This is a genomic window from Curtobacterium sp. L6-1 (assembly GCF_018885305.1).
GTDB lineage: Bacteria > Actinomycetota > Actinomycetes > Actinomycetales > Microbacteriaceae > Curtobacterium > Curtobacterium aetherium.
The window spans coordinates 2,701,382-2,928,528 of sequence record NZ_CP076544.1 but is presented as its reverse complement, the minus strand read 5'-3'; the positions used below and the strand labels follow the sequence as shown (position 1 = coordinate 2,928,528).

General features: G+C 70.8%; 212 protein-coding genes, 7 tRNA genes, 5 pseudogenes and 1 other annotated feature (1 of these 225 cut by a window edge). Of the genes and pseudogenes, 110 read left to right on the top strand and 114 right to left on the bottom strand.

All coding sequences use genetic code 11. The annotated features are described in order from the left end of the window. Window positions 1-33: 33 nt before the first annotated feature. A complete protein-coding gene (locus KM842_RS13540; RefSeq protein WP_216259158.1) occupies window positions 34-918 on the top strand; it encodes an alpha/beta hydrolase in 885 nt (294 codons plus the stop codon). A 67-nt stretch (window positions 919-985) separates the two neighbouring features. Here the strand turns inward: KM842_RS13540 and KM842_RS13535 are convergent, their stop codons facing one another. The 4 genes from KM842_RS13535 to KM842_RS13520 all read right to left on the bottom strand — a co-directional run bounded on the left by KM842_RS13535 (window position 986) and on the right by KM842_RS13520 (window position 3,219). Further along, window positions 986-1,201, bottom strand: a complete 216-nt coding sequence (locus KM842_RS13535; protein ID WP_216259156.1) for a hypothetical protein — start codon at window positions 1,199-1,201, stop codon at window positions 986-988. Between the two features lie 49 nt (window positions 1,202-1,250). After that, window positions 1,251-1,475: a hypothetical protein gene (locus KM842_RS13530; protein ID WP_216259154.1), complete on the bottom strand. Its 225-nt coding sequence runs from the start codon at window positions 1,473-1,475 to the stop codon at window positions 1,251-1,253. 194 nt (window positions 1,476-1,669) lie between these two features. After that, complete coding sequence (locus KM842_RS13525; protein WP_216259152.1) at window positions 1,670-2,323, bottom strand: HAD family hydrolase; 654 nt, start codon at window positions 2,321-2,323, stop codon at window positions 1,670-1,672. A 74-nt stretch (window positions 2,324-2,397) separates the two neighbouring features. Further along, complete coding sequence (locus KM842_RS13520; RefSeq protein WP_216259150.1) at window positions 2,398-3,219, bottom strand: ornithine carbamoyltransferase; 822 nt, start codon at window positions 3,217-3,219, stop codon at window positions 2,398-2,400. Between the two features lie 96 nt (window positions 3,220-3,315). Between KM842_RS13520 and KM842_RS13515 the strand changes: the two genes are divergently transcribed. Then, the gene (locus KM842_RS13515; protein ID WP_216259148.1) at window positions 3,316-4,140 is read left to right on the top strand and encodes a hypothetical protein; all 825 of its coding nucleotides are present in this window, start codon (window positions 3,316-3,318) and stop codon (window positions 4,138-4,140) included. Between the two features lie 497 nt (window positions 4,141-4,637). On the opposite strand, the pseudogene KM842_RS13510 reads toward KM842_RS13515, so the two are convergent. Next, a pseudogene (locus KM842_RS13510) lies at window positions 4,638-5,517 on the bottom strand (IS5 family transposase). A gap of 509 nt (window positions 5,518-6,026) precedes the next feature. On the opposite strand from KM842_RS13510, the gene KM842_RS13505 reads away from it, so the two are divergent. The 3 genes from KM842_RS13505 (at window position 6,027) to KM842_RS13495 (ending at window position 8,018) form a co-directional block, all read left to right on the top strand. After that, window positions 6,027-6,482, top strand: coding sequence for a hypothetical protein (locus tag KM842_RS13505; RefSeq protein WP_216259147.1), 456 nt, complete (start codon window positions 6,027-6,029; stop codon window positions 6,480-6,482). A gap of 18 nt (window positions 6,483-6,500) precedes the next feature. Then, window positions 6,501-6,944: a hypothetical protein gene (locus KM842_RS13500; protein WP_216259145.1), complete on the top strand. Its 444-nt coding sequence runs from the start codon at window positions 6,501-6,503 to the stop codon at window positions 6,942-6,944. A 72-nt stretch (window positions 6,945-7,016) separates the two neighbouring features. Beyond that, window positions 7,017-8,018, top strand: a complete 1,002-nt coding sequence (locus KM842_RS13495; protein WP_216259143.1) for an endonuclease/exonuclease/phosphatase family protein — start codon at window positions 7,017-7,019, stop codon at window positions 8,016-8,018. Between the two features lie 57 nt (window positions 8,019-8,075). Here KM842_RS13495 and KM842_RS13490 read toward each other — a convergent pair. From KM842_RS13490 to KM842_RS13425, 14 genes and pseudogenes are all read right to left on the bottom strand, one after another. Continuing rightward, window positions 8,076-9,309 (bottom strand): annotated as a pseudogene (locus tag KM842_RS13490) (IS3 family transposase). Beyond that, window positions 8,918-9,031 (bottom strand) — a sequence feature (AL1L pseudoknot). Its footprint overlaps the pseudogene before it by 114 nt. Before the next feature lie 1,139 nt (window positions 9,310-10,448). Further along, the gene (gene dnaB / locus KM842_RS13485) at window positions 10,449-11,813 is read right to left on the bottom strand and encodes a replicative DNA helicase (protein ID WP_216259141.1); all 1,365 of its coding nucleotides are present in this window, start codon (window positions 11,811-11,813) and stop codon (window positions 10,449-10,451) included. A 442-nt stretch (window positions 11,814-12,255) separates the two neighbouring features. Further along, window positions 12,256-17,067, bottom strand: coding sequence for an FtsK/SpoIIIE domain-containing protein (locus tag KM842_RS13480; RefSeq protein WP_216259139.1), 4,812 nt, complete (start codon window positions 17,065-17,067; stop codon window positions 12,256-12,258). Beyond that, complete coding sequence (locus KM842_RS13475; RefSeq protein ID WP_216259137.1) at window positions 17,067-17,978, bottom strand: hypothetical protein; 912 nt, start codon at window positions 17,976-17,978, stop codon at window positions 17,067-17,069. The genes KM842_RS13480 and KM842_RS13475 overlap by 1 nt, the downstream gene beginning before the upstream one ends. Continuing rightward, on the bottom strand, window positions 17,975-18,742 hold the full coding sequence (locus KM842_RS13470) for a hypothetical protein (protein WP_216259135.1): 768 nt from the start codon (window positions 18,740-18,742) through the stop codon (window positions 17,975-17,977). Before KM842_RS13470 ends, KM842_RS13475 begins: the two co-directional genes overlap by 4 nt. After that, window positions 18,739-19,383, bottom strand: coding sequence for a hypothetical protein (locus KM842_RS13465; protein WP_216259133.1), 645 nt, complete (start codon window positions 19,381-19,383; stop codon window positions 18,739-18,741). The genes KM842_RS13470 and KM842_RS13465 overlap by 4 nt, the downstream gene beginning before the upstream one ends. 32 nt (window positions 19,384-19,415) lie before the next feature. Further along, window positions 19,416-20,855 carry a hypothetical protein gene (locus tag KM842_RS13460; RefSeq protein WP_216259130.1) on the bottom strand — a complete coding sequence of 480 codons (1,440 nt, stop codon included), beginning with the start codon at window positions 20,853-20,855 and terminating at the stop codon, window positions 19,416-19,418. Further along, window positions 20,855-21,160, bottom strand: coding sequence for a hypothetical protein (locus KM842_RS13455; protein ID WP_216259129.1), 306 nt, complete (start codon window positions 21,158-21,160; stop codon window positions 20,855-20,857). Before KM842_RS13455 ends, KM842_RS13460 begins: the two co-directional genes overlap by 1 nt. Window positions 21,161-21,235: 75 nt before the next feature. After that, on the bottom strand, window positions 21,236-21,529 hold the full coding sequence (locus KM842_RS13450; protein WP_216259127.1) for a WXG100 family type VII secretion target: 294 nt from the start codon (window positions 21,527-21,529) through the stop codon (window positions 21,236-21,238). A gap of 303 nt (window positions 21,530-21,832) precedes the next feature. Beyond that, a complete protein-coding gene (gene rplI, locus KM842_RS13445) occupies window positions 21,833-22,285 on the bottom strand; it encodes a 50S ribosomal protein L9 (RefSeq protein ID WP_110902890.1) in 453 nt (150 codons plus the stop codon). Window positions 22,286-22,299: 14 nt separating this feature from the next. After that, complete coding sequence (gene rpsR / locus KM842_RS13440; protein WP_056121021.1) at window positions 22,300-22,557, bottom strand: 30S ribosomal protein S18; 258 nt, start codon at window positions 22,555-22,557, stop codon at window positions 22,300-22,302. A gap of 44 nt (window positions 22,558-22,601) precedes the next feature. Beyond that, window positions 22,602-23,186, bottom strand: coding sequence for a single-stranded DNA-binding protein (locus KM842_RS13435; RefSeq protein WP_216259125.1), 585 nt, complete (start codon window positions 23,184-23,186; stop codon window positions 22,602-22,604). 3 nt (window positions 23,187-23,189) lie between these two features. Next, window positions 23,190-23,573: a 30S ribosomal protein S6 gene (gene rpsF, locus KM842_RS13430; RefSeq protein ID WP_216259123.1), complete on the bottom strand. Its 384-nt coding sequence runs from the start codon at window positions 23,571-23,573 to the stop codon at window positions 23,190-23,192. A gap of 145 nt (window positions 23,574-23,718) precedes the next feature. Next, a pseudogene (locus KM842_RS13425) lies at window positions 23,719-25,151 on the bottom strand (CCA tRNA nucleotidyltransferase). Between the two features lie 110 nt (window positions 25,152-25,261). On the opposite strand from KM842_RS13425, the gene KM842_RS15890 reads away from it, so the two are divergent. The 5 genes from KM842_RS15890 to KM842_RS13400 all read left to right on the top strand — a co-directional run bounded on the left by KM842_RS15890 (window position 25,262) and on the right by KM842_RS13400 (window position 33,669). Further along, a complete protein-coding gene (locus tag KM842_RS15890) occupies window positions 25,262-29,611 on the top strand; it encodes a DUF6049 family protein (protein WP_253206135.1) in 4,350 nt (1,449 codons plus the stop codon). An 84-nt stretch (window positions 29,612-29,695) separates the two neighbouring features. Beyond that, window positions 29,696-30,691, top strand: coding sequence for a thioredoxin-disulfide reductase (gene trxB, locus KM842_RS13415; protein ID WP_216259121.1), 996 nt, complete (start codon window positions 29,696-29,698; stop codon window positions 30,689-30,691). Window positions 30,692-30,773: 82 nt separating this feature from the next. Further along, window positions 30,774-31,100 carry a thioredoxin gene (trxA, locus tag KM842_RS13410; protein WP_110902894.1) on the top strand — a complete coding sequence of 109 codons (327 nt, stop codon included), beginning with the start codon at window positions 30,774-30,776 and terminating at the stop codon, window positions 31,098-31,100. A 235-nt stretch (window positions 31,101-31,335) separates the two neighbouring features. Then, on the top strand, window positions 31,336-32,637 hold the full coding sequence (locus KM842_RS13405; RefSeq protein ID WP_216259120.1) for an aminotransferase-like domain-containing protein: 1,302 nt from the start codon (window positions 31,336-31,338) through the stop codon (window positions 32,635-32,637). Window positions 32,638-32,706: 69 nt separating this feature from the next. Then, the gene (locus tag KM842_RS13400) at window positions 32,707-33,669 is read left to right on the top strand and encodes a D-alanine--D-alanine ligase family protein (RefSeq protein ID WP_216259118.1); all 963 of its coding nucleotides are present in this window, start codon (window positions 32,707-32,709) and stop codon (window positions 33,667-33,669) included. Window positions 33,670-36,764: 3,095 nt separating this feature from the next. Here KM842_RS13400 and KM842_RS13395 read toward each other — a convergent pair. The 8 genes from KM842_RS13395 to rpmH form a co-directional block, all read right to left on the bottom strand. Then, entirely contained in the window at window positions 36,765-37,754 is a 990-nt protein-coding gene (locus tag KM842_RS13395; RefSeq protein ID WP_216259116.1) for a ParB/RepB/Spo0J family partition protein, read from the bottom strand. Then, window positions 37,754-38,686, bottom strand: coding sequence for a ParA family protein (locus KM842_RS13390; RefSeq protein WP_253206134.1), 933 nt, complete (start codon window positions 38,684-38,686; stop codon window positions 37,754-37,756). The genes KM842_RS13395 and KM842_RS13390 overlap by 1 nt, the downstream gene beginning before the upstream one ends. A gap of 88 nt (window positions 38,687-38,774) precedes the next feature. Then, window positions 38,775-39,428 (bottom strand): 16S rRNA (guanine(527)-N(7))-methyltransferase RsmG, encoded by a 654-nt coding sequence (gene rsmG / locus KM842_RS13385; protein WP_216259113.1) that lies wholly within the window; start codon window positions 39,426-39,428, stop codon window positions 38,775-38,777. After that, window positions 39,425-39,955: a Jag family protein gene (locus KM842_RS13380; protein WP_216259112.1), complete on the bottom strand. Its 531-nt coding sequence runs from the start codon at window positions 39,953-39,955 to the stop codon at window positions 39,425-39,427. Before KM842_RS13380 ends, rsmG begins: the two co-directional genes overlap by 4 nt. Beyond that, window positions 39,952-40,926, bottom strand: coding sequence for a membrane protein insertase YidC (gene yidC / locus KM842_RS13375; protein ID WP_216259109.1), 975 nt, complete (start codon window positions 40,924-40,926; stop codon window positions 39,952-39,954). The genes KM842_RS13380 and yidC overlap by 4 nt, the downstream gene beginning before the upstream one ends. Window positions 40,927-40,934: 8 nt before the next feature. Further along, window positions 40,935-41,300 (bottom strand): membrane protein insertion efficiency factor YidD, encoded by a 366-nt coding sequence (gene yidD, locus KM842_RS13370; RefSeq protein ID WP_216259108.1) that lies wholly within the window; start codon window positions 41,298-41,300, stop codon window positions 40,935-40,937. Continuing rightward, a complete protein-coding gene (gene rnpA / locus KM842_RS13365; protein ID WP_216259106.1) occupies window positions 41,297-41,647 on the bottom strand; it encodes a ribonuclease P protein component in 351 nt (116 codons plus the stop codon). Before rnpA ends, yidD begins: the two co-directional genes overlap by 4 nt. A gap of 17 nt (window positions 41,648-41,664) precedes the next feature. Further along, the gene (rpmH, locus tag KM842_RS13360; protein WP_043595303.1) at window positions 41,665-41,802 is read right to left on the bottom strand and encodes a 50S ribosomal protein L34; all 138 of its coding nucleotides are present in this window, start codon (window positions 41,800-41,802) and stop codon (window positions 41,665-41,667) included. A 521-nt stretch (window positions 41,803-42,323) separates the two neighbouring features. Between rpmH and dnaA the strand changes: the two genes are divergently transcribed. The 10 genes from dnaA (at window position 42,324) to KM842_RS13310 (ending at window position 53,836) form a co-directional block, all read left to right on the top strand. After that, on the top strand, window positions 42,324-43,781 hold the full coding sequence (dnaA, locus tag KM842_RS13355) for a chromosomal replication initiator protein DnaA (RefSeq protein WP_216259104.1): 1,458 nt from the start codon (window positions 42,324-42,326) through the stop codon (window positions 43,779-43,781). A gap of 461 nt (window positions 43,782-44,242) precedes the next feature. Then, a complete protein-coding gene (gene dnaN, locus KM842_RS13350) occupies window positions 44,243-45,403 on the top strand; it encodes a DNA polymerase III subunit beta (RefSeq protein WP_216259102.1) in 1,161 nt (386 codons plus the stop codon). Window positions 45,404-45,473: 70 nt separating this feature from the next. Then, a complete protein-coding gene (gene gnd / locus KM842_RS13345) occupies window positions 45,474-46,361 on the top strand; it encodes a phosphogluconate dehydrogenase (NAD(+)-dependent, decarboxylating) (protein ID WP_216259099.1) in 888 nt (295 codons plus the stop codon). Between the two features lie 36 nt (window positions 46,362-46,397). Further along, window positions 46,398-47,708, top strand: a complete 1,311-nt coding sequence (recF, locus tag KM842_RS13340; protein WP_216259097.1) for a DNA replication/repair protein RecF — start codon at window positions 46,398-46,400, stop codon at window positions 47,706-47,708. Next, entirely contained in the window at window positions 47,708-48,208 is a 501-nt protein-coding gene (locus tag KM842_RS13335) for a DciA family protein (RefSeq protein WP_216259095.1), read from the top strand. Before recF ends, KM842_RS13335 begins: the two co-directional genes overlap by 1 nt. 133 nt (window positions 48,209-48,341) lie before the next feature. After that, complete coding sequence (gene gyrB / locus KM842_RS13330) at window positions 48,342-50,363, top strand: DNA topoisomerase (ATP-hydrolyzing) subunit B (RefSeq protein WP_216259094.1); 2,022 nt, start codon at window positions 48,342-48,344, stop codon at window positions 50,361-50,363. 112 nt (window positions 50,364-50,475) lie between these two features. Continuing rightward, window positions 50,476-53,160: a DNA gyrase subunit A gene (gene gyrA, locus KM842_RS13325; protein WP_216259093.1), complete on the top strand. Its 2,685-nt coding sequence runs from the start codon at window positions 50,476-50,478 to the stop codon at window positions 53,158-53,160. After that, entirely contained in the window at window positions 53,153-53,560 is a 408-nt protein-coding gene (locus KM842_RS13320; protein ID WP_216259091.1) for a DUF3566 domain-containing protein, read from the top strand. Before gyrA ends, KM842_RS13320 begins: the two co-directional genes overlap by 8 nt. Window positions 53,561-53,633: 73 nt before the next feature. Then, a tRNA-Ile gene (locus KM842_RS13315) sits at window positions 53,634-53,710 on the top strand. A 53-nt stretch (window positions 53,711-53,763) separates the two neighbouring features. Beyond that, window positions 53,764-53,836 (top strand) — tRNA-Ala (locus KM842_RS13310). Window positions 53,837-54,665: 829 nt separating this feature from the next. Here KM842_RS13310 and KM842_RS13305 read toward each other — a convergent pair. Then, window positions 54,666-55,226 (bottom strand): hypothetical protein, encoded by a 561-nt coding sequence (locus KM842_RS13305; protein ID WP_216259089.1) that lies wholly within the window; start codon window positions 55,224-55,226, stop codon window positions 54,666-54,668. 114 nt (window positions 55,227-55,340) lie between these two features. Between KM842_RS13305 and KM842_RS13300 the strand changes: the two genes are divergently transcribed. Both KM842_RS13300 and KM842_RS13295 read left to right on the top strand, forming a co-directional pair. Beyond that, the gene (locus tag KM842_RS13300) at window positions 55,341-55,880 is read left to right on the top strand and encodes a peptidylprolyl isomerase (protein WP_216259087.1); all 540 of its coding nucleotides are present in this window, start codon (window positions 55,341-55,343) and stop codon (window positions 55,878-55,880) included. Between the two features lie 149 nt (window positions 55,881-56,029). Next, a complete protein-coding gene (locus KM842_RS13295) occupies window positions 56,030-56,737 on the top strand; it encodes a rhomboid family intramembrane serine protease (RefSeq protein ID WP_253206133.1) in 708 nt (235 codons plus the stop codon). 462 nt (window positions 56,738-57,199) lie between these two features. Here KM842_RS13295 and KM842_RS13290 read toward each other — a convergent pair whose 3' ends face one another. After that, window positions 57,200-57,454, bottom strand: a complete 255-nt coding sequence (locus KM842_RS13290) for a cell division protein CrgA (RefSeq protein WP_216259083.1) — start codon at window positions 57,452-57,454, stop codon at window positions 57,200-57,202. An 82-nt stretch (window positions 57,455-57,536) separates the two neighbouring features. Here KM842_RS13290 and KM842_RS13285 point away from each other — a divergent pair, with 82 nt between their 5' ends. Next, the gene (locus KM842_RS13285) at window positions 57,537-58,184 is read left to right on the top strand and encodes an anthranilate synthase component II (RefSeq protein ID WP_216259080.1); all 648 of its coding nucleotides are present in this window, start codon (window positions 57,537-57,539) and stop codon (window positions 58,182-58,184) included. A 285-nt stretch (window positions 58,185-58,469) separates the two neighbouring features. Here KM842_RS13285 and pknB read toward each other — a convergent pair whose 3' ends face one another. The 7 genes from pknB to KM842_RS13250 all read right to left on the bottom strand — a co-directional run bounded on the left by pknB (window position 58,470) and on the right by KM842_RS13250 (window position 67,666). Beyond that, entirely contained in the window at window positions 58,470-60,284 is a 1,815-nt protein-coding gene (gene pknB / locus KM842_RS13280) for a Stk1 family PASTA domain-containing Ser/Thr kinase (RefSeq protein ID WP_301183799.1), read from the bottom strand. Window positions 60,285-60,434: 150 nt separating this feature from the next. Continuing rightward, complete coding sequence (locus KM842_RS13275; protein ID WP_216259078.1) at window positions 60,435-62,165, bottom strand: serine/threonine-protein kinase; 1,731 nt, start codon at window positions 62,163-62,165, stop codon at window positions 60,435-60,437. Continuing rightward, a complete protein-coding gene (locus KM842_RS13270) occupies window positions 62,162-63,616 on the bottom strand; it encodes a peptidoglycan D,D-transpeptidase FtsI family protein (protein ID WP_216259077.1) in 1,455 nt (484 codons plus the stop codon). The genes KM842_RS13275 and KM842_RS13270 overlap by 4 nt, the downstream gene beginning before the upstream one ends. Further along, on the bottom strand, window positions 63,613-65,052 hold the full coding sequence (locus tag KM842_RS13265) for an FtsW/RodA/SpoVE family cell cycle protein (protein WP_216259075.1): 1,440 nt from the start codon (window positions 65,050-65,052) through the stop codon (window positions 63,613-63,615). The genes KM842_RS13270 and KM842_RS13265 overlap by 4 nt, the downstream gene beginning before the upstream one ends. Then, on the bottom strand, window positions 65,049-66,419 hold the full coding sequence (locus tag KM842_RS13260; RefSeq protein WP_216259072.1) for a Stp1/IreP family PP2C-type Ser/Thr phosphatase: 1,371 nt from the start codon (window positions 66,417-66,419) through the stop codon (window positions 65,049-65,051). Before KM842_RS13260 ends, KM842_RS13265 begins: the two co-directional genes overlap by 4 nt. A gap of 6 nt (window positions 66,420-66,425) precedes the next feature. Then, complete coding sequence (locus KM842_RS13255; protein WP_216259070.1) at window positions 66,426-66,989, bottom strand: FHA domain-containing protein FhaB/FipA; 564 nt, start codon at window positions 66,987-66,989, stop codon at window positions 66,426-66,428. Beyond that, window positions 66,986-67,666, bottom strand: coding sequence for an FHA domain-containing protein (locus KM842_RS13250; protein WP_216259068.1), 681 nt, complete (start codon window positions 67,664-67,666; stop codon window positions 66,986-66,988). The genes KM842_RS13255 and KM842_RS13250 overlap by 4 nt, the downstream gene beginning before the upstream one ends. An 85-nt stretch (window positions 67,667-67,751) precedes the next feature. Between KM842_RS13250 and KM842_RS13245 the strand changes: the two genes are divergently transcribed. After that, window positions 67,752-67,838, top strand: a tRNA-Leu gene (locus KM842_RS13245). A gap of 189 nt (window positions 67,839-68,027) precedes the next feature. Here the strand turns inward: KM842_RS13245 and KM842_RS13240 are convergent. Both KM842_RS13240 and KM842_RS13235 read right to left on the bottom strand, forming a co-directional pair. Beyond that, window positions 68,028-68,819 (bottom strand): alpha/beta fold hydrolase, encoded by a 792-nt coding sequence (locus KM842_RS13240; protein WP_216259066.1) that lies wholly within the window; start codon window positions 68,817-68,819, stop codon window positions 68,028-68,030. A gap of 70 nt (window positions 68,820-68,889) precedes the next feature. Then, complete coding sequence (locus KM842_RS13235) at window positions 68,890-69,567, bottom strand: SDR family NAD(P)-dependent oxidoreductase (RefSeq protein ID WP_216259063.1); 678 nt, start codon at window positions 69,565-69,567, stop codon at window positions 68,890-68,892. Window positions 69,568-69,708: 141 nt separating this feature from the next. Between KM842_RS13235 and KM842_RS13230 the strand changes: the two genes are divergently transcribed. The 7 genes from KM842_RS13230 to KM842_RS13200 all read left to right on the top strand — a co-directional run bounded on the left by KM842_RS13230 (window position 69,709) and on the right by KM842_RS13200 (window position 75,768). Beyond that, the gene (locus tag KM842_RS13230) at window positions 69,709-70,527 is read left to right on the top strand and encodes an SDR family oxidoreductase (protein ID WP_216259062.1); all 819 of its coding nucleotides are present in this window, start codon (window positions 69,709-69,711) and stop codon (window positions 70,525-70,527) included. 304 nt (window positions 70,528-70,831) lie between these two features. Further along, window positions 70,832-71,857 carry a matrixin family metalloprotease gene (locus KM842_RS13225; protein ID WP_216259060.1) on the top strand — a complete coding sequence of 342 codons (1,026 nt, stop codon included), beginning with the start codon at window positions 70,832-70,834 and terminating at the stop codon, window positions 71,855-71,857. A gap of 214 nt (window positions 71,858-72,071) precedes the next feature. Further along, on the top strand, window positions 72,072-72,908 hold the full coding sequence (locus tag KM842_RS13220) for an SDR family oxidoreductase (protein ID WP_253206132.1): 837 nt from the start codon (window positions 72,072-72,074) through the stop codon (window positions 72,906-72,908). Window positions 72,909-72,949: 41 nt separating this feature from the next. Further along, window positions 72,950-73,831 (top strand): manganese catalase, encoded by an 882-nt coding sequence (locus KM842_RS13215; RefSeq protein ID WP_216259058.1) that lies wholly within the window; start codon window positions 72,950-72,952, stop codon window positions 73,829-73,831. 217 nt (window positions 73,832-74,048) lie between these two features. After that, entirely contained in the window at window positions 74,049-74,231 is a 183-nt protein-coding gene (locus tag KM842_RS13210; RefSeq protein ID WP_216259057.1) for a hypothetical protein, read from the top strand. Window positions 74,232-74,364: 133 nt separating this feature from the next. After that, window positions 74,365-74,940, top strand: coding sequence for a MarR family winged helix-turn-helix transcriptional regulator (locus KM842_RS13205; protein WP_216259055.1), 576 nt, complete (start codon window positions 74,365-74,367; stop codon window positions 74,938-74,940). Between the two features lie 186 nt (window positions 74,941-75,126). Next, window positions 75,127-75,768 (top strand): TetR/AcrR family transcriptional regulator, encoded by a 642-nt coding sequence (locus KM842_RS13200; protein ID WP_216259053.1) that lies wholly within the window; start codon window positions 75,127-75,129, stop codon window positions 75,766-75,768. A 123-nt stretch (window positions 75,769-75,891) separates the two neighbouring features. Here the strand turns inward: KM842_RS13200 and KM842_RS13195 are convergent, their stop codons facing one another. Continuing rightward, window positions 75,892-76,995, bottom strand: coding sequence for a Gfo/Idh/MocA family protein (locus KM842_RS13195; protein ID WP_216259051.1), 1,104 nt, complete (start codon window positions 76,993-76,995; stop codon window positions 75,892-75,894). Beyond that, window positions 76,992-77,807, bottom strand: coding sequence for a sugar phosphate isomerase/epimerase family protein (locus KM842_RS13190; RefSeq protein ID WP_216259049.1), 816 nt, complete (start codon window positions 77,805-77,807; stop codon window positions 76,992-76,994). The genes KM842_RS13195 and KM842_RS13190 overlap by 4 nt, the downstream gene beginning before the upstream one ends. 189 nt (window positions 77,808-77,996) lie before the next feature. On the opposite strand from KM842_RS13190, the gene KM842_RS13185 reads away from it, so the two are divergent. The 3 genes from KM842_RS13185 to KM842_RS13175 all read left to right on the top strand — a co-directional run bounded on the left by KM842_RS13185 (window position 77,997) and on the right by KM842_RS13175 (window position 81,366). Then, on the top strand, window positions 77,997-79,298 hold the full coding sequence (locus KM842_RS13185; RefSeq protein WP_216259047.1) for an MFS transporter: 1,302 nt from the start codon (window positions 77,997-77,999) through the stop codon (window positions 79,296-79,298). A 71-nt stretch (window positions 79,299-79,369) separates the two neighbouring features. Then, window positions 79,370-80,689, top strand: coding sequence for a carboxylesterase family protein (locus tag KM842_RS13180; RefSeq protein WP_216259046.1), 1,320 nt, complete (start codon window positions 79,370-79,372; stop codon window positions 80,687-80,689). A gap of 95 nt (window positions 80,690-80,784) precedes the next feature. Beyond that, complete coding sequence (locus KM842_RS13175; protein WP_216259045.1) at window positions 80,785-81,366, top strand: TetR/AcrR family transcriptional regulator; 582 nt, start codon at window positions 80,785-80,787, stop codon at window positions 81,364-81,366. Window positions 81,367-81,371: 5 nt separating this feature from the next. Here KM842_RS13175 and KM842_RS13170 read toward each other — a convergent pair whose 3' ends face one another. From KM842_RS13170 to KM842_RS13160, 3 genes are all read right to left on the bottom strand, one after another. After that, window positions 81,372-81,794, bottom strand: a complete 423-nt coding sequence (locus tag KM842_RS13170; protein WP_216259044.1) for a MarR family winged helix-turn-helix transcriptional regulator — start codon at window positions 81,792-81,794, stop codon at window positions 81,372-81,374. Between the two features lie 71 nt (window positions 81,795-81,865). Further along, window positions 81,866-82,372, bottom strand: a complete 507-nt coding sequence (locus tag KM842_RS13165) for a YbhB/YbcL family Raf kinase inhibitor-like protein (RefSeq protein WP_216259043.1) — start codon at window positions 82,370-82,372, stop codon at window positions 81,866-81,868. Between the two features lie 94 nt (window positions 82,373-82,466). Further along, on the bottom strand, window positions 82,467-83,363 hold the full coding sequence (locus KM842_RS13160) for a helix-turn-helix transcriptional regulator (RefSeq protein WP_216259041.1): 897 nt from the start codon (window positions 83,361-83,363) through the stop codon (window positions 82,467-82,469). Window positions 83,364-83,509: 146 nt separating this feature from the next. On the opposite strand from KM842_RS13160, the gene KM842_RS13155 reads away from it, so the two are divergent. After that, the gene (locus tag KM842_RS13155; RefSeq protein ID WP_216259039.1) at window positions 83,510-84,364 is read left to right on the top strand and encodes an SDR family NAD(P)-dependent oxidoreductase; all 855 of its coding nucleotides are present in this window, start codon (window positions 83,510-83,512) and stop codon (window positions 84,362-84,364) included. Between the two features lie 20 nt (window positions 84,365-84,384). Here KM842_RS13155 and KM842_RS13150 read toward each other — a convergent pair whose 3' ends face one another. Next, a complete protein-coding gene (locus tag KM842_RS13150) occupies window positions 84,385-84,894 on the bottom strand; it encodes a MarR family winged helix-turn-helix transcriptional regulator (RefSeq protein ID WP_216259037.1) in 510 nt (169 codons plus the stop codon). A 107-nt stretch (window positions 84,895-85,001) separates the two neighbouring features. Continuing rightward, window positions 85,002-87,200 carry an MMPL family transporter gene (locus KM842_RS13145; protein ID WP_216259035.1) on the bottom strand — a complete coding sequence of 733 codons (2,199 nt, stop codon included), beginning with the start codon at window positions 87,198-87,200 and terminating at the stop codon, window positions 85,002-85,004. 87 nt (window positions 87,201-87,287) lie between these two features. On the opposite strand from KM842_RS13145, the gene KM842_RS13140 reads away from it, so the two are divergent. From KM842_RS13140 to KM842_RS13120, 5 genes are all read left to right on the top strand, one after another. After that, complete coding sequence (locus KM842_RS13140) at window positions 87,288-87,566, top strand: hypothetical protein (RefSeq protein WP_216259032.1); 279 nt, start codon at window positions 87,288-87,290, stop codon at window positions 87,564-87,566. Then, window positions 87,563-87,742, top strand: a complete 180-nt coding sequence (locus tag KM842_RS13135; protein WP_216259031.1) for a hypothetical protein — start codon at window positions 87,563-87,565, stop codon at window positions 87,740-87,742. Before KM842_RS13140 ends, KM842_RS13135 begins: the two co-directional genes overlap by 4 nt. Before the next feature lie 60 nt (window positions 87,743-87,802). Beyond that, a complete protein-coding gene (locus tag KM842_RS13130) occupies window positions 87,803-88,174 on the top strand; it encodes a hypothetical protein (RefSeq protein WP_216259029.1) in 372 nt (123 codons plus the stop codon). Between the two features lie 115 nt (window positions 88,175-88,289). Further along, a complete protein-coding gene (locus tag KM842_RS13125) occupies window positions 88,290-88,763 on the top strand; it encodes a hypothetical protein (RefSeq protein WP_216259026.1) in 474 nt (157 codons plus the stop codon). A gap of 96 nt (window positions 88,764-88,859) precedes the next feature. Continuing rightward, window positions 88,860-89,195 (top strand): hypothetical protein, encoded by a 336-nt coding sequence (locus tag KM842_RS13120; protein WP_216259024.1) that lies wholly within the window; start codon window positions 88,860-88,862, stop codon window positions 89,193-89,195. 118 nt (window positions 89,196-89,313) lie between these two features. On the opposite strand, the gene KM842_RS13115 is transcribed toward KM842_RS13120, so the two are convergent. From KM842_RS13115 to KM842_RS13095, 5 genes are all read right to left on the bottom strand, one after another. Further along, on the bottom strand, window positions 89,314-90,150 hold the full coding sequence (locus tag KM842_RS13115; protein ID WP_216259022.1) for an alpha/beta fold hydrolase: 837 nt from the start codon (window positions 90,148-90,150) through the stop codon (window positions 89,314-89,316). 52 nt (window positions 90,151-90,202) lie between these two features. Then, complete coding sequence (locus KM842_RS13110) at window positions 90,203-90,919, bottom strand: alpha/beta hydrolase (protein ID WP_216259019.1); 717 nt, start codon at window positions 90,917-90,919, stop codon at window positions 90,203-90,205. Window positions 90,920-90,990: 71 nt separating this feature from the next. Next, window positions 90,991-93,726, bottom strand: coding sequence for a helix-turn-helix transcriptional regulator (locus KM842_RS13105; protein WP_216259017.1), 2,736 nt, complete (start codon window positions 93,724-93,726; stop codon window positions 90,991-90,993). A 119-nt stretch (window positions 93,727-93,845) separates the two neighbouring features. Next, on the bottom strand, window positions 93,846-95,687 hold the full coding sequence (locus tag KM842_RS13100) for an FtsX-like permease family protein (RefSeq protein WP_216259015.1): 1,842 nt from the start codon (window positions 95,685-95,687) through the stop codon (window positions 93,846-93,848). 3 nt (window positions 95,688-95,690) lie between these two features. Further along, window positions 95,691-96,443 carry an ABC transporter ATP-binding protein gene (locus KM842_RS13095; RefSeq protein WP_216259013.1) on the bottom strand — a complete coding sequence of 251 codons (753 nt, stop codon included), beginning with the start codon at window positions 96,441-96,443 and terminating at the stop codon, window positions 95,691-95,693. 219 nt (window positions 96,444-96,662) lie between these two features. Here KM842_RS13095 and KM842_RS13090 point away from each other — a divergent pair, with 219 nt between their 5' ends. The 4 genes from KM842_RS13090 (at window position 96,663) to KM842_RS13075 (ending at window position 100,156) form a co-directional block, all read left to right on the top strand. Continuing rightward, complete coding sequence (locus tag KM842_RS13090) at window positions 96,663-97,103, top strand: NUDIX hydrolase (protein WP_216259011.1); 441 nt, start codon at window positions 96,663-96,665, stop codon at window positions 97,101-97,103. A gap of 111 nt (window positions 97,104-97,214) precedes the next feature. After that, the gene (locus tag KM842_RS13085; RefSeq protein ID WP_216259008.1) at window positions 97,215-98,735 is read left to right on the top strand and encodes an FAD-dependent monooxygenase; all 1,521 of its coding nucleotides are present in this window, start codon (window positions 97,215-97,217) and stop codon (window positions 98,733-98,735) included. Between the two features lie 134 nt (window positions 98,736-98,869). Further along, the gene (locus KM842_RS13080) at window positions 98,870-99,403 is read left to right on the top strand and encodes a hypothetical protein (protein ID WP_216259006.1); all 534 of its coding nucleotides are present in this window, start codon (window positions 98,870-98,872) and stop codon (window positions 99,401-99,403) included. Between the two features lie 36 nt (window positions 99,404-99,439). Continuing rightward, on the top strand, window positions 99,440-100,156 hold the full coding sequence (locus tag KM842_RS13075) for an alpha/beta fold hydrolase (protein WP_216259004.1): 717 nt from the start codon (window positions 99,440-99,442) through the stop codon (window positions 100,154-100,156). A 98-nt stretch (window positions 100,157-100,254) separates the two neighbouring features. Here KM842_RS13075 and KM842_RS13070 read toward each other — a convergent pair whose 3' ends face one another. The 4 genes from KM842_RS13070 to KM842_RS13055 form a co-directional block, all read right to left on the bottom strand. Continuing rightward, window positions 100,255-100,437, bottom strand: a complete 183-nt coding sequence (locus tag KM842_RS13070; protein ID WP_216259003.1) for a hypothetical protein — start codon at window positions 100,435-100,437, stop codon at window positions 100,255-100,257. A 138-nt stretch (window positions 100,438-100,575) separates the two neighbouring features. Further along, on the bottom strand, window positions 100,576-101,658 hold the full coding sequence (locus KM842_RS13065; protein ID WP_216259002.1) for a Brp/Blh family beta-carotene 15,15'-dioxygenase: 1,083 nt from the start codon (window positions 101,656-101,658) through the stop codon (window positions 100,576-100,578). Then, window positions 101,655-102,956 carry a lycopene cyclase family protein gene (locus KM842_RS13060; RefSeq protein ID WP_216259001.1) on the bottom strand — a complete coding sequence of 434 codons (1,302 nt, stop codon included), beginning with the start codon at window positions 102,954-102,956 and terminating at the stop codon, window positions 101,655-101,657. The genes KM842_RS13065 and KM842_RS13060 overlap by 4 nt, the downstream gene beginning before the upstream one ends. After that, entirely contained in the window at window positions 102,940-103,851 is a 912-nt protein-coding gene (locus KM842_RS13055; protein WP_216259000.1) for a bacteriorhodopsin, read from the bottom strand. Before KM842_RS13055 ends, KM842_RS13060 begins: the two co-directional genes overlap by 17 nt. A 191-nt stretch (window positions 103,852-104,042) precedes the next feature. Here KM842_RS13055 and KM842_RS13050 point away from each other — a divergent pair, with 191 nt between their 5' ends. Next, window positions 104,043-104,684, top strand: coding sequence for a response regulator transcription factor (locus KM842_RS13050; RefSeq protein WP_253206131.1), 642 nt, complete (start codon window positions 104,043-104,045; stop codon window positions 104,682-104,684). 15 nt (window positions 104,685-104,699) lie between these two features. Then, window positions 104,700-105,185, top strand: coding sequence for a MarR family transcriptional regulator (locus tag KM842_RS13045; protein ID WP_216258999.1), 486 nt, complete (start codon window positions 104,700-104,702; stop codon window positions 105,183-105,185). 82 nt (window positions 105,186-105,267) lie between these two features. Here KM842_RS13045 and KM842_RS13040 read toward each other — a convergent pair whose 3' ends face one another. Continuing rightward, a complete protein-coding gene (locus KM842_RS13040) occupies window positions 105,268-106,425 on the bottom strand; it encodes a TDT family transporter (RefSeq protein WP_216258998.1) in 1,158 nt (385 codons plus the stop codon). Window positions 106,426-106,518: 93 nt separating this feature from the next. On the opposite strand from KM842_RS13040, the gene KM842_RS13035 reads away from it, so the two are divergent. Beyond that, entirely contained in the window at window positions 106,519-107,394 is an 876-nt protein-coding gene (locus tag KM842_RS13035) for a LysR family transcriptional regulator (protein ID WP_216258997.1), read from the top strand. A gap of 72 nt (window positions 107,395-107,466) precedes the next feature. Here the strand turns inward: KM842_RS13035 and KM842_RS13030 are convergent, their stop codons facing one another. Further along, window positions 107,467-108,783, bottom strand: a complete 1,317-nt coding sequence (locus tag KM842_RS13030; protein WP_216258995.1) for a PP2C family protein-serine/threonine phosphatase — start codon at window positions 108,781-108,783, stop codon at window positions 107,467-107,469. Between the two features lie 111 nt (window positions 108,784-108,894). On the opposite strand from KM842_RS13030, the gene KM842_RS13025 reads away from it, so the two are divergent. Together KM842_RS13025 and KM842_RS13020 are read left to right on the top strand one after the other, a co-directional pair. Beyond that, the gene (locus tag KM842_RS13025; protein ID WP_253206130.1) at window positions 108,895-109,554 is read left to right on the top strand and encodes a nucleoside/nucleotide kinase family protein; all 660 of its coding nucleotides are present in this window, start codon (window positions 108,895-108,897) and stop codon (window positions 109,552-109,554) included. 91 nt (window positions 109,555-109,645) lie between these two features. Further along, on the top strand, window positions 109,646-110,485 hold the full coding sequence (locus KM842_RS13020; RefSeq protein ID WP_253206129.1) for an NmrA family NAD(P)-binding protein: 840 nt from the start codon (window positions 109,646-109,648) through the stop codon (window positions 110,483-110,485). Between the two features lie 187 nt (window positions 110,486-110,672). Here the strand turns inward: KM842_RS13020 and KM842_RS13015 are convergent, their stop codons facing one another. The 4 genes from KM842_RS13015 to KM842_RS13000 all read right to left on the bottom strand — a co-directional run bounded on the left by KM842_RS13015 (window position 110,673) and on the right by KM842_RS13000 (window position 115,015). Continuing rightward, window positions 110,673-111,956 (bottom strand): MFS transporter, encoded by a 1,284-nt coding sequence (locus tag KM842_RS13015; protein WP_216258992.1) that lies wholly within the window; start codon window positions 111,954-111,956, stop codon window positions 110,673-110,675. Beyond that, window positions 111,953-112,627, bottom strand: coding sequence for an HAD hydrolase-like protein (locus KM842_RS13010; RefSeq protein ID WP_216258990.1), 675 nt, complete (start codon window positions 112,625-112,627; stop codon window positions 111,953-111,955). The genes KM842_RS13015 and KM842_RS13010 overlap by 4 nt, the downstream gene beginning before the upstream one ends. A 200-nt stretch (window positions 112,628-112,827) precedes the next feature. Further along, window positions 112,828-113,523 carry an endonuclease NucS gene (nucS, locus tag KM842_RS13005; protein WP_216258989.1) on the bottom strand — a complete coding sequence of 232 codons (696 nt, stop codon included), beginning with the start codon at window positions 113,521-113,523 and terminating at the stop codon, window positions 112,828-112,830. 136 nt (window positions 113,524-113,659) lie between these two features. Next, the gene (locus KM842_RS13000; protein ID WP_216258987.1) at window positions 113,660-115,015 is read right to left on the bottom strand and encodes an MFS transporter; all 1,356 of its coding nucleotides are present in this window, start codon (window positions 115,013-115,015) and stop codon (window positions 113,660-113,662) included. A gap of 54 nt (window positions 115,016-115,069) precedes the next feature. Here KM842_RS13000 and KM842_RS12995 point away from each other — a divergent pair, with 54 nt between their 5' ends. Next, complete coding sequence (locus tag KM842_RS12995) at window positions 115,070-116,257, top strand: LacI family DNA-binding transcriptional regulator (protein ID WP_216258985.1); 1,188 nt, start codon at window positions 115,070-115,072, stop codon at window positions 116,255-116,257. A 114-nt stretch (window positions 116,258-116,371) separates the two neighbouring features. Here the strand turns inward: KM842_RS12995 and KM842_RS12990 are convergent, their stop codons facing one another. Next, window positions 116,372-117,706 (bottom strand): MATE family efflux transporter, encoded by a 1,335-nt coding sequence (locus tag KM842_RS12990; RefSeq protein ID WP_437124533.1) that lies wholly within the window; start codon window positions 117,704-117,706, stop codon window positions 116,372-116,374. 32 nt (window positions 117,707-117,738) lie between these two features. On the opposite strand from KM842_RS12990, the gene KM842_RS12985 reads away from it, so the two are divergent. Continuing rightward, window positions 117,739-118,404 carry a GAP family protein gene (locus tag KM842_RS12985; RefSeq protein ID WP_216258983.1) on the top strand — a complete coding sequence of 222 codons (666 nt, stop codon included), beginning with the start codon at window positions 117,739-117,741 and terminating at the stop codon, window positions 118,402-118,404. A gap of 256 nt (window positions 118,405-118,660) precedes the next feature. Here the strand turns inward: KM842_RS12985 and KM842_RS12980 are convergent, their stop codons facing one another. Continuing rightward, window positions 118,661-120,013: a uracil-xanthine permease family protein gene (locus KM842_RS12980; RefSeq protein ID WP_216258980.1), complete on the bottom strand. Its 1,353-nt coding sequence runs from the start codon at window positions 120,011-120,013 to the stop codon at window positions 118,661-118,663. A gap of 114 nt (window positions 120,014-120,127) precedes the next feature. Here KM842_RS12980 and KM842_RS12975 point away from each other — a divergent pair, with 114 nt between their 5' ends. The 3 genes from KM842_RS12975 to KM842_RS12965 all read left to right on the top strand — a co-directional run bounded on the left by KM842_RS12975 (window position 120,128) and on the right by KM842_RS12965 (window position 124,752). Continuing rightward, a complete protein-coding gene (locus KM842_RS12975; RefSeq protein ID WP_216258979.1) occupies window positions 120,128-121,639 on the top strand; it encodes a hypothetical protein in 1,512 nt (503 codons plus the stop codon). A gap of 75 nt (window positions 121,640-121,714) precedes the next feature. Further along, on the top strand, window positions 121,715-123,679 hold the full coding sequence (locus tag KM842_RS12970; RefSeq protein ID WP_216258977.1) for a M13 family metallopeptidase: 1,965 nt from the start codon (window positions 121,715-121,717) through the stop codon (window positions 123,677-123,679). Continuing rightward, window positions 123,679-124,752, top strand: coding sequence for a serine hydrolase (locus KM842_RS12965; protein WP_253206128.1), 1,074 nt, complete (start codon window positions 123,679-123,681; stop codon window positions 124,750-124,752). Before KM842_RS12970 ends, KM842_RS12965 begins: the two co-directional genes overlap by 1 nt. A gap of 72 nt (window positions 124,753-124,824) precedes the next feature. Here KM842_RS12965 and KM842_RS12960 read toward each other — a convergent pair whose 3' ends face one another. Next, on the bottom strand, window positions 124,825-125,337 hold the full coding sequence (locus KM842_RS12960) for a hypothetical protein (protein WP_216258975.1): 513 nt from the start codon (window positions 125,335-125,337) through the stop codon (window positions 124,825-124,827). A gap of 19 nt (window positions 125,338-125,356) precedes the next feature. Beyond that, complete coding sequence (locus KM842_RS12955) at window positions 125,357-126,115, bottom strand: DUF4232 domain-containing protein (RefSeq protein ID WP_216258973.1); 759 nt, start codon at window positions 126,113-126,115, stop codon at window positions 125,357-125,359. Window positions 126,116-126,248: 133 nt separating this feature from the next. Between KM842_RS12955 and KM842_RS12950 the strand changes: the two genes are divergently transcribed. Further along, window positions 126,249-126,524: a hypothetical protein gene (locus KM842_RS12950; RefSeq protein ID WP_216258971.1), complete on the top strand. Its 276-nt coding sequence runs from the start codon at window positions 126,249-126,251 to the stop codon at window positions 126,522-126,524. Window positions 126,525-126,630: 106 nt separating this feature from the next. Here the strand turns inward: KM842_RS12950 and KM842_RS12945 are convergent, their stop codons facing one another. Next, window positions 126,631-126,990 carry an NUDIX hydrolase gene (locus tag KM842_RS12945; RefSeq protein WP_216262420.1) on the bottom strand — a complete coding sequence of 120 codons (360 nt, stop codon included), beginning with the start codon at window positions 126,988-126,990 and terminating at the stop codon, window positions 126,631-126,633. A gap of 80 nt (window positions 126,991-127,070) precedes the next feature. Continuing rightward, the gene (locus KM842_RS12940; protein WP_216258969.1) at window positions 127,071-128,375 is read right to left on the bottom strand and encodes a glutamyl-tRNA reductase; all 1,305 of its coding nucleotides are present in this window, start codon (window positions 128,373-128,375) and stop codon (window positions 127,071-127,073) included. An 83-nt stretch (window positions 128,376-128,458) separates the two neighbouring features. On the opposite strand from KM842_RS12940, the gene hemE reads away from it, so the two are divergent. The 11 genes from hemE (at window position 128,459) to hemL (ending at window position 138,353) form a co-directional block, all read left to right on the top strand. Continuing rightward, a complete protein-coding gene (hemE, locus tag KM842_RS12935; protein ID WP_216262418.1) occupies window positions 128,459-129,580 on the top strand; it encodes a uroporphyrinogen decarboxylase in 1,122 nt (373 codons plus the stop codon). Continuing rightward, window positions 129,577-130,929 carry a protoporphyrinogen/coproporphyrinogen oxidase gene (locus KM842_RS12930; RefSeq protein WP_216258967.1) on the top strand — a complete coding sequence of 451 codons (1,353 nt, stop codon included), beginning with the start codon at window positions 129,577-129,579 and terminating at the stop codon, window positions 130,927-130,929. Before hemE ends, KM842_RS12930 begins: the two co-directional genes overlap by 4 nt. A gap of 116 nt (window positions 130,930-131,045) precedes the next feature. Next, on the top strand, window positions 131,046-131,309 hold the full coding sequence (locus KM842_RS12925) for a hypothetical protein (RefSeq protein WP_216258965.1): 264 nt from the start codon (window positions 131,046-131,048) through the stop codon (window positions 131,307-131,309). Next, window positions 131,306-131,764 carry a phage holin family protein gene (locus KM842_RS12920; RefSeq protein WP_216258963.1) on the top strand — a complete coding sequence of 153 codons (459 nt, stop codon included), beginning with the start codon at window positions 131,306-131,308 and terminating at the stop codon, window positions 131,762-131,764. The genes KM842_RS12925 and KM842_RS12920 overlap by 4 nt, the downstream gene beginning before the upstream one ends. 34 nt (window positions 131,765-131,798) lie before the next feature. Beyond that, window positions 131,799-132,041: a DUF3618 domain-containing protein gene (locus tag KM842_RS12915; protein WP_216258960.1), complete on the top strand. Its 243-nt coding sequence runs from the start codon at window positions 131,799-131,801 to the stop codon at window positions 132,039-132,041. A gap of 111 nt (window positions 132,042-132,152) precedes the next feature. Next, window positions 132,153-132,890 carry a hydrogen peroxide-dependent heme synthase gene (gene hemQ, locus KM842_RS12910; RefSeq protein WP_216258959.1) on the top strand — a complete coding sequence of 246 codons (738 nt, stop codon included), beginning with the start codon at window positions 132,153-132,155 and terminating at the stop codon, window positions 132,888-132,890. Next, window positions 132,887-134,122 carry a ferrochelatase gene (locus KM842_RS12905; RefSeq protein WP_216258957.1) on the top strand — a complete coding sequence of 412 codons (1,236 nt, stop codon included), beginning with the start codon at window positions 132,887-132,889 and terminating at the stop codon, window positions 134,120-134,122. Before hemQ ends, KM842_RS12905 begins: the two co-directional genes overlap by 4 nt. After that, the gene (gene hemC, locus KM842_RS12900) at window positions 134,119-135,177 is read left to right on the top strand and encodes a hydroxymethylbilane synthase (protein WP_216258955.1); all 1,059 of its coding nucleotides are present in this window, start codon (window positions 134,119-134,121) and stop codon (window positions 135,175-135,177) included. Before KM842_RS12905 ends, hemC begins: the two co-directional genes overlap by 4 nt. A gap of 109 nt (window positions 135,178-135,286) precedes the next feature. After that, window positions 135,287-135,970 (top strand): uroporphyrinogen-III synthase, encoded by a 684-nt coding sequence (locus tag KM842_RS12895; protein ID WP_253206127.1) that lies wholly within the window; start codon window positions 135,287-135,289, stop codon window positions 135,968-135,970. 50 nt (window positions 135,971-136,020) lie between these two features. After that, the gene (gene hemB, locus KM842_RS12890) at window positions 136,021-137,022 is read left to right on the top strand and encodes a porphobilinogen synthase (RefSeq protein ID WP_216262416.1); all 1,002 of its coding nucleotides are present in this window, start codon (window positions 136,021-136,023) and stop codon (window positions 137,020-137,022) included. Beyond that, complete coding sequence (gene hemL / locus KM842_RS12885) at window positions 137,019-138,353, top strand: glutamate-1-semialdehyde 2,1-aminomutase (RefSeq protein WP_216258952.1); 1,335 nt, start codon at window positions 137,019-137,021, stop codon at window positions 138,351-138,353. Before hemB ends, hemL begins: the two co-directional genes overlap by 4 nt. Window positions 138,354-138,585: 232 nt before the next feature. Here hemL and KM842_RS12880 read toward each other — a convergent pair whose 3' ends face one another. The 4 genes from KM842_RS12880 to KM842_RS12865 all read right to left on the bottom strand — a co-directional run bounded on the left by KM842_RS12880 (window position 138,586) and on the right by KM842_RS12865 (window position 142,590). After that, the gene (locus KM842_RS12880) at window positions 138,586-139,371 is read right to left on the bottom strand and encodes an ABC transporter ATP-binding protein (RefSeq protein ID WP_216258950.1); all 786 of its coding nucleotides are present in this window, start codon (window positions 139,369-139,371) and stop codon (window positions 138,586-138,588) included. Window positions 139,372-139,453: 82 nt separating this feature from the next. Continuing rightward, window positions 139,454-140,131 (bottom strand): GntR family transcriptional regulator, encoded by a 678-nt coding sequence (locus KM842_RS12875; RefSeq protein ID WP_216258948.1) that lies wholly within the window; start codon window positions 140,129-140,131, stop codon window positions 139,454-139,456. A 125-nt stretch (window positions 140,132-140,256) separates the two neighbouring features. Further along, the gene (locus tag KM842_RS12870) at window positions 140,257-141,234 is read right to left on the bottom strand and encodes an acrylyl-CoA reductase family protein (protein WP_216258946.1); all 978 of its coding nucleotides are present in this window, start codon (window positions 141,232-141,234) and stop codon (window positions 140,257-140,259) included. A 327-nt stretch (window positions 141,235-141,561) separates the two neighbouring features. Then, window positions 141,562-142,590: a 6-phosphofructokinase gene (locus KM842_RS12865; protein ID WP_216258944.1), complete on the bottom strand. Its 1,029-nt coding sequence runs from the start codon at window positions 142,588-142,590 to the stop codon at window positions 141,562-141,564. Between the two features lie 75 nt (window positions 142,591-142,665). On the opposite strand from KM842_RS12865, the gene KM842_RS12860 reads away from it, so the two are divergent. Further along, window positions 142,666-143,709 carry a DNA-3-methyladenine glycosylase family protein gene (locus KM842_RS12860; RefSeq protein WP_253206126.1) on the top strand — a complete coding sequence of 348 codons (1,044 nt, stop codon included), beginning with the start codon at window positions 142,666-142,668 and terminating at the stop codon, window positions 143,707-143,709. Between the two features lie 563 nt (window positions 143,710-144,272). Continuing rightward, a complete protein-coding gene (locus KM842_RS12855; RefSeq protein WP_216258942.1) occupies window positions 144,273-148,622 on the top strand; it encodes an RHS repeat-associated core domain-containing protein in 4,350 nt (1,449 codons plus the stop codon). Window positions 148,623-149,312: 690 nt separating this feature from the next. On the opposite strand, the gene KM842_RS12850 is transcribed toward KM842_RS12855, so the two are convergent. Beyond that, window positions 149,313-149,933 carry a recombinase family protein gene (locus KM842_RS12850; protein WP_437124532.1) on the bottom strand — a complete coding sequence of 207 codons (621 nt, stop codon included), beginning with the start codon at window positions 149,931-149,933 and terminating at the stop codon, window positions 149,313-149,315. 213 nt (window positions 149,934-150,146) lie between these two features. On the opposite strand from KM842_RS12850, the gene KM842_RS12845 reads away from it, so the two are divergent. From KM842_RS12845 to KM842_RS12830, 4 genes are all read left to right on the top strand, one after another. Continuing rightward, window positions 150,147-151,784 (top strand): P-loop ATPase, Sll1717 family, encoded by a 1,638-nt coding sequence (locus tag KM842_RS12845; protein ID WP_216258939.1) that lies wholly within the window; start codon window positions 150,147-150,149, stop codon window positions 151,782-151,784. 149 nt (window positions 151,785-151,933) lie between these two features. Beyond that, the gene (locus KM842_RS12840; protein ID WP_216258937.1) at window positions 151,934-152,539 is read left to right on the top strand and encodes a prefoldin domain-containing protein; all 606 of its coding nucleotides are present in this window, start codon (window positions 151,934-151,936) and stop codon (window positions 152,537-152,539) included. Window positions 152,540-152,898: 359 nt separating this feature from the next. Then, window positions 152,899-153,477 carry an RNA polymerase sigma factor gene (locus KM842_RS12835; protein ID WP_216258935.1) on the top strand — a complete coding sequence of 193 codons (579 nt, stop codon included), beginning with the start codon at window positions 152,899-152,901 and terminating at the stop codon, window positions 153,475-153,477. Next, window positions 153,474-154,262 carry a hypothetical protein gene (locus KM842_RS12830; protein ID WP_216258934.1) on the top strand — a complete coding sequence of 263 codons (789 nt, stop codon included), beginning with the start codon at window positions 153,474-153,476 and terminating at the stop codon, window positions 154,260-154,262. The genes KM842_RS12835 and KM842_RS12830 overlap by 4 nt, the downstream gene beginning before the upstream one ends. An 857-nt stretch (window positions 154,263-155,119) precedes the next feature. On the opposite strand, the gene KM842_RS12825 is transcribed toward KM842_RS12830, so the two are convergent. From KM842_RS12825 to KM842_RS12795, 7 genes are all read right to left on the bottom strand, one after another. Further along, window positions 155,120-155,983: an NAD-dependent epimerase/dehydratase family protein gene (locus tag KM842_RS12825; protein WP_216258931.1), complete on the bottom strand. Its 864-nt coding sequence runs from the start codon at window positions 155,981-155,983 to the stop codon at window positions 155,120-155,122. 116 nt (window positions 155,984-156,099) lie between these two features. Next, window positions 156,100-156,663: a hypothetical protein gene (locus KM842_RS12820; protein ID WP_216258929.1), complete on the bottom strand. Its 564-nt coding sequence runs from the start codon at window positions 156,661-156,663 to the stop codon at window positions 156,100-156,102. Next, a complete protein-coding gene (locus KM842_RS12815) occupies window positions 156,660-157,691 on the bottom strand; it encodes a D-alanine--D-alanine ligase family protein (RefSeq protein ID WP_216258927.1) in 1,032 nt (343 codons plus the stop codon). The genes KM842_RS12820 and KM842_RS12815 overlap by 4 nt, the downstream gene beginning before the upstream one ends. Beyond that, window positions 157,684-158,862 carry an alanine racemase gene (gene alr / locus KM842_RS12810; RefSeq protein WP_216258925.1) on the bottom strand — a complete coding sequence of 393 codons (1,179 nt, stop codon included), beginning with the start codon at window positions 158,860-158,862 and terminating at the stop codon, window positions 157,684-157,686. Before alr ends, KM842_RS12815 begins: the two co-directional genes overlap by 8 nt. A 268-nt stretch (window positions 158,863-159,130) precedes the next feature. Continuing rightward, window positions 159,131-159,544 (bottom strand): YsnF/AvaK domain-containing protein, encoded by a 414-nt coding sequence (locus KM842_RS12805; protein ID WP_216258923.1) that lies wholly within the window; start codon window positions 159,542-159,544, stop codon window positions 159,131-159,133. A gap of 227 nt (window positions 159,545-159,771) precedes the next feature. Next, complete coding sequence (locus KM842_RS12800) at window positions 159,772-161,649, bottom strand: pectate lyase-like domain-containing protein (RefSeq protein WP_216258921.1); 1,878 nt, start codon at window positions 161,647-161,649, stop codon at window positions 159,772-159,774. Window positions 161,650-161,925: 276 nt separating this feature from the next. Further along, window positions 161,926-162,801: a DUF808 domain-containing protein gene (locus KM842_RS12795; protein ID WP_216258919.1), complete on the bottom strand. Its 876-nt coding sequence runs from the start codon at window positions 162,799-162,801 to the stop codon at window positions 161,926-161,928. A gap of 196 nt (window positions 162,802-162,997) precedes the next feature. Here KM842_RS12795 and KM842_RS12790 point away from each other — a divergent pair, with 196 nt between their 5' ends. From KM842_RS12790 to KM842_RS12775, 4 genes are read left to right on the top strand one after another with little or no spacing between them, the layout of a single operon-like run. Beyond that, the gene (locus KM842_RS12790) at window positions 162,998-163,687 is read left to right on the top strand and encodes a YceI family protein (RefSeq protein ID WP_216258916.1); all 690 of its coding nucleotides are present in this window, start codon (window positions 162,998-163,000) and stop codon (window positions 163,685-163,687) included. Then, window positions 163,687-164,235 (top strand): sigma-70 family RNA polymerase sigma factor, encoded by a 549-nt coding sequence (locus tag KM842_RS12785; RefSeq protein WP_216258915.1) that lies wholly within the window; start codon window positions 163,687-163,689, stop codon window positions 164,233-164,235. Before KM842_RS12790 ends, KM842_RS12785 begins: the two co-directional genes overlap by 1 nt. Continuing rightward, a complete protein-coding gene (locus KM842_RS12780; protein ID WP_216258913.1) occupies window positions 164,232-164,939 on the top strand; it encodes an anti-sigma factor family protein in 708 nt (235 codons plus the stop codon). The genes KM842_RS12785 and KM842_RS12780 overlap by 4 nt, the downstream gene beginning before the upstream one ends. A gap of 49 nt (window positions 164,940-164,988) precedes the next feature. Then, complete coding sequence (locus tag KM842_RS12775; protein WP_216258911.1) at window positions 164,989-165,867, top strand: serine hydrolase domain-containing protein; 879 nt, start codon at window positions 164,989-164,991, stop codon at window positions 165,865-165,867. Between the two features lie 307 nt (window positions 165,868-166,174). On the opposite strand, the gene KM842_RS12770 is transcribed toward KM842_RS12775, so the two are convergent. Together KM842_RS12770 and KM842_RS12765 are read right to left on the bottom strand one after the other, a co-directional pair. Further along, window positions 166,175-167,338: a PP2C family protein-serine/threonine phosphatase gene (locus KM842_RS12770; protein WP_216258909.1), complete on the bottom strand. Its 1,164-nt coding sequence runs from the start codon at window positions 167,336-167,338 to the stop codon at window positions 166,175-166,177. Window positions 167,339-167,395: 57 nt separating this feature from the next. Next, window positions 167,396-167,881 (bottom strand): MarR family winged helix-turn-helix transcriptional regulator, encoded by a 486-nt coding sequence (locus KM842_RS12765; RefSeq protein ID WP_216258907.1) that lies wholly within the window; start codon window positions 167,879-167,881, stop codon window positions 167,396-167,398. Window positions 167,882-167,998: 117 nt separating this feature from the next. Between KM842_RS12765 and KM842_RS12760 the strand changes: the two genes are divergently transcribed. Further along, window positions 167,999-171,535 carry a proline dehydrogenase family protein gene (locus KM842_RS12760; protein ID WP_216258905.1) on the top strand — a complete coding sequence of 1,179 codons (3,537 nt, stop codon included), beginning with the start codon at window positions 167,999-168,001 and terminating at the stop codon, window positions 171,533-171,535. Window positions 171,536-171,759: 224 nt separating this feature from the next. Beyond that, complete coding sequence (locus tag KM842_RS12755; RefSeq protein ID WP_216258903.1) at window positions 171,760-171,969, top strand: hypothetical protein; 210 nt, start codon at window positions 171,760-171,762, stop codon at window positions 171,967-171,969. A gap of 143 nt (window positions 171,970-172,112) precedes the next feature. Here KM842_RS12755 and KM842_RS12750 read toward each other — a convergent pair whose 3' ends face one another. From KM842_RS12750 to KM842_RS12725, 6 genes are all read right to left on the bottom strand, one after another. Next, the gene (locus KM842_RS12750; protein ID WP_216258900.1) at window positions 172,113-172,454 is read right to left on the bottom strand and encodes a hypothetical protein; all 342 of its coding nucleotides are present in this window, start codon (window positions 172,452-172,454) and stop codon (window positions 172,113-172,115) included. Next, window positions 172,451-173,449 (bottom strand): SDR family oxidoreductase, encoded by a 999-nt coding sequence (locus KM842_RS12745; protein WP_216258898.1) that lies wholly within the window; start codon window positions 173,447-173,449, stop codon window positions 172,451-172,453. The genes KM842_RS12750 and KM842_RS12745 overlap by 4 nt, the downstream gene beginning before the upstream one ends. A 73-nt stretch (window positions 173,450-173,522) precedes the next feature. Continuing rightward, on the bottom strand, window positions 173,523-174,308 hold the full coding sequence (locus tag KM842_RS12740; protein WP_216258897.1) for a YqjF family protein: 786 nt from the start codon (window positions 174,306-174,308) through the stop codon (window positions 173,523-173,525). Beyond that, window positions 174,305-175,147, bottom strand: coding sequence for a nitroreductase family protein (locus KM842_RS12735; RefSeq protein WP_216258895.1), 843 nt, complete (start codon window positions 175,145-175,147; stop codon window positions 174,305-174,307). The genes KM842_RS12740 and KM842_RS12735 overlap by 4 nt, the downstream gene beginning before the upstream one ends. Before the next feature lie 32 nt (window positions 175,148-175,179). After that, the gene (locus tag KM842_RS12730; RefSeq protein WP_216258893.1) at window positions 175,180-175,485 is read right to left on the bottom strand and encodes a hypothetical protein; all 306 of its coding nucleotides are present in this window, start codon (window positions 175,483-175,485) and stop codon (window positions 175,180-175,182) included. Window positions 175,486-175,590: 105 nt separating this feature from the next. Beyond that, the gene (locus tag KM842_RS12725) at window positions 175,591-176,028 is read right to left on the bottom strand and encodes an Lrp/AsnC family transcriptional regulator (protein ID WP_111076413.1); all 438 of its coding nucleotides are present in this window, start codon (window positions 176,026-176,028) and stop codon (window positions 175,591-175,593) included. 217 nt (window positions 176,029-176,245) lie between these two features. Between KM842_RS12725 and ddaH the strand changes: the two genes are divergently transcribed. Both ddaH and rocD read left to right on the top strand, forming a co-directional pair. Beyond that, window positions 176,246-177,136: a dimethylargininase gene (ddaH, locus tag KM842_RS12720; protein WP_216258891.1), complete on the top strand. Its 891-nt coding sequence runs from the start codon at window positions 176,246-176,248 to the stop codon at window positions 177,134-177,136. Next, window positions 177,136-178,422, top strand: coding sequence for an ornithine--oxo-acid transaminase (gene rocD, locus KM842_RS12715; RefSeq protein WP_216258889.1), 1,287 nt, complete (start codon window positions 177,136-177,138; stop codon window positions 178,420-178,422). The genes ddaH and rocD overlap by 1 nt, the downstream gene beginning before the upstream one ends. A gap of 99 nt (window positions 178,423-178,521) precedes the next feature. Here rocD and KM842_RS12710 read toward each other — a convergent pair whose 3' ends face one another. After that, a complete protein-coding gene (locus tag KM842_RS12710; protein WP_216258887.1) occupies window positions 178,522-179,523 on the bottom strand; it encodes an SDR family oxidoreductase in 1,002 nt (333 codons plus the stop codon). 123 nt (window positions 179,524-179,646) lie between these two features. On the opposite strand from KM842_RS12710, the gene KM842_RS12705 reads away from it, so the two are divergent. After that, window positions 179,647-180,657 (top strand): aldo/keto reductase family protein, encoded by a 1,011-nt coding sequence (locus KM842_RS12705; protein ID WP_216262410.1) that lies wholly within the window; start codon window positions 179,647-179,649, stop codon window positions 180,655-180,657. 165 nt (window positions 180,658-180,822) lie between these two features. Here KM842_RS12705 and KM842_RS12700 read toward each other — a convergent pair. The 3 genes from KM842_RS12700 to KM842_RS12690 form a co-directional block, all read right to left on the bottom strand. After that, window positions 180,823-180,895, bottom strand: a tRNA-Phe gene (locus KM842_RS12700). 1 nt (window position 180,896) lies between these two features. Then, window positions 180,897-180,973, bottom strand: a tRNA-Asp gene (locus KM842_RS12695). 63 nt (window positions 180,974-181,036) lie between these two features. Further along, a tRNA-Glu gene (locus KM842_RS12690) sits at window positions 181,037-181,109 on the bottom strand. A 397-nt stretch (window positions 181,110-181,506) separates the two neighbouring features. On the opposite strand from KM842_RS12690, the gene KM842_RS12685 reads away from it, so the two are divergent. Together KM842_RS12685 and KM842_RS12680 are read left to right on the top strand one after the other, a co-directional pair. Next, entirely contained in the window at window positions 181,507-182,817 is a 1,311-nt protein-coding gene (locus KM842_RS12685; protein ID WP_216258885.1) for a M23 family metallopeptidase, read from the top strand. 31 nt (window positions 182,818-182,848) lie between these two features. Next, window positions 182,849-184,360: a C40 family peptidase gene (locus KM842_RS12680; RefSeq protein WP_216258883.1), complete on the top strand. Its 1,512-nt coding sequence runs from the start codon at window positions 182,849-182,851 to the stop codon at window positions 184,358-184,360. Between the two features lie 104 nt (window positions 184,361-184,464). Here the strand turns inward: KM842_RS12680 and KM842_RS12675 are convergent, their stop codons facing one another. After that, entirely contained in the window at window positions 184,465-184,956 is a 492-nt protein-coding gene (locus KM842_RS12675; RefSeq protein WP_216258881.1) for an inorganic diphosphatase, read from the bottom strand. 69 nt (window positions 184,957-185,025) lie between these two features. Between KM842_RS12675 and tilS the strand changes: the two genes are divergently transcribed. The 14 genes from tilS to KM842_RS12610 all read left to right on the top strand — a co-directional run bounded on the left by tilS (window position 185,026) and on the right by KM842_RS12610 (window position 197,698). Beyond that, entirely contained in the window at window positions 185,026-186,066 is a 1,041-nt protein-coding gene (gene tilS, locus KM842_RS12670) for a tRNA lysidine(34) synthetase TilS (protein WP_216258879.1), read from the top strand. A gap of 9 nt (window positions 186,067-186,075) precedes the next feature. Beyond that, window positions 186,076-186,627: a hypoxanthine phosphoribosyltransferase gene (hpt, locus tag KM842_RS12665; protein WP_216258877.1), complete on the top strand. Its 552-nt coding sequence runs from the start codon at window positions 186,076-186,078 to the stop codon at window positions 186,625-186,627. 169 nt (window positions 186,628-186,796) lie between these two features. Continuing rightward, window positions 186,797-188,785 carry an ATP-dependent zinc metalloprotease FtsH gene (ftsH, locus tag KM842_RS12660; RefSeq protein ID WP_216258875.1) on the top strand — a complete coding sequence of 663 codons (1,989 nt, stop codon included), beginning with the start codon at window positions 186,797-186,799 and terminating at the stop codon, window positions 188,783-188,785. Between the two features lie 6 nt (window positions 188,786-188,791). Continuing rightward, window positions 188,792-189,754 carry a dihydropteroate synthase gene (gene folP / locus KM842_RS12655; RefSeq protein ID WP_216258873.1) on the top strand — a complete coding sequence of 321 codons (963 nt, stop codon included), beginning with the start codon at window positions 188,792-188,794 and terminating at the stop codon, window positions 189,752-189,754. Then, window positions 189,751-190,137, top strand: a complete 387-nt coding sequence (gene folB / locus KM842_RS12650; RefSeq protein WP_216258871.1) for a dihydroneopterin aldolase — start codon at window positions 189,751-189,753, stop codon at window positions 190,135-190,137. The genes folP and folB overlap by 4 nt, the downstream gene beginning before the upstream one ends. Further along, window positions 190,134-190,670: a 2-amino-4-hydroxy-6-hydroxymethyldihydropteridine diphosphokinase gene (gene folK, locus KM842_RS12645; protein WP_216258869.1), complete on the top strand. Its 537-nt coding sequence runs from the start codon at window positions 190,134-190,136 to the stop codon at window positions 190,668-190,670. The genes folB and folK overlap by 4 nt, the downstream gene beginning before the upstream one ends. After that, complete coding sequence (locus KM842_RS12640) at window positions 190,667-191,143, top strand: DUF3180 domain-containing protein (RefSeq protein WP_216258867.1); 477 nt, start codon at window positions 190,667-190,669, stop codon at window positions 191,141-191,143. The genes folK and KM842_RS12640 overlap by 4 nt, the downstream gene beginning before the upstream one ends. A gap of 49 nt (window positions 191,144-191,192) precedes the next feature. Continuing rightward, entirely contained in the window at window positions 191,193-191,714 is a 522-nt protein-coding gene (locus KM842_RS12635) for a PH domain-containing protein (protein WP_216258866.1), read from the top strand. A 7-nt stretch (window positions 191,715-191,721) separates the two neighbouring features. Next, window positions 191,722-193,491: a PH domain-containing protein gene (locus KM842_RS12630; RefSeq protein WP_216258864.1), complete on the top strand. Its 1,770-nt coding sequence runs from the start codon at window positions 191,722-191,724 to the stop codon at window positions 193,489-193,491. Then, entirely contained in the window at window positions 193,488-194,180 is a 693-nt protein-coding gene (locus tag KM842_RS12625; protein WP_253206125.1) for a Rossmann-like and DUF2520 domain-containing protein, read from the top strand. The genes KM842_RS12630 and KM842_RS12625 overlap by 4 nt, the downstream gene beginning before the upstream one ends. A gap of 71 nt (window positions 194,181-194,251) precedes the next feature. Continuing rightward, window positions 194,252-195,778, top strand: a complete 1,527-nt coding sequence (gene lysS, locus KM842_RS12620; protein WP_216258860.1) for a lysine--tRNA ligase — start codon at window positions 194,252-194,254, stop codon at window positions 195,776-195,778. A gap of 39 nt (window positions 195,779-195,817) precedes the next feature. Further along, on the top strand, window positions 195,818-196,021 hold the full coding sequence (locus KM842_RS12615; RefSeq protein ID WP_216258858.1) for a hypothetical protein: 204 nt from the start codon (window positions 195,818-195,820) through the stop codon (window positions 196,019-196,021). A 148-nt stretch (window positions 196,022-196,169) separates the two neighbouring features. Next, a complete protein-coding gene (locus KM842_RS15980) occupies window positions 196,170-196,301 on the top strand; it encodes a hypothetical protein (RefSeq protein WP_258371237.1) in 132 nt (43 codons plus the stop codon). Between the two features lie 344 nt (window positions 196,302-196,645). Then, window positions 196,646-197,698 carry a sigma-70 family RNA polymerase sigma factor gene (locus KM842_RS12610; RefSeq protein ID WP_110904444.1) on the top strand — a complete coding sequence of 351 codons (1,053 nt, stop codon included), beginning with the start codon at window positions 196,646-196,648 and terminating at the stop codon, window positions 197,696-197,698. A 178-nt stretch (window positions 197,699-197,876) separates the two neighbouring features. Here the strand turns inward: KM842_RS12610 and KM842_RS12605 are convergent, their stop codons facing one another. Beyond that, complete coding sequence (locus KM842_RS12605) at window positions 197,877-198,809, bottom strand: NAD(+)/NADH kinase (protein ID WP_216258856.1); 933 nt, start codon at window positions 198,807-198,809, stop codon at window positions 197,877-197,879. A gap of 225 nt (window positions 198,810-199,034) precedes the next feature. Here KM842_RS12605 and KM842_RS12600 point away from each other — a divergent pair, with 225 nt between their 5' ends. Beyond that, a complete protein-coding gene (locus KM842_RS12600) occupies window positions 199,035-201,554 on the top strand; it encodes an ATP-dependent Clp protease ATP-binding subunit (protein ID WP_216258852.1) in 2,520 nt (839 codons plus the stop codon). A 147-nt stretch (window positions 201,555-201,701) separates the two neighbouring features. Here the strand turns inward: KM842_RS12600 and KM842_RS12595 are convergent, their stop codons facing one another. After that, a complete protein-coding gene (locus KM842_RS12595; RefSeq protein WP_216258850.1) occupies window positions 201,702-202,154 on the bottom strand; it encodes an SRPBCC family protein in 453 nt (150 codons plus the stop codon). Window positions 202,155-202,274: 120 nt separating this feature from the next. Between KM842_RS12595 and KM842_RS12590 the strand changes: the two genes are divergently transcribed. Both KM842_RS12590 and KM842_RS12585 read left to right on the top strand, forming a co-directional pair. After that, entirely contained in the window at window positions 202,275-202,817 is a 543-nt protein-coding gene (locus KM842_RS12590) for an amino-acid N-acetyltransferase (protein ID WP_216258848.1), read from the top strand. Between the two features lie 64 nt (window positions 202,818-202,881). Further along, complete coding sequence (locus tag KM842_RS12585) at window positions 202,882-203,556, top strand: hypothetical protein (RefSeq protein ID WP_216258846.1); 675 nt, start codon at window positions 202,882-202,884, stop codon at window positions 203,554-203,556. Between the two features lie 117 nt (window positions 203,557-203,673). Here KM842_RS12585 and cspE read toward each other — a convergent pair whose 3' ends face one another. Beyond that, window positions 203,674-203,880 carry a transcription antiterminator/RNA stability regulator CspE gene (cspE, locus tag KM842_RS12580; RefSeq protein ID WP_065963953.1) on the bottom strand — a complete coding sequence of 69 codons (207 nt, stop codon included), beginning with the start codon at window positions 203,878-203,880 and terminating at the stop codon, window positions 203,674-203,676. A gap of 121 nt (window positions 203,881-204,001) precedes the next feature. After that, window positions 204,002-205,108 carry a fatty acid desaturase family protein gene (locus KM842_RS12575; RefSeq protein WP_216258844.1) on the bottom strand — a complete coding sequence of 369 codons (1,107 nt, stop codon included), beginning with the start codon at window positions 205,106-205,108 and terminating at the stop codon, window positions 204,002-204,004. Between the two features lie 195 nt (window positions 205,109-205,303). Here KM842_RS12575 and KM842_RS12570 point away from each other — a divergent pair, with 195 nt between their 5' ends. Both KM842_RS12570 and KM842_RS12565 read left to right on the top strand, forming a co-directional pair. Beyond that, window positions 205,304-205,591: a hypothetical protein gene (locus KM842_RS12570; RefSeq protein WP_216258842.1), complete on the top strand. Its 288-nt coding sequence runs from the start codon at window positions 205,304-205,306 to the stop codon at window positions 205,589-205,591. Between the two features lie 74 nt (window positions 205,592-205,665). Then, window positions 205,666-206,049, top strand: a complete 384-nt coding sequence (locus KM842_RS12565; RefSeq protein ID WP_216258840.1) for an SseB family protein — start codon at window positions 205,666-205,668, stop codon at window positions 206,047-206,049. A 38-nt stretch (window positions 206,050-206,087) separates the two neighbouring features. Here KM842_RS12565 and KM842_RS12560 read toward each other — a convergent pair whose 3' ends face one another. The 3 genes from KM842_RS12560 to KM842_RS12550 form a co-directional block, all read right to left on the bottom strand. After that, window positions 206,088-206,861, bottom strand: coding sequence for a hypothetical protein (locus KM842_RS12560; protein WP_216258839.1), 774 nt, complete (start codon window positions 206,859-206,861; stop codon window positions 206,088-206,090). After that, window positions 206,858-207,436: an RNA polymerase sigma factor gene (locus KM842_RS12555; RefSeq protein WP_216258838.1), complete on the bottom strand. Its 579-nt coding sequence runs from the start codon at window positions 207,434-207,436 to the stop codon at window positions 206,858-206,860. Before KM842_RS12555 ends, KM842_RS12560 begins: the two co-directional genes overlap by 4 nt. Before the next feature lie 67 nt (window positions 207,437-207,503). Next, complete coding sequence (locus KM842_RS12550; protein WP_216258836.1) at window positions 207,504-208,064, bottom strand: TetR/AcrR family transcriptional regulator; 561 nt, start codon at window positions 208,062-208,064, stop codon at window positions 207,504-207,506. A gap of 82 nt (window positions 208,065-208,146) precedes the next feature. On the opposite strand from KM842_RS12550, the gene KM842_RS12545 reads away from it, so the two are divergent. Beyond that, on the top strand, window positions 208,147-208,908 hold the full coding sequence (locus tag KM842_RS12545; protein WP_216258835.1) for an SDR family oxidoreductase: 762 nt from the start codon (window positions 208,147-208,149) through the stop codon (window positions 208,906-208,908). Window positions 208,909-208,987: 79 nt separating this feature from the next. Here KM842_RS12545 and radA read toward each other — a convergent pair whose 3' ends face one another. Then, complete coding sequence (gene radA / locus KM842_RS12540) at window positions 208,988-210,349, bottom strand: DNA repair protein RadA (RefSeq protein ID WP_216258833.1); 1,362 nt, start codon at window positions 210,347-210,349, stop codon at window positions 208,988-208,990. Window positions 210,350-210,358: 9 nt separating this feature from the next. Further along, a complete protein-coding gene (locus tag KM842_RS12535; protein WP_216258831.1) occupies window positions 210,359-211,327 on the bottom strand; it encodes an SGNH/GDSL hydrolase family protein in 969 nt (322 codons plus the stop codon). A 141-nt stretch (window positions 211,328-211,468) separates the two neighbouring features. On the opposite strand from KM842_RS12535, the gene KM842_RS12530 reads away from it, so the two are divergent. Further along, window positions 211,469-211,558, top strand: a tRNA-Ser gene (locus KM842_RS12530). 290 nt (window positions 211,559-211,848) lie between these two features. Here the strand turns inward: KM842_RS12530 and KM842_RS12525 are convergent. The 5 genes from KM842_RS12525 to KM842_RS12505 all read right to left on the bottom strand — a co-directional run bounded on the left by KM842_RS12525 (window position 211,849) and on the right by KM842_RS12505 (window position 218,616). Continuing rightward, window positions 211,849-213,795, bottom strand: a complete 1,947-nt coding sequence (locus KM842_RS12525) for a hypothetical protein (protein WP_216258829.1) — start codon at window positions 213,793-213,795, stop codon at window positions 211,849-211,851. Next, complete coding sequence (locus KM842_RS12520; protein WP_216258827.1) at window positions 213,792-215,534, bottom strand: hypothetical protein; 1,743 nt, start codon at window positions 215,532-215,534, stop codon at window positions 213,792-213,794. Before KM842_RS12520 ends, KM842_RS12525 begins: the two co-directional genes overlap by 4 nt. A gap of 641 nt (window positions 215,535-216,175) precedes the next feature. Continuing rightward, window positions 216,176-217,000, bottom strand: a complete 825-nt coding sequence (locus tag KM842_RS12515) for a nucleotidyl transferase AbiEii/AbiGii toxin family protein (protein ID WP_216258825.1) — start codon at window positions 216,998-217,000, stop codon at window positions 216,176-216,178. Continuing rightward, window positions 216,997-217,707 (bottom strand): hypothetical protein, encoded by a 711-nt coding sequence (locus tag KM842_RS12510; RefSeq protein ID WP_253206124.1) that lies wholly within the window; start codon window positions 217,705-217,707, stop codon window positions 216,997-216,999. The genes KM842_RS12515 and KM842_RS12510 overlap by 4 nt, the downstream gene beginning before the upstream one ends. Before the next feature lie 60 nt (window positions 217,708-217,767). After that, a complete protein-coding gene (locus tag KM842_RS12505) occupies window positions 217,768-218,616 on the bottom strand; it encodes a site-specific integrase (RefSeq protein ID WP_216258822.1) in 849 nt (282 codons plus the stop codon). Here KM842_RS12505 and KM842_RS16085 point away from each other — a divergent pair. From KM842_RS16085 to KM842_RS16070, 4 genes and pseudogenes are all read left to right on the top strand, one after another. Next, entirely contained in the window at window positions 218,615-218,953 is a 339-nt protein-coding gene (locus tag KM842_RS16085) for a helix-turn-helix domain-containing protein (RefSeq protein ID WP_367397695.1), read from the top strand. The genes KM842_RS12505 and KM842_RS16085 overlap by 2 nt on opposite strands. Window positions 218,954-219,664: 711 nt before the next feature. Beyond that, window positions 219,665-220,030 (top strand): annotated as a pseudogene (locus KM842_RS16080) (MMPL family transporter); the annotation flags it as partial. Window positions 220,031-220,094: 64 nt separating this feature from the next. Then, window positions 220,095-220,805 (top strand): MMPL family transporter, encoded by a 711-nt coding sequence (locus KM842_RS16075; RefSeq protein ID WP_367397694.1) that lies wholly within the window; start codon window positions 220,095-220,097, stop codon window positions 220,803-220,805. A 29-nt stretch (window positions 220,806-220,834) separates the two neighbouring features. Further along, window positions 220,835-221,428: an MMPL family transporter gene (locus KM842_RS16070; protein WP_367397693.1), complete on the top strand. Its 594-nt coding sequence runs from the start codon at window positions 220,835-220,837 to the stop codon at window positions 221,426-221,428. Window positions 221,429-221,647: 219 nt separating this feature from the next. Here KM842_RS16070 and KM842_RS12490 read toward each other — a convergent pair whose 3' ends face one another. From KM842_RS12490 to KM842_RS12460, 7 genes are read right to left on the bottom strand one after another with little or no spacing between them, the layout of a single operon-like run. Beyond that, window positions 221,648-221,947, bottom strand: a complete 300-nt coding sequence (locus tag KM842_RS12490) for a hypothetical protein (protein ID WP_216258818.1) — start codon at window positions 221,945-221,947, stop codon at window positions 221,648-221,650. Further along, window positions 221,902-222,675 (bottom strand): hypothetical protein, encoded by a 774-nt coding sequence (locus KM842_RS12485; protein WP_216258816.1) that lies wholly within the window; start codon window positions 222,673-222,675, stop codon window positions 221,902-221,904. Before KM842_RS12485 ends, KM842_RS12490 begins: the two co-directional genes overlap by 46 nt. A gap of 20 nt (window positions 222,676-222,695) precedes the next feature. Beyond that, a complete protein-coding gene (locus KM842_RS12480; protein ID WP_216258813.1) occupies window positions 222,696-222,947 on the bottom strand; it encodes a hypothetical protein in 252 nt (83 codons plus the stop codon). Then, window positions 222,944-223,786 (bottom strand): antitoxin VbhA family protein, encoded by an 843-nt coding sequence (locus tag KM842_RS12475; protein WP_216258811.1) that lies wholly within the window; start codon window positions 223,784-223,786, stop codon window positions 222,944-222,946. The genes KM842_RS12480 and KM842_RS12475 overlap by 4 nt, the downstream gene beginning before the upstream one ends. 52 nt (window positions 223,787-223,838) lie before the next feature. Beyond that, on the bottom strand, window positions 223,839-224,117 hold the full coding sequence (locus KM842_RS12470; RefSeq protein WP_216258809.1) for a hypothetical protein: 279 nt from the start codon (window positions 224,115-224,117) through the stop codon (window positions 223,839-223,841). Between the two features lie 13 nt (window positions 224,118-224,130). Beyond that, window positions 224,131-225,144 (bottom strand): hypothetical protein, encoded by a 1,014-nt coding sequence (locus KM842_RS12465; RefSeq protein WP_216258807.1) that lies wholly within the window; start codon window positions 225,142-225,144, stop codon window positions 224,131-224,133. 22 nt (window positions 225,145-225,166) lie between these two features. Beyond that, window positions 225,167-225,763 (bottom strand): hypothetical protein, encoded by a 597-nt coding sequence (locus tag KM842_RS12460; protein ID WP_216258805.1) that lies wholly within the window; start codon window positions 225,761-225,763, stop codon window positions 225,167-225,169. Between the two features lie 179 nt (window positions 225,764-225,942). Between KM842_RS12460 and KM842_RS12455 the strand changes: the two genes are divergently transcribed. Next, on the top strand, window positions 225,943-226,095 hold the full coding sequence (locus KM842_RS12455) for a hypothetical protein (RefSeq protein ID WP_216258803.1): 153 nt from the start codon (window positions 225,943-225,945) through the stop codon (window positions 226,093-226,095). Between the two features lie 62 nt (window positions 226,096-226,157). Further along, window positions 226,158-226,667, top strand: coding sequence for a DUF723 domain-containing protein (locus KM842_RS12450; RefSeq protein WP_216258801.1), 510 nt, complete (start codon window positions 226,158-226,160; stop codon window positions 226,665-226,667). An 85-nt stretch (window positions 226,668-226,752) separates the two neighbouring features. Here KM842_RS12450 and KM842_RS16110 read toward each other — a convergent pair whose 3' ends face one another. Both KM842_RS16110 and KM842_RS16105 read right to left on the bottom strand, forming a co-directional pair. Then, a complete protein-coding gene (locus KM842_RS16110) occupies window positions 226,753-226,845 on the bottom strand; it encodes an Lsr2 family DNA-binding protein (protein ID WP_437124551.1) in 93 nt (30 codons plus the stop codon). Window positions 226,846-226,943: 98 nt separating this feature from the next. Next, a pseudogene (locus KM842_RS16105) lies at window positions 226,944-227,147 on the bottom strand (Lsr2 dimerization domain-containing protein) (its annotated part continues 12 nt past the right edge of the window); the annotation flags it as partial.

Here is a 227,147-nt window from a genome sequence, read left to right as displayed (position 1 = left end):
CGTCGGCGGACCACCCCACCGGAAGAGGATCCGATGCCGACGCTGTCCCGCCGCTCCCTCCTGCTCGGCGGTGGGTCGCTCGTCGCCGCAGCCGCAGCCGGCGCCGTCCTGCTCGAGGAGGGCGTCCTGCCCGGCCGGGCCGTCGTCGAACGGAAGCTCGGCATCACCGGACCCGTCGGGGTCGTCCCCGCCGCCAGCACGGGTCCGAGGACCAGTGGCTCGTTCACGTCGGCGGCCCGCGGCGGGACGCCGACCGGCTGGACGATCAGCTACCCGCCCGGCTCGGCCGAGGGCGACCACCTGCCCGTCGTCGTCTCCCTGCACGGGTACGGCGGCGACCACCGCAGTAGCTTCGACCACGGCATGCACCTCGACCGGTTCCAGGCGCACGCCCGGGCCGAGGGCGGACCAGCCGTCGCGATCGCCTCGGTCGACGGCGGGAACGACTACTGGCACACGCGGACGTCGGGACGCGACCCGCAGCGGATGCTCGTCGACGAGTTCCTGCCCCTCCTCCGACGGCGCGGGCTCGACACCACCCGACTCGGGCTGTCCGGGTGGTCGATGGGCGCGTACGGCGCACTGCTCGTCGGCAGCACGCTGGGACCGGACCGGGTGCGCGCGGTCGCGGCGAGCTCGGTGGCGCTGTGGCCCACGCGGGTCCGCTCGGCAAGCGGAGCGTTCGACGGTGACGAGGACTTCGCCCGCAACGACCTGACCACCCGCACGGCGGCGCTCGGTGCCCTGGCGGTGCGGATCGTCTGCGGCACGGCCGACGCGTTCTGCCCAGGGAACGAGCAGTTGGTGCGGCGGATCTCCCCGACTCCTCCGTCGAGCTTCACGCACGGGGCGCACGACTGGGACTACTGGCGGCGGGTGGCGCCGGAGCAGCTGCGGTTCGTGGCCGGGAGGCTGTGACCGGCTGGGCGACGGACGGCGGGTTCCGGGGGTCCCCACTCGTCGCAGCGGACGGCTGCCCGCCCCGTCAGGGTCGGTCGACGGGCCGCTGCTTCGTCCTGCGGAGCCCGAAGCGCCAGAACCACGTCCCCGTGCCGAGCCAGAGGATGCCGAGCGCCACGTTGAGGACCACGAGGACCAGATCAGGTTCCGGTCGGACCAGGCGCACGACCGACGTGGCGAGGAACACCGTGCCGAAGACGAGCCCGATCGTGCCCACCACCTTCGCACTCACACTGTCCACGGGTCGACCGTACTGGCCGTCGACCTGTGGACGTCGAGCACGACCCGCGTCAGCCGCCCGTCAGCTCCCGGACCAGTGCCGGGATCCGCTCCCGGAACGGGAAGAAGCCGCGCGACGCGTACGGCCACGCGGCACCGTCCCACCGCCGGCGGACGGTGACGAGCGTGACGCCCTCTGCGGCGAGGGCCGATCGCAGCGCACCGAGCCGCTCGTGCACCGGGCCGACCGGCGCGTACGGGACCAGCACGGTGTCGAGTCCCTCGGACTCCGCCAAGCGCTGGATCGTGGACGGCAGGGTGTCGGCCAGCACCTCGCCCGGACGTCCGTCCGCGTCGCGGGGCCGTGCAGCGGCGTCGTCGAGGGCGGCCGTCGTGTCGTGGGTCTCGGGGTCGCCATCTCGGGAGGACTTGGCCTGCTCGGTTCGTGATCGAACTACCTCACAGTCCGATCGTCAGCTGAGACGGAACCTCAGGGCAGTGCGCGCTCCCAAGCCTCAAGCCACGGCAGCGCATCTCGCAGATCGGTCGTATCGAGGGAATGTGTCGCCGCTCCTCGTGCTGCGGTGCCGGCGTTCAGGGCAAGCGAAGCCGGCACGGCATCGAACAGCGGAATGTCGGATCGGCTGTCTCCGATCGCGCAGCAACGATCAGTCCGGATGCCGCGATCTGCAGCGAGATGCAGCGCTCGGTCACGCTTGTCCCACTCGTCGAAGTGCACCTCAACGGTGCCATCGAAGGCGCCCCCTTCGATACGTGGTGTTGGACCTCCGTTGGCGGTGAAACCATGCCGTCTTGCGATGGCGTGGCTCACAGGCGTCCACGCGAGGGAAGCGAGAACTGGCTCGATGCGGTGATCGTGGCACCACGCGACGACGGTGTCGGTGCCATCGATGGTCGGGAGCTCGTCAAGCCAATCAGCGACCACTCGGACCGAGGTGCCTCGCCAGCCGGCAGCGTCAATGGTGCTGACTTCCTGGTTCGTCAGCTCGCCCCGCGCGTAGCGTGCTTCGGCGGCGTCGAGTTCCGCCTGATGGCCGAAGCGTCGAGCCAGGAAGCTACTGCTCGACATCGTGGGGACGAGCGTGCCGTCGATGTCGAAGAAGACGATCCCCCGCGGGCTCATGTTCGCAGCGTAGCGAGACCGACAAGACGTGGGTCCGAACGTCTCGGTAGCCGATGGTTGACCGGGACGCCTCGTCATTCAAGGTCGAGGCAGAACGCCATCACGGCTTGCTGCACCGGAAGAAGTCCCGCTTTGAAGCCGTGCCCGACGAATGCGGGGTGTTCAACCGCGTCGGCACTCAGCTCACGACCGCGGACGAACGGTGGGCAGGGGTTGAAGCGAACCCCTGCTGGCGCGAGGTCGAGGAGCGCCGCCGTGATCCGGTACGGCTCGAGGGCCTCAGCGTGCGCACCGGGACCATCTGTGAGGATCACGTCCGCTGACCGCACAGCTGCCTCCAGGTCCTCAGTCCACGCAGCTCCCAGGGTTGCGAGTTCGGTCGGGCAGCTTTGGATCAGGTCGAGTTGCAGTACGCGAGCAGCTTCCTGCCATGCCTTGGCGATGTTGCCGTCAGCGCCCACGAAGAGGAAGCGAAGCGACGTGATGTCCCCCCGCTGTCCCAAGGAGTAGAGGTCGGACAGCACCTCGCATGGGTGATTCTCGTCGGTCATGGCGTTCACGACCGGCATCGCGTGAGCCGCGGCCAACGCTTCGACCACGGCGAGGTCATGGTGGCGCACCACGAGGAGGTCGGCCCAGTTGTCGAGGTACCGAGCGACATCTGCCAGCGCCTCTGGCTTGTCGAGCGTCGTATCCGGGAACACGATCGGTTCAAGCCCCATCAGCGAAGCGCCGCGCTCGAACGTGACCCTCGTACGCAGGCTGGTCGGTGGGAAGAACATGGCCGCTGAACCTGTCGTCACCGGTCCCCGGCCCTCTCGGTACGCGTCAGCCAGGTCGAAGACCGCATCGACGTCAGATGAAGACCAGTCATCAAGCTTGGCGAGAGAACGCATCCCACCACCGTAGAGACTGCCCGGAGCAGCACCGTCTCATGCAACCTGCGCCGAATGGTCGATGCGTCGGGTCGTCTGTGCCCGTACGGTCGGAAGATGCTCCAGCGAACCGCCGCCGTCACCGCAGCCCTCGTGATCACGCTCGTCTCGGTCACGGGGTGCGCAGCCGGGCCGGGAGGCACAGCCTCCTCCGCCACGTCAGCGGCGGTCCCGCAGCTGGACCCGCAGGTCGCATCCACGCTCGACGACGCACTCCGCACCGTGCAGGCGAGCCCCGGCGTCGCGAGCGCGACGAACCGGATCGAGCTGCACCAGCGCTACACCGCCGCCGACGGAACGGACGTCACGCCACCTGGCCTCGACGCATGGAACAACCGCGACGCCGGCCCGGCCGCACCGCCCCCGATCGGCGCTGTCTCCCCTGACGACCCCGAACTCCCGCCGGCGCCCACGCCCGCGGCTCGTCCCACACCCCCAGCCGGTGCGACCGAGACGCACTCGTTCTCGAGCGCCTTCGTGGTCACGATGGACCCGGACGCAACCCCGTCGGAAGCGTCCGCGGTCCCGGTCGCGATGGCGGAGCGGATCGCCTGGACCGGTGTCACCCTCACGCTGCAGGTGCCGGCCGGGCCGGGACACGTCCTCTCCACCGTCACCTACTCGGGCACGTTCGACCAGCACATCCCTGACGAAACCGCCCTCGGTGTCGCGTCCGGATTGGCCACGCTCGCAGCCACTCCAGGCGTGACCGGACTCGAGGCGAGCATTCCGCAGACGATGCGCATCGACTACGGCTCGCTGACGATCGGGGTCTCCCCGGCGGACGACGCCACGCTCGCGCGGGTACACGGGGTGATTGACGGAACCGCGTTCGCGGGGACGACGCTGCACGGGTCGTTCGGGAACGGGGCGAAGCCCTAGTCGGAGGCACGACCGCATTCCGGCCGGCGACCATGGCACAAGTCGTGACCACCAGCCGCTGTCTGGTCACCGATCGGCCAGCGAGACGGCGGGACTAGGGCTACTGAGATCGACATGCTCCTCGACCGGACTGCCACACAACCTGTCCAACTCCGTATTTCAGGACACGTTGTGTGGCAGTCGGACAAGTCAGCTGGCGGAGGACAACAAGTCGACGCCAGCGCTAGATGGTCTGGGATGAACGCATCGTCGTCGTCCTCGCCAACAACCCGTCTGCGTTCTCCGCCAGCCAGATCGTCCGAGCGCGGATGGGTATCGGCAGGAGCGCGCGCCGTGGCCCTTCAGCATTCAAGCCCCGGCCCCGACCACACATCGGCCTCGGCCGCCGACCACGCGATCCCACGCACACGCGCGGCCAGGCTGAACATGACTCACCAGACGGTGTGCGCAGGGAAGGAGGAACAAGGGGGTGTCTCTTAATCGTATGGTCCATGCGATTACGGCCGTATGGTCCATGCGATTACGGCGTTGAGGACGACTGCGGCGCGGTAGACGATCGCGAGCTTGTCGTACCGGGTCGCCAGGCCCCGCCACTGCTTGAGGCGGCAGAAGCCGCGCTCGATGGCGTTCCGTTGCTTGTAGTCGACGGGATCGTAGGAGACGGGCCGGCCGCCGCGGGAACCACGCCGCTTCCGGTGTCCCTGCTGGTCGCGGGGCTCCGGGATAATCGCCTCGATCCCGCGGCCGCGCAAGTGCCGACGGAACGCCCGGGACGAGTACGCTTTGTCACCGCGCACCCGGTCCGGTCGCGTGCGTGGCCGGCCCACTGGACGGACGACACGCAGCTCACCGAGCAGCGGCAGCAGCATCGGGGAATCGCCCGCGTGACCGGGCGTGAAGAGTCACCAACGGAAGTCCGCGACCGTCGACGAGTTGGTGGACCTTTGTGGACAGGCCGCCGCGGGACCGGCCAAACCCGTGGTCAGACGGCTTGAGCCGGGAATCCGTGTAATTCGACGAAGCCCCTGTGGTGCGGGTGATGTTCGTCGCGTGCTGATGCGCGCGGGCGATCGTGGAGCCCACCGACACCGACCAGTCCACCGCGCCGACTCGGTCGGCCTGTGCGGTCAGCGCGAAAAGCACCGAGTCCCAGGACCCGTCCGCGCTTATCCGGCGGAGCCACTTTCACACCGTCCGCCACGGCCCGAGCGTCGCAGGCAGGTCACGCCACGCGATGCCGGTCCGGTACCGGTAGACGATCCCCTTGACCATGGTCCGGGCGTCCAAGAACGGTCGGCCCGCTTGGCCCGTCCGACCCGGCAGAAACGGGCCGATCATCGCCCACTGATCATCCGACAACAACTCGAACCGCGACACGCGTCCCAGCGTCGCAGCCACGACCGAAAACCAACAGGAGACACGGCCCTAGCTGGAACAGGTGCTCCATCGCTTCGTGCGCGCCTGTGCCGATGAGGAACGGCTGAAACGGATCAGTCGATCGGGGGAGCACGCTGTCCGCGGCGAACGACGCCGGGCACTTCATCATCCCGCTGACTGCCGACGGGCTGATCTCCTTCCGCCGGATCCGCTTCAGCGCGGCCGGATTCTCGATGACGAGGGTGCGTCCGGACCACTGCGCTCCTGCGAGGGCTTGCGCGGACCTGCCGCTATGACTGCTCATGCCTGGGTCTATGCACCGCACAGCATGGCGAGCGACTGAGTGCGCTGCTCGCTTTGACCACTTGGCCTGCCGAGCGGTTGCGATGGAGTCTGTGCATACCTTCAGTGCTTGCGGACGCTAAAGACGATCTGATGGCTTGCGCAGTATTGGCAGTTCCTCATAGCTTGCAACTGCGGGGGAAAGTTCCCCTCCGGAGGGGACAACGGTGAAGCAACGAAAAAAGTTTGTTTTCGGTACCAAGGCAAAGGTGGGGTCGGCGGCGCTGGTAACGGCTTCGCTCGTCTTTGGGGGAGCGACGGCTGCGCACGCGGAAGGGAACTTCACTTCCTACATGACGCAAGTTCAGCCGACATTCTATAGCCGTGATTGGACGGATAATAACCGTGATGCGACCAGTACGGTAATCACGCTGTCGCATTGCAAGGTGAACAAGGGTGGGGCAAGAGTCGGCAGCACTAAGCTGTCATCGGTCGAGATTTGGCTGCACTACGGCGACGCCTACACCAAGCCCAAGAAGATCAAAAAGTCTTGCGGGACCTACAACTTTGGACGAATCTCGGGGCGCGACACTGGGAACTCGTTCGAGATCCATGCGATCAACGGCATCACGGACCGCGGCGCAAAGATCTTCCTCAATGCTGACGTCAAAGTCGTCTACTGAGCCGGCGGGGATCGGATTATGAAGAACAAGATGACTCCGCGCGGAGTTGTGGCAGGACGTTCCGGTAGAGCCTTCGCGGCCGTTAGCGTGGCACTGGCGCTAGTCCTCGGCACTGCGACTGCCGCTCACGCCGAAGGCAGCTGGACCAGCGACATGACGCAGGTCCAGCCCACCTTCGAGAGCAGGACTTGGGCTGATAAGAACCTGGACGCCGCTCACACCATCATCACCCTCAGCAACTGCAGGGGGAACGCAGCCGGCAAGAGCGTCGGGAGTAAGCGGATCACATCGGTACGAATCACCCTGAGCGGAGGCGCCTCCATCACCAAGGCGTGTGGGACCTACGACTTCGGGCGCACGGCCGACTCGCACTACAACAGCTTCAAAGTCAGTGCGATCAACGGGAAGACCGGCGCGAAGAGGAAGATCTTCCTCAACGCAGACGTCAAGGTAAGCTTCTAGCTTGCACACAATGCCCGGGTCATCTACCCGGGCATTGTGTGGTGCCGCCAAACTCCCAGTTGAAGGTCCTGCATGAGCTCTGAAGATAGATCACGACGGTTGCGCCTTCGACGAACGGCGTCCGTTGTTTTTCTGGTTGGCGGTATTTTGCTCATTGCCCTGGCGGCCGGTAGCACCCTCCTGCGAGTGCCGCTTCTCGGGATCTTCCTCGCAGCTCAAGCATTTTGGCAAATGTTGCTTGCTGCTGCCGTGATCGTCTTGCTTATCGGGCTGGCGATTACGGCCCTCTCGCGGAAGAGGGACCTTTTGGTGCTAAGTGCGGTTGTCTCGCTCGTAGCAACCGCTGGACTGATGGTCTCAATGACGACCCGTTCCCAAGTGACGAATCCTGCAGGCATACAGAAAACGGGCGAACTTCGAATCCTCTCCTGGAACACTAATCAACAGGATGTCTCGGTCGAGCAACTTGAGCACCTCATTTTGAAGCTGCACCCCAACGTTGTGGCTTTGCCGGAGTACTTCCCGCAGGTCGCGAAGGGGACGCTGAGTAGTGTCGCTGGCGAGAATGACATGCAAATTGTTGGCAGTGAGAATTCTTCGGCAACGCTTCTCGTGTCCAAACAGCTCGGCGACTATCGCATCGTCGACGCTGCGAACACTCCCGCCTGGGCCGGCTTCCTTGCGCAATCGTCTGACGCGGCAGCACCGCCGTTGCTCGTGGCGCACCTGCAGCGGCCGTCGATTGTCGGCGCTTCGACCTGGGCCTCGCACATCGCATGGGTCCGCGACGCCTGCTCGACACGTGCAGGGGTGGTCGCGGTCGGGGACTTCAACGGCACCGACACCAATATCCGGTCTGCTGGGCAGCTGGCGTGCGATGATGCGGCCTCCTCGCTGGGCATTGATTCGACGGGCACGTGGCCTGCCAATCTCCCAGGTGGTGTGGGTGCTGCTATTGATCACGTGATGGCAACGAAGAACTGGAAGGCACGTTCGTACGCCGTGCTCGGCGGTCAGGACGCAGGCGGCAGCGACCACCGCCCGATCTTTGTCACGCTGGACAAGCGGATGTAGCCCAGCTCGCGGAGCATCGGGCGGTCATCCCGGCAACCGATGTGTTCCGCCCCGGGTTTAGTAGAGGCTCGGTAGTGCCGCTTCGACGGTAGTCGGAGCGGGGTTGTGACGGTAATGGCCTTGCTCGAACTCGACCGGCGGGGCCATGCCGAGTTCACCGTGCAGACGGCGGTGGTTGAACCAGTCGATGTACTTGACCGTCGCGATCTCAAGGTGCTCGATGCCGCGCCACGGTCCCTTGTTGCGGATCAGCTCGGCCTTGAAGATCGAGTTCCTCGCCTCCGCGAGGGCATTGTCATAGCTGTCGCCCTTGGACCCAACGGACGCGACCGCACCGGCCTCAGCGAGCCGGTCCGTGTAGCGAATAGCTCGGTACTGGACTCCGCGATCGCTGTGATGGATCAGCTGTGACAGATCTCGGTTCTCGCGTTGCCGGGTCCAGATGCCCATCTCGAGGGCGTCGAGGACGAGGTCGGTGCGCATGTTCCGCGACAACTGCCAGCCGATGATGCGGCGGGAGAACACGTCCGTGACGAACGCGGCGTAGACCCACCCGGAGAAGGTGCGGATGTAGGTGATGTCGGCGACCCAGAGCTGGTTCGGGCCGGTCGCGGTAAACGCCCGCTGCACCAGATCCGCCGGCCGGTCCCCGACCGGGCCCGGAATCGTCGTCTTCGGCCCCTTCCGCTTGGACACGGCGTGCAGTCCGGTGGACCGCATGAGTCGCTCAACGGTGCAGCGGGCAATCACGTGCCCCTCCGCCGTAGCTGTGCGTGTACCTTCCGGGCGCCGTAAACGCCGTAGTTGGTCCGGTGCACCCGCTCGACCTCGACCGTGCGGGCAGCGTCACTGATCGACCGCGCCGACGGTGGTCTGACCTTCACCGCGTAGTAGCTCGACGGGGCGACCTGCAACGTGCGACAGATCGGCTCGACCCCAAACTCGTGCTTATGCGCGTCGATGAGCTGCGTCATCTGCTGGAGGGGCGGTCGAGCTCCGCCGCGAAGAAAGCCGACGCCGACTTCAGAATCTGATTCACCCGCCGCAACTCCCGAACCTCGCGTTCGAGTTCCGCAATCCGCTGCGCGTCGTCGGTCGTGACGCCGGGCCGGTCACCCGCGTCGATCTCGGCCTGCTGCACCCAGTTCCGCAGCGTCTCCGGATTGATCCCGAGCTGTTCACCGATCCGACGCAGCGCACCGCCTCTGGTGTTCGGGTCGCGGCGCGCTTCCACCGCGAGTCGGACCGCTCGCTCCCGAAGCTCCTCCGGGTACTTCCTCGGTGCTCCCATGACTCTCATCCTCCCGTGGATTGAGAGCCTCCATCAGACCCGGGGCGGAACAGGACATCCAGTCGCAGTCGCCACCGCCCCTTCGCGTTTGGTAGTGGTCCGACCGACCAAGTGCCAGGTGTCTCAAACGACCGTTCGTGGCACACGTGAACGTCGTAGCTCGGCGAGCGATGCTTTGACGGCGTGTCTTGTGGCGTAAGTCAGGACCGAAATCTATGCGCCGTTACCGGCTGGCCGCGACGAGTTCCGCTACCTTGCTGGACCCCGAGATCGGACGACGGATTGAGCGTCGGTGTGGTCTTCGTCATGCTCGCGTCTGAGCGCGGCGTTGTAATGCCCCCAATCTGGCTGCTCACCGGACAGCAGGGTTTGGGCAGCTCTTCCCCGAGAGCGGCGAACGGGAACCAGTGGTAAGAAGCCTCTGGAACCACCTGTGGCATCGCCTCAAGCAGCTCGCGCCGGCCGTGCTCGCCCGCCGCTCAGCGCGACGCTTCTCCTCTGTCCGCAGCGACAGGATCGCAACTCGAGGCAGCCAGCCTCGCCGCAACGGAAGTAGGGACCCGATGTCCCTTCGATTCACTTCGGTCCCCCTGCAAAACGGGCAGTTCATCTGGCGCCTGCACTCATCGAAGAACGAGCTGATGGCCCGGGCAGGGACAGGGCTCGAAACGTTGGCTAACGCCCAGCGCGCGGCGACGGTCTTCAAAGCCGCCAGCTCAGGCGTCCGTTTCGTGGTGTACGTCAACGCAGTCGGAGAGTGGCGGTGGCGAGCATGCCGTTCCCACGTTGATCTCGCGCGGTCTGGCCGAGCTTTCCCCACCGAACTGTCGGCTGAACGGGCCGTCGCGCGCGTGCGACAGGGCGCTGGCTTCGCCACAGGCGCTTGAATGCGCGCTCTCTCGAACCTCGAGCTCCGTGAGGAATCGGGGGCGGACTGCCGCCTTCGCGGGGACGCCTTCTTCGCACCTCAATCTGTTGTTGGGCGCGAGAGCTGAACCCTACGGGCCTGCCTCCTGCATCCCAGGCAGCCTCGACCCGTCCTACCCGATGGTGCTCAGCGAAAGGGTCGCTTGAGACGTCTTGCGACCGTTTTCGGTGAGCAGGCGACGGTTTTCTCTGAACAGTCACAAACAACTCCCCTACTGCGGCATGTCCACGAACCGCGAGAACATCCCGTGGAACGCCACGGTGATGGTGTCCGTCGGCCCGTTGCGGTGCTTCGCCACGATGAGGTCCGCCTCACCCTGCCGCGGGTTGTCCTTCTCGTACGCCGACTCACGGTGCAGCAGGATGACCATGTCGGCGTCCTGCTCGATCGACCCGGATTCACGCAGGTCGGAGATCATCGGCTTCTTGTCGGCGCGCTGCTCGGGTCCACGGTTCAGCTGCGACAGCGCGATGACCGGAACCTGCAACTCCTTCGCCATGAGCTTGAGCGCACGCGAGAACTCCGAGACCTCCTGCTGGCGGCTCTCGACCTTCTTGCCCGAGGTCATGAGCTGCAGGTAGTCGATGACGACGAGCTTCAGGTTGTGCTGCTGCTTGAGGCGCCGGCACTTGGCCCGGATCTCGACCAGGGTCATGTTGGGGGAGTCGTCGATGAAGAACGGGGCGTCGTTGATGCGGCCGCGGGTCTGCGCGATGGTCGTCCAGTCGCGGGTGTCGACGGTGCCCTTGCGCATGTTCTGCAGCGGCACGCTCGACTCGGCGGAGAGCAGACGCATCGCGATCTCGGCGCGCCCCATCTCGAGCGAGAAGAACGCGGCGGTCTGGTTGTGCTTGAGCGCGGCGGCTCGGCACAGGTCGAGCGCGAGGGTCGACTTGCCGAGTGCGGGTCGTGCGGCGACGATGATGAGCTGCCCGGGGTGGAAGCCGTTGGTCAGGGCGTCCATCTGGGCGAACCCGGTCGGGACGCCGGTCATCTGCCCGTCGCGCCCCTTCGCGGCCTCGATCTCGTCGATGGCGGTGCCGATGGCCTCGGTCAGGGGGACGTAGTCCTCGGTCTGCACGCCACCGGCGACGTTGTAGACCTCGGCCTGGGCGCTGTTGACGAGGTCGGTGACCTCGCCCTCGCTGGCGTAGCCCATCTGCACGATGCGGGTACCGGCCTCGACCAGGCGGCGCAGCACCGCCTTCTCGGCGACGATCGCGGCGTAGTACCCGGCGTTCGCCGCGGTCGGCACCATGCTGGTCAGGCTGTGCAGGTACTCGGCTCCGCCACCGCGGGACAGGAGGCCCGTCTTCGTCAGCTCGTCGGTGACGGCGATGACGTCGGTCGGCTCACCGTGGGAGTAGAGCGACAGGATCGCGTCGAAGATCACTTCGTGCTTGGGGATGTAGAAGTCCACACCGCGGGCGGTCTCGATGACGTCGGCGACGGCGTCCTTCGACAGCATCATGCCGCCGATGGTGGACTGCTCGGCAAGCATGTCGTGCGGGGGAGTCCGGTCGGAGTTGCGCTCGGCGTACTCACGCGGGGCCGGCTCCAGGTGCGCGATCGACACAGGTGCTCCTCAGTGTTCATGACGGTGCTGGTGGACGGCGGTGGACCGTTCCCCACCGAGCAGTTCTACCCCGGGCGACCGACATCCCCGAGTCGCTGGGCCAAGCTACGGGTACGGAGTTATCCCCAGCAACAGGCCCTGTGGACAACTCTGTGGAGAGCTTGCGGAACACGCCGGGGTCCTGTGTGGATGGTTGTGCACTCTGCTGTGGAGAACTCGCCAGAAGAACACACTTTCGATGCTTGACCGGGGATTTCCTGTTCCACACCATGTGTGGAGAACTCGGCTTCAAGTGGGAGTCGAAGGTTCTCCATCGGGGCTGTCACTGTGCAGAACCGACTTGACAAACGGCCGCTCCGTCCCGATCCACTCGGCTGGCTCCCAGCCAGCCGGATCGGGGCAGCGCGTAACCAGCCAACCGTGTTTCTGCGGCCGGACCTGCTCAACCGACCCGCGCCTCCAGGACGGTCGCGACACCCGCCGACACGCCGTCTGGACCGACCGAATCCGTCCCACCCGGCGCGTCGCCCGCGACGACCTCGACGGCACCCACCGCCGCACCAGCGCCGGCACCCGCACCCGCGGCTCCGACCCCGGCCCAGCCACCGCCACTGCCCGTACCCGATCCGGTGCGCGTCGCCCCGGTGACCATCGGCACCTGCACCGTCGACGCGATCCCGGTCCCCAGGTGCACGAGCGCCGTCCCCGGCTGCACGCGCGGCGAGATCGACGACCGCGAGATCCGGACCCCCACCAGGTCCCCGGCGAGCGTGTCCTGCGGGGACAGCAGCGCCCCGCGCCGGTTCTTCTTCGCGTCCACCTGCCACCCGCCGAACCCGGCAGCGAGCCCCGTGGTGTTCCCCCCGAGCACGAGCCCCTGCCCGTTGTCGACGAGCCCGCGCACGAACGTCCGCAGCTCTGCCTTGGCGGAGCAGTCGATGAGGAGCTCCCCGTCGTCGACGACGAGCACCACACCGGGCCGGTCGAGCAGCACCGCGACGTCCGCCGGGGTGACGTCGTCGCCGGTCACGGTCGCCAGCACGCCGGGCAGCTCCGCCAGGTCGCGCACAGCGCCCGGCCGCGGGGCGAACACGACGATCGGCGTCCCACCCGCCAGCAGCGAGCGGGCCATCGCGGCGACCATCGTCGACCGTCCAGCGCGCGACGGCCCGGCCACCAGGAAGGTGCCGCCGCCCTCGCGCAGGTCGACGGTCTGCAGCGCCATGTCGTCGCCGCCGATCCCGGTCACGGCCACCATGGGCGCGGGAGCGGGTGCCCCGTCGAGTGCGAGGGCTCCGTCGAGGTCCAGGTCCTTCGGCAGGGAGTCGACACGGAACGGCCGGATGCGGGGGAGTGCCAGTGCCTCCTCGTCGGTCCGGACACGTCGGGCGAGGGCCTGCACGGCCGCCGTCTGCCCCTGCCCGGACACGTCGTCGCCGAGGGTGGCGATGTGCACCTCGGTGCCGCTGTCGGCCCGGAACCCACGGCCGGGCGGGATCGACGCGGGCAGCTGCCGGTGGTTGATCCCGCCGAGCGAGTAGTCGAGGCGGTCCGTCAGGCGCAGGACGAGCTTCTCGTCGGTCAGGGTCGTCATCCGCGACGCGAGCAGTGACCGGTCGCCGGAGATGACGACGTGGATGCCGGCTCCGGCACCGTCGCGCAGGAGCGACTGGACCGCGTCGGTGAGCGAGCCGCCGTCGACCTCGCCGAGCGTGGTGGTGAAGTTCTCCCACCGGTCGATCAGCACCAGGACGTGCGGCAGCCGCTCCGCCGGCACGGCGCCCGCACGCTGCTCCGTGATGTTCGCGGCTCCCGCCGCCGCGATGACGTCGTGTCGTCGCGCCGTCTCGCGGGTCAGCCGTTCGATGAGCCGGGAGGCGCGTTCCACCTGGGTGCGCTGGGCGACGGCTCCGCAGTGGGGGAGCGTCTGCAACGCGGCGAGGGCGCCGTTGCCGCAGTCGACGGCGTAGAGGTGGAGGTCCGAGGACCGGATCGCGCCGGCAGCGGCCGCGGCGAGGGTCCGGAGCGCCTGGGACCGTCCGGAACCCGGCGCCCCGACGACGTACATGTGGCCGAAGCGGTCGAGGTCGATCGTCGCGGCGCGCTGCTCCTGGGTGTCGGGCAGGTCCTCGAGCGCCCATGCGAAGGATATCGGTGAACCGTCAGGACCGGTTACCTCTCCGCCGTTCCGGGCTCCGACGGCTGCCGAGGCCACCGCGGTGAGCGGCAGCGCCTCCGGCAGGGGCGGCAACCACGGCGAGTGCAGCGGCCCGACGTCGGCCAGGTCCCGCGCCTCCCGCATCGCCCCGACGAGCACGGACAGGTCCGTCGCCGCCGACCCGGAGCCGGAGCGCGCCGGCCGTTCAGGGGGCGTCATCGCGAAGTCCCGCCAGCCGAGCGCCCGGACGAAGGGCAGCGCGGCGGCCGGGTCCTGCTCGCCCGACCAGCGTCCGCCGACCCGTGCCGACTGGAACGGGACGACCGACGAGTGCCCCAACCGGGCGTATGCCCGTCCGGGCACGCTCTTCGGGATGCGTGCCGCATCGGCCACGTCGATGACGTCGGTGCTCTCGCCGCCGTCCGTCATCCGGAGTGCGACGCGCAGGTTCGTGTTCGCCCGGATGTCCGGTCCGACGACGCCGCCGGGTCGCTGCGTAGCGAGGACGAGGTGCACGCCGAGCGAACGACCACGCTGTGCGATGCCGATCAGTCCGGCGACGAAGTCGGGCAGCTCGCTCACCATCGCGGCGAACTCGTCGATCACCAGGACGAGCCGCGGCATCTGCTCGCCGGCGCCGCCGCGGACCAGGTGCGCCTCGTGGTCCTCGATGTCCTTCGCCCCCGAGGCGGCCAGCACGTGCTCGCGACGGGTGAGCTCGGCGCGCAGGGACCGCAGCGCACGCTCGACCAGGTGCTGGTCGAGGTCGGTGACGAGCCCCACGGTGTGCGGCAGCTCGGACGCGACGCTGAAGGCCGCCCCGCCCTTGTAGTCGACGAGCACGAACGTCATCCGGTCCGGCCGGTTCGCCGCCGCCAGGGACGCCACCAGGGTCTGCAGGAACTCGGACTTGCCCGACCCGGTGGTGCCGGCGACCAGGGCGTGCGGACCGTCCCGCACCAGGTCGAGTTCGAACGGTCCGTCGATGCCGATGCCCACGACGGCCGAGGTGGTGGGGGAGGTCGACCGCCACCGCGCCGCCATGCCCGCACCGGTCGGCTGCGGCAGGTCGAGCACGTCGAGCAGTCGTGCGGCGTCCGGCACCAGGCCGTCCCCGTCGGAGCCCGAGGTGTCCCGCAGCGGCGACAGCGCCCGGGCGACCTCCTCGAACCAGTCGTCGTCCACGCGGTCGGCCAGCACGAGGTCGACCGGGGCCGCGAGCTGTCGGCGGAGGACGAGCTGCGTCTCGGAGCGGTGCAGCACGGTGGCGACGCACTCCTCGGGGAGCTGCCACTCCTCCCCGTCGATGCAGACGAGCCGGATGCCGCAGGCGGGCCCGTCGCGCAGGAGGCCGACGACCCCGGGCATCGCCCGCAGCCGTCGGGCCCCGTCGAGCACGACGACGATCTCCGGCGAGAACCGGCGTCGGCTGTTCACGTTCTTCTGGCGCTCGGCCCGGCGCTCGGCCAGGATCTGCGTCAGCTCGGCCAGGCGTCGGCCGATCGTCTCGGCGTCGGCGCCGATGAGGGCGAGTGCCTCCTGGCCGCCGGTCGGGCGCAGGTGGGGGAGCCACACGGTCCACGCCCAGTCCTCGACCGCCGTCCGCGAGGTGAGCACGACGAACTGCACCTCGCGCGGGCTCTGCGTCACCGCGAGCTGCCCGAGCACCCACCGCCCGGTCCGGCGCGGCCAGGCCCCGGGCCCGGCGATGCCGATGACCCCGACCTCGCCGAGCGGCACCGTGACCGGCACGTCGCGGGTCCACCGCGGTCCCTGGTCGAGGCGGTCCTGGTCCCGTTCGTCGTCGACGGTGACGGTCGCCGGCAGGTCCCCGATCCCGACCCGCACGTGCAGGTGGTCGGCGTCGGTCGGCCGGCGCTCCCACAGCCGGCGGGTCGGTGTCGTCGCGGTCAGCCGGAGCCCCGCCGCGTCGGCCGCGTCCGTCCGCCGCTGGTCCCGTTCCGCCAGCACGGCCGCGTCGACGGCGGCCTCGATGGCCGTCACCCGGGCCGCGTGGTCGGCGAGCGCCCTGCGGTGGCTCTTCTTGCCGGTCTTCCGCGCGGTGACGGTCTGCCCGATCACCATGATCGGGGTCATCGCCGCGAAGAGCAGGTAGAACGGCGAGTGGAAGACGGTCGCCATCACGATGCCGAACATCGCCGGCACGAACACCATGATCCAGGGCAGGGCGGACCGCTGCGGCGGCACGGGCGGCTTCGGGATCCGGAACGACGTCGGGCGGAGCGGGGGCAGCAGGCGCGGCGGCCGGTTGAAGTCGAGCTGGCCGGAGTCCGGCGGCCGGAGCAGCATCCGGTCCACGACGGCGACCGGCTGCACGGTCAGGGCGGTCTCGCCGACGCGGAGCAGCGCTCCCGCCGGCCACGCGACCCACTCCGTACCGAGCGTCTCGCCGTCGAGCGCCGCCCCGTCCACCAGGGTGCTGTCGACGGCCTCGTCCGGGGTGACGGCACCGGCGGGCACCGCGGTCGTGACCGACCTGGCGCTCGAGAAGGACACCGCGCCGGGCACCCCGCCGACGTCCGTCCCCGCGCCCTGCTCGGGCCCCTCGTCCGGCCCGTCGTGGCCGCCGTGCGGACCGGCGGACGTGTGCGCGCCGTCCGCGCCGTACCCGTCCGCACCGTGCCCGTCCGCACCGTGCCCGTCCGCGGTGGGGGCCACCGCCCGCCGGACCGTGACGGACCCGTCGAAGGCAATCCGGGCCTCCAGGGCGGGCAGGCCGGCGGAGGCGGCTCCGGTCCGCGTCGTCCCGTCCGGGGTGACCGCGATCCGGACCGTCCCGGCGCCCACGCGCACGGTGCGGCCGCTGCCGACCCCTCCCGCGACGAGCAGGTCGACGAGACCGCGGCGCGGACCGTCGACGGCAGGCGCGCCGATGTGCAGGACCGCGCCGTCCACCAGGCCGCTGTCCGCGAAGGTGACGTCCCCGTCGGCCGCACCGAGCGGCAGCGGTGCCGTCCCGGCCCGCCGCGCGACCGCATCCACCAGGGTGCGCATGCTGACGTGTCCGGCCGCGTCGACGAGGACGTCGGACCGGTCACCCGTGCCGTCGTCGACGACGGTGAGCAGGACCCGCATCAGGCGGCCGGCTCCGCCACGGTGTCGGTCGGCGTGCTCGCGGGCGTCGACAGGGCGACGTCCACCCAGCGGACCGTCCCGAGCTCCGGCGAGGTGAGCACGCCGTCCCGTCGGCAGGTGAGCGTCCACCGCGCGAGCGCTCCTGGCTGCAGGGCGACGACCGCCCAGCGTCCGGTCGGCCGCTCGAGCAGCCGCGCCAGTTCGCGACCGTCCGTCCCGCCCGGCAGGGTCCGCACGACCAGGAGGCCCGGGGTCGCGTCCGCCGCGACCGTCGCCACCGCCTCGTGCACCGACACGGACCGCGCGGGACCGAGCTCACCGTCACCGATGCCGACCGTCAGGACCGTCGTGCCGGTCGACCACGGGGCGGTCCGGACCTGGTCGGCGATCCGGTGCGCCACGGCGAGACGTGCCGCGCGGTCACCGCCGAGCGCGACCGCCCCGCCGATCGCCGCGAGGTCCACCACGACCGTGCCGTCGGTGTCGCTGCCCAGGCCGACCGCCGTCGCGAACCGGTCCGTGGCGGTGCCGACGAGCCCGAGGGCCTGCAGCGCCGGCATCGGGGCCGACCACGAGCGGCCGTCGACCGTCGCGGTCCAGGGCACGGGCGGAGCGACGGTGGGGGCGGCCAGGTCCAGCCGCACGGTGGGGCCGACCGAGGCGCGGACGAACCCGGGGAAGACGACCCCGGCCGCACGGCACGAGGCCTCGACGCTGCGCAGCACCCGGTCGGTGGTCCACACCGAGCCGTCGTCGCGGCGGAGCAGGTCGGCCCACGCCACGGCGTCCGTCGATGTGCCCCGGCGCATCGCGATGACCGTCGGCACGACGATCGCGACGGTGGCGACGAACACCAGGACCGCGATACCAAGTACGGCGTGCGACGCCGGGTGCAGGAACGACCAGGTCACGCACGACCACCGATCTCGGCCAAACGCTGTTCGAGCGTGGTCGGTTCGACGCCGGGCACGTCGGTCCAGCGGAAGGTCGTCATCACGGCGTCGAAGAGGGTCACGAGGGCGTCGGCGATGCGGGCGTCGGTGGTCACGGCGGCCGGGGCTGCCTCGGCCGGGGTCGTGCTGGCCGGGTTCGTGCCGGCCGGGGTGGCCTCGGCCGGGGTGCTCACGGCGCTGAACGACATGACGACCCAGCGGCCCGGACGGTGCGGGACCGGGATCGTCCACACCACCTGCCGGTCGTCGACGGCGGGCAGCTCACCCGCCACCTCGGCCGGGACGGCGCGACGGACGAGCGTCTCGGTCCGCGCCGCGATGCCGCCGTCGACCTCGCGGAGGCCCGGGTCGCTCGGGTCGTACCGGTCCGGCAGGGCGTCGGCCAGGATCTCGGCGACCACCTCGGCGGGCTCCTGCTCGGACTCGTCGTCGACCTCACTCTCGATGATCGAGGCCGCGGGCGTGAAGCCGTCGACGGGCTGCACGGGGAGGTAGACCGCCGTCGCGCCGGTGTCACCCGCCTCGACGACCGTCGCGAACAGGCGATTCCGCATCTCCTGGCGCAGCGGTTCGGCTCGGTCGCGCGGCAGGTCCTCGGGCAGCGCCCGGTCGACGACCCGGCGGACCTCGGCGCCCAGCTCGGCGCGGTGCTCCTCGTCGGCGGGCAGCCGCGCCCACCCCGGCGGGACGACCACCAGGAACGAGGCCAGGGGCGCGGTCACGCTGCGGCCTCGTTCACGACGCTGCCGACCAGGGCGACGACCGCGGGGGTGAACACCGGGACGACTTCGAGCTCCCGGGTGCGCCAGAGCACGCGGGTGTCGACGCCGTCCTGTCGCCGGACCGCGCACACCGAGGCCCAGATCGCACCCTCGTCGTCGACGTCGTGCCGGGTGACGAGGGGCCCCTCGCCGCCCAGGTGCTCCGGCAGTTCGTCCACGTCGGGCGGGTCGGTCGGCAGGCCAGCGGTCGCGCCGGCGAGGGTGAGCAGGTCCGGGGTGTCCTGCTCGACGACCCCGACCGACACCACCACGGGTAGCGGCCAGCGGTTCGGCACACCGAGTCCGGCGACGAGTCGCTCCCCGGGCTCGAGCGCGGCGGCGAAGGCGAGCAGGTCCTCGACCGTCGCGGCGGTGTCCACGTGCCGGGCGGCGGCGAACACGGTCGGCTCGTCGTCGGCCGACTCGTCCGCGGGGTCGGGCTGCTCGCCGTCGTGCTCACCGCGGTCGACCTCGGCGATGACGGTGAACAGCGTCTCGACCTGCGCACGCCACTCGGGGGTGACGTCCTCGGGTGCCGGCACGACGAGCCACTCGGGCAGGTCGACGTCGATGCGCGAGGTCACGGCGGAGGGAGCGGGCATGGTCCTGCTTTCGGTGGAGCGGCGGTGGGCGGCTAGAAGCCGTGCGTCAGGGTCTTCGCGGCCTCGTTGTAGCCCGGCAGCCGCTGCTGGTCGGTGCCGAACCCGGTCGGCTTGAGTCCCTGGCCGTAGACGATCGTGTTGCCCCAGCTGGCGACGACGCGGCCACCGGCGGCCCACGAGTGCCAGGTCGGCGACGCGGCGATCTGGACGCCGTACTTCGTCCACATCTCCTTCTGCATCGCCAGCATCTCGTTCTGGCGGTCGACGCTGAACAGCCGCTCGGCCCGCCAGTCCCCCTTGACGAAGACGTCGCGGAACTTGCCCTTGTCGTCGTTCCAGAGCGCCTTGCCCGGGTGCCACCAGTTCGGCTTCTCCCGGAACCCGCCGATGGTGCCCTTCGTCCGCGCCGCGGCCAGGCCGTCCTGCACCTTCTCGATGTCCTTGCCGATCGTGCGCACCTGGGCCAGCGCGGACTGCACGCCGTTCGGGGTCGTCCGCGCGCTCAGGGCCTTCTCGATCTGGAACGACCGCTTGTTCTGCAGCTGCTGGATCTTCGCGAGCGAGTTCTTCTCGAACCCGGCCATGCTCTTCGTCAGACCCGCGGTCTTCAGCGTCGACACCGCCTTCGTCAGCGCCCCGCCGACCCCGACCAGGACGAGCCCGACCGCAGCGGTGATGACGTCGAGCCACGAGCCCTCGCCCATGCCCGCGAGCGCGATGTTCGCGACGAGGACCACGGACGCGGCCACCGCGGCCATGAAGGTGAACATGCCGACGCCGGGGATGATGATCGCCAGGACCGCCAGCGCGATCCCGATGTAGGTGAAGATCTTGACGAGGATCTTGAGCAGTTTCGAGAAGAACGCCTTGATCTTGTCGCCCAGGGTGTCGTGCAGCCCGTCGTCCCACGCGGCCCGGATCGTCGACGCGGCGGCACGTCCGGCGCCGTTCAGCGTGTCCACGGCCCGTCGGAGCCGGGCGGTCGCCGCGTCGGCACCCGACCGGGCGTCCTCGGCGGCGCGGTGCTTGGCGTCGACGGCACCCTGCTCGTCCGCGGTCATCGGCGGTGCGTCGGAGGCGCGGCCCTGGGACGGGTCGGGCATGCCGGTGGCGCGGGCGCCGGCGGCCGAGGCGTCCTCGGCCTCGCGGAGGGCGGTGGCGGACTCGTCCAGGGCGGTCTCGAGTTCCGGCACGTACCCGGTCAGGGCGTCGCGGATCGCGTCGTAGCGGCCGGACATCTTCAGCAGCGAGGACGCGACCTCCCCGCTCTTCTTCCGGACGGCGTCGGCCGAGGCGCCCTTGAACTGCGACTCGTCGCCCTCGCCGATCTTCCTCAGGACGTCGGCCTCGGAACGGATCTCGTCGGCGATGGACCGGTAGTAGGTGACGAGCTCCTGCACGACGGGGACGTCGGCGACGATCGGGTCGGACCCCTCGCCGAGGAGCGCCCAGTTCCCTCCGCGGGCGGGCATCAGGCGGCCGTCCCGTCGGTGTGCTCGGTGGTCAGCTTGTCGGCGAGGTCCTGCTCGAGCGAGGACCAGTTCTCGACGGACTTCTGCATCTTGTCGTGCAGGTCCTTCACCGCGCCCTTCATCTTGTTGCGGTGGATCTTCCAGTCGCCGGAGAAGTCGTGCATGGCCTTCTGGACGTCGTGCTGCCCGTAGACCTCGGTCAGGGCGCGGTCGTCCGACTTCTGGTGCTCGAGCTCGTCCGAGATGTGCTGCAGCTTGGTGGCCGAGTCCTCGAGGACGGCCTTGGTGATGATGAGGTCTGCCATGGGTGCTCCCGATCGATGCCCGTGCCGGTGGAGGTGGACCGGGCGGCCCGGCTCTGGGCCGCCCGGTGTCCCGCGCTACTTGATGGCGTTCGCGAGCTCGGTGTCGGTCTGCTGCAGCGCCTCGGCGGCCTTGTTCAGGTACATCGACATGCCCTCGAGACCCTCGATGGTCTTCGTGGCACCGTCGTTGAACTCCTGGTACGAGTTGCCGAAGGCGACCGAGGACTGGTCGGTGACGTAGCCGCCGGAGATGAGCGAGTCCACCAGCGCCTTGAGCTCACGGAGCTTCGAGGTGATGTCCTGCTCGCCGTTGACGAGGCGGGTGGCGGCGTCCTGCATCTCGCCGTAGGTGACGTTCAAGTTGGGCATTGCGTGCTCCTGGTCTCGATGTCGTTCACCTCCGGAACCGGAGGCCTCGACGACCGTACCGAGCGGTCCACCCCCGGACGAGGGGGTTCAGACCCTGTTCACCGAGCGTTCCCCGTCGGGCCGACGAGCGGCCGGGAGGCGCACCGACCGGACGACAGGCGGGTCCCCGTCACGACGAGCGGGTCGCCGTCACGACGCGCGGGTCACCGTCACGACGGGTGCCGACGGCGGACGCACCGTCCGGGGACGACGAAGGGCGGGCCTCCCGTTCGGGAGACCCGCCCTCGGCGGTGCTGGGTGCTGCTACTTCGCGGCGACGACCTTCAGCGAGATGGTCGCGACGATGTCCTCGCGCAGACGCACGGTGGCCTCGTGGTCACCGACGGTCTTGATGGTCGCGGGGACCTCGACCTTGCGCTTGTCGAGCGAGCCGACGCCCTGCGCCTGGACGGCGTCAGCGACGTCACCCGGGCGGACGGAGCCGAAGAGACGACCGTCCTTGCCGGCCTTGACCGACAGCTGGATGGTGGCGTTCTCGAGCTTCATCTTGAGGTCCTGGGCCTCTTCGATGGTGGCGAGCTCGCGCGCGGTACGAGCAGCACGGATCGACTCGACCTGCTTCTCGCCGCCCTTCGACCACGACACGGCGAAGCCCTGCGGGATCAGGTAGTTGCGGGCGTAGCCGTTCTTGACGTCGACGACGTCACCGGCGGAACCGAGGCCGGAGACCTCGTGGGTGAGGATGAGCTTCGACATGTGTCGACCTCCGATCAGCGGCCGGAGCCGGCGTAGGGGAGGAGCGCCATCTCACGGGCGTTCTTCACGGCACGGGCGATGAGGCGCTGCTCCTGGACGGAGACGCCGGTGATGCGACGGGCGCGGATCTTGCCACGCTCCGAGATGAACTTGCGAAGGGTCGCGACGTCCTTGTAGTCGATGACGCCGACCTTGATCGCCTTCGCGGGAGCGGCGTTCTTGCCGCCCTTACCGCGAGGCTTCCGGCGGTCGCCGGTGCTCTTTCCAGCCATTGTTTGTCCTTAGAGAAGAAGTTGTGTCGTCAGACCGCTGAGGATCAGAACGGGGTCTCGTCGTCGTAGGTGCCGCCGGGGGTGCTCCACACGTCGTTCGACTGTGCGTTGCCACCGCCCTGCTGACCACCCTGCGGGGACCACGGGGCGTCGGACTGACCGCCGCCACCGTTGTTGTTCCAGCCGCCGCCGTTGCCGCCACCGGAGTTGCCCCCGGCGCCGCCACCGACCTGGCCGCGTCCACCGCCGCCACCGCCGCTGCCACCCGGTGCACGGGTGATCTGGGCGGTCGCGTACCGCAGCGAGGGGCCGATCTCGTCGACCTCGAGCTCGATGCTCGTGCGCTGCTGACCCTCACGGTCCTGGTAGGAACGCTGACGGAGACGACCCTGCGCGATGACGCGCGAGCCCTTCGTCAGCGACCCCGCCACGTGCTCGGCGAACTCGCGCCACACACTCGCACGGAGGAACAGCGCGTCGCCGTCCTTCCACTCGTTCGCCTGACGGTCGAACGTGCGAGGAGTCGACGCGATGGTGAAGTTCGCCACGGCGAGCCCGTTCTGCGTGTAGCGCAGCTCCGGGTCCGCGGTGAGGTTGCCCACCACCGTGATGACGGTTTCGCCGGCCACGGGCTACTCGGCGCTCGCGGTCGCGGTGGCCGTCGCGTTGGCGGCCTTGCGGGCGGCACGGGCCTCGTCGCGCTGCTTCTGCGCGGCGACCTGGGCCATGCCCTCTTCGGCGCGGAGGACCTTGGTGCGCAGGACGGCCTCGGAGAGACCGAGCTGGCGGTCCAGCTCCTTGGCGGAGTCGGCGGACGACGTGAAGTTCACGACGGCGTAGATGCCCTCGTTCTTCTTCGCGATCTCGTAAGCGAGCCGGCGACGGCCCCAGACGTCCACGTTGTCGACGGTGCCACCGTCGTTGCGGATGACCGCGAGGAACTTGTCCAGGCTGGGAGCGACGGTGCGCTCATCGATCTCGGGGTCGAGGATCGCCATCAGTTCGTACTGGTGCATGCGGAACCCACCTCCTCTGGTCTCAGCGGCCCCGGGCAGTTCCCGGGACAGGAGGGTTGATGCATATGCCCCGGCACGCAGAAGGCGCGCGAGACAACCTGCCCATCGTAGCGGACGGCCTGGAGGCACGCCACCGTCGAGTGGATCAGCCCTCGTCGCGGGACGCCCACCAGGTGCGGAGGCGCGCCTCGGCGTCCTCCGGCCCGAGCGGCCCCTCGTCCATGCGCGCCTCGAGCAGGAAGCGGTACGCCTCGCCCACGGCCCGCCCCGGCGGGATGTCGAGGATGCGCATGATGTCGTCCCCGGAGAGGTCGGGACGCATGGAGTCGAGTTCCTCCTGCTCCGCGAGGACGGCGATCCGGGCCTCCAGGTCGTCGTAGGCGAAGCCGAGCCGGTCCGCCTTCCGGCGGTTCCGGGTGGTGACGTCGGAGCGCGTGAGCTCGTGCAGCCGCTCGAGCTGGTCGCCGGCGTCGCGGACGTAGCGGCGGACGGCCGCGTCGGTCCAGGCGCCCTCGGTGTACCCGAAGAACCGCAGGTGCAGCTCGATCAACCGAGAGACCGCGGCGATCGTGTCGTTGTCGAAGCGGAGGGCGCGGAGCCGCTTCTTGGCCAGCTTCGAGCCGACCAGGTCGTGGTGGTGGAAGCTCACCGCGCCGCCGGGCTCGAGCTTCCGCGTCGCCGGCTTGCCGATGTCGTGCAGCAGGGCGGCCAGGCGCAGCACGGTGTCCGGGGCGTCCCCGGGGTGCCGCTCGGCCTCGTACCCGATGGCCTGGGTGAGGACGGTGAGCGAGTGCTCGTACACGTCCTTGTGGTGGTGGTGCTCGTCGATCTCGAGCCGCATCGCGGGCAGCTCGGGCAGGAAGCGCTCGGCGATCCCGGTGTCGACGAGCAGCCGGACCCCTCGACGGGTTCGGAGGTGTTCAGGAGCTTCACGAGTTCGTCCCGCACGCGCTCGGCGGAGACGATGTCGATCGAGTCGGCGAGCTCGGCCATGGCGTCGCGCACGTCGTCGGACACGGTGAAGCCGAGCTGCGCGGTGAAGCGGGCGGCACGCATCATGCGGAGCGGGTCGTCCCGGAACGAGATGCGGGCGGCCTGCGGGGTGGCGAGCCGACGGGCGAGCAGGTCCTCGACACCGCCGTGCACGTCGACGAGTTCGCGCTGGGGGAGTCGGAGCGCCATCGCGTTCACGGTGAAGTCGCGGCGGAGCAGGTCGTCCTGGATGGTGTCGCCGAACGTGACCTCGGGCTTGCGGGTCTCGCCGTCGTAGACGTCGCTGCGGTACGTGGTGATCTCGACCTGCTCGCCCCGGACCAGTGCGGCGATGGTGCCGAACTGCCGGCCGACGTCCCACGTGGTCTTCGCCAGCGGTCCGACGATCGACAGGATCGTGTCCGGACGGGCGTCGGTGGTGAAGTCGAGGTCGGTGACGGGACGGCCGAGGAAGGCGTCGCGGACGGGCCCGCCGACGAGGGCGAGCTCGTGACCGGCAGCCGCGAACGCCCGCGCGAGGACGTCGACGGTGTCGGTGGCTGCGAGTGCGTCGAGTCGCTCGACGGCCTGGGCTACGGACTGCATGACGCCGTCGATCATCCCAGATCGTGGCGTCGAGCACCTGCGCGCCCGCCTGCCGCCATGGTCCGCCCTCGTACACTCGTCGTGGCCCGCTCCGACCAGGGCCCTCTCACATGCAGACACTCCGTACCGTGCTCGCCGCCGCCGCGACCGCTCTGGTCACCGCCGGACTGGTCGTCGCGCCAGCCGCCGGGGACCTCGCCGGCGCCGCGACCACCACGACGCCGGCCGCCCCGTCGCCCGCCCAGACCGGCACGACCTCGGTGGAGCTGACGCCCACCGGGCGTGGTGTCCTCGAGCTCGGTGACGACCTCTCGCTCTCCCTGACGGTGACGAACGACACCGACACGGCCCTGCCGCCGGGGGCCGCGGACCTCCACATCAACCGGTCCGTCGTCGGCACGCGGGACATCCTCACCGACTGGCTCGGCGACACCACGACGGACGGGTGGACGGGCCCGACGATCGACGAGGTCGAGGTCCCCGAGGTTCCGGCGCACCGGTCGGTCACGATCAGCTCCATCTCCGTGCCGTTCGCCGACGTCCGGCTCGGCACGCTCAACCCGTTCGGCGCCCGACGCATCGCGGCCTCGTACGTCGCGGGCTCGACCCTCGCCGTCGGCCGCTCCGCCTTCACGTGGAACCCCGCTCTCGACCACGCCCCGGTCGACGTCGCCGTGGCCATGCCCGTCACCGTCCCCGCGACCGACGACGGCCTCCTGCCGGCCGGCACCCTCGCCGCCGACACCGCCGTCGACGGCACCCTCACGAAGCAGCTCGACGCCGCGGAGGGGCACAGCGTCGCCCTCGCGGTCGACCCGCGCATCATCGCGTCCATCCGGATCCTCGGCGACGACGCCCCGAGCTCCGCGACGGCCTGGCTCGACCGGCTGGAGGGCCTCCGGAACGAGAAGTTCCCGCTCGCCTACGCCGACGCGGACGTGGCCGGTCTGCGGCAGGCGGGGTCGCCCGGCATCGCCGCGCCGATCTCGTTCGACCAGGCGATCGCCGCCGCCGTCGACGCCGACCGCTTCCCCGGCGCGACCCCGAGCCCGACCGTCGCACCCACGGACGGCGCGACCCCAGGCGTGACCGGTACCGATGCGAACGGTACCGACGCGACCGCCCCGGCCACGACCCGGGACAGCACCGGTCGGGGCAGCGCCTCCGCCCCGACCGACGACGGCACGTCCGACGACGGCACGTCCGACGACGGCACGTCCGGCAACGGCACGCCCGGCGACGGCACGGGCACCGGCGACCCCGGGGCCGACGCACCGAGCACCCTCCCCACGTCCCAGTCCCTCGTCGACTTCCCCTGGACGCTCGACACCGTCGCCTGGCCCGCCGAGGGCGGCGTCGCCTCGGACGACCTCGGAGCCCTGCGCGAGGCCGGCTACCGCTCCGCCATCGTCTCGAGCGGCAACACCTCGGCCGGCGGCAGCACCACGATCGCCGCGTCCGAGAAGATCGGCGGCACCCAGGCCCTCGTCTCCGACCAGGCGATGTCCGACCTGCTGCAGGACGCCGCCACGGCCACCGACGGCCGGGCGTACTGGAAGGCGATGACGAAGCTCTCCGCCACCCTCGCGACCGTCGCCGTCCAGGGCACCGCGAGCGGGCCGGTCCTCCTCACGCTCGACCGCACCTGGCCGACCGACTCCGCCCGCATCGACCAGGCCCTCAGCGCCCTCGAGAGCACCGCCTGGGTCTCCCCGACCGACTTCTCCACCGTCGTCGACGCCACCCCCGGTTCCCTCACCCTGCAGAGCAGCAGCGTCGGGGACGAGCGACTCGACACGCTCCGCCGCCTGGTCCGGTCCGAGCAGGACCTGACCGACTTCGCCAGCGCCGTCCAGGACCCCGCGACGGTCACCGCCCCCGCCCGCCTGACGACCCTCGCCGCCGCCTCGAACGCCTGGCGCACCGACACCACCGGCCTCGACGCGCTCGTCGACCGCATCACCGCGGCGAACGAGAAGACCATCCGCAGCGTCGGCATCGTCAACTCGAGCGACATCACGCTGCTCGGTGACCGGTCGTCGCTGCCGATCTCGGTCCGCAACCGCTCCGACCACCCCGTCACGGTCTTCCTGACGGTCACGCCGTCGAACTCGTTCCTGCGCATCGAGCGGAACGCCGTCGAGGTCACGATCCAGCCGCGCTCCTCGACCCGCACCACGTTCCCGGTGCAGTCGGTCGCGAACGGCAAGGTCGAGCTGTCGATGTCGCTCACCAGCGCCACCGGCGCCCGCATCGCCACGCCCGCGACCGTCGAGATCAACGTGCAGGCGCAGTGGGAGACCGTCATCACGGCCGTCGCCGCCGCAGCCGTCATCGCCGTCTTCGGCTTCGGCATCGTCCGCAACGTGCGCCGACGCCTCCGCCGCCGCAACGGCGAGGTCGAGCCCGAGGACGAGGACCCGAACCGCCCGCTCGAGGTGCAGCCCGCCGGCCCCGGCGAGACCGCCGCCACGACCGCGTCGGCCGCCGGCCCCGTGTCCGCTGCGGCTGCTGCCGGCCCTGCTGCCGCCACGACGGGGCGGACCACCGTCGCGCAGTCCGCCGCCGACACCCGGACGGGAGGCGCGACCCCCGTCCCCGGGGCGGCCACCGCCGTCGCCGCGGCCAGCTCCGGCACCGACACCGTCGGTGGGGACGGCGACCGTCTCGAGGACGCGATCATGCGTGCCGGGGTGACGGCGAGCCTCCCGTCCGACGACCGGGACGACGACCGCACCCGCGACGACCGTGGCCGGTCCGCGGACCGTCGCCAGCACGAGGAGCCGACCATCAGCGCCACCCCTTCCGCCGAGACCGCCGCCACCGCTCCGGAAGGCGGGCGGAACCTCGGGCGGGCGAGCGCCATGCTCGCAGCCGGCACGATGATCTCGCGGCTGCTCGGCTTCGCGAAGACGTTCGTGCTCGCGTACGCGATCGGTCAGACGAACTCGCCGTCGGCCGACGCCTTCGCGGTCTCGAACCAGCTGCCGAACAACATCTACGCGCTCATCGCCGGCGGTCTGCTGTCCGCGGTGCTCATCCCGCAGATCGTCCGCTCGATGAAGCAGGAGGACGGCGGCCGCGCGTACGTCAACAAGATCGTCACGCTCGGTGCCACGGTCTTCGTCGTCATCACGATCGTCGCGACCCTGCTCGCACCGGTGCTCGTCCGCCTGTACTCGGCGCAGGCCCACGACGGCAAGGGCTTCTCGCCCGCCACCACCGACCTCGCCGTGGCGTTCGCCTTCTGGTGCCTGCCGCAGATCCTCTTCTACGCGGTGTACTCGCTGCTCGGTGAGGTGCTCAACGCCAAGCAGGTGTTCGGGCCGTTCACCTGGGCGCCGCTCATCAACAACGTCATCGCGATCTCGGGCCTCGTCGTCTTCATCGCGCTGTTCGGCACCCGCACGGTGAACGCCGGCACCGACGACTGGACCCCGGTGAAGATCGCGGTGCTCGCCGGCAGCGCCTCGCTCGGCGTCCTCGCGCAGGCCGCGTTCCTGCCCTTCTTCTGGAAGCGCGCCGGCCTGACGTTCCGCCCCGACTTCCGCTGGCGCGGCGTCGGCCTCAAGGCCACGGGCACCGCCGCGGGCTGGCTCTTCGCGATGATCCTCGTGACGCAGCTCGCCGGGATCGTGCAGTCCCGCGTGGCGTCGCTCGGCTCGGGCAACGCCGGCAACGCGGTGCTGCAGAACGCCTGGCTGCTGTTCATGCTGCCGCACTCGATCATCGCCGTGTCGATCGCCACCGCGTACTTCACGCGGATGAGCCACGACGCCGACCGGGGCGACCTCGACGCCGTCCGCCGCAACCTGTCGCTGTCCCTGCGGATCGTCGGCCTGTTCACGGTGTTCTCGAGCGTCGCGCTCATGGTCGTCGCGGTGCCGTTCGGACGGATGTTCTCGAGCACGTTCGAGGGCGCGCTGTCCATCGGCGGCGTGCTGCTGGCCTACATGCCCGGCCTGGTGCTGTTCAGCATGCTCTTCATCATCCAGCGGGTGTTCTGGGCGATGCACGACCACCGGACGCCGTTCCTCATGCAGCTCGTCCAGTCGGGCCTCTTCGTGGTCGGGGCCCTCGCGGTCACCACGCTGCCGGGTGACGTCATCGGCCTGGCGGTCGCAGCGTGCACGACCGTCGCCGGTTCCGCCCAGACCGTCGTCGCCCTCGTCATCGTCCGCCGCCGGTTGCACGGCATCGAGGGGCCGATCGTCACGCGTTCCCACCTGCAGTTCGTGGTCGCGGCACTCGTCGCGGGCGCGGTGGGTCTGGTCGTCGTGAACTTCTTCGGCGCCTTCCGCGAGGACGGCTTCGCGATGGCGGACTTCACGAGCGCGGTCATCACCGTCGTCCTCGGCGGGGTCGTCATGGTGGCCGTGTACTTCGGCGTCCTGGCCCTCCTCCGCAACGCCGAGGTCCGCAGCGCCGTCGACCTCGTCCGCGCCCGTCTCGGCCGCTGATCCGCGTCCCGTCGCTCACGGCTGCCGGGGAATGTCCCGTCGCTACCATGGGTTCTCCCGGTAGCACGCAACGGAAGGGCAGTCATGCGCGAGCTCATCATCATCGGTTCCGGCCCCGCCGGGTTCACGGCCGGCATCTACGCCGCGCGCGCTGAGCTGAAGCCGCTCATCGTCGCCTCGAGTGTCGAGACCGGCGGTGAACTCACCAAGACCACCGAGGTCGAGAACTTCCCGGGCTTCCCCGAGGGCGTCCAGGGCCCCGACCTCATGATCAAGATGCAGGAGCAGGCCGAGAAGTTCGGCGCCGAGGTCCTGTACGACGACGCCGTCTCGGTCGACCTCACCGGTCAGGTCAAGAAGGTCACCGTCGGCTCCGGCGAGACCTACGAGGCCCTCTCGGTCATCTACGCCACCGGCTCCGCCTACCGCCACCTCGGCCTCGCCGACGAGGAGCGCCTGTCCGGCCACGGTGTCTCGTGGTGCGCCACGTGCGACGGCTTCTTCTTCCGCCAGAAGAACATCGCCGTCGTCGGCGGCGGTGACTCCGCCATGGAAGAGGCGACGTTCCTCACCCGCTTCGCCGACAAGGTGACGGTCATCCACCGCAAGGACTCCCTGCGCGCGTCGAAGATCATGCAGGACCGCGCGATGAACGACCCCAAGATCGCGTTCGCGTGGAACAAGGAGGTCACCGGCATCACGGGTGACTCCGCGGTCGAGGGCGTCACGCTCAAGGACACCGTCACCGGCGAGGAGTCCTCGATGGCACTCGACGGCCTGTTCATCGCGATCGGCAACGACCCGCGCACGCACCTCGTGCACGGGCAGCTCGAGATCGCACCCGAGGGCACGCTCGCGGTCGAGGGTCGTTCCTCCCGCGCGGCCGGCGTCCCCGGTGTGTTCATCGCCGGCGACGTCCTCGACCCCACCTACCGCCAGGCCATCACGGCTGCCGGTTCGGGTGCCGTGGCCGCCCTCGACGCCGAGAAGTACCTCGCCGACCTCGACCACGGTCTCACCGACCAGGCCGAGGGCGTCACCCCGACCGAGGCGATCATCGACGTCACCGCCCGGGTCTGACCCCGGCGCGGCCGACCGGGGGAATGCCCCGCCGGCCGACCACGTTCCCCTCACCGAACCGACTTCCGTCGAAGGAGCAAACATGTCCAGCGCCAAGGCCGTCACCGACGCCACGTTCGAGGCCGAAGTCCTCAAGTCCGACAAGACGATCCTCGTCGACTTCTGGGCCGAGTGGTGTGGCCCGTGTCGTGCGGTGTCGCCGATCCTCGACCAGATCGCCGCGGAGCACGCCGACAAGATCGAGATCGTCAAGCTCAACGTCGACGACAACCCCCAGTCGGCGATGAACTACCAGATCACGTCGATCCCGGCGATGAAGGTGTTCAAGGGCGGCGAGGTCGTCAAGACCGTCATCGGCGCCAAGCCGAAGCCGGCCCTCGAGGCGGACCTCGCCGACTTCCTCGCCTGAGGAACCGGCACAGCGGGAACCGCGCACAGACCCGGACGCCCCGTCCTCCATTCCATCGGAGGGCGGGGCGTTCGCCTGTCCGGAGGCCCGTCCCAGGTCCGCCGACGCGGCGGACGCTGGGTGGGCCTCCAGGCCGGTGCCAGGCCACGGATCGGCGATCGGCCCGTGACACGCAGCGACGGATGCCCGGCTGCATGTCGTACTGTGGCGAGAACGACCGAGTGGAGGAAACTCGATGACGAACGGCAACAGTCTCGATCCGTGGTACGACTCCTACGCCCAGCGCACCGCCGGGCTGAGCGCCTCCGAGGTCCGAGCTCTGTTCGCCGTCGCGTCGAGGCCCGAGGTGGTCTCGCTCGCGGGCGGCATGCCCTACGTCTCCGCGCTGCCGCGTGAGCTCGTCACCGGCTCCATCGACCGCGTCATGAACGAGGACGCTGCGATGGCGCTGCAGTACGGCGGGGGACAGGGCCTGCGCTCCCTCCGCGAGCACATCGTCGACGTCATGAGCCTGGAGGGCATCCGTGCCAGCGCCGAAGACGTCGTCGTCACCACGGGGTCCCAGCACGCCCTCGACCTCGTGACGCGCCTGTTCATCGACCCGGGCGACGTCGTGCTGGCCGAGTCGCCCTCGTACGTCGGCGCGATCGGTGTGTTCCGGTCGTACCAGGCCGAGACCGTCCACGTGGCGACCGACGAGCACGGGTTGGTCCCCGAGGCACTCCGCGAGACGATCGGCCGTCTGCGGGCCGCTGGCAAGCGGATGAAGTTCCTGTACACGATCCCGAACTTCCACAACCCGGCCGGCGTCACGATGAGCCGCGAGCGCCGCATCGAGGTGCTCGACATCTGCCGCTCGAACAACATCCTGGTGCTCGAGGACAACCCCTACGGGCTGCTCTGGTTCGACGAGCCCGCACCCCAGGCCATCCGGTCCATCGACGACGAGGGGGTCGTGTACCTCGGGTCGTTCTCGAAGACCCTGGCACCCGGCTTCCGTGTCGGGTGGGCCCTCGCACCGCACGCCATCCGCGAGAAGCTCGTCCTCGCCAACGAGTCGGCCGTCCTCGCGCCGAACTCGTTCGGTCAGTACGTCGTCAACGCCTACCTCGACGCCGCGGACTGGAAGGGTCAGGTCGACTCGTTCCGGGGGATCTACGCCGAGCGCCGCGACGCCATGCTGTCCGCGCTGGGGGAGTTCCTGCCCGACCTGCGGTGGACCGTCCCGAACGGTGGCTTCTTCGTGTGGCTCTCGCTGCCGGACTCCCTCGACTCGAAGGGCATGCTGCCCCGCGCGGTCAAGGAGCTCGTCGCCTACACACCGGGCACGGCGTTCTTCGCCGACGGCCGCGGGGCCGGCAACATCCGCCTCTCGTTCTGCTACCCGACGCCGGAGCAGATCCGGGTCGGCGTCAAGCGGCTCGCGACGGTCGTCAACGACGAGCTCGAGCTCGTCGAGACCTTCGGGCCCGCGACACGACCGGCCACCACGGTGAGCACCTCGACCGTCAGCTCGCCGCCGCCGAACCTGTCCTGACCGGGCATTTCCGTACCTCCGTGCATCGCCGTGCACGGTGACGCAGACCCCTCGTGGAGGAACAACCCCATGGCCGAGTTCGCCCGCCGTCACGTCGTCGTCGTCGCTGGGGGCATCTCCCACGAGCGTGACATCTCGCTCCGATCGGGACGCCGTGTCGCCGACTCGCTGGCCGGGTACGGCTGGCAGGTCGACCTGCGCGACGCGGACGCGTCCCTCCTGCCGGCCCTGACCGACGATCGACCCGACGTGGTCTGGCCCGCACTGCACGGTGCCTCCGGCGAGGACGGCGCGCTCCGCGGCATCCTGGAGGCGCTCGACATCCCGTACGTCGGCTCGCGGTCCACCTCGGCCCGGCTCGCGTGGGACAAGCCGACCGCCTCGGCGCTCGTCTCCCGCGCCGGCGTCCGGACCCCGCGGTCGGTCACCCTGTCGCACGACGTCTTCCGCGAGCTCGGCGCCGTGGGCGTCCTGCAGGCGATCGCCGCAGAGCACCCGGTACCGCTCGCCGTGAAGCCGGCCCGCGGCGGCAGCGCCCAGGGGGTGACCCTGGTCGAGCACGCGGACGACCTGCCCCGCGCGATGGTGTCGGCGTACACGTACTGCGAGGACGCCGTCGTCGAGCAGCTCATCCGTGGCACCGAGATCGCCGTCGGCATCATCGACACCGGCGACGGCCCCCTCGCACTGTCGCCGGTGGAGATCGTGCCGCGCAACGGGGTGTACGGGTACGAGGCTCGGTACAACGCGGGGGAGACGACGTTCTACACGCCGGCTCGCCTGCCCGAGGAGCAGTTGCGTGCAGCCTCTGCGGCAGCCGTGCTCGCGCACCGGGCGCTCGGGCTGCGGCACGTGTCGCGTGTGGACCTCATCGTGGACGGGGCGGGGACGCCGTGGTTCCTCGAGGCCAACGTGCTGCCGGGGCTGACGGAGACGTCGCTCGTGCCGCAGGCGCTGTCAGCGTCGGGGTTCGACCTCGGGTGGACGTACGCGGAGCTCGCGGAGCAGGCGATCCGGGACCACTCGGCCTGATCCGTCGGACGTTCCACGTGGAACATCCCCTGATGTCGAACGGAAGACTGACCGCCCTCTGCTGATGGCCGCCGTGGGACGTTGCTCGTGCGGGAGAGGGTTCCGTCCGATCGTCGTGCAGAGGCGGCCAGGGGAGCGCGGCGGTAGCGCTGTCCTCCGGGCCCTGAGACGGCCTCCTGGGCCACGGAGCCCCTCGGGCGAGCGTCGGGCGTCTCCCCTTCGTCTGAGGCCGTCCTGACGCACTGTGAGCGCTTCGGGGCGGCACCAGACTCCGCGGGCGAAGCGGGCGACTGCGCCCGATGCGAGCTGGCCGTCCTGCAGGCCCAGCGGGAGGGTCCGCTTCACGAATCCGCTGCAGTGGACAGGAGCGGCTCCGCTGGCTTTCCTCAACCAGGAGCGGCTTGACTCAGAGTCGGAGCGCTGCGGGTCGCCCGTGCAGGCATCGCCGCAGTCGATCATGTACGTGGCGGCGTGGTCCTTCTCGCGACCGTGGCCGCCCCGATAATTCGCCGAACAGCCGGACAGCCGGATATCGGCTCGGGGTAGATCCGCTATCTGGCCGGGCGATCTCGCCAGAGGGCGCCCGCCTTCCGGCTTGCGGCCGCAGATGCTCCGTGACCTCGTACCGTGCCTCGGGCACTCGCTCGCGCCCCGGCCGCCCACGATGGTCCTATCGCGATGTGAGCTCTCGGCAGCCGGCAGTCTGGGCCCCGCCAGGATCGCGGACCGCCAATCGCCCGCCCAGGAACCAGCCGACCGCGACAATGTCCCCGCGACGACCCCGACGCAGAAGTCGGCCTGAGCGCGCGGCGTCTCTCGCGCACCGCACTGCCGACCGTGGTCATGCTCCGCCGCCGCTCCAGGACAGGTGGCACTGGTCCTGCTCCGCGTCGACCGATACCGGTTCTTCACGGAACGGAGCGTGTGTCGCCTCGGGCTACACCGTCGAGACCCGAGGGAGCGAGTGTCATCCGTTCGCTCCGTCACGTCGGCGGCTCAGCCCTGATCGGCGACTGCAGCGGGCCGACCATCGCCCTCCCGACCGTCGCCATCCCGGCGACCCCGATCCCTGCGCTGATCGCTCCGTTCCCCCGCAGCCCGAGCACCGTGCCCTCAACGTCCGAGCCGCTGACACGACGATCGCTTCCGACTCAGAGTGGCGCCCGTGCGATGCCTGACCCCGGCACGGTGTGCGATCCAGACACCCACGCTGGGCAACTCCGTCAGAGTTCCGCCTGACTGCGCTCCGGCTGCACAGCGCAGTCGCCCTAGCCGTCGGGGCTGAGGCCTCGGGGAAGCCGGTTCCACGTGAAACATTTTTGTCTGGCCGACACCTCCACCCGACTGCGGGCCCGCATCGCGGGAGCTTCCGCTACCCGGACCTCTCGCGAGGGATCTAGCGAGCTCCACGCCGCTGCTGCGGCCAGCGACTCGCGCACCCGGCGCTCTGCGCAGGAGGCTTCGGCAAGCACAGAAGGTCTGGGGGGAGCTGGGCAGTGCGCTCTCAACCCATGGCTACCCGCGGAGCCGTAACTTCGCGGCGAAGTCGGGGCAACGCCGCCCTCTCTGCGAGGGGGCGATGCTCCCGCGTGGCATCCACCCCGGCAGGGTGCCTCGTGGGCGTCTAGCTGGGCCTTCCAAACAGGTTTCACGTGGAACATCGGCCCGCTCTTCCCGCCGCGGAAGCTGCCCACCGGCCACGAGATGGGTACGGAACCTCAACCAGCCCTCCTGAGCCGGCAAAAAGCGGACCCCGATGCCGACGCTTCCAGATTCATCCATCTCGCCAGAACTGCGCTCACAGGGTCCTGCAACGAGTTCAGCAGGAGAGATGGCACTGTCCGCACAGGGAGATGCGACCGGACCTCGGCATCCAGCGCTCGGTACCGATGCCCGGGCGACAGCTCTCCAGTGAGCGGGCGACACATCTGTGCGCAGTTCAACGACAGGGCACATCTCGGGGACCCCGATCGGCCGGCCGGCGCTGAGCTGACGGGCGCGCGGGCCGGACAAACGTTGGGCGGCGCGCGGGGCGGACAGAACACACCGGGTGGCGCGCGGGCTGACGAACATCCGGCGGCGCGCAGGAGGGGCCAAACGTCGGGCGGCGCGGCGGCGGACGAACATCCGGCGGCACGCAGGAGGGGACAGACACCGGGCTGCGCGCAGGGGCAGTCAAACGTCCGGCGGCACGCAGGAGGGGACGGACATCCGGCGGCGCACGGGGCGGACGAACGTTCGGCGGCGCGTGGGAGCGGCCGAACGACGGGCGGCGGGGACGGGCCGTAGTCGAGGATCGCGGATCGGCGATCGCCGATCGCCGCTGACCATCACCGCGGAGCGGCACCGGTCGGCGGTTAGCGGGTGCCGGGTACCACGAGTCCGACGATGAGTGCTGCGTGCCACGGGTCCGGTGACGGGGGAGCGCGGCTCCGATCGACTGTGAACGACTGTGGGCAGAGGGTCGAGTGGCAAGCGAGGAGAGACCCCCGTCGGGCCGCGGTCGCACACGCACGTCGTGGTGATCAGACGACGGGACGACGAGGTGACCGGACCGGAGGCCGCCGAGCGAGGAACGAGCGGTCCGACGCAGGACCACTCGCCGATCAACGGAGCCGGGACACAGGTGAGCTACCGAGCGATCATCCACAGAGCTTCCGTGTGCTGCAGATCACGCGGGGCCCTGTCCACCGAGTCGCTACGGGGCGCCGAGCGGGCCTGTGGCTCAGCTGACGACACCGTTCCGACTGCAACCCTGGTCCTTCTGGAGTGCCGACGACCGTCATCCGCTGACGGCGCACGCTCAGCGGTCGGGTGGAGACCGCCTGTCGAGGACGGCCTGGACATCAGGACCAGCGCCGCGGCCGTCAGCGCTCCTGGTTCCGCCAGCGCGTGCTGCGTCCAACGCTCGCACCTCGTCGCCGCGCGTTCGAACCACCCGCCCGGGTCTGGACTTACCTCCGCGCCGCCGCAGCATGGTCCATCGACGCCGTGCACGGGCGCCTGACCGCCCTGCGCTCGCGGACCCTATCCCGAGTCGGCTCGACCCGTGCTCCAGCCCCACACGAGCGCACAGCGCCGTGGGGCCGGGCTCCTCAGCCCGCGAGGTCCTGCACCCCGAGCTCACCCAGGATGCGGTCGAGGTCGGCCGGCGTCGCGAAGTCGATCGTGACCGAGCCCTTTCGAGCACCGACGGCGATCTTCACGCGGGTGTTGAGACGATCGCCGAGCCGCTCAGCCATGTCGTTGAAGTGCACCTGCCGCTTCGACGGCGCCGCCGGGGTCTTCGCCGGAGTCTTCGTCGAGAGCTGTTGCGCGATCGCCTCAGCCGCGCGGACCGACAGGTCCTCGTTCACGATCTTCTCGGCGAGGTACTCCATCGCCTCAGCGTCGGGGGCCGCGAGGATCGCCCGAGCGTGCCCGGCCGACAGCACACCTGCTGCCACCCGACGCTGGACGGGGGAAGGGAGCCGGAGCAGGCGGATGGTGTTCGTGATCTGCGGCCGCGAGCGACCGATGCGTTGTCCGAGCTGCTCCTGCGTGATGCCGAAGTCGGCAAGGAGCTGCTGGTAGGCCGACGCCTCCTCGAGCGGGTTGAGCTGCGCGCGGTGCAGGTTCTCGAGCAGGGCGTCGCGGAGCATGGCGTCGTCAGGGGTGTCCTTGACGATCGCGGGGATCGTGGCGAGACCGAGTTCCTTCGTCGCGCGGAGACGGCGCTCGCCCATGATGAGCTCGTACTGCGGATCCGTGCCGGAGGCGCCGGGGATCGGGCGCACGACGATCGGCTGCAGGAGACCGATCTCCCGGATGGAGTGCACGAGTTCCTGCAGCTCCTCCTCGCGGAACTCTTTCCGCGGCTGCTGCGCGTTCGGCACGATGTCGAGGGGGTTGAGGTTTGCGAGCCGAGCGCCCGGCACCGCGAGCAGCTCTTCAGCCGTGCCGACCTGGCTGCCTGCCGCGCTGGCATCGGCAGCGGAGGTACCGCCGGTCGGGAAGAAGACGTCGACGGGACGCTCCTGGTGCTCGTCTACCGTCGGGATGAGAGCGCCGATACCGCGCCCGAGGCCAGTCCGCTTGGGTGCCATCAGTGCTTCGCTCCTCGTTCTGCGATCTCCGCCGCCGCTTCCAGGTAAGAGAGTGATCCGGACGAGTTCACGTCGTAGGACACGACGCTCTGCCCGTAGCTCGGCGCCTCACTGACGCGGACCGAGCGGGGGATCATGGCCTTCAGCACCTGGTCGCCGAAGTGCGTCCGGACGTCGTTCGCCACCTGGTTCGCCAGATTCGTCCGGCCGTCGTACATCGTCAGCAGGATCGTCGACACGGCGAGGTTCGGGTTGAGGTGCCGTTCGATGAGCTCGATGTTGCGCAGGAGCTGGCTCAAGCCCTCGAGTGCGTAGTACTCACACTGGATCGGGATCAGGACTTCCTTCGCGGCCACAAACGCGTTGATGGTCAGCAGGCCGAGCGAGGGCGGGCAGTCGATGAAGACGTAGTGGTACGGCTCGTCGACCGACGCGAGGTACTGGTCGAGGGCGGTGCGGAGTCGCTGCTCGCGCGCCACCAGGGAGACCAACTCGATCTCGGCGCCCGCGAGGTGGATCGTCGCCGGCACGCACCACAGGGTGTCGGACTCGGGGGAGCGCTGGACCGTGTCGGCCATCGGCGCCTCGTCCACGATCACGTCGTAGATGCTCGCGACCTCCGCCTGGTGGTCGATGCCGAGTGCGGTGGAGGCGTTGCCCTGCGGGTCGAGGTCGATCACGAGCACCCGCGCTCCGCCGTGTGCGAGCGCCGCCGCGAGGTTCACCGTGGTGGTCGTCTTGCCGACGCCACCCTTCTGGTTCGACACCGTCACCACGCGGGTCTTGTCCGGTAGCGGGAACTGCTGGGTGGCGATCGCACGCCGACGGCGGTTCAGATCGGCGATCTCCCGCGCCAAGGGCGTCGACGCGTCGTAGTCGGTCGATGAACTCAACGAGTGCCTCTTCCCCGGTCTGTGTTTCACGTGGAACATTGGGCCGTCGCCCCGACGCGCAGACCGACGAAGCGGCATCGCACAGCCGCCGTGGGCGACCGGCTCCGATCAGACCGGATCGGTGGCGTCAGTCAACTGTAGCCCGGAAGACGCGCGTGGTCTCCTCGACCACACCCACTCCGAGCTCCAGGACCTCGACGTCTTCGAGGCGCTTGCGAAGGATCACCTTGCGGGCCGCGGCGACCTCGTCATCGACGCGTGCGCCCTTCATGAGGATCAGCTGCCCGCCCGAACGCACGAGCGGCACGGTCAGCGGGATGAGCTTCGACAGAGCACTCACGGCCCGGGCAGTCACCTGGTCGAGGACGAGTTCGTCGGCCACGTCCTCAGCGCGGGCTCGGACGACCGTGACGTTCTCGAGACCGAGCCGACCGGCCTCACCGCACAACCACTCCACCCGGCGCTCCATCGGCTCGATGAGCGTCATCGACACATCAGGACGGGCGATGGCCAGGACCAAGCCCGGGAGGCCCGCACCGGAACCGACGTCTCCCACCGTGCCTCCTGCCTCCAGGAGCGGAGCGACAAGGGCAGAGTTGAGGATATGTCGCGTCCACAGCCGCGGCAGCTCGAGTGGGCCGATCAGCCCGAGCTCCTCACCGCGGCGCGCGAGCTCGTTCGTGAACGAGCGCGCGACGTCGATGCGGTCTCCGAAGAGCGTCGCGGCGACCGCCGGCTCGGATTCGAGTACCGGCGCGTCAGGAAAACCGACCTCGGTCATCGCGTGATGACCGTGTGACGGTCCCGACCCTCGCCCTCGGACTCCGAGCGGAAGCCCTTCTCGGCGACCAGGTCGTGCACGAGCTTGCGCTCGTAGGACGACATCGGGGGCAGCGCAGCCGTGGTCGAACCGGCCTCGATGCGCTCGACCGCGGTGTCGACGAGGCGCTGCAGCTCCGTCGCACGGGCATCCCGCGATCCACCGATGTCCAGGATGAGACGGCTGAACTCGCCCGTCTCCGCCTGCACGGCGATCCGGGTGAGCTCCTGCAGGGCCGACACCGTGTCCGGCTTCGCGAGGACACGGAGCGCTTCACCGTCGTCCGTCACCGTGAGGTAGACCCGCCCCTGGCGCTCCTCGATCTCGATGTCGCCGTCGAGGTCGCAGATGTCGAGGAGCTCCTCGATGTAGTCGGCGGCGATGTCCGCTTCGTCGCGGCTCTCCTCGTCGCCGTCCACTGCTGCCTGTCCGAGGTGCTGCTCGTCGTCGGTGGTGTCGACGACGGCTGCGGTGTCCTGCTCGGTCACTTGGTCTTCCCGTTCTTCTTGGCGCGGTTCTTGCCGACCGGCTGCTGGCGCTGGGTGGTGACACGGGCCTCCACCTCGGCGACGGAGGCACCCGTGCCGGCCTCGGTGAGGACCCCGGCGGTGGCCGGCGTCCCGCGACGCTGGGCCTTCTTGGCCAGTCGGGCCTCGCGGGCGAGGGCGGCCTCGGACCCGGGCGTCGGCATGCTGCGGATGACGAAGTACTGCTGCGCCATCGTCCAGACGTTCGAGGCGAGCCAGTAGAACATGACGCCGAGGGGGAACGAGAGACCCGAGATGACGAAGACCAGCGGGAGGATGTACAGCATCATCTTCTGCTGGCGGTACATCGGAGACTCCTTGGTCTCCGGGGACATGTTCTTGGCGACGAGCTGCAGCTGCGTGATGAACTGCGAGGCCGTCATCACGACGATCATGACGCCGGCGATGACGCGGACCTCCCAGCCGCCCGCGTTCGTGAAGGTCTCGTGCAGGGGGGCGCCGAACAGGGACGCGTTGCCGAAGGACTTCGCCAGGTCGCTCGAGAGCAGGCCGATGCCGGTCTTGTTGATCTGCGCCTCGTGCAGCACCGAGTACAGCGAGAAGAAGATCGGCATCTGGATGAGCAACGGCAGGCAGGAACTCAGCGGGTTCGTCCCGGTCTCCTTGTAGAGCGCCATGGTCTCGCGGGACATCGCCTCACGCGAGAACTGGTCCTTCTTGCCCTTGTACTTGTCCTGGATCTTCTTCAGCTGCGGCGCGACCTCGAGCATGCGGCGCTGCGACTTGATCTGGCGCACGAAGATCGGGATCAGCGCGGCGCGGACCACGAAGGTCAGGAAGATGATCGACAGGACCCAGGTGATGCCCGCCGAGGCGTCCATCCCGAGGGACTCGAAGATCCAGTGGAATCCGACGAGGATCGCGGACACCACCCATTTGAGCGGCCAGAGGATCGTACCGATGAGGTCCATGGGGACGGTCACGCCTTTCGAGTGCGCTGGGGGAGCAGCACCGGGCGGACCGGACCGCCCGAGGTCTGCTGTTGCTGCGGGATCGGCGCGAGCACGAACCCGAACCGACTGACGTTGAAGGGGCGGCGACGTTCCCTGACGTCGTCGATGCCACCGGCGGCCCAGGGGTTGCAGCGCGCGATGCGCCAGGCGCCCATGGCCGACCCGCGCACGACGCCGTACTGCTGGATGGCCTCGAGCGCGTACCGGGAGCAGGAGGGGTGGTAGCGGCAGACGTTGCCGTAGAGCGGCGAGACCACCGCACGGTAGGCCCGGAGCACGACGACGCACGCGTTGCGTGGGAGCAACGCGAGGACCCAGAGGAACCGGTTCATGCTGCCTTCTCCACACCGCGCGCGAAGGAGCGCGAGATGTCTTCGAGCAGGGTAGGCCACCCGGCCTGCGCGGCGGCTGGCAGTGCGCGCACGACGACGTCGTACCCGAGCGGCGCGCTCGGGAGCAGCCCGTGCGCGATCGCCTTCATGCGGCGGCGCACCAGGTTGCGCGTGACCGCGTTCCCGACCGTCTTCGCCACGATGAACCCGAACCTGGTGGGACCGCGATCGTCGTCGAGGCGACGGACCACCGACACGACGGCGTGCGCCGTGGCGCTCCTGCGGCCACGGCGCACGACCGTTCGGTAGTCGTCGCCTCGGACGATGCGGTTGGCTCGGGCCAACACGACGAGGACTCCGCGGATCAGGCGGAGAGCTCGGTGCGCCCCTTGCCGCGACGTGCGGCGAGGATGGCGCGCCCGGCGCGGGTGCGCATGCGGGCCCGGAAGCCGTGCTTCTTGGCGCGGCGGCGGTTGTTCGGCTGGAAGGTGCGCTTGCTCATGATGATCTCCACACGGCTGCTCGCGGCGAGCCGTCACGTATGCGTTGGTTGACGCGGAAGGCGCGACCGAACGGCCGCAGTCAACTGGACAACGGTAGATGACGACGGCTGGGAGGTCAAATGGTCGGTCGTCCCCTCCCGGCCCACCGCACGCACCACCGGGTTTCTCCACACTGGGGACAACTTCCGTTCGGTGCGACGCGCTCCGGTCCTTTACAGTTGTGTCACCGCACGGCCGGAAGCCCGGTACTGCGGGGGAGTACCCCCTCGGTCACCGTCCAGCGGGCCGTGGAGCACACTGTGGACAACCCTGTGGGAAGTCCGCCGGCCCGCGACCACGGGCCGGTGCGGACGCGGAGTCCCGACCGTCCGACGAACGCGGGGTGGCACCGGCACGGTGCGCGCGTCGCGGTGACACGGACACCAGCACAGCACCAGCCCCAGCACGTCGCGCCCTCCCGCCGAGCGGCGAAGCACACCCGAAGCCGCAACCAGCGACCAGACCAGGAGACCAGCGCGAGATGACGATGCCGGCCGACCCCGTCGAGGACCTCTGGTCGTCAGTGCTCGGCATCCTGTCCGACGACGACCGGATCACGCCGCAGCTGCACGGCTTCCTCAACCTCGTCGAGCCGAAGGGCGTGCTGGCCGGAACCCTGTACCTCGAGGTCCCGAACGACCTCACCCGCGGCATGCTCGAGCAGCGGATCCGGGTGCCCATCACCGAGGCCGTCGCCCGCATCGGCGACGACTCCGTCGCGAACTTCGCCATCACGGTGAACCCGGACATGGCATCGGAGCCGCGGGTCGACGCCGTCGCCGTGCCCTCGTACGCCGAACCCGTGCAGGAGCAAGTCCAGCAGAGCGCCGCACCGCGCCAGTACATCGAAGCGCCCTTCGTCCCGAGCCAGGTCGACTCCCCGGGCACCAGCGGCCGCCCCGAGTCCCGGCTCAACCCGAAGTACAACTTCGACAACTTCGTCATCGGTGCCTCGAACCGGTTCGCCCACGCCGCGGCCGTCGCCGTCGCCGAGGCGCCCGCCAAGGCTTACAACCCGCTCTTCATCTACGGCGACTCGGGTCTCGGCAAGACCCACCTCCTGCACGCGATCGGCCACTACGCCGAGAGCCTGTACCCGGGCATCCGCGTCCGGTACGTGTCCAGCGAGGAGTTCACCAACGACTTCATCAACTCGATCGCGAACAACCGCTCGAACCAGTTCCAGCAGCGGTACCGCGACATCGACATCCTGCTGATCGACGACATCCAGTTCCTGCAGGGGAAGGACTCCACGCAGGAGGCCTTCTTCCACACGTTCAACACGCTGCACGACCACAACAAGCAGGTCGTCATCACGTCGGACGTCGCGCCGAAGCACCTGACCGGCTTCGAGGACCGGATGCGCAGCCGCTTCGAGTGGGGGCTCATCACCGACGTCCAGGCCCCGGACCTCGAGACGCGCATCGCGATCCTCCGCAAGAAGGCGCAGTCCGACCACCTGCAGGTGCCGGACGACATCCTCGAGTTCATCGCGTCGAAGGTGTCGAGCAACATCCGCGAGCTCGAGGGCACGCTCATCCGGGTCACCGCGTTCGCGAGCCTGAACCGGACCGCCGTCGACATGGCGCTGGTGCAGACGGTCCTCAAGGACCTGATCACCCTCGACGAGGACAACGTCATCGCGCCGACGGACATCATCAACCACACCGCGGAGTACTTCAAGCTCTCGGTCGACGACCTCTACGGGTCGTCCCGTTCGCAGGCGATCGCGACGGCACGCCAGATCGCCATGTACCTGTGCCGGGAGCTGACGAGCCTGTCGCTGCCCAAGATCGGCCAGCTCTTCGGCAACCGCGACCACACCACGGTCATGTACGCGAACAAGAAGATCGCGGAGCTGATGAAGGAACGGCGCTCGATCTACAACCAGGTGACGGAGCTCACGAGCCGCATCAAGCAGGACCGCCGGTACCGCTAGCGGTCCGCGTTCCGCGCCCGCCACCCCCCTTCCAGGAGGCCCGTCCCAGACCCGGGATCGGCCTCCTTCTGCGTGCGTCCACCATCTGAGACGGTTCCATGCGGCGGATTCCCCACAATGTGGAAAGCCTGTGGATAACTGTGGAGGACACGCCGCCCGCTTGTACACAGCAGGAGGGGTGGTTGTGGAAACTGGGGATGGAAGTGGATAGATGATCCATCCTCATCCAGAGGGCGCTCACACGCCACCAACAAGTCACACGGTTGTAGTTCCCAGTCGTGGAGCGGCATCCCCAGAGTTGTCCACAGTGTGCACAGGCGTTAAGACCATTACTCCTCTCTTCTCTCTCCCTCTCCCTGGGCCAACCTTGTGGAGGGCCGAACGACAGGAATCCGCGGTCTGCCGCCGCTGTGCCACAATGGGGCGGCCGGGCAGTCAACCGATCGACAGGGGTCCACGCTGTGAAGTTCGAGGTCAACCGGGACGTCTTCTCCGAAGCCGTCTCCTTCGCGGTGAAGCTCCTCCCACAGCGCACGACCCTCCCGATCCTCTCCGGCGTGCTGATCCACGCCGAGGGCGACCGGCTCACGCTCTCCTCGTTCGACTACGAGGTCTCGGCGCAGACCTCGATCGCCGCACAGATCGACGATCCCGGCACTGTGCTGGTCTCCGGCCGTCTCCTGAACGACATCGCGAGCCGACTGCCGAACGCCCCGGTCAGCTTCTCCACCGAGGACTCCCGCATCACGGTCACCTGTGGCTCGGCGCACTTCACGCTGCTGTCCATGCCCGTCGAGGAGTACCCGACGCTCCCCGAGATCGGTCCGCAGACGGGTGTCATCCCGGGCGACTCCTTCTCGGAAGCCGTCTCGCAGGTGGCCGTCGCGGCGAGCCGCGACGACGTCACCCCGGTGATCACGGGCGTCCAGCTCGAGGTCGGTGAGCACGACGTCTCGCTCATCGCGACCGACCGCTACCGCGTCGCGGTCCGCACCATCCAGTGGGACTCGGGTCGTCCGGCCGCCGACGGCGACGCGGCCACGACCCTCCACGCCCTGGTCCCGGCACGCACCCTGCAGGAGGTGGGCCGCACCTTCGGCTCGGCCTCGACGGTGTCCGTGTCCATCAGCGGCGGCTCCGACCGCGAGCTCATCGCGTTCCACGCCGACGACAAGACCGTGACCTCGCTGCTCATCAAGGGCAACTACCCGCCGGTGCGTCGGCTCTTCCCCGAGACGGTCCAGGACCACGCGGTGATCAACACCGCGGAACTGGTCGAGGCCGTCCGACGGGTCTCCCTCGTCCTGGAGCGCGAAGCCGCGCTCCGGTTCTCCTTCTCGGTCGACGGGCTCACGCTCGAGGCGATCGGTTCCGAACAAGCGCAGGCATCAGAGTCGATCGATGCGTTGCTGACCGGTGAGGAGACGGTGGTCTCGTTGAAGCCGGCCTTCCTCCTGGACGGGTTGAACGCGGTGCACTCCGAGTTCGTCCGGATCTCCTTCACCAAGACGGAGAACCCGAACAAGCCGGGCCCGGTGCTGATCACCGGCCAGTCCTCGCGAGAGGAACCGGCGACGGACGGGTACCGGTACCTGCTGCAGCCCAACCTGCTGCTGCGCTAGCCGCAACAGGCATCCTGCGCTGACGCGCGAACACCGGCATCAGCGCGACATCGACGAAGAAGAGGAAATCATGCACATCGGTCTTGTCGGCCTCGGTCGCATGGGCAACAACATGCGTGCCCGTCTCCGCAACGCAGGGATCGAGGTGACCGGTTACGACGCCAACCCCGCCGTGTCCGACGTCGCCGACCTCGGCGCCCTGGCAGCAGCCCTCCCCGAGGGCAAGAAGCTCGTGTGGGTGATGGTCCCGCACGGCAAGATCACCGACGACGTGATCACCGACCTCGCCGGCGTGCTCGGCGAGGGCGACCTCGTCATCGACGGTGGCAACTCGAAGTGGCTGGACGACACCGTCCACGCCGAGCAGCTCGCCGCGAACGGCATCCGCTACATGGACGCCGGTGTCTCCGGTGGTGTCTGGGGCAAGGACAACGGGTACGGCCTCATGGTCGGCGGCGCGGCCGAGGACGTCGAGTTCGCCATGCCCGTCTTCGACGCACTCCGTCCCGAGGGTCCCCGCGAAGAGGGCTTCTCCCACGCGGGCGGCATCGGCGCGGGGCACTACGCGAAGATGGTCCACAACGGCATCGAGTACGCGATCATGCAGGCGTACGGCGAGGGCTACGAGCTCCTTGAGGCGAAGGACATCATCACCGACGTCCCCGCCGTGTTCGCCGGTTGGCAGCGCGGCACGGTCGTCCGCTCCTGGCTGCTCGAGCTCATGGTCCTCGCGCTGAACGAGGACCCGCGCCTCGACGCCATCGAGGGCTACGTCGAGGACTCCGGCGAGGGTCGTTGGACCCTCGAGGAGGCCATCGAGCACGCGGTCCCGATGCCGGCGATCTCGGCGTCGATCTTCGCGCGCTTCGTCTCGCGTCAGGGCAGCGCGTCCCCGACGATGAAGGCCGTCGCGGCGCTCCGCAACCAGTTCGGCGGCCACGCCGTCAAGAAGGCGTAGTCGGTCGGGGCACCCCCTCGACCCGTCTCGGCCCGCGTGCACGTCGACCATCTCCAGCTCTCCGACTTCCGGAACTACCGGGAGGCGGACGTCGACTTCGCACGCGGGCCGAACCTGTTCGTCGGCCGCAACGGCCAGGGCAAGACCAACCTGGTGGAGTCCATCGGGTACCTCTCCACCCTCGGGTCCCACCGCGTCCCCACCGATGCCGCGCTCGTCCGTCAGGGGTGCGACTCGGCGATCGTCCGGGCACGCCTGGCGCACGAGGACCGCAGCATCCTCGCCGAGGTGCAGATCAACCGCACGGGGTCGAACCGCGCGCAGGTGAACCGGTCGGCGATCAAGCCCCGCGAACTCCCGCGGTACTGCACGAGCGTGCTGTTCGCCCCGGAGGACCTGGCGCTCGTCCGCGGCGAACCGTCCGGCCGGCGCCGCATGATCGACGAGCTGCTCGTGCAGATCGCACCGCGCATGCAGGGCGTGCTGGCCGACTACGACCGCACGCTCCGGCAGCGCAACACCCTCCTCAAGTCGGCGCGGGCGACCGGTGCGAAGGCCGGGGCGCTCTCGACGCTCGACGTCTGGGACGACCGGCTCGTCGCGTTCGGCGCCGAGATCATCGCGGCGCGTGACCACCTCACCCGCCGGCTCGCACCCTTCGTGACCGAGTCCTACGCGACCGTCGCCGGCGAGCGGCACCAGGCGACGATCGCCGGCGTCCTCAGCGTCCGCGGCGCCGACCCGGAGGACGCGGCCGCGACCGACCCGGTGCTCGGCACCCCCGAGGAGCCGGTCACGGTCACCTCGGCGGCGGACGCCTTCCGGGCAGCGCTCGAGCGCCGTCGCCGCGACGAGCTCGACCGCGGACTGACGCTCACCGGGCCCCACCGCGACGACGTCCTGTTCGAGCTGAACGGGTTACCGGCACGCGGGTACGCCAGTCACGGGGAGTCGTGGTCGTTCGCGCTCGCGGTCCAGCTGGCCTCAGCGACGATCCTGCGCGCGGAGTCCTCGCTCGGCGACCCCATCATCATCCTCGACGACGTCTTCGCCGAACTCGACGAGTCCCGCCGGGAACGCCTGGCCGGAGCGGTCGCCGACTACGAGCAGGTGCTCATCACGGCCGCCGTGCACGGGGACGTGCCGCCGCAGCTCGCGGCGCACACGGTCCGCATCGAGGCGGGCGCGATCGTCACCGACGGCGCGGACGTCGACCGGACCACAGGCTCCGATCGCGCGGGCGCAGCGAACAGCGCGGACCTGTCCGGCGCGGACCTGTCCGGCGCGGGCGCCGTGGCGGACGCGGGCCACGCCTCCGGACCGACCACGACCGGGACGGCGTCCTGATGCCCAAGCCCTGGAAGCCAGCGGAACCCTCCCGGGTCTACCAGCACTTCAAGGCCGTCTTCGGCGACCCCTCCAAGCGCGGCATCGACGCCCGGCGCCGCCGGGCCGCCGGCCAGGACCCCGACTCGGTGCCCTACGGCCGCGGGCGGGAGCCGGCCGGACTCGGCGACGTGATGGGCGCCCTCACGGCGGAGCTCGGCTGGACCGAGCCCCTGGCCCGCTCCGAACTGTTCGTCGACTGGCCGAGCGTGGTCGGCGAGGAGCTCGCGAAGCACTCGACGCCGGTCACGATCGAGGAGGGCGCACTGGTGATCCGGTGCGACTCGACGGCCTGGGCGACGCAGCTCCGGCTCATGCGGGGGACGGTCACCACGACCATCGCGCAGCGGTACCCGGCGGCGGGCGTGGAGTCGATCCGGGTTTCCGGCCCCGACGCCCCCACGTGGAAACGCGGCCTCAGGTCCGTCCAGGGGCGCGGCCCCCGCGATACCTACGGTTGACCAGACGAAATCATCCATCCGTCTGAGATTCGTCGCTCTGTGAGGCGTACGGCCCCCGGACGGAGGCCGCTCTGCGGTAGACTGGCGAGTGCAGTGCGCGGGTGTTCCGTGCGCAGGCAGGAGCACTCCCGACATGACATCTGAATCTGACGACGACCAGCGCGATCCGCAGAGTGACGAGGGCCAGCCGCAGGAGCAGGCTCCCCGGAGCGAACCATCGTACGGCGCAGACCAGATCCAGGTGCTCGAGGGCCTCGAAGCCGTCCGGAAGCGCCCGGGCATGTACATCGGCTCGACCGGTCCCCGTGGTCTCCACCACCTCGTGCAGGAGATCGTCGACAACTCCGTCGACGAGGCCCTCGCCGGGTACTGCGACACCATCGACGTCACCATCCGTGAGGACGGCGGCGTCCGCGTCGTCGACGACGGCCGTGGCATCCCGGTCGACATCCACCCGAACGAGGGCATCTCGACCGTCCAGCTCGTCCTGACCGTGCTGCACGCCGGTGGCAAGTTCGGCGGCGGTGGCTACGCGGTCTCCGGTGGTCTGCACGGCGTCGGTTCGTCGGTCGTCAACGCGCTGAGCTCAGAGCTCGACGTCGAGGTCCGTCGTCAGGGTCACGTCTGGCGCCAGAGCTACACCGACGGTGTGCCCGTCGCGCCGCTCTCGCAGGATGAAGCCTCCGACGAGACCGGCACCACGATCACGTTCTGGCCGAACGCCGAGATCTTCGAGTCGGTCGAGTTCGACTACGAGACGCTCCGAACCCGGTTCCAGCAGATGGCGTTCCTCAACAAGGGCCTGCGCATCACGCTGACCGACGAGCGCACGCCGGTCGAGGGCGAGGAGGCGCGCAAGGACTCCTTCCGCTACGAGCGGGGCCTCGCCGACTACGTCGAGTACCTCAACGCGCAGAAGAAGGCCGACCTGGTCCACCCGGACGTCATCGGCTTCGAGGCCGAGGACACCGAGCGCAAGATCGCGCTCGAGGTCGCGATGCAGTGGAACACCTCCTACCAGGAGAGCGTCCACACCTTCGCGAACACGATCAACACGCACGAGGGCGGCACCCACGAAGAGGGATTCCGCGCGGCGCTGACGTACCTGGTGAACAAGTACGCGCGCGAGGCGAAGATCATCAAGGAGAAGGACGACAACCTCACGGGTGACGACATCCGCGAGGGCCTGACCGCCGTCATCTCCGTCAAGCTCGGCGAACCGCAGTTCGAGGGCCAGACCAAGACGAAGCTCGGCAACACCGAGGCGAAGGGCTTCGTGCAGCGCGTCGTCGGCGCCGAGCTCACCCACTGGTTCGAGAGCAACCCGACGCAGGCGCGCGACGTCGTGCGCAAGGCGATCCAGGCCTCCCAGGCGCGACTGGCCGCCCGCAAGGCGCGCGAGACCACGCGGCGCAAGGGCCTCCTCGAGTCCGGCGGCATGCCCGGCAAGCTCAAGGACTGCCAGTCCAAGGACCCGACGCTGTCCGAGATCTTCATGGTCGAGGGCGACTCCGCCGGTGGTTCCGCCGTGCAGGGGCGCAACCCGATGACGCAGGCGATCCTGCCGCTGCGCGGCAAGATCCTCAACGTCGAGAAGGCCCGCCTCGACCGTGCGCTGGCGAACCAGGAGATCCAGTCGATGATCACGGCGTTCGGCGCCGGCATCGGTGAGGACTTCGACCCGGACAAGGCCCGGTACCACAAGATCGTGCTGATGGCCGATGCCGACGTCGACGGCCAGCACATCACGACGCTGCTGCTGACGCTGCTCTTCCGCTACATGCGCCCGCTCATCGAGCGCGGATACGTGTACCTCGCGCAGCCGCCGCTGTACCGGCTGAAGTGGACGAACGCGGCCGACCAGTACGTGTTCAGCGACCGTGAGCGTGACGCGATGCTGCAGTCCGGCATCGCCGCCGGCAAGCGCATCCCGAAGGACAACGGGATCCAGCGCTACAAGGGCCTCGGCGAGATGGACTACAAGGAGCTCTGGGACACCACGATGAACCCGGACACCCGCACGCTCCTGCAGGTCACGCTCGAGGACGCCGCCGCGGTGGACAGCGTCTTCGCGACGCTGATGGGCGAGGACGTCGAGTCGCGTCGCCAGTTCATCCAGCAGAACGCGAAGGACGTCCGCTTCTTGGACATCTAGGCCGGGAGGCGCGGCGCACGCCGCGTCGACCCGTCCCGACCCCTCGTGGTCGCGCCCGGCGCGACCGACGGACGACGAGCCTCCAGGCTGTCAAGGAAGGCAACGCAAGCACATGGCTGACGACAACGAGAACGGCGCCGACGAGCCCGAGATCGTGCACGGCTCCAGCGGGGACATCGTCGTCTCCGGTGACCGCATCTCGCAGGTCGACCTGCAGCTCGAGATGCAGCGCTCGTACCTCGACTACGCGATGTCGGTCATCGTCGGACGCGCCCTGCCGGAGGTGCGCGACGGCCTGAAGCCGGTGCACCGCCGAGTCATCTACGCGATGTACGACGGTGGGTACCGTCCCGACCGAGCCTTCTCGAAGTGCTCGCGCGTGGTCGGCGACGTCATGGGCCAGTTCCACCCGCACGGTGACAGCGCCATCTACGACGCCCTCGTCCGGCTCGTCCAGCCGTGGTCGCTGCGGTACCCGCTCGCGCTCGGCCAGGGCAACTTCGGCTCCCCGGGCAACGACGGCGCCGCCGCACCCCGGTACACCGAGACCAAGATGGCCCCCCTCGCGCTCGAGATGGTGCGGGACATCGAGGAAGAGACCGTCGACTTCCAGGACAACTACGACGGTCGCACGCAGGAGCCGTCGATCCTGCCGTCCCGGTTCCCGAACCTGCTCGTCAACGGTTCGGTCGGCATCGCGGTCGGCATGGCCACGAACATCCCGCCGCACAACCTCCGCGAGGTCGCCGCGGGCGCCGTCTGGGCGCTCGAGCACCCGGAGGCGACGCGCGAGGAACTCCTCGAGGCGCTCATGCAGCGCATCAAGGGACCGGACTTCCCGACCGGGGCGCAGATCCTCGGCACCCGCGGCATCGTCGACGCGTACCGGACCGGTCGTGGGTCGATCACGATGCGTGCCGTCGTGAACGTCGAGGAGATCCAGGGCCGCACGTGCCTGGTCGTCACCGAACTGCCGTACCAGGTCAACCCGGACAACCTGGCGATCAAGATCGCCGAGCTCGTCAAGGACGGCCGTCTCGCCGGCGTCGCCGACATCCGCGACGAGACCTCGGGCCGCACGGGGCAGCGCCTCGTCATCGTGCTCAAGCGCGACGCCGTCGCCAAGGTCGTGCTCAACAACCTGTACAAGCACACGCAGCTGCAGGAGAACTTCGGCGCGAACATGCTCGCGATCGTCGACGGTGTGCCCCGCACCCTGGCGCTCGACGGCTTCATCTCGGCGTGGGTCGACCACCAGGTCGAGGTCATCGTCCGGCGGACCCAGTTCCGCCTGCGCGAGGCCGAGAAGCGCGCGCACATCCTGCGCGGCTACCTCGCGGCGCTCGACGCCCTCGACGAGGTCATCGCCCTCATCCGTCGCTCGCCCGACGTGGAGGAGGCGCGCAACGGCCTGATGGAGCTGCTCTCCGTCGACGAGATCCAGGCCCGCGCGATCCTCGAACTCCAGCTGCGTCGTCTGGCCGCCCTCGAGCGCCAGAAGATCCACGAGGAGGCCGAGGCCCTCGAACTGAAGATCGCGGACTTCGAGGACATCCTCGCCCGCCCGGAGCGCCAGCGCACGATCATCGTCGAGGAGCTCACCGAGATCGTCGACCGCTTCGGCGACGACCGCCGGACCGAGATCATGCTCGGCTTCGACGGCGACATGAGCATGGAAGACCTCATCCCCGAGGAAGAGGTCGTCGTCACCATCACCCGCGGTGGCTACGTGAAGCGCACGCGGAGCGACCAGTACCGCTCGCAGCACCGCGGTGGCCGTGGGGTCCGCGGCGCCCAGCTCCGTGCGGACGACGTCGTCGAGCACTTCTTCGTGACGACGACGCACCACTGGCTGCTCTTCCTCACCGACCAGGGCCGCGTGTACCGGGCCAAGGCGTACGAGCTGCAGGAAGCCGGCCGTGACGCCAAGGGTCAGCACTCGGCGAACCTGCTGGCGATGCAGCCCGACGAGCAGATCCAGCAGGTCCTCGACATCCGCGACTACGAGGCCGCGCAGTACCTCGTGCTGGCGACCGAGCAGGGTCTCGTGAAGAAGACCGCCCTGACCGAGTACGACACGAACCGCACCGGCGGCATCATCGCGATCAACCTGCGCGAGGGCGACAAGCTCCGCTCGGCGTTGCTCGTCGACGAGCACGACGACCTGCTGCTCGTCTCCCGCCGCGGCATGTCGCTCCGCTTCACCGCGACGAACGACACGCTCCGGCCGATGGGTCGGTCGACCTCCGGCGTGAAGGGCATGTCCTTCCGCGAGGACGACACCCTGCTGTCGGCGTCGGTCGTGTCGGACGACGGCTTCGTGTGGGTCATGACCGAGGGCGGGTACGCCAAGCGCACCTCCGTCGACCAGTACCGCATCCAGGGACGCGGCGGACTCGGCATCAAGGTCGCTCGTCTCGCGGCCGACCGGGGTGACCTCGTCGGGGCGCTCATCGTCGGCGAGGACGACGAGGTGCTCGTCGTGCTGCAATCGGGCAAGGTGGTAAGGTCTGCCGTGGCCGAGGTCCCCGCCAAGGGCCGCGACACGATGGGGGTCGTCTTCGCGAGGTTCGCGGAGAACGACCGGATCATCGCCGTCGCGCGCAACAGTGAGCGGAACCTGGACGACCAGGAGGACGCCGAGATCGAGCCCGCGGGCCCGGTCGAGACCGTCAGCCCGGACGACGCGGTCGCCGACGCCGCCGACGCAGCGCTCGTGGAGGAAGTCTCCACGGAAGGCCTGCCCACCGACGCCGCGCCTGTCGAGGCCGGAGAGGACGAGTCAAGCAATGAGTAGTGTCGCCGAGAAGCTCCAGCGGAAGGCGAAGCGGCCCGTCGGCACTCGTCAGGTCCGACTCCGCCTGGTGTACGTCGACTTCTGGTCGATGGTGAAGCTGTCCTTCCTCATCGCCCTGGCCGGGTCGATCGTGATCATCGTCGCCACCGCGCTGGTGTGGATCATCCTCAACCAGACGGGCGTCTTCTCCCAGATCGACAGCCTGTTGAAGGACGTCACCGGGCAGAACAGCTACTCGATCATGGACCAGTTCTCGCTGGGCCAGGTGCTCGGGTTCTCGATCGTGGTCGGCATCCTCAACGTGGTCGTCGGGACCGTACTCGGCGCCATCATCAGCGTCCTGTACAACCTCAGCGTGCGGATCACGGGCGGCGTGCTCGTGGGCTTCACCAACAACTGACCCGGTCCGGGTGGCGCCGACCGCCTCGATTTCGCTCCAGCGCGATCGTGCGGTAGGCTTTCATCCGGTCTGAGGGGCTATAGCTCAGGCGGTTAGAGCGCTTCGCTGATAACGAAGAGGTCCAAGGTTCAAGTCCTTGTAGCCCCACCACAACTCAACTCCCGCGTCGGTGATCCCGACACGGCGGCCGGATCGGCCGTTCCGGGGCCTTAGCTCAGTTGGTAGAGCGCTGCCTTTGCAAGGCAGATGTCAGGAGTTCGAATCTCCTAGGCTCCACTCCCGCTGCGTGAGCTCTGCTCCGCTCGTTCCTCGTTCGGCCTGGTCGGTCGTCGCGTTCGTCGGCGCTGCCGTGCGTGCGTGCTGTTTGAATGCCGGCGGCGGTGTCTCGTGCCGAGGTCGCACGGACTGCCGCCTGGTTCGACGTGCGGCGACGGTTCGTGCGACCTGGGCGCGGTGGTTGCGGCGTGTTGCGCGACCCCGGTACGCCGGCTGCGGTCTGGTGCCGAGGTCGCACGGACTGTCGCATGGTTCGCGCCGTGCGGCGACGGTTCGTGCGACCTCGGCGCGGTGGTTGCGGCGTGTTGCGCGACCTCGGGTGCGGGCGGTGAGACGGCGAGTCTCGCAGCCACTCGGGCTGTTCGGTCTCTGTTCAAGAGCTCCCGGGTCATCGTCGCCCGCGTGCCCGCGTGCCCGCGTGCCCGCATGCCTCTCGGTGGGCGGCCGAGGTCGCATGTTCTGCCGCTCGGATCGTCTCGCGGCGGCCGGATGTGCGACGTGAGCGTCGCGGGTGCAGCGTGTTGTGCAACCTCGGGCGCTGGCGAGTCGGCATCGTGCCGGTGAGGACCTCTGCGGTCCGACACCGTTCGACCCCGCGTCGACGACAGCGCCACCTGAGACTCGAGGTCGCACGTTCTGTCGCTCCGGAAGGGTTCGTGCGGCGGATCGTGCGACCTGGGCGCCCGGGTGGCGGCGAGTCGTGCGACCTCAGCGCCGGGGGCGTGGCGAGTCGTGCGATCTCGGCCGCTAGGGCGACCACAGCTGACGCTGGGGGAACGACGAAGGGCCCCGGCGCAGTGCCGGGGCCCTTCGTACGAACCAAGGGAGGTCAGGCGGCGGGCTTGCCCGCGGTGTCCGCATCATCGGCGACCCAGAGGTCGTCGTCAGCGCGGAGCGTCTGGTACGCGGCGTACGCAGCACCGGCGACGGCCACGACACCGACGACGATGAGGGCGACCCCACCGAAACCGATGCCCTTCTTCTGCGGGACGGGAGCCTGCTTGATGAGCTTCCCGCCGCGCTTCTGCGCTTCCTTCACGATCTTCTGGACGCGCGGGTCCTTCGCCAGGTCCCCGACGCTGAGCACGGAGCCAGCGGTCGAGATGAGGCCGGGAACGACCTCGGACTGGAAACGGTGCGACGCGCTCTGCGCAGCCGAGGTGGCGGCGTGCACACCCGTTGCGACCGCGGGACGGATCCCGTTGTCGATGGCGTTCTGCACGCGGGGAGCGAGGTCCTTCCGGGCAGCATCTGCGGCGTGCCCCCGGGCCTCGGCCAGGATCGCGTTCGCGTGCTCCAGGACCTTGCGCTGCTCACCGAGGAGCGACGCGGTCTTGCCCTTGAGCTTCTTGATCTGCTTCCGACGCTTGCGCGGGATCTCGATCGACATTCGGTACCTCCATGGGTCGACGTGACCCCATCCTGCCACCGGACCGCCTGACAGGTCACAGAACCTCCGCTGTGCGTCCCGTGCAGACCCAGCCCCACATGACAGAATCGGGTCATGTCTCTGCACACCGCTGTCGCAACGATCCACACCAACAAGGGCGACATCCGCGTCAACCTCTTCGGCAACCACGCCCCGAAGACCGTCCAGAACTTCGTCGGTCTCGCGACCGGCACGCAGGAGTGGACGCACCCCGGCACCGGCAAGGTGTCGACCGACAAGCTCTACGACGGTGTCGTCTTCCACCGCATCATCAAGGACTTCATGATCCAGGGCGGCGACCCGCTCGGCCAGGGCATCGGCGGCCCGGGCTACCGCTTCGACGACGAGATCTCCCCGGAGCTCACGTTCCAGAACCCGTACATCTTCGCCATGGCGAACGCCGGCATCCAGGGCGGCCGTGGCACCAACGGCTCGCAGTTCTTCATCACCACGGTGGCGACGCCCTGGCTGCAGGGCAAGCACACCATCTTCGGTGAGGTCGCCGACGACGAGTCGCGTGCCGTCGTCGACGCGATCGAGGGCGTCCCGACCGACGGTCGCGACAAGCCGGTCGAGGACGTCGTCATCCAGAGCATCGACGTCGAGGACGTCTGACCCGGGTGACCGATCCGACTGCTGCTTCGTCGAACACCTGCTACCGGCATCCGGACCGGCAGAGCTTCGTGCTCTGTCAGCGCTGCGGGCGGACCATCTGCCCGGAGTGCCAGACGCCGGCAGCGGTCGGAGTGCACTGCCCCGAGTGCGTGCGTGAACAGCGCGCACGGTTCACGGAGAACCGACGCGCCTCCGGCCCGAGCAGCCTGACGGTCGCTCGGCGTCGGTTCGCGATGCTCGACCAGAAGGCGACGGTCGTGCTGATCGCCGTCTCGGTGATCGTCTGGCTCCTGGACCGCCTGTCCGGCGGGTTCCTGAGCCAGTGGCTCGCGTACAACTCGGCGCTGCTCCCCACGCAACCGTGGCGGATCGTCACCGTGCTGTTCGTCCACTCGGGTGTCTTCCACATCCTGTTCAACATGTGGGCGCTGTTCATCTTCGGGCGGATGCTCGAGAACATGCTCGGGACGTGGCGCTTCCTGGCGCTGTACTTCATCGCGGGCATCAGCGGTTCGATGCTCGTGACGTTCCTGGCTCCCGGCACCTGGGTGGTCGGCGCGTCCGGAGCGATCTTCGGTCTGTTCGCGGCGTTCTTCGTCCTGCAGCGGAGCCTCGGCAACAACGCGGTCCAGCTGCTCGTGATCATCGGGCTGAACCTGGTCATCGGGTTCCTGCCCGGGACGAACATCTCGTGGCAGGCACACGTCGGCGGCATCCTGGCCGGCTTCGTGACGGGCTTCGTGTTCGCCCGGACCCGGAACATCCGGCAGCGCGGCCTGCAGACGGGACTGCTCGTCCTGGAGGCAGTGGTCGCCATCGCGCTCTGCTTCGTCGGGTACGCGGTCACCGTCGGCTGACGCCGCCCGGCCTCCGGCCGGTCCCGAGAACGCCCCACTGCTCCGGCAGTGGGGCGTTCTTGCGTTCCGGAGGAGTCTTGGCGGACATCCGGGCGCCGGCGGAGAAGGCCGTCAGCGACGGAGAGGCTGCCGCGCGCATCGGTAGTACTGGGTGTCTCCCGTGGAACGCCGTTCTCCACACTCCACCTCGAAGTTCTCCACAACTGTGGACAAACCGGTGAGTTACACGGGTGTGATTATCCCCACTGTGGACGAGCCTGTGGAGAACTCAGCGGCCATGGTGTGGAAAACCGTGTGAAGAACGTGCGGAACTGTGGAGAACGCGGGTCAAGCCTCCTGACCGGCGCCAAAGGCGACCTTCCCCTGTGGAGAGACGCTGCGGCGGGGGCAGCGACGGGGAAGACGACGACGCCCGCCGCACCACGAGGTGCGACGGGCGTCGGGGAGCGCTGTGGCCGGGGGTCAGCGCCACCGGGTCGTCATGAGGAAGCCGACGAACATGATGCCGAAGCCGATGAGGATGTTCCACGAGTTCAGCGTCGGGACCGGGAGCGTGCCTCCGGACACGTAGAAGACGATGACCCAGGCGAGCCCGATGAGCATGAAGCCGAACATGACGGGCTTGAACCACACGGGGTTCGGTTGGTCCCCCGCAGTGTCGACCGAGTCGGCTCGGGTCTTCCGGGCGGGCTTGGTGCGGTCCTTGTCCATGGCCATGGCCGGTATCCTACCGTCACCACGCGTGAGCTCGGGCCCGACGGAGTCTGCTCACATCCCCCACGAGTACGGTGAACGGCCCATGACCAAGATCCTCGTCGTCGACAACTACGACAGCTTCGTGTACACCCTCAACGGCTACGTCCAGCAGCTCGGCGCCGACACCGACGTGGTGCGGAACGACGCCTTCGCCGCGGACGAGATCGCCGACCGCATCGCCGAGTACGACGGCGTGCTGCTGTCGCCCGGCCCCGGCACCCCTGCCGACGCGGGGGTGTCGATCCCGACGGTGCGTGCCGCCGTCGCTGCCGACAAGCCCCTGCTCGGCGTCTGCCTCGGGCACCAGGCCATCGCCGAGGCCCTCGGTGCCACGGTGACGCACGCCGAGGAGCTCATGCACGGCAAGACCTCCCAGGTCGACCACGACGACAGCCTGCTGTTCGCCGGTGTCCCGCACCCGTTCACGGCCACGCGGTACCACTCGCTGGCGATCGTCGACGGCACCGTGCCCGACGAGCTGACGGTGACCGCTCGGACGGCGGGTGGCGTCATCATGGGTGTCCAGCACCGCGGAGCGCCGGTGTACGGCGTGCAGTTCCACCCCGAGTCCGTCCTGACCGAGGGCGGCTACCGGATGGTGGGCAACTGGCTCGAGACCACGGGCCTCGGTGGCGCCGCCGAGCGTGCGGCCGGACTCGGTCCGCTCATCGCTGGACGCACCGCGGACTGACGGCCTCCGGCCGCTGTCGCCGCCGGCCACGGTCGGCTCCGCCGGCTGCCGCCAGCCGCGAGCCGCGAGCCGCCAGTAGCTGGCGGCCGGACGAGGTCGAGTACCAGGCCGACCACCTGGCCGACAGGACCGCTGCCGGCTGTCGGTGCCGAGCCTCCTGGCCGACGACGCGGCCGACGTGCGGCGCCGTCGCTCAGTCCGCGGTGTGGAGCGGAGCACGCACAGCGTGCCGGACGCCCCTCGCCGCGACTGTGCGGAAGTGCTGGTCCGTCGGGAGAGGAGCGGTCAGTCGCCGCCGTCGCCCTGGTCGCCGTCGCCCTGGTCTCCGCCGCCGTTCTGGTCCCCGCCGTTCGCCGGGGCCGAGGGCTGCCGGTACGGCTGGGCGGGAGCGGCGCAGTACGTGAGCATGACGGTGCTGCCCTGCGCCACGTCGCTGGCCGGCACGCTCTGCTGCGTGACCGTGTTGCCCGTGCACGCGTTCGACGGTGTCGACTGCGCGGTGAGCCCGAGCTCGGCGAGCCGGGCCAGTGCGGTGGTGATCGGCTGCTGCGTGACGTCGGGGAGCTGGACCTTGCCGTTCGACACGACGAGGTCGATGACGGTCCCCTTCGCCAGTGCCCCGCCGGAGTCGGGATCGGTGCTGAGTACGGTCCCCTCGCGTTCGGAGGTCGAGTAGTCCGAGGTGACGGCACCGACCGTGAAGCCGGCGTCTTCGAGTGCCTTGGTCGCGGCGTCCTGTGGCTGGGACGTCACGTCGGGGACCGTGACCTGCTCCGGGCCGGTCGAGACGATGAGGCGGACCTCCTGCTTGCGGGCCACCGCCGTCCCGGTACCGGGCTCGGAGCGGATGACCATGTTGCGGGCGACCTTGTCGGAGCTCTCCTGGACCCCGATCGGCGTCAGCCCGCGTTCCCGCAGGGTCGCGCGCGCTTCGCGGTAGCTCTGCCCCGAGACACTTGGCACCTTGACCGAGGAGCTGACCGGCGCCTTGCCCGGCTCGAGGTTCACGACGAAGTAGGCGACGGCCGCGATGACCGCGACGGTCAGGACGATACCGAGCCAGATCCACGCGACCGGCGGCCGGTTCTGCGTGCGCTGGGGCGGGCGCTCCTGGGTGTCGTCCAGTTCGCGGAACGCGACGTCCGCGTTCGCGGCGGCGCGCGGGTTCACGCCGAAGAGCAGGGAGGCGTCGTCGGCGGCGGCAGCGGCAGCCTTCTTCGACGAGGTGGGCACGTGGCCGGCGGCTGCCTGCTGCAGGTCGCGACGGAACTCCGCCGCGTTCTGGAATCGACGGTTGCGGTCCTTCACGAGGGCGTGCAGCGTCACGGCGTCGAGTGCCGGGGACACCGTCGAGGTGATCGTCGACGGGGCCACGGGCTGCTCGCTGACGTGCTGGTACGCGACGGCGACCGGCGACGCACCGAGGAACGGCGGACGGCCGGTGAGCAGCTCGAACAGGACGATGCCGGTCGAGTAGAGGTCGGTCCGGGCGTCCACGGTCTCGCCGCGCGCCTGCTCCGGCGAGAAGTACGAGGCCGTCCCGAGGATCGACGTGGTCTGCGCCACCGTGGCCGAGGTGTCCGTGATGGCGCGGGCGATCCCGAAGTCCATCACCTTGACCTGGCCGGAGTGCGTGATCATCACGTTCGCGGGCTTGATGTCGCGGTGGACGACGCCGGCCCGGTGCGAGAACTCGAGTGCGGTCAGGATGCCCTCGACGATGCGCGCGGCCTCGTCCGGGACGACCGGACCCTCGGCGACGATCTCGTTGAGGGGACGGCCCTCGACGAACTCCATGACGATGAACGGCACCTGGACCTCGGCGCCGGAGGCTTCGCGCACGGTCTCCTCGCCGGCGTCGTACACGCGCACGATAGTCGGGTGGGCCATGCGGGCGGCCGCCTGCGCCTCCTGCCGGAAGCGGGTCCGGAACGCCGGGTCGTTCGCCAGGCTCGGCTTGAGCAGCTTGACCGCCACGCGCCGACCGAGACGAGTGTCGGTCCCGACGTGGACGGTGGCCATGCCCCCTCGACCGATGACGTCACCGATCTCGTAACGGTTGGCGAGGAGGGTGATCCCCGCGGTCACACCTTCTGGCACGTACTCCTCCGAATGTCCGTCCGAGCAAGTGTACGGCAGGGGTTTCTGGTGGGACGCTGGCCGACGGCCTGCGGGCGCAACCGTTACCGGAACGTGGCGAGGCCCCGACACACTCGGTGTCGGGGCCTCGTGAGGGTGCTGCGGACCGGGTCAGTCCTGCGGCGTCGCGGTCGGCGTCGGAGCGTCGGTGGGGTCCGGCGGCGCGACCCACGTGGCCGTCGCCGGGTCCGAACTGCTCGACGCAGCGAGGTTCCCGCACGTCACCGTGTAGGAGAGCGTCACGTCGTTGCCGGGCTGGTCGGCCTGGATGTCGACCGACGTCTCGGTGGTGTCGCCGCTCGTCGCTCCCGAGCCGTCCTTGCCGCCGGAGACCGTCCACGAGTACTTCGAGACGGTGTACCCGGTCGGGCAGGTGGCGCTGGACCAGCTGAACGTGACCGCTCCGGTGTCCGAGACCGCGCCGGCGCTCGGCGTGTTCGGCTTGTTCACCGACGGGGGCGCTGTGAACTCCCGCAGGGTGACGAGCGCACCGTCGGCGAGGCTGCCGGTCGGGCTGATCGACTGCACCGTGTTCGCCTGGTCGGCGTCCGGGGCGGGGTCGCCGTCCTCCACCTGCACCTGGAAGCCGAGCTGCTGCAGGGCGGCGCGGGCTTCGTCGGTCGGGCGTCCGACGTAGTCGCCGGGGTTGATCGTCGTGCGGGTCTCGGTGGGCTCGGCGGACGGTTCCTCGCTGGGCGTCTGCACCTGCGACGGGGTCGAGCTCTCGCTGGGTTCCGGTGCGGGGGCGTCGTCGCCGGAACCCTGGTTCGCGAACACCAGGCCGCCGACGACGAGCGCGGCGATGACCACCGCGGCCACGACCCACCAGATCCAGGCGCGGCTCTTCTTCTCGTCCTGGTCGTCCTCGGGCCCGACCGGGGTGCGCGGGGCACCGCCACCGACGATCGGGGCGTTCGCCTGCGTGCCGATGAGCGCCGTGGCGGCGTCGTTCCCGGGCGGCGGGTTGAACGCGACGGTCCCGGCGCCGGCCAGGGCGGGCACCGCGACCGTGGCCGCTGCGACGTCACCGCGGCGCAGCGCCTGGGCGGCGCGGGCCAGGTTGGCCGCCGTCGCCGGGCGGTCGGCGGGCTTCTTCGCGATGCAGGACATCACGAGAGCGGCCACCGGCTCCGGGACCGTGCCCGGGAGCGCCGGCGGCTGCTCGTTGATGTGCGCCATCGCGATCGCGACCTGCGACTCACCCGTGAAGGGGCGACGACCGGCCAGGCACTCGTACGCGACGATGCCGAGCGAGTAGACGTCGGTGGACGGGGAGGCCGGGTGACCGCTCGCCTGCTCGGGCGAGAGGTACTGCACGGTGCCCATGACCTGACCGGTCGCCGTCAGCGGGACCTGGTCGGCGATGCGCGCGATGCCGAAGTCGGTGATCTTGACGCGGCCGTCCGGCGTGATGAGCAGGTTGCCGGGCTTGATGTCGCGGTGCACGAGACCGACCGCGTGCGCCGCCTGCAGGGCGTTCGCGGTCTGGGCGACGATGTCGAGGACCTTGTCGACCGGCAGGGTGTGCTCGCGCTCGATCATGGTCGAGAGCGCCTCGCCGGGCACGAGCTCCATGACGAGGTAGGCGCTGCCGTCCTCCTCGCCGTAGTCGAAGACGTTGGCGATGCCCTCGTGGTTGACGAGCGCGGCGTGCCGGGCCTCCGCACGGAAGCGCTCGAGGAACCCGGGGTCGCCCAGGTACTCGTCCTTGAGGATCTTCAGCGCGACGGTACGGCCGATGACCAGGTCGGTCGCCTGCCACACCTCTCCCATGCCGCCGATGGCGACCCGGGAGGAGAGCTGGTACCGCCCACCGAAGGTGAGTCCGCTGGTGGGTCTCATTTGTTCAGCACCGCCTCCATGACTTTCTTCGCGACGGGAGCCGCGACCGTGTTGCCGACGCCGGACTGCCCGAGTCCGCCGCCGTTCCCGACGACCACGGCGACCGCGACCTCGGGGTCCTTGGCCGGGGCGAAGCCCGTGAACCAGAGTGTGTACGGATCGCCCGTGCCGCCCTCGGCGGTCCCGGTCTTGCCCGCGACGTCGACACCGTCGATCTTCGCATTCGTTCCGGTCCCGGCCGCGACGACGCTCTGCATCGCCTTGGTCAGGTCGGCGGCGTCGTCGGATGAGAGGGGGGCGCTGTACTGCTTGGGGGAGAACGACTGGACCGTCTTCAGGTCGCTCGTCTCGATCGACTCGACGAGCGAGGGCTGCATCACGCGGCCGCCGTTCGCGATCCCGGAGGCGACCATCGCCATCTGCAGGGGCGTCACGCGGTCGTCGGCCTGGCCGAAGGAGCTCAGCATGAGGCGGGCGGTCGAGTCCGGCTCGGGGTACTGGCTCGGGGTGGCCGAGGTCGGGATGTCGATGACGTCGCCGAACCCGTAGGCGTCGGCGGTCTTCTTGATCGTGTCGTAGCCGAGCCGCTGGCCGAGTTCGGCGAACGGGATGTTGCACGAGTTCTGGATCGCGACGCGGATCGCCACCCGGTCGCCGCCACCGCAGGAGCCGCCCTCGGCGTTGTTGATGCGGAAGGTCGAGCCGGGCAGCTGGAGCGACGAGGGGTTCGGGAGCGTCGAGTCGAGTGTGTACTTGCCGCTGGCGAGAGCGGCCGAGGCCACCACGAGCTTGAAGACCGATCCCGGCGTGTACAGGTCGCCGCCGATCGCGCGGTTCATCAGCGGCTTGGAGGCGTCGGCCTCGAGCTGCTTGTAGCGCGAGATGACCTCGTCGGTGTCGTGCGAGGTGAGGGTGTTCGGGTCGTAGCCGGGCTTCGACACCATCGCGAGGATCTTGCCGGTCTTCGGCTGGATCGCGACGACGGCACCGGTGTTCGCGCCGAGGGCGTCGTAGGCCGCCTGCTGCACGGCGGGGTCGATCGTCAGGTTGACGTTGTCGCCCTGGACGTCCTGGCCGGTGAGGATCGCGTTGAGGTTCTGGAAGAACGACTCGTCGGAGTTGCCGGACAGCACGGCGTTCTCGGCGCTCTCGATGCCGGTGTTGCCCTGGCCGATGGTGAAGTGCCCGGTGACCGCCGAGTACAGGTCGCCGTTGTTGTACTTGCGCTGGTACTGGTACTGGTCGTCCACCGCCGTGGACTCGGCGATCGGCTTGCCGTCCACCAGGATCGCACCGCGCTTGGTCGAGTAACTGTCGAGGATGGTGCGCGAGTTCCGGCTGTCAGCGCGGAGGCTGTCGGCCGAGAAGAACTGGATCGAGGTCGTCGACACGAAGAGTGCGACGAACATCAGCACGATGACGGTCGAGACGCCGCGGAGTTGGCGGTTCATCGGCGCTCCTTCCTGGACCGGCCGCGGCCGGCGTTGCCCCGGTCGCCCAGCGCGCCCTGCTGGACGCGCTGCTCGGCGGGGATGGAGTCGGTCAGCCGCAGCAGCATCGCCGCGATGATCCAGTTGGCCACGAGGGACGAGCCACCGGCGGCCATGAAGGGCGTGGTCAGACCCGTGACCGGGATGATCCGGGTGATGCCGCCGACGACGACGAAGACCTGCAGGGCGATCGTGAAGCCGAACCCGATGCCGAGCAGTTTGCCGAAGTCGTCCTGCGCCATGAAACCGACGCGGATGCCGCGCGACACGAGGATGACGAACAGGCCGAGGATCGCGAAGACACCGATCAGCCCGAGCTCCTCACCGAGCGAGGCGATGATGTAGTCCGCGTTGGCGACGGGCGTGATGTACGGCCGACCCTGGCCGAGGCCCGTGCCGGTGATGCCGCCGTTCGCGAACCCGAAGAGGCCCTGCACGAGCTGGTAGCTGCCCTGGGTCTGGCGCAGGAAGATCTGCTGGTCGAACGGGTCGAGCCACTGCTCGAACCGGCCCTGCACGTAGACGAGCGCGCTCGCGGCCGCCAGCGCACCGCCGATGAACAGGGCGAGACCGATGACGACCCAGCTGAGCCGGGCGGTCGCGACGTAGATCATCACGAGGAACAGGCCGAAGTAGAGCAGCGCGGTGCCGAGGTCGCGCTGGAACACCAGCACGCTCATCGCCACGCCCCACACGATGAGGATCGGGCCGAGGTCGCGGGCACGGGGGAACGTCATGCCGAGGAACTTCTTGCCGACGATCGACAGGCTGTCGCGGGCGGTGACGAGGTAGCCGGCGAAGAACAGCGCCATGGTGATCTTCGCGAGCTCACCGGGTTGGAACGAGAACGGTCCGATCCGGATCCAGACTCGGGCGCCACCGATGTTCGTGCCGATGCCGGGCAGCATCGGCAGCAGGAGCAGCACGATGGTGAGCAGCATGAAGATGTAGCGGTAGCGCTGCAGGAAGCGGTGGTTGCGGACGAGCAGGATCGTGGCGATCGAGAGCACCATCGCGAGCAGCGTCCAGACGATCTGCTTGACGCCGATCGCGTCCCAGCCGGTGTCGCCGTTGTGGATGTCGATGCGGTAGATCTCGGCGATCCCGATGCCGTTGAGCACGAGGGCGACCGGCAGGATGAACGGGTCGGCGTTCTTCGCGACCACCCGCAGCACGACGTGCATGACGAGGGCCAGGCCGAGGATCGTGGCGCCGGTCCAGAGCACCGAGGTGTCGAAGACCTTCCCCTTGGTGCCGAGCTGCACGAGGATCATCGCGCCGGCGCAGATGCCGCACGCGATGACGAGCAGCACGAGCTCGAGGTTCCGGGCCCGCGCGGGTTCGCGGAGCTTGATCGTGATCGCCTGGGTCAGCGACGGTGCGGTCGTCGTGCTCATCGTGCGCTCCTGGACGGGGACGGCGACGGGCTGCGCGGCGACGACGAGCTGGAGGGCGTGGCGGACGGCGTCGACGACGGGCGGTCGCCGGAGCCACCGGTGCCGCTCTGGTCCTGCCCGGTCTCGGCGGCGGTCCGCAGGCGGTCGACGATGTCCCGGGCGTCGTCGAGCGACGTCGCGTTGATGGTCGACCGGACGTTCTCGCGGGTGTAGTCCGGGAGCTCGGCGATCGCGATGTCGGTGTCCTCGTAGACGTCGGACAGCGTGATCGGGCCGATGGTCTGCTGGACGCCCTTGTAGATCGCGACGGAGCCCTGGTCGGTGCCGACGTAGTAGTGGTCCTGCACGATGCGGTAGCCGAGGAACACGGCCCCGACGAGTGCGAGGACGGCGACCACGAGCGCGATCGACCACGAGAAGCGGCGCCGGATGCGACGACGGCGGTCCTCGGCGATGAGCTCGGCGAAGTACTGGTCGGACTCGGGTTCGAAGTGCGAGTCCTCGGGGGCGGCCGACACCTTGAGCGGGTGCAGCAGGATCGTGGGGAGGCGGATCGGCTTGCGGCCGGTCGACGCCTCGAAGGTGAGGGGTGCGGCTGCGGATCCGACGGTGGTCGCCGCGTCGTCGTCGTCGCCCGGCTCGGAGTCGGTGACGTCGAGGACGACGACCGTGACGTTGTCGGGGGCGCCGTGGTCGAGCGTCTCCTTGACGAGCCGCTGCGTGACCTGGTTGGCGTCCATCGTCGAGGCGAGCGCGTGCCGGATGCGCTCCTCGGCCAGGTACGAGGACAGGCCGTCGGAGCAGAGCAGCCACCGGTCCCCGGGGCGGATGTCCATGACCGCCGTGTCGACCTCGGGAGCGGCGTCGACGTCGCCGAGCACGCGCATGAGGACCGAGCGGCGCGGGTGGACGGCGGCTTCCTCGGGGGTGATCCGGCCGCTGTCGACGAGGCGTTGCACGAAGGTGTGGTCCGACGTGATCTGCTGCAGCTCGCCGTCGCGCCAGCGGTAGATCCGGGAGTCGCCGATGTGGGCGATGGCGAGCTGGTCGCCGACCCGGATCATCGCGCTCACCGTGGTGCCCATGCCGGTGAGCTCCTGGTGCTCGAACACGGTCTCGGTGATGAGCTGGTTGGCCGCGATCAGGGCGGACTGCAGCGCGAACTCGGCGTCGTGTGCCGTGGGGAACTCGCGGTCGACCTCGCGGATGCGGCGGATCGCGATCGCCGAGGCGACGTCACCGCCGGCGTGCCCGCCCATGCCGTCGGCCACCGCGAACAGGTGCTGCCCGGCGTAGCCGGAGTCCTGGTTGTTCGCGCGGATGCGCCCCACGTGGGACACAGCGGCGCTCAGCGTGCGAGCCGTCATCCGGGACTACCGCCGCAGCTCGAACGTCGTCGTCCCGATGGTGATCGGGGTGCGTTCCGCCACGGTGGTGGGGACGGTGACCTTCTGGCCGGCCACGAAGGTGCCGTTCGTCGATCCGAGGTCGGTGAGCACCCAGGCGCTGCCCTGCAGGTCGAGGCGTGCGTGGTTGGTCGACGTGTAGTCGTCGCGGATGACGACGTTGCTCTCGCTCGAGCGCCCGATCGAGATCGGTCCGCCGCCGAGCGGCATCTCCATGCCCTCGCGCGCGCCCTCGGTGATGACGAGGCGAGTGGCGACCGGCGGGGCGGAGGCGGTCGGGCCTCCTGGCTGGCTGATGAGGTCGGTGAAGGCGTTGGCGGACGAGCCCGTGGCAGCCGCCGCGGAGCCGGCGCCGGCCGGGAGGGGCGGGGTCGTCGGTCCGGAGGGTGCGGCCTTCGGGTCGGTCGGGATCGCGCGGACGCGCTGGCCGAAGAGGTCGCTCCGGAGTGCGAACACGATCACGAAGACGAACAGCCACAGCACCGCGAGGAACGCGAAGCGCAGGACGAGCAGGGTCAGGCCCGTGGTCATCGCCCACCTCCGTCGTTCTCCGGGATCACCCGGAACACCATACGGGTACGACCGATCTCAATGGTTGAGTCCGGCTCGAGGATCGCCTGCTGGAAGCGTTCGCCGTTGAGCTTCGACCCGTTCGTGGACCCGAGGTCGTTCACCTGTGCGTGCTTGCCGTCCCACAGGACCTCGACGTGCTTGCGGCTCGTGCCGGTGTCGGCGACCGTGATGTCGGCGTCCGTGCCGCGGCCGATCACCGTGCGCCCGCGGTGCAGACGGTGGCGCTGCGAGCCGATGTCGAGCACGGCGACCCAGGCGACGTCGCGCTGGACGGTCGTGGAGTCGATCTGCAGGATGCCCGTCGAGAGGGTGCCGTCCTGCTGGAAGCGGATCGTGACGGGGCCGGAGAACGAGTAGTTCTGCGCGACCGCGTGCTGCTGGACCCGCTGGGTGAGCTCGTCGATCAACGGCTGCCCGACGTCGTTCATGCGGGTGTGGTCCGGCGGTGCCAGGCGCACCGTGAACTCGTTCGGCACGAGGATGCGGTCGCGGGAGACCACGGCAGCCTTGGTGTCGAGCTCACGTCGCAGGGCCGCGGTGATCTCGACCGGCTGCACACCGGAGCGGAAGGTCTTCGCGAAGGCACCGTTGACGGCGCGCTCCAACCCTCGCTCGAAGTTGTCCAGTAGGCCCATGGTCTCCACGTTCTCGGTCGCTGACCTCTGCATGGTAGTGGTTGGCTCCGGACACCGTCTGTGCATGGTAGTGTTCTCGTCGCTGGCGCGAGTGGCGGAATTGGTAGACGCGCACGGTTCAGGTCCGTGTGCTGGAAACGGCGTGGGGGTTCAAGTCCCCCCTCGCGCACCAGGGCTCTCCAGTGGAGAGCGAGCGAGACGAAGGCCCCGATCGAGAGATCGGGGCCTTCGTCGTTCCGCAGACGTCCGTGCCCGGGACGCGCCGCCCGACCGCGCCGCCCGACCGCGCCGCTCGGCCGCGATCACCCGCGGCGCGCCGCCCACCCCCGCAGCGCGGGCTCGATCACCCGCGACGCGCCGCTCACGCCCGCAGCGCGGCCGCGACCTCCCGTGCCGTCCCCGCCGGGTGCACGGCGTGGTCGACGGACTCCGGCACGACGACGAGCCGCCCCGCGGGCAGCACCTCGGCCAGCCGGTCCGTCGCCGTGACGAGGAACGGCCAGGTCCGTCCGCCGCGCAGGACCGTGACCGGGGTCGTCACGGCCGACATCGCGGCGGAGGGCACCGGCGTCGCCCCGGTGATGGTCGCGTCGTACACGGTGGACTGCGCGACGGCGACGAGAGCGGGCCACACCGGTGCGGACCGGATCGCCCGGATCGTGTCCTCGGGCAGGCCCACCGCCTCCCGCTGGAACAGCACGACGGCGTCCTCGGGTCGACCGTCGTCGATCGCCGCCTGTAACCGGTCGACGAGGTCACCAGCCTGCGGCTGCCTCAACGGATCGAACGCGAACGGCGGTTCGGACAGGAAGAGGTGGTCGACCGCCAGCCCGTCGGCGGCGGCCAGCAGCGTCAGCACCGCGCCCGCCGAGTGGCCGAGGACGGCCACCACACCACCGGCTGCGGAGACGACCGCGCGCAGGTCCTCGACCTCGCGCTCGGGTGCGTAGGGACGGGCGTCGCCGGACCCGCCGCGGGCCCGACGGTCGAGGACGATCCCGCGCAGCCCGACGGCGTCGAGGGCCTGGGCGAGGGGGCGGCCCGCGTCGGCGGTGCTGAACGCACCGCCCACCACGACGACGGCGGGGGCGTCCGGCGCGCCGACGGCGTCCCAGGCGATGGGCGTCCCGTCCGCGGAGGTGACCTGCTGCACGGCAGCAGTCAACACCCGGCGCAGCTCGACCGGAAGGGGCCGGACACGCCCGACCTGGTCGCGAGGTCGGTCAGACCGTGACGCTCCCGAGCACGCGGTGCGCGATGGAGACGGACTCGCCCGAGACGACCGAGAGGGGGGAGCAGAGGAAGGCGACGAGGTCGGCGATCTGCTGCGGGCTCGACTCGCCGCCGGAACCCGGTCGGACCAGGGCGCTCGGGGTGTCCGTGACGGTGCCGGGGTTGACCACGTTCACCGTGACACCGGTGCCCGCGGTCTCGTCGGCCAGGTTCTTCGCGATGACGTTCGTCGCGGCGTTCCGCAGCGAGGTCGTGATGTTGCCGGACAGGTAGGCGTTCTGACCGCTGACGACGACGACCCGCCCGAAGCCGGCGGCGCGCTGCACCGGCAGGACGGCGTTCGCGACGCGCAGGAACCCGAGGGCCTTGCCGTCGATCGCGGCCGCCACCTGGTCGGGGTCGGACCGGCGGTCGGGGTCGAGCGTGCCGGCAGCGGGGGCCGCGGTCACGACGAGGACGTCGATGCGGCCGTGCTCGTCGAGCACCCGGGCCACGGCGGCGTCGACCGAGGCCTGGTCGGCGGTGTCGAGCGAGACGCCCTCAGTGGCCGTCCGCGAGGCGACGACGACCGTCGCGCCCTCGGTACGGAGTCGTTCGGTCACGGCGGTGCCGATGTAGCCGGCGCCACCCACGACGAGGGCGACCCGGTCCTGCAGTCTGAGGTCCACGCGCTGGACGCTACGCCGTCGCCGTCGCCGTCGCCGTGGCCATCGCAGCCGCCCCGTCCGTTCCCCGCGGCGTCCCCCTCCCGTCCAGCGCGCACGGAGCCCCGCGGCGTTGCCTGACGCCCGTCGAACGAGAGGACTCCCATGAGCAAGACATGGTTCATCACCGGTGCGTCGAAGGGCTTCGGCCGCGAGTGGACGGAGGCCGCCCTCGAGCGCGGCGACTCCGTCGCGGGCACTGCCCGTGACCCGCAGACCGTCCAGGACCTGGTCGAGCAGTACCCGGACACCTTCCTGGCGCTCCGGCTCGACGTCACCGACCGGGCAGCCGACTTCACCGCGGTGCAGCAGGCCGCCGAGCACTTCGGCCGCCTCGACGTCGTCGTCAACAACGCGGGGTTCGGTCACTTCGGCATGGTCGAGGAGCTCACCGAGGACGAGGTGCGCGCGCAGCTCGAGACGAACCTGTTCGGTGCCCTCTGGGTCACGCAGGCGGCACTGCCGATCATGCGTGCGCAGGGCTCCGGCCACATCGTCCAGGTGTCGAGCATCGGCGGCATCAGTGCCTTCCCGACGGTCGGCGCCTACCACGCGTCGAAGTGGGCGCTCGAGGGCATCTCGCAGTCGCTCGCGCAGGAGGTCGCCGGGTTCGGCATCTCCGTCACCCTGGTCGAGCCGGGCGGCTTCTCCACCGACTGGTCCGGCCCGTCGTCGAAGCACAGCACCGAGGACCCGGCCTACGCCGCGGTCCGCGAGGCAGCGTCGAAGCGCCCCTCGGCCGCGGACCCCGGCAAGCCCGAGGCCACCCGGTCCGCGATCCTCAGGGTCGTCGACGCCGAGCAGCCCCCGCTCCGGGTGTTCTTCGGCAAGGCCCCGCTCGGCATCGCGGAGCGGGACTACGAGTCGCGCCTCGCGACCTGGCGCGAGTGGCAGCCGGTCGCCGAGGAGGCGCACGGCGCCTGACGACGGACGGGAGGCCCGCCCCGCCCCCGGTGGTCCGCCACCGGTGCCGGGGTGGGCGCCCACCCGTGTCAGCTGCCCACCGGCGTCCCCTGCCCACCCGCGTCGGCTGCCCACCTGCGTCGGCTGCCCACCGGCCGCGGCCACGGGCCTCCCGTCAGCGCAGGCGCGGCAGAGCGCGCCCGGCGGCCCCTGCACGCGCCCCGCGTCCCTCGCACGGGTGCTTGACGGTCGAGCGGAGCGGTCCGCAGACTGATGGGCCGGCGCCGATCAGGGGCGTACCGGGAACCGGACGAGGGACAGCAGCATGCGTCGCACGACGACGGCCGCGATCGTGGCAGCACTGGGCATCACACTGACGACGGTCCTCGCGGCCCCGGCCGGCGCGGCGGTGCCCTCGTCGGCACCGACCTGTTCCGGCACGCTGACGCCGGCCGACCTCGCGACGGGGTGCGTCGTCGACTCCGGCCGACTCGTCCTGCCCGACGGCCGGACCTTCGCGGTCCCGGCTGCCGGCACCTCGGTCGCCGCGCTGCCGGTCGCCGTCGCCGGGGTCCCGGACGACGGAGACGTCGTCGTCACCAACACGGGCGCTGCGGGGGTCGCCGTCCGCGTCGACGACACCTGGGCGGGTTCGCCTGCCGCCGTCACCCGGGAACGTGCCGCCGAGCAGCGCCGGACGCTCTCGCCGGAGGTCCGTGGGCGGGTCGGCACCGGTGCCGCGACGACCGCCGCGACCACGACCGCTGCGACCACGGCCGCGGCGACGTCGTCGTGCACGGACGGTTCGTACTCCCTGGCCGGGCACCGGTGGAAGACCACGGTCGGGTGGCGGTACAACAAGGCGAACGAGAAGACCCTCGGCCGCCGACTCGTCACCGACGGCGCGAACGCCTGGACCGGCACGATCACCGCGTGCGGGAAGACCGTGACCTCGCGGGCGGCGGCGACGTACCTCGGTGCGAGCAGCCGGCAGTCCGCGGTCCGGACCGACGGTGGCTGTGGCTCGCCGGACAAGACGAACGTGGTGGGGTGGTCGCGCCTCCCGGCCGGGGTGCTCGGGGTCACGTGCGTCTTCTACGGGTCCGGCGGCATCGCCACCGAGACCGACCAGCGCTACTCGACGGGCCACGAGTGGAGCACCACCACGGTGTGCCGCGCGGGCCGCTTCGACATGCGCGGCGTCGCGACGCACGAGTGGGGCCACGCGTACGGCCTCGGGCACACGAGCGCCTCGTCGAAGCTCGTCATGAAGCCGTCGGCGACGACGTGCGACACGGCGCAGCGGACGCTCGGCTACGGCGACCTGCGCGGCATCGACGCCCTCTACTGACACGCCGGCCGCGCGGTCCGACCGCTGCGTCGACCGGGCCGGGCTCCGGCCGGGCCCTCCACCTGTCGGATCCGGCCCTCCGCGCGGTGTGGACAGGGCATCCGCGTGATGTGAACCGACCATCCGCGTGATCTGAACACTCCGGACGGGCGCCCAGTGAGCCAGGCCGACCATCTCCCTCGAGCGACGGATCCCATCCGTCCGAGGGAGTGACATGAGCGATCAGCAACAGCAGCCTCCCGGGTCCGAGCAGGCGATGACGCCGAAGCCCGACCACGGGGAGACCAGCTACACCGGCTCCGGCAAGCTGACCGGCAAGCGTGCCGTCATCACCGGCGGCGACAGCGGGATCGGCAAGGCGGTCGCGATCGCCTACGCCCGTGAAGGAGCGGACGTCCTCATCTCGTACCTCCCCGAGGAGGAAGAGGACGCCCAGGAGACCAAGCACTGGATCGAGGAAGCCGGTCGGAAGGCCGTGCTCTTCCCCGGTGACGTCAGCGACCCCGCGTACTGCCGCAGCATCGTCGAGACCGCGGTGTCCGAGCTCGGCGGCATCGACGTGCTGGTGAACAACGCCGCGTACCAGATGACCCACGAGACGCTCGAGGAGATCTCGGACGAGGAGTGGGACCACACCATCGCGACGAACCTCAGCGCGTACTTCCACCTCGCCAAGGCAGCGCTCCCGCACATGTCCGCGGGCGCCTCGATCATCGGGTCCAGTTCGGTGAACTCCGACAACCCGGTGCCGACGCTCCTGCCGTACGACGTGACGAAGGCCGGCATCGCGAACTTCTCGGCCGCGCTCGCGCAGCTCGTCGGGCCGCGCGGGATCCGCGTGAACAGCGTCGCGCCGGGACCGATCTGGACGCCGCTCATCCCGGCGACCATGCCGCCCGAACAGGTCGAGGAGTTCGGCAAGCAGACACCGCTCGGCCGCGCCGGACAGCCCGCCGAGCTGGCACCGGTCTACGTCCTGCTCGCGAGCGACGACGGCAGCTACGTCTCCGGCGCGCGCATCGCCGTCACCGGCGGCACGCCGATCCTCTGACCCACCCACCCGCCAGACCGACACAGAAACAGGAGAACGATTTGTACTTCCACAAGCAAGAGCTCCAGTTCAAGTCCACCCCCGACAAGCCCGACGCGGTCTACGCGCGCAAGCTCCAGGAGGTGCTCGGCGGACAGTACGGCGAGATCTCCGTCGCGCTGCAGTACCAGTTCCAGGCGTGGAACATGCACATCCCGGGCAAGTACCGCGACATGGTCTTCGGCATCGGTGCCGAGGAGATGGGCCACGTCGAGATGCTCGCGACGATGATCGCCCAGCTGCTCGAGAAGGCTCCGCTCGGCATCACCGGGGACGCCGTCCAGGACGACCCGACGGTCGCCGCGGTCCTCGGTGGCACGGACCTCCAGCAGGCCATCGTCGCCGGCGCCGGTGCGCGTCCGGTCGACAGCATGGGCAACCCCTGGCAAGGCTCGTACATCACCGCCAGCGGCAACCTGCTCGCCGACTTCACGGCGAACGAGAACGCCGAGATGCAGGGCCGCGTCCAGGCCGCCCGGCTGTACCACATGACGGACGACCACGGCGTGCGGGACCTGCTGAAGTTCCTCATCGCGCGGGACACCATGCACCAGAACATGTGGGCGACCGCCGCTGCGGAACTCCGCGAGTCCGGTCTCGAGACCATGCCGGTGCCGAGCAACTTCCCGCAGCACAAGGAGAACCAGGAGGTCAACTACCAGTACCTCAACTTCTCCGACGGTGCCGAGGCGAAGAACGGCCCCTGGGCGAGCGGCCCCTCGTTCGACGGCAAGGGCGAGTACTCGTACCACGACGGCCCCACCACGTCGTCGCCGATGCCGCCGCCCACGCACCCGGACTCGCGCTTCTACGGCACGACCGAGCTGCCGAACACGATCGAGAAGATCGCCGGCACGGTGCAGGACAAGCTCAACAAGGAGTAGTTCACCGAGCACGACGTCGCGGGCCCGCCCTTTCCGGAGGACGGGCCCGTTCCGTGGCCCTCGGCGGCACGCAGTGGGTGCCCGGAGTGCTGCCCGTTGGTTCGGCGCGCGAACTGTACAGAGCGCCAAACAGTTCGTTGACCTCATAGTTCACGATGTGAAAGAGTTCCGTTGTCCGGTCGGACACGAGACACCCTCGACGAGGAAGGCGCCCCCCATGCACAGCACGTACCACGGCACGTCGCACGACACCCGCTTCGGCGGCTCCCACCCGCGCACGGGCCTCACCGACCCGGCCGTCATCGAGGCGTACGTCGCCCAGCGCATCCAGGACCCGTCGCTGCTGTCCCGCCGCTCCGAAGTGTCCTACGCCGACTTCTTCGTCGCGCCGGCCGCCTGACCCGGCTTCCCGGTCCGGGCGCCGACCTCGCCGCTTGACCCAAGCGGCGACCCGCCCGACCCGGCCGCCTGACCCGGCGTCCGACCCACCAGCACGACCGCCCGACCCGACCGGGTGAGGAAGACCACGACCCATGCCGTTGACCGTCGTCCGCCGCGAGCACGTGCACCTCTACGCCCGTGAGCCGCGCACCCAGCCCGCCAGGACCGCCGTCGACGCGCTGCTCCGCCTGCAGCACGCCGAGGAGGACCAGCTCGAGCGCGCCCGTGTCGAGAGCGGCCTGACGAAGAACGAGTTCCTCACCGTCCGGTACATGCTGCAGGCGCACCGCGACGGCCGCACGATGGGGCCGAAGGACCTGGCCGTCATGTTGTCCGTGTCGAACGCGTCGGTCACCAAGATCGTCGACGGCCTGGTGGAGAAGGGTGACCTGGTCCGGTCACCGCACCCCACCGACCGCCGCGCCCAGGTGCTCGAGCCCACCGAGCAGGCGGCGCGCAAGATCGACGTGTCGTACGAGACCTTCCACGAGGCCGTCGTCGAGGTCATCGACCACCTCTCCGCCGAGGACAACGCGGTCCTGGCGCGGTGCCTCGGACAGATCACGGCCGCGCTCGACGCCGGGATGCCGACGCCGGTCGACGAGTACACGGTCGAGGCGCGGTCGGGCGCAGCGGACGACGAGGACGGCGCAGCCGCCGAGTCCTGATCCACGCCGGTCCCGACCAGCGCCGGTCCCATCCGGTGGTGGCGGTGCCGGCAGCGGTCGGTACCGCCGACAGTCGGGTCGGTGTCCGTCCCGTCCCCGTGGCGGCCTGGAGGCGCGGTGCCGGTGGTGATCCGAGCCTCCCGTCCGGCACTGGCCGCGAAAACCTTCCAGCGGTAAGTTGGCAGGATGACGGACCCCGCCAGCGACGACGACGCGGTCGCGCCGCGACGCGGCGGCTACCGCAAGGGCGCCGAACGGCGAGCGCAGATCCTGGACGAGATGATCCGGATGGTCGCCGAGCAGGGGGTCGACGCGTCCTCGCTCCGGTCGGTCGCCGACGCCCTCGGCATCACGCACGCCGCGCTCCGCCACTACTTCCCGAGCCGCGACGACCTCCTGCTCGCCGTCTACCGCGAGCACGAGGTCCGCGAGCAGGGTGCCCCGGAGCGGATGAAGTCCGCCATCGGGGACATGCGCGAGAGTGCCGCCCGCAACCGGGCCGTGCCGGGGCTCGTGCAGCTCTACACGACGCTGTCCGCCGACGCCGTGCAGGAGGGGCACCCCACGACGCGCGACTTCATGCGCGAGCGGTTCACCCGGCTGCGGGCGGACCTCGCCGGACTCATCCGGGCCGACCAGGCGGCGGGACGGATCCGCGACGACCTGGACGCCGAGGACCTGGCGAGCCTGAGCATCGCGGCCTCGGACGGCCTGCAGGTGCAGTGGCTGCTCGACCCGGAGGCGGTCGACGGCGAGCGGGTGCTGCGGCTGCTCGAACGCATCGTGCCCGCGGGTGACGCCGACCGCACCGACGGCGCCTCCGCCTGACGGGCACGACGGGGGAGCGGACGAGGGACCGGACGAGGGACCGGACCGCAGCGCGTGCCTCCCGGCCCGGACAGCGGAACGGCCGGCCCCCGAGGGGACCGGCCGCTCCGACGGCACCGCGGACTACGCGGTGAGGACCGCGGCGGCGGGGTCGAAGTCCTCGGGCAGCGGCGCGGGGCGCTCCACCGTCGACTCGATCGTGACCGCGGAACCGGACTCGGCGGCGTCACGGATGCCGAGCAGCACGTCGAGGACGTGCAGCGCCACAGCACCGGAGGCGCGCTCCGGACGGTTCTCGGCGATGGCCCGGGCGAGCTCGACGACACCCGTGCCGCGCCCCCAGGTGGAGCCGACGGCCTCGAGGGTCTCGGGCTCCTCCTGGCCGTAGCGCCACAGCTTCGAGGCGCCCTCGAACGTGTTCGGGTCGGGGAGCGAGATCGTGCCGAGCGTGCCGTTGATCTCGACGAAGCCCATGCGGGGCAGCGCGTGCTGGAACGAGAACGTCGACTGGGCGGACTGCCCGCCGGCGAACTCGATGAGCGCGGCGTGGTGCGTCGGGACCTCGACCGGGAAGGTCTCGCCGGCGCGGTCACCCGAGGCGATCGTGCGGCGGTCGAGCGACTTCGACGACACGGCCTGCACGCGGCTGGCGGTGCCGAAGGCGTGCACGAGCGTCGTGACGTAGTACGGGCCCATGTCGAACAGCGGGCCGGCACCGGTCGCGAACAGGAAGTCCGGGTTCGGGTGCCACGCCTCGGGACCGGGGACGTGGAACAGCGTCGTCGCGGTGAGCGGCTCGCCGATGTCGCCGCGGGCGATGGCCCGGAGCGCCGTCTGGATGCCCGCGCCGAGCACGGTGTCCGGCGCGGTCGCGACGCGGAGGCCCTTCGCCTGCGCCGACGCGAGCACGGCCGCGGCCGAGTCGTGGTCGGTGGCGATCGGCTTCTCGCTCCACACGTGCTTGCCCGCGTCGATGGTCTGCTGGTCGACCTCGGCGTGCGCGGCCGGGATCGTCAGGTTGATGACGATGGAGATGTCGTCGCGGGCGAGGAGTTCCTCGACCGTGCCGGATGCGCCCACCCCGTACGCGGCGGCCTGGGCGGCGGCGCGGTCGGTCAGGACGTCGGCGACGAAGCGGACCTCGACGTCGGCGAACTGCGTCAGGTTCTCGAGGTACTGCGTGGAGATGTTGCCGGCACCGATGATGCCGATCCCGATGCGGCTCACGCGGCGGTCCCCGCGGTGTCGTTGGCCTGCAGCCAGGTGAGGGACTCGGTGATGCCCTCGAAGACGTCGCCCTTGTACGCGTCGAACTCGACGACGCGGATGGCCTGCGGCGCCGCGGCGAGGATGCCCGCCACGTCGACGTCGCCCTGGCCGGCCGGGGTCTGGTTCTCGAAGGCGCGCTGCAGTGCCTCGGGGACGATCAGTGCGCTCTCGGACGAGGGCAGGGCGGTGCGGATGTCGCCGTCGACCTTGCCGTCCTTGACATGGATCGCGACGACGCGGTCGCCGAGGCCACGGAGCACGGCGGCCGCGTCGGCGCCACCGACGGTCGCCCAGAACGTGTCGACCTCGAGGACGGTCTCCGGCGACAGCTGCTCGACGAACAGGTCGTAGACGGTGCGGCCGTCGACCTTGTTCGTGAACTCCCACTGGTGGTTGTGGTACCCGAACTGCAGGCCGCGGGCGGTCGCCTCGGCAGTGAGGACGTTGACGCGCTCGGCGATGGCCTTGACGTCGTCGGCGGTCTGCCAGCGGTCGGTCGGGATGAACGGGTCGATGACGGTGTGGATGCCGAGGCGCTCGGCCGCGTCCCAGATCGGCGCGGTGTCGCCGGCGTCGATCACGGCGACGTGGCCGGACGGGGCCTTCAGGCCGGTGGCGGCGAACGCACGCTCGAGGTCGGTGGCGCGCTCGACGAACGCGTAGGGCTCGACGTTCTCGTAGCCGATCTCGCGCACTCGGGCGATGGCGGCGTCGAGGTCGTCGGCGATGGCGTCGCGCAGTGAGTAGAGCTGCACAGAGGTGGTGGGCATTGCAGAGGCTCCTTCGATCCTGACTGGTGTGCGGCCGACGGAGACACTGCTCCACGGCGAGACGATCACGACGCTACCGCAGAAACCACCCGGTGTGTAGTTTTCGCTTCCACCGACTTCCCGCCGCCATGTATGCTCGCCCTCGTAAAACCGTACGAGCTATGGTTTTCATCGACTCAAGGAGGCGTCATGAGCACACCCGAACCCGCGGAGACCCCGGTGCTGCTGCACCCGGAGCAGGGGATCACCCAGCCGGTCAGCACGATGCGTGTCGGCATCGGCTACCAGATCGCCCTGTTCCTCGGACAGTTCGGCCTGTTCGTGGCCCTCATGGCGCCGGTCTACGTCAGCATGCAGCTCAAGGCCGAGGCGCTGGTCGGCGACTCCGCCGCGAACGTCATCGGCTCCGTGCTGCCGATCGGCGCGTTCGGGGCGCTCATCATGAACCCGCTCGCCGGTGCGCTGTCCGACCGGACCCGCACCCGCTGGGGACGTCGCCGGCCCTGGATGCTCAGCGGTGTCGTCGTCTTCGCGGTCGCCCTGGCCTGGATCGCGTACGCCCCGGACACCCTGCAGCTCACGCTGGGCTGGCTCCTCGCGCAGCTGGCCGCCAACACCGTGCTCTCGACGCTGACCGCGAGCTTCGCCGACAACGTGCCCGAGTTCCAGCGCGGCAGGTCGTCGAGCATCATCGCGCTCGCCCAGAACATCGCGGTCCTGGCCGGCACGTACCTGTCCGTGTTCTTCGTCGCGAACCTGCCCGTGCTGTTCATCGCGCCGGGCATCCTGGCGATCGTCCTGGTGGTCGTCTACGCGGTCGTCGCACGGGACGAGCTGCCGACGTACCCGCTCAAGAAGTTCACGTTCCTCAACCTCGTCTCGTCGTTCTGGACGAACCCGATCAAGAACCCGGACTTCGCGTTCGCGTGGTGGTCGCGCTTCCTCATCATCTTCGCGACGTTCATGTTCACCACGTACCGCCTGCTCTACATGAAGCAGCACATCGGCATCGAGAGCAACGCGGAGGCCGCCGCGGCCGTCGCGTTCGGCGTGCTGCTCTACACGATCGCCCTCCTGGTCAGCGCGGCGCTGTCCGGCTGGGCATCGGACCGGCTCGGCCGCCGCAAGGTGTTCGTCGCAGGCTCGACCGTGCTGTTCGCCGTCGGCCTGGTCGCCCTGGCCCACGCAGAGACCGTGAACGGCTTCTACGTCGCCGAGGTCATCATGGGCTTCGCCTACGGCATCTACTCGGCCATCGACACCGCGCTCGTCGTGGACGTCCTGCCGAACGCCGACCGCCCCGGCAAGGACCTGGGTGTCATCAACATCGCGAACGCCCTGCCGCAGTCGCTCGCGCCCGCCGCCGCGCTGTTCTTCCTCCGCTTCGGCACCGGTGGCACGGCCGACAACTACGAGTTGATGTGCTGGGCCGCGGGTGGTGTCGCCGTCCTCGGCGCGCTCGTGGTGCTCCCGATCAAGCGGGTCCGCTGACGCGACCCGGGACGGACGGGAGGCCCGTGGCTGCGCAGCCACGGGCCTCCCGTCCGTCGTACGGTTGCGGGATGACCACCGCGCCGACCCGGACCTTCACCACACCCGTCGGCCGGATCGTCGGCCACCGCGACGGCGCGGTCCTCCGTGCCCTCGGCATCCCGTACGCCCGCGCCGAGCGCTTCCGGCGGCCGACCCCGGTGCCGCCGTTCACCGGTGACTTCGTCGCGGACACCCCGGCGCCGGTGCCCCCGCAACCGTCGACGCCCGTCCTCGAGGAGCTCATCCACCCCATCGAGGCCGAGGTCGCCGAGCACTGCCAGGCACTCTCCGTCACCGTGCCGGCCGACGTCCGCGACGACGAACGGCTGCCGGTCATGGTGTGGATCCACGGCGGCTCGTACGTCGTGGGCGGCGGGGACATCCCGATCCACGACCCGCGCGCCCTGGTCGAGGAGCAGCGCGTTGTCGTCGTGGCCGTCACGTACCGGCTCGGCGTGCTCGGGTTCCTCGGCGACGGGGAGCGGGTGCCGGCGAACCTCGGACTGCTCGACCTGGTCGAGGCCCTGCGCTGGGTGCACACGAACATCGCGGGGTTCGGCGGGGACCCCGACGCGATCACCCTGTTCGGGCAGTCCGCGGGCGGCGACGCCATCGCGCACCTCATGGTGGCCGAGGGCACGGCCGGGCTGTTCCGGCGCGTGATCGTGCAGAGCGCACCGCTCGGGCTGTCGCGTCGACGTGCCCGCATGAACCGGGCGATGTCCCGCACGGTCGGGACCGTCGCACCGGACGCGCCGCTCGACGAGGTCCTCGAGCGGCAGGCGGCAGCCGAGCGGGTCGCACTGCCCTACGGTCTGCGCGGCGGGATGCCGTTCGGCACGCAGTACGGCCACGCGCCGCTGCCCGCCGAACGCGACCTGCCGGACGCCTGGCGCCGGGTGGCCCCGCACGTCGAGGTCCTCATCGGCTCGGGGTCGGACGAAGCCGCCCTGTACGTCCCGATGATCCCCGGACTGGCCGCGGTCTGCCGCACCCGGATCGGACGTGCCCTCGTCCGGTGGCTGCTCGTCCGGCCGCTGACCGACGTCGTCTACGGCCGGGACGCCCGCGCCTTCGCCGTGCGACACCGGGCCGCCGGCGGTCGGGCCGTCGTGTACCGGCTCCTCCGCGGCGTGACCGTGCGGCCCACCGGAGCGGTGCACATGAGCGACGTCCCGCTGCTGCTCGGCGACCGCGCGGCCTGGGCGGGCAGCCGCTTCGTACCGACGCGGGACTGGGCCGCCGTCGAGCGCCGCGGGCCCGGGATGCGGGCGATCTGGGCGGAGTTCGCGCGGACCGGGCGGGTCACGGCGCCGGACGACGAGACGCTGACGTTCGACCGGGGCTGACCGACAGGGGACGGCCGGGCGGGGCCGACCACGCGGCCCTGCACCCCTCGAACTGGCGGTCGCGCCGCCCGGGCCCACGCCGGATGATCGTCCTCATGCCCGACTCCGACCTCCGCAACCGCATCATCCCGGCAGCGATCGAGGCCTTCCGTCGGTCGGACTTCCACGCCGTCGGACCCGCCGAGGTCGCGGCGCTCGCCGAGGTCAGCGACGCCGAGGTCAGCGACGCCTACCCGGTGTGGGACCTGCTCGTCGTCGCCGTCATGAACCGCTGGGACAACGGCGACCGCAAGTACCTGTGGCCGATCGCCGAGCAGCACGGTGCCGCCGCCTACCTCCGCGCCCGCCTGGAGTCCGGCCTGGCCGACCCCGCGCTCGTCCGGATCCGCATCGCCACGCTGAGCGCGGCCTCCGCCCCGACGCACCCGGCCGCCGGGTGGTTCCGCACCCAGTACGTGCGGGCGTTCGAGGACATCACGCTCGCGCTCGTCCGCGACGTCGTCGCCGGACGGGAGCCGCACGGCACCTCGCCCCGGCACGCGGCCGAGCAGCTCGTTGCCCTGTACGAGGGGCTGCAGCTGCAGTCGCAGCTGCGGGACGGGAGCGACCTGCTGGCCGGTTGGGACCGGGCAGTCGCGCGGATGCGTGCCGGGTGGGGTGCGGTCGCGCTCGTCTGACCGCGCTACCGGGAGGCGGTCAGCTGTCGGAGCACCGCAACGAGGGCGGGGACGTCCGCCTGCTCCCGCTCGGAGAGCCTGGTCCTGATGGCTTCGGCGATCCACGCTGACCGGCGAGCACGCTCCTCCCGGAGGGCCGCACCGCCCGTCGGGCTGATCGCGACCTGGACCGCTCGCCGGTCGGAGGGGTGCGCGCCGATGTCCACCAGCTGAGCGGCACGCAGCTGCTCGACGACCTTGGTGGCCGACTGGTGGCGGATGCGACACCGTGCGGCCAAGGCGGCGATCGTCGCCGGTCCCTCCCGGTCGAGCATGCCGAGGATCGACAACTGGTTGTCGGAGAGCTGCTCGTCGGGACGGGCTGCCCGGACGAAGTCACCGACCGCGGCTCGGAGGTCCTCGGCTACCTGGTCGATGTCGGCGTCCACGACTCCTACTATGCGTGATCCGCGGGCGGGAGCGGAACGGACCGGGACGTGTCCGTCCCGCTCCTCGGCGGTCAGGCGGCCGTCGCGGTGCCGACGGCCGTGCCGCGGGCCAGGGTCGCCGGGATGATCGACGCGTGCAGCATCGCGGTCGACGGCACGTCGGGGAGCTCGTGCACCGCGGAGGAGAGCGCCGTGACGGCCACGACGTTGCCGTGCACGCCGGTGCCCTGCGGCGGATTGGGGCCGACGTAGCCCGCGACGCCGAAGGAGTTCGGCAGTTCGATCGATCCCTCGGGCATGTCCTGACCGCTCGCCCCGGCGACGAGCTGCCCCGCGCCCGCCGGGACGACGGCGATCCAGTGCCAGAACCCACCCGGCACCGGGGCGTCCGGGTCGAAGACCGTGACGAGGAGGCTCTGCGTCCCCTCGGGGAGGGTCTCCCACGTGACGGCCGGCGACCGGCCGGTGCCGGCCTCCGAGCTGTACGCGGCAACGGGGAAGGCGCCGTCGGTCAGTTCCGGGAGTGCCACCGGGAGCTCGTTCGTGGGGAAGGTGTTCGCGTACGGGTCGACACGCATGTCGTCTCCATCCATTCAGTCGGGCGATCGCACAGTCACGCTGTACACCTGAACTGTACATACAAACTGTACAAAAGGCCACCCCCTCTCCAGGTCAGCCGGTGAGGCGCGTCCCTTGCCGCGGGCGCCGGTGCCCCTCGTCCGCCATGACCCAGCTCGTCAGGAGGCGGAGCGCGTCCGCGTGCGCGCTCCCGGGCTCGGCGCTGTACACGAACAGCGCCTGGTCCGGGTCGCCGGGCATGGTGAACGTCTCGTACCGCAGGGTGAGGTCACCGACCACGGGATGGCGGAACCGCTTCTCCCCGGCTGTCCGCTGGAAGACGCGGTGCTCCTGCCACCACCCGCCGAACTCCGCGCTGGCGATGGTGAGCTCCCCGACGAGCGCCTGCGTCGCGGGGTCCTCCGGATCACGGCCGGCGTCGAGGCGCAGGTTCTCCACGGCGAGCCGCGCCTGGGTCTCCCAGTCCACCAGGCGCTTCCGAGCGGTGCCGTCGAGGAACATCCAGCGCGCGTAGTTGCGTTCCGTCGCGGGCATCGCGTCGAAGTCCGCCAGGAGCGCCCGCGCCAGGCGGTTCGTCGCCAGCACGTCGGTGCGACGACCGAGGAGCATCACGGGGACGCCGTCGAGTGCGTCCATGAGCTGCACCAACGCCCGGCGCGGGCGCTGGACGGGCACGGGGCGCCGTCGCCGCTGTGCGGGCGGGTGACCGTTCGTCGCGATCAGGTGCCGGAGGTGCTCGTGCCCCGCGTCGGACAGGTCGAGCGCTCGCGCGATCGCGGCGACGATCCCCGGCGACGGCGTGATCGGGCGCCCCTGCTCCAGGCGGGTGTAGTAGTCCGAGGAGACCCGGGCCAGCTGCGCCACCTCCTCGCGACGCAGACCCGGCACCCGGCGGATCCGGCCGTCCGCCGGCAGCCCGGTCCGCTCCGGGTCGACCTGGCTCCGAGCACGACGGAGGAAGTCGGCGAGCTCCTGGTTCCGGTCGGCCATCTCCCCATTGTCACCGCCCGCTGCCCACCCCGCGTGGGTCGGATCGTCCCAGGCAGAGCCGGGCCAGGAGGACGCGCTCGGAGGCGTCCGCCGGCTCGCAGGCTGGAGGCACGAACCACCTCCTCCGACCGGAAGGCACGACCACCATGACCCACCGCACCGACCGACCCGCGACCTGGCTCGTCACCGGCGCCTCCCGTGGACTCGGCCTGCACCTGGTGCGGGCGCTGCTCGCCGCCGGGCACCACGTCGCCGCGACCACCCGATCGACCGACCGACTGCTCGGCGCGCTCGGGGAAACCGACACGACGAACCTGCTCCCGCTGCAGGTGCAGCTCACCGACCAGGCCGACGTCACCCGTGCCGTCGAGGAGACGACCGCCCGGTTCGGTCGCATCGACGTCGTGGTGAACAACGCCGGCTACGGCTACCTCGGGGCCGTCGAGGAGACCACGGACGCGGACGTGCGGGCGATGTTCGACGTGCAGGTCAACGGCACCTGGAACGTCCTCCGCGCGGTCCTGCCCGTCATGCGTGCGGCGCGATCGGGGCACGTCATCAACGTGTCGTCGGTCCTCGGACTCGTGTCGTTCCCCGGCTGGGGCCTGTACTGCGCCGCGAAGTACGCGCTCGAAGGGCTCACCGAGTCCCTCGCCGCGGAGGTCGCCGACCACGGCATCGCCGTCACGATCGTCGAGCCGGGCTACTTCGACACGGACTTCCTGACCAGTAACTCCCTCGCCCTGCCGGAGACGACGACCGACGCCTACCCGGCGATCCGCGAGATGGTCACCGCACACCAGGCGATGCCCGGCACGCAGCTCGGCGACCCCGCGCAGGCCGCCGCCGCCTTCATCACCATCGCCGAGCGGAGTGACGGGCCGCTCCGGCAGCAGCTCGGCTCGGACTCCTCCGGCTTCGCCGCCGCCAAGGTGGAGGCACTCCGAGCCGACGTCAGTGCCGGCCGCGCGCTCGCCGAGTCCACCGATCGCGTTCGCTGACGAGCTCTGCCAGCAGCGCCTCAGTCCAGTGGGAGACGATCGTCGGCGAACCGTCGCTCGAGGACCGCGCCACTCTCGGTCCCGTCGAGGTAGGTCCGGAGCGCGCTGACCAGACCGGTCATCTCGCTCCCGTCGAACATCACTCGTGCGCCGTCGTCCATGACCTTCTCGATCTCGCGGAGCCGCGGGACGAGTTCCCGGCCTCCATCGGTCAACCGGAGGGCGACGGCTCGTCGATCCGACGCGTGCGTGGAGCGTTCGACATAACCACGACGGACGAGTGTGTCGACGATGCGGCTGGGGCTCGCTGTCTCGCACACGATGAGCTCGCCGAGCTCCTTGAGCGTGATGGGTCCGTATCGAGAGAGGACGAGGATGATCTCGAACTGCGAGGTCGTCAGTCCCAGGTCGGCGAGCTGTCGGCCGAGCGCGCGGTTGCCCTCCCGCTGCGCCGCGAGGACCAGGTAGCGCAGCTCGAACTGCGCGAGTGTCGGCGCCGTGGGAGTGGGCGCTGGTGCCGGAGTGGTCATGTGCGATCCAGTCGTGACGGGAGCAGAGCAAGCTGCTCCCGTCCAGTTTGTCAGGTCGTCGCCCAGGGCCCGCGTTCGGTCTGCGGGCCCTGGGCACGGGCGGCTGATCAGGTACCGACGAGCGCGCCGGACTCCGCCGGGGTCTCGGACGACGGCTCGCGCACCGTCGTGTCCGGAACAGGGCATGCTCTGCCGAAGGCCCGCGGACCGATGGCGCGCAGCACGCTCGGCATCACGACCATGCGGATGACGACCGCGTCCAGCACGACGGCGATCGCGAGTCCGATCCCGATCTCGCGGACGATGCTGATCTGCGCCGTCATGAAGGAGAGGAACACGGCGACCATGATCAGCGCCGCGCTGTTGATCATGCTGCGGGTCCGGTCCGCGCCACCGAGGACGGCCTGCTCGTACGGGATGCCTGCCCGGTACATCTCCTGCATGCGGGACATGATGATGACCATGTAGTCCATGCTCAGGCCGAACATCACCGCGAACAGCAGGATCGGGGTCACGGAGTTGAGAGGTGCGTCCGAGACGGCGTGCTGCACCAGGGTCAGGGATCCGACGCTCGCGCCGACGACGAGGAGGTTGAAGAGGAGCGCGAGAGCCGGCAGGACGACCGAGCGCCAGGCGAACGCGAGCATGGCGAACGTCAGGAGCAGGACGACCGCTGCGACGAGCGGGATGCTGCGGACGATGGTGGCGTCGAAGTCCACGCCCTGAGCGGTTGCGCCGGTGACCGCCACGCGCGTGCCGTCGGTCAGTTGGGCAGGGAGGTCTCGGCGGACCTCCTCGACCAGGTCGTGAGCGCTGACGGAGTCCGGACCCTGGGCCGTGGTGACCACCACCCGCGCGGTGATCACGTCGTCCCGTGCATCCCACAGCTTCCGGAGGTCAGCGGGTGTGTCCGCCTGGTCGAGCAGGGTGGTGAGCTGTCCCGCGGGGAGTCCGATGGCGGTGACAGAGGTGACGTCATCGGCACCGGGCCGCTGTGCGAGCCAGGTGCTGGCACGCTCGACCTGTCCCAGCGCGACCGACGTCCCGACGTCGGCCGGGAGGGTGAGGACGACATCGACGGGGAACAGTCCTTCTTGACCAATCCGCTCGTCGAGGATCTCCGATCCTTGTCGGGCCGGGTCAGAGGCGGGCAGGACGGTGGCACTCGCCACGGGGGACTGCATGGAGAGGCTGGCGATCGGGACGGCGCACGCGGCGAGTGCGAGGATCCCGACCGTGCCGACGAGTGCCGGGCGCCGGATGCGCGATCGCACCGTGCGGACGCCACGAGGCGCCGCAGGGCGCAGGAACGGGACGGCGAAGCGGTCGATCCTCGGTCCGATCAGGGTGAGCGCGGCAGGCAGGACGAGCATCGTGATGACGAGCGCTACCACCGCGACGACGATGCCTCCGAGGGCGATGCTCGTCAGCGCCATCACCCGGGGGATGAGCAGCGCCGCGAGGGCCAGGACCACTGCCACGCCGCTGAAGAGAACCGAATGCCCGGCGGTGGACATGGCCGCTCGCACGGCGACCGGGGTGGCTCTGCCCGTCGCGAGTTCTTCCCGGAACCGTTTGATGATGAACAGGGAGTAGTCGACGGCGACGGCCAGACCGATCATGGACACGATGTTCGTGTAGAGGTTCGACACCTCCGTCACGCGGGTCAGCAGGAAGCCGATGCCCAGGGCCAAGGCGAGTGACGAACCCGCGACGAGCAACGGGAGGACGGTCGCGACGACCGATCGGAAGACGAACAGCAGGACGACGATCAAGAGCGGGAACACGATCAGTTCGGCTCGCGTGGCGTCGGCCTTCGAGTGTGCGTTGAGCTGGAAGTCGAGCGCTGGTTGGCCGGTGACGTACACGTCATCCACCAGCCGGGCGTCCTCCAGTCGTTCCTGCAGATCGGGCACGAGGTTCTGGGCGGCGGTCGCACTGCCGTCGAAACCAGCGATGACCGCTGCCGCGCGATCGTCCTCCGAGGCGAGGTCGGGGTCGTCCCCGGGGGTGGTGATGGAATCGGCACCCTCTTGGCGGAGGATGCTGACCACCCGCGAGATCGTCCCGTCCGTCACCGTCGTGGCCCTGTCGAGCACGACGACCAACTGGTTCGGTGACTGGGCGAAGCGCTCCTCGACGACTTCCTGCGTCACGAGTGCCTGTGCTCGCGGGTTGGTGAAGCCTCCCCCTGACAGGGCGGCATCGAGGTGCAGTGCGAGTGCCCCTCCCACCACGAACAAGGCCAACCACACGGCGATGACCACGCGAGGAAAGCGGATCGGTACGTCGAGCAGGCGCCGCATGGGTCCTCCGATTCGTGACGTTACATGCATGCTACAGCACGGAACTGAGCGCTCGGACCCCTCTGCCCGGCGGACGCTCATGTCGTCGTGAGGAGGCCGTACAGGACGGTCATCCGCGGGTTCCTCCCCGCGGTCGTGACCGTCACACGCGTCGGCGAGACCGCCGTTGAGTACCGGCTCGAGGGAGCCGGCGCGCAGGAGACCGGCCGGTGGCTGATCGACCGAACAGCGGACGGGGCGTCCGTGGTCACGCACGCGTTCGAACACGCCGGAGCACTGCTGGTCGTGTTCCGGCGCGCGTTCGTCCTCGTCGCGGACTGGCGTCTCGAGCGACTCGACCACGAAGCACGAGCGCTGGTCACGTGACCGGATGGCCGGGCCCCGCCACTCCGGGGTCCGGCCTGCCGGCGCGGCAGCTCGTTGCCCTGTACGAGGGGCTGCAGCTGCAGTCGCAGCTGCGGGACGGGAGCGACCTGCTGGCCGGTTGGGACCGGGCCGTCGCGCGGATGCGTGCCGGGTGGGGTGCGGTCGCGCTCGTCTGATGGGCGGAGGCGCGCCGGCCCGGGACCGCGGCCGGTCGCGACACGACCTACGCTGGGGTGGTGCTCTCCCGACGTGACGCCGCCGTACGGCTCGACATCCCCCTCGAGATGGCGGCCCACCACGGGATCCCGACGCGGCTCAGCGAGGCCGAGCTCCAGGCGATCGAGGAGGACCCGCCCGCCTGGCTCGTGCAGTCCCGGGCGAACCGCACCGGTGCCAAGAAGGTCTGGGTGCAGCTGGAGTGCGTGGTCTGCGGGTACGCCGAGACGGCACGGCCGAAGAAGTGGTGGCCCGACTGGGACCACCTGATGTGCGACTACCACGCGCCCTACCAGGCGCCGGAGCCGATCGCCGGGCGGACCCGGCACGAGGTCGAGGGCGTCGGCAGCCGCTTCGTCGCGCTCGTCGACGAGGCGCCCCAGCGACCCTGACGGTCGCAGCGTGGCCGGGCGCGACCAGCCCACCCGGTCGTCGGTAGCCTGGACGGACCGTGGGGGCCGGTGGAGGCCGCGCTCCTGCCACCGGACCGACACAGGGGGAACGACCATGTCCACACCGCACCGCGCAGCAGCTCTCGCTCTCGCTCTCGGCATCGTCCTCCTCGCAGGGCTCACCGGGTGCAGCGGAGGCGGTGACCCGGGGGCGGCGGCGACCGAGGCCCCGCCGGAGATGTCGCAGGCCGAGCGGAAGGCGACGCTCCCCGACCTCGAGCAGGAGGCGAACAGCGTCGCCGAGGGCATGGTCGAGGTCATGGCGAAGGGTGACCTCTCGACGACGGGCGCCGAGTACGTCGCCGCGCACCCGCTCGGCGAGCACCACCACCTCGGCAAGTGGGAGATCCGCGAGCGGGACGTGACGGGTCTGGTCTCGGGCACGGTCTGCATCGAGTACCGCCAGTCCGACGACGCCGACCCGGTCGCGATGGCGACCACCCTCGCGCAGTACTCGCCGGCGGACGGGAGCGTCCGCGAGCACCGCGAGACCACGCCGGTCGGGACGGGCCTCAACGTGGGGTGCTGACACCGCTGCGGACGGCGCTCCGCGCCGGTGACGTCGCCGCTCCGCCCGGGTGGTGCCGCCGCTCCGCCCGGGTGGTGCCGCCGCTACTGTGGCGGTGTGGAACCGCTCTTCCCACGACGCCCGGAGCGGACGCTCCACGTCGCGCGGGTCCTCCTGCTGACCGCCGCCGCCGTCCTGGTGCTGCTCTGGCTCGTGCTGTGGGCGCCGGTCTGGCTGGCGGGTTCCGGTGCCACCCTGCTCCTGTGGCCGCTGGTCGTCCTCGTCGCGTTCGTCGCCTGGTGCTGCTGCTTCGTCGTGGTCGTCATGGCGATCATCGCGCTCGCACGCGGCACCGGCCGAGGTGCGCCACTGATCATCGCAGCGAGCGTGGGGCTCATCCTCGTGGCACCCGTCGCGATCTGGTTCGTCGGCCCGTTCTCGGCGGTCGGGTAGCGCCCGCTCCGGGCGGTCCTGCCCCGAGGTGACGGACCGGAGGCGCGGTGCGGGTGAGCCGGTCGGCCCCCTGCACCGCGCCTCCGGTCCGGTCCGCTGCGGACGCAGCGTCGCGGTGTCAGCCGCGGATGAACGCGAGGATGTCGGCGTTGATGACGTCGGCGTGGGTCGTCAGCATGCCGTGCGGGTAGCCCTCGTAGATCTTCAGCGTCGCGTCGCTGAGCAGTTCGGCCTGCTTCAGGGCTGCGTCCTGGTACGGCACGACCTGGTCGTCGTCGCCCTGCAGGACGAGGACGGGCACGGTGATGGCGCGGAGGTCCTCGGTCTGGTCCGTCTCCGAGAACGCCTTGATGCCCTCGAGGTGGGCGACGGCACTGCCCGTCATGCCCTGACGCCACCAGTTGGCGATGACCGGCTCCGACGGCGTCACGCCGTCGCGGTTGAACCCGTAGAACGGGCCGGAGGCGACCGCCTGGAAGAACTCGGCGCGGTTCGCGGCGAGGGCCTGCCGGAACCCGTCGAAGACCGAGATGTCGGTGCCCTCGGGGTTCGCGTCGGTCTTCACCATCAGCGGCGGCACGGCGGAGACGAGGACCGCCTTCGCGACCCGCCCCTGCGGCTGGCCGTACTCCGCGACGTAGCGGGCGACCTGGCCGCCGCCGGTGGAGTGCCCGACGTGGACGGCGTCGTGCAGGTCGAGGTGCTCGACGACGGCGGACACGTCACTGGCGTAGTGGTCCATGTCGTGGCCGGTGCCGATCTGCGACGAGCGCCCGTGGCCCCGGCGGTCGGAGGCGATGACGCGGAAGCCCTCGGCCAGGAAGTACAGCATCTGCGCGTCCCAGTCGTCGGACGACAGCGGCCAGCCGTGGTGGAACACGATCGGCTGGGCGTCGGGGTTCCCCCAGTCCTTGTAGTAGATCTCTGCACCGTCGTCGGTGGTCACGAACGCCATGGTCGTCCTCCTGTTGTGTGTGGGGTCTGGTGTGGGTGGTCTGGTGGGGTCGTCAGTCGAGGTCGGCGACGGCGTCGGTGATGAACGCGGCGACCTCGGCGGGGTGCGTCCGCATCAGCAGGTGCGGTCCGTCGATCTCGATCACCTTCCGGACGCCGGCGCGCTGGTAGCCGAAGCGCTCCACGTCCGGGTTGATGGTGTGGTCGGCGCTGGCGACGATGCCCCAGGACGGCTTGGTCTTCCACGCAGCCGCGGAGGCGGGCTCGCCGAACGCGACGGCGGACAACGGACGCTGCGAGACCGCGAGGACCCTCGCCTCGTCCAGGTCGAGGCCGCCGGCGAACACCGCGGGGAACGCGTCGATCGCCACGGACACGTCGGTGCCGGGTTCCGCCCCCTCGACCGGGTAGGGCGAGTAGACGAGGTTCGCGGCGAGGGCACTGTCGGGGAAGCCGCCCTGGAGGGTGCCGAGGCTCTCCCCCTCCTCGAGCGCGTACGCGGCGACGAACACGAGCCCGACGACGTTCTCGGCGACGCCGGCGACGGTGAGGACCGCGCCGCCGTAGGAGTGCCCGGCGAGCAGGACCGGACCGTCGATCTGCTCGACGAACGACCTGATGGAGGCCGCGTCGCCGGACAGGCTCCGGTTGGGGACCGGCGGGACGCGGACCTGGTGGCCCTGGTCGAGGAGGAGCCCTGTGACGGGTGCCCAGCTGGCGGCATCGGCGAACGCTCCGTGGACGAGGACGATGGTGGGTGATCCGGTCATGGGCGCGAACCTATCCGCGCGGACGACCGGCGCACATCGGTCACGACGACTGAGATCGGCCGCCGATCGACTTACCCGTCGACGGACGGGAGCGGGGTGCCCTGGGTCGCGAGGACGTCCGACAGCTGCCGTCGGTCGGAGATCCCCAGCTTCTGGAAGGCGGCGTAGAGGTGTGCGCCGACGGTCCGGGGCGAGACGAAGAGGTGCTCGCCGATCGCGCGGTTGCTCAGTCCCCGGGCCGCGAGCGTGCAGACCCGGAGCTCCTGCGGGGTGAGCAGCTCGTCCCGCCGTCCGGGCACCGCCAGGCGTTCCCCGGTGGCGCGGAGGGCGTCGCGCGTGCGTTCCTCCCACGCGGGTGCGGGCATCTCGCCGAACAGGGCGAGGGCCGCGTGGAGGGCGGCGCGGGCGTCCTCGCTCCGGCCCGTGGCGTGGAGCCGCCGTCCGAGACGGAGGAGCGTCCGGGCCTTCGCGTACGGGATCGACCAGCGCGCGTCCCGGACCGCGGCCCAGGTGGTCGCGAGTTCGTCGTCGGCGACGAGCGCGGCCCTGGCGTGGTCCAGCGCGGTCCGGACCAGCGGCGCGTGCCACCGTGCGTGGAGCTGCTCGAGGTCCGCGAGCCGCTGCTCGGCGTCCTCCCGCCTGCCGGCGTCCAGCGCGGCGTCGACGAAGTCGGGTGACGTGATGACCGCGAAGTCGGGGTGGTAGGCGTCGTGTCCGGGGTCGGCGATGCCGCGGAGGCGCTCGAGGGCCTTCGCGGGCCGGCCGGTCACCAGGTACGCCGCACCCTGACTGCCCAGGACGGTCGCGCGCATCGCACTCGAACGGAGCACCTGGGCGCCGACCTCCGTCCCGCCGGAGATCGCCTCGACGTCCGGCTGGCGGCCGTCGAGGGCGTCGAACCACGCGAGCGCGCACCGTGCCGCGGCGGAGAACCCGGCGTCGCCCAGGTCACGGCCCAGCGACTCCGCCTGCTCCGCGAGGACGCGGGCCTTCGCGACGTCCCCGGCCAGGTAGGTCGTCATCGAGGTCCCCATGAGCGCCTGCGGGAACGTCCGCAGTTCGCCACGCGCCCGCATGCTCGCGAGGGCCCGGTCGAGGAGCACACGCGCGGTGTCGATCTCGCCGACGAGGTTGAGCGCGTACCCGAGGAGCCACGCGGACTCCTCGTCCTCGGCGGACGCTGCCGCCCCGAGGGCGAGTTCCCGGACCCGGTCACCCCGGACGACCGGTTCCGTCCGCGCTGCGAGGAGGATCGCGCGGGGATCGTCCTCCGGCAGCGCGAGTGCCTCGACGACGGCGAGCATCGGGTCACCGGGACCCGGCTCCAGGGTGTGGTCCCACGCGATCGCGGCCAGGTGGAGGAGCGCAGCGGTGGCGTGCTCCACCCCACCGGCCGCCTGCATCTCGGAGACGGCGTGGAGTGCCGGCCCGAGGTCGCCCCTGGCCAGCCCCGTCCGGCCGGTGGGCAGCGTCTCGGCGACCCACGCTGCCCGCGCTGCCAGCAGCCGGTCCGGCGCCTCCGAGCTGGCCCGGTGTGCCAGGAGCGACGCCTCCGAGGTCCGCCCGGACAGCCCTGCCAGTTCCGCGGCGGCGACCAGCCGCTCCACCCGCACGGTCACGTCCGAGGTGAGCTCCGCGGCCCGCTCGACCGCACGACCGGCGGCGACGGTGTCGGACATCGCCGTCCGGCCGTCGGCGAAGGCGGCGATCTCGTCGGCCAGGGAGTCGTCGTGCCCCGCCGCGAGTTCGGCCCGCCACCAGATCGTCCGCGTCGGCTCGTCCTCGTGCTCGCGCACCAGGGCAGCGAGCACCGCGGCGCGTTCCGTCGGCGACGCCGCTGCCAGGACCGCCGACTGCACGAGCGGGTGCCGGAACCGGATGGCCCGAGGAGCGACCCACTCGAGGAGTCCGGACGCGGACGCGCGATCCGTCCACGTCGGCGCCGGGACCTTCCCGAGTGCCCGTCCGGCGGCTTGGGCGGCTTCCTCGGCGGTCGCGCCACTGGAGAGCGCGACGGCGAGCAGGGCGAGCCGCGTGGGCTGGTCGAGCTCCGCGTAGCGGTCGCCGAACTCCTGTTCCACCCGGCCGACGACGGGCCGCTGGTGGGTACGGTTCCCCGGCACGTGCTGACCGAGTTCGCGGAGCGCGAGCGGGTTCCCTGCGGCGCGGGTCACGAGCTCGCGCCGAGCCTGGCCCGACGGCGCCCCCGGGACCGCGTCGAGCAGCTCCGCAGCGGCTGCGTCGTCGAGCGGCGCGAGGTGCAGGCGTCGCACGCCGGGGTCGTCCGGGGCGTCCGTGTTCCGCGTCGACATCACGACGACGATCGGGTCCTCGACGACGCGACGAGCGACCATCCGCAGTGCCCACGCGGACGGTGCATCGATCCAGTGCAGGTCCTCCGCCACGACGAGCAGCGGTCTGGCGGCGGCGGCGTCGGAGAGCAGGGTCAGCGCCGCAAGCCCGGCGAGGAGCGGTGACGGCTGCACGCCCGGTTCCACGCCGAACGCGACGTCCAACGCACGCCGCTGCGGGGCCGGCAGGCTCGGGATGCCCGCTCGCAACGGGTAGAGGAGCATGTGGAGGGCCGCGTACGGCTCCGCCGACTCGTCGAGCGTGCCGGTCGTGGTGAGGACCCGCACGCCACGCCCGCCCGCGTACTCGACCACGTCGGCGACGAGCGACGACTTGCCGATCCCCGCCTCGCCGTCGACCACGAACGCCGAACCGCCGCTGTGCACGTCCTGGATCGCGGTGCGGAGGGCCGCGATTTCCCGCTCGCGCCCGATGACGGGCTGCGCCATCGTCATGCCGTCAGTATGCCAGCGGCCGAGCCCGGAGCGGGAGCCGCGGTGCGGGTCCGTGGCCCCCGACCCGTCACCGCCCCCGCACGATCTGCCCCGTCACCGCCCCTGCACGATCCGCCCCGTCACCGCCCGCGCGCGATCCGTCCCGCCGCCGGCTGCACCCCGACGACCGCCACGAGCACCGCCGCCGCAGCGAACCCGGCCCAGGACACGAGGTCGAACCCGGCCGCCGCTGACCCGGTCAGCCCGTACCCGACACCGACCAGCGCCGGCACGACCGCGACCGTGCCGATCACCACGGCCGCGACCGCGGTGTACGCCGTCTCGACCCCGGCCATCCGCAGCAGCTGGGCGCGAGTGGCACCGGTCCGCTGCAGCAGCGCGAACTCGTCCCGCCGCCCCCTGGTGGTGGTCAGGAGCGTGTTCGCCGCGGCCGCCGCCACGAACGCGAGGAGCGCGACGACGAGGACCAGGGACAGTTGGCGGTCGCCGCTCCCGGCCCGGAGGGCGGTCGCGACGTACCCGTCCACCGTGGCGACGTCCGCGCCGGTGGCGCGCAGGGCCTCCCGGACGGCTGCGCGGTCACCGGACGCGGTGTCGACGAGGAGCGTGTCGACGGGACCTGACGCGCGGTCGCGGACCAGGACGTCCCCGAAGGCCAGACCGCGGTCGTAGACCGCGACGATCCGCGCCGACTCGGCGGGGCCGTCGCCGGTGCGGAGTCGGATCGTGTCGCCCAGGCCCGTCGGGGTGAGGGCGAGCAGGTCGCTGCTCACCGCGACGGTGCCGGGTCCGCTGAGCGCGTCGAGGGACCCGGAGCGCACGGCCGGGTCGAGCGCGGCGGTGTCGGCGGAGAGGGCGCAGACCGCGGTCGGCTCCCACTCGAGTCCGCCGAGGTCCTCGTCCGCCTGCTCGACCTGCACCGACCCCGCCGTGTCCCGCACGGTGGTCGTCCCGCGGACGCCGGGCAGCGCCGCGATCCGCTCCGCCTGTGCACCGGTGACGCCGTCGCCGGCGGTCACCACGAGGTCGGCCTGGAGGCCCGCCCGCAGTTGGTCCTCCGTCGCGCGCTGGACGGCGGCGTCCGTCCCGGTCTGCACCGTCCCGAGGGCGACGAGGAGCGCGAGCGGGACCACGGCGGCGCTGAGGCGCCGGGAGGCTCCGCGGGCGTTGAGGAGGGCGAGCGTGCTCGCCGTCCCGTGCCGGCCGGTGAGCGCCCGCCGGGCACCCCACTGCACGAGGAGCGGCCCGGCGAGGGCGGCCGCGACGACGAGGACGATCGCCGAGGTGGCGCCCGTCGCGCTGCCCACCAGGCCGGGCGTGAAGAAGGGCGTGGTCGCGGTCGCGAGGCCGGTGAGCGCGGTGACCGCGGCGGCGATCTGACGACCGCGCGAGAGCGTCGGGACGTCGGTGGTGCTCGCGCGGACCGCGTCGGTCGGGCTCGGCCGGGTCGCTGCCCGCGCGGCCATCGCCGCGGCCAGGAGTCCGGTGGGCACGAGCACGACCAGCGTGCTGAGCAGCGGGATCGCCGACGGCGCGAGCGAGAAGGTGGCCGGGACGACCGCGCTCGACCGCAGGAGCGGAGTCACGAGGGGCGCGACGACCGTGCCGACGAGGGCGCCGACGGGTGCGACGAGTGCGAGCAGGACCAGGACCTCGGTGCGGACCGTGCCGCGGATCTGCCCGGCGGTGGCACCGATCGCCCGGAGCAGCGCGAACTCGCGGCGGCGCTCGCGGAGGACCCCGGCGAAGACGCTGGCCACCATGAAGACGGTGATGAGGAGCAGCGTCCCGGCGAAGGACCCCGCCACGGTGGAGAGGAACGGGGCCTCCGGGTGTCGGACGCCGGCCTCGAGCCAGGCGGCCGTGACCGCGAGGAGCACGGCGGCCAGGGCGACGACGACCCCGGCGCCGATGACGGCGGCGCGGTTGACGACGAGCAGGGAGCGGAGTGCGGCGCGCACGGCTCAGCGCCCCAGACCGAGCACGTGGGCCGTGACCGACTCGAGCGTCGGGGCGTGCAGCTCGTCGCGCACCCGACCGTCGGCGAGGAACACGACCCGGTCGGCGTACGCGGCAGCGCGGGGGTCGTGCGTGACGAGCACGAGGGTCTGCCCGAGCGACCGCACCGCGTGCTGCAGGAGCTGCAGGATCCGGTCCGCGGTCGCGGTGTCCAGGGCACCGGTCGGCTCGTCGGCGAACACCACGTCCGGTCCCGCGACGAGTGCCCGCGCGATGGCGACGCGCTGCGCCTGGCCGCCGGACAGCTCGCCGGGCAGACGGTCGGCCGTCCCGCCCAGGCCGACGGCGTCGAGCAGCTCCGCGACCCGGTGCTCGTCGGCGCGGGTGCCGGCGAGCGTCAGGGGCAGCCGGACGTTCTCGCCGACGGTCAGGTGCGGCACGAGGTTGTAGCCCTGGAACACGAAGCCGACGTGGTCGCGGCGGAAGCGCGTGACGGCGTCCGGGCTGAGGGTGCCGAGGTCGACGCCGCCGATCACCACGCTGCCGCTCGAGGGGGTGTCGAGCCCGGCGGCGCAGTTGAGGAACGTCGACTTGCCGGAGCCGGACGCGCCCATCACGGCGGTGAAGCTGCCGGAGGCGATGTCGAGGGAGACGCCGTCGAGCGCGGTGACGGTCGACGGCCCGTTCGGGTACGTCTTGGTGAGCCGGTCGAGGTGCACCGCGGTGCCGGTGCGGCCGGGGGAGAGGACTGTGGACACGGGGAGCTCCTGTCGCTGGCGACGGATCGGTGGGAGGGACGCCGTCCACGCTAGGAAGCCGTCGAGCGCCGGCCGAGACCCGAACGATGGGACCTGACGGGTTGCGTCTTCCGATGGAGGTCGCGTGCGGTCGACCGGCCCCTGCCCGCTGCCGACCCGTCGGACGGGAGGCGCGGCGCGGCTCGCCGGGTTCCGCCCGGCTGCTGGGATGGTCGGGTCATGGAGTACACCGACTACGACACCCGGCTGGCGTCCTACGCCGTCGTCACCGACGGCGACCGGGTGCTGCTCGCCCGGCTCAGCTGGCCGGACGCGGGACTCTGGACGCTGCCGGGCGGCGGGGTCGACCTGGACGAGACCGTCGAGGAGGGCGCCGTCCGCGAGGTCCGCGAGGAGACCGGGTACGACGTCGTGGTCGAGGAGCTGCTCGGGGTGCGGTCCCACGTCGTGCCGCCCGAGCGCCGGAAGCACCGGAACGGTCGACCGATGAAGGCCGTGCAGGTGGTGCACCGGGCCCGGGTGGTCGGGGGCTCGCTGCGCCACGAAGCGGTGGGGACGACGGACCTGGCGCGCTGGGTGCCGCTCGACGAGCTCGGGACGCACCGGCACGGGATCCTCGTGGTGCAGGCGCTCCGGTGGGCGGGCGTCGGGGCGGTCTGAGCGTCCGGTCCGCCCCGGTGGTTCCACGGTTCCGGATGCGACGCCGGGTTCCTACGCTCCATCGGCAGGCGCTGGCACCCGGTCCGCGTCACCCGACGTCGTGGAGTCCCGATGCCCGCTCACACCTCCCACCTCGACGACTCGTCCTCTGCCCGGGTGGTCGTCGTCGGAGCGGGGCCGACGGGCCTGTGGCTCGCCGCCGAGCTCGCCGCGGCCGGTGTCCACGCCGTGGTCCTCGAGCAGCGCACCGCTCGGTCTCCCCACGCGAAGGCGCTCGGGCTGATGCCCCGGACACTCGAGGTGCTCGCACTCCGCGGGGCCGTGGAACCGTTCATCGCGGCCGGGCGCACCGTGCCGGCGTGGCACTTCGGGCTGCTCGAGGAGAGCGTGCGCTTCGACACGCTCGACACCCCGTTCCCCGCCATGCTGCTCCTGCCGCAGACCACCACCGAGGCGCTGCTCGAGGAGCGGGCGCGTCGACTCGGCGTCGACGTCGTCCGCGGCGCGGTGGCGACCGGTCTCGACCAGAGCGAGGCCGACGAGACCGTGACCGTGACGTACGAGCAGGACGGCGCCCACCGGCACGTCACCGCGGCGCTCGTCGTCGGGTGTGACGGTGGCCGGAGCACGGTCCGCGGGCTCGCCGGGATCCCGTTCGAGGGCGAGCCGAGCTCTGCCTGGGGCTTCGTCGGTGACGTGGTGCTCGACGCTCCACCGGCACCGGGGACCCGGGTCGTCCGGCCGGACGGCGCCCTCATCGTGGCGCCGCTCCCCGACGGGCGCTTCCGGCTCACCGGCTGGGATCCGGAGCACCAGTCGCCGGACGAGGAACTCGACCTCGGGACGCTGCGCGCGTTCACGCGACGGATGACCGGTACGGACCTCGGAGCGCGCGACCCCTCCTGGCTGTCGCGCTTCGGGGACGCCAACCGTCTCGCGGCCTCGTTCCGCAGCGGCCGGGTCCTGCTCGCCGGCGACGCAGCGCACGTCCACTGGCCGACCGGTGGGCTCGGCCTGAACGCCGGCGTCCAGGACGCGATGGCCCTCGGCTGGCGTGCGGCCGCCGTCGTGCGCGGGACGCTCCCCGACACCGTGCTCGACGACTACGCGACCGAGCGGCGCGCGTACGGCGAGGCGCTCCGCACGTCGACCCTGGCGCAGAGCGCGCTCATCACGGCGACGGACCCCGCGACCATCGCGATCCGTGCGACGGTGAACCGCATGCTGGCGACGTCGGGAGCGAACCGGGCCGTCGCGGCCCGACTCGCCGGGCTGACGCGCGAGAGCACCCTGCCGGCGGTCCGGGTCGTCCGTGCAGCGCCGCCGATCGAGGACGTCGTGTCCGACGACGACGGAGCCCGAGCGCTGTTCAGATCCGGCCGACCGGTGCTGATGGTGTCCGATCCGGCGCTCCACGCCGCCGTCCGCGAGTCGCTGGACGTCGTGTCCGACAGCGTCGTGGTCGCGCTCGTGGAACCGTCCGCGGGCGCTCCGGCACTGCCTCGTGCGGCGGTGTTCCGTCCCGACGGCGTGCGTGCCTGGACGAGTGACGACGACGGGCCCGTCGCGGCAGGACTCACCGCCGCGCTCGGTGCGCTCGGCGTCCTCCCGGCGCGGGCCGGCGGGAGCTGAGGAGCCCGACGCCGGCCGGTTCCGAGCGGGTGCCTCCCACGAGCCGGGACCGGCGAGGTCACGGCGCGGTCTCGAGCCGGTCTCGATCCGGCATCCGCGCCCCTCGCCGCTTACAGGTCCGGCAGGATCGGGGCATGGGGAACTTCGGAACCGTCCGCCTGTCCGTCCTCGTCACCGTGACCGCGGCACTCGCACTCACCGGCTGCTCGATCGCCGGTGCGGCGCCGGCCCCGGACGCATCGCCGACGCGGGCACCGGTGGTGAGCTCGGCTCCCGAGTCCGACCCGGAAGCGGACCCCGCTCCGGGCACCGTCGACCCGATGGACGCCGACGCCGGTGCGGCCGCCACGTGCGGGCAGATCTCCGCGCTGGACACCATCTCGCTCAACGCCACCATCGGGCAGCAGGCCGGCGAGCTGACCGACGCGCAGGTCGAGGCACTGTCCGCATCGGTCCGCTTCGGCTACGAACACCTGGTCAGTGACGATCCGAAGGTGTCCCGGGCCCTCGACGCCGCCCAGCGGTACCTCCGGGAGCACCCCGCACCGGCCTCGGGACCCGCGTTCGACGATGACACCGCGGAGTGGGACCTCATGAGCCGCACCCTGACGACTGCCTGCCGGGAGTCCGGGTCGAACGTCGTCACGACCGCCGCGTCGGGCGGCTGAGCGCCTCCGGCACGACCGTCGTGGTTGCATGACCGGATGCGACTGCACGCGGACACGCAGGGTGCGGGGCGGCGGACCGCCGTCCTGCTGCACGGGATGACCGGGTCCTCCGAGAGCTGGTGGCGCATCACACCGCTCCTCGCCGCGCGCGGGTTCCGGGTCCTCGCACTCGACCTGCCGGGGCACGGTCGCTCACCGCGGGACCCCGAGCTCAGCGTGGAGCGGGCGGCGCAGGCCGTGGCGGAGACGGTCGACGCCGTGGTCCCGGGACGACCGGCCGTGGTCGTGGGGCACTCGATCGGCGGCACGATCGCCGCCGCAGCCGTCGCGTCCGGCTGGCTGGACCCGGAGCTCGCGGTGTACGTCGACGCGCCCGTCCGGCTGCGTGGCGGAGCGGACCGGGCGACGGCCGTCGAGGAGTACGCGACGGAGCGGCTCCAGCGGACCGTGGAGGTGCTCCGGGCGTCGAAGCCGCACTACAGCGACCGTGACTGTGTCGTCGAGGCCCGGGCCGCCGTGCACTTCGATCCGGTGACGGCGGGGGCGCTCGCCGCGGCTCCTGGTGGGACCTGGACACCGAGACCGGGTTCGATCGTGGTCCGGGCAGACCCGAGCCACCACGTCGACGCCGACACCGCCGCGGCGCTCGTCGAGGACGGGGTGACGGTCCGGAGCATCGCGGGGGCTGCGCACGCGGTCTGGTACAGCCACCCGGACGCGTTCGTCAGCGCACTGCCCGAGCTGTTCGGGTGACCGGTCCCGGACGGGAGGCGCGGGGCGGACCGGCACCGCGCCTCCCGTCCGGCTCCGATCGCGACGCGCGAGCGCCGGCGGCCGTCACGCCCGCGACCTCAGCGGCGCGGTGGGCGCGTCGGGCCGGCGGAGCGGACCAGGCTCACGACGAGGAAGACCACGCCGGCGTAGACGAGGGGCTGTCCGGCGAACAGCAGGGCACCGGCACCGATGTCCGCGCCACCGTCGGGGGCGGACACGAGGCCGGCGAGGAACGCACCACCGCAGAGCAGGGCACCCACGGCGAGCAGGATGCCGCCGACCAGGCACAGGACACGAGCGGAACGTATGGCTGCATCCTGCCCCGGACCGAGCGCCGTGTCGATGCTGCTCCGCTGATCCGGGTGGTGTCGGCCGACCGACGTCGATCACCGCCGTGGTCAGACGGGGTCCGGCGTGCCTCCCGTGGCGGTCGACGGCGCAGCGGGGTGCCAGGTGCGCTGCACGTGGTCCATCCACGTGACCACCACGGTGTGCGGGGTGGTCAACGCGGCGATCAGCACGAGGTAGACGCCGAGGTCCGCACGGCGGAGGAGGACCGCGAGCACGACGAGCATGCCGACCGCGATCAGGGTGATCGGCCACGCCTGCCGCACGAACCGGAGGAAGGGTGCCAGGAGGTACCCCCGGTGCAGCTGCACGGCCGCGGTCCGGTCGGTCAGCTCGAGGCGGAGGATGTGCCGCACCGCGTGCCAGAGCGTGAAGTACAGGCCCACCGCGAGGACCGGCGGGACGACCGTGAAGAACAGGACGAGGACACCGTCCTCGACCACCTGCCGCCACGGCGGTCTCCCCGACCGCCGCACGGCCGCGAGGTGCAGCACGACGAGGACGACGACCACCGCGCCGGTGGCGATGCGGACCCCGTCGGGGAGCGCTGGGGCTCGGACCGGGGCGGACGCGAGCGCGCTCGCCGTGCCGGTCACGACCGTCATCGCGGCGGCGGGTTGCGCGACGAACGGGACGAGCATGGGCAGGGCGCCGCGGGCCGCGACCGTCAGTGCGGCTCCGGCGCGTCCGGTCGCGCCGTCGACCAGGAGCCGGTCGACGAACAGGTCGCCCTGTCCCCAGTGGAACCACGTGATCGCGATGAACACCGTGAACCCGAGCAGCGAAGCCGCGGTCCACAGCGCGGCGGTGGCGCTGCCGACCACGAGGTAGAGCGCGACGACGACGGCGATCGACCGGGCCGTGCTGGTCCCGGGACGCAGCCGCGCCGGGACCAGGTGGTCGAGCGCACCGTGCGGGAGACCGAAGACCAGGACGCTGATCCCGAACGGGACGAGCTGCACCGGCATCGGCACGGTGACCCCGCCGAGCTGCGCCAGGGCGCACGCCACGGCGACCGCGAGCAGGACCACGGTGACCGGCATGAGCACCCGGTGCGCGACCCACCTCCGGAGCGCGGGCGGGACCGCGGCTCCGGGTGGTGCCGTCGCGACGGCGCGGACGAGCACGGTCACCGGCGCGCCTGCGCCGTCGTCCGGGCGCGGTGTCGGGTCCGGGCGTCGAGCAAGGTCCGCACGAGGGCTGCGAGGAACGGACCCTTCTGCAGCGCGAGCACGATGCGGAGGTCGTCGGCGAGCGTCGACCGTTCCGTCATGAACCGGACGACCAGGGGCCCGGGGAGCGACAGCAGGCGTCGGAAGGTCTCGGCTGCTCGGTCGGGGCGGTCGCGGAGGAACCGGAGGAACACCGCGTCGAGGCAGCGCGTGCGCGGCCGGTCCCGGTACGCGGGCACCGGCGTCCCGGCCGCGAGGTGTGCGGCGACCACCGCACTGTGGCGGTTGCTGCGGGCGAACCCGTAGCCGCTGCTCGGTCGGGTGGTGCCGATGACGGACGCGACCGGGTCCGCACCGGTCGGTCGCCAGCGGTCCCCGTCACGGGCGACCAGGGCGGCGGGCGGCACGTCCGTCATCGGGATGCAGCCCTGCTCCTCGTCACCGACGTGCCACTCCGTGGCCGACAGCCCCCACCGACGTGCGATGTAGGCGGCGATCTCCGCGCGGTGGTCGATCGGGTCCGCGGCGTCGGGCGTGAAGACCGTCGACTCCACCAGTGCTCCGGTCGGTGACACCGGGAGGACGTAGACGAAGTGCACGCGGTCGGACCGGTGCTGCCCGCTGAAGTCCATCAGCGTCACGGTCGACGGGTCGAACACCGGACGGTCGGTCGTGATCCACTGTCCGACGAAGCGCTGGTGCAGGAGCACCCGCCCGTCGGGGACGTGCTCGGGACAGCGCGGCCCGCGCGCGTCGAGGACGACGCCGGCACGGACGGACCCACCGCGGGTCCGGACGTCCAGGTGCCCCGCGGCCGTCTCGACGGCGGTGACGGGGGTGCCGTCGGTGACGACGGTCGATCCGCGCCGGGCGAGACGACGGTCGGCGGCCGCCCGTCGGTCCGCTGCGCGCACGAGCACGTACGGGTGGCCAGGGTCAGTGCCCACACTGGTCCCTCGGTCGGTCCGGACCTCCCACCGGTCCCAGGCGGCGCTCCGTGCCTCCGCCAGCGGGTCGCTGCCGTCGTCCCACGAGCACCACGACCGGGTGTCGGCGTGTGCGCGCCCCTCGAGGACGATGACGGAACGGCTCCCGGGCAGCGCGTCGAGTCGGACCGCGGTGGCGAGGCCCGAACAGCCGGCGCCGATGACGGCGACGTCGACCGACGCCGGCAGCGGCGGGCGGAGGCCGACGGCCGGTGCGCGACGCGCTCCGGCCGCCGTGGCGCTCGCGACCGTCGGGTCAGCGGCGGCCGACACGTCCACCGCGGCCGGCGGGGGTCTCCGCGACCGGTCCGGCGACGGGGAGCGTGCCGTCGGAGAGCTTCTCGGACGAGACCCACAGCGCCTCGGGGAGGGTGTCGACGCCGGCACGGACGTCCTCGGCCGACCGGGTCTTCGCGATCTTGTGGATCATGGCACCGAAGCCGACCTTCGCCACGATGTCCGCCGCGGAGAGCACGACCTGCATCCACGTGATGACGGCACCCCCGTGCCCCCAGCCCTGCAGGCCGAAGATGATCGGGTAGGCCATCCAGGTGACGATGAGGAGGATCCCGGCGTTGCGGAGGGTGACGGCCGCCGCGGAGCCGCGGAGGTCACGACCGCCCTTGACGACGACGTAGACGACGAGGACGTAGAGGACCACCATGAAGACACCGGAGACGACGCCCCAGAGCCAGAGCGCCCCGGTGTCCGTGCCGGAGTCGACGACCACACCGCCGATGAAACCCGTGCTGATCATCAGGAACGCCGCGGCGATCCCGACGGCCCGGAGGCGACGGGCCGCTGCGCCCACGACCGTCGCGACGGCGAGCAGCTCGATGACGAGCAGCGGGACGGTGACCGTCCAGTCGAAGTAGCGCGGCGCCCAGGTCAGGATCGCGTTCGCGTTCGGTACCCAGAGGTCGCCCTTGCGCTCGTACCCGATGGCGAACTCGACCACCAGCAGCACGTAGGACAGGAAGGCGATGCCGGTGATGCACATGCCGGCGTAGACCCCGGAGCGGTAGCGGCCGGTGACCTCGTTGGTCGAGACCAGGGACTTCACGAAGAACGCGAAGAGCGCGAGGCCCGCGACGGACAGTGCGTAGACGATGATCGAGTGCTCCGCGAGCGTCAGGGACGCGTTCCAGGGAGCGAGTGCATCGGACATGGGGATCCTTCCGGGGGTGGTGGTCGGCGGGCTGCTCGTCCGCTGATGGATACTTGCACCACGACAACAGTTGCGCTCCCAGCCGGGCTGCACATCGGGGTACAACCCGGTCCGTAGTGTGGCGACACCGAACGAACCAGGGCCGGTGTCTGGCTGTGTCACCCCCAGGGGTGAAACCGGAAAGGAACCTCATGCAGGAGCGGATCCGTGTCGCGCTCGTGAACGACTACGAACTCGTCCTCCGCGGACTCTCCGACATGCTCGCGCCCTTCGCGGACCAGCTCGAGATCGTGCAGCTCGACGCCCGCACCCGTGTCACCGCCGACGTCGACGTCGCGCTCTACGACACGTTCGCGCAGCCCGAACCCGACGACGAGGACGTGTCCCGCCTCGTGTCGAACCCGCGCATCCGCACCGTCGCCGTGTTCACCTGGAAGATGGACCGGGAGCTCATCGACGCAGCCGTCCGCCGAGGTGCCACCGGGTACTTCGCCAAGAGTCTCTCCGGGGCCGAGCTGGCCGCGGGCCTGGTGCAGGTCGCCGCCGGTGCGCGCGTGATCGGGGAACCACGCCGTCGTGTCCCGAGCGGTCCCGGCGTGGACTGGCCCGGCCGCGGGCACGGCATCTCGGACCGTCAGTCGGAGATCCTCGCGCTCATCACGCAGGGCAAGCGCAACACCGAGATCGCCGAGCTCACCCACCTGAGCCCGAACACGATCAAGACCCACATCCGCACCCTCTACAGCAAGATCGGGGTCGTCACCCGGGTCGAGGCAGCCCTCTGGGGGACGGAGAACGGGTTCCGCCCCGACCACCGCAGCATCGACCGGTGAGGTTACGGTGGTCGGGTGTCTGACGACGGCGAGCAAGCTCCTCCCCGGAACGCGGTGCTCGCCGCGTCGACGGCCGGTCTCGGGATCGTCCTGCGGTCCCTCGCCCCGGCGCTCGAGCAGGTGACCCTGCAGCAGTACCGGATTCTCGTCCTGCTGGTCACCCGCGGTCCGATGCGGGCCAGCGACCTCGCCACGGAACTCGGCCTGCTGCCCTCGGGCATCACCCGCATGGTGGACCGCCTGGTCCGCGCCGACTTCGTCGAGAAGCGCACGAGTCGGCACAGCGGACGGGAGGTCGTGGTGACGGCCCTGCCCTCGGCGACGCTGCTCGTCGAGGACGTCCTGGCCCGGCGCGACGCGGAGTTCCGCGCGGTCCTGCGGCGCATGCCCCCGGAGGACCGGGCTCTGGTCGACCGTGCCGCCGCGGCCTTCACGCGTGCCTCGACGGCGGAGCCACTCACGGACGCCGAGCTGCTGCTCGCCGTCACGAACGGGCGGTGACCCGGATCCGCCGCGGGTGGTGCGCACGACGGACCACCGGGCACTCCGGCGGGGCATGCGGTCCACCGCGGTCCTTCCGTGCTCAGTCGTCCCGGGGCGGCGCGAGCAGCGATCCCCGGAGGACCGATCCCCGGAAGGTCCGCACACCGACGACCAGCCACGCCCCGACGAGTGCGGCGTAGGACAGCAGCGCGAGGACCTGGACGACCACGAGCCCGGAGTGCGCCGCCAACCCGTCGAGCCCGGTCACGCACGTGCCGACCGGGAAGGTGAACGACCACCAGGTGAGGCTGAACGGGAGGTGCCGTCGGCTCGTGCTGACGGTGACGGCGAGTGCGATCCCCGTCCACAGCAGTGCGAAACCGAGCATCGCGAACCCGTAGACGAGCGCCAGGACGAGCAGGACGTGCACGGTGTCCTCGTCGGTGACCGTCCGGGCGTTCCCCGCGAGCAGGTTCACGGCGGTGATCGACTGACCGACCGGACCGAGGACGATCCAGAGCGTGGGCACCGTCGCCGGCGCCCCGGTGCCGTGGAACACGAGGCGGTGCCAGACGAGGGTGATGACCACGAGCGACGCGACGAGGCTGAGGCCGAACAAGCCGTAGCACCCCCAGAGCAGCGTCGCACGCACCTGCCCTGCCGGCGCGTGGGGGAGCAGGAGCGCACCGGTCGACGCGGAGACCATCGGCGGGACGATCGGCATCAACCATCCACCGGAGGCGGCGCCCGGCGCGTACGCGTGTCGCGTGAAGGCGAAGAAGGGCACGAGGGTCGCGGTGAGCAGTCCGGCGAGGGTCCCGGCTCCCCAGAGCACCCAGTCGACGTCGACCGCCGCGGCGAGCCCGATCCAGTCCCTACCGAGCAGGAGCGTCCCCGCGCCGACGGTCAGGAACGCCATCGGAGGGGCGCCGTAGAAGTGCGCGGCGACCGGGTTGCGGATGTGGCTCAGCGCGGTCGCCCGGTACAGCACCCAGTGCAGGACGGTGGCGACGGTCACCGCGACGAGGAGCACGGCACCCACGGCCCAGACGATCGTGGCCCCGAGCCGCAGGCCCGGGAACCCCAGCGGCAGCGTCGCTGCGGCCGTCGCCACGATCCCGGTGCCCATGACGGAGGCGAACCAGTTCGGCGTCAGGTTCGAGAAGACCTGCACGGGGTGGTCGAGCTCGCGGAACAGTCGGCGCCGTCGGCGGAGGGTGAGCGGCACGGTCGGTGTCGGGAGGGTGGGTGCGGTCATGACCACAGCCTCGGGCGCGTGCGTCCCGGGCGCCACGGCGATCGAGTTGTCCGTGCACAATGACTCGTTGTGGGACGACTGACCGACCGGCGCATGGACCTCGACACGCTCGAGGTGCTCCGCGCTGTGTCGACCACCGGGTCGATCTCGACCGGGGCGACCTCGCTCGGCGTCACGCAGCAGGCGGTCTCGGCCCGGATCGCCGCCGCCGAGCGGTCTCTGGGGACCGCACTCGTGCACCGGGGTGCGAGCGGATCGCGGCTGACGCCGGCCGGGCAGGTGCTCCTCGAACTCGCCGAACCGTTGCTGGCGGCCTCGGACCGCCTGGAGGCCGGGTTGCGGGCGCTCAGCAATCCGGCCGGTTCGGTCACGGTGGCCGCGTCGCAGACGATCGCGGAGGTGCTCGTGCCGGACTGGCTGCTGCGGCTGCGCGCGGAACGCCCGGACCTGCAGGTGCGGTTGATCGCGGGCAACAGCACCGACGTCGTCACCGAGGTCCGACGCGGCCGAGCTGCGATCGGCTTCGTCGAGGGTCCTGCGGTCCCGGCCGACCTGCAGCACCAGGTGATCGGGGTCGACGAACTCGTCGTCGTGGTGGCCCCCGGACATCCCTGGGCGACCGCGTCGTCGGTCGGTCTCGCGGACCTCAGCAGCGAGGCGCTCCTCGTCCGCGAATCGGGTTCGGGCACCCGTGCGGTCCTCGAGTCCTGGTTGGCTGCCGAGGGGAGGGTGCTGCAGGTCCCGGCCGCCGAGATCGCCACCACCGCGGCCATCCGGGCGCACGCCCGTGCCGCCGTCGCTCCCGCCGTGGTCAGCATCCGCTCGGTGCACGGGGACCTCGACCAGGGTCGCCTGGTCCGGGTGCCGGTCGACGGTCCACCGCTCAGACGGACGTTCGCCGCGGTCTGGGTGCGCGGACTCGACGCGGCCGCCGCGTCGGTCCTCGAGGTCGCGCGCGCGACCCCCTGACCACGCCGACCGGGACGTGTCGCCCAGCCCGACCCACTCGACGCGCCTGCCGCCGCCGCGTACGGCGGACCGTCAGGACGCCCGGTCGCCCTTCCGGTCGAACCGGATCGCGAGCGCCGTGACGTCGTCCTCGTGGTTCCCGGCGCGGCCGAGCTCCTCGAGGCGGGACACCAGCCGGTCGGGGTCCGGGTCGGCCACGGCGAAGGCGGCGAACCGGTCGACCGCCTCGAGGGAGTCGCCGAACAGGTCGAGGACGCCGTCGCTGACCACGAGGACGACGTCGCCGGGTCGGAGCGCCGTCTCGTGCGTGGACCACTCCGTCCCGACGCCGATGGGCATGTCGGAGCTGCGCAGCCAGTCGTGGGTGCCGTCGGCGCGCAGCAGCAGGGTGAGCCCGTGCCCGGCGTCGACCCAGCGCGCGGTCCCGTCGACGCCGACGTGCAGGTGGAAGCAGGTGGTGAACTGCTCGGTGGCCGGAGCGTGCACGCCGACGTCCAGGCCCGCGGCGGCGCGGACGACGGCCTCGTCCGGTGAGCCGACCCGTGTGGCCGCCCGGAGCACCGACCGCACGACGGCCGCGATCATGCCCGCGCCGACCCCCTTGCCCATCACGTCGCCGAGCGTGAACACGGCACCGTCCGCCGTGCGGAACCAGTCGTAGAAGTCACCACCGACGGACCGTGCCGGCAGGCAGACGGCGCGGACCGTGAACACCGACGGGAGGTCCGCGGTCGAGTCCGGCAACAGGGCCTGCTGCACGAGTGCCGCCTGACCGATCTCTGCCTCGGCCTGTCGTCGCAGTCCCTGCGCGGTCTGCAGCCGGAGCGCGGCGTGGCGGGCGAGCTCGTTCGTGACGCCGGCGACCCCGGTGAACACGACCAGGACGAACACCAGGCGCACGATCTCGTCCGCCCCGAGCTGGGTGTGCCCGAGGAGCATCGGCACGAGGAAGGTCGCCGCCGTCCCGACGAGCGGGTAGAGGACGTTCTGCCGGCCGGGTTGTGCGGCGACCCAGATCACCGGCAGCAGCACCGCGGCGAGGAACGGCGAGCGGGCGTCCCCCGTTCCGTACCGGAGCAGACCGATGGCGACGAAGTCGAGCGCCGGGACGAGCAGCTCCGCCCGCGCGAGGCCGGGGCGCGCGACGACGAGTGCGGCGAAGGCCAGTCCGACGACCGTGAGCGCGGTCCCGGTCCACATGCTCACCGCGTTCGTGACGGTCACCCAGGGCAGGAGCACGCTCGACAGGGCGGCGACGACGGCGACGGCGGCGATGACCGCCTGGTTCGTCAGCGGCGTGGTCCGTGCCCCGGCGCGCATCGTCGTCGGCGCTGCACGGTGGGGAGCGGAGACCTGCGCGACGGTCTGACCCGGGGAAGCGTTCGCCATGGTCCGCCAACGGTACCGACGGCACGCCCCGGGGGGAACGCGCCCGTTCGTGGGTCACGGCGGGTGCGGGACCACCCGGTCGGCGGTCGGTCGATGCGCGAGGATGGGTGTGTGCACACCCCGGAGACGCTGTCCGCCGACCAGGCCGTCGCGCGGGCGGTGGCGCTCGCCGGGGCTGGTGGGCGCGCGGTGCTCGGCATCGCCGGTGCGCCCGGCGCGGGGAAGTCGACGCTGGCCCGCCGCGTGGTGACCGCGGTCACGACGGCGCTCGGCCCGGGAGTCGCCGTGCAGGTGCCGATGGACGGATTCCACCTGGCGAACGGCGCGCTCGACTCCCTGGGGCGACGCGACCGCAAGGGTGCGATCGACACCTTCGACGCGGCCGGGTACGTCGCGCTCGTCCGCCGGCTCGCCACCCCCGCCGTCCTCGCCACCCCCGTCGACACCGTCTGGGCCCCGGACTTCGACCGTCGCGGCGACGAGCCCGTCGCCGGCAGCATCGCCGTGCCGCCCGAGACCGTGCTCGTCGTCTCCGAGGGCAACTACCTGCTCGACCAGACCGCTCCCTGGAGCGACCTCCCGGCCCTGTTCATCGAGACCTGGGCGTGCGTCGTCGACGACGACGTCCGGGTCGACCGGCTCGTCGGCCGGCACATGCGCCACGGCCGCGACCACGAGGCAGCGCGGACGTGGGCCGTCGAGGTGGACGGCGTGAACGCCGCACGCGTCACGGCGGACCTGCACCGAGCCTCCTTCCTGGTGCGGACGTGACCACGGCGGGGCGGTCACGGACCGCACCGACTCCGCACGGACGCGCGCGGACTGCATCCCCGACCTCCCCACCCACCGACAGGAGCACGACGTGACCATCGCCATCACCGGCGCCACCGGCAACATCGGCGGAGCCGTCGCCCGCGCGCTCGCCGCGGACGGCGTGCCGCTCCGCCTGGTCGTGCGCGACGCCGCCCGCGCACCGCAGCTGCCCGGAGCCGACGTCGCCGTCGCGACCTACGCCGACCGCGACGCGGCCCGCGCCGCCTTCGACGGCGTCGACGTCCTGTTCCTGGTGTCCGGAGCGGAGGCCCGTGACCGGCTCGACCAGCACCGCACCGTCGTCGCCGCGGCGGCCGACGCGGGCGTCCGGCACGTCGTCTATACGTCCTTCCAGGGCGCCGCCGCCGACGCGACCTTCACCCTCGGCCGCGACCACTTCTGGACGGAGCAGGCGGTCCGTGACACCTCGATGGCGCACACCTTCCTCCGCGACTCGTTCTACCTGGACTTCGTGGAGGACCTGGTCGGCGAGGACGGCGTCATCCGCGGTCCCGCGGGCGACGGTGCGATGGCCGCGGTGGCCCGGGCCGACGTCGCCCGTGTCGCGACGGCGGTGCTCCGCGCGCCCGACCGGCACCTCGACCGCACGTACGACCTGACGGGCCCGGCCGCGATCACGCTCGAGCAGGCCGCCGCGGTGGTCAGCGAGATCCGTGGCCGCCCGGTCCGGTACCACCGCGAGACGGTGGAGGAGGCCTACGCCTCCCGGCAGCGGTGGGAGCCCGAGCCGTGGCTGGCGGACGCGTGGGTGAGCACCTACACGGCGATCGGGGACGGCGCGCTCGCGAAGGTCTCGGGGGACGTGGAGCGGGTGACCGGCCAGCGGCCGATGACGCTCCGCCAGGTCCTGGAGGCCCGGGGCGCCTGAGCATGTCGGCGCCGGTCCGGCGGGCGGTGGCGCCGGTCAGCGCGGGCCGTTGCGTCGGCCGCGCTGGCCGCGCTGGCCGCGCTGGCCGCGCTGGCCGCGCTGGCCGCGCTGGTCGCGCTGGTCGCGCTGGTCGCGCTGGTCGCGCTGGTCGGGCCTGGCGCGCGCCGACCAGGTGTGTGTGCGGCGGTCAGCGCACCTTCCGCGCCGACACCGACCCGACGACGCCGAGCAGCAGCACCGCCACGAGGACGGTCAGCAGCGGCGCCGTCCAGCCACCCGTCGCCCCGTGCAGCGCACCCGCCACGAGGGGCCCGGCCGACCCGAGCAGGTACCCGCCGCCCTGCACGAACGCGGACACCCGCCGGGCGTCGTCGTCGTTTGAGACGAGCCGGACGATGACGATGAAGATGATCGTGATGCCGCCGCCCTGGGCCGCGCCGCCGAGCACCGACCACAGCAGCCAGAGCTGCGGGGCGACCAGCAGTCCCAGCGGCATCGCCAGCCAGAAGAACGCGACGAGGACGATGATCGCCCGCGGGCGGAAGCGCGTCGCGAGCACGGGCACCCCGAGCGCACCGACGACGGCGAGGATCTGGAACACCGACGAGCTCGCGCCGGAGGAGGCCGTGTCGAACCCGATCTCGTCGTGCAGCAGCGTCGGGATCCAGGCCGTCAGCGCGTAGTACGAGAACGCCTGTCCACCGAAGGCCAGCATGAGTCCCCACGTGACCCAGCGCTTCGCGGGGTGCCGGGTCGCTGCGCTGTCCGTCGTCGTGGTGTCGGCCGACACGGTGCGGATCGACCCGGTGTCGAGCACCTGGTCGATCGGTCCGGTCACGGGCACCGGTCCGGAGTCGCGGTCCGCCCCGCGCCAGGCTGCGGCGGCACCGACCGTGGAGGTCCAGGCCGCGGCGGCGACGAGTGCGAGCACGCCCCACACCGCGATCGCGACCGGCCACCCCCACACAGCGGCGATCGGTGCGGTGCCGAGCGAGGTCGTCATCGACCCGACGTTGAGCGCCGACGTGTACACGCCCGTGACCAGGCCGACCCGTTCGGGCGACGTGTCCCGCCGGATCACGACGGGGACCACCACGTTGCCGATCGTGATCCCGATCCCGATCACGGCGGTGCCGACGAGCAACGCTGCCTCGTGCGGGACCGAGCGGAGGACGGTGCCGACCAGGACGATGACGAGCGACAGGGACACGGCGCGCTCGGCGGTGAAGCGGGCGATCACCCAGCTGGCGAAGGGCGTCGCGAGGGCGAAGCAGAGGACCGGGATCGTCGTGAGGAGTCCGGCGACCGTGGCGGTCATGCCCAGGTCGGCGCGGATGTCCCCGATCACGGGCGCGGGCGCGACGATCGGCCCGCGGAAGTTCAGCGCGACGAGGACGATCGCGGCGGGCAGGAGCCAGGCGGCCCCGCGCAGGCCGCGGGTGACGCTGCCCGGCCGCTCGGTGCCGCTCACGCGCCCGGCAGCAGGATCGGCAGGAGGTCCAGCGGGGTCGCGGCCTGGGCGACGGTGCCGACGGCCTCGGCGGGGGAGCCGTAGCCCCACTCGGCGAAGACGGTCGGGACGCCGTGCACCGCGGCACCCTCGACGTCGTGCAGGCGGTCCCCGACGAGCACCGGCCGGCTGGTGTCGAACCCGCGGGCGGCGAGGCGGCGCAGTGCCTCCTCGACCACGTCGGCCTTGGCGGAGCGGACCTCGTCGTCGCTCGCGCCCGTGATGACGTCGATGTCCCCGGTCAGTCCGTAGTGCTCGAGGATGTAGGTCGCCGGCGTCTCGGGCTTGCTCGTCGCGGTCGAGATCGGCACGCCGGCCTCGTGCAGGGTGTGCAGGACGACGTCGATGCCCGGGTACATCCGGGAGTCGAGCGCGCCGCGGGCCAGGTAGTGCTCGCGGTAGACGGCGAGGGTGCGGTCCGCCTGCTCCTCGTCCATGCCCAGGGCGACGCGGAACGTGTCCATGATCGGCGGGCCGACGAACGACATCAGCGTCGCGTGGTCCGGGACGGGGACGCCGACCGTGCGGAGGGTGTGCGTCATGCTCTCGAGGATCCCCGGAGCGGAGTCGCTGATGGTTCCGTCGAGGTCGAACAGGACCGCTGTGAACGGGCGCTCTGGGGTGCTTGTCATGTCCCGCTCAGCCTAGCCGCGCGGCCGTGACCAGCCCCTCGGCGGGGGTGAGCAGCGCGCCGGGGGTGGGGCGGGCCTCCCGGCCGTCGTGCCGAGTCGCACGGAACCTGGTTCCGGACACTGCACCGTGCGATCCCGCGGTGCGGTGTCCGGAACCAGGTTCCGGAGCCGCCGCCCGCCGCTCACACGCAGCCGCGCGCTCAGAACAGGCGCGCGTGCCCGCCCTCGATGCCGCGCATCTCGTCGTAGTCGAGGACCAGGCAGCGGATGCCGCGGTCCTCGGCCAGGGTGCGCGCCTGCGGGGCGAAGGACTGCGCCGCCAGCACGCCCTGCACGGGGCGGAGGTGCGGGTCCCGGTTCATGAGCTCGAGGTACCGGGTGAGCTGCTCGACCGCGTCGATGTTGGCGTTCCGCTTCATCTCGACGGCGACGCTCGCGCCGGCGTCGTCCCGCGCCAGGAGGTCGACCGGCCCGATCGCGGTCATGTACTCGCGGCGGACGAGCGTGTGTCCGTCGCCGAGGAGCTCGATCTGCTCGGCGAGGAGCTGCTGCAGGTGCGCCTCGACCCCGTCCTTCACCAGGCCCGGGTCGACGCCGAGGTCGTGGGACTCGTCGGTGAACACCTCGTGGATGCTCACGATCAGGCGGTCCTGCGTCTTCTTCTGCGTCACCGTCCACACCTGCGTGATGCCGGCGCTCGCCTGGTCCTCGTCGGGATCCCCGATCGCGATCGAGCAGGGCGGGCTCATCCAGTTCAGCGGCTTGTAGCTGCCGCCGTCCGAGTGGACGAGCAGCGAGCCGTCGGCCTTGAGCATGAGCAGCCGGGTCGCGAGGGGCAGGTGGGCCGACAGGCGACCGGCGTAGTCGACGGAGCAGCGGGCGATGACGAGACGCACGCGGGAAGCCTAACCGGCGTCGGGTCGTGGGCCGGACCGCGGGTGCGGCGGATCGGCGGCTGCCGGGACGGTCACGGTCCGGTTCGGCGCGACGCGGTGGGGATGGGGGTGGCGGTCACGGTCACGGTGGCGAGCGTCAGCGGTCCTGGTGTGCGCGCTCGCCGGTGCCGCCCGCCGCCGCGGGGTCCGTCATCGGGTCGTCGCCCTGGCCATCGGCCGGGAGGCCCGTCCCGGCTCCGGTACGTCGGTCACCACCCGTCGCGGTGCGGTGGTCGTCCGCGATGGCGGCGGGCGTGCGCTCACGGGCGGCGCCGGACACCAAGCCCGCGGCGATGATGAAGACGAAGACGACGAGGAGCGCACGGAGCAGTCCGAAGTGCTCGCCGAGGAAACCGATGAGCGGCGGCCCGGCGAGGAACGCCACGTACCCGATGGTGGCGACCGCGCTCACGCGGGCAGCGGCGGTGCGGGGGTCGTCAGCGGCGGCGGACATGCCCATCGGGAAGCCCAGGCTCGCGCCGAGGCCCCAGAGCACGACGCCGACGATCGCGAGCGGCACGCTCGGCACGAAGATGAGGATGCCGAGCCCGACCACGGCGACGAGGGCCGAGACCCGGAGCACGGGGACCCGGCCGAAGCGGTCGACGAGCGGGCTGCCTGCGACGCGGCCGATCGTCATCGCGGCGAGGAACACGGCGAGCACCGCGGCTCCTCCGTCGTTCTCGAGCCCGTGGCCGTCGACCATCGCGAGGGGCAGCCAGTCGTTCGCGGATCCTTCGGCCAGCGCCATGCCGAGCACGATGAGCCCGATCAGGATCGTCGACGGCTGGCGCCACACGGCCCAGCGCGACACCGTGACCGGGACGGGGCTGGTGTCGGTCGCGACGTGCTCCTCGACGACCCGCTCGTCGCCGAAGGACCGCACGGTGACGATCATCGCAAGCGCGGCCAGGACCCCGACGACGGTGAAGTGCGGCGCGACGGGGACCTCGAAGCGCTCCGCCAGGGAGCCGAGTCCGGCACCGACGAGCGTCCCGACGCTGAATGAGGCGTGGAACAGCGGCATGATCGTCCGGCCGCCGAGTCGCTCAGCTGTGGCACCGGAGACGTTCATCGACACGTCACAGAGGCCGTTGCCGAACCCGAGCGCGATGAGGAAGACCCAGATCGCCCAGAAGCCCCAGCCCAGTGTCACCGCGACGCCGGCCAGGACCATGCCCACGGCGATGGACAGTGCGGCGACCTGCACCCCGCGGTGGGCACCGAGCCGCGTGACGATGTGCCCGGCGAAGGTCAGCCCGACGATCGAGCCGATCGACGCCCCGAGGACCAGGACGCCCATGGTGTCGGTCTTCGCGTCGAGGGCGTCGCGGACGCTCGGGATGCGGCTGAGCCACGTGGCCATCACGAGCCCGGAGAGGGTGAACACGACGAACACCGCGTTGCGCCAGGCGCGCGTCGTCGGGGCGGGGCGGGTGACGGCCGTCGTCATGGAACTGTCCGATCGAATCGATTCGAGTTGCGTTTCCCGTTACGCTAACGAGCGATGGACGAGACGGCAAGCGACCCCGGCGCGTCGGGCACCACGGCGGCGGACCCGGCGCCGGACGCGACCGGCTCGGGACGGACGCCCGTCGGCGCCGCGGGCCGACCTGTCCGGTCCCCACGGGCCTCCCGGCCGACGCTCGCCGCCGTCGCCCGCGCCGCGGGCGTCGCGCCGTCCACCGCGTCCCTGGCGTTCAGCGGCAGCGGACCGGTGTCCGAGGACACCCGCCAACGCATCCTCGCCGTCGCCGCCGAACTCGGGTACGACGGACCGGACCCGCGCGCCCGGTCCCTCCGCAGGGGGCGGTCCGGCGTCATCGGCGTCGTCCTCGACGATCGGCTGAGCGACGCCTTCCGCGACCCGGTGAACGTCCTCACGCTCGACGGCATCGCCGAGGTGGCCGGCGCCGCCGGGGTCTCGCTGCTGCTCGTGCGGAGCCCCCTCGACGACGAGCGCGGCATGGCACCGCTCGTCGACGCTCCGATGGACGCCGTCATCCTCATCGGCTGCAACGTGCGGATCGACCCGGCGGTGGCGGTCCTCCGCCGCCGCTCGATCCCCGTCGTCGCGATCGAGGCGGACACGATCGAGGGTGCGGTGCCCGTCCACCTCGACAACCGCGAGGCTTCGCGACGCGCGGCCACCTACCTGCGTGAGCTCGGCCACGAGCAGGTCACCGTCGTCACGCTGCCCCTCGACGGCTCCCGCGAGCGCGGACCCGTCGACGCGTCCCGGGAGCGCTCGTCGTCCGCGTTCACGACCATGGAGCGGCTGCGCGGTGTCCGTGACGTCTACCCGGACGCACCCGCCGTCGCCTCGGCCGGCAGCTCCGTCGAGGAGGGTCGCATCGCCGGCGCCGCACTGTTCGCCCCCGGTGTCCAGGCCCCCACGGCCGTCGTCGCGCAGAGCGACCTGCTCGCCGTCGGGGTGGTCTCGGCCGCGCTCGAGGCCGGGCTCCGCGTGCCCGAGGACGTCAGCGTCGTCGGCTACGACGGCATCCACGTGGACGACAGCCTGCTGCACCGCTCGCCGATCCGGCAGCTCACGACGCTCGTGCAGCCGTTCGTGCCGAAGGGCGAGGCGGCCGCACGGGCGGCGCTCGCGATGCTCGAGGGGGAGTCGCCGGAGCCGGCGTCGTTCCGGTCCGAGCTGCGGATCGGGGACACCACGGGGCCGCCGCGGGGGTAGGCGGGGCGCTGGGCTGGGCGGCGCTCGGGCGGGGTGCCGGGAGTGGCGCTGCGTGGAGGCGCTGCCGTGGTTCCGTCTGCGGCCGGTTCCCGGTGGGTTCGGTGACGGTGCCGCTCAGCGGGCGAGCGCCGCCGCGATCCACCCCGGACGGTGTGCCCGCAGCCCGAGCGTCACCGCGCGCACGCCGATGTACCCGAACGAGAACACCGCCCACAACGCGGCGAGCCCGTCCCCGAGCCACCACAGCAGCGGCAGGTACACGACCAGGTTCACCAGTCCGGCCAGCGCCAGGTACCGGGCGTCACCCGCCCCGATGAGCACCCCGTCGAGCACGAACACGTACCCGGCGACCGGCAGCCCCGCGGCGATGAGGACGAGCACGAGCGGCAGCGCGGACCGGACCTGCTCGGAGTCCGAGAACACGGGCCCGAGGACACCGCTCACGGCGAGCGTCAGCACCCCGAGCAGGACGCCGCCGACGATGCCGAGCAGCACGAGCCTCCCGGTCACCAGGCGGACGCGTTCGGCGTCCCGCGCGCCGAGTGCGTGCCCGACCAGGGCCTGCCCGGCGATCGCGAGCGCGTCGAGCGCGAACGCGAGCGTGCTGAAGACCGTGAGGCCGACCTGCGTCGTGGCGAGCCCGACGGTGCCCAGGCCGGTCGCGGCGGCGATCGTTGCGAGCATCGCGATGCGGAGGGACGCGGTGCGCAGGAACAGCCACGCGCCGGACCGGAGCGCCCGGGTGATGCCGGACGCACCGGGGCGGAGCGGCGCACCGGACGCCCGCGCGGCCCGGACCGCGATGACGACGTAGACCGCGGCCATCGCCCACTGCACCACGACGGTCCCGGCCGCCGACCCCGCGACGCCCCAGCCGAGGCCGTAGATGAGCAGGGCGTTGAGCAGGCCGTTCGCGACGAAGCCGACGGTGGCGACGACAAGCGGCGTCCTGGTGTCCTGCAGCCCACGGAGGAGCCCCGTCGAGGCGGTGACCACCAGGATCCCGGGCAGCCCGACCAGCGAGACGGTCAGGTACGTCCTCGCGGCCGCGGACACCGCGGGGGCGGCGCCGAACAGGTCGACGAGCGGCCCGGCGAGCGGCCAGCCCACGAGCGCGAGCACCACGCCGAGGGCGAGTGCGAGCCACATCCCGTCGATGCCCGCATGCACGGCAGCGCGGCGGTCGCCGGACCCGAGCGCACGTGCGACGGCGGGGGTCGTCGCGTAGGCGAGGAACACCAGCAGGCCCGTGACCGTCTGCAGCACCGCGCTCGCCACCCCGACCGCCGCCAGCGAGGTCGCGCCGAGGTGCCCGACGAGCGCGGTGTCCGTCAGCAGGAAGAGCGGTTCGACGACGAGGGCCCCGAGTGCGGGCAGCGCGAGCCGGACGATGTCGCGGTCGACGGCTCGGCGGACGCGACGGGGGTCGGTGTCGGACACGGAGGGCACCAGGACATCCTGCCGGTCACTACGGTCGAGGCGTGGACGTCCTCGCTCTGGTCCCCGCCGTGGTCGGGATCGCGCTGAGCCCGCTCGTCGTCGCGTCGGTCGTGTTCCTGCTCGGCCACCGGGGCGGGTACGGGTCGGCCGCCGCCTGCGCGAGCGGCTGGATCCTGTCGGTGGGCGCGGCGTTGGTCGTGACCGTGCTGCTCGGGGAGCGGTTGCCCTCCCCGGACCGCGGCGGCACGGACGTCCGCGCCGTGGTCGAGCTGGTCGCCGGGGTGCTGCTGCTCGGCCTGGCGGTCTGGCAGTGGGTGGTGCGGAGGCTGCCGGACGGTCGACCCCGGAGCACCGCCTGGGCGGCCGTGGTCGGGTCGATCGGTCCGCGCCGGGCCTTCGTGGTGGGGGTCGCGTGGTTCCTGACGAACCCGAAGGCGCTCGTCCTGTCGCTGACGGCCGGGCTGGTCGTGGGGGACGCGGACCCGTCGGTCGCGGCGATGGTCGGGACGGGGACGGTCTACGTGGTGCTGGCCGGATCGACGGCGCTGCTGCCGATCGCGGTCGCGGCGGCGCTCGGCCCGCGGGCGGAGCGGCCGCTCGAGGCGACACGAGCGTTCATCGCGCGCTGGGGCTCGCTGGCGCTCGTCGCGGTGCTGACGGTGCTCGGCGTCGTCCAGCTGGTCGCGGGGCTGGCCGGGCTGCTCTGACGGGAGGCCCGCCCCTCGTCGCGCGGACGTCGTGTCCGGGCGTCGGGTGGTCGGGTCGTCGATCCGGTGGTCGGGCGGCTGGGTCGGCGACGCGGAGGTCGTCGGTCGGGTCGTCGATCCGGTGGCCGGGCGGCTGTGCCGCCCGCCCGCCGGGCACGGGGGTCCGTCGACCGGTCGGTCCCGGGGCGCCGCCCCGGACCACCTGCCGGCGCGGTCGCGGTCGCGGTTGCGCCCGCGCCCGCGCCCACGCCTGCGCTCAGTCGCGCTTGCGCCCGGCGACCCGCGGTTCGACGGGAATCCCGCCGGTCGCGGCCCGGTCGGCGTCGGTGGCGTCCGGGGTCGCCGGGTCCGTCCCACGCGCACGGCCGATGAGGTCCATCACGTGGTAGACCACGATCGCCGCGATGGTGCCGATGATGATGCCCCCGAAGGTCGCACCGCCGAACGAGAACGTGAAGTCAGCGATGCCCATGATGAGCGCGATGCCCGCGGTGAGCTGGTTCTTGGGCTTGGCGAAGTCGACGCGGTTCTCCACCCAGATGCGGATGCCGATCACCCCGATGAGGCCGTACAGCGCGGTGGTCGCGCCGCCGAGGACACCGGGGGGCACGGTCGAGATGACCGCACCGATCTTCGGTGAGAGCCCGAGCAGCACGGCTGCGATCGCCGCGACCCAGTACGCCGCCGTGGAGAACACCCGCGTCGCCGCCATGACGCCGATGTTCTCGCCGTAGGTGGTCGTGGCCGAGCCGCCGCCGACCCCGGCGAGCACGGTCGAGATCCCGTCGGCGAACAGTGCCCGACCGGTCAGCGGCGTGAGGTCGCGCCCGGTCAGCTGGCCGACGCCCTTGACGTGTCCGACGTTCTCGGCGACCAGGGCGAGCACGACCGGCAGGAACCCGAGGTAGACGGCCGTCTGGGACAGGTCGAACGCCGGTGCCGTGAACGTCGGCAGCCCGACCCAGGCGGCGTCGGCGACCGCGCCGAGGTCGACCTCACCGGCGAGCAACGCCGCGACGTAGCCCACGACGACACCGACCACGATCGACAGCCGGCCGACGAGCCCCTTGAACAGCACGGTGCACAGGACGATCGCGGCGAGGGTGACCAGTGCGATGACCGGCGCCTTCACGAAGTTGTCCCGTGCCGCCGGAGCGAGGTTGAAGCCGATGAGGGCGACGATCGCTCCCGAGACCACCGGTGGCATGAGGCGGTCGATCCAGCCGGCGCCGGCCAGGTGCACGATCAGTCCGACCACGGCCAGCAGGGCGCCGACGACGATGATCCCGGACAGCGCGAGCGGGATGCCGCCGATCTTCGTGGCGGCCCCGATCGGCGCGAGGAACGCGAACGACGAGCCGAGGTAGCTCGGCAGGCGGTTCCCGGTGACGAGCAGGAACAGGATGGTGCCGACACCGCTGAAGAGCAGCGTCGTCGACGGCGGGAAGCCGGTGATGAGCGGCACGAGGAAGGTGGCGCCGAACATCGCCACGACGTGCTGCACGCCGAGCCCGATCGTGCGGCCCCAGGTGAGGCGCTCGTCCGGCGCCACGATGGCCGATGCGGCGACGGTGCGGCCGTCGCCGTGCAGCTTCCACGGAAGTCCCATGCGACGACCGTAGCGGGCGGCCGGGCTGTCGTGGGCCTCCCGGATCGTCCTGTGGAGAACCACGCCGACGTCGCCGCTCCCGGATATGGTGTGTGGAACATCACGAGGAGTCCCGTGCGCACCACCTGTCCCGTCATCGTCCCCGCGGTCGTCGCCGCGCTCGCGGTCGCCGCCCTGACTGCCGTCCCCGTGCTCGCGGCCAATCCCGCGTCGGCAGCCGCGGGGGAGCAGTCCCGCCCGGTGGGCACCGACCGTGCGGCGCGGGTCGACTTCACGGCGGGCGTCCGCTCGATCGCCCACGGCCCGGGTGTCGTCACCGTCACGGGCACGGTCCCGACCGGCGAGAGCGTCGAGGTCGGTGGTGACGTCCTCGAGCCCGTCTGGGCCGAGGGCGACGTGGACGGGCACTGGGAAGCCCGGGTGCGGGTCCGTCCGGGTGAGCACGTGATCCGTGTGACGTCCCAGGTCACCGGGCAGTCGGTCGACCTCCCGGTCGAGATGCTCATCCTGCTCCCACCCGACGTGCTCGCGACCGTCGACGGCATCGGACGCACGATCGACCTGGACGGCACCGGGCACCCGGGAGCGCGGATGGTCCTCACGGTCGACGGAGCACCCGCCACCGAGACCGACGTCCACGAGGACGGGACCTGGCACGTCCTGCTGCGCGACCTGTCCTTCGGTCGCCACCACGTCGAGGCCGCCCAGTACTTCGACGGGACCCAGAACGGCGGCGTCGACGACGTCTACGAGCTCTCCGGCGCCCCCACGGTCGCGCACGCCGTCGCGTCCCGGCAGACCGACCGCATCTCCCTGGACGGCCGGGCACCAGCGGGCAGCACCGTGACCGTCGAGGACGCGCGCGGGCCCGTCACCGGTGCGGACGGCGAGCCGGTCGTCGTCCACGTGGGTGACGGCACCTCGTGGCGGACGGACCTCCCCGTCCCCGACGGGGTGCGGTTCGACGTCCTCACCGTCATCGCGCACGACGGCACGGACGAACTCGGACGGACGGAAGCCCGGATCACGATCCCGCTCGCCCTCACCGGCACCGTCGAGGAGCTCGCGGACGGGCGCATCCGGCTCAGCGGCACCGGCGAGGTCGGTGGCACCGTCACGCTCGAGGACGACGCCGGCACCACCCTGACCGACGCGTCCGGCGAGCCGCTCCGCACCCGCATCGGACGGTCGTGGGAGCTCGTCGTCCCGCGCGACGACCTCCCGGCCGGCACGGTGGTGGCCCGGCAGCGTGTGCACGACGTCGAGCAGGGCGGCCTCCGGCTCGTGCTGCCGGCGCTGCCGTCACGTCCGGGCCCCGGCGACGGCGGCGGCATCGGCGGTGGCGGCGAGGCCGGTGGTGCGGGGACCGGCGGCGGGACCGGCACGAGCCCCGGCAGCGGTGCGGTCGGTCCGACCGGCGGCAGCGTCCTCCTCGGCGGGGAGGCCCCCCGCCCCTCCGCCGCCCGGCTCCGGACCACGGACGGCCGGGTCGGCAGCGGACGGCTCGCGTACACCGGCACCGAGGTCGCCCGGCCGGCGGTCGCCGCCCTCGCGATGGTCGCCCTCGGGGTCGCCGCACTCCCGCTCGCCGGGGTCCTGCGTCGGCGCGCCGCCGGTCGTCGGTGATCCCGTGCGGACGGAGACAGGTCGGTGAGCGAGCACCGGGTGGCGGACGGGGTGCCGATGGCTATCGTGGGGACCATGACCGACGTCGCAGGCACCACCGGAATCCGCACCGACGAACTCGACGAGTCGGTGCGGCCGCAGGACGACCTCTACCGGCACGTCAACGGCCGCTGGATCGACGACACCCCGATCCCGGACGACAAGGCCCGGTACGGCTCGTTCACCGTCCTCGCCGAGGAGGCCGAAGCAGCCGTCCGGACCATCATCGAGCGCGCCCAGACCGCGGCGCCCGGCACGGAGCAGCGGAAGGTCGGCGACCTCTTCACGTCCTTCACCGACGAGACCGCCCTCGAGTCGCTCGGCTCCGCACCGATCGAGCCGCTGCTGGCCGACATCGCCGCGATCGAGGACAAGAACGACGTCCTGCGCATGGTCGGCCGCTTCGAGCGCCTCGGTCTGCCGAGCTTCATCCAGCTCTTCGTCGACAACGACCCGGGCGACCCCGACGCGTACATCGTCTTCCTCGAGCAGTCCGGTCTCGGTCTGCCCGACGAGTCGTACTACCGCGAGGAGCGCTTCGCCGACATCCGCGAGAAGTACCGCGAGTTCGTCGGTTCGATGTTCCCGCTGGCCGGCTACGACGAGAGCGGCGACCGCACCGAGCACGTGATCGCCCTCGAGACCGCGATCGCCTCGGCCCACTGGGACAACGTCGCCACCCGCGACAGCCAGAAGACCTACAACAAGCTGCCCTGGGACGAGGTGTCGGCGCTCGCCGAGGGCGTCGACCTCCGCATCTGGTGGGACGCGATCGCGGCACCCTCCGGTGCGTTCGACACCGTCGTGGTGCGGCAGCCTTCGTTCATCACGGGCCTGGCCCAGCTCTTCCGCGAGCAGCCCCTCCCGGTCTGGAAGGACTGGCTCTGCTGGCAGGTCATCCGGGCGTCCGCTCCGTACCTGACCAGTGCGTTCTCGGCCACGAGTTTCTCGTTCTACGGGACCGCACTGACCGGTGCGCCGAAGCAGCGCGACCGCTGGAAGCGCGGCGTCTCGCTGGTCGAGGGCGCGATGGGCGAGGCCGTCGGGCGCATCTACGTCGAGGAGCACTTCGACGAGACCTCGAAGGCGACGATGGACGACCTCGTCGCCAACCTGGTCGAGGCCTACCGCCAGAGCATCACCGGCCTCGAGTGGATGACCGACGAGACCCGCGCCCGTGCGCTCGACAAGCTCGAGAAGTTCACGCCGAAGATCGGCTACCCGGTGAAGTGGCGCGACTACTCCGCGCTGCCGATCACCGCCGACGACCTGCTCGGCAACGTCCGGGCGATCGCCTCGTTCCAGGTCGACCGCGAGCTCGGCAAGATCGGCAAGCCGATCGACCGCGACGAGTGGTTCATGACCCCGCAGACGATCAACGCGTACTACAACCCGGGCTTCAACGAGATCGTGTTCCCCGCGGCGATCCTGCAGTTCCCGTTCTTCGACGCCAGCCGGGACGCCGCCGCCAACTACGGCGCGATCGGTGCGGTCATCGGGCACGAGATCGGGCACGGCTTCGACGACCAGGGCTCGCAGTACGACGGCGACGGTCGCCTGCAGAACTGGTGGACCGAGGCGGACCGGCAGGCGTTCGAGGAGCGGACGAAGGCCCTGATCGCGCAGTACGACGCCCTCGTCCCGACCGAGGTGCCGGACGGCCACGTCAACGGCGCCCTGACGATCGGCGAGAACATCGGTGACCTCGGCGGCCTCTCGATCGCGTGGAAGGCCTACCTGATCTCGCTCGACGGCGCCGAGCCCCCGGTGATCGACGGGCTGACCGGCGCCCAGCGGTTCTTCCTCAGCTGGGCGCAGGCCTGGCGGATGGCGATCCGTCCGGAGGAGGCGGCGCGGCTGCTGAGCATCGACCCGCACTCGCCGAACGAGTTCCGGTGCAACCAGATCGTCCGCAACATCGACGTCTACTACGACACCTTCGACGTCTCGGACAGCGACGCGATGTACCTGGCCCCGGCCGAGCGCGTCGCCATCTGGTGATGGGGGAGCCGGACGCGTCGCACTCGTCGCGCCGGCGTCGCCACGGTCGCCCGACCGGCGACGGGAGCACCGGCGACGGGACCACCGGCGATGGGGGCACTGGCGGCGGAACCACCGGCGGCGGAACCACCGACGGTGGGACCACCCCCGGGAACAGCGCCGGTGGCGGCCGAGCAGGCGGAGGACGAGCGGGCGGCGGTGGTCGCAACCGTGGCAAGCACCGCGGCGGCGCGGACGAGCGCTTCACCGCGACGACCGAGGCACTCGGCACGATCGCCCAGGACGGCGCCGGTGTGAGCGTGTCGATCATCGACACGTCCACCGGCCGGGCCCTCCTCGCGATTGACGACCGTCTCGTGCAGCCCGTGGCGAGCCTCGGGCGGGTGCTCCTGCTCATCGAGGTCGCCGCCCAGCTCGAGGACGGCCGTCTGCACGGCGACCGGCTGCAGCGCATGGCCCGGGACACCGCGACCGGTGCGGGGCTCTGGCAGTTCCTGCAGGAGCCGACCATGCAGGTGCCCGACCTCGCGACGCTGGTCGGTGCGACGGCCGACGCCTGGGCGACGAACGCACTCCTCACCACGGTCGGGATCGACGCCGTGCGTGCCCGGGCGGAGTCCCTCGGCATCGAGCGGACCGCCCTCATCGACCGGGTGCGCGACCGCCGCGGACCGGACGACGCGCCGGACGTCTCGGTCGCAGCCGCCGGCGAGCTCAGCTGGCTCCTCCGCGGGCTCGCACTCGGCGAGGTGGTGGACGACGCCGTGTCGAACCGGGTCCTCGGCTGGTTGTCCCTCGCCGCGGACCTGTCCCTCGTCGCGGGGTCCTTCGGCCTCGACCCACTGGCACACCGGTCGCTCGACCACGGCCTGCAGTCGGTCGCGGTCACGGGGTCGGGGCCCGGGGTGCGGGCCGAGGCCGGCGTCCTCCGGGGTCCGGCGTCGTCGGTCTGCTACGCCGTCACGGTGCGGTTCGAGGACGACTCGTTGCAGCGGCGCCTCGCGGTGGTCGAGGCCCTCCGCACGATGGGCACCGAGGTGCTCGAGGTCGTGCACGCCCCGGCCCGACGCTGATCACGCACGACCGGACCGCACCGCCCCCGCCCAGCGCCCACCGCGCCGAGCGCTGACCGCGCCGCCCGCACCTCAGACCGTCACGCCCCCACCCCGCTGCCGGTCGAACGCCTCCCGCATCCGCGGCCCCGCCAGTGCCCGCGTGACCCTGCCGTCCGCCGAACGCGTCAGCCCGTTCAGCACCCCGAGGATGCCCAGGACGACCGGGATCGTGGCCACGACCAGCACGATCGTGCGGCGCACCACGGACTCGTCGAGCCACGGGGTGTGGACGAGGTGCAGTGCCGCGAAGACGAGCAGCGAGCTGACCGGGGCGACGATCGACCGCCAGAGCGACCGAACGGCGTCGCGGAACCCGGTCTCGAGGGCCGCCCCCTCCGCGAGCTCGACCGTCTGTCCCACCGTGAACCGGTGCGTCCCGGCGGTGACGACCTTCCGCTGCCCCTCGGGGAGGGCGGGCTGCCCGCGTCGGGGCCGCTCCCACTCGACGTCCTCGAGGAGTTCGACCTCGTCGTCATCGTCGTCGACGACGACCCAGCGCCCCTCGAGGTCGTCGGGGCCGGTGACGGTTCGGTACGTGCTCACCTGCTCATCATGGTGCAGGTCAGTCGGTCGCCTGACCCTCCGCCACGAACGCCTGCACCGAGAGCAGCCGCGTGTCCGAGGACCGGCAGGCCGTGTACGACGTGGCGGCGACGAACAGCGACTGCTCCGACCCGGGCGGGTAGACGCGGAAGCCCTCGGGCGTCACCGGGGAGCAGTCGCTCGACGGGACGTTCTCGGCACGGGTGACCTTGAGGGGCGCGACCGCCGTGCTGCCCGGCGCGAGGGACACCGTGGGGTGCGGCGCAGAGCGGTCGAGCGTGGCCGGGGCACCGATCTGCGTCCCGTCGCCACCACCGACGAAGGAGACGCCCGGCCACCCCTGCACCGTGCAGGTCGTCGTGCCGGTGTTGCGGAGCGCGAGGTGCACGACGACGCTGCCCGCCGCGCCGCCGCTGCCCGGTTCGATCGACCCGGCCAGGTCCGCCACCGCGCACGCGTCCCGTCCGGCCGACCCGGAGCCAGCCGACCCCGAGCCCGCCGCGCCGGAGCCAGCCGACCCCGAGCCGGCCGCGCCGGACCCGGTCGCGTCCGCACCCGGAGTGGCGCCGGAGGTCGGAGCGGTCGTCGTCGGGGTCGTGGGGGCGCTGCTCGACGGGGTGTCGGACGCGGTCGGCACGGGTGCTGCCGTCTCGTCGGACCCGCCCGACCCGCTCGCGCACCCGCTCAGCACGAGCACCGCGGCCGCCAGCACCCCCGCACTCGACACCACCGCCCGGGTCGTCGTCCGCCGGCTCCGTCCACCCCTGCTCAGTCCCATGCCGCCAGACAACCACTTCCACGGCGGAACTGCTCCGCACGTCCTCTCAGATCCGCACCGCGTCCCAGCCGGATCGGGCAGGATCGGCAGCGTGCTCGTCGACGACGACGGGCCGACACGGAAGGACAGACCGATGGCAGCAGGCAAGCACGAGGCAGCACGCGGCGACGAGGACCGGGCGGACGGCGTGGACGAGCGGGCCGGTGAGTTCGTGGACAGCGAGATCCCCGGGGACCGCCGCGTCACCGACGACGAGCCGGTCGGCGAGTTCGTGTCCAGCGACATCCCGGGCGAGCGGCGTCCGGAGTCCGAGGGCGAGGAGGGCGAGTACGTCGAGTCCGACATCCCCGGCGACGCCGAGCCGGCCGGCCCCGAGGCGACCGGTCACTACAGCGACCGCGACCAGTAGCGAGTGCCCCACCGCCGGGGCGTGACGGCGGTACACCGACCGCGCGCAACGCGGGCGTGACGCCCCGGCACCCGGCCGGTGTCGAGGGGCGCCCAGCCCGCCGGGTTCAGTCGATCAACCCCGCCTGCGTCAGCAGGCGCAGCGTCTCGACCCCGGCGGGCGGGCAGCGTCCCGCGTCGGCGGAGGTGACCCACTCCACCTCGTCCACCTCCGCCGAGGCGACGGGCGTGGCGGAGTCGAGCGTGCCTCCCGGCCGGGCCAGGAACAGCGCCATCGCGACGACCGTGCCGGGCGCCTGCCCGTGTGCGGGCTCGGTGACGGTCGCGAACGCCTCGACGTCGTCGGGGGTGAGCCGGAGTCCGGTCTCCTCGAACGCCTCGCGGACGGCCGCGTCGACCGCGCTCTCACCCGGTTCGACCTTGCCGCCGGGCAGGTAGAGGACGTCGCGTCCGCGGGCGCGCACCATGAGCACGCGGCGGTCGCGGACGAGCAGCAGCGCGCTGACCCGCAGGACGGGCGCCGGGAGGCCCGGATCGACCGAGCCGGTCAGCTCGCGTCCGCCTCGTCGTCGCGCATGCGCGCCGCCCGGTCGGCCAGCGGCACGACGGCGGACGGCACGTCCGCGACGGGCTCGGGCCGCACCCCGAAGAGGGCGTCGAGCGCGCCGGTGAAGTCGTCCCCACGACCGGCGCGACCGAGCTCACGTGCCCGCACGGACGGGCGGTGCAGGAGCACGCCCACCAGATGCCGGAGTGCCCGCTCGGTCTGCTCGGCGGACTCGGGGGTCGTGTCCCCGCGGCGCTTCACGCGGTCGATCTCGTCGTCGAGGATGTCGAACACGTGCTTGCGGAGGGCGACCAGCGCGGGGGTGGTCGACTGTTCGAGGGCCTGCGCGCGGAAGCGGGACACGGCGTCGTCGACGATCGCGCGGGCCTCGGTCTCGGCGTTCAGCTCGGCGATCGGGGCGTGGATGCTGATCGTCTCGAGGTCGAGCAGCTCGACGCCCTCGACGTCGGCCGCGTCGGGGTGGACGTTGCGGGGGAGCCCGAGGTCGATGACGATGCGGCGGGCGCCGTCGTCGAGGTCGCAGGCCTCGACGACCGGGACCTCGCTCGAGGTGCAGGTGATGACGACGTCGCTCTGGCCGATCGCGGCCCGCAGGTCGGGTGCGGCGACGAGGTCGTGCTTGGCGGCGAACCAGGGTGCGCGGCCGGAGGGTGAGAAGACCTGGATGTGCTCGGCGCCGCGGTCGCGGAGCGCGGCGATGGTGGTGGCGGCGTAGCTGCCGGTGCCGACCAGGAGGACACGGGCCTCGGCCCAGTCGGTGATCCGCGACGAGGCCAGCTCGAGGCCGAGTCGGACGAGCGAGCGACCGGCTGCCCCGATGCGCGTGCGGGTCTTGACGCCGCGGGAGGTGTGCGCGGCCTCCTGGAAGAGGCGCTCGAGGTCGGAGGTGGTGGTGCCGTTGCGGCGGGCGTCCTCGAGGGCCCGACGGACCTGGCCGGAGATCTCGGTCTCGCCGACGACGACGGACTCCAGCCCGCTCGACACGGCGAAGAGGTGCTGCACGACGTCCCCGCCGCCCAGGACCTGCACGGAATCGAGGACCTCGTCCGCCTGCAGTTCGCTCGCTGCCGAGACCGCCTCGACCGTGGCGCGCACGGCGGCGGCGTCGTCCCCGGCGATGTCCAGGTAGGCCTCGAAGCGGTTGCACGTGGCGAGGACCACGGCGCCGTCCAGGACGTCCGAGTCCGTGACCAGGTGGCTGGCGGCCGCGGGTGCTCCGATGCTCAGACGCTCCAGGAGGTCGAAGCTGGCGTTGCGATGCGACGCCGTGAGACAGATGAGCACGTGTTCAATGGTAACCCCGGCACCCGGAGCAGCGGGTCGGGGAACGGTCCTGTTCGCGGTGCGAGAATCATCCGGTGACCGACGTGCTCCCTGCCACCCATCCGCTCAGCGACGGCCGCACCGCCGGGTCGCGGCTCGTCCGGGCCCTCCGCGGCGACCGACCCGAGACGCTGCCGGTCTGGTTCATGCGGCAGGCCGGCCGGTCGCTGCCCGAGTACCGCGAGCTCCGCGTGGGCACGGCGATGCTCGACGCGTGCCTCGATCCGGCCCTGGCGTCGGAGATCACGCTGCAGCCGGTCCGCCGGCACGGGGTCGACGCCGGCATCTTCTTCAGCGACATCGTCGTGCCGATCAAGCTCGCGGGCGTGGACGTCGAGATCGTCCCCGGTCGTGGTCCGGTCCTCGGCGCACCGGTGCGCTCCGCCGCGGACGTCGACGCGCTCGGCCGCCTCGAGCCGGAGGCGCTGGCCCCCATCACCGAGGCGGTCGCCCGCACGGTCGGCGAGCTCGGCAGCACCCCGCTCATCGGGTTCGCCGGCGCCCCCTTCACCCTGGCCGCCTACCTGGTCGAGGGTGGGCCGTCGAAGGACCACATCCGCGCGCGGACCATGATGCACGCCGACCCGGAGACCTGGTCACGGCTGCTCGACTGGGCCGCCGACGTGTCGGGGGCGTTCCTCCGCGCCCAGGTGCTCGCCGGGGCCTCGGCGGCGCAGCTCTTCGACTCGTGGGTCGGCTCGCTCTCCCGCGCGGACTACGTCGGCCGCGTGGCCCCGCACTCGGCACGGGCCCTCGGGCACGTGACCGACCTGGGCGTGCCGCGTATCCACTTCGGCGTCGGCAGCGGCGAGGTCCTGGCGGACATGGCGACCGTCGGCGGGCACGGCGACGCGGTGGACGCGGTCGGCGTCGACTGGCGGCTGCCCCTCGACGAGGCCGTGCAGCGCGTGGGTGCCGCCCGCACGGTGCAGGGCAACATCGACCCCGCCATGCTCGCGGCCCCGTGGGCGGTCCTCGAGGCCCACGTCCGCGACGTCGTCCGCCGTGGGGGCACCGCCCGCGCCCACGTGGTGAACCTCGGGCACGGTGTCCCGCCGGAGACCGACCCGACTGTGCTCACCCGCGTCGTCGAGCTCGTCCACTCCCTCGGCGACGGAACCGGGCTCGGCGGCACGGGGCTCGGGACCGGGAGCGCCGGGGCATGACCGACGTCGTCGTGGTCGGTGGCGGCGTCGCGGGGCTCGTCGCCGCGCGGGACCTGGCCAAGGGCGGCGCGCACGTCGTGCTGCTCGAGGCCTCGGGCGCGCTCGGCGGCATGATCCGTCGGCACACCGTCGCCGGGCTCGACCTCGACATGGCGGCGGACTCCTTCGCCACCCGGACCGACGCCGTGTCCTCGCTGGCGATCGAGCTCGGCCTGGGCAACGACATCGTCTCCCCGGACCCCCGCGGCGCCTGGCTGATGACCCGCGACGGTCGGACGGCCCCGATCCCCTCGACCGGGCTGCTCGGGATCCCGGGCACCCCGATGGCCGCGGACGTCATCGCGGTCGTCGGCGGCCCCGGGGCCCTGCGCGCGCAGATGGACGCGCTGCTGCCCTCGCCCGTCGGGGCCCGTGCCGCCTCGCTCGGCGCGATGGTCCGGAGCCGGATGGGCGCGAAGGTCCTCGACGACCTGGTCGTCCCGGTCGTCGCGGGCGTGCACTCCACCCACCCGGACGACCTCGACCCGGACCGCGTGGCCCCGGGCCTGCGGGCGGCCCTGCAGCGGGAGGGGTCCCTGGCCCGCGCGGTGCTCGCGCTCCGCGGGCGGGCCGTCGCCGGTTCGGCGGTGCAGGGCCTCCGCGGCGGCATCGCCCGGCTCGTCGACGAACTCGTCGCCGACCTCGACACGTACCGCGTCGACGTCCGGCTGCACACCCGGGCCACCCGGGTCGAGCGGGCCGCCGTCGAGGCGACCGCGGCGGACGGCACCACCGAGCGCCTGGCGGCCGACCACGTCCTCGCCACCGTCGCGGACCCGGCGCGCGCCGCGGCCCCCCGCCGCTCGGGCATCGAGCTCGTCACCCTGGTGGTCGACCGTCCGGAGCTCGACGTCGCGCCGCGCGGCACCGGGATGCTCGTCCACCCGGCCGCCACCGGCGTCGCCGCGAAGGCGCTCACGCACGCGACCGTGAAGTGGCCGTGGCTGGCGGAGCAGGCGGCCGGGAGGCACGTGCTGCGTCTCAGCTACGCCCTGCCCCCGGCAGGGGCGGACCAGGCGACCGGCGCTGCCGGCGCGACGGGGGCGGACGAGGTGGCCACGAGCCTCCCGGTCGACCCGGACGGCCCGGACAGCGCGCGTGCCACGACGGACGCGACCGCGCTGCTGGGCCTGACCGTCGGGCCCGAGCACGTGGTCGGTGCCGCGCGCGTCCGCTGGCACGGGCCGGACGCCGAGGCCGCCGGACTGGCCGAGGGCGTGGTCGGCATCGGCGAGGCGAGCTCCGGACGGGGGCTCTCCGGCATCGTGACCGCCGCCCGGACCGCGGCTGAGCGCATCCTGGATTCCTGAGCGGACCGCTGACCGCCCGAGGGCTACTGTTGGGTGAACCGTCGGACACATGCCGATCGGTGCATGACCACGCACGGTGCCTCACGAAGCACACTGACCCAACGGAGGAATCGCTCATGCGAGGAAAGCTCCTGTTCGTCGCCGGCGCAGCTCTCGGGTACGTCCTGGGATCGCGAGCCGGACGGGCGCGGTACGAGCAGATCAAGACCGTCAGCGGCAAGGTCTGGAACAGCAACGGCGTCCAGAAGAGCGTGAACCAGGTCGAGGACTTCGTGTCCGACCGCACGCCCGACGTCGCCGACTTCATCGGTGAGCAGACCAAGAAGGTCGTCCGCAAGGTGAGCTCGAAGTCGTCCGGCAAGGGGTCGCAGATCTCATGACCGACACTCGCGACCGGCGGTCGCGGTCGCTGTTCGGCCTCGTGAAGGACGTCCCCGACCTCGTCAAGGACCTGGTCAAGGGCGAGATCGCGCTGCTGAAGGCCGAGATGATCGGCAAGGCGAAGGTGTTCGCCGTCGCCGCCGGCATCCTCGTCGCCGCACTCGTGATCGTGCTCTACGCGATCGGCGTGCTCCTCACCGCAGCGGTGATGGGCCTCGCGACCGTGATGCCGGCGTGGCTCGCAGCCCTGCTGCTCGCCGTGCTGATGCTCATCGTCGCCGCGATCCTCGGGCTCGTCGGCTGGAAGCGCCTGAAGAAGGGCCTGCCGATCACGCCGAAGCGCACGATCGCGAGCGTCAAGAACGACGTCAACGCGGTCAAGGGCCTCGGCAAGAAGCCGACCCCGGAGACGCAGCGCGCATCGCGCAAGCCCGACGTCGACGGCCGGTTCTGACGCCCGTCATCCCCACGACTCCCCCGGAGGACCAGTGACCGACCCCCAGCACGACGAGCACCGCGACGTCGCCGACCGCGTCGCCGCCACCCGAGCCCAGCTCTTCGACACCCTCGACGCCATCGAGGACAAGCTCAACGTGCCGAAGCAGCTCGGCATCGCCGCGTCGAAGGTCAAGCGCGGCGTCGACGAGAACCCGGTGCCCTACCTGGCCGGTCTCGCAGCGGGAGTGGCAGTGGTCGGGGGTATCGTCGTAGCGGTGCTCCGACGGCGGTGATCCACACGCGGCGAGCATGCGCGAGCCGCGGTGGATGATCGTCCCGGACGCCCGCTCGGCGCAGGGGGCCGGCGAACCACACCCCTGGCAATCGTGGAGGACGACCGATCCATGAGCACTGACGTGCCCGCACCCGCAACCACCGCAGCACACGAGACGGACCCGGCATCCGGGATCGACCCGAACCTGCTCACCGCCTACGCACTCTGGGCGGTCTTCCGCCGCCCGGTGGGCGCCGTCCAGCGTGGCGGTGACGACGCCGTCGCCGAGCTCGACGCGGTCGTGGCCGCCGGTGCCGAGCGCGGTGTCACCGTCCGAGGCTTCTACGACGTCTCCGGCTTCCGGGCCGACGCCGACGTCATGATCTGGCTGCACGGCGACGACGCGCAGGCGATCCAGGCGGTCCTGCGCGACGTCCGCCGCACGGCGCTCTTCGTCGACGCCGAGCCGGTCTGGCACGCGATGGCGATGCACCGCGAAGCCGAGTTCAACAAGCGCCACACCCCCGCCTTCCTGCGCGGCAAGGACCCCGAGGCCTGGATCACGGTGTACCCGTTCGTCCGGTCCTACGAGTGGTACCTCCTGCCCGAGGACGAGCGCTCGAAGATGCTCCGCGACCACGGCATCGCCGGCGCGAAGTACCGCCGCGTGCTCACGAACACCATCGCCTCGTTCGCCCTGGGCGACTACGAGTGGATCCTGCCGCTCGAGAGCCCGGACCTCGTCGACCTCGTCGACCTGATGCGCGACCTCCGCTACACCGAGGCGCGCATGCACGTCCGCGAGGAAGTGCCCTTCTACACGGGTCGTCGTGTGACGACCGCCGAACTCCCGGAGGTGCTGTCATGACCGACACCAGCATGATCACGAACGGACAGCCCGTCCTCGCCGCCACCGCGGCGGCGGCGTCCGGCCCCGAGCACGTCGAGGTGCCGACCGCGTACGACGCGATCCTCCTCGCCGGCTTCGGCGGGCCCGAGGGCCAGGACGACGTCATCCCGTTCCTCCGCAACGTCACCCGTGGCCGTGGCATCCCGGACGAGCGCCTCGAAGAGGTCGCGCACCACTACCGCCACTTCGGCGGCGTCAGCCCGATCAACGCGCAGAACCGCGCGCTCAAGGCCGCCCTCGAGGGCGAACTCGCCAGCCGGGGCATCGACATGCCCGTGCTCTGGGGCAACCGCAACTGGGAGCCCTACCTCGAAGAGGCCTTCACCGAGGCGTCCGACAAGGGCTACACCAAGCTCATCGCCATCGCCACGAGCGCCTACTCGTCGTTCTCCAGCTGCCGCCAGTACCGCGAGGACTACGCCCGCGTCCTCGACGAGACCGGCCTGATCGACACGATCCAGATCGACAAGATCCGCCAGTTCTTCGACCACCCGGGCTTCGTCCGCCCGTTCGTCGACGGTGTCCGCGACGGCCTGGCCCGCGCGATCGCCGAGAACGACGGCCTCGACGTCGCGACCGAGCTGCAGGTGCTGTTCTCCACGCACTCGATCCCGTCGACCGACGCCGCCCGCTCCGGCCCCGACTACCGCGGCTTCGACGAGCACGGCGCGTACGAGGCCCAGCACCTGGCCGTCGGCGAGGTCGTGCTCGACCAGGCCTGGTCGGAGCTGCTCGAGCAGCCCGAGCACGCGCACCTGCAGGGCACGTCGAAGCCCGCCTGGAAGCTCGTCTACCAGTCGCGCTCCGGCCCCCCGTCGCAGCCGTGGCTCGAGCCCGACATCAACGACTACATGAACGAGGAGCTCAAGGGCGGCCCGACCCGCGCGGTGCTCATCGTGCCCCTCGGCTTCGTGAGCGACCACATGGAGGTCATGTGGGACCTCGACGAGGAAGCCACCGAGACCGCCGGTGAGCTCGGGTTCTGGTCGCTCCGCACGCAGACCCCCGGCGTCGACCCGGCGTACGTGTCCGGTCTCGTCGACCTGGTGCTCGAGCGCGTCAACGGGACGCCGAAGGCCGACCGCCCGCACCTGACCGACATCGGCCCCTGGTACGACGTGTGCCGTCCGGGCTGCTGCGAGAACGTGCGCGCCGGGTTCAAGCCCGCGGCCGCCGGCGTCGCCCCGTGACCGAGGCCGTCGCGGACGACCCCAGCACCACGGCGCAGGACGGCCCGGCCCCGATCCGGCTCGGCACCCGTGCCAGCCGCCTGGCGGTCGCGCAGTCGCAGGACGTCGCCGACCGTCTCGCGAAGGCGTCCGGCCGTCCGGTCGAACTCGTCACGGTGACGAGCGAAGGCGACACGAACCGCGCCTCCCTGGCGTCCCTCGGCGGGACCGGCGTGTTCGCGTCGGCCCTGCGCGAGGCGCTCGTGGCGGACGAGGTCGACGTGCTCGTGCACTCGCTCAAGGACCTGCCGACCGCGCCGTACCCGGGCCTCACGATCGGCGCGGTGCCGAAGCGCGCCGACGCGCGTGACGTCCTGGTGGCGCGGAACGGCGCGACCGTCGAGACCCTGCCCGAGGGCGCCAAGGTCGGCACGGGCTCGCCGCGTCGTGTGGCGCAGCTCAAGGCGGACCGACCCGACCTCGACGTCGTGGACATCCGCGGCAACATCGACACCCGGCTCGCCCGTGTCGACGACGACCTCGACGCCGTCGTGCTCGCCGCCGCCGGACTCGGCCGCATCGGGCGCCTCGACGCCGCGACGGAACTGCTCGACCTGGGCTTCTGGCCGAGTGCGCCCGGACAGGGTGCCCTCGCCGTGGAGATCCGCGCCGACGAGACCGACCGGAACCTGCTCGCCGCGCTGCGGAAGATCGAGCACGCCCCGACCCGCCTGACGGTGACGGCGGAGCGCGAGGTCCTGGCGAAGCTCGAGGCCGGCTGCTCCGCGCCCATCGGTGCCACGGCCGTGGTCGACGCCGAGATGCTCCTCGTGTCGGCGACGGTCTACAGCCCGGACGGCTCCGAGTACCGCACCGCGTCGCACGCGGCCGTGCTCGACGGGTCCGCGCAGGACCGCCTCGACGACGCCGTCTCGGTCGCCGGACGCGTCGCCGCCGAACTCCTCGAGAACGGTGCCGCCGAACTCGCCGACCTGCCCGGTACCGCCGGTCCCGGGTCGGACGAGCCGGACTCCGGGTACACCGCCGGCCCCGGTCTGGCGACCCCGGCCGAGTAGGGCGGGCACCACGGACGACACCCCGAGTCCCAGCCACGCCGCCCGCGCGGCAGGCAGCAGCCGACGCCCGGTCGTGCTCGTGCCGCGCGGCGGTGGCTGGGGTGACCGCGTGGCCGACGCCGCCCGGGCCCGCGGGTTCGCCCCGGTCGTCGTGCCGCTCATCGCGGACGTGCCGCCGGAGGACAGCGCCCCGCTCGACGCAGCGCTCGCGCAGCTGGCCGGGGGCGACTGGCTCGTGGTGACCAGTGCGACCACCGTGCGGGTCGTCGCGGAACGCACACCGCGCCTCCCGGCCGGTGTCCGCGTCGCGGTGGTCGGGTCCGCGACCGCCCGCGCCGCCCGCGGTGCCGGGTGGCCCGTCGACCTCGTCCCCACCGATCACTCCGCCGCCGGCCTGGTGACGGCCCTGCCCGCCGACGCCCGCCGGGTCGTGCACCCGCGGTCGGACCTCGCGGCGCCGACGCTCGTCGACGGGCTGCGGGCCCGGGGCATCGACGTCCTCGACGTGGTCGCGTACCGTACCGTGGGGACCGGCGACGAGCCGATCCTGCTCGACCCGGCGCCGGACGTCGTCCTCGTGACGAGCGGCAGCACCGCCCGCGAGACCGCTCGCCGTCTCACCCCCCTCGACCCCCGCACCCGGATCGCCTGCATCGGCCCCGGCACCGCCGACGAGGCCCGCGCCGCCGGGCTGCCGGTCGACGTCGTCGCTGCCGACCGGTCCGCCGAAGCCCTCCTCGACGCCGTCGTCGAGCTCGTCCCACCCCACCCCGATCAGGAAGGTCACCCGTGACTGGACGCTTCCCCCAGGTCCGCCCCCGTCGACTGCGCGCCACCCCCGCGATGCGTCGACTGGTCGCCGAGACCCGGCTCCACCCCGCCGAGCTCGTGCTGCCGATGTTCATCCGCGAGGGTGCCACCGACGCCGTCGACATCTCGAGCATGCCCGGGGTGCAGCAGCACTCGCTCGACTCCTTCCGTCGCGCGCTCACCGAGGCGGCCGAGGTCGGGGTGGGCGGCGTGAACCTGTTCGGCGTGCCGCAGCACAAGGACGCGGTGGGGTCCGGCGCGACCGACCCGGACGGCATCCTCAACGTCGCCATCCGCATCGCCAAGGAAGAGGTCGGCGACGCGCTCGTCGTGCAGTCCGACCTGTGCCTCGACGAGTTCACCGACCACGGGCACTGCGGCGTCCTGGCGGCGGACGGCTCGGTCGACAACGACGCGACGCTGCTCCGCTACCGGGACATGGCGGTCGTGCAGGCCGAGGCCGGAGCCGAGCTCGTCTGCATGAGCGGGATGATGGACGGCCAGATCGCGGCCGCCCGGGACGCCCTCGACGTGGCCGGCCACTCCGGCACCGCGCTGCTCGCCTACGCGGCGAAGTACGCATCCGCGTTCTACGGTCCCTTCCGCGAGGCCGTGGCGAGCACCCTGCAGGGCGACCGCCGCACGTACCAGCTCGACTCCGGCAACGGGCGCGAGGGACTCCGCGAGGTCGAGCAGGACATCGCCGAGGGCGCCGACATCGTCATGGTGAAGCCCGCGATGAGCTACCTCGACGTCCTCGCCCGCACCGCCGACACCTCGCCGGTGCCGGTCTGGGCGTACCAGATCTCCGGCGAGTACGCGATGATCACCGCCGCCGCCCAGAACGGCTGGATCGACCGCGACGCCGCCGCGATGGAGGCCCTGGTCGGCATCAAGCGCGCCGGCGCCGACGCGATCCTCACCTACTTCGCCGTCGACATCGCCCGGAAGCTCAACGAGGAGGCGGGCCTCCGCTCCTCCGGCAGCACCGCGGACGTCGCCGGCATCGCCACGACCGGGAAGGCACCCGAATGACCACCACCAACGACCAGCTGTTCGGCCGCGCGAAGGACAGCATCCCGGGTGGTGTGAACTCCCCGGTCCGTGCGTACGGGTCCGTCGGTGGCACCCCGCGCTTCCTCGTGTCCGCGAAGGGAGCGACCGTCACCGACGCCGAGGGCCGCGAGTACGTCGACCTCGTCGCCTCGTGGGGTCCGGCGATCCTCGGGCACGCGCACTCCGGCACGGTCGAGGCCGTGCAGCAAGCGGCGGCCCGCGGGCTGTCGTTCGGCGCCTCCACGCCGGGGGAGACCGAACTCGCCGAGCTCGTCAAGGAGCGCGTGCAGGTCGACGGCGACGGGCCGATCGAGAAGCTCCGCATGGTGTCGACCGGCACCGAGGCGACCATGACCGCGATCCGCCTGGCCCGCGGCTACACCGGACGCGACCTGCTCGTGAAGTTCGCCGGGCACTACCACGGGCACTCGGACTCGCTGCTGGCCGAGGCCGGCTCGGGCGTCGCGACCCTGGCGCTCCCCGGCAGTGCGGGCATCACCGCCGAGACGGCCGCGCAGACCCTCGTCCTGCCGTACAACGACCTCGACGCCGTCCGCGCCGCGTTCGACGAGCACTCGGAGCGCATCGCCGCCGTGATCGTCGAGTCCGCCGCCGCGAACATGGGCGTGCTCGCACCGGAGCCCGGGTTCAACCGCGCGCTCGCCGAGATCACGCACGCGCAGGGCGCCCTGCTCATCGTCGACGAGGTCCTCACCGGGTTCCGCGTCGGACCGGCCGGCTGGTGGGGCCTCGAGGCCGACGGCACGGTGCCCGACGGCACCGGGTGGAAGCCCGACATCATCACGTACGGCAAGGTCATCGGTGGTGGCATGCCCCTCGCCGCGCTCGGCGGCCGGCGCGAGGTCATGGACTTCCTCGCCCCGCTCGGCCCCGTCTACCAGGCGGGCACGCTCTCCGGGAACCCGCTCGCCGTCGCCGCGGGCACCGCCACGCTCCGGGCCGCGACGCCCGAGGTCTACGCGCACCTGGACCGCACCGCCGACGTCGTGTCGCGGGCCACGAGCGACGCGCTGTCGGCCGCGGGGGTCGCCCACACCGTGCAGCACGCCGGCAACCTGTTCTCGTTCGCCTTCACGGAGACCCCGCCGCGGAACTACGACGACGTCCGCGCGCAGGACGTCTTCCGGTACGCGCCGTTCTTCCACAGCATGCTCGACTCGGGCGTGACCCTGCCGCCGAGCGTGTTCGAGGCGTGGTTCCTCACGGCGGCCCACGACGAGCGTGCGGTGTCGCAGATCCTCGACGCGCTGCCCGCCGCGGCCAGGGCGGCGGCTGCGGCGACGGAGTAGCCGGGCGACGACGGACGGGAGGCGCGGGTCCGGAGGGGGCCGCGCCTCCCGTCCGTCCGTGGCGTGCGAGACGCCGGCGTCTGCCCATGACGCCGCCGAGTGCGCGAGACGCCGCCCTGTTCGGCGGCGTGCCGCGACGAAGGCGGCGTCCGTCACTGACGGGGGCGTCTCGCGGCCGCGCGACGATCGCCGTCTCGCGGCCGGTCCGCGCCAGCCGGGAGGCCCGCCCGCCTCAGTCGGCCCGCCGTGCGTGCCAGCGCCCACCGCTGCGCTCGACGGCGAGCGGGAAGTCGAACGCGGCCGACACCCGCGCCGAGGTGATGACCTCGTCGGCCGGGCCCTGCGCCACGACGCCCCCGTCCCGCAGGAGCACCGCGTGCGAGGTCGACGCCGGCAGGTCCTCGAGGTGGTGCGTGACCATCACGCTGCCCAGCTCGGGCTGCCGGACCCGCAGGGCGTCGACGGTCTCGAGCAGGTGCTCGCGTGCGGCGACGTCGAGCCCGGTGGCGGGTTCGTCGAGCAGCAGCAGGCGTGGTTCCGCCATCAGGGCACGGGCGATGAGCGCGCGTCCCCGTTCGCCCTGGGACAGCACCGGCCAGCGGGCGTCCCGGCGTGCGGCGAGTCCGACGTGGGCGACGTGCTGCTCCGCGCGGGCGACCTGCTCGGCCGTCGGCTCCCACCGCACCATGAGGTCGGTCGTGCCGGTGACGCCGGTCAGGACGGTCTCGAGGACGGTCAGCGGCGAGGTCATCCGGTGCCGCGGGTCGACGTGTCCGATGTGCTCGCGGAGCTCTCGGACGTCGACGCGACCGAGCCGTCGACCGAGCACTTCGACGTGCCCGGCGGTGGGGTGCCCGGTGGCGCCGAGGACCGCGAGCAGCGTGGACTTGCCCGCCCCGTTCGACCCGAGCAGCGCCCAGTGCTCGCCGCTGCGCACGGTGAGGTCCACGTCGTGCAGCAGGTCCCGGCCGCTCCGGGTGACGCGGAGGCCGGAGGCGTGGAGGAGGACGTCGGTCACCCGTCCATCCTCGCGCAGGACGAACGACGGCCCCGCCACCTGGGTGACGGGACCGGTGGGTTGGTGCGGGGCGGGTGCGGGATCAGGCCTCGGCGGCCTTCGCGGCCCGCGCCGTCGCGAGGTGCTCGGCCATCGCACGGCCGAGACCGCGGACGAGGGCGCCGCCGGCCTCGCCGTCGCGGCCCTTCGCGGCGGCACGGAACCCGTCGAGGGCCTGCGCGACGTCCCAGAACACGAACTCCGGCTCGCCGATGCGGACGAACTTGGCGCGGTTGAGCAGCGACTCGCTCGTCTTCACGAGCAGGTCGTTGCCGGACCTGGCGACCATGAAGGCGATCGCCCGGTCGATGTCGTCGTTGAGGGCGCGGTCCTCGGCCGTGGCGTGTGCGCGCATGTCGTCGAGGATCGCCCCGAACGCCGTGACGTCGGCGTCCTCGAAGCGGGGGAACGACCAACGGGCGGCGAGCTCGCCGACGCCGAAGAGCATCTGGAACGCGTCGTCGTACTGCTCGGCGGTGGGGGAGGCGACGCGGGTGTACCGGTTCGCCTCCATCTCGACCAGGCCGTAGTCGACGAGCTTGGCGATCGCTTCGCGGATGGGGGTGCGACTCACACCGAGCCAGGCGACGAGCTCGTCGTCGTTGAGGCGTTCGCCGGCCTGCAGCGTGCCGTCCTGGATGGCGGTGAGCATCTTCTCGAGGACGACGTCCCGGAGCAGCTTCCGGGGCGAGTTCTCGACGGTCGACTTGGGTACCGGCATCCGGGTCTCCTCAATGAAGGTGTTCGGTACTCAAATCCTAACGTGACATTGTGCAAACGCTTGCTAAGTGGCGATCGGTCGGCGACCGTCGGCGACGGTCGGCGCGCAGGGTCGGGAGGCGCTGATCACCGCGCCACGTCGACCACCGTCCGCCCGTGCACGCGCCCGGCGACCACCGCGGCGCCGACCTCGATCGCCTCGCCGAGCCCGACCGTCCGGGTGACCCCGCGCAGCAGCGCCGGGTCGAGGTCCGTCCCGAGCCGCGCCCACGCCCGCTGCCGCAGGTCGAGCGGCGCCGCGACCGAGTCGATCCCCAGCAGGGACACCCCGCGCAGGATGAACGGGAGCACGGTCGTCGGCAGCGAGGTGTCCTGGGCGAGCCCGCACGCCGTGACCGCGCCGCCGTACTGCGTCGACGCGAGGACGTTCGCCAGCGTCGCACCGCCGACGCTGTCCACCGCACCGGCCCACACCGCCCGCTGCATCGGCTTGCCCGGCTCGGCGATGGTCGCGCGGTCGACCACGTCGGTCGCGCCGAGGGCCCGGAGCGAGTCGCCGTTCTCCGGTCGACCGGTCGACGCCGTCACCCGGTACCCGCGGGCCGCGAGCAGCGCGATCGCCACCGTGCCGACGCCGCCCGACGCACCGGTCACCAGGACCGGCCCGTCCTCCGGAGCGACCACGCGCTCGAGGGCCAGGACGCTGAGCATCGCCGTGAAGCCGGCCGTCCCGATCGCCGCCGCGAGGTCGTCGTCGACCGCGTCCGGCAGCGACACGAGCGAGTCCACCGGGACGACGCACTGCTCCGCCCAGCCGCCGTGCCGGGTCTCGCCGGCGCCCGCACCCGTGAGGACCACGCGCTCCCCGACCGCCACGTCCTCCACCTCCGGGCCGACCGCGGCGACGGTGCCGACCACGTCGATGCCCGGGACGAGCGGATCGGTGCGGACCACACCGGGGTCGCCGGCGACGGCCAGGCCGTCCTTGTAGTTGACGCTGGACCGCGTTACGGTGACCAGGGCCTCCCGGCCGCCGGGGGCGGGCAGGTCGACGTCGGTGACGGTGGGGGCGGCGGAACGGGACACGAGGACGGCGCGGGTCATGCGCGCGACGCTACCCCGGGCCTCCCGCCCGGGTGCGGGTGCGGGTGCGGCGGCGGCGCCCCCGCGCGCTCGGCCCCCCGTCCTCGCGCCGAGGTCGCACGACCTGCCGCTCACCTCCGGCCCGGACGGCGCGTCCTGCGACCTCGGCGGCCTGCGGGCGGCGTGTCGTGCGCCCTCGCCGCCTGTGCGCCCACCCCGTCCTCGCGCTGAGCGACACGCTTCGCGCCCGCCAGCGCGAGCCGTGTCGGCCACCGCGAAACTCGCGCCGCCCGACCGCCCGACCGCCCGCCCGCCCGCGCCGCGCGCCGGCGTCCGGTGCCGCCGGCGTCAGCCGAACATGATGGCGGCTTCGTCGTACCGCGCCTGCGGCACGGTCTTCAGCTCGCCCAGTGCGTCCTCGAACGAGACGTGCACGATCTCGGTGCCCTTCAGGGCGACCATCCGCCCCCAGCGCTCCTCGACGACCGCGTCGATCGCCGCCAGGCCGAGGCGTGTGGACAGCACCCGATCGTAGGCGGTGGGCGTGCCTCCGCGCTGGATGTGTCCGAGTGTCGTGGCGCGCGTCTCGATGCCCGTCATCTCCTCGATGAGCGGGGCGAGGCGCTCGCCGATGCCACCCAGCCGCGGGCGGCCGAAGGCGTCGAGGCCGCGCTCGGTGTGGGCGGTGTCCTCGTGGTCGGGGACGAAACCCTCGGCGACGACGACGAGCGGCGCGCGTCCGCGGTCGTAGGCGGCCTGCACCCACTCGGCGATCTGCTCGAGCGAGGTCTTCTGCTCCGGGATGAGGATCGCGTGCGCGCCCGCAGCCATGCCGGAGTGCAGGGCGATCCAGCCGACGTGGCGGCCCATGACCTCGGCGACCATGCAGCGGGAGTGGGACTCGCCGGTCGTGCGGAGGCGGTCCATCGCCTCGGTCGCGATCGCCACGGCGGTGTCGAAGCCGAACGTGTAGTCGGTCGCCCCCAGGTCGTTGTCGACGGTCTTCGGGACACCGACGATCTTGAGCCCGGCGTCGGTGAGGCGCTTCGCGGCGGCCAGGGTGCCCTCGCCGCCGATCGCGACGATGGCGTCGATGCCGTGCCGCTCGAGCGTCCTCGTGATGTTCTCGACGCCGCCGTTCGGGCCCTCGAAGGGGTTCGTCCGGCTCGTGCCGAGGATCGTTCCGCCCTGCTTCGCGATGCCCTGGATGTCCTTGCGTCCGAGCGGCACGATGTCACCGTCGACCACGCCCCGCCAGCCGTCCCGGAACCCGACGAACTCGTGCCCGTGGATCGCGATGCCCTTGAGCACGATGGCCCGGATGACCGCGTTGAGACCGGGGCAGTCGCCGCCGGAGGTGAGGATGCCGATGCGCATGGAGAGGACTTCCGATGTCGGGTTCGGGGGACCCCCTCATCATGACTGACGGTGGTTGCGGATTACCATCCCTGCATGCCTTCCGCCCGTCCCGTCGCCTCCTCGTGGGACGGCCCGCGCCGTCGGGGCCGACCGACGGGCGCGGCCCGGTTCGGGGCGGCCCCGCCGCCGACCTCGCCGGGCGCCGTCGAACCGGTGGACAGCGGGCGTCGCGTCGACACCGTCTACCGGCCGGGAGGCCCGGTGGACGTCATCGCGACGCTGCGGCCCCTGTCGCGCGGCTCCGGCGACCCGGCACACCGGGTGGTCGGCTCGGACGTGTGGCTCGCGTTGCGCACGCCCGAGGGGCCGGCCTCGGTGCTCGTCCGCCCGGTGGGGGAGACCGTCGCGATCAGCGCCTGGGGTGCCGGCGCGTCGTGGGCGGTCGCGCACGGACCCGACCTCGTCGGGCGCGGCGACGACTGGACGGAGCTCGACGTCTCCGCGCACGCCTTCCTCGAACAGGCGCGACACCGCCAGCCGGGGTTACGCCTGCTCCGCACGAACACCGTCGTCGCGATGCTCGTCCCCGCGATCATGGAACAGAAGGTCACCTCGCGGCAGGCCTGGCGCGCGTGGCGGTACCTCGTCCGGCGCTTCGGCACACCCGCACCCGGCCCTGCTCCGGAGGGCATGGTCGTCCCGCCGGACGCCGACACCTGGGCGCGGATCCCGAGCTGGGAATGGCACCAGGCCGGCATCGAACCCGGACGCTCGGCGACGGTGATGCGCGTCGTGAAGGTCGCACCCGCACTCGAACGGACGCTGACCCTCGGCCGTGGCGGCGAGCTCGTCGCGAGTCGGCTGCAGTCGATCCCGGGCGTCGGACCGTGGACCGCTGCCGAGACAGCCCAGCGCGCGCACGGCGACCCGGACTCCCCGAGCGTCGGGGACTACCACGTGCCCGCGCTCGTCGGGTGGGCGCTCACCGGAGGGCCGGTCGACGACGACGGCATGCTCGAGCTCCTCGAACCGTGGCGGGGGCACCGGGAGCGGGTCGTGCGGCTCATCGCGGGGTCGGGGTTCCGGAAGCCGACGTTCGGGCCGCGGATGACGATCCAGGACCACCGGGGGCACTGAGCACCCCCGCCTCGTGGTGCATCTGGTGGCCGCCACGCGAGTCGGATCACCGACAGTCTCGACCCGCGTGCAACGGTTGCCCCGGAGCGGGTGTCGATGGAACTCGCGCTCGTCGCTGCGCAGGCCACAGGGTCCGGCGGGACCGCGTCCCGCAACTCGAGGACACGCGGGGTCGCCGTCCACGTCGTGCCGGTGGGCGCACCGTGGCGTGAGCCCTGTCGGCGCTTGGCGGCATCGTGCACGCTTTCAGTGTCCGCGGAGGCAGACCGGAAACTGAGTGTTGTTCGCTACCCCCGCTACTGGGGTGCGGGTCGGCCACTTCTGTTCACGGTGCGCCGATAGCGTGCTGAGCGGGTTGCACAGTGCCGTCAAGGGGACTGGTGCTGGTTGCAGCTGTTGAGGGGTTCTTGGGCTTGTTTGCTGCGCCGGTGTTCGGTCGTGCTCGTTGGATGGTTCTCGCGCTGGTGACGCTGGTCGCGTTGCTGGGGTCGTTGTTGGCGGTGATAGCACCCCCACAGGCCGCCCGGGCGGAAGTGACCGGTACCGGCGGGCAGTTCGTTCCGATGACGAACAACTCCCGTGTCTTCAATGGTGAGACTGCCGCGAAGAGCTGGAAGACGATCAAGATCGCCGGCGTCGATGGTCTGCCCGCGTCGAACATCGGCGCGGTGACGCTGATGGTCCAGGTCAACCAGACCGAGACGCAGGGCCAGCTCGTCGGCCGTCCGAACAGCTCGACGCCCAACACGCTGATGGTCATCTACGGCGCGGGTGTCAACCGGAACGCATCTGACTCGTCGTTGCTCGCAGTCGATGATGACGGTTCGATCCAGATCCAGACGCAGACGGCGCAGTCGCACGTCATCGTCGATGTCACCGGTTACTACACGTCCGCGAAGAACGGTGTCGGTGCTGGTGGGTACGTGCCGATCTCGCCGACCCTCGTCGCTGACACTCGTTCCGGGACCGGTGTGCGGCAGGCGCAGATCGGTGCCGGCGGGAAGGTGACGTTCCAGGTCACCGGTCAGGGCGGCATCCCCGATAATGCGGCTGCGGCGCAGGTCAGCATCGTGGTCCGGAACTCCAGCGGTGGCAGCGGCGCGATCCGTGTCTTCCCGTCGTCTGGTGCGGGCAGCACTGGCCGGCTCTCGTACTCGTCCGACCCGGGCAACACGTCGTTCTCGTCGCAGGTGTCCCTCGGTACGGCAGGCAAGTTGACGGTCGACAACACCACCAGTGGCGCGACGTTCGATCTCGTCGTCAGCGTTCAGGGATACTTCGTCCCGAACAACCCGGGTGGTGGCTTCACGCCACAGACGGGTCGACTCTTGGACACGCGTGACAGCAACAGCATCCCCTCGGGTGGGACGCTCGCCGTGCCGATCGCTGGCGCTCGGGAGGGTATCCCGACGGTCGAGGCTGGGCTGTCCGCTGTTGCGATGACGGTCACTGCGGTGAACCAGGACACCCGTCCCGCGTCGGCGAAGGTGTGGGCTGACGGCGCTGACGAGCCGGAGATCCAGTCCCTGTTCAGTGAGGAGGGTTCGATCCAGTCGACGACCGTGATCGCTCCGGTGGGCAAGAACGGGGCGATCCGGATCAAGAACCAGGGCGCTGGCACCTTGAACTTCGTCCTGGATCTGCAGGGCACCTACAACTCCCTGCCCGGCGGTCCCGCTGACACGAACCAGACCGGTCAGCGCACCTCCGCGACGCGGCTGCCGTTCACCATCTCTGACCAGACCTCGGCCTCCGTTGATGTCGGGACCGGCAACCTGATGGTCTCGACCGCGGCGATGAGCCTGCCGGGTGCAACGTCGTCGACGCCGATCGGCGCCGCATACAACTCGCGGTCCACGCATGAGGCGAACACCGCGACGATGGACGCCAACCGGTGGCAGTACAGCCTCGCCGGTGCAGGCACCCTCACGACCAACGCGCTCGGTGTGGTGTACCTCGACGCGCAGGGCACGGCCTGGCAGTTCAAGCGTGCCGGCGCAGGCGCGTTCACCACCCCGGCCGGGCTGCAGCAGACCCTCACCCGCACGCTCAGCACGACGGATGAGTACCAGCTGAAGGGGTGGACGACGAACCAGATCATCCACTTCAACCTCGCCGGCCTGCCGAAGTCGATCGAGGACCGCAACAGCAACACGATCCGCTTCACGTACGACAACACGAAGACCTTCGCGTTCACCTCGATCGTCTCCACCGCCGGCACGGACGGTGCGAAGAGGTTGCAGTCGTCGTACGCGAACGGGGTGCAGACGTTCACGCAGACCAACGGCAACGCGTCGCGGGCGATCTCCTGGGTGAAGAACACCGCCGGGGACATCACGACCTACACGGACGCGACGGGCAAGAAGACCACCTTCGGGTACACGGGCGGTGACCTCACCTCGATCACCGCTCCGAACGGTGGTGTCACGGCGTTCACGTACGACAGCTCCGACCGGGTCACGAAGGTCTCGCAGTCGAACACCACGGCCGGCTCGCCCGGTACCGCGGTGACACGGGTCGGCTACGTCAGCAGTACCTCCACCCAGGTCGCCGACCCCCGCTCGGATCAGAGCGCGACCGTCGCCAACGCCAAGCACACCACCTACACCCTCGATGGCAACGACCTGGTCACCAAGACCGTCGACCCTGAAGGACGCGAGCGGTCCAAGACGTACAACCCGGCCAACAACGGTGTCGCAACCTCCCAGGTCGGGGCCTCCGGTGGAGAGAGCACCGGCACGACTTCGAACAAGTACGACAAGAACAACAGCCAGTCACTGACTGCATCCAAGTCCGGCTCTGGCTCCTCGTCCTCCGCCGAGTACGGTTCGACCTCGCCTGCGGCGACCTACCTACCGTCGAAGGTCACGGGGAGCTCCAGCTCGAGCACGAGCATGGAGTACGACGACTACGGCAACCAGAAGTCCTCGCAGTCCGGCGTCTCCGGCGCGAAGGCGTCGATCGACTACAACGACGACGGCACCGTCAAGAAGGCCACCGCGCCCGGTAACAAGGACAACGGCACGACCTACGTCTACGAGAACAAGCAGCTGAAGACGATCACCGCGCCCACCGGTACGACGATCGGCGTCAAGACGTACACGTACGACGATTTCGGCAGGGTCAAGACCGAGACCGACGGCCGCGGCAACACGACCACGTTCGGATACGACAACAACGACCGACTCACCTCCACGTCGTTCAGTGACCGCACCGCCACGGTGACGAACACATACGACGCGAACGGTAACCAGACTGGTCAGGCCTCCGCCGGCGGCACCGTCAGCAACAGCTACGACCAGCAGAACCGTCTTACCGCCACGGCGAACACCGCTGGTGGCGGGCAGGTCAGCTACGGCTACGACCTCGCCGGCAACACCGTCAAGGTCACCGACGCGCAGGGCACCGTCACGCACGACTACGACTCGTCCGGCTCGCTGACCGCCACCACCTACCCGAGTGGCGCCGGCACCGCGAAGCAGCTGTACAAGACCGACAAGAACAGCGGCCGCCGCACCGACATCTGGCTCAACGCGGTCCCCAACACGGACACGTCGAAGGACCCGGAGGTGTGGGAAGCACACCAGCACATCGACTACGACAAGTCCGGCAAGATCACACGCATCCAAGCGTGGGGCGACGAGAACCGGTCGAACCCGATCGTCGACACCACGTACTGCTACATCGCTGGTGCCACCGCGGGCGGCACCTGCGCCGCGAACGAGGCCAACGACCGCGACAAGCTGCAGTGGTCCAAGGACAACACCACCGACCAGGTCGCTTCAGGTCAAATCACGTCCTATGGGTACAAGTCCGACGACGACGCCCCGACTGACCGGCTCACCTCGGTGACGCAGACCGGCGGCTCGAAGCCGACGAACTGGAAGTTCACCTACGACGACGCCGGCAACCGCACCCAGGCAACGGCAACCGACGTCGCCACTGGGAAGGCCACCGACACGAAGTTCAGCTTCAACGCCGTCGGCCAGATCACCACCGCCGGCTACCAGTACGACGGCACCGGCAACCTGACCGCCGCACCGGGGGAGACCTTCACCTACAACGGTGCGCAGCAGATGACCGCCTCTGTGAAGGACGGCGTCAAGACCAGCTACACCTACGCCGGCGCCGACATGAACAAGCTGCTCTCCCAGGCCATCGACAGCGGCAAGGCGTACCAGTACACGTATGGAACCAACGACCAGAACGGCGTGCCGGTGATCACCGCGCGCACCATCTCCGGCGTCGGGACATCGTCGGTCCTCAGCGACCCCGTGACGGGGCAGCCGCTGGATCTGCGCACCACGGACGGCTCCACGAGCATGTGGGTCATCGACGGCATCGGTAACCCCGCCGCCGCAATTACCGACAAGGGCGCCAAGGCATACGTCGTGTCTTACTCGCCGTATGGCGGCGAGACTGTCTCCTACGGCGACACCAGCATTCAGTGGCAGCAGAACCCCTACGGATTTAGGACCGGAATTCGCTCTAGCAGCACAGACAACGGCCTTACCAAGTTTGGGTACCGGTGGCAGTCCAGCACCACCGGAGGATGGATTGAACGCGACACCCTGGACGCTCCCCTCAGCCCTGGCAACGCCAACCGCTATACATTTGCTGGCGGCGACCCCGTCAATATGACGGACTCAACAGGTCGAAAGGTTAGCCCTGGTGATCTATACGGAACTGCCGGAGACATCTACGAGCTCGGTACTGCGTGCACCTCTGGCAGCTCATCGAATTGCGCGGAGCAAGCCGTAACCACCACGGTCAGTACGATCACGGCGGTGACATGCGAGGGCATCGCCGCGGGTGCGTCAGGAGGCACCCTGGCAGCCCCAGGAGCCGTAGCCTGTAACTTCATCGGAGGCTGGGCAGGTAACCTCGTGGTTGGTAACCCGTCTCCGATTTGATCCCATCGATCCGACAAGGAACGTCAATTGAAGTTCTTCAACGCTAAAAGCCCGACCGTAGTTATAGTGCTCGGCATATTCTTTGCCCTATTTGGCGTATTTTACGGGCTTTATCCATCGGGTGGCAACGGCCGACCGACCACGCAAATAGTCATTGCCGTCGTGCTAGTTCTAATCGGTATCTTGTTCGTGGTACAGGGTATAGGAACGCGCTCGCGCCGTAATAACAAAGATCCTAGGTAACTCTTCAATTTAAAGGCAAGTCATGCACAGGCAGCAGGCCGCAAGAAGCAAGCCTCTTTGGATATTCCATACTGGGCAGCTACTGGGATTAGGGGCAATCTTCATTGCCGGATGGTTTGGCATTCCAGTTGGCATTGCAATTCTACTGGGTGCAGTTATTGCAGCAGCGAGTTACGTGGTCTATATGTTTCGTTCGCGCAGCCAGAACTAGGATCGTAGCCAGCCTCCGTCAGTATTTGTCTGGCCGCTAGTTCTGATACCCACACAGATTGTTGATTCTGCTGCACGTATGGAACGCCCGGCAACAACGATGTCCCGTGATCACCGTACGCACGGTCGCAGGCGTCAGCACCGCGTCTGTGCTGAGCGAACCGGCCAGCTCAGCGTCATGCTCGAAGCCTAGGTAAGCATCTCTCCTCCCAGGGGGCGGTGCGGAAGCGCCCCGCGCTACAGCTCCGCGGCCTGGCCGTTCTTTGCAGCTGCGGCAGCGGGGGAGAGGGGAATCGCGAGCATTCGGTAGAGAGTGGTCCGATCGATGCCAAGTTCGCGAGCGACGGCGGCCTTCGGAACTCCCGTGCTCACAAGTCGGTGCGCCTCGGCGATCTGGACGTCGGTGAGCTTGCGGGTGCGGCCCGTGTACTTGCCGGCGGTCCGGGCGATGCGGATGCCCTCGCGTTGCCGTTCGCGGATGAGGGTGCGTTCGAACTCAGCGAAGGCGCCGAGGAGGTTGAGCATGAGTCGGCCGATCGCGTCGTCAGTGTCGCGACTGTAGGTCTGCTGCTCCTTGACGAACTTGACAGAAGCTCCCTTGCCAGTGATCTCATCCACGATGTCGCGCAGGTCACCTAACGAACGAGCAAGCCGGTCCATGGAAGCGACCCGGACAGTGTCTCCGTCGCGGACGTACCGGATGCAGTCGAGCAGCGCTCCCCGGTCCGCCCGTGAGCCACCCGACACCTTCTCCTCGAACACGCGATCAACCTCGCCGATTGCCTCGAGCTGCCGGTCGAGGTTCTGGTCCGCCGAGCTCACCCGCACGTAGGCGACGGTCTGCGTCTTGTGTTGCACCAGGTCTAGACCATCGCACACATCTGTCGCAGAAGGGTCGATGGGGACCCCAGAACGACACAGAATCGACACTCCCGCAGCCGCTGCGTTGGGGTATACCTCAGCTCCACGCTGCGCGGCGCTGATCCTGTAAACCGAGCGTGGCTCCGCCATGCGTGCTGTTCAAAGCTTGGACGAGCGCTTAGAATCTCCAGAAATCAGCGAGGGGGCTACATGGGCAAGAAGGCGCGACTGGGGTCTGGCTTCAACATTGGCGGCGATCAGGCAGAAGCCGACCCGCTACTCGATGACGCCTTCTACTCTTCTGGCCAGTATGAGGCGATAGTTGACCGACAAAACCCACGCTGCTTCGTCGTTGGAAGAACGGGTTCCGGCAAATCTGCAATCTTGAAGGGGCTTGCTGAGAACTACCCCGAGAAAGTTATCCGGATTGTACCGGAAGACTTGTCTTTGCCCTACATAACTAATCTTGATGTGGTCCGTAAACTTCAAGATTTGAACGTTGACCTGCAGTCGTTCTGGAAAGCTCTTTGGCGGCACGTATTCATTGTTGAAGTGATCCGCCATCGTTACCGTATCGATACGCCTGAGGCAAAGGCGAATGTATTGCGTGGTCTGCGTGAAAAGATCTCGCGGAACCAAGGTAAGAAGCAAGCTCTTGCGTACTTGGATGAATTTGAGGGTCGCTTCTGGGCGGAGACGGACGAACGGGTTCGGGAAATCACGTCATCTTTAACGAAGCGCATTGAAGGCGATGCAGAACTCAAGGCGGGAATTGCCGGTGTCGGCGGGAGCGCTAGCGGATCGGGCGCTGTCGAAGTTTCAGAGACCGAGCGTAAGGAGCTTACGCAGCGGTACCAGCGTGTGATAAACGAAACTCAGCTCGCACGGCTCAATAAGATGATGGACGTTCTCGATGAGGATGTTCTGGGCTCTGTCCAGGACTACACCTATATTGTGATTGACGACTTGGACAAAGACTGGGTCGATGCCGAATTAGTCAATGACCTCATCATGGCGCTGTTCAAAACAGTACACGACCTCAAGCGTGTCAAGAACTTGAAGATCCTGGTAGCACTGAGAACAAATATCTTCGAGTATTTAGACTTTGGAGCAGCTAATGGAGGCCAGGAGGAAAAATATCGCTCGCTCGTTCTTCCTATGAGCTGGACTAAGGAGCAACTCAAAATACTGGTCGACGAGCGAGTGCAAATCGCCAGTAGCAAGCAGGGGGCAGACGTAGAATCTCTCACGACGATTCTTCCTCACCAAAACCCGAAGCGAGGAAGCGCCTTTGATTACCTGATCGAGCGTACCCTCATGCGACCGCGCGACCTCCTCGCCTTCGTTCGCGAATGTCTCGTGCAGAGTGAGGGAAAAACGCAGGTGTCATGGGATGCAATCAAGCGAGCTGAGATAAGCTATTCCGAAGCGCGCCTTTTGGCCCTTCGTGACGAGTGGAAGCTAAATTACCCGGGCATCGATCGTGTCTTCGAAACATTCAGACACGCCGACGGCAAAATGAGCCGAGCGGAAGTTCAAGACAGGCTTGACGATTGCATTCTGCTGCTTGCAGAAGACGGATTCACGGGAGATGGCTGGCTGGCGCCCCTGAGTGATGCGGTGCTGTCGGGGTCCGCTGAGCAAACATGGGAGAGACGCTACGGGCCGATCTTGAGGATGCTCTATAGCATCGGTTTCCTAGGGGTAGCCAGTGCCCCTCGGAAGAACCCTCTATTTTTCATCGAAGACCCGAATGCGCTGAAGTTTGATAGACAGATAGCTGCTCTCGACAGCTACTTCGTAGCGCGGGCCTACCATTCAGCGCTTGAAGTGAAAACGACCGATTGACCGCGATGCTGGCATAAGTGCCAAGTGTCGATGGCTACGCCGTACCGTAAGCGTCGTGACGATCCACCCAGGCCCCGGTCAGTGGGCTCGGGGACAGCGTCATTGGCGCGACAGTACGGCGTCAGCGGGCGGGGCACTAGAGTCGCCGCGTGAGCGCCATCACCGTATCGGTTAATGCAGGAATATCCACGCCGAGCCCAGCTCCCATCCTGGTCGAATTGACTGGTCACGCAGCAATGGGGCCACCCTGGTGGGGGGTGCCCGTGATCGCCGGAATTTTCCTGTTGGCGGGTGCGTGTCTGGGCTTCGTATTTAACCGTTCGATAGAGCGAACTCGAAGTGCACGAGAGGACCGCACTCGGTGGCACGATACTGTCCGCGAGCTTGCGGGCGAGATCGTTGCGTTGGGTGACGACCTTGCCTGGCATGGCCGGGTGCTCGATTCGCTCCGCGATCCGGACGGCACCATACCCGATGACAAGGTTGTTGTCGAACGCGACGAGCTCAAGCAGTTCATTCCCGCCCTGAAAACGATGCTCTCGAAGGCGAACCAACTCAACTTGCTTGTCGATGAGGCAGTCGGAAAGTCTATGTTCTTGTTTTTCTATGTGTCTCGGGACATGCAAAGGGCGCCGAAAAATGATGCCGAGCGCGAGCTTGTTCGTCGGAGTCATAAAAAATTCAAGGACGCCTTCATTGTTGCGGTGCGCGAGTACCTTGAGGTTCGCGGCGAGACCACCAAAAAGGCGCCTTGAACCCCTTGCGGCACTCGTTCGCTGACTGTAGCGAGTCGACGCAGCTGACATAAGAGTGAACTATCGGCGCGCAGGAGGACGGTCGGCACCGCTCACCGAGCGCCGACCGTCGTCGGCAGCGACGTGCAGCGTTTGTATGCCTCGCAGATGGTCTGGCTGATGCGGTCACGGGTGGAGCATTCGAGACCGATCGGCAGCCCCGTGCTGCAATGTATCGCCCACTTGCGGTTGGCACGGACTGAACCAAGGACCAAGCGCTGCGATGCTGGGTACGACCAGCCAGCGGCCACTCGCTTGCTCGGCGCGGGTTGGGCTGTGACTGCGTGTAACGCTTCAAGGATGACCGGACACTTCATAGTGTGACGAACGAACAGGATGATGGGCCGCTGTGGGCTGAGGCCCTCCACAACGACGGTGACGCCTTCGCCGTGCTCTTCGACTGTCACCGTGCGCGGGTCTACCGGCGTGCGGTGAGCCTGACCGACAGCGTCGACGACGCGGAAGACGTCACCGCCGCAGCGTTCTACGAGTTGTGGCGGAAGCGGAAGGCCGTCACCCTCGTCGCGGGCTCCATCGTGCCCTGGCTGCTATTGACGACCGTGAACTTCGCTCGAAATCACCGACGCGCAGCACTCCGATACCAGAAGCTCGTCAGTCGACTGCCGAGATCGAACGAAGCCGAACCAGCTATCGAGGCGACGCAAATAGAGGATCGCGACCGATTACGAGCATCGCTGCGGGGCCTCGCACCGACCGACGCCGCGCTCCTGGTCTTGACCGGCGTCGAGGACGTTCCGATCTGGCAGGCAGCACAAGCGCTCGGGCTGAAACCACCAGCAGCCCGCGTGCGACTCCATCGAATTCGCAAGCGCCTTCAGATCGAACTCCACGACATCCGCCCAAACGTCCGCACCACGACGGAAGGACACCTCTCATGAGCCAGGACATGCACCCAGCGGCAGCCGAAACCATCCGCGCAGAACTGGCGGCGATCGGGACGGGGAGGAGCCGTCTCCAGCAGCGACAGCGACGAGTGCGCGTGACCAGCTCATTGATCGCCGTGGCCGCGGTTGCCATCACTACAAGCGCAGCCGCTATCGTCGCGGCCGGACTACCGGGCTCGACCACCACGAGCGCATTCGGGAAGACGACGACGACGACGTATACCGGCCCCGCACTCATCGACATCGGCCGAGCTCCCGAGGGTGCTGATGCGGTGATCGTGGACATCACCTGCATGAACGACGTCGGGATGGTCACCGCGCCAACGGACGAAGGCGAGGCCGGGTTCCACTGCCGCGATAACCGCGGCCGCACGGCGCGTTTCCTGAACGGTCAGCTCCCAGCCGTAGGTACGACGACGATCAGCATCGGAGCCTCGCCAGGCACACAGTGGAAGGCGACGGTGCAGTATGCCAGCGCATCGACCTCGGACTGGGCCGTCAACGCAAACGGGCAGACGTACGGCGTCGAGAACGCATCAGGGCACCCCGACCTCGTGCCCGCGAGAGCCGACAACGGGCGCAAAGGTTGGGCGCTGTTCAGCCAGTGGTACGAAGCCGAGAAGCCTGAGACGGTGAACGTGTACGAATCAGACGGTACGACGGTGATCGGCCAAGCCGAAGTCGGCGTTGTCCTTCCCGAGGTCCCTCTCGACCGGCGGTACATAGACGATCTGGACTCTCTCGAAACGGCTACGCCGACGAGCCGACCCGCACCGTGACCACGGAGGGTCCGGAGCATCACTGGGGGGTGCTCCGGGCCGCACCGCAGAGTTGCATGATTGCAAGCCACCCGCCCATCGGACGGCTGGTCGTCGCGCCAGTGTTGGCTGGAACCACGAGGTGCCCGTTTGAGGCATCAAGATGAAATGCGAAAGTGCAGAATCAGTGACCTGGATGTATTCCGGTGCCGGGAGGGCGTCGGCTCCTCGGCGGAAGCCGCGACGGCGAGGGTCAGGACGTTCGAGGTCGCTGTCTGGGCGTGGTCGGACTCGCGGAAGTACGCGATCTTCACCAGGGTGCCGTTCTACGAAGCGTCGAGGAAGAGGTCCTGCCCGAAGGCTGCGCGATTCGGGAACCCAGTTGTAGGCGCCTCCGCCGACCTTCTTGATGTACCAGTGCGGGTGTCCGTGCTCCATATCCGGAGCAGCGCCGAGCACGCCGGTCAGGTGCGCGGTGTCGCCCGGCGCGTACTGCGTGAGCCTGCCGTTGCCGAGACCAGCGAGGGTCCGTCGAAGGAGTGAGAGAAGCGTCGCGGTAGCGGATCGGCCAATGAGGCACCGCTCAGCGGCGGCGACTCCTGATGATGGCGCTGACGACGATCACAGCAGCCAGTACGGCGACGATTGCCGACGGGATCGGTTCGGATCCCATGCCAGTGAACGCAGCAACCACGCTGTCCTCTCGTCGAGCGCGTAGGTGAACGCTCGACTCGGTAGTTTGCGAACGCCTTGATCCCGGCGGACAGTCTCGGTAGCTGATCCAGCATGGAGTCCGTCGGGGCGGAGCAGGACGACCCCATCCCGGTCGAGCGATCGCGTTGGGTCGGTCGTCCCGTCCCGTGCCGTCAGCCTCGGACTCACTCGTGCCGGTCGCCCTCCCCGGCGAGGACCGCGCGGTAACCCTCGCGGTGAGTCGGGTACCGGAAGGTGAACCCCGTCGACCGCAGCAGCGCGTTCGACAGCCGCTTGTCGCCACCCGCCTGCCGGTCCGACGCCGGGCCGGACTCCGGCGCCGGCACGTGCAGCTCGTCGGCGAGGAACCGGAGCACGTCGTCCAGGCGCACGGGTTCGTCGTCGGTCCCGAGGTAGGTCGGCGCCGGGGTCTCGAGCGTGGCGAGGTGCACGATCGCGGCCGCGGCGTCGTCCCGGTGGATGCGGTTCGTGTGCGGCGAGGTGCCGTCCGCCGGCGCCAGTCGGGCCGCGCCGGACCGCACCTGGTCGATGAGCCGCTCGCGCCCGGGCCCGTAGATCCCCGACAGTCGCAGGAGCACCGCACCGGGTGCGCGCTCGCGCAGCAGCGCCTCGGCCTCGACGAGCACCTTCGCCGTCGGGGTGCCACCGGTCGCCGGCGTCTCCTCGGTGACCTCGCTGCCGTCGGACACGTCGTAGACCGCGGTGGACGAGACGACGACGATCCGCGGAGTGGCACCCGAGCGGTCGACGCCGTCGAGCACGTTCCGGAGCCCGTCGACGTAGGTGGCGCGGTACTCGGCCGGGTCGCGGCTGCCGGCGGCGAGGGCGACCACGACGATCGCGGTGTCGGCGTCGATCTCGGGGACGTCGCGCCGGAGGTCGGTGCTCCGGCCCTCGATCGGCGCGGGCAGGAGTTCGGCGCGACGACGGAGGCCGACGACGCGGTACCCGAGGTCGGCGAAGCGGAGGGCGACCTCGGTGCCGAGGTCGCCGCAGCCGGCGATGACGACGGTCTGGTGGTGCAGCATGCCTCGACCCTTCCACGGACGCCGCGGAGAAGGCTGGTGATCCGTCGCGGGGAGACGGAGCCAGGACGCGGCTGCCGGGCACGATGACCCCCCCCGGCAGCCGCATCCTTGAGGAGTCAGCCCTGCTCGGCCGCGCGCTGGTCGGCGGCGATGACGTCGACCGCGTCGGTGGAGACCGTCGTGGTCCCCGTCGAGGTGTCGTACTCGATCGTGGCCGCGCCGTGCTCGTCGGCGTGGTCGCCGGACACCCACACCGCGCCCCAGACGCCGTCAGCGAGATCTGCCGTCGTGGTGACGCCGGAAGCGCTGACGACGCGGACGGCGGTGACGTCCTCGCCGGCTTGTCCGCTGAGCTGGGAGTAGTCCACGCCGGTCACGGGATCACCGAAGCCGGCGACGTACCCGAACGAGAGGACCTGGTCGGCGGCGAGCCCGCTCCGGAGGCCGGTGCTCCCGGTCGAGACGACGACGCCGTCTTTCTCGAACGCCTCCTGCACGGAGCCGCCGCTGATGGCCCACTCGCCTCGGTACCCCGAGGCCTCCTGGGAGACGAGCGGGTTCGCCACCGGGTCGAGCTGCTCGTCGACGGTGGCAGCTGAGGCAGCCGCAGTCGTCGTCGCGACCAGCCCTGCCGCGAGGGCGAGGGCGGCGAGGGTGACGGTGGCACGAGTCGTGTTCATGATGATCTCCATCGGTCGGTGCGTCGCCCGGTGGGCGACGCTGGGTCAGGCGTGTGGGACAGCTCGGGTGCCCGGGCGACGGTCGCCGCGATGAGTTCGCCGACGAGTTCCACGTAGGGAAGACCGACGGCCGCGAACATCCGGGGGACCTGCGACTGCTCGGTGAACCCGGGCGCCGTGTTCACCTCGTTGAGCACGACCCCGTCGTCGGTGACGAAGAAGTCGAAGCGGGCCACGCCGGCACAGCCGAGCGCGGCGTAGAGCGTCGTGGCGGCGCGTTCCACCTCGGTGTGCTCGGCCGGGGTGGTGCGGGCCGGGATCGTGAACGCGGCCGTGCCGTCGTACTTCTGCGTCCGGTCGAACACGTCGCCGGGCCGGACGCCGATCTCGAGGGTCGCACCGGTGCGGAGCGCGCCGGTGGCATCGCGGAAGACGGCGATGTCGATCTCGCGACCCGTGACGAAGCGCTCGACCAGGACATCCGTGCCGGCGTCGCGTGCCGTCACCAGCGCGGCCGCGAAGTCGGCGGCGTCGCGGACGACCGAGACGCCGTTGCTGGACCCTCCGGTGCTCGGCTTGACGACGACGGGCACGGCGAGGGGGAGTGCGGGGGAGTCCTCCGGCCGGACGAGGACGCCCGGCGCGGTGTGGATGCCGAGCGCCTCGGCGAGTGTCTTCGTGACCCACTTGTCCATGCCGAGTGCTCCGGCACGGACGGGCGAACCGACCACCGGCACGCCGATCATCCGCGCGAACCCGGCGATCGTGCCGTCCTCGCCGTCGACGCCGTGCACCACCGGGAACACGGCGTCGCACGTCGTGAGGACCTCGACCGCCTCGGACGGTGTCATCATCCCACCGCCGGTGTGCGTCCATCGACCGTCACGCGTGACGGTAAGGCTGACGACCTCGTGGCCGAGTCCGATGACGGCCCGGGCGGTGGCCGCTGCGGATGCGAGCGACACCTCGTGCTCGTCGTTGGCTCCGCCGCCGATCACGGCGATGCGGAGCGGTGTCCGGTCACGCACGGGCGTGGTCCTTCCGGGAGGACGCGTTCCGAGCGTCGGTCGAGTCCGGCACGGACCGGTGCACGCGGGCGACACGGGAGCCGATGCCGGTGACGATCTCGTGCTCGATCGTGCCTGCCCAGCGTGCCCAGTCGGCGACCGTCGGTTCCCCCGCGGTCCCACGGCCGAACACCGTGACGGTCTCGCCGTGGTGCAGGCGGTCGTCACCGGTGTCGACGACGACCATGTCCATCGAGAACCGGCCGACGACGGGCCTGCGGCGCCCCCGGACGTGGACTTCAGCGCGCTCCGAGGCCGCACGGGGGAGTCCGTCCGCGTACCCGAGGGGGAGCAGTGCGAGGTTCGTGGTGCGGTCGACGACGTGGTCGTGGCCGTACCCGATCCCCGCTCCGGCGAGGACCGTCCGGGACGAGACCACCGGAGCGGTGAGCGACAGGGTCGGCATGAGTGCGTCCGAGGTCGACGACGGGTCGATCCCGAAGAGCCCGGCTCCGATGCGGTGCAGTCCGTGGCCCGAGCCGACGCCGGTGATCGTCGCCGCCGTGGCCGCGAGGTGGGTGACGAACCCGGACAGGCCGCGGCGCCGTGCGGTCCGGACCGCGTTGGCGAACAGCAGGCCCTCGCGGACGTTCTGCGGGTCGTCGGGTCGGTCTGCGCACGACATGTGTCCCATGACGCCGACCACGCGGACCGTCCCGAGGCGCTCGAGGAGTGCGGCGGCGGTACAGAGGGCCGACCAGGTGTCCTGCGGCGCACCGTCGCGGGACATGCCGAGGTCGACGTGGAGGTGCACACGGGCACGGCGCCCGGTCTGGGCGGCTGCACGGCTCACCGCGTTGAGGAGTTCGATGCTGGACACGGCCAGGTCGACGTCGGCCGACAGCGCGGAGGCGAAGTCGGCGTCGACCGGGTTGAGCCAGCTGAGGACCGGGACGTCGACGCCGTCGGCGCGCACCCGCAGGGCCTCGGCGACCGACGTCACGCCGATCGAGGTGGCTCCGGCGGCGAGCACGGAGTGGGCGACGGAGCCGTGCCCGAACGCGTCGGCCTTGAGGACGGCCATGAGCCGCCCGGCGGTGCGGTCCGCGAACCACGCGGTGTTGGCTCGGACGGCGTCGTCGTGGACGATCAGTTCGGCGGTGGTGCTCGTCGCCGGCGCTGTGTTGGGCATGTGGCCGAGCCTGGCGGAGTCGACCGCTCCTCAGCATCGCTCTCCTGGATGATGGCTCCCATCCGCTGGGAGGACCCGTCCGCCCCGAGGAACGCGACGTCAGCAGACCCCTCCGCCCGCGCTGTGCTCGAGCACGTTCGCCGTGGTGCGCCCGGCGGTGGATGCGAGGCGACCCCCTCTGCAAGCGCGCGATCCCGCCGGGGACGAGACGAGCCTCCAGTCCGTCACGATGACGGGCTGGAGGCTCGGTGCGAGCGGGTGGGCCGGTTCAGGCCCCCGACCCGGCCACGTTGCCGATGTCCACCACTTCGTGGCGGACGGTCTCGTCGACGACCTCGTCGCGCGTGACGGTGTGCGTGGTGAAGGTGACGCGTTGCACCGGTACGACGGTCTTCGAGACGACGAGCTGTTCCTCGTGGAGGACGACCACGACCGGGTCGCGGCCGGTGTCACCGACGCTCCCGGACAGACGCGTGTCACCGGTGACCGGTTCGCGGGTCACACGGATCTCCTCGCGGCTGACGTCGACCGTGACCGTCCGTTGCTCGGTGACGACGTACCGTTCGATCCGGACCCGCTCGGTGGCGTGCCGTTCGGTGGTGACGGCGAGGCGCTCCTCACTGCGGACCACCTCGACGTGGTCGTCAGCGTCGGGTGCGTGCTGCGGGGGTCGAGGGGTCATGGTCTGCTCCGATGGGCCGTGGGGTGCTCCGGTGTGGGAGCGGGAGGGCGGGAACGCCTGTCGGCCCCGCTCGTCATGATCGGGGCCGGCAGGTGTGAGCGGGTTCAGTTCGCGCGACGTGCCGCGGTCCGGAGCCGCGGTCCGTGGCGGCGGTGGGGCGGGCCTCCCGTCCGTCGTCGTGACGGACGGGAGGCCCGCCCCCAGCTGGGTACGTCGGCGCGCGCCCGCTACTGCACCACCTCGTCCGCGTACCGCGTCACGGTCTGCGGCTGCCCGGACACCGCACCGGTCGCCGCGGAGCCCCGTCCGTTGATGACGTGGTCGATCGTCCCCGCGTCGGCGTTGAGCGCGACGGTGGTGAGGTCGTGCATCACCACGCCGGGTCGGTCCGGTACCTCGAACGCCTGCGTCGCGTGCAGCGACGGGTCCACGTTCGTGAAGATGTAGCTGCCGAGGCCCCACGCTTCGTGCGTCCTCACCTTGTCGGACACCTTGTACGCCGCCCAGCCGTCGGTCTCCTGGTGTCGCCACGAGGCCTGGTCCGGAGCGTCGTAGGGCAGCTCGTTCTGGAAGAAGACGGTCCGTCCGCGCTCGCCGTTCCAGACCACGTTGTACTTCTGGTAGTGCTCGACGAACAGGCCGGTGGCGGTGACGTCGTCGCCGTTCACGACCACGCCGGTGTCCGCCGTGTTCACGGTCCAGCCGACGGAGCCGGCGACCCCGTGGTCGGCGCGCCAGGCCCAGATGTCGTCGAGGATCGTGTGGCTGCTGTTGACCTCAAGGCTCGTCCTGGCCTTGCCCACGTGCGGACCGCCGATCCGGAAGAACACGTCCTGCAGGGCGGTCGGGTCGGCGGCGCTGCCGGCGGTGGCCGGTTTCCGGTCGACCTTGTGGTGCCCGCTGCCGATCTTGAGCAGCGTCGGTGAGGTGACGGTGCCGGCGTCGAAGGTCAGGCCGGCGATGTCGACGCCCCGGACGTCGCCGACGGTCATCGGCACGGCGCCCTGCTGCGCGGTGAGCGTCGCCAGGCCCAGGCCGAGCACGACGGTGCCGGCACGCTTGACGGTGATGCTCTTCGCGACGTCGTACACGCCCGGCGTGACGAGCAGGTGCTTGCCCTTCGCCAGGGCGGCGTTGATCGTCGCGACCGAGTCGGACGGGTGCGCGACGAAGAAGTCGCTGAGGGGGAGCGACCGGCCGGGTGTGTGGCCGTTCGCCCAGCTGGTACCGACCGAGTCCGTCGCGGCGCTCGGGACGAAGACCCGGTAGGCGCCGCGGTCGTCGACGTACAGGTACGGCTTCTCGCGGGACACCGGGGTCGTCTCGAGCGTCGTGTACGGCTGGACCGGGAAGGACTGCGCGGGGGCGTTCAGGTCGCCGGAGAACACCTGGTTCCAGACGCCGTTCGACCAGCCGGCGCCGAGGTCGGTGTTGCGGACGTAGAACTGCTGCTGCGATCCGTTCAGCGCCCCGCCGTCGAGCTGCGAGTCCGCGACGAAGCCACCGCTGGCGTAGTTCGGGCTCTCGCAGTAGGGCATGAACGACGTGTAGTCCCGCACGTGCACGCGCCGCATCGGGGCAGCCTGCGAGACCGCCCACATCTCGTTGCCGGTGTGGCAGGCATCCGCGGTCGGGACGACCTTGATGGTCAGGTTCGACACCGACCGCCAGAAGGTGTCGAGGGACCCGCTGCCGTTGCGGCCCGTCGCGGTCACCCCGCCGTTGATCGTCACCCCGCTCGGGTCCTGCCCGAGGCCGTCGACCTCGGTGTAGTAGCCGACGCGGATGTCGAGCGGGTCCGTCGCCGAGCCGTAGGTGCCGGGCATGAACAGCAGTGCGTACCGCTGCGTGCCCATCTCGTTGTCGACCTGCTGCTCGTAGACCGCGTCGACCTTCGCCTGGATGTCGGCCTGCGCCATGTCCGGCGAGAAGACCAGGACGTTCTGGCCGAGGTCGGTGCTCGGTGCCGGGGCGGGCGGTGCCGCGACGGCGGTCTGCGTCGTGGCGAGGACGCCGAGCGCCATCGCACCGACGGCGACCGAGGCGCCGATGGCACGCCTGCCGGCTCGGGCCCGTCCGAGGGGCGTGGGGGTGAGGGGGGTCACCGGGACCTGCTTCCTTGCAGATGTGCGGTCGTCACCGGGCCGGGTGACGTCGCTGTCACCGGGGCGGACGACGACGGCCGCGCTGGATTCGGGGTGGCGGCAGCGTAACGCCGCCCGACCCCCGTGCGGGGGACGGATCCGGCCGGCTTCGTTGCGCGGATGATCCCGCGCGACCGGCGCGACCGGCGCGACCCGCACGTCCCGCGCGACCCGCGTGACCCGCGTGACCCGCACGACCCTGGCGATGCGGCGACGACGCCCCGCAGCACCCCGGGGTCAGTGCGCGCGCCCCCGCAGCCGCCCGATGCCGAGCACGATCCCCACGACGACCATCCCGAGCACGAGCCCCGCGACCGCCGAGATCGCCGTGTCCACGATCCACGTCACGACCGGCCCGGCACCCTCGACCGCGTGCTCGACGTGGTGCAGCAGCTCGTACGGCCCCGCCCAGAACGTCTCCGCCGTGTTCGCGATGACCAGGTGGCCACCGACCCACAGCATGGCGACGGTGCCGACGATGCTGATGAACCGGAAGACGGCCGGCATCGCCCGCACGATCCGGGCGCCGGCGCGACGGGTGCCCCGCGACGGGTTCTTCATCATCTGCAGGCCGATGTCGTCGACCTTCACCAGCAGCGCGACCGCTCCGTAGACGAGCAGGGTCATGCCGAGGCCGATGACCGCGAGCGCGCCGAGCGTCGGCCAGAAGCCCAGGTCGGGGTCCAGGCTCGCCAGGCCGATGAGCATGATCTCGGTGCTCAGGATGAGGTCGGTGCGGATCGCGCCGAAGACGAGCTTCGGTTCGGTCGCGGTCTCCTCGGCCCCGGCCTCGTGGTGGACGCCGAACCACTCGGTGACCTTCTCGGCGCCCTCGAAGCAGAGGTACGTGCCGCCGACCACGAGCAGCCACGGCAGCACCCAGGGCGCGAACGCCGACAGCAGGAGCGCCAGCGGGATGATGATGACGAACTTGTTGAACAGGCTGCCGAGGGCGATCCGGCCGACGACCGGCAGCTCCCGGGCCGGCGCGAGGCCCTGCACGTACTGCGGGGTGACGGCGGCGTCGTCGATCACGACGCCCGCGGTCTTCGCACTGGCCTTGAGGGCCGCACTGAGGATGTCGTCCACGACGGCGAGCAGTCCGACTGACATGTGGTGGTCTCCTCGTCGCTCCGCAGGCTCGGGTGCCTGCTCCACAGGCGGTGTCGCCTGCTCCCCGGGCGGTGCCGCCCGCCGGACACTGTCCGATCGCTCAGACTACTGGCGCTTCCCCGCGAGCTCGACGAACCGGACACGCCGGAGTCCTGCGGCCGGTGAACCATCGGCGCCGCAGCCTCGTGTCCTGGGTATGGGACTCCGAACTCGCACCAAGGTCATCGCCGGCATCGCGGCGGGCATCGTCGTCGTGGCAGGGGTCGGCGTCGTCGTCGGCCCACGGCTCTACGCGGACGCCGTGAACGGCTCCGCCGCAGCCGCACCCTCGCTCTCCCCGAGCGCCGCCGGCACGCTCGACGCCGCCTCCGCCGACGGCACGTGGCGGTCCGGCAGCGGGTCGTACGCGGGCTACCGCGTGCACGAGGTCCTGCAGGGGCAGGATGTCACCGTGGTCGGGCGCACGAAGCAGGTCGAGGGGACGGCGACCGTCGACGACGGCCGCCTCTCCGACGCGACCGTCACCGTCCAGGTGGGCTCGATCAGCACCCCCGAGTCGGCGCGCGACGCCTACTTCCGTGACACCGCCCTCCAGACCGACCGCTACCCGACGGCGACGTTCCGGGTGACGAAGCCGGTGGACGTGTCGGACGCGCTCGACGGGTCGACGCAGGACGTCACCCTGACCGGCGACCTGACGATGCACGGCGTGACGAAGCCGGTGCAGGCGGACGCGCAGGTCGCGGTCGGCGAGGGCGGCACCGTGCAGGTCGCCGGATCGGTCCCGGTCACGTTCCGGGACTACGGCGTGGAGGCCCCCTCGCTCGGCTTCGTGACGGTGGACGGGAAGGGCTCGGTCGAGTTCTCCCTCGCCCTGCAGCAGTGATGCCGGCCGCACCGGGACCGGACGAGGTGCGGAGCGCGTCGACGCTGCGCACCTCCGACGAACTGCTGGGCGCGCTGTACCGCGACCACGGGGACGCGTTGCTCCGGTACGTGCGGCACCTCACCCGCGACGCCGGCCACGACGAGGACGTCGTCCAGGAGACGATGGTGCGCGCCTGGCAGCGGCCCGCGGTCCTGGAACGCGAGCCGGACGCCGCCCGCGCCTGGTTGTTCACGGTCGCCCGCAACCTGGTGGTCGACGACGCCCGGTCGGCACGCAACCGCCGTGAGCACGGCACCGACGAACCCGTCGACCGGGTCGAGGCGGACCGGACCGACGCCGTCCTCGACCGCATCGTCGTCGCGGACGCGTTGGCGTCCCTGTCGGCGGAACACCGCCGGGTGGTCGTCGACGCATACTGGCTCGGGCACACCGTGCCGGAGATCGCCCGGCGACACGACATCCCCGAGGGCACCGCGAAGTCGCGGCTGCACTACGGGCTGCGAGACCTGCGGCTCGCCCTGCAGGAGAGAGGCGTCACCCGATGAGCGAGGACCGGTACGCCGAGTGGGACGCCGCGTACGTCCTCGGCTCGTTGCCGCCCGCGGAACGCCTGGAGTACGAGCGACACCTCGAGACCTGCGACGCCTGTCGCTCGGCCGTCGCCGAGCTGGCCGGCCTGCCGGGGCTGCTGGGGCGCCTCCCGGCCGACGCCGCCGTCGAGATCGCGGAACCGGACGGGAGGCCCGTCACCGGCGCCGACAGCACGCTCGCCTCGGTCGCGCACCGCGTCCGGCGTCGGCGGCGTCGCCGCCGCGTGGTCGTCGGCGTCACCGCCGGGGCGGCGGTCGTCCTGGCCGTCTTCGCCGGCCTCGGGGTCGGCCTGCGCGCCGACGGTCCGCAGACCGGGAGCACCGAGGCGGCACGCTCGGCGCCCGCGTCGGACCGGATCGCGCTCACCGGACGGTCCGGCTTCGACGTCGACCTGGCGGTCAGCACCGAGTCGTGGGGGACCCGCTTCGACTGGGGCTGCTCGTACGGCGGCCGGGACTGGTCCGCGGACGGGTCGGTCATGTACGACCTGGTGGTCGTGCGCACCGACGGGACCGACGAGCGGGTCGCGTCGTGGACGGCGGCCGGCCGGGAGGCGCGGGGCCTGTCCGCCACGACGGACGTGCCGCGCACGGACATCGCCAGCGTCGAGGTGCGGCTGCGCGGGGAGACGGGGACGCTCGCACGCGGCGACCTCTGACCGTCGCGGACCGGTGCGGGCACGGTGCTCCGCACGGGAGGATGGCGGGATGACACCCGCGCAGACCGTCCGCGACGCCGTCGTGACCGAGGTCGACCGGAGCGGCTTCCGCGCGCACGGGCTGCACGTCCTGGTGGGCGACGACGTCGCGGAGCACCGCTGGACCCCCGACGTCCGCGAGGACGTGCACTCGATCGCGAAGGGCGTCTGCGTCCTCGCGGTCGGGATCGCCGTCGCCGACGGTGTGGTCGACGTGGACGAGCCCCTGTCCACGGTCCTGCCGGGGGCGCGGTTCGGCGCGGGCACGGACGCGGTGACAGTCCGGCAGCTGCTCACCATGACGAGCGGCGTCGACCTGCCCTGGTCGCCGACGTCGCTCACCGACTGGCCCGACCTGGCGCTGGAGTTCCTCGGACGGCCGAGTCGAGGACGGGTGTTCCAGTACGCGGACGCGAGCACCTACACGGCGATGCGGGTCCTGGCGACGCGGGTCGGTGACGTCGGCCGCTTCGTGCAGGACCGACTGTTCACCCCGCTCGGCATCGAGGACGTCGTGTGGGAGCGCTGCCCGCACGGGTACGTCGCGGCCGGGGGCGGGCTGTCCCTGCGGACGGCCGAGGTCGCACGGCTCGGACGGTTCGTCCGCGACCGGGGCTCGGTCGACGGTCGGCAGCTCCTGGCCCCGGAGTGGGTGGACGCCATGCACTCGGACTGGGGCGTGGCGGGGACGAACCCCGGCTATGAGCGGTACGCGCTCGCCGGGTGGGACGGTCCGGGGCGGCTGTGGCGGTTGCACGGGGCGTACGGGCAGCTGCTGCTCCTCGATGCGGCGGCGGACGCCGTCGTGGCGATCACGGCGGACGACCACGCGGGGGCGGACGCGACGGCGGCGTCCGTGGCGCGGGTGCTCGGGGAGCTCGGCGGCTGATCCCGGCGGTCCGCTGACGGGAACGGGCGTCGGGCCACCCCTCCTGGGGACGGATGTCGGTGGTCTCGTGCAGGCTGGGGAGCAGTTCGCTGTACCTGTTCGGGTCAGGCACACGAGCGCTGGTGCTGGTACCCGTCCGCGGGTACCAGCACTCCCCGTTCCGGGCCCCGTCCGCGGCGTCGCGACCGCACCGTGACCGCCCTGCGTGCTGGTCGCCCGGCTGCTCCGGGCGATCGGCTGCTCCGGTCGATCGGCTGCTCCGGTCGATCGACCGCGTCGGTCGCCCGGCCGCGTCGGTCGCCCGGTGTCAGTCCGCGTCGCGTGCGAGCACGGCGACCGTGACGTCGTCCTCCGCGTGCTCCGCCGCCCGCAGCCGGACGGTCTCGAGGAACGCCTCGGTGCTCGGCGCCCGACGCAGGGTCTGTCCGATGTCGGTCAACGTGTCGATCGTCCCGTCGCCGAGGTCGAGCGCGCCGTCGCTCGCCACGATCAGGGTGTCCCCGGGCTCGAGGACGAGCGACCCACTCCGGAACGGCACGCCCTCCGGGTGCAGCCCGAGCGGCAGGTCGCGCGACCGCCGGATCACGGAAGTGCCGTCGGCGTGCAGGTGCAGGACGAGGCCGTGCCCGGCGTCCACGAAGTCGACCCGACCGGTGCTCGGCGTGAGCCGGGAGTGGAACACGGTGGCGAAGGCGGAGGCGCGGCCGAGGTCCTCGCTCGTGCGGGGCTCGACGGCGGCCACCGCGTCGACCGGATCCAGGTCCCCGTGCTGGCGGAGTGCGGCGCGGAGCCCGGCGGCCAGGAGCGCAGCCGGCTGCTCCTTGCCCATGATGTCCGCGAGCGTGAACGTCACGGCGTCGTCCGCCACGGTCCAGTCGTGCACGTCACCGCTGACGTCGCCGTAGGGCACGCTGATGCCGGCGAGTCGGTAGCCCGGCACGTGGACCGGCTGCGGGGCGAGGGCCTCGACGACCTCGAGCAACCGGTCGTGGTGCAGCCCCTTCGCGAGGGCCTGCTCCGTCCAGCGCCCGAGGTCGATGAGCGCGGCCTCGTCCTGCGGGCTGAACTCCCGCGGCTCGACGTCCATCAGGCACAGGCTGCCGATCGCCAGGTCGCCCGGCATGGTCAGCGGGACGCCGGCGTAGAAGCGGATGCCGCGGCTCGCGACACCGGGCAGGTCGGCCGTGCGGGGATCGGCCGCGGTGTCCGGGATGACCGTCGGCCCGGGGCGCTGCGCGGTGAGTTGGCAGAACGACCACTCGAGCGGACCGGCCACCGCCTCGCCGGGGACGTTCGGCGTCAACGTGTGCAGCAGGGTGTCGTCGAGCAGGTTGACGTACGAGAACCGCACGTCGAACAGGTCCCGCGCGATGCGGACGATCCGTTCGAAGCGCTCGGCCGGGGGAGCGTCGACGATGTCGAGCGCAGCGACCAGGGCCGCACGTGCTGACCGTGAGTCGTCGGTGTCCATCTGCCTCCCCCGTGCAGTCGGTCCCGTGCATCCTCCCACGACGGCCCTCGTGTGCGGTCAGGTGTGCGTTCCGGCGGTGTCCGTCTCGGTGTCGACGGGCCCGAGCGCGTCCAGGAGGCGGTGGGAGACGGACCGCAGGGTGTCCGCGTCCGCGCCCACGGGCCTCCAGAACAGCTCGTCGAGCGCCGCGGTGTGCGCGCGGATGCCGGCGAGCGCCGCACGACGGCCGTCGGGCGTCATCACGATCCAGCTGCCGCGCCCGTCGGTCGGGCAGTCGGCCCGGGCGACGAGCCCGCGGGCGACCATGCGGGTGACCTGGTGGCTGACGCGCGACTTCTCCCAGCCGATGCCGGCGGCCATGTCGCGGACCCGCAGGCGGTGGTCCGGGTCCCGGTGCAGGCCGATGAGGATCTCGAACTCGGGGATCGAGATCCCGGCGCCGCGCTGCACGGCGAGGTCGAGCGCACGGTCGAGGCCGCGCCAGACGTCGTGGAACGCGTCCCACGTGGCCCAGTCGTGGCCGTCAGCGCCGTGCTCCACCATCCCGTCAGCGTATCGACGGTGGCGCGCGCCGGACCGAGGATCATCCGTCCGGCTGACTCCTCGACGGCACACGGCGTCCTCCGAGGAGACGTCGGGGGAGCGGCATACGATCGGGGCATGCCGCGCGCCCGCCTCCAGGACTGCACCGACGACGCGCTCGCCCTCGTCCGGCGGTGGCTGGACGCCTCCCGCGGCGCGAAGCCCGACCCCGGTGCCGCCCGGCTGGCCGAGGTCTTGCGCGACGAGCGCGGCCTCGACTTCGCGCGCGGGTTCGTCGACAAGGTGATCCGCCCGGACGACCCGCGCGTCGCCGCCCGCAACCTCGAGAAGGCGAGCCGCGACGTCCCCGACTTCCTCGCCTGGTACCTCCGCGGCGCCGTGACGGTCGGCGGCGGGTTCGCCACGATGGCACCGTGGGCGGTCATCCCGTCCGCACGCCGGGTGCTGCGTCGACTCGCCGGACACCTGGTCGTCGACGCCCCGCCCGCGCGGCTCGGGTCGGCCCTGGCGAAGGTGGGGGGCAGGGGGACCCGGCTCGACGTCGCACCCCTCGGCCCCGCGGTGCTCGGCCCGGACGAGAGCGCACGACGGCTGCGGTGGATCACCGACCTGCTCGGCCGAACCGACGTCCCGGCGGTCTCGTTCGCCGTGTCCGAGGTCCTGCCGCCGACGTCCCCGTGGGCGTTCGACACCGCCGTCGCGCACGCGGTCGACCAGCTCGTCCCGGTGTTCCGCGCCGCCGTGGCCGGGGACGCCACGATCACCCTGCAGACCGGGGACCCGCGCGACCTCGACCGGACCGTCGCCGTGTTCCGCACCCTGCTCGACCTCGACGAGTTCGCCCACCTCACCGCGGGCATCACCCTGCCCGCGTCCCTGCCGGAGAGCGTGGGCGTGCTCACGTCGGTGACCGAGTGGGCCCGCGCCCGCCGCTTCCGCGGTGGTGCCCCGATCCGGGTGCGGCTCGTGAAGGGCTCGTCTCGCGCCACCGAGCTCGCCGACGCCCTGGTGCACGACCGGCCCCTCGCGACGTACGCCACCCGGCAGCAGACCGACGCCGCGCTCCTCCGTCTCCTCGACGCGGCGCTGACCCCCGAGCACACCGACGCCGTCCGGGTCGCGCTCGCCGGGCACGACCTCCACGCGATCGCCCTCGCCCGGGTGCTCGCCGACCGACGCGGGGTGTCGGACGCGCTCGAGGTCGAGATGCTCCTCGGCATGACGGGCACCGCCCTCGACGCCGTCCGCGCCGACGTCGGCACGGTCACGCTCGGCACCCCGGTCGTGCAGCCCGACGAGTTCGACGCCGCCATCCCGTACCTCGCCCGGCGCCTGCGCGAGAGCGCGACCTCGACCGCCTTCACGATCGGCACGGACGACACCGTGCAGGACCGGGAGCGCGACCGCGTGCTGGCCGCCGTCGACGCGGTGGACGGGCCGACGCCGGCGACGCTCCGCACGCAGGACCGCCGCGTGCCGCTCGGCGCCCCGGAGATCCTCGCCGTGCACCCGGCCGCCGCCGACACCGACCCGACCGTCGCCGCGAACCGCGAGTGGGCGGCCGACCTGCTCCGCCGCGTCCCCGGGTCACGCCTGGGCACCTCGACGATCCGCGGCGCCCGCGTCACCGACCGGCAGCGCCTCGAACGCACGGTCGCCCGCACGGCCCAGGCGGGCGTCAACTGGGGGCGGCAGGACCCGCAGGACCGCGCCGAACTGCTCGACCTCGTCGCGCACGCCCTCGAGGCGCGCCGTGCCGAACTGGTCGAGGTCGTGGTCGCCGAGACCGCGATGACCCTGCACGAGGCCGACCGGCAGGTCAGCAGCGCGGTCGACGCCGCACACCACGCCGCCGACCGCGCCCGGCACCTCGCCGACGTCGAGGGCGCCGACTTCGTCCCACCGCGCCTGACCGTCGTCGTCGCCCCCTGGAACGCGCCCGTCGCGACCCCCGCCGAGGGCGTGCTCTCCGCGCTCGCCGCCGGCAGCGGGGTGGTGCTCAAGCCGTCCCCGCTCGCGAAGCGGTCCGGCGCCGTGCTCGCCGACGTGCTCTGGGACGCCGGGGTCCCGCACTCCCTCCTGCAGCTCGTCGACCTCGACGTCAGCGAACTCGGTCGCCACCTCGTCGCCCACCCCGCGGTGGACCGGGTCCTGCTCACCGGGTCGCCCGACACGGCCCGCTCCTTCCGGTGGTGGCGCGCGGGCCTGCCCCTCGTCGCCGACACCGGTGCCGTGAACGCCGCCGTCGTCACCCCCGCCGCCGACCTCGACCAGGCGGTCCGGGACGTCGTCGCCTCGGCCTTCAGCCAGGCCGGGCAGGCGACCCAGGCGGTCTCGCTCGTCGTGCTCGTCGGGTCCGTCGGCGAGGACGACCGGTTCCTCCGCCAGCTCGCCGACGCCACCCGTGCACTGCGGGTTGCGTGGCCGACCGACCCGTCCGCGCAGGTCGGGCCGTTGGTCGTCGAACCGACCGGGGTCGCCCGGGCCGCGCTGACCGAACTCGGTCCGGGGGAGTCGTGGCTCGTCGAACCGCGGGTCCTCGACGAGTCCGGACGGCTCTGGTCCCCGGGCGTCCGCGTCGGTGTCCGTCCCGGCAGCGCGTTCGCACAGACCGCGGCCGCCGTCCCGGTGCTCGGCGTCGTGCGGGTCGAGACCCTCGACCAGGCCGTCGCGGTCCAGAACGGCAGCGAGCACGGGCTGGTCGAGGCGCTCCACACGCTCGACGTCGACGAGGTCGCGGCCTGGACCGACCGGGTCGCCGCGGGCACCCTCGTGGTGAACCGCCCGACCACCGACACGGTCGTCGGCCGGCAGCCGACCGGCGGGTGGGGGCCGTCCGCCGTCGGCGCGACCGCGAAGAGCGGCGGGCCCGAGTCCGTCGCCGTGCTCGGGCACTGGGCACCCGTCCCCCGGTCCGTCCACAAGAGCATCCAGCTGCACGGCCTGCCCCCGCGGGTCACGGCCCTGATCGAGGCGGCCCGCAGCGGGCTGTCCTTCGAGGAGTTCGACCAGGTCCGCGCCGGCGCCGAGAGCGACGCCCGCGCCCGCGAGACGCAGTTCGGCCGGTCCCGCGACACCGCCGACCTGCGGGTCGAACGGAACGTCCTGCGCTACCGCTCGCAGTCCGTCGTCGTCCGGCAGTCCGAGGGCGTCAGCACCGGCGACCTCGTGCGCGTCCTCGCCGCCGCGACCGCCGCCCGCGCCCACGTCCTGCTCAGCACCGCCCGCGCGCTGCCGGGTCCGCTCACCCAGCTGCTCGCGAGCAGCCGGTCACCGCTCGACGTCGTCGACCACCTGGTCGAGACGGACGAGGAGTTCCTGGCCCGGGCAGCGTCCGGTGCACTCCTCCGCGAGGACTGGTCGAGCGCCCCCGACGACCCGCGGGACGCCATCGACATCGTGCTGTCGCAGGGGTACGAGCCACGGGCCCACACGGCCTTCAGCGGCCCGGGGTCGCGCATCCGGTTGCTCGGCGGTGATCCGCTCGCACTCGAGGAAGCGCTCGGTGCGAGCATCGACACCGCGATCCACGACGCCCCCGTCGTCGAGGCCGGGGTGGTCGAGATGCGGCACTTCCTCCGGGAGCAGACGGTGATCGTCACCGCCCACCGGCACGGCGACGTCGACCCCGAGTTCGCCCGGCTCCGCGTCTGACCGAGCGCGGCGCGTCCGGCGCGGCCGCAGGGCCGGGCGCGCGGGGTCACGGACGGGAGGCCCGACCAGCGTCCGGTGCGTCGCCCACGTCGTCCGCGCCTCCCGTCCGCACCGCGCGCCTCCTGCCCGAGCCACGCGCCCGAGCCGCGCGCCCGCCGTCCGCTGCACGCCGGACCTGGGCGACGCTCGGGTGGCCGCCGCCTGCCCGGCGTAGCGTTCCAGGCATGAGTGGAGCAGAGAACGACGAAGTCCAGACCGCGCCGATCATGGACGGTGCCACCGATGCGACCAACGACGAGAAGCTGCACGGCCTCGTCGAGCAGGTGACGCAGGACCACGGGCACGAGGGCGCCGGCGTCATGGCCGACCACCTGCGCGACCGCATGGCCGAGACGGGTGTCGAGGCCGAGGACCCCGCGTCCGAGGTCGAGTAGCGGCCGCGACGCCCCAAGGCCGAACGGGCCAGCGCCGAACGGGCCAGCGCCGGCCGGGCCAGCGCTGAATGGGCCGACGCCGAACGCCGAACGCCCCCGCCGACCGTCAGGTCCGCGGGGGCGTCGTCGTCAGCGCGGCCGGCTCAGCGCTTCCGACCGCGACCGACGAGCGCGACCTCGAGCACGGTCAGGAGGGTCGCGATCCAGAGCTGCCGGACCGCGAAGCGGCGGGACTGCCGGTCGAGCAGGGCCAGCGGCACCATCGTCACGCCGTGGGTGGCGTCCACCAGCGCGCTGACGGTGTGCGCGTCGGGAGAGCCGGAGCGCAGGAGGAGCCCCGCCTGCGTGAGCTGCCGGACGCCGAGGACGCGGCCGAGCAGGGCGGGCCGACCGAGCGAACGACGTGCACCGGCCAGGTGCGCGACGCCGATGCCCGCGCGGAGCACCTCGACGAGGACCGCGCGCTGCGCTCGCGTGCGGCTCATCGTCGGCGTCCCGCTGCGGTGGCGACGGCCAACCCGGCGACGCCGAGGGCAGCGCCGATGATCCCGTTGCCCAGGCGGCGGTGCTCGACCCACCAGGTCTGCGGCGACCACGCGTGCGACTGCTCGTCGAAGGCCCCGTGCGCCCCGTGGTCACCGGGGACCGGCTCGTACAGGTTCACGCCGATCTCCTCGCCGTCCTTGTCCGGGATCTGCTGTCCCGACACCAGGGTCTTCGCGGCGTACCAGTCGGCGAACCGGCCGCTGATGCGGTTGCCCAGGATCGTGTAGACGGTGGACTCGCCGACCCAGGTGCGGCGGCGGGGGTGCTCGGCGGTGGCGGCGATCGCGCGGGCACCGACCTCGGGCTGGTAGATCGGTGCGACGGGCTGGGCGTGGTGCGGCAGCGTCGACTTCACCCAGCCGAACTGGATCGTGTTGAGGGCCGGCATGTCCACGCGGCTGACCTTCACGGCGCTGCCCTGGTCGATGAGCTCGGACACGACGGACTCGGTGAAGCCGACGATGGCGTGCTTCGCCCCGCAGTAGGCGCCCTGGAGCGGGATGCCGCGCGAGCCGAGGGCCGAGCCGACCTGGATGACGTGCCCGGAGTCGCGGGGGACCATGCGGCTCAGGGCGGCGCGGGTGCCGTTCACGAAGCCGACGTAGTTGACGTGCGTGGCGCGCTCGAAGTCCTCCGGGTCGGTGTCGAGGAACTTCCCGAACACTCCGACCATGACGCCATTCACCCACAGGTCGATGGGGCCGAGCTCGGCCTCGACACGGTCCGAGGCGTCCTCGACGGCCTGTCGGTCCGCGACGTCGGCGACCAGGGCGAGCCCGCGCCGTCCGGCCGCCTCGACCTCGGCGACGGCGGCGTGCACCCCGTCCTCCCCGCGTGCCAGGACGGCCACGTCCCACCCGCGGGCCGCGAGTTCCCGGACCGTGGCCCGTCCCAGTCCAGCCGATCCACCGGTCACCACTGCCACTCGTGTCATGCACCCGTTGTACGCGACGGCGGACGCTCGGCGGTCAGCCGCTGTCCCCCGGGTGCGCCACGGGCCGGCGACGTCAGGCCCGCGGCCCCGCGAACCGCGTCACGACACCGGGGGAGTACAGCACCGAGTCCGGTTCGAGCTCCGTCAGCGCCAGGGGCAGTCCCGCCGCCCCGACCAGGTCGTCGCGCACCGACCGCAGCGTGGCGCGGTGCAGCACCCACGGGTCGTGCTCGTTCGGCCACCACGAGGTCCGTCCGGCCCGCCCCACGTGCATGCCCCAGCGCGCGGTGAGGAACGACTCGACGGCCGTCGGCTCCGCGACGGGAGCGCCGACCTCGACGTCGAGGACCGACCGCAGGTGCGTCCCGTGCCGCCGGACCGCGTACGCCATCCGGTCCCCGTCGTGCCGCCGCGCCACCCGCGCCCAGTGGTACGGCGTGCCGGTGACCAACCGTGCCGCGACCGCCGGCAGGAACCTCCCGGCGTCGAGGGACAGGAACACGACACCCCGTCGACCGGTGTCGTCCCGGGTGTAGACGCGGACGTTCACCTCGAGGAAGTCGCCGACGCTGCCGGTCCGGCCGAGGGGCCCGAACGGCGGGAACCGCGTGTCCTCGAAGCTGAACGCGATGAGGCCCACCCACGTGGTGACCCCGTCGTCGGTGCCGTCCGGTGCGATGGTGTCCGGCCGGGTGCCGGCGGGCAGCAGCGGCGCGACCGCGGAGACGTCGACGCGCCAGTGCACGAAGACGACGTCGCGCCAGGCCTGCTCGATCCAGGGCCGACCCGGCAGCGCGGGCGCGCCGGGGGTGACGGGCTGGAGGCGCGGTGCACCGTCCCCGGTCCGTGTCGCCGTCATGCCGTGCTCCCGTCCGTCGCCTCGGGCGTGATGTGCCCGACCGCCGATCGATCGTCCCACCCCTGCTGCGGGGTGGCACACGTGCCGCGGAACACGAACTGCGAGGGACGCTTCCGCTCGTTCGAGACCCAGTCGATCGCGGGTCGCCGACGCTCCGGCGGGGTGTAGCCGATCCGGTACACGGCCATCAGCTCGAGCTCGGGCGGGACCTCGAGCAGCTGCTCCACCTGGTGCCACGACTCCTCGATCTCCATCGGGAACGAGACGAACTGGATCCCCAGGCCGAGTTCGGTGGTGGCGAGCCAGACGTTCTCCATCGCAGCGCCCATGCTGAACACGGAGTAGAAGGCGTTGCGGGCCTCCTTCCGGTACTCGTCACGGTCGAGCATCACGCCGAGCAGCAGCGGCGACCCGGCGACGAGCTTCCGGTTCTCCTCGCCGAGGGTCTGCGGCACCCGGAGCGCGTTCATGAGGAACTGCCCGCGCTTCGTGAACACCTGGCTCGTGAAGGGGCGCAGCGGTGCCGGCAGTTTGTCGAAGAGCATGCCGTCGCGCCGCTCGTCCATCTCGGCCTGCGAGAACCGGAAGTAGGGCCGGTACCGCTCGAAGAACGTGCCCTCGGACATCGTCTTCGTCATGGTGCTGCCGCTGATGTCGGCGATCCGGTCGATTGTCTCGCGCTCCTCGACGAGCACGAACCGCCACGGCTGGCTGTTCAGCTGCGAGGGGGCCCGGCCGGCGAGTTCGACCAGCAGCCGCTGGTGTTCCTCGGAGACGGGGTCGGGCAGGAACGCCCCGTTGGTGGTGCGGCGGCGGCGGATGGCCTCGACGAGTTCCACTGGTGTCCTTCGGGCTCGATCGGCGGACGCGGTCAGCGCCGGAGCAGGACCGCCCCCAGGTAGGACGGCGCAGCGGCGACCGCGGTCCTCCAGTGTGCTCCGCTGCGGGGGTTGGTCCGTGGAGCGAGCGCGAGGGGCACGAGCGCCGGCAGCAGGAACAGGCCCGCGCGCGACCGGGTCCACAGGGGGGTCGTCGCGGCGACGCCGGTCAGGGTCGCGGTGACGACGAACAGACCGTGGTGCACGATCCGCAGCTTCCGGGTGCGGATCAGGCGCACCGCCACGGCGGTGCCCCACAGGCAGTTGACGACGTAGGCCGCGGCTGCGGCGGTGACCATCCGCCGGGCGGTGGGCGACCCGGGAGGCCCGCCGCGCCTCCCGGCTGTCGTCTCCCGTCCCATGCACGCGAACCTAGCCCCTCTCTCGTGGGCCGAGGGTGAGGGTCAGTCGGAGCCGCGGCTGACGAGCTTCGACAGGACGATCGCCGAGCGGGTGTGGTCGACCTGGGGCGCCAGGCGGACGCGGTCGAGCGCCTCCTCGAGGGCCGGCAGGTCCCGCGACCGCATGTGCACGACGGCGTCGGCGCTGCCGGTGACCGTCCCGGCGTCGACGACCTCGGGCACGGCGTCGAGCAGCGTGCGGAGTTCGTCGGGCGAGACGGTGCCGCGGCAGTACAGCTCGACCCACGCCTCGGTGCCACGATCGTCGACGGCGGGGTCGACCTTGATCGTGAAGCCCTGGATGACGCCGTCGGCCACGAGGCGGTCGACGCGGCGCTTCACCGCGGAGGCGGAGAGCCCGACGACCGAGCCGATGTCGCCGTAGCCGGCGCGGGCGTTCTCCCGCAGCTGGTCGAGGATGCGGTGGTCGAGCGAATCCATTGTCCCCATCGTACGCGGGGTCCTTGCGGGTCCGGGCCGTCCGACGCAGGAAACGTGCGCCCAGAGCGGGGGTGGGGTGCTGTGCTCGGCCTCCCTCCTGTGGTTGACTTCCCCCAGGCGTCGACCTGGTCCGCCTCCGGCGAGTGAGCCTGCGTCTCGTCGGAGCTCTCACCGTGGTGGTTCCTGGCAGGCTCGGGCCCCGGTCCTGGAGGACCTCGTGTCGAACACCGCACCCCAGCCCGCCGCCGCTCCGCAGCGCACGGCCACCAAGCGCACCGTCCTGATGTGCAAGCCGACCCACTACACGGTCAGCTACCGGATCAACCCCTGGATGCACCCGGAGGAGCCGACCGACACCTCGAAGGCCGTCGAGCAGTGGCAGTCCCTGGTCGAGGTCTACGAGCAGCTCGGCTTCGAGATCCACCAGATCGACCCGATCGAGGGCCTGCCGGACATGGTCTACGCGGCCAACGGTGGCTTCGTGCTCGACGGCGTCGCGTACGGCGCGAAGTTCCAGTACCCGGAGCGGCAGCCCGAGGGCCCGGCCTACATGGACTGGTTCCGCCAGGCCGGCCTGACCGTGGCCGAGCCCGAGGAGACCAACGAGGGCGAGGGCGACTTCCTGCTCATCGGCGACACGATCTACGCCGGCACCGGCTTCCGCTCGGACAGCACCTCGCACGAGGAGCTCGCCCGTGTGTACGGCCGTGAGGTCGTCACCCTCACGCTCATCAACCCGAGCTTCTACCACCTCGACACCGCCATCGCCGCCCTCGACCCGGAGCCCGACGCCGAGGGCAGGTCGAACATCGCGTACCTCGAGAGCGCCTTCGACGAGCCGTCCCTGGCCATCCTGCGCGAGCGCTTCCCGGACGCGATCATCGCCACCGAGGAGGACGCCGCCATCCTGGGCCTCAACTCGTACTCCGACGGGTACAACGTCGTGATCGCCTCGCGTGCCGTCCGGTTCGCGGAGCAGCTCCGCGAGAAGGGCTACAACCCGATCGGCGTCGACCTGTCCGAGCTCCTCCTCGGCGGCGGCGGCGTGAAGTGCTGCACGCTCGACCTGCACCCGATCGGCACCGGCACGTCGGTGGCGCGGTCCTGATGTCCGGCGACACCGACCGGCACGCCGGCCAGGACGTCGGCCGGGACACTGCGCACACCACCGCGTCGCACGCACCCGGCCCGGCCACGGTGGCGGCGCTCGCCGTCGAGGACCGTGCCCTCGCGCACAACTACAGCCCGCTGCCGGTCGTCATCGCGTCCGGCCACGGGGCGACCGTCACCGACGTCGACGGCCGCACCTACCTGGACGGCCTGGCCGCGTACTCGGCGGTCAACTTCGGCCACGGCAACCCGCGCCTCCTCACCGCTGCCCGCGACCAGCTCGACCGGGTGACGCTGACGAGCCGTGCGTTCGTGAACGACCGGCTCGGGCCGTTCGCGGCCGGGCTCACCGAGCTCACCGGCACCGAGATGATGCTGCCGATGAACACCGGGGCCGAGGCCGTCGAGTCCGCGATCAAGGTCGCCCGCGCCTGGGGCTACCGGGTCAAGGGCGTGCCGGCCGGGCAGGCGACCGTCGTCGTCGCGAGCGGGAACTTCCACGGCCGGACGACGACGATCATCTCGTTCTCGGACGACCCCGACGCGCGGAACGACTTCGGCCCGTACACGCCCGGCTTCCGCACCGTCCCGTACGGCGACGCCGACGCTCTCCGAGCGGCGATGGACGACACCGTCGTGGCCGTGCTGCTCGAGCCGATCCAGGGCGAGGGCGGCGTGGTCATCCCGCCCGCCGACTACCTGCCCGCCGTCCGCGAGGTCTGCGACGAGTTCGGTGCGCTGTTCATCGCCGACGAGATCCAGTCCGGCCTCGGTCGCACCGGCCACACCCTCGCCGTCCAGCGCGTCGGCGTCACGCCCGACCTCGTCACGCTCGGCAAGGCCCTCGGCGGCGGCATCGTCCCGGTGTCCGCCGTGGTCGGTCGCGCCGACGTGCTCGGGGTCCTGCGCCCCGGGGAGCACGGCTCCACGTTCGGGGGCAACCCGCTCGCCGCGGCCGTCGGGGCCGAGGTCGTCGCGATGCTCGCCGAGGGCACGTTCCAGCAGCGGGCACTCGAGGGCGAACCGGTCCTCCGCGGGTACCTCGACGAGCTCGTCGGCGAGGGCGTCGTCGCCCACCGCGTCGCCGGACTCTGGGCCGGGATCGACATCGACCCCGCGCTCGGCACCGGCAAGCAGGTCGCGAAGGCCCTGGCCGCCCGCGGCGTGCTCGTGAAGGACACGCACGGGTCGACGATCCGCTTCGCCCCGCCGCTCGTCGTCACCGACGAGGAGATCGCCACCGCGATGCAGGCCCTCGGCGCGGTCATCCGCGACCTGGCCTGACGGCTCCTGCGGCCGCCTCGGCCGCCGCCGCAGCGCACTCCGCACCGATTGGGAGGCGCGGGACCGATCAGTCCCGCGCCTCCCGTCCGTCGGTGCCCGCTAGACGCGGCCCGGCGCGTACGCCTCGGCGAGGCGGTCCATCAGCGCGTCCTTCTCCTCGTCGACGACCTGCGCCTCGGGGTGTGCGTCGTACCAGGCGACCAGCTCACGGGCGCCCTCGCGGAACGTGGTACGCGCCGCCCAGCCCGGCACGAGCGTCCGCACCTTGCTGTTGTCGAACACCATGCTGTTCGCCTTGTCGCCCACGACCCCGGCGCCCCACTCGGCGTCGGCGGCCATGATGGCGTCCGAGGGCACGTGCACGATCGTCGGCTCCGGCGCTCCCGCTGCGGCCGCGACCTCCTGGTGGATGCGGTCCCACGTCGGCGACTCCTGGCCGGTGATGTGGAACGCCTCGCCGATCGCCTCGGCGCGGTCGAGCACCCCGACGAACGCGACGGCGAAGTCCCGCACGTGCGTGAGCGTCCACAGCGACGTCCCGTCACCCGGCACGACGACGGGCTTGCCGCGGCGCATCCGGTCGACCACGGTCCACCCGCCGTCGAACGGCAGCAGCGTCTCGTCGTAGGTGTGCGACGGCCGGATGATCGTCATCGGGAAGTCGTCCTGCCGGTACGCCGCGACGAGCAGGTCCTCGCACGCGATCTTGTCGCGCGAGTACTGCCAGTACGGGTTCTTCAGCGGCGTCGACTCCGTCACCGGCAGGTGCGTCGGCGGGGTCTGATAGGCCGAAGCCGAGCTGATGAACACGTACTGCCGGGTCTTCCCGGCGAACAGGTCGACGTCGGCCTGCACCTGGTCGGGCGTGAACGCCACGAAGTCCGCGACCACGTCGAAGGTGCGGTCGCCGAGTGCCGCCGCGACGGCGTCGCGGTCCGACACGTCGGCCTGGAGGCGCGTCACCGCATCCGGGATCGCCCGCTTCTCCGTCGTGCCCCGGTTGAGCACCGACACGTCGAAGCCCTGGTCCACCGCCTCGCGCACGCAGGCGGCGCTGATGACGCCGCTCCCGCCGATGAACAGCACGCTCGGTCCGGTCATGGATGCTCCCTTGCTCCCGGCGGTGCAACTGCGCACCGCGTCCCTTGCGATCCTGCACCGTCGACGCCGCGTACCGTCACGGGCGTGCCGCACCGACGCGGCCACGACAGGAGTGACACGCACATGGAGTACCGCTACCTCGGCAACTCGGGCCTCAAGGTCTCCGAGATCACGTACGGCAACTGGCTCACCCACGCCTCCCAGGTCGAGAACGACGCGGCGATCGCCTGCGTCCGGGCAGCGCTCGACGTCGGCATCTCGACGTTCGACACCGCCGACGTCTACGCCAACACCGGCGCGGAGACCGTCCTCGGTGAGGCGCTCAAGGGGGAGCGCCGTCAGTCGCTCGAGATCGCCACGAAGGTCTTCGGCCCGACCGGCCCCAAGGGGCACAACGACACCGGGCTGTCGCGCAAGCACATCCTCGAGTCGATCGACGGCTCGCTCGGCCGTCTGCAGACCGACTACGTCGACCTGTACCAGGCGCACCGCTACGACCACGAGACCCCGCTCGAGGAGACGATGCAGGCGTTCGCCGACATCGTGCGCCAGGGCAAGGTGCTGTACGTCGGCGTCTCGGAGTGGACCGCGGACCAGCTCCGTGCCGGTGCGGCGCTCGCGAAGGACCTCGGCTTCCAGCTCGTCTCGAACCAGCCGCAGTACTCCGCGCTGTGGCGGGTCATCGAGGAGGAGGTCGTCCCCACCTCGAAGGAGCTCGGCATCTCGCAGATCGTCTGGTCGCCGATCGCCCAGGGCGTGCTCACCGGCAAGTACCAGCCCGGTCAGCCGCTGCCCGAGGGCTCCCGCGCCACCGACGACAAGGGCGGCGCGAAGATGATCTCCCGCTTCATGAACGACGAGGTGCTCTCGGCCGTGCAGGAGCTCAAGCCGGTCGCGGACGAACTCAGCCTGTCGATGGCGCAGCTCGCCGTCGCGTGGGTGCTGCAGAACGAGAACGTCGCGTCCGCCATCATCGGCGCCTCGCGCCCGGAGCAGGTGCACGACAACGCCGGCGCTGCCGGGGTGCAGATCCCCGCCGAGCTGATGTCCCGCATCGACGACGCCCTCGGCGCCGTCGTGGAGCGCGACCCGGCGAAGACGAACGACAGCAGCCCGAAGACCCGCGAGGCGTAGCCCGCCGCCCGGCCGAGTCGAGCGTCCCGGTCTCGCACGACCGGACGTGGCTCGAACCGCGGATCCCCGTGGTTCGGGCCACCCCGGTGTGCTGCGTCGATCCACGCCGCCCGGCCACCTGGCAACAAAAAAGAGCCCCTCACTCTCGTGAGGGGCTCTTCACCGTGGCTGGACGCGGCGTCGATCCGCGGACCTTTCGATTTTCAGTCGAACGCTCTACCAACTGAGCTACCCAGCCGTGGCGACCCTGACGGGACTTGAACCCGCGACCTCCGCCGTGACAGGGCGGCACGCTAACCAACTGCGCTACAGGGCCATGTGGAATTACTTGTGTTGCTCTAGTCTCGTTCTGTTCTGCTTGCTGTCCCCAGATGAGGAGTGACCCCAACGGGATTCGAACCCGTGCTGCCGCCGTGAAAGGGCGGTGTCCTAGGCCACTAAACGATGGGGCCGCAAGCAGTGCAGTGCGCTACCGATGGACAAGCATACGGACGGTCGGCCCTCTTGCCAAATCGAGCCCGCGGAACGGTGTCCTTCGGCGTGTCGCGGCGCCGAGCGGAGGGCAGAGGCGCCGCGGCGGACGCGGCCACCAGCACCACCGGCCGGTCCGCTGTCCTGTCCACTGTCCGGTCCGCTGTCCGGCCCGTTGTCCGGACCTCGACGACGCACCTCGACGGACCCTCAGGCTGCTCCCGGAGCGGGGTCCCGAGCGGCCGACCTCCCCGATGGGAGCATCGACCGCGTCCTCTCCCCCTCGTCGGGGGTGTCCGTGCGCTGAGTCGTGTTGTTACTGTTGCGTCTGTTGACAGTGTGACGCGCGCCGCACCGCACCGTTACGAAATCGAGACCATGACGATCCCCTCCTCCCTCCCCGCTCGTCCCCGTCGCCGCTTCCTGGCCGCCGGGGTCACCGTCGTGCTCGCGGCCGGGGCACTCGTGGCGCTCGTGCCGACGGGTGCCGCCTCGGCAGCGAGCTACCCGACCTGGGACGACGTGCAGGCCGCCAAGCACTCGCAGGCCGCACAGGCGTCGAAGGTGTCCGAGATCGAGGACCTCATCGGGCAGCTCGAGTCCGAGTCCTCCGCGAAGCGGAAGGCCGCCGCCGCTGCCGGTACCGCGTACCAGACCGCGCAGACGAACTACGACCGCAAGGCCCTCGAACAGCGCAAGCTCCAGTCGCAGGCCGACGCGGCCGAGACGACCGCCGACGCGTCCGAGGCGCAGGCCGGCCAGCTCGCCGCGCAGCTCGGCCGGGCCAGCTCCGACAGCGTGACCACGGACCTCCTCACCGAGCCGTCCGGGTCGGGCGACCTGCTCTACGAACTCGGCGCCATGTCGAAGCTCACCGAGCAGGCCGACGGCATCTACTCCGAGGCGAGCCAGGACCGCGGCACCGCCCAGTCGCTCGCCGACAAATCGAAGGTGGCCGAGCAGGCGCTCGGGGACCTCGCCGACGAGGCGCAGACCAAGATGCGCGCCGCCCAGGGCGCTGCCGACCAGGCGCAGGCCGCGGTCGCCGCGCAGACGGCCAACCAGGACCGTCTGGAGGCGCAGCTCGCCCTCCTGACGTCCCGGACGAAGACGACGCAGGCCGGCTACGAGAAGGGCGTCCGCGCCGAGAAGGCGCGCCAGGCCCGCCTGGCGGCCGCCCGTGCGGCGGCTGCGGCGGAGGCCGCGAAGGCCCTCCCGCCGGCCGCGACCGGCGGCGTCCCCGCGGCCGGCGGTCCTCCCGCCGGTGGCGCGGCGGCCGCCTCCGGGTGGGTCCGCCCGGCAGCCGGCTTCCAGTCGAGCCCCTACGGCCTCCGCGTCGACCCGTACACGCACGTCTACACGCTGCACGCGGGCGTCGACCTGGCACCGGCCTGCTACTCCCCGATCTACGCGGCGGCGTCCGGCACCGTGACGTTCGCGGGCAACGGCGGCGGCTACGGCAACGAGGTCATCCTCGACAACGGCGGCGGCATCTCGACGGCCTACGGGCACGTCGTCGACGGCGGGATCATGGTGTCCGCCGGGCAGCACGTCACCGCCGGGCAGCAGATCGCCCAGGTCGGTTCGACCGGGTGGTCGACCGGCTGCCACCTGCACTTCGAGACCCGGGTGAACGGCGCCGCCGTCGACCCCGTCCCCTTCATGGCAGCGCGGGGGATCTCGGTATGAGCACGAGCACTGCCAGGAGGCACCGACCCGTATGAAGAAGCCTGCACGTTCCCTCGCCTGTGGTCTCGCCACCGTCTCGATGCTCAGCCTGGGGCTGTCCCTCGCGGTCGCCGTGCCGGCGCAGGCAGCACCCTCCGCTCCGTCGTGGAAGGACGTGCAGGCCGCCAAGGACGACCAGGCGGAGCAGCAGCGCACGGTCGACGCGCTCACCGCCCGGATGTCGACGCTGCAGGACAAGGTCGACCGCACGGGCGCGACGGTGCAGGAAGCCGGGCAGACGTACGCCCTCGCCGCCTCGGAGCAGCAGGAGGCGAAGGACACCCTCGACGCCCTCACCGCGCGGTCGAAGCGGGCACAGGCAGCGGCGGACCGGTCCGCCGGCCAGGTCGCCGCACTCGTCGTCGAGCTCTCGCGCTCCGGCGGTGGCGACCTGTCGACCTCGATGCTCGTCGACTCGACCGACGCCGACGACCTGCTCTACCAGGTCGGCACGATGTCGCACCTGTCCGAGCGGTCGGCCACCGTGCTCGAGCGGGCGCAGGCCGACCAGCGCACGGTCGACTCCCTCGCGGCGCAGCAGCGCCAGGCCACGACGGCCCTCGCGGACGCGACGACCGCCACGAAGCGCGCCCTCGACGCCGCCAACGACGTCGCCGCCGACGCACAGGCAGACCTGCAGGCCGGCCAGGAGGCCCAGGACGAGGTGCTCGAGCAGCTCGCCTTCCTCAAGGGCACCACGGTCGCCACCGAGCAGGCCTACTGGACGGCGGAGCAGGCGAAGCAGGCCGAGATCGCGCTCGCCGCGCAGGCGAAGCGTGACGCCGCACGGGCATCCGGCGGTGCGTCTCGTCCCGCCGCGACCACCGGGGACACCGACGGCGACAGCAACGCCGGCACCGGCGGCAACTCCGGCGACGGCGGCTCGACGGGCTCGGGTCCGTCCTCGGACCCGGTGAACCCCGCTGTCCCGGCCCCGGCTGCCCCGAAGCCGGCCGCGCCCAAGCCCTCCGCGCCCAAGCCCGCCGCGCCGAAGCCCGCCGCGCCGAAGCCGGCAGCGCCGCGACCCGCCGCTCCCGCCCCGGCGCCGAAGCCGGCCGCGCCGAAGCCGGCACCCGCGCCCGCCCCGGCGCCCAAGCCGATCAGCAGCCCGTCGAAGGCCGCCGGAGCGATCTCGTACGCGCGCGGGCAGCTCGGCAAGCCGTACGTCCTGGGCGGCGCCGGCCCGAGCACGTGGGACTGCTCCGGCCTCGTGATGATGGCGTACAACTCGCAGGGCATCGCGACCGGCGGCCACAACGTCGTCTGGCAGTACAACTACTTCGGTTCGATCGGCCGACTCGTGCCGATGTCCCAGCGCCAGCCCGGCGACATCCTGTTCTACTCGAACAACGGTGCCGCTTCCGGTGGGTACCACGACTCGATCTACACGGGCGGCGGCATGATGGTCGAGGCCGCGAACCCCCGGGTCGGCGTCGTCGAGCGCCCGATCTGGACGCCGAGCCAGCTCCTGCCCTACGTGGCGCGGCCCTCCGGCGCGGTCTGACGCGACCCGCCACGGCGCACCACGGACACAACGCGCCCCACAAAGGACAACGCGCCCCGTCGGAACGGGGCGCGTTGTGCGTTGCGGGGCGCGAGGCCCCGGCGTCAGTGACCGGCGGGCACGTAGGCCGCCTGGCCGGCCTGCACGATGGCCTCGGCCTCGGCGGCGTCGCCCCAGCCCTCGGCCTTGACCCACTTGTTCGGCTCGAGGTCCTTGTAGCGCTCGAAGAAGTGCGCGATCTCGGCCTTCGTCTGGTCGTCGACGTCCGAGATGTCCTGGATGTGCGCCCAGCGCGGGTCCTTCGCGGGGACCACGAGGACCTTCGCGTCGTTGCCGGCCTCGTCGCTCATCTTGAAGACGCCGACGGGGCGGACCTTCACGCCCACGCCCGGGAAGGTCGGGTACTCGAGCAGGAGCAGCGCGTCGACGGGGTCGCCGTCGTCGGCCAGGGTCTTCTCGAAGAAGCCGTAGTCCGTCGGGTAGACGAACGAGGTGAAGAGCACGCGGTCCAGGTACACGCGACCGGTCTCGTGGTCGACCTCGTACTTGTTGCGGCTGCCCTTGGGGATCTCGACGACGACGTCGTACGCGGCCATGTGCACTCCTTGGTTCTGGTGTCGTGATGGGTCTGTCCGCCGTCGGGACGGCCCGGCTAACGTTACCGGGTGAACTCCGAGCGCCCCCGGCTGGACCCGGCCGTCGCCGCCGTCCGTCTGGCGGTCCGCACCCACCTGACCCGAGCCCGCGACGAGGGGGTCCTGGCCGACGGCAACCTGGTCCTCGTCGCCCTCAGCGGCGGGGCCGACTCGCTCGCGCTCGCCGCCGCGACCGCGTTCGAGGCGCCGAAGCAGGGCCTGCTCGCCGGAGCGGTGGTCGTCGACCACGCACTCCAGGCCGGGTCCGAGGCGGTCGCGGAACGGGCCTCCCGGAAGGCCGCCGCGCTCGGACTGGCGCCCGTCGTCGTCGACCAGGTCGCGGTCGGCACCGCGGGAGGGCCGGAGGCCGCCGCCCGGGAGGCCCGCCACGCGTCGATCGCGCGGGTCGCGGCGAGCGAGTGGTCACCCCTCGTCCTGCTCGGCCACACCCTCGACGACCAGGCGGAGACGGTGCTGCTCGGGCTGCTCCGCGGCAGCGGGCCGGACAGCCTGTCCGGGATGGCTCCGCTCGTCCGTCCCGACCGCCCGGGTCCGTCGCTCGGCCGACCGATGCTCGGCCTCCGCCGGGCCACCACGCGGCAGGCGTGCGCGGCCGCGGGGCTGGTGCCGTGGGACGACCCGCAGAACGAGGACCCGGCGTTCACGCGGGTCCGCGTCCGCAGCGCCCTCATGCCGGTGCTCGAACGCGAACTCGGCACCGGCGTGCCCGAGGCCCTGGCCCGCACCGCCGACCAGCTCCGCGAGGACGCCGCCGCCCTCGACCACTTCGCCGAGGAGATGGCGGAGGACCTGGCCGAGCACTCCGAGGCGGGCATCTCGCTCTCGGTGCCGGGGCTCGCGGCGAACCCGCCCGCCCTGCGGCAGCGACTCGTCCGGCTGGCGGTCGAGGGGGAGTTCGGCGTGACGCTCTCGCGGACGCAGACGCTCGAGGTGTGCCGGCTCGTCACGGACTGGCACGGGCAGGGGCCGATCACCCTGCCGGGTGTCACCGCCACCCGCGTCGGGGACCGGGTGCTCTTCGCCGCGGGGCAGGCGCAGCCAGGACGTTAGGCTGGTCCGGTGGAACTCTCCGACGTGCAGGACGACCTCTCCGAAGTGCTCTTCACCCCCGAGCAGATCGACGACAAGATCGCCGAACTCGCCGCCGCGGTGGACCGGGACTACGCCGGGCGTGACCCGCTGCTCGTGGGCGTGCTCAAGGGCGCGGTCATGGTGATGGCCGACTTCTCGCGGCACCTCAAGATGCAGGCGCGCATGGACTGGATGGCCGTGTCGTCGTACGGCTCCGGCACGAAGTCGTCCGGTGTCGTGCGGATCCTCAAGGACCTCGACACCGACCTGCACGACCGCGACGTCATCATCGTCGAGGACATCATCGACTCCGGACTGACGCTGTCCTGGCTCAAGCAGAACCTCGAGTCACGCGGGGCCGCGAGCGTCGAGATCGTCGCCCTGCTCCGCAAGCCCGAGGCCGCCAAGGTCGAGGTCGACGTGAAGTACGCCGGCTTCGAGATCCCCGACGCCTTCGTGGTCGGGTTCGGCCTCGACTACGACGAGCGCTACCGCAACCTGCGGGGCATCGGTGTGCTCGCGCCGCACGTCTACTCCTGACCCTCCCCGCAGCCCGGCCAGCGCCGCCCGGGTGATCCACTGGACGTCACCGGGCAACCGTGGAGTTCGCCCGCAGAGGACACCCATTCTCGCCACAGAATGACGGCCGTATGCTGACGGGCACGCACTTCCGGCAGAGAAAGGTGTCGGGCCGTCGGGCCCGGATCACATGGACTTCAAGCGCATCCTCCGCGGGCCGTACATCTGGATACTGGTCGCGCTCGTGGGGATCTTCGTCGGATGGACGTTCATCGCCCAGTCCGGCACCCAGGAGATCTCCACGCAGAAGGGCCTCGAGCAGCTCTCCGACGGCAAGGTCTCGTCCGCCGTCATCAACTCCACCGAGCAGCGCGTGGACCTGACCCTCCGGAACGACGGGGGCACCGAGCAGTTCTACTACTCGACCCCGCGCGGCACCGAGGTCGTCGAGGCGGTCTCGCAGGCGGACCTGCCGAAGGGCTACAACGACCACGTCCAGCAGTCGAACGTCCTGGTGTCGCTCCTGCTGACGCTGCTGCCGTTCCTGCTCATCGGCGCCCTGTTCTGGTTCCTGCTCTCGAGCGCCCAGGGCGGCGGCTCGAAGGTCATGCAGTTCGGCAAGTCCAAGGCGAAGATGAACAACAAGGAGAACCCGCAGGTCTCCTTCGCGGACGTCGCCGGCTCGGACGAGGCCATCGAGGAACTGCACGAGATCAAGGAGTTCCTCAAGGAGCCCGCGAAGTTCCAGGCCGTCGGTGCCCGGATCCCCAAGGGCGTCCTGCTCTACGGCCCTCCCGGGACCGGCAAGACGCTCCTCGCCCGCGCCGTCGCGGGCGAAGCGGGTGTGCCGTTCTACTCGATCTCCGGTTCGGACTTCGTCGAGATGTTCGTCGGTGTCGGTGCGAGCCGCGTTCGCGACCTCTTCGAGCAGGCCAAGCAGAACTCGCCCGCCATCGTCTTCATCGACGAGATCGACGCCGTGGGTCGTCACCGCGGTGCCGGCATCGGCGGCGGCAACGACGAGCGCGAGCAGACGCTGAACCAGCTCCTCGTCGAGATGGACGGCTTCGACGGCAAGACGAACGTCATCCTCATCGCCGCGACGAACCGCCCCGACGTGCTCGACCCCGCGCTGCTCCGTCCGGGCCGCTTCGACCGTCAGATCGGTGTGGACGCGCCGAGCCTGCAGGGCCGCAAGCAGATCCTCGAGGTGCACGCGAAGGGCAAGCCGCTCGCCGCGAGCGTCGACCTCGAGCTCCTCGCCCGCAAGACGCCGGGCTTCACCGGTGCCGACCTGGCGAACGTGCTCAACGAGGCCGCGCTGCTCACCGCCCGCTCGAACGCGCAGCTCATCGACAACCGCGCACTCGACGAAGCGGTCGACCGTGTCATGGCCGGCCCGCAGCGTCGCACGCGGATCATGTCCGACCAGGAGCGCCTCATCACGGCCTACCACGAGGGTGGACACGCCCTGGCGGCGGCTGCGATGCGGCACACCGACCCCGTCACGAAGATCACGATCCTGCCGCGTGGCCGTGCGCTCGGGTACACGATGGTGCTGCCCCTCGAGGACAAGTACTCCGTCACCCGCAACGAGCTGCTCGACCAGCTGACGTACGCCATGGGTGGCCGCGTCGCCGAGGAGATCGTCTTCCACGACCCGACCACGGGTGCGTCGAACGACATCGAGAAGGCCACCGGCACCGCACGCAAGATGGTCACCGAGTACGGCATGAGCCGCGCGGTCGGTTCGGTCAAGCTCGGCTCCGGCTCGAGCGAGCCCTTCGTCGGCCGTGACATGAGCGGCGGCACGGGGCGCGACTACTCGGAGAACATCGCCGAGACCGTCGACGCCGAGACCCGTGCCCTGCTCGAGGCCGCGCACGACGAGGCCTACCAGGTGCTCAACGCCAACCGGGACATCCTCGACCGCCTGGCCGGCGAGCTCCTCGAGAAGGAGACGCTCGACGCCCCGGAGCTCGTGGAGATCTTCAAGGACGTCCGCAAGCTGCCCGAGCGCCCGCAGTGGCTCTCGAGCGACAAGCGTCCGGTGAGCGACCTGCCCGCCATCGCGGTGCCCGGCAAGGCCGCCGCGATCGCCGAGGAGCCCGTCGGCATCGACGCCTCCAAGCCGCGTCGTCACCGTCCGTTCGGCAACCCGGGTATCGCCCCCGCGTAGGCCGGCATGACCGACCTGCCGACGAGACGGTCGCGTCGGCTCGCCGAGGTGAGCCGGGCGCGCGAAGCAGCAGCAGAGCCGGCGACGGTCGCGATCGACCTCCGAGCACCAGCACCGGTGCCGGAGGTCGTGACCGGCCGTCGCCGTGACCGCACCACCGGGGACGCCACCCGGGTGATGGGCATCCTCAACGTGACGCCCGACTCGTTCAGCGACGGCGGCCTGCACCTGGCCGTCGACGCCGCGGTCGAGCACGCCCGGCACCTCGTCGCCTCCGGGGCGGACCTCGTCGACGTCGGCGGGGAGTCCACCCGACCCGGAGCCGACCGGGTCCCCGTCGAGGTCGAGCAGCAGCGGGTCCTGCCGGTCGTGCAGCAGCTCGTCGCCGAGGGCATCCCGGTCAGCGTCGACACGATGAACGCCGGCACCGCCGAACGCGCGGTGGACCTGGGCGCCGCGATCGTGAACGACGTCTCCGGCGGGCTCGCAGACCCGGACATGGTCCGCGTGGTCGCCGAGACCGGTGTCGGGTTCGTCGTCATGCACTGGCGCGGGCACAGCGACCGGATGCACCGCAACGCCGAGTACGTGCACGCGGTCGAGGAGGTCCGGCGCGAGGTCGAGATGCGGGTGGCCGAGCTCATCGTGCTCGGCGTCCGCCAGGAGCAGGTCGTCATCGACCCGGGCCTCGGCTTCGCCAAGCAGGGGCGGCACAACTGGGAGATCCTGGCCGGCTACGACCGGTTCGCGTCCATCGGTCTGCCGGTGCTCGTCGCCGCGTCGCGCAAGCGGTTCCTCGACGGCGTCGGCAGCCCGGCCGGAGCACCTCCGGCCGAGCGGGACACGGCCACGGCGGCGATCAGCCTGCTCGCGGCCGAACGCGGCGCCTGGGGCGTCCGCGTGCACGACCCGGCGCCGACCCGCGCCGTACTCGACGTCTGGGACGCCTGGAGGGCAGCTCGATCATGAGGGACACCATCCGCCTCGTCGGGGTCCGCGCACGCGGCCACCACGGGGTCTTCGACCACGAACGTACCGACGGACAGGACTTCGTCGTCGACGTCGCGGTCGAGCTCGACGCCACCGCCGCCTCCGACGCGGACGACCTGGGCGAGACGGTCCACTACGGGGTGCTCGCCGAGCAGGTCGTCGCCGAGATCGAGCGCGACCCGGTCGACCTCATCGAGACCCTCGCCGAGCGCATCGCCGCCGCCGTCCTCACGCACCGGGCCGCCCTCGCGACCGAGGTGACGGTGCACAAGCCGCAGGCACCCATCACGGTGCCGTTCACGGACGTCTCCATCACCATCCGCCGTGAGCGCACCGGCACCCCCGCGGAGGAAGAGGAGTGACCCGGGCCGTCATCGCCCTCGGCGCCAACCTCGGCGACCGGGGGAGCACCCTCCGCGCCGCGGCTGCCGCGGTCGCCGCGCTGCCCGGCGTCCGGCCGGTGTCGTCCAGCCGCGAGGTCGAGTCGGTCGCCGTCACCCTCGACGGCCCCGACACGGCGAAGCCCCGCTACCGGAACGCCGTCGTCGTGGTCGACACCGACCTCGCGCCGCACGAGCTCCTCGACGCCCTGCACGGCATCGAGGACGAGCACGGTCGCACGCGCGAGGTCCGCTGGGGCGACCGCACGCTCGACCTCGACGTGGTCACGTTCGGCGACGAGCGGATCGACACCGCCACGCTGACCGTCCCGCACCCCCGGGCGCACGAACGGGCCTTCGTGCTCGCACCCTGGGCCGACGCGGACCCGGGCGCCGTCCTGCCCGGCCACGGACCGGTGGTCGACCTGCTCGCGGCGCTCGGCGACGACACCGTCCGGGTGGACGAGCCGCGCCTGCTCGAGCCGGCCGACGCCCGACCGGAGACGACCTCGTGAAGCCGACCCGGGCCTCTACGCTGGTCAGCGTCGCGGTCGTCGCCGCGGTCGCGGGGTTCGCCCTCGACACGGCGCTCACCGCACGGCAGTCGCCGACCCTCCTCATGTCGGTGCCCCTCGGACTGACGCTCGCCTTCATCGGCATCGCGCTGCTGTTCATGGCCGCGCCGATCCGCCGGCAGACCCGGGGGCGTGCCGAACGCCGGGTCGACCCGATGTACGCGACGCGGGTGGTGTTCCTCGCGAAGGCGTCGAGCATCTGCGGCGCCCTGTTCGGTGCGTTCGCGCTCGGGCTGCTCGTGTACCTCCTGACCCGCTCGGTCCTGCCTTCGCTAGGCTCGACCCTGCCGAACGCGGTGGCCTTCGGCGGTGGGATCGTGCTGACCGTGTGCGCCCTCGTCGCCGAGCGGATGTGCATCGCCCCGCCACCGGACGAGGACGACCAGGACGGGCGGGGCACCACCACGGCGTGACCGTCCTGCCGGTCGACGAGGACCGATCACCGCAGACCAGGAGACCCCGATGCCGCGCGAACGACTCGACGAGAGCGGCCTCGGCCTGCACGACGTCAGCTGGACGCGGGTCTCCGCGAAGCTGGTCTGGACCGACCTGGTCGGGACCGTCCTGGTGGGCGGCATCGTGACCGCGGGGCTCGTGCTCCTCGGTGTCGCGAGCGGCGGCACGGGCGGCACGGCGGGCCTCGTCTGGTTCCTCATCGGGGCCGCGGTCGGCATCGTCACGCTCGTCACCGCCCTCCTCACCCCGCGGCGCATCCGCTCCATCGGCTACGCGCTGCGCGACGACGACCTCGTCCTCCGCCGCGGGCTGATGTGGCAGCGCTTCACCGCGGTGCCCTACGGCCGCCTGCAGCTCGTCGACGTGAACCGGGGACCGCTCGACCGGGCGCTCGGGATGAGCGAGCTGAAGTTCGTCACCGCGGCGGCGTCGTCGAACATCCGCATCCCGGGCATCCCCGCCGGCCAGGCCGACGAGCTGCGCGACCGGCTGGTCGAGCTCGCCGAGTCCCGGCGCGCCGGACTGTAGGCCCACCGTGACGTTCCGGCCCGACGCGCCCCTGCCCGCGCCGCCCCGCAAGGGCGACGCGGTGGCGGCAGCGCCCCTCACCGACGGCGAGTGGCACCGCCTGCACCCGCTCACGCCGCTGCTCAAGGGCGGCATCTTCCTCGTCGTCATCCTCGGCTACGTGCTCAACAACCTGCGCGACCAGATCGTCGAGGTCTTCATCCCGGGCGAGGGCGGCCCGCAGGAGGACGGCGACCCGGTCCGCTACGTCTACGAGCACGGGGTCGTCGGCTGGGTGCTGCTCGGCGTGGTCGTGCTCCTCCTGGTGCTGCTGGGGCTCTTCACCCTCTCCTGGCGGATGCACGAGTTCCGGGTGACCGGCGAGATCGTCGAGGTCCGCTCGGGCGTCGTGTTCCGCACGCACCGCAAGGCCCGGCTCGACCGCATCCAGGGCATCAACATCTCCCGCCCGCTCGTCCCGCGGCTGTTCGGCACGGCGAAGCTCGAGATCGCGCAGGCCGGCAACGACGCGAACGTCCAGCTCGCCTACCTCGGGGCCAAGGCGGCGGACGACCTGCGGCAGCGCATCCTCGTGCTGGCCTCGGGCGCGAAGGACCCGGAGCAGTCCCGGTCCGCCGCGGCCGCCGGCGGGGTCTTCCAGGGGCGCGTCGACGACTTCCTCGCCCCGGAGCTCGATCCCGAGGCCGTGCACGCGAGCCGCGTCGTCCGGGTGCACCCCGGTCGCCTCATCGCGTCGATGCTGCTCTCCGGCACGACGGTCGTCATCCTGCTGCTCGTCGTCGCGATCATCGTGAGCATCAGCCTGACCGGGCAGTACTTCCTGCTCGTGTCGCTGTTCCCCGCCGTCATCGGCGCCGGCGGCTACTACGTCCGCAAGTTCTCGAAGTCGCTCCGGTACACGATCGCGGAGACCCGCGACGGCATCCGGATCGGCTTCGGGCTGTTCTCGACCTCGAACGAGACGCTGCCGCCCGGACGCATCCACGCCGTGAGCGTCGCGCAGCCGCTGCTCTGGCGGCCGTTCGGCTGGTGGGACGTCCGCATCAACCGGGCGACGAACGCCGGCAACGGGGCCTCCACGAACCAGCAGGTGTCGTCCATCGTGCTGCCCGTCGGCACGGCCGCGGACGTCCGTCAGGTGCTCGAGATCATCCTGCCGGAGCTGGTCGGCTCGGCCGTCGTCGGCCCGGCGGCGTCGATGGAGCGTCTGCGCGAGGGCTCGGCCGAGGCGGTGGGCGTCGTCGACGACAGCCTCACCACCACCGGCGACCGCGGCGGCTTCGTGCACTCGCCGCGCCGTGGCCGGTGGCTGCGGCCGTTCTCGGCGTCGCGGAACGGGTACCGCTTCGTGCCGGGTGCCGTGCTGCTGCGGCTCGGTGCCGTCTGGCGCTCGCTCGTCGTGGTCCCGCTGCCGCGCGTGCAGAGCGTCAAGGTGACGCAGGGGCCGGTGGAGCGGGCGCTCCGGCTGGCGTCGGTGCACGTGCACACCGTGTCGGGTCCGGTGTCCGCCCGCGTCGGTGCGCTCGACGCGGGGGACGCGCAGCGCCTCTGGTCGGGCACGACGGAGCGCGCGGTCGAGGCCGCGGCCGCCGACACCACGCACCGCTGGCGCGACGGCCAGGAGGCCCGCCCAGCCACCGACACGTCGGCGCACGGTCACCTGGTGGCCGGGCCGGGCTGGGGAGGCCGGCCCGACGGCCGGCCGAGGCCCGCGTGGCTGACGCAGGACGGGCCTCCCGACTGGCACGGGGTCCCGTGGCCGGGAGCCGTCCGGTGAGGGCGGGACGACTCGGCGTCGGCATCGTCGGCGCCGGACGGGTCGGCCCCGTGCTCGGCGCCGCGCTCGCGAACGCCGAGCATGCCGTCGTCGGGATCACCGCCGTCTCCGCGGCCGGCCGCGACCGCGCCGAGGCGATGCTGCCCGGCGCACCCGTGCTCGGCACCCCCGAGCTCGTCGAGCGCAGCGAGCTCGTGCTCCTCGCCGTCTCGGACGACCAGCTGCCGTCGCTCGTGCAGGGCCTGGCGGACGCGGGCATCTGGCAGCCGGGGCAGCTCGTCGTGCACACGAGCCCCGACCACGGCGTCGACGTCCTGGCGCCGGCGATGCGGTCCGGCGCCATCCCCCTCGCGATCCACCCGGCGATGGCGTTCACCGGGACGAGCGTCGACCTCGCCCGGCTCCGCGACGCCTACTGCGCCGTGACCGCCCCCGCACCGGTGCTGCCCATCGCCCAAGCGCTCGTCGTCGAGATGGGTGCCGAGCCGTTCGTCGTCGCCGAGCAGGACCGCCCCGCGTACGCCGACGCCGTCCGCGCGGCGGTGAGCTTCTCGACCGCGATCGTCGACCAGTCCGCCGGCACGCTCGCCGGCATCGGCGTGGAGCACCCCGGGCGCGTGCTCGGCGCGCTCGTGCGCTCGGCCGTCGACAACGCGCTGACCGCGGCCGACGGGCAGTCGGTGCTCTGAGCGCGCCGGGGGAGTGCGGCCGGACGGGTAGCATCGACGCGATCCCCCACGACCTCCGGAGCCGCACCCGCATGACCGACGAGACCGCCCCCACCGAGACCGCGATCGCCGACGCCGCCGCCCTGGTCGAACAGGAGACCAGCGAGCAGCGACAGGTACGCCTCGACAAGCGTGCGCGGCTGCTCGAGTCCGGTGTCGAGGCCTACCCGGCCGAGCTGCCCCTCACGACGACGATCCCCGCGGTCCGCGAGCAGTACGCCGACCTCGAGACCGGCCAGGAGACCGAGGACGTCGTCGGTGTCGCCGGTCGCATCGTGTTCTCCCGCAACACCGGCAAGCTCTGCTTCGCCACGCTGCAGTCCGGCGACGGGGCCCGCGTCCAGGCGATGGTCTCGCTGGCCGAGGTCGGCGACGAGTCGCTGGCCCGCTGGAAGGAGTTCGTCGACCTCGGCGACCACGTGTTCGTGCACGGACGGGTGATCTCCTCCCGCCGCGGCGAGCTGAGCATCATGGTCGACGAGTGGGCGATCGCGGCCAAGGCGATCCTGCCGCTGCCGAACCTGCACAACGAGCTCAACGAGGAGACCCGCGTCCGCCAGCGGTACCTCGACCTCATCGTCCGCGACGACGCCCGTCGGACCGTCCGTGCCCGCGCCGCCGTGATGGCCTCGCTCCGGGCGACCTTCGCCGCGCACGAGTACCTCGAGGTCGAGACCCCGATGCTGCAGACCCAGCACGGTGGCGCCTCGGCCCGGCCGTTCGTCACGCACTCGAACGCCTTCGACACGGAGCTGTTCCTCCGCATCGCACCCGAGCTGTTCCTCAAGCGCGCCGTCGTCGGCGGCATCGACCGGGTGTTCGAGATCAACCGGAACTTCCGCAACGAGGGCGCCGACTCGTCGCACTCGCCCGAGTTCGCGATGGTCGAGGCGTACCAGGCGTACGGCAACTACGAGCAGATGGCCGACCTGACGCAGGAACTCGTGCAGAACGCCACGCGCGCGGTCACCGGCGGATCGCTGGTCGTCACGCTGCCCGACGGCTCGGAGTACGACCTCGGGGGCGAGTGGGCCCGGATGGACATGTACGGGTCCCTGTCCGAGGCCGCCGGTCGCGAGATCACGCCCGAGACGCCGCTGTCCGAGCTGCAGGCGCTCGCCGCGGCCGAGGGCGTCGAGGTCGCGCACGCCACGCACGGCAAGTACGTCGAGGAGCTCTGGGAGCACTTCAACGGCGACCGGCTGCACGCCCCGACCTTCGTCATGAACTTCCCGGTGGACACCTCGCCGCTCACCCGGCAGCACCGCACCCGTCCGGGCGTCGTCGAGAAGTGGGACCTGTACGTCCGCGGCTTCGAGCTCGGCACCGCGTACTCGGAGCTCGTCGACCCGGTCGTGCAGCGCGAACGCTTCGTCGAGCAGGCACGGCTCGCCGCCAACGGCGACCCCGAGGCGATGCGCGTCGACGAGGACTTCCTCCGCGCGCTCGAGCACGCGATGCCGCCGTCGGGTGGCATGGGCATGGGCATCGACCGCCTGCTCATGGCGATCACGGGCCTGGGCATCCGCGAGACGATCCTGTTCCCGCTCGTCAAGTAGCGCAGCCGGGCCCCGGGCGGGGCGAGGTACGATGATCGCGTGCCGAATGGACTCGTGAGTGGGATCGTCTTCGCCCTGACCCCGACCGTCCTGCTCGGGCTGATCTTCTGGTTCATCATGCGCGCGATCATCCGTGCCGACCGGAGCGAGCGCACCGCCTACGCGAAGATCGAGGCCGAGGAGCGCGCCCGCTTCGAGCGCGAGCGCGGCGTCACCACCTCAGCCCCCACGAGCGCCGAGTAACCCGGGCCCGTCCGGTGACCCGGGCCCGTCCGGTGACCCGGGCCCGTCCGGGCCACACCTGCGCACGACCGGTCCCGCCACCGGTCCGTGGTGTGCCGGTCACCCCGCGTTCACGCCGTCGTCGCACCCCGGTGTGAGCATCGTCGGCATGTCCATCCTGCATCCCTCCGCATCACGCAGCCTCGTCGGCGACATCGAGAGCGAGTACGACGAGTTCGACCGCGACGCCGACCTCGAGGTCTCCAAGGCCAGGGACGGGTGGCTCGAACCGTCCTGGTGACACCACCGCGGCATCCTCAACGGGGTACGTCGGCCGGATCGCACGATCCGGCACGACGTACCCCGTTCCACTTGTCCGGATGACGTTGCACCCCGGGGTACACGGACCCTGATCGGGGTGCACAGCGACTCACACCCGTGTGATTCCCGGCCGATCCGCGCTGTGACGGCGATCAGGAGCACGCTGCCGCGCCCCGACCCGCGCCCCGGCCGCCTGTCCCCCGATGACGAAGCACGGAGAAGGCTGGGAATCGATCCAGCGGGTTTGTGGGGTACACCCCCGGCCCGCCAAACTCGGTCTCAGCCCACGAAGGACCATCACCGTCACAGGCAGGGAGAGTCACCATGGCGATCGCAACGGCCGCACCCAGCACCACCTCGCGCCGCACCAAGAAGGCAGCGACCAAGACCACCTCCGCCGAGGCCACCACGCTCGACACCGTCGCCGAGGTCGAGGCGGACGAGCAGCTCGCCGGCGTCCGCGGAGCCTCCGTCGACCAGGTCGGCGACTACCTCCGCCACATCGGCCGCCTCGCGCTCCTCACCGCCGAGGAAGAGGCGGACATCGCCCGTCGCATCGAGGTCGGCCTGTTCGCCGAGGAGAAGCTCCACACCGAGCCGGGCCTCGAGAAGTCCCTCGAGCGCGAACTGCGCTGGCTGGTCCGCGACGGTGAGCGCGCCAAGGAGCGCATGATCACCTCGAACCTCCGCCTCGTCGTGAGCATCGCCAAGCGCTACTCGCAGCGCGGGCTGCCGTTCATGGACGTCATCCAGGAGGGGAACCTCGGCCTGGTCCGTGCGGTCGAGAAGTTCGACTTCACGCAGGGCTACAAGTTCTCCACCTACGCCACCTGGTGGATCCGCCAGGCGATCTCGCGTGGTCTCGCCGACAAGGCGCGCACGATCCGCATCCCGGTGCACACCGTCGAGCTGATCAACAAGATCTCGCGCACCGAGCGTGACCTCACCGTCGACCTCGGCCGTGCGCCGATGCCGGAGGAAGTGGCCGCCGAGCTGAGCATGAGCGTCGAGGAACTCGTCGACCTCAAGGGCCGCTCGCACGAGCCCGTCTCGATCCACACGGTGGTCGGCGACTCCGACGACAGCGAACTCGGTGACTTCATCGAGGACGAGGACGCCGCGAGCCCGAACGAGCTCACCGAGACGACGCTCCTGCACCGCGACATCCGCTCCATCGTCGCCGAACTGCCGAGCGACGAGGCCAACGTGATCCGCATGCGCTACGGCCTGGACGACGACAAGCCGATGACGCTCGACGAGATCTCGAAGATCGTGCACACGACCCGTCAGGCCGTGAGCCGTGTCGAGTCGCGCGCCAAGCTGCGTCTGTTCGCCAAGGCGGTCTCGCAGGACATGCAGCTGTACCTGACCGAGTAGGTCAGCGGACTTCGGCCGACCCCGTCAGGGGTCGGCGCGGGGATCCGGGTCGATCCGTGGGAAGACGACCCTGGGGTGATGGGACGAGGCCCGTCCGGTGCGAACCGGGCGGGCCTTCCGTCGTCCCACGGGCCTCCCGTCCGCTCCGGCACGGCCGGGCCGGGAGGCGCGGACCGCGTCAGTCCTCGGTCTCGCGGTGGAGCTTCTGCCGCAGGTCGTGCGGGATCAGCTCGATGAGCTGGTCGGGACGCAGGGGCAGGTCGAGGAGGCCGAGCTTGAGTCGCCCGGTGCGTCCGTGCCGCTCGGCGTCGAGCCGGACCACGCTGCCGGCGTCCTTCCGCAGGCGGACCTCGAGCTGGGCTCCGGTCGCGACCTCGCCCACGACGAGCCCGTCGACCTCGAGGGCGGCACTGCGGGTGCCCTCGGCGATGTCGAAGCGGTAGCGCTCCCGGGCGGCGAGCACGACGGAGCGGTCGATGCCGGCCATCGGGGCGACCGGGGTCACGACGGACCCGGAGAGCGCGGGGGAGAGGACGGGGCCGCCCGCGGCGTAGTTGTAGGCGGTGGAGCCCGCGGGGGTGGCGGCCACGATCGCGTCGGCCCGGTAGTAGCCGTAGCCGAGCCCGCCCACGCTGAGGTCGGCGGACACCTGGCCCGCTCCCGGACGACGGACGATCGTGATGTCGTTGAACGCCAGGTAGTCGGTCCGCGCGCCACCCCAGGACAGACGGGCCTCGAGGGCGTGGTGCGGCTCGAGCTGGTACTCGCCCGCCGACAGCCGTTCGAGCGCGGCCTCGAGCTCCGGCGGTTCGATCTCCACCAGGAAGCCGACGTTGCCGTAGTTGACCCCGAGCACCGGGACCGGGCGCCGGGCGACGAGGCGCATCGCCCCGAGCATGGTGCCGTCCCCGCCCAGGGCCACGACGAGGTCCACCCGGTCGGTGAACTCGTCGTCGTCGACCACGTCGATGTCGCTCCGGAGCCGGGCTGCGTCGATCCGTCGGGCCATCAGCCGCCCGGCGCCGGACGCGTTCCAGCGGTCCAGGATGTCGACGGACTCCTGCACGTTCTTCGAGGGGTGGACGACGAGGCCGACGACGGGCTGCTCCATGCTGCGGATCGTACCCGGCGGGGTCGGGAACCGTCGGGTGGGGGCTGCCTGCCGCAGCCGGGGCGGGCCTCCCGGACGGTCGTGGTGCGCCGTGCGCACCGAGGTCACGCCCACGGCGAACAGGGGCAGCCCTGACGGGGAGCGCTGGTTAGTCTCGATGTACGTGACCGGACTCACACGAGTCCGGCTGTCGGCCCCCGATCCAACGGGGCCAAGGGAGAGCACATGTTCGAGAGATTCACCGACCGGGCCCGTCGTGTTGTCGTCCTCGCTCAAGAAGAAGCGAAGATGCTCAACCACAACTACATCGGTACGGAGCACATCCTCCTCGGCCTCATCCACGAGGGCGAGGGCGTCGCCGCCAAGGCGCTGGAGTCGCTCGGTATCTCCCTCGATGCCGTCCGCGAGCAGGTGCAGGACATCATCGGGCAGGGCCAGCAGCAGCCGACCGGGCACATCCCGTTCACGCCGCGCGCCAAGAAGGTCCTCGAGCTGTCCCTGCGCGAAGCGCTGCAGCTCGGCCACAACTACATCGGGACCGAGCACATCCTGCTCGGCCTCATCCGCGAGGGCGAGGGTGTCGCAGCCCAGGTCCTCGTCAAGCTCGGCGCCGACCTGAACCGGGTCCGTCAGCAGGTCATCCAGCTCCTGTCCGGCTACCAGGGCAAGGAAGCGGTCGCCGTCGGCGGCGAGCAGCAGCAGAATGCCCAGCAGGGTTCGCAGGTCCTCGACCAGTTCGGTCGGAACCTCACCCAGGCTGCGCGCGACGGCAAGCTCGACCCCGTCATCGGGCGCGAGAAGGAGATGGAGCGGGTCATGCAGATCCTCTCCCGCCGCTCCAAGAACAACCCCGTCCTGATCGGTGAGCCCGGCGTGGGCAAGACCGCCGTCGTCGAGGGCCTCGCCCAGGCGATCGTCAAGGGCGACGTGCCCGAGACGCTGAAGGACAAGCAGCTCTACTCCCTCGACCTCGGGTCGCTCATCGCCGGGTCCCGCTACCGCGGTGACTTCGAGGAGCGCCTCAAGAAGGTCACGAAGGAGATCCGCACCCGCGGCGACATCATCGTCTTCATCGACGAGATCCACACGCTCGTCGGTGCCGGCGCTGCCGAGGGTGCGATCGACGCGGCCTCCATCCTCAAGCCGCTCCTCGCCCGCGGTGAGCTCCAGACCATCGGTGCCACCACGCTCGACGAGTACCGCAAGCACTTCGAGAAGGACGCCGCACTCGAGCGCCGCTTCCAGTCGGTGCAGGTCAACGAGCCGTCGCTGCCGCACACCATCAACATCCTCAAGGGCCTCCGCGACAAGTACGAGGCGTTCCACAAGGTGTCCATCACCGACGGGGCGATCGTCTCCGCGGCGAACCTGGCGGACCGCTACGTGCAGGACCGCTTCCTGCCGGACAAGGCCATCGACCTGATCGACGAGGCCGGCGCCCGCCTGCGCCTGTCGATCCTGTCCGCACCGCCGGAGCTCCGCGAGTTCGACGAGAAGATCTCGACGGTCCGCGGTCAGAAGGAAGCGGCCATCGAGGAGCAGGACTTCGAGAAGGCAGCGAGCCTGCGCGACGAGGAGAAGAAGCTCCTCGGCGAGCGTCTCCGCCTCGAGAAGCAGTGGCGTGCCGGTGACGTCGCCGCGTCCGGCACCGTCGACGAGGGCATCATCGCCGAGGTCCTGGCGCAGGCCACGGGCATCCCGGTGTTCAAGCTCACCGAGGAGGAGACCTCGCGTCTCGTCTTCATGGAGAAGGCCCTGCACCAGCGCGTCATCGGTCAGGAGGAGGCCATCTCGGCACTCTCCAAGACCATCCGCCGCACCCGTGCCGGCCTGAAGGACCCGAACCGTCCCTCGGGCTCGTTCATCTTCGCCGGCCCCACGGGCGTCGGCAAGACCGAGCTCGCCAAGGCGCTCGCGGAGTTCCTGTTCGACGACGAGGGTGCACTGATCTCCCTCGACATGTCGGAGTTCGGCGAGAAGCACACCGTCTCGCGCCTGTTCGGTGCCCCTCCCGGGTTCGTCGGGTTCGAGGAGGGCGGACAGCTCACCGAGAAGGTGCGCCGCAAGCCGTTCTCCGTGGTCCTGTTCGACGAGATCGAGAAGGCCCACCCGGACATCTTCAACTCGCTGCTGCAGGTCCTCGAAGAGGGTCGTCTGACCGATGGTCAGGGCCGCGTGGTCGACTTCAAGAACACCGTCATCATCATGACCACGAACCTCGGTTCGCAGGGCATCGCGGGTGGCCCGGTGGGCTTCCAGGTCGAGGGTGACTCGGCCGTCGGCTACGACCGCATGCGCTCGAAGGTGAACGAGGAGCTCAAGAAGCACTTCAAGCCCGAGTTCCTCAACCGTGTCGACGACACGATCGTGTTCCCGCAGCTCTCGCAGTCCGAGCTGCTGCAGATCGTGGACCTGTTCGTGAAGCGCCTGGCGGACCGTCTGCTCGACCGCGACATGACCGTCGAGCTGACGCTGCCGGCCAAGGAGCAGCTCATCAAGGTCGGGTTCGACCCGGCACTCGGTGCTCGCCCCCTGCGCCGCGCGATGCAGCACGAGGTCGAGGACCAGCTGTCCGAGCACATCCTGCAGGGTGAGCTCACGGCGGGCGACCACGTGAAGGTCGACTTCCGCGACGGCAAGTTCGACTTCGAGACCGGGCGTCAGCCGGGCCGCGAGGAGGTCCTCGCGGGCGCTCCCTCGCTCGAGAAGGCGCCCGAGGCGCCGACCGGCGAGATCGAGGGCTAGTCAGCCAGCCACACCACGGACGGGAGGCCCGGTACCAGTCGGTACCGGGCCTCCCGTCCGTCGTGTCCGCACCAGGGTGGGCCACGACGTGACGGGAGGCGCGGTGCCAGCCGGCACCGCGCCTCCCGTCAGCGCTGTGGGTGCGTCCTACGCCTGGACGTCTCCGCGCCAGCCGTCGGCCGTGGGGGCCGCCTCGACGCGCTCCTTGTAGTTCTGCAGGTCCTTCTTGACGGCGTGGCCCCCGACGCCGACCGCGGAGCCGAGCTTCTCGAGGATGCCCGAGGGCTGCCAGTCGATCTGCACGGTGACACGGGTCTCGGCGTCCGAGAGCTTGTGGAAGGTCACGACGCCGGCGTGGTCGGTCTCGCCGTCATTGACGGTCCACGCGACACGCTCGTCGGGGTGCTGCTCGGTGATGAGCGCACGGAACGAACGCTCCTGGCCGGCGACCTTGACGGTCCAGTCGGTCGTGGTGTCGTCGACCTGGACGATCTTCTCGACCTCGTCGAGGAACGTGGGGAACTCCTCGAAGCGGGTCCACTGGTCGTAGGCGGCGCGGACGGGGACGTTGACGTCGACGGTCTCGATGATCTGGGGCATGCTTGCTCCTCCTGCTCGTCGTACTGGTGTGCCTCGGACGGTAGGCCCATGTGCCTGAGGGGAGTCCCGGTGGATGTCCCCCGTGACGCCCCGTGACGTCCGGGTCGTAGGCTTGGCCGGATGACTGAGCACGGACGGCACGCCTTCTCCGAACGGGACGAGCACGGGATCCTGGTGCGGCCCGCGCTGGCGTCCGACGTCCCGCACATCCAGCGGCTCATCGCGCCCTACGTCGACCGGCGCATCCTGCTCGGCAAGGAGAACGTCGCGCTGTACGGCTCGATCCAGCAGTTCCGGATCGCCGAGGGACCCGACGGCGTCCCCATCGGCTGCGGCGCCCTCGCGGTGTTCTGGGACGACCTCGCCGAGGTCCGGACCCTGGCGCTCGACCAGGACTGGATCCACAAGCGCGTCGGGCACCGGATGCTCGAGGCCCTCGAGCACGACGCCCGTGAGCTCGGGGTCGCTCGGATCTTCTGCCTGACGTTCGAGGTCGACTTCTTCACCAAGCACGGGTACCTCGAGATCGGCGAGACCGTCGTGCCGCCCGAGGTGTACGCCGAACTGGTCCGCTCGTCGGACGAAGGGGTCGCGGAGTTCCTCGACCTCGCCCGGGTCAAGCCGAACACCCTCGGCAACACCCGCATGCTGAAGATCCTCTGACGGGTTCCCCCGTGCCCCGGCGGGGGTCCGTCGGCACGGTCGCGCAGCTGTCTAGCCTGTGCGCATGTCGTCGTTGCGCCACCCCGTCGGTCCCGAGCGCCCCACGGTCTACTGGCGCCGCCGGGCGCTCGTGCTCGGCGTGCTCCTGCTCGTCGTGGTGGTCGTCGTGCTCATCGTCGTCGGTCGCGGCAACGGCGCCCCGGCGTCGGACGCCCCCAGCGGCACCCCGACGACCGAGGCCGACGCGCCCGCGGCCGGGAGCGGGACGGCGAGCGGGTCGTCCGGGCCGTCGTCGTCGGCGACCCCGGAGCCCTCAGCCGCTGCACGGGAGGACGGCGCGGCCTGCGACCCGGACCAGATCGTGCTGACGCCGGTCCTCGACAAGAGCGTCTACGCCGCCGGCGAGGACCCGAAGGTCGCCATGTCGATCGAGAACACCGGGTCGAACGCCTGCCACATGGACCTCGGCTCGTCGCAGCAGGTGCTCACGATCACCTCGGGCCAGGAGCAGTACTGGTCGTCGAAGGACTGCCAGACCGGCGGCACGAACCAGGACGTCACGCTCAAGGCCGGTCAGGAGCTCACCACGCCCGCGATCACGTGGGACCGGACCCGCTCGTCGACGACGACCTGCGACGCCGCACGTGCCTCGGTGACGGCCGGGGGCGCGAGCTACCACCTGCAGGTCAGCGTGGGGGAGATCGAGTCGGAGGAGTCGGCGCAGTTCGTGCTGGACTGAGCCGCGCTGGCCGCGCTGGCCGCTGTCGCTGTCGTTCGGTCACGTTGCGACGCCGGGAACAACGAAGCGCCGGGCCGGAGGGAAGTCCCTCCGACCCGGCGCTCACGGGGACCGGTGTCAGCCGATGACGGTGATGTTCTCCGCCTGCGGGCCCTTGCGGCCCTCGGTGATCTCGAATTCGACCTTCTGGTTCTCCTCGAGCGACTTGTAGCCGTTGCCACCGATCGCGGAGAAGTGGGCGAAGACGTCAGCGCTGCCGTCGTCCGGCGCAATGAAGCCGAAGCCCTTTTCGTTGTTGAACCACTTGACAGTTCCAGTTGCCATTTCGGCGTTCCTTACTTTCTTACGTGCGCGGCGAGAGAATTCCACCACCGCGGGTTTCGACGACGTTGCCATCGAGCTTGTGCGGCACCCGGCATCGAGCGGGGTGACGGAGATCAGAGGTTCAGTGCAATCGGTAGGCACTGACCATCGGGCAGGTGAACGGGTCGCGTGCTGCGAGACCGACGCGGTTGAGGTACCGCACGACGATCCCGTAGGAGCGGAAGATCGTGGTCTCCGTGTACGGGACCCCGTGCTGTTCGCAGTGCTCACGCACGAGGGCCTTCGCACGACGCAGGTTGGGCCGCGCCATGCTCGGGAACAGGTGGTGTTCTGCCTGGTGGTTGAGGCCACCGAGCAGGTGGTCCACCCACACGCCACCAGTGATGTTACGGGAAGTCCGGACCTGACGCGAGAAGAAATCGATCTTGGCACCCTCGGCGATGACCGGCATGCCCTTGTGGTTGGGTGCGAACGACCCGCCCATCATGACGCCGAAGACCGCCATCTGGACGCCGAGGAAGGCGAAACCGATGCCCAGCGGCATGACCGCGAAGACGAACCAGGCGAGCAGACCGAAGCGTGCGAGCAGCAGGACGGCCTCGAGTCGGCGCTCCTGGACGGTGCCCTTGGCCGCCTTGCCGGTGACGACCGCGCGGATCGACAGCCAGTGCAGGTTGGCGCCCTCGAGCGTCAGGAGCGGGAAGAACGCCCAGCCCTGCACCATGGCGAGTCGCCGCAGGAACCCGCGGCGCTGCACGGCGTCCTCCTCGATGAACACGACGCCGTCGGGCGCGATGTCCGGGTCCTTGCCGATGGTGTTCGGGTTGCCGTGGTGGCGGTTGTGCTTGTTCATCCACCACGAGTAGGAGAGGCCGACGACGAAGACGCCGATCCAGCGTCCGGCGTGGTCGTTCCACTTGCGTGAGGCGAAGATCTGGCGGTGCGCGGCCTCGTGCGAGAGGAACGCGAACTGCGTGAAGAGGACACCGAGCACGCCGGCCGGGATCAGCTGGAACCAGGAAGCTCCGAGCATGACCGAGACGGCGAGGGTCGCGAGTGTCGCGACCACGAGGGTCGAGAAGACCGCCCAGTAGAACCCGGTGCGGCGTTCGAGCAGACCTTCGACGCGGACGCGCTCGAGCAGGTCCTTGTACGTCGACGTCGGCGTCGGCGCCCCGGGGGTCCGGGGAGTGGTCGGGCGGTAGAGGGTGGGCGATGGTGCCGGCATGGAAGCTGCTTCCCCATCAGGAACAGCCCTTCGGCCGTACAACGAGAGTTCCCGCGATTGCGATTGGTCCGACGGTAGTGGCGTTGTCTGAGTTCTCGCCCCGAGTGTCCGCGCGTCGTGCGTCTCCGGGATGGTCACTGATCAGCACTCGGTTTCCGCGGCGTAGCGTCACCTCCATCGACGAAGGGCTGGGCCATGAAGTACCTCATCTACGGGGTCGCCTCGGTCATGACGAGCGACGAGGCGGCGTACGCCGTGCTCGACTACGCGACGGCGCTCGCGCAGTCGGGACTGGCGGACCGCGTGGACGTGCCGTCCGTCGACGACTACGGCATGGCCGCCACGTCGAGTTTCATCCTCGCGCCGGCGATCGGCGTCCTGGTGCAGTCCGCCCCGGACGACGAACTCGGCCCCGAGACCACCCGGTTCGCGGCGGAGATCCGGATGCGCACGCACGCCGTGCAGGCCGGACGCGTGCACTGAGCACCCGTGTTCTCCGGCGGCCCCACTCGTCGCGTCTGACCCGGCGTGCCCGTTCGGCTGCTTGACTAGGGGCGATGGCACAGAAGGAACAGCGCTTCCGCAGCGAACAGCTCGAGGAAGCCCTCGCGAAGCAGGACGTCGCCGCGGTGGCGTACGCCCTCCGCAACGACATCGTGATCGTCCCGCGGCTCGTCACTGGCGGGAAGGACATGCAGGTCCGGGTCTTCGGTCGGGAGGGCTCCGACCGGCGCATCCTCCTGCTGTTCTCGTCGGCCGACGCCTACACCGCGATGGTGCCGGGCGAGAAGCTCCGGCAGGTCATGGTCTACGACGCCGCCCGGCTCGAGGAGTTCCTCGCCGCGCACCTCGACTCACTCGAGGGCGTCTTCTTCGACATCGCGGGCCCGCACACGATGCAGGCCGAGCCGGCGGACCTGTTGGCGGCGCTGCGCGCCTGACCCGCGGGCACTGCCGGGAGGCACGGTGCGCGTCTCCCTCAGCGCGTCGCGCCCGGCGTGGGCGTCGCCGTCCGCACGGACCGGAGCTCGTCGACGAGGCCCTGGTCCAGCGGGACCTCTGGGGCGACCGTCGCCGTGGATCGTCCGATGACCGTCACGCCGTCGGTCTCGAAGACGTCGACGTCGTCCGCGACCGCGGCCTCGTCCCACCGCACCCAGCCGCGGCGACCGTCGTCGGTCCTCCCCGGGACGAGGTCGGGGTGCCCCGCCGCGTTCTCCACGCCGTAGGTCTCGCCGTGTGCGTTCACGCCCCACTCGGACGTCACCGCGCTCGCGTAGCGGAGGGAGGCCGTCCACCGCGTGCCGGGCGATGCCTCGATGCTGACGGTCGTGGTGCCCGCGGCCGGCAACCGTCCGTCGACGACGCGGAGCGAGCCTCCTTCCCGACAGGAGCGACCGGACCCGCCGTCGCCGACGGTCGGGACGCTGACCATGCCGACGTGGTTCCGGCACCTGATCTCGACGACGACCGCGTCGGCGGAGTCGGGCGCTCGACCGATGTCCACCAGGGCCGGACCGGTGCGTGTCACCGTGGTCATCACGCCGATGGCCGCGGTCGTCGTGGTGCCGGGCAGACCCGCCGCGACGAGTGCTGCGGCACTGGTGGTGACGGCGACCGCGGCGGTGCCGGCGACCGACGCCACCAGGCGGGAACGGCGCTGCCGACGCTGGAGACCGCTGTGCCGCGTCCCGATCGCCGCGAGTTCCGCGCGGATCGCGGCCGCGGTCTCGGGGTGCATGTCGATGCTCATGAGGGGCTGCCTTCGGGGGTCGTCCGGACGGAGGGGGCGAGGTCGTGCAGGTCGGCTCGGAGCCGTCGGCGGAGCCGGTGCAGGCGGACGCGAGCGGCCGACGGCTTCAGACCCACCGCCTCCGCGGCCTGCCAGACGGGCACGTCCTCGACGCCGGTCAGCACCAGCAGGGCCGCGTCGGTCGGGGAGAGCGACCGGACGGTCGCGCGGAGGCGGTCACGGACCTCCAGGTCCTCCGCGTCGACGGCCGCGGTGTGGTCGTCGCCCCGGGGCAGGTCGGCGAGCAGCCGGCGGTACCGCATCGTCGCGCGGCGGGAGTTCCGGGCGACGCTGACGGTCGTGACGAGGAGCCACGGCGCGACGGAGCCGGCCACCAGGACGACGCTCCGCCGCTTGCGCCAGAGCTCGTAGAAGACGGCGGCGGTGACGTCCTCGGCGTCGTGGGCATCGGCGAGGAGGCTCGTCGCCCGTCGGTGGATGCGGGGCCGGTGTCGGTCGAACAGCTCGGCGAAGGCAGCTCCGTCGTCGCGTTGCGCCCGAGCCCACAGCGGGCCGTCGTCCGGTTCGTCGATCACACCCTGGAGTGTCCGGTCGTGCTGCTCGCGTTACACGTGTCAGTGGGAGTGGTCGTCGGGGGCACGGTCAGGCGGGTCGTCGGAGGCCCGACAGGTAGGCGGCGAGCACCCGGTGGGCGTCGAGCGGGGCGACCTCCGCGATCCGGTAGAGCAGGAGCGCGTCGACGAGCCCGACGAGATCGACCGCTGCGCCGTCGGCCTCGTCGACCCCCAGGGCGGTGAGGAGGCGCACTGCGGTCGCGACGAGGGCGGCACGGACCGGGTCGGCGGAGGTCAGTGGAACGCGGAGGTCGTCGTCCGGACGGAGTTCGGTCAGCATCGCCAGGCGGGCTGCCTGCGCGTCCTGCCGGGTGGCGAGCTCCGTCAGGAAGGCGTCCGCAATGTGCGCGGCACCGACGACGTCCAGCACGGGCGGGATCGCCACCCCGTCCAGGTCGTCCGCGAGCCGCTCGGAGATCCGCGCGACCACGAGTGCGGTGAGGTCGCGCCGACCTCGGGCGTAGTACGAGGTCGACCCTGAGGGGACACCTGCTTCGGCATCGACCGCGCGGTGGGTCAGCGCTCGGAGACCGTCTCGAGCGACCAGTCGGAGGCCGGCATCCGCCAGCGCGTCTCGTCGTTGCGCCACGCGACCACTCTAGGTTCCGGGATGCGCTACAGTCCTCTACATCTGTAGAGCCATCGCATGGTGGCACGTGGAGGGGGACGACGTGCGTGTGGCTGTGGTCGGTGGGGGTGTCTCGGGAGCGGCGATCGTCCGAGCGCTGCGTGTGCACGGGTGCGAGGTCGCGCAGCACTCGAGGGCAACCGGGTTCGACGTGCTCCGGGACGACGCGGTCTCGGCGCTCGCCGGAGCAGACGTGGTGGTCGAGGCGACCGGCGTGGCCACCACCAGCAGCAGACGGGCGACCGACTTCTTCACTCGCTCCACCCGTTCGCTCGGAGCGGCAGCAGGCCAGCTCGGAGCGCACCACGTGCTGCTCTCGATCGTCAACTGCACGCATTCCGAGGTGCAGGGGTACGGGTACTTCGCGGGCAAGACCGCTCAGGAACGGCTGGCTCGGCAGATCAGCCCGCGCCTGACGATCGTGCGCTCGACGCAGTGGTTCGAGTTCGCGCGTCAGAACCTGCGGCGGATGGCGGTGGGGCCGTTCGCCCTCGTGCCCGCGATGACGATCGCGCCGATCGCGCTCGACGCGGTCGCCACGGCGCTCGCCGACGTCGCCGTCGCAGGACCCGAGGCGCCAGAGATCGAGCTCGCCGGCCCGGAGACCCTGACGCTGTGGGAGATGACCCAGGCGCTCCCGGAGCGCGGTACCGTCCCCGTGCCGTTGCCCGTTCCGGGTTCCTTGGGACGGGCCTTCCGGCGAGGTGCACTCCTGCCTGCTGCGGACGTGCGCGTCCGAGGCCCGCGCTTCGCGGACTGGCTCGCGAGGGTGGAGGGGACCGCCGACTCCTCGACCCTGGGCTGACGCGGGCCGACGGTCACCCGTCGATGGGCCGACGGGTTCATGGTCCGGAGCGGCTGGCGGGGACCGCCCGGATCGTCGGTCAGAAGGCCGCGTCGAGTTCGCGTTCGCGCACGGACTTGGTCATCGAGAACGCGACGCGGAGTGCTTCGCGCAGGTGTTCGGCGTCCGCGCCGAGCACGGTCGTGAAGCCGAGCCGTCGTGCTTCGCTCGCACGTTGCTTGGCTCCGGTCGCCTGGCGGATCTCGCCGGCGAGGCTGATCTCACCGATGGCCGCCAGGGTGTGCGGGTACGGCCGGTCGCGCGCCGCACTGGCGAGCGCGAGGACGATCGCGAGATCTGCACCCGGTTCGGTGAGCTTCATGCCTCCGACCGTCGAGACGTAGACGTCGGCGTCGGACAGCTTGATGCCGGCGCGTCGTTCGAGCACCGCCAGCAGCATGGCGACACGGGATGCGTCGACGCCGTTCACGACGCGGCGCGGCTGCGGCGCCGAACTCGGGACGACGAGGGCCTGGATCTCGACGGGGAGCGCCCGACGCCCCTCCATCGCGACCGTGATGCACGTGCCGGAGACGGGTGCTCCGTTGCGGGACATGAACAACCCGCTCGGGTCCGGCACCTCGTGGATGCCGTCGCCCGCCATGTCGAAGCAGCCGACCTCGTCCGTCGGGCCGAAGCGGTTCTTCAGTGCTCGGACGAAGCGGAGTGCGGTCTGTCGATCGCCCTCGAAGTGGCAGACCACGTCGACCAGGTGTTCGAGCAGCCGCGGTCCGGCGATCGTGCCGTCCTTCGTGACGTGCCCGACGATGAGGACCGGCAGCGCTGCCTGCTTGGCGACGCGGATGAGCGTGGACGCGACCTCCCGCACCTGGGACGTGCCGCCCGCGATGCCGTCCACCGATGCGGAGGAGATGGTCTGCACCGAGTCGGCGATGAGCAGGTCGGGCTGCACCTGTTCGATCTGGCCGAGGATGACGCCGAGGTCGACTTCGCTCGCGAGGAACAGGTCGTCGTGCATCGCACCGGTCCGCTCTGCGCGCAGGCGGACCTGGTCGACAGACTCCTCGGCGCTGACGTAGAGGACCCGCTTGCCCATCGCGGCAGCGCGGGAGGCGACCTCGAGCAGGAGCGTCGACTTGCCGACACCGGGCTCCCCGCTCAGCAGGACGGCTGCGCCGGGGACGATGCCGCCGCCCAGCACCCGGTCGAACTCGCCGATCCCGGTCTGCCAGCGCTGGAACGATCCGCCACGCGCCTCGGTGATGGGGCGGGCGATGCGGTTGCCCGTGACGGCGACGGACGCGGTGCCGCGGGTGCTGGCCGTGGCGGCCGAGGCATCCTCGACCGTTCCCCACGACTGGCACTCGCCACAGCGGCCGACCCACTTGATGCTGGTCCAGCCGCACTCGGTGCAGCGGAACGTGGACTGGGGGCGGGCCATGGGACGAGGTTAGGCCGCTCCGCCGACATCGGTCGGCTCGCCGTCGGCGTCCCGACCGGGCAGCGGGACGGACCCGGTCATGCGCTTGCGCAGCCGGTCGAACGAAGTCGGTCGGTCCGCCGTGTCGAGGTGTTCCGCTCCCGCGGTGTCCTGCTCGGCCCGTGCGTTCGCGACGTCCCCGGCCTGGCGACCGAGTTCCTCGGCTTCGCGGACCGACAGGTAGCGGCGGATCGCCGCGACCGTGTCGACGCGGGCGTCGATCGCGGGTTCGAAGGCGCTCGCCCAGATCTCGTAGCCACGGTCGTTCGGGTGGAACAGGTCGCCGTAGGTGTTGAAGAAGGTGCGGCGGATCCCGACGCGCTTGGTGATGGCGTGCAAGGGCGCGACCGTCAGGCCGAGCTCGGCAGCGACGCGGTGCACGATCTCGTTCGCCACTGCCACCTTGCGTTCGCTGGTGGGCACGAACATGCACGGCAACTCCGCCACGATCGCGTGGGACGGCACGGCACCGTAGATCTCGCGGATGTTGCGCTCGAACTTGTCCGGGTGGAAGTCGGCGATGTCATTCGCCCCGATCGACACCGTGCAGACGTCCGGGGTGAAGTGCTGCAGCTTGGGGAGCTGGTCCTTCTTCGCACCCCACGTCGTCGAGCCCGACACGCTGAGGTTCACGACGCGGACCGTGGAGCGCGACCGGTGGCGGATGCGTCGGGCGAGCAGGCCCACGTAGCCGCGGCCCGGAGCCGTCGCGCCGACACCCTGGGCCGCTGAGTCGCCGATCGCCAGGTAGGTCAACTGCCCCTCGTGGTGGAGCCGCTCGCGCCACCAGTCGGCGTGGACCGGGAGCATCTCGACGATGCGCTGCGACGCCGCTCGTTGCCCGCGGATGCCCGCGCGTGCCCCGATGCTCGCCGCTCCGCTGACGACGGCGGCGCCGGCGACGGAGGACAACAGGGCGACGAGGGTGCGCGTTCTCATGGCGGAGACGGTACGCGCGGAGTCTCGGATCCCGGTCACCGTCGTGGGGGACTGGGGATGAGGTGCCGAAGGTGGGCGCCTGTGGAGGAGGGGTCGGCCGGGTGTCGCGACGGGCCTCCCGGATCGTGTAAACTCGATCCCGGTACCGTGTCCGAGCGGCCTAAGGAGCATGTCTCGAAAACATGTGTGGGGGCAACTCCACCGTGGGTTCAAATCCCACCGGTACCGCCACAGGGTTGATTGCAGGTCTGGTCTCCAGCGTTTGCAAGTCTGACCCAACAGAAGAGCCCCCGGCTTCGGCCGGGGGCTTCTCTGGTTCTTGGGGGCTGTTCTGTGCCCTGCGTTGGCGTTCGCTGAGGGCTCTGCGGGCGTCTGCTCTCTCTGCGAAGCGTCTGCCGCTTGTTTTCCGGCGCGCCAAAGCACCCCGGACGCTCTGCGCCTGTTTTCGGGCGCGTTGGAGCGTCGGGGTGTGGGGGTAGTCGTGTTCGGTTCTGCCGGCGGCGCCGGTGCGGGTCGGCCCGCTAAGCGGGCACTGGCGGTAGCTCTAACGGCTCCCAGGGCACCAGTTTCCGGGGTGGCGGGTTCCGCATGTAGCGCGTTTCACTGTTCCGGTCGCGGGCACGCTTGAGGTACTCATCGGGCTGCTTCCGCGGCTGGGGTGCGCGGCCAGCGGCGGCTCGTCGTTCCGTTTCGTAGACGTCGTGTTCGAACTTGATGATGCGACGCATGTTCGACGCGACTGCGAAGAGCGCGAGCGCGAACTGCTGCGCGGCGAGACCGTGCATCGGACGGCTCATCGTGTTCTCGAGGTTGTGGTCCTTCTGAAGCAGGTCGTTGGATGACTCGCTGCTGTTCCGGTCGGCTCGGTACGTGTCGAACCATTCCTTACTGCCGTAGCGAAGCTTCTGCCGCTGCTGCACGTGGGTCGTCGGCTTCACCGAGACGGACTTCTGGCAGCAGACCTTATAGTCCTTCTGCCGGTCGGTGATGTTCGACGGCTGAACGCGAACACGGTCCGCTTCCTCGTCAGGGACGGCGGTCCTCTGCAGCTCGCGGAGCGGGCAGGACGCCGTCGGGGAGGAACCAGAGGCGGGACAGCTGAGGCGGAGCGTACCGTTCGCCTTCTGCTCGTGGAGGATGAGTTCGTACTTCTCGAGCTTCTTCCGCGCGGCCCAGTACTCCTCGTTGGTGAGCTTGCCCTGCTCCCAGAGCTTCGTGGACTCCAGTAGCTCCATCGGGGTTGAGGGGCAGTAGTAGCGGCCCTCGACCATGACTGAATTGCCGATGGCGCCGTTGGTGATGCCTTTCTGCCGGTCGACGTAGTCCTTCACCACGGGGATGCCGCGAGCGACGAGCTCCTCGTGGAACTCGTCCTTGAGTTGCGAGTAGCCGCGGTCGAAGCTCAGCCGGGTCAGCTCGTACCCGCGCCCTTGCAGCGAGTCGAGCAGGGAGATGGCGTGACCGCCGATGCGTTTGTTGGGGGTGCCGAGGCTTATGGCGCGGATGAGTTGCGGCGCGAACAGCTTCTTGTCCGAGTTGGGGTCCTCGAGGACATCGATGATGATGTTCGCCATGTAGCCCAGCTCCCATTTGATGCGGGAGATGCGTTCCTCTTCGTCGGCGTTGCGCTTCTTCGCGCCCTTCTTCTTCGTCACCCAGTCCGCTTCGAGCGCGCGGACGCGACGCGCCTCAGGCTCGTTCGTTGTCGGGTCCAGGGCGTTCTTCTGCGGGATTTCCTTGCCCGTGTTCGGGTCGCGCTTCCATCGGGCCATGACCGCTGAAGCCTTCACTCCGCTCTGGTCGATGGTCATGGACGTTTTCTTCCGCCGGTACTTCCGCGCCTGCTGCTGCAGCGACATCTCGACGAGTGCGTTCATGAACCACTCGGCGCGAGCGTTCAGTTCCGCGACGAACTCCGGGTCGACTGCGGCCTCCCATGCGATGCGGTCCTCGTACGACATCGCCTTCCACTGGTTCCGTTTGGCGCCGTCGTTGGTGATATACGGGTCAAATGTCGCGATGACACGGTGGATGGCGCGATGTGCGATGAAGTACCAGTTGGTGAACGGGTTGTCGTAGAGGTGGCCGATGCCGAGTACCTCACGCGCGTCGGGGGTGAGTCGGTGCTGGAGCGCACGCGCCATGTCTTGCACGCGGACGGACGAGTGTTCGATGACGAGGATGAGCGCGATGGTGAGGATGACGGCGTCATTGATGGCCGGCGCAGGGCCGCCGTTGCGCTTCCCGGCCCGTTCGCGGTTCCGTCGTCGCCACACTCCAAGCGGCGGCAGTACCTGGGACTGGATGACACGGTCGAGCCACGCCTGGGCGAGGTGAGCGTCGATGGGGGTCATCGGCCCGGGGCCCGCCTTCACCTCCGCTTCGGTGAGGCCACCTTCGCCGATAGTGCGGAGCACGTCGAAGGTCGCTGCGACGGTGTTGTCCCACGTGTTCGCGAGGGCGGTCATCGCTTGTCACCTCGTGCCGACCGGCGCACTTCGGCGAGGAGCGCCGCACGAAGCACTTCGAACTCCGATGCCGGCACGTCGGTCTGGCTCTTCGGAGCCGCAGTGGCGAGGTCCTCTAACGCTGCCGGGAGGTTGGGAGTGCTGGGCGGGAGGGCCGCGTACCGGGACTTCTTCCGCGGTCGCTTAGGCGTCCATTCAACCTCGAGCGTCTCGATACGTCGCGGCGCGCGCTCCTCCCCGTTGACGAGCTCGCGAGCATCGTCGACGTGGGGCTCCGACGCAGCAATGCGCTTGAACGGAGCCGTGGGGGTGCCTGCGGGGAAGGCGGTGCTATCCGTCGAGACCGCCTGCTCGACACGCTTGAACGGAGCCGTGGGGGTGCCCGCTGGGAAGGCAGTGCTGTCTGTCGCGAGCGTTTGCTCGTTGCGCGCGGCCGACATGGGCCGACGCTCGTAGTTGGCGCCCCGGGCTCGGTCACGTGGGCGGGGTCGACCTTCGACGCGCTGTGCGTCGCCGAGCTTGTCGTTCTCGGGGTCGACGTGGTCGCGTAGCTTTGCCAAAGCGGCTTCCCGAGCACGATTGCCGTCCAGGCCGGTGGTTTCGGACGTGGCTGCGACGCCGACGGCGGGGTTCCCGAGCGCGTCACGGAGCTTCACTGTGGCCGACGCGACATCGTCGCGCAGCTTCCCGTATGCGGTTCGCCAGGTGTCGTCCCCGTATGCGCTGAAGTTGTCGCCGGTGTTTTCCATGCTCGCTCCGTATGCGGCGGGATTGCGGAGCGCGGACTCCCACATCTCGTACTGCAGCGACGCGTTGGGAAGATAGCGGCGGAGCGTGGTGACATCTGGCATACCCGCGGCCTCCATCACGATGCTGGCAGGCAGCGCACGGAGCTGACGGAGCATCCACGTGTCGCGCAGCCACTGCGGGTTCGGTGACGGGTGCGCTCCGCGGTAGAGAAGCTTGAGTGAGCCGGCGCGGGACTCCGCGCTGGAACCGTCCGGGAACAGCACGAATCGTGCACCGTCGGAGCGAGTGCCCGGTGCGTCGAGGTATTGGGCGAAGTCCGACAACACCGGTACGACACGGGCGTTGCGTCCGCTGACACGGATGGAGCATCCGTCGGCGTCGGTGAGGACGTCTGCTTCTCGGACGGCGAGGGCTTCCTTGGTCCACAGGCCGGCTCCGCCCATGAGCGCGAGGACAGTGCGGGCCTGCTGCCGGCGCTCTGCGGTTCGGTGCGCGCCAGCCCAGCTCTCGAGGTCGGCGAGTTCTGCGGCGGCGTACTCGTGCACGGGGACGGCGAATCGGCCGCGCTTTCTCCGGTTGTGGTCGACGTCGGCGACGGCGGCGGCGATGCGGAAAAGTCGGGAGTGCAGTGATTTGTAGGCGCTTGAGTTCTTGTTGCTGACACGGCTGCGGAGGTACCGGCCCATGAGCGAGGGGTGGAAGATGCCTTCGTAGTCGAGCGGTGCGTACTCTTCGCGGGTCGCCCAGAGGACGAACAAGGTGACGGTGGAGAGCATCTCCGCAGCGATTTTCGCGTTGGAGGGTCCGTACGTGAGAACGGCCTGACGGCAGAAGTCCTTCACTCGGGTCCAGTCCGCGGGCAGGACGTTGACAGGGCGGTACTTCAACAGCGCCTCCCAAATCTCCGGCGAGTCGTGTTCCTTGGTAGGAACAAAGTGTGCTACAGGAGTGGTCGAAGCGGAAGGGGTCTGGTGCTGGCGTGCGGTCATGCCGTTCGTATGCGCGGAGGATCCGGCCAGCTGGGATCTTGAGTGTGAGATCGGTGGTGCTGGGCAGGGGACCCCGACGAAGTCGTCCGGAAAAAGTCCCGATCAGAGATCAGTTGTGGAGTTTTGAAGGCACTGCGACGGAAGCGAAGATTGCCTTCCGCCATCGACGATGCCCGCGCGTGTCGTCCATCTCATCGGTGGTGCCTCTGGACTCCGTGACAACGTCTTGATGAATGCGCCGAACGTCATCGACCGTCTATCCGTCCCCGAGGAGCGCCCAAAGCGCCTCGGTCCAGATCAGTCCTGACGTCGCTACGACGGCGGTCGGCTCGGGGCGCCTGCCAGTAGTGCTCATGCGTGCGACTGCGCTGAGAGCGGTTCGTCGCCTGTGCTCAGCCAGCCGACAGTGCGGTGTCTCCCAGGAGCCCTCAGTCGCCACAATGCGGTCGTGAGCATGTGGAACCACGCGACCGCGAGGAAGGTATTGCCCCGCCAGTACTTCCTGTAAGTGCTGCTATCCGCCGGGGCACGACGTGTTCCGGTCACCTGGCGCATACCGTCGGCTTCAAGGTTGCCAATCCCGAACCGCGAGTGACCGTCGGAGGCAGTGCTGGTAGGAGTCGGCAAAAATGGAGCCGGGTTTAGAGCAAGGTCGCGTCGCTGTCGGGGCGGGCACGGTTCGAGAACTTGCCGCCGTTGCCCGGCTGCCCTACATCCTTCCGTCGCGTAGGTGGGGAGCCGAAGGTCGGCGCGTTCGCCGAGCGCTGCCGTGCAGCGAGCTGGTCCTTGGCTTCGTTGCCCCATTCCTTCCCGAGGGTTGCGATGGCTTTGCGCTGCTTGCGGTTGACATTGGCGATGTTCGGAAGCAGTTCGAAGATCTCCGCAACGTGACCGGGGATGTCGGCCTCTGAACCAGCGGTCGCGTCGAAGAGGATCCGTATCGCGTACCCGCTGTCGAGGTTGGCGAACGGGCTGTCGGCGGCGGGGAAGAGCATGGCCATCACCTCGCGGGCGTCCTTCGAACCCTTCGTGCTGTCGGGCCGGTCGATGAGGGCGGCCATCTTCGAGATGACGTGAGCTTCCGGGTTCAGGAGGAGCCAGTTCTTGATAGGCACCGGGTCCACGTGGTTGGCGAGCACATCGACTTTCAATCGAAGCTTTCCGCCGAGCTCCGACTCATAGGGAATGTACGCATCGATGTGGATGCCGTCGATGGTGCCGCGGACCTTCTTCCCGCCGAGATTCGGGTTCTCGCTGTAGTCCTCGAGCGTCTCCCGGAGAGTGGAGCGGAGCGACTGGCTCTTGACGATGAGGTCGATGTCGCGGGAGAAGAACGAGTCGCCGCCGAGTCGCAACCAGGTCGCCCACCCGCCGATGAGGATCGAAGGATCCAGGGTCTCGCCGAGGCTGTCGACGAGCGCGTGGAGGCGGCCGAGCTCGTCCATGGTGAACGTGGCGTCTGTCATGAGCGCGTTTCCTTCTGGTCCCAATCAGGTGTAGCGAAGTGTCGAGACCAGAGCATGCGGCGAAACTCCTCCGCCTGCCACCCGGCTTGCGCGAAGAGATCCGCGTAGGTCTGAGCAAGGCTTGAGTAGCCGTTTGTCCAGTTGCGGGTCGCACGCTTGTCCATCGCCAGGATCGACACTTCGTCGCCAGATGGCAGCGGCTCTGTGATGGTGTTGGCAGGCATGTAGACGTACCGCATCCCGACGTCCGCGACGTTGTTCCACCCGTCAAGGTAGACGAGAGCGGCGTCAGCTCCTCCGATGGCGTAGGGGCGCTGACTCGAGTCCATCAGGGACTGCGCGGCCTCCAGGGTGGTTCGGGCAATCGTGTCCTTCCGAAGGTTCCGCCAGGCGGCGAGGAGCGTCAATACCTTCTCCGGATTGGTCGTGGCAACGCCTGGGTTCCGTGGTTCCATCGCGCCGATCTCGAGGAGCCGCTCGATGGCGAGGTATCCGGTCCGCAGCGGCACGCCCGATTCGTCGGCGAGCTGGCCTACGCTCGACCACCGTCGTTCACCACGTAACGCTGCGTCGGCGACGGTTCGCCAGACGAGCTCGTTTCCCTTCACGACTACTCCTTGCATGTTTTCCTGCAACCGAGGTTGCAGGTTTTCCTGCAAACAGTGTTGCATGTTTTCCTGCAACCGCGGTTGCAGGTTGTCCTGCATGCCTATGCGCGGATCCCGGCCAGTGCCGCGGTGGCGAGGCGTAAGCCTCGACTGCGAGTGCTACTGGACGAACGGCAGCACCCGATCGAGCGCTTCCGCTGATTGCAGGCCGGCGACCCGCAGGAGCATCTTCAACGGGGTGCCGCGCTCGAGGTGTCCGACGAGCCAGGTGGCCCGCATCCGACGGCTCTGGATCTCCATAGGTGCTGCGGTGCGGGAGATGAAGTCGGTGATGAGGTTGATGTTGCCGCCGCGCTGGTCTGCGCGGAACGCCCATCCGGACCCGTCCATGTAGTCGAGTCGTGCCCGGAGACCGGCGTCCCATTCAGCCAACACGGGGACCTGGCGTCCACCGTCACCGGCGACGTGCACTACGACCAACTCGCCGTCAGCGTCCACCTGCTCGAGCCGCACCCGAATGATCTCTGCCCCGGTGAGCCCTGCCCCGAATCCGAGCGAGAGCAGTGCGGAAGCGGATGTCCGTCGCTCATCTGACGTCTGCGCCCGAGACCACCCTTCGAGCGCGGCCTGCTCGACGGCTGTGTATGGCGTGACTGCGTCCGCTTTGCCGAGCGCTTTGAACTTCCCGGCCGCGTCGTCACCGAGGAGCGCTTCGGAGACGCGTCGGAGGCGGGCCCGGACGGTGTTCCGGCTGGCGCGGTTGTAGCCGGCGAGGTGATGGATGACGAAGCGATTCACCATGTACGGATGGAAGACGGCGCCGTCCGTGAGCGGTGCGTACTCGGATCGGGCGAAGTGAGCGAGCCGTGTCACGGCCGGGTACAACTCCCGGGCGCTGTAGGTGACGAGGGGTTCCGCCCGTGCGACGACGTCGTGGACGTACGGGGCGATCGCGTCCCAATCTCTCCCCGGGAGTTGAGGCCGGTACGGACGAGTCGGATCAGCCATGACGTTGTCCCGGATTACGTACCGTGCCCCCTACGCTTTCGGTATGGGTCGACCGATGCGTGCGTTGCCGGTGGAGCTCGCCGACGCGCCGTGGCCGGAGGTTCCGTCCGAGGACCCGTTCGGGGAAGTCGCGAGAAAGTTTGTCGTGAATCTTCGTGTAGCGATGGCGGGGCGAAGCCTTCGAGCGGTTGCTGCTGACGCCGGGCTTGGTCATGTCACTCTGCAGCGGGTGCTGGCTGGTCAGGCGTGGCCGGATCTGCAAACCATCGCTCGGCTTGAAGAGGGTCTGGATGCTGAGCTCTGGCCCCGTCGGGCCGGCGGACACGCCACTCGTTGAACCGGACGGTGTCCACTGAGAACCGAAGCCATCCGTCCAGGTCGGGGACGGACGGTCCTGGCGGGTACCAGTAGCTGTTCGTGATGTGCGCGAACAGTTGAAGCGGCGACCAGGTGTCCGGGTCGTCCTCTAGAAACTCTGGCGGCGCCGGCCGTACCTCGACGCCGCGTCGTTCATCGAAATCGTCGCGATCCGCGACGTAGCGCAACGCCAGGCGTTGCAGCAGCCGAAGTATGTCTTCGTTGTCGCCGGTCGCGTCGACGATGACCTCACGGGTCTCGAGGTCCAACCGTGCGATGGCCTCACCGTCGGCGCTGCTGACGAAGATGTTCACACTCGAGCCATGCTCCGAACCTCTCACGCGCACTCCCTTCGGCGGCAACACCGATGTCGGCCAGCCGACGCGCGGAATCTCGTACGCGCTGAGCGCCGCCGCGAACTCTTGCAACTCGGCGTCCCTATTGGTCATAAGTAGGAACATACTTACCGGAGCCGAGTGTGTCCAGGGCGGCTCATGACTAGCGAGAGCAGACCGGTTCCGGCGGGGATGAGTGTGAGACCCACTCGCCCAAAAGCGACCATTCAGAGAGTAACTCCAGCTTGCGCCGGGGGCCGCCCCTTCCGCGAGCGTTCCGGTCATGAGCGCCACCACCTGAACGCTGGTCGCTTCACCAAGAGCACGGACCCTTGAGACGTGAACGCTCCGGCGAGATGCGTGGGATTCGTGGCCTCCACAGCGGGGCAGCACGTACGGCGCGCGACGAACATCGTCTTGTCGCGACCAGGGGTTGTGGCACAGACGAAGGGATCGGATCGCGGTCCTGTCGGGACAGTAGGTCCTGCCGGCGAGTGACTCGAGCTGCACCTGTTCTGGCTGGCATCGCCGTGTCCGTCCTCGGCGTCACCGCATTCTCGAGTCTCGTGCAGTTCACCTCGGTCACGACGATCCTCGGCGTGATGCTCGGACTCGCGGTCGGTATCGACTACTCACTCTTCATCCTCAACCGGCACCGGAACCAGCTGAAGGAGGGCATCCCGCTCGACGAGTCGATCGGCCTCGACAACGGCACCTCGGGCAACGCTGTCCTCTTCGCCGGCTCGACGGTCATCGTCGCCCTCCTCGCCCTGAACATCACGGGGGGTGTCGTTCCTCAGGCTGATGGGGACCGTCGGTGCCGTCTCCGTGGCCGTATCCATCCTCGTCGCCCTCACGCTGACCCCCGCCATGCTGTCTGTCGTCGGGCTCCGCATCCTCCGGAAAAGCGAGCGCCGCCGGTCGGCCGCGAAAAGCCCCTCGTTCGTTCATGTGAAGCCGATGAGGACCACGCGCGCCATCGCGACCCTAGTCATCGGCGTGGTGGCGCTCGGCACCGTCGCCCTCCCGTCTCTCGGTATGCGCGTCGGACTCCCCGATGGATCGTCCGAGAGCACCGGTTCGAGCCAGTACCGGGCGTTCACCGCAATCGCACAAGAATTCGGCGGCGGTGAGAACGGACCGCTGCTCGTCGTCGCGGACCTTCCCCGTCCCGAGAAAGCGACGACGCTGTTGAACCAGGAAGCGACCCTCAGCGACACCATCGCCTCTCAGAAGCACGTCTCCGCCGTCGCCCCAATCGGCGCCAGCCGCAACGGACGCGTCGTCGCATTCCAGGTGATCCCCACGACAGGCCCCTCGAGCACCGTCACGGAGAACCTCGTCCATCAGCTCCGAGACCTGACGCCGGTGAGCACGTCCGAGGGTCGGGTCAGGGTGGGTGTCGCCGGCAATGCCAGCGCCAACATCGACGTGTCCGACAAGTTGTCCGCCGCGCTGCCCCTCTACCTCATCGTGGTCGTCGGCTGTCACTGCTAATCCTGATGGTCGCATTCCGATCCGTCCTGGTGCCGTTGACCGCGACAGCCGGCTTCGTCCTGTCGTTGCTCGCGGCGTTCGGTGGTCTCACCGCCGTGTACCAGCACGGATGGCTGGGAGAGCTATTCGGCGTGCACGACCCCGCCCCGATCCTGAGCTTCCTGCCGATCATCGAAGTGGGAGTGCTCTTCGGGCTGGCGATGGACTACCAGCTCTTTCTGGTCTCGGGCATGCGCGAGGCTTACTCCCGAGGTGACTCAGCGCGTGTCGCCGTGCAACGCGGAGTCCGCGCCGGTCGCGCCGGTCGCGCCGTGGCCGCCGCCGCGGCGATCATCATGACGTCCGTCTTCGCCGGATTCATCTTCTCCGACTCCTCCACCGTGCGACCCATCGGATTCGGTCTCGCATTCGGTGTGCTCGTCGACGCTTTCGTCGTTCGGCAGCTTCTGATTCCCGCAGCCATGCACCTCCTCGGACGGATGGCATGGTGGTTCCCGAAGTGGCTGGATCGCATCGTCCCCGATCTGGACGTCGAAGGAGCTCGCCTGCATCGCCCGGAGGGGCCCCCGCCGGGCACCCCGGACGCGTCGGACGGACTGGTTCAGACACCTCCGAAGCGCTGAGCAACAAGCCTCCTATGGGTGACACGTGCCCCCAGCCGGGATGCAGTTGCACCCCTGGGTGCTGGGCTAGGGCCAGAGTGCTTCAGCAAACGGCCATCCAGCGGTCGGCGCTCCTCCGTCGCTCGGTTGACAACTCGTGTGTCGCGTATTGCCTGTCCGAGTTGATTCTCAGAGAGCTGCCTCGACGGGATGCGCTGGTGGCGTTGAGGCGTGCCGTGTTCAGCTCGGCAGGTTCCATCTGAGGTCGTACCCGGTGTCGGCGAGGAACTGCAGCCGGTTGCGGAGTTCTTCGAGCGATGCCGTGTCGTCGTCGTTGCGCATGTCGGCGCGGAGGAGTGTGTTGGCGGTGATGATGTCGTCGGTCCGGTCGCTGTAGCCGGCTGCTTCCGCGGTGAGGAAGATGGTGGGGTCGGCGGGTCGGATGAGTTCGGTTCCGGAGTAGCCGACCGTAACGGGCTCGAACCCGAGCGATGTCATGTCGAGTTCGTGCTCGGTGAACGCGACCAGCCGGTACGGCATGTCTCGCTTGCTGATCTTCGGGTATCTCGCTTGCTGATCTTCGGGTATCCGGGACCTTCCGAGATGGCGCGGCCGGAGATTCGGCAGCCCGCGCTGATGAGCCGTTCCGCTTGCTCGACGAGCGGCAGTTCCGAGGTCCACCGAGTCCGGACGCCGCCTGGGCCTGGGTAGCAGGCGATGGCGAAGTCGATGAGCCCACCGACTTGCCGTGATTCCCATCCGATGTCGGTTCGGTGTACGCGTTTGCCGAGCCGGGCGATCGCGTCGTCGACCTGCCCCGCGGTGAGTCCTACCCGCACGAGCCTGTCGAAGTTGGAGCCGTTGATTGCCAGCATCCGCGCAACGGCGAAGGTGATGTACATCGGTGCAGCGTCTTTCCACCGCTCGTGCACGCCGAGAATCTGCTTCCCGTCAATCCACACGCGTCGCCGGTCGACGTCGACTAGTAGAACGGTCGCCGTCTGTTCGGCGAGGGCAATCTGAGTGACCGTCACGGTCCGCGGCGAGATCAGCAGCAGGTCTACATCCGCTTCCTCACCGCGGGGTCGTTGCGTCAGTGTCGGGATGCGTGCGCGGCGGCCGTCGGCGAGGCGGATCGTGTCGTGCGTCTCCACGACGGCGGTGAGTCCGGCGAGTTTCAGGACGGCGAGGGCGTCGGTGACGTCGGTTGTGTCTCCGAGCCCGTACGGCATCGTGATCTGCGGCTGGCCGGCGTAGGCAGCGGTCACCCACTCGAGTGCGGGCCCCATCAGCTGCGCTCCCCTGGAGTGTCGGGGCGGACGAGTGCCATGAGCCAACTCGCTTCGGTGAGGAACGGCTCCCACCCGTCACGGCTGTCACTGTGCGCTGGCTCGAGCCGGTAGTCCGCGGCGTCACCGGTGCCGTGGACGATGACCCGCCGAAGTTCAGGGTTCGGCGGGTCGCGGAAGAACACGTGCCCGTGCACGCCGGCGGCATCGAAGGCGACGTCGATGAGGAACAGGTCCGGCCGGCTCGTCACAACCGCCACTGCCGTCCGCGGAACAGAGCGACGATCGTCGTCAGGGGCCGGCCTTCGCGCATCCAGTCCAGCGGTGTCAGGACCCGCTCGTCGATGGTGAGGAAAGTGCGGGGTGTGGTCATGAACTCGGTCATCGCCGCCGCATCGAGGAGTGGTTGCGGTGCCGCCGCGTAGAGCACGTCCAGGCCGGGTAGTAGCGAGGACGTATCACCGAACTCGGGTAGCGCCGGCTGGAGGAGTTGCCAGTCGGGAATGCGCTCCTCGCCCTCGAGATCGAAGCTCAGCAGCCGGTTCGACCCGAACAGCTCCCCGACTGCGTCGATGCTGATCTGCAGGGCCGCTGCGGCTTCCGCCTCGGTCAGGGTCGAATCCAGCAGGTGCCGGCGGATACGGGCCTGCGTGGTCCGCCACCACTCTTCGGGCACGTCCGCCGTGTCGATTGGGGAGTCTTCGGGCGCGCGGGGGATCTGTCGGCCTTCGTCGGTGTAGACGCTGAGCTGCTCACGGGTGACTTCACCGCGGGCGTACATCCACAGCTGCGACTGCCAGGGCATGTCGTCCGGGAACCCTTCCAAGTAGCCGGAGTGGATCGCCGCCCGGACCGCTTTCTCCCGCTTCGCGATCTCCGAGGCGGGGATGAGGAGGGTCTGCACGATGCGATTCGCTTCCCGCACCGCCGGCACCGTCAGGTCCGTGTTGGTCCTCTCGTAGAGCTCGTACCCGGGCTCGACATCGATGGGTCGCACGAGGATCTGCGCCAGGTGCGCGTCCGGGTTCTCCGTGTCCTCGAGGAGGACATGCCCCCAGAGGATCCGGTCGTTCGACAGGTGCATGGACACCAGACGCATCATCAGCAACTACCTCCTCGGGGTTAGGCGGGAGCGGGGCGGGTCAGGGCTGGGGGAAGTCGGCTTGGGTGCGGCCGATGCGGTCGGGCGTGTAGCGGAGGAGGAACCGCATGATGCGGTCCGCCTCGGCCATCGCTGGCGCCGTCGGGTCCTGCGCCGTCGGGTCGACGTTGGTGAGCCGGAACCAGGGCGGCTCGTCGGCGTGATCGACGAGGACCGTGGCCGACTTGTCGTCGGGATGGGCAGGGTCGGTGAACATGACGGAGCCGAAGAACCGGGTGTCGTCGTACGCCAACGTCAGCGACAGCAGCTGCAAGGTCATCAGCGGGCTCTCGTCAGCTGCCGCCGGGGTGCCAGCGGAGATCGTGGGCGAGGTTTGCTTGGAAGTGCAGCAGCTGCCGCAACCCGTTCACCGCATCCGTGTTCGCGGCCACCCAGCTGTCCTCGTAGAGGACATGCGCGGTGATGAAATCATCCGTGCAGCACCCCTCAGCGCCGGTCAGGACATTGGTGTCCTGCGGAATGACGACCGACACCGTTGCCTCAATCACGGTGGCGGGCTCGTAGCCGAGCGCGGCCATGTCGGGGTGCTGGGCGAAGAACGCCGTGAGCCGGTTCGGTGAGACGAAGACGCCCGCCTGCTGCGCCGCCCACCGATCCGACATCACCCCACCCAGCCTGATGAGTTCGTCTGCTTGCTCGTCGATGGTGGTGTCGCGGCGCCAGCAGGAGCGGACCCCGCCGTAACCCGGGTACGCCGCCAACGCCCAGTCGCACAGGGCGGCCCGATCGGCTGCTTCCCACCCGATCGGTGTGTGGAAGACGTGCATTCCGAGTGCGGGCATGACCGTGCGGACGTCATCGGCTGGAATGCCGATGCGGTCCGCGATAGCGCGTGTGCCGCCGCCGTGCAGGGCGATAGTGCGGGCGATGCCAAACGCGGTCCGCCACCCCGATGTCGCGTCCCGCTCCATTGAGGACCCGTGCACCTGCTTGCCGTTCGCCCAGACGCGTTGCCGTTTCCCGTTCACGAACACCAAGTCCGGGTACCGGCGGACGAGCGAGAGCACGCCGCCCTCAGACCCGCCGGGAAGAACGATGAGGTCCTCATCGCGTTCGGCGGGGGTGCCGTCGTCGTTGATGGTGGCGGTTGGGTTCGGGGTGGTCAGGAACCCGGACCGGCCGTCATCGAAGCGGAGCCGGTCGAACACCTCCACCTTCGCTGGCATCCCAGCCGCCGCGAGCGCGACCAACGTCTGCGTGATGTCGATCGTCCACCCGAGCCCGAACGGCAACGACAGGATCGTTTGCTGATCCCGGATGTCCTGCACCCACTGCCGGTCACTCATCAGCGCCGACCCCGCCCGGCCTTCACGGCCGGGGCGCCTCACGGCCAGCGAGCCGCGGGTCGTCTTCGGAGAGCCGCTCCAGCCCGAGTCCGGACGCGTCGAGGATTGCGTTCTCGGACTCCTCCGTGGCGACGAACGACCCGATCTGCGCGTTGACCGCGACAAGAGTCCCGATTCGACTCCGCGCGTCGAGCACGACGGCTGCGACTTCCTCGTCCGTGCAGTCGGGGGTCAGTTCCGGCTTCGAGGGATGCAGGGCGGGGAACTCGAGCTGTTGGACCGGCGGATGCCACTTCACGCCAATGCGAAGCACACGACCGTCGACATCGTTGCGGTAGAACATCGACCCGAACGGATGACCCATGTCGAGTGTGAGGTCCGCGCCATAGAGCGTCCAACCGTCGGCGGCGTAGACCTCGTGCCACCGCTGCACGGTGAGGGCGCCGATACCCATCTTCAGACCGGGGATGAGAGCTTGGCCGTCTCGAACCTCGGCGTAGAGGGCCTGGAGGTCCAGGGGCGGCGCGTCCCGCATCACCGTCAGTGGGATGCGTTCAATACGGTGCGGGGCGACGTTCTGCCGCCGGCGCGGGGCCGTTTCTCCACTGCCGCTGCTCATAGCGAACCCCCTCCTGCACCAGGTGAAACCATCTAGTTCATAGTAAGGAACTAAAACTCTGTTGTCTAGACCCGACCTGACGGATCCGTCGGGCCTATGCCCGGTGGTGAGGGCGGTCCGACGTGTCCGACGTGTCCGACGTGTCCGACGTGTCCGACGTGTCCGACGTGTCCTGATCGGTGCTGCTGCCCCTGAGCGGCTCCACGACGTTCGACTTCGATGACGCCGTCGTCCTCGTCGCCGTGCTCACGGAAGGCGTCCGGATCCTCCGCGAGCGCGGTCACCGGGAGCGCGACGAGGTACTCGCCTGGCTCGCCGACCACGCGCGCTGACCGCCACCGCACAGCAAGGTGATCGGTCCGCGCATACAGGGAGTGACCGAAAGGGGCGCCCCATGCCGAACCAGTCCCGCGCCGACCGACTCGACGCGTTCATCACAGCTGCCACCACGAAGCACGACGGGAAGTACGACTACTCGCAGGTACCGGCGATGTTCGTCAACGCGCACACGAAGGTCACCATCGGCTGCCCGGACCATGGCGACTTCGACCAGGAACCGAACGAGCACAAGCGCGGACAACGCTGCCCCGACTGCTCCGGACGGCGGAACTCCCGAGCATCGGTCCGCGGTGGCCGATTCACGACTCGAGCCGCTGAGCTGCACCGAGACCGTTACGACTACTCCACCGTCAGCTTCACCGACCAGCACACCGACGTGACCATCCTCTGCCGTCAACACGGTCCGTTCACGCAGCGTCCAACGAACCACCTCGCCGCCGGCGGCCCAAGCGGCTGCCGCGACTGCGCCGACGAAGCCCGACGAGCGTGGTCACTCGAGCAGTGGACACGGCGCGAACGCACGCAGCGACGCGACCACGACACGGGTGAGTTCTTGGCCGCCTAGACGGAAACGACCGGTCACCGTGGGGGACAGCGACCCGGTCAGCAGCTCGTGTGTGGCGAGCCGGACGTCAGCGTAGCGACAGTGGTCAGTTCGCCGCGTCGTACGCGTCGCGGGCCTGCTGGCCGATACGACCTCGAGCAGCGACCTCAAGGTGGTTCGCCATCGCCCAAACACGGATCTTCGCGAGCTCGTCGGGCTGATGCGACCCGTTCGACGAAGTCGACCCGGATGGGGTCTGGGAGCGGCCGGACCCTTCCAGTCGGCAGCGATGTGGTTCAAGAGCGCTTCGTGGAAGCTGTCGGCGTTGTCCTCAGTCAGATCGATCTTGTAGCTGCTGCGATCGATGGCGAACCGGACAGGACGGCCCCTACAGTCTTCGACAACGCCGCCGGACATGTCGTCGACGTGTTGCTTAGTGACCGCGCACGAGGGCCAGCCCTCACCCGATACCGTCCGTGCCGAGGAGGAGGCGCTAGAGGA

Excerpts from the sequence above, each read along its gene's own strand:
- KM842_RS12685 (WP_216258885.1), top strand. The coding sequence starts at position 181,507 with ATGACGATCCCCTCCTCCCTCCCCGCTCGTCCCCGTCGCCGCTTCCTG.
- KM842_RS12780 (WP_216258913.1), top strand. The coding sequence starts at position 164,232 with ATGAGCGAGGACCGGTACGCCGAGTGGGACGCCGCGTACGTCCTCGGC.
- KM842_RS13270 (WP_216259077.1), bottom strand. The coding sequence starts at position 63,616 with ATGAACCGCCAACTCCGCGGCGTCTCGACCGTCATCGTGCTGATGTTC.
- dnaA (WP_216259104.1), top strand. The coding sequence starts at position 42,324 with ATGACGATGCCGGCCGACCCCGTCGAGGACCTCTGGTCGTCAGTGCTC.
- KM842_RS12855 (WP_216258942.1), top strand. The coding sequence starts at position 144,273 with ATGACGAACAACTCCCGTGTCTTCAATGGTGAGACTGCCGCGAAGAGC.
- folB (WP_216258871.1), top strand. The coding sequence starts at position 189,751 with ATGAGGGACACCATCCGCCTCGTCGGGGTCCGCGCACGCGGCCACCAC.
- KM842_RS13080 (WP_216259006.1), top strand. The coding sequence starts at position 98,870 with ATGGGGAACTTCGGAACCGTCCGCCTGTCCGTCCTCGTCACCGTGACC.
- KM842_RS13055 (WP_216259000.1), bottom strand. The coding sequence starts at position 103,851 with ATGTCCGATGCACTCGCTCCCTGGAACGCGTCCCTGACGCTCGCGGAG.
- hemL (WP_216258952.1), top strand. The coding sequence starts at position 137,019 with ATGACCACCACCAACGACCAGCTGTTCGGCCGCGCGAAGGACAGCATC.
- KM842_RS13500 (WP_216259145.1), top strand. The coding sequence starts at position 6,501 with ATGAAGAACAAGATGACTCCGCGCGGAGTTGTGGCAGGACGTTCCGGT.
- KM842_RS13210 (WP_216259057.1), top strand. The coding sequence starts at position 74,049 with ATGCACAGCACGTACCACGGCACGTCGCACGACACCCGCTTCGGCGGC.
- lysS (WP_216258860.1), top strand. The coding sequence starts at position 194,252 with ATGACCGACGAGACCGCCCCCACCGAGACCGCGATCGCCGACGCCGCC.
- KM842_RS12945 (WP_216262420.1), bottom strand. The coding sequence starts at position 126,990 with ATGGTGCGCGCCCGCGGACGCGACGTCCTCTACCTGCCCGGCGGCAAG.
- KM842_RS12680 (WP_216258883.1), top strand. The coding sequence starts at position 182,849 with ATGAAGAAGCCTGCACGTTCCCTCGCCTGTGGTCTCGCCACCGTCTCG.
- KM842_RS12790 (WP_216258916.1), top strand. The coding sequence starts at position 162,998 with ATGGGACTCCGAACTCGCACCAAGGTCATCGCCGGCATCGCGGCGGGC.
- rpsF (WP_216259123.1), bottom strand. The coding sequence starts at position 23,573 with ATGCACCAGTACGAACTGATGGCGATCCTCGACCCCGAGATCGATGAG.
- KM842_RS12745 (WP_216258898.1), bottom strand. The coding sequence starts at position 173,449 with ATGACACGAGTGGCAGTGGTGACCGGTGGATCGGCTGGACTGGGACGG.
- KM842_RS13200 (WP_216259053.1), top strand. The coding sequence starts at position 75,127 with ATGACGGACCCCGCCAGCGACGACGACGCGGTCGCGCCGCGACGCGGC.
- KM842_RS12860 (WP_253206126.1), top strand. The coding sequence starts at position 142,666 with ATGCCTTCCGCCCGTCCCGTCGCCTCCTCGTGGGACGGCCCGCGCCGT.
- KM842_RS12610 (WP_110904444.1), top strand. The coding sequence starts at position 196,646 with ATGGCGATCGCAACGGCCGCACCCAGCACCACCTCGCGCCGCACCAAG.
- KM842_RS13515 (WP_216259148.1), top strand. The coding sequence starts at position 3,316 with ATGCTCCAGCGAACCGCCGCCGTCACCGCAGCCCTCGTGATCACGCTC.
- rpmH (WP_043595303.1), bottom strand. The coding sequence starts at position 41,802 with ATGAGCAAGCGCACCTTCCAGCCGAACAACCGCCGCCGCGCCAAGAAG.
- KM842_RS13525 (WP_216259152.1), bottom strand. The coding sequence starts at position 2,323 with ATGAGCCCGCGGGGGATCGTCTTCTTCGACATCGACGGCACGCTCGTC.
- KM842_RS13225 (WP_216259060.1), top strand. The coding sequence starts at position 70,832 with ATGCGTCGCACGACGACGGCCGCGATCGTGGCAGCACTGGGCATCACA.
- KM842_RS13255 (WP_216259070.1), bottom strand. The coding sequence starts at position 66,989 with ATGACCACGGGCCTGACCCTGCTCGTCCTGCGCTTCGCGTTCCTCGCG.
- KM842_RS12565 (WP_216258840.1), top strand. The coding sequence starts at position 205,666 with ATGGCACAGAAGGAACAGCGCTTCCGCAGCGAACAGCTCGAGGAAGCC.
- KM842_RS13480 (WP_216259139.1), bottom strand. The coding sequence starts at position 17,067 with ATGCGGGTCCTGCTCACCGTCGTCGACGACGGCACGGGTGACCGGTCC.
- KM842_RS12785 (WP_216258915.1), top strand. The coding sequence starts at position 163,687 with ATGCCGGCCGCACCGGGACCGGACGAGGTGCGGAGCGCGTCGACGCTG.
- KM842_RS12830 (WP_216258934.1), top strand. The coding sequence starts at position 153,474 with ATGAGCCAGGACATGCACCCAGCGGCAGCCGAAACCATCCGCGCAGAA.
- KM842_RS12775 (WP_216258911.1), top strand. The coding sequence starts at position 164,989 with ATGACACCCGCGCAGACCGTCCGCGACGCCGTCGTGACCGAGGTCGAC.
- KM842_RS12970 (WP_216258977.1), top strand. The coding sequence starts at position 121,715 with ATGACCGACGTCGCAGGCACCACCGGAATCCGCACCGACGAACTCGAC.
- KM842_RS13010 (WP_216258990.1), bottom strand. The coding sequence starts at position 112,627 with ATGACAAGCACCCCAGAGCGCCCGTTCACAGCGGTCCTGTTCGACCTC.
- KM842_RS13085 (WP_216259008.1), top strand. The coding sequence starts at position 97,215 with ATGCCCGCTCACACCTCCCACCTCGACGACTCGTCCTCTGCCCGGGTG.
- KM842_RS12575 (WP_216258844.1), bottom strand. The coding sequence starts at position 205,108 with ATGCCGGCACCATCGCCCACCCTCTACCGCCCGACCACTCCCCGGACC.
- cspE (WP_065963953.1), bottom strand. The coding sequence starts at position 203,880 with ATGGCAACTGGAACTGTCAAGTGGTTCAACAACGAAAAGGGCTTCGGC.
- rplI (WP_110902890.1), bottom strand. The coding sequence starts at position 22,285 with ATGTCGAAGCTCATCCTCACCCACGAGGTCTCCGGCCTCGGTTCCGCC.
- KM842_RS12560 (WP_216258839.1), bottom strand. The coding sequence starts at position 206,861 with ATGAGCATCGACATGCACCCCGAGACCGCGGCCGCGATCCGCGCGGAA.
- KM842_RS12595 (WP_216258850.1), bottom strand. The coding sequence starts at position 202,154 with ATGCCCCAGATCATCGAGACCGTCGACGTCAACGTCCCCGTCCGCGCC.
- KM842_RS13305 (WP_216259089.1), bottom strand. The coding sequence starts at position 55,226 with ATGTCGATCGAGATCCCGCGCAAGCGTCGGAAGCAGATCAAGAAGCTC.
- KM842_RS12510 (WP_253206124.1), bottom strand. The coding sequence starts at position 217,707 with ATGCAGGACAACCTGCAACCGCGGTTGCAGGAAAACATGCAACACTGT.
- KM842_RS13320 (WP_216259091.1), top strand. The coding sequence starts at position 53,153 with ATGAGTAGTGTCGCCGAGAAGCTCCAGCGGAAGGCGAAGCGGCCCGTC.
- KM842_RS12590 (WP_216258848.1), top strand. The coding sequence starts at position 202,275 with ATGACTGAGCACGGACGGCACGCCTTCTCCGAACGGGACGAGCACGGG.
- KM842_RS13395 (WP_216259116.1), bottom strand. The coding sequence starts at position 37,754 with ATGGCACCCAAGCGGACTGGCCTCGGGCGCGGTATCGGCGCTCTCATC.
- KM842_RS13335 (WP_216259095.1), top strand. The coding sequence starts at position 47,708 with ATGCCCAAGCCCTGGAAGCCAGCGGAACCCTCCCGGGTCTACCAGCAC.
- KM842_RS12525 (WP_216258829.1), bottom strand. The coding sequence starts at position 213,795 with ATGACCGCCCTCGCGAACACGTGGGACAACACCGTCGCAGCGACCTTC.
- KM842_RS13035 (WP_216258997.1), top strand. The coding sequence starts at position 106,519 with ATGGACCTCGACACGCTCGAGGTGCTCCGCGCTGTGTCGACCACCGGG.
- KM842_RS13205 (WP_216259055.1), top strand. The coding sequence starts at position 74,365 with ATGCCGTTGACCGTCGTCCGCCGCGAGCACGTGCACCTCTACGCCCGT.
- KM842_RS12905 (WP_216258957.1), top strand. The coding sequence starts at position 132,887 with ATGACCGACACCAGCATGATCACGAACGGACAGCCCGTCCTCGCCGCC.
- KM842_RS13000 (WP_216258987.1), bottom strand. The coding sequence starts at position 115,015 with ATGACGACGGCCGTCACCCGCCCCGCCCCGACGACGCGCGCCTGGCGC.
- KM842_RS13540 (WP_216259158.1), top strand. The coding sequence starts at position 34 with ATGCCGACGCTGTCCCGCCGCTCCCTCCTGCTCGGCGGTGGGTCGCTC.
- KM842_RS12925 (WP_216258965.1), top strand. The coding sequence starts at position 131,046 with ATGCGAGGAAAGCTCCTGTTCGTCGCCGGCGCAGCTCTCGGGTACGTC.
- KM842_RS12755 (WP_216258903.1), top strand. The coding sequence starts at position 171,760 with ATGAGTGGAGCAGAGAACGACGAAGTCCAGACCGCGCCGATCATGGAC.
- alr (WP_216258925.1), bottom strand. The coding sequence starts at position 158,862 with ATGCCCAACACAGCGCCGGCGACGAGCACCACCGCCGAACTGATCGTC.
- KM842_RS15890 (WP_253206135.1), top strand. The coding sequence starts at position 25,262 with ATGCAGACACTCCGTACCGTGCTCGCCGCCGCCGCGACCGCTCTGGTC.
- KM842_RS13465 (WP_216259133.1), bottom strand. The coding sequence starts at position 19,383 with ATGCCCGCTCCCTCCGCCGTGACCTCGCGCATCGACGTCGACCTGCCC.
- gyrA (WP_216259093.1), top strand. The coding sequence starts at position 50,476 with ATGGCTGACGACAACGAGAACGGCGCCGACGAGCCCGAGATCGTGCAC.
- KM842_RS12875 (WP_216258948.1), bottom strand. The coding sequence starts at position 140,131 with ATGCCGGTACCCAAGTCGACCGTCGAGAACTCGCCCCGGAAGCTGCTC.
- KM842_RS13230 (WP_216259062.1), top strand. The coding sequence starts at position 69,709 with ATGAGCAAGACATGGTTCATCACCGGTGCGTCGAAGGGCTTCGGCCGC.
- KM842_RS13150 (WP_216259037.1), bottom strand. The coding sequence starts at position 84,894 with ATGACCACTCCGGCACCAGCGCCCACTCCCACGGCGCCGACACTCGCG.
- KM842_RS13250 (WP_216259068.1), bottom strand. The coding sequence starts at position 67,666 with ATGGGCCTACTGGACAACTTCGAGCGAGGGTTGGAGCGCGCCGTCAAC.
- KM842_RS12490 (WP_216258818.1), bottom strand. The coding sequence starts at position 221,947 with ATGCCGTACCGGCTGGTCGCGTTCACCGAGCACGAACTCGACATGACA.
- KM842_RS12460 (WP_216258805.1), bottom strand. The coding sequence starts at position 225,763 with ATGAGCAGCGGCAGTGGAGAAACGGCCCCGCGCCGGCGGCAGAACGTC.
- folP (WP_216258873.1), top strand. The coding sequence starts at position 188,792 with ATGACCGACCTGCCGACGAGACGGTCGCGTCGGCTCGCCGAGGTGAGC.
- KM842_RS12765 (WP_216258907.1), bottom strand. The coding sequence starts at position 167,881 with ATGGTGGAGCACGGCGCTGACGGCCACGACTGGGCCACGTGGGACGCG.
- KM842_RS13495 (WP_216259143.1), top strand. The coding sequence starts at position 7,017 with ATGAGCTCTGAAGATAGATCACGACGGTTGCGCCTTCGACGAACGGCG.
- KM842_RS13090 (WP_216259011.1), top strand. The coding sequence starts at position 96,663 with ATGGAGTACACCGACTACGACACCCGGCTGGCGTCCTACGCCGTCGTC.
- KM842_RS12795 (WP_216258919.1), bottom strand. The coding sequence starts at position 162,801 with ATGTCAGTCGGACTGCTCGCCGTCGTGGACGACATCCTCAGTGCGGCC.
- KM842_RS12470 (WP_216258809.1), bottom strand. The coding sequence starts at position 224,117 with ATGACCTTGCAGCTGCTGTCGCTGACGTTGGCGTACGACGACACCCGG.
- KM842_RS13175 (WP_216259045.1), top strand. The coding sequence starts at position 80,785 with ATGCCCGACTCCGACCTCCGCAACCGCATCATCCCGGCAGCGATCGAG.
- KM842_RS13105 (WP_216259017.1), bottom strand. The coding sequence starts at position 93,726 with ATGACGATGGCGCAGCCCGTCATCGGGCGCGAGCGGGAAATCGCGGCC.
- KM842_RS13165 (WP_216259043.1), bottom strand. The coding sequence starts at position 82,372 with ATGCGTGTCGACCCGTACGCGAACACCTTCCCCACGAACGAGCTCCCG.
- radA (WP_216258833.1), bottom strand. The coding sequence starts at position 210,349 with ATGGCCCGCCCCCAGTCCACGTTCCGCTGCACCGAGTGCGGCTGGACC.
- KM842_RS12930 (WP_216258967.1), top strand. The coding sequence starts at position 129,577 with ATGACCGACGTCGTCGTGGTCGGTGGCGGCGTCGCGGGGCTCGTCGCC.
- yidD (WP_216259108.1), bottom strand. The coding sequence starts at position 41,300 with ATGAACCGGTTCCTCTGGGTCCTCGCGTTGCTCCCACGCAACGCGTGC.
- hemB (WP_216262416.1), top strand. The coding sequence starts at position 136,021 with ATGCGTCGACTGGTCGCCGAGACCCGGCTCCACCCCGCCGAGCTCGTG.
- KM842_RS12820 (WP_216258929.1), bottom strand. The coding sequence starts at position 156,663 with ATGAACACGACTCGTGCCACCGTCACCCTCGCCGCCCTCGCCCTCGCG.
- gyrB (WP_216259094.1), top strand. The coding sequence starts at position 48,342 with ATGACATCTGAATCTGACGACGACCAGCGCGATCCGCAGAGTGACGAG.
- KM842_RS12865 (WP_216258944.1), bottom strand. The coding sequence starts at position 142,590 with ATGCGCATCGGCATCCTCACCTCCGGCGGCGACTGCCCCGGTCTCAAC.
- KM842_RS12450 (WP_216258801.1), top strand. The coding sequence starts at position 226,158 with ATGCCGAACCAGTCCCGCGCCGACCGACTCGACGCGTTCATCACAGCT.
- KM842_RS13455 (WP_216259129.1), bottom strand. The coding sequence starts at position 21,160 with ATGGCAGACCTCATCATCACCAAGGCCGTCCTCGAGGACTCGGCCACC.
- KM842_RS13260 (WP_216259072.1), bottom strand. The coding sequence starts at position 66,419 with ATGACGGCTCGCACGCTGAGCGCCGCTGTGTCCCACGTGGGGCGCATC.
- KM842_RS13285 (WP_216259080.1), top strand. The coding sequence starts at position 57,537 with ATGACCAAGATCCTCGTCGTCGACAACTACGACAGCTTCGTGTACACC.
- KM842_RS12515 (WP_216258825.1), bottom strand. The coding sequence starts at position 217,000 with ATGACAGACGCCACGTTCACCATGGACGAGCTCGGCCGCCTCCACGCG.
- trxA (WP_110902894.1), top strand. The coding sequence starts at position 30,774 with ATGTCCAGCGCCAAGGCCGTCACCGACGCCACGTTCGAGGCCGAAGTC.
- KM842_RS13160 (WP_216259041.1), bottom strand. The coding sequence starts at position 83,363 with ATGGCCGACCGGAACCAGGAGCTCGCCGACTTCCTCCGTCGTGCTCGG.
- KM842_RS13520 (WP_216259150.1), bottom strand. The coding sequence starts at position 3,219 with ATGCGTTCTCTCGCCAAGCTTGATGACTGGTCTTCATCTGACGTCGAT.
- ftsH (WP_216258875.1), top strand. The coding sequence starts at position 186,797 with ATGGACTTCAAGCGCATCCTCCGCGGGCCGTACATCTGGATACTGGTC.
- KM842_RS13290 (WP_216259083.1), bottom strand. The coding sequence starts at position 57,454 with ATGGCCATGGACAAGGACCGCACCAAGCCCGCCCGGAAGACCCGAGCC.
- KM842_RS13115 (WP_216259022.1), bottom strand. The coding sequence starts at position 90,150 with ATGGCGTTCGTGACCACCGACGACGGTGCAGAGATCTACTACAAGGAC.
- yidC (WP_216259109.1), bottom strand. The coding sequence starts at position 40,926 with ATGGACCTCATCGGTACGATCCTCTGGCCGCTCAAATGGGTGGTGTCC.
- KM842_RS12725 (WP_111076413.1), bottom strand. The coding sequence starts at position 176,028 with ATGGATTCGCTCGACCACCGCATCCTCGACCAGCTGCGGGAGAACGCC.
- rsmG (WP_216259113.1), bottom strand. The coding sequence starts at position 39,428 with ATGACCGAGGTCGGTTTTCCTGACGCGCCGGTACTCGAATCCGAGCCG.
- KM842_RS12730 (WP_216258893.1), bottom strand. The coding sequence starts at position 175,485 with ATGGTCACCGCCGCAGCCGCGGCCTACGTCGTCAACTGCCTGTGGGGC.
- KM842_RS12520 (WP_216258827.1), bottom strand. The coding sequence starts at position 215,534 with ATGACCGCACGCCAGCACCAGACCCCTTCCGCTTCGACCACTCCTGTA.
- KM842_RS13265 (WP_216259075.1), bottom strand. The coding sequence starts at position 65,052 with ATGAGCACGACGACCGCACCGTCGCTGACCCAGGCGATCACGATCAAG.
- KM842_RS13050 (WP_253206131.1), top strand. The coding sequence starts at position 104,043 with ATGCAGGAGCGGATCCGTGTCGCGCTCGTGAACGACTACGAACTCGTC.
- KM842_RS13110 (WP_216259019.1), bottom strand. The coding sequence starts at position 90,919 with ATGACCGGATCACCCACCATCGTCCTCGTCCACGGAGCGTTCGCCGAT.
- KM842_RS13275 (WP_216259078.1), bottom strand. The coding sequence starts at position 62,165 with ATGAGACCCACCAGCGGACTCACCTTCGGTGGGCGGTACCAGCTCTCC.
- KM842_RS13125 (WP_216259026.1), top strand. The coding sequence starts at position 88,290 with ATGTCCACACCGCACCGCGCAGCAGCTCTCGCTCTCGCTCTCGGCATC.
- KM842_RS12965 (WP_253206128.1), top strand. The coding sequence starts at position 123,679 with ATGGGGGAGCCGGACGCGTCGCACTCGTCGCGCCGGCGTCGCCACGGT.
- KM842_RS12845 (WP_216258939.1), top strand. The coding sequence starts at position 150,147 with ATGGGCAAGAAGGCGCGACTGGGGTCTGGCTTCAACATTGGCGGCGAT.
- KM842_RS13185 (WP_216259047.1), top strand. The coding sequence starts at position 77,997 with ATGAGCACACCCGAACCCGCGGAGACCCCGGTGCTGCTGCACCCGGAG.
- KM842_RS12980 (WP_216258980.1), bottom strand. The coding sequence starts at position 120,013 with ATGGGACTTCCGTGGAAGCTGCACGGCGACGGCCGCACCGTCGCCGCA.
- KM842_RS13190 (WP_216259049.1), bottom strand. The coding sequence starts at position 77,807 with ATGCCCACCACCTCTGTGCAGCTCTACTCACTGCGCGACGCCATCGCC.
- KM842_RS12585 (WP_216258846.1), top strand. The coding sequence starts at position 202,882 with ATGTCGTCGTTGCGCCACCCCGTCGGTCCCGAGCGCCCCACGGTCTAC.
- KM842_RS13220 (WP_253206132.1), top strand. The coding sequence starts at position 72,072 with ATGAGCGATCAGCAACAGCAGCCTCCCGGGTCCGAGCAGGCGATGACG.
- KM842_RS13145 (WP_216259035.1), bottom strand. The coding sequence starts at position 87,200 with ATGCGGCGCCTGCTCGACGTACCGATCCGCTTTCCTCGCGTGGTCATC.
- KM842_RS12760 (WP_216258905.1), top strand. The coding sequence starts at position 167,999 with ATGCCGCGCGCCCGCCTCCAGGACTGCACCGACGACGCGCTCGCCCTC.
- KM842_RS12505 (WP_216258822.1), bottom strand. The coding sequence starts at position 218,616 with ATGGCTGATCCGACTCGTCCGTACCGGCCTCAACTCCCGGGGAGAGAT.
- KM842_RS13400 (WP_216259118.1), top strand. The coding sequence starts at position 32,707 with ATGGCCGAGTTCGCCCGCCGTCACGTCGTCGTCGTCGCTGGGGGCATC.
- rocD (WP_216258889.1), top strand. The coding sequence starts at position 177,136 with ATGTCCGGCGACACCGACCGGCACGCCGGCCAGGACGTCGGCCGGGAC.
- KM842_RS12750 (WP_216258900.1), bottom strand. The coding sequence starts at position 172,454 with ATGAGCCGCACGCGAGCGCAGCGCGCGGTCCTCGTCGAGGTGCTCCGC.
- KM842_RS13460 (WP_216259130.1), bottom strand. The coding sequence starts at position 20,855 with ATGCCCGCCCGCGGAGGGAACTGGGCGCTCCTCGGCGAGGGGTCCGAC.
- KM842_RS12920 (WP_216258963.1), top strand. The coding sequence starts at position 131,306 with ATGACCGACACTCGCGACCGGCGGTCGCGGTCGCTGTTCGGCCTCGTG.
- hemQ (WP_216258959.1), top strand. The coding sequence starts at position 132,153 with ATGAGCACTGACGTGCCCGCACCCGCAACCACCGCAGCACACGAGACG.
- KM842_RS15980 (WP_258371237.1), top strand. The coding sequence starts at position 196,170 with ATGTCCATCCTGCATCCCTCCGCATCACGCAGCCTCGTCGGCGACATC.
- KM842_RS16085 (WP_367397695.1), top strand. The coding sequence starts at position 218,615 with ATGACGTTGTCCCGGATTACGTACCGTGCCCCCTACGCTTTCGGTATG.
- gnd (WP_216259099.1), top strand. The coding sequence starts at position 45,474 with ATGCACATCGGTCTTGTCGGCCTCGGTCGCATGGGCAACAACATGCGT.
- KM842_RS13180 (WP_216259046.1), top strand. The coding sequence starts at position 79,370 with ATGACCACCGCGCCGACCCGGACCTTCACCACACCCGTCGGCCGGATC.
- rpsR (WP_056121021.1), bottom strand. The coding sequence starts at position 22,557 with ATGGCTGGAAAGAGCACCGGCGACCGCCGGAAGCCTCGCGGTAAGGGC.
- KM842_RS12600 (WP_216258852.1), top strand. The coding sequence starts at position 199,035 with ATGTTCGAGAGATTCACCGACCGGGCCCGTCGTGTTGTCGTCCTCGCT.
- KM842_RS12570 (WP_216258842.1), top strand. The coding sequence starts at position 205,304 with ATGAAGTACCTCATCTACGGGGTCGCCTCGGTCATGACGAGCGACGAG.
- KM842_RS12955 (WP_216258973.1), bottom strand. The coding sequence starts at position 126,115 with ATGGGACTGAGCAGGGGTGGACGGAGCCGGCGGACGACGACCCGGGCG.
- KM842_RS12635 (WP_216258866.1), top strand. The coding sequence starts at position 191,193 with ATGCCGCGCGAACGACTCGACGAGAGCGGCCTCGGCCTGCACGACGTC.
- KM842_RS12740 (WP_216258897.1), bottom strand. The coding sequence starts at position 174,308 with ATGACGGCGACACGGACCGGGGACGGTGCACCGCGCCTCCAGCCCGTC.
- KM842_RS13390 (WP_253206134.1), bottom strand. The coding sequence starts at position 38,686 with ATGTTCCACGTGAAACACAGACCGGGGAAGAGGCACTCGTTGAGTTCA.
- KM842_RS13075 (WP_216259004.1), top strand. The coding sequence starts at position 99,440 with ATGCGACTGCACGCGGACACGCAGGGTGCGGGGCGGCGGACCGCCGTC.
- KM842_RS12605 (WP_216258856.1), bottom strand. The coding sequence starts at position 198,809 with ATGGAGCAGCCCGTCGTCGGCCTCGTCGTCCACCCCTCGAAGAACGTG.
- KM842_RS13405 (WP_216259120.1), top strand. The coding sequence starts at position 31,336 with ATGACGAACGGCAACAGTCTCGATCCGTGGTACGACTCCTACGCCCAG.
- KM842_RS12710 (WP_216258887.1), bottom strand. The coding sequence starts at position 179,523 with ATGACCGGACCGAGCGTGCTGTTCATCGGCGGGAGCGGCGTCATCAGC.
- KM842_RS13450 (WP_216259127.1), bottom strand. The coding sequence starts at position 21,529 with ATGCCCAACTTGAACGTCACCTACGGCGAGATGCAGGACGCCGCCACC.
- KM842_RS13030 (WP_216258995.1), bottom strand. The coding sequence starts at position 108,783 with ATGGCGAACGCTTCCCCGGGTCAGACCGTCGCGCAGGTCTCCGCTCCC.
- KM842_RS12825 (WP_216258931.1), bottom strand. The coding sequence starts at position 155,983 with ATGCTGCACCACCAGACCGTCGTCATCGCCGGCTGCGGCGACCTCGGC.
- KM842_RS12770 (WP_216258909.1), bottom strand. The coding sequence starts at position 167,338 with ATGGACACCGACGACTCACGGTCAGCACGTGCGGCCCTGGTCGCTGCG.
- KM842_RS12805 (WP_216258923.1), bottom strand. The coding sequence starts at position 159,544 with ATGACCCCTCGACCCCCGCAGCACGCACCCGACGCTGACGACCACGTC.
- KM842_RS13155 (WP_216259039.1), top strand. The coding sequence starts at position 83,510 with ATGACCCACCGCACCGACCGACCCGCGACCTGGCTCGTCACCGGCGCC.
- KM842_RS12870 (WP_216258946.1), bottom strand. The coding sequence starts at position 141,234 with ATGACCCGCGCCGTCCTCGTGTCCCGTTCCGCCGCCCCCACCGTCACC.
- KM842_RS13300 (WP_216259087.1), top strand. The coding sequence starts at position 55,341 with ATGTCTCTGCACACCGCTGTCGCAACGATCCACACCAACAAGGGCGAC.
- KM842_RS13040 (WP_216258998.1), bottom strand. The coding sequence starts at position 106,425 with ATGACCGCACCCACCCTCCCGACACCGACCGTGCCGCTCACCCTCCGC.
- KM842_RS12995 (WP_216258985.1), top strand. The coding sequence starts at position 115,070 with ATGGACGAGACGGCAAGCGACCCCGGCGCGTCGGGCACCACGGCGGCG.
- KM842_RS12535 (WP_216258831.1), bottom strand. The coding sequence starts at position 211,327 with ATGAGAACGCGCACCCTCGTCGCCCTGTTGTCCTCCGTCGCCGGCGCC.
- KM842_RS12705 (WP_216262410.1), top strand. The coding sequence starts at position 179,647 with ATGGAGTACCGCTACCTCGGCAACTCGGGCCTCAAGGTCTCCGAGATC.
- KM842_RS12465 (WP_216258807.1), bottom strand. The coding sequence starts at position 225,144 with ATGAGTGACCGGCAGTGGGTGCAGGACATCCGGGATCAGCAAACGATC.
- trxB (WP_216259121.1), top strand. The coding sequence starts at position 29,696 with ATGCGCGAGCTCATCATCATCGGTTCCGGCCCCGCCGGGTTCACGGCC.
- KM842_RS12675 (WP_216258881.1), bottom strand. The coding sequence starts at position 184,956 with ATGGCCGCGTACGACGTCGTCGTCGAGATCCCCAAGGGCAGCCGCAAC.
- KM842_RS12950 (WP_216258971.1), top strand. The coding sequence starts at position 126,249 with ATGGCAGCAGGCAAGCACGAGGCAGCACGCGGCGACGAGGACCGGGCG.